The sequence below is a fragment of the Corynebacterium sp. S7 genome (genome assembly GCF_054401105.1).
Map to the genome: position 1 here is coordinate 1,599,284 of NZ_CM136760.1, position 230,686 is coordinate 1,829,969.

At 56.9% G+C, this 230,686-nt stretch carries 211 protein-coding genes and 7 tRNA genes (2 of these 218 cut by a window edge); 77 read left to right on the forward strand and 141 right to left on the reverse strand.

Translation table 11 applies throughout. From position 1 onward, the window contains the following. On the reverse strand, positions 1–345 hold the 5' portion of the coding sequence (locus tag ACXZ66_RS07695) for a YczE/YyaS/YitT family protein (protein WP_458747883.1). 327 nt of this gene lie to the left of the window's left edge; the window shows 345 of its 672 coding nt (coding positions 1–345); it begins with the start codon at positions 343–345; its stop codon lies beyond the left edge, outside the window. Between the two features lie 25 nt (positions 346–370). Next, entirely contained in the window at positions 371–1,999 is a 1,629-nt protein-coding gene (locus tag ACXZ66_RS07700) for an ABC-F family ATP-binding cassette domain-containing protein (RefSeq protein ID WP_458747884.1), read from the reverse strand. Between the two features lie 101 nt (positions 2,000–2,100). Here ACXZ66_RS07700 and ACXZ66_RS07705 point away from each other — a divergent pair, with 101 nt between their 5' ends. After that, positions 2,101–2,562, forward strand: a complete 462-nt coding sequence (locus tag ACXZ66_RS07705; RefSeq protein ID WP_458747885.1) for a hypothetical protein — start codon at positions 2,101–2,103, stop codon at positions 2,560–2,562. 55 nt (positions 2,563–2,617) lie between these two features. On the opposite strand, the gene ACXZ66_RS07710 is transcribed toward ACXZ66_RS07705, so the two are convergent. From ACXZ66_RS07710 to ACXZ66_RS07740, 7 genes are read right to left on the reverse strand one after another with little or no spacing between them, the layout of a single operon-like run. Continuing rightward, entirely contained in the window at positions 2,618–3,064 is a 447-nt protein-coding gene (locus ACXZ66_RS07710; protein WP_458747887.1) for a metal-sulfur cluster assembly factor, read from the reverse strand. Continuing rightward, positions 3,061–3,516, reverse strand: a complete 456-nt coding sequence (gene sufU / locus ACXZ66_RS07715) for a Fe-S cluster assembly sulfur transfer protein SufU (RefSeq protein WP_458747889.1) — start codon at positions 3,514–3,516, stop codon at positions 3,061–3,063. The genes ACXZ66_RS07710 and sufU overlap by 4 nt, the downstream gene beginning before the upstream one ends. Beyond that, positions 3,516–4,778: a cysteine desulfurase gene (locus ACXZ66_RS07720; protein WP_458747891.1), complete on the reverse strand. Its 1,263-nt coding sequence runs from the start codon at positions 4,776–4,778 to the stop codon at positions 3,516–3,518. Before ACXZ66_RS07720 ends, sufU begins: the two co-directional genes overlap by 1 nt. A gap of 21 nt (positions 4,779–4,799) precedes the next feature. Then, entirely contained in the window at positions 4,800–5,567 is a 768-nt protein-coding gene (sufC, locus tag ACXZ66_RS07725; protein ID WP_458747893.1) for a Fe-S cluster assembly ATPase SufC, read from the reverse strand. A 45-nt stretch (positions 5,568–5,612) separates the two neighbouring features. Further along, a complete protein-coding gene (sufD, locus tag ACXZ66_RS07730; protein WP_458747894.1) occupies positions 5,613–6,779 on the reverse strand; it encodes a Fe-S cluster assembly protein SufD in 1,167 nt (388 codons plus the stop codon). A 5-nt stretch (positions 6,780–6,784) separates the two neighbouring features. Next, positions 6,785–8,230, reverse strand: coding sequence for a Fe-S cluster assembly protein SufB (gene sufB, locus ACXZ66_RS07735; protein WP_458747896.1), 1,446 nt, complete (start codon positions 8,228–8,230; stop codon positions 6,785–6,787). Then, positions 8,227–8,934, reverse strand: coding sequence for a helix-turn-helix transcriptional regulator (locus ACXZ66_RS07740; RefSeq protein WP_458747897.1), 708 nt, complete (start codon positions 8,932–8,934; stop codon positions 8,227–8,229). Before ACXZ66_RS07740 ends, sufB begins: the two co-directional genes overlap by 4 nt. A 176-nt stretch (positions 8,935–9,110) precedes the next feature. Between ACXZ66_RS07740 and mptB the strand changes: the two genes are divergently transcribed. The 5 genes from mptB to ACXZ66_RS07765 all read left to right on the forward strand — a co-directional run bounded on the left by mptB (position 9,111) and on the right by ACXZ66_RS07765 (position 14,559). After that, a complete protein-coding gene (gene mptB / locus ACXZ66_RS07745; protein WP_458747898.1) occupies positions 9,111–10,742 on the forward strand; it encodes a polyprenol phosphomannose-dependent alpha 1,6 mannosyltransferase MptB in 1,632 nt (543 codons plus the stop codon). Positions 10,743–10,757: 15 nt separating this feature from the next. Further along, a complete protein-coding gene (locus tag ACXZ66_RS07750; RefSeq protein WP_458747900.1) occupies positions 10,758–11,681 on the forward strand; it encodes an ABC transporter ATP-binding protein in 924 nt (307 codons plus the stop codon). 4 nt (positions 11,682–11,685) lie between these two features. Then, positions 11,686–12,471 carry an ABC transporter permease gene (locus tag ACXZ66_RS07755; RefSeq protein ID WP_458747902.1) on the forward strand — a complete coding sequence of 262 codons (786 nt, stop codon included), beginning with the start codon at positions 11,686–11,688 and terminating at the stop codon, positions 12,469–12,471. 93 nt (positions 12,472–12,564) lie between these two features. Further along, positions 12,565–13,563 (forward strand): COX15/CtaA family protein, encoded by a 999-nt coding sequence (locus ACXZ66_RS07760; RefSeq protein WP_458747903.1) that lies wholly within the window; start codon positions 12,565–12,567, stop codon positions 13,561–13,563. Positions 13,564–13,593: 30 nt separating this feature from the next. Continuing rightward, positions 13,594–14,559, forward strand: coding sequence for a quinone oxidoreductase family protein (locus tag ACXZ66_RS07765; protein WP_458747905.1), 966 nt, complete (start codon positions 13,594–13,596; stop codon positions 14,557–14,559). Between the two features lie 73 nt (positions 14,560–14,632). Here ACXZ66_RS07765 and ACXZ66_RS07770 read toward each other — a convergent pair whose 3' ends face one another. Further along, a complete protein-coding gene (locus ACXZ66_RS07770; protein ID WP_458747906.1) occupies positions 14,633–15,574 on the reverse strand; it encodes a heme o synthase in 942 nt (313 codons plus the stop codon). Between the two features lie 455 nt (positions 15,575–16,029). Here ACXZ66_RS07770 and tkt point away from each other — a divergent pair, with 455 nt between their 5' ends. The 5 genes from tkt (at position 16,030) to pgl (ending at position 22,603) form a co-directional block, all read left to right on the forward strand. After that, a complete protein-coding gene (tkt, locus tag ACXZ66_RS07775) occupies positions 16,030–18,120 on the forward strand; it encodes a transketolase (protein WP_458751326.1) in 2,091 nt (696 codons plus the stop codon). Between the two features lie 33 nt (positions 18,121–18,153). Continuing rightward, positions 18,154–19,233, forward strand: a complete 1,080-nt coding sequence (gene tal / locus ACXZ66_RS07780) for a transaldolase (RefSeq protein ID WP_458747907.1) — start codon at positions 18,154–18,156, stop codon at positions 19,231–19,233. Positions 19,234–19,359: 126 nt separating this feature from the next. Continuing rightward, positions 19,360–20,898, forward strand: a complete 1,539-nt coding sequence (gene zwf / locus ACXZ66_RS07785) for a glucose-6-phosphate dehydrogenase (RefSeq protein ID WP_458747908.1) — start codon at positions 19,360–19,362, stop codon at positions 20,896–20,898. Between the two features lie 30 nt (positions 20,899–20,928). After that, positions 20,929–21,858, forward strand: coding sequence for a glucose-6-phosphate dehydrogenase assembly protein OpcA (locus ACXZ66_RS07790; protein ID WP_458747909.1), 930 nt, complete (start codon positions 20,929–20,931; stop codon positions 21,856–21,858). Positions 21,859–21,877: 19 nt separating this feature from the next. Beyond that, complete coding sequence (gene pgl / locus ACXZ66_RS07795; protein ID WP_458747911.1) at positions 21,878–22,603, forward strand: 6-phosphogluconolactonase; 726 nt, start codon at positions 21,878–21,880, stop codon at positions 22,601–22,603. On the opposite strand, the gene solA is transcribed toward pgl, so the two are convergent. The 33 genes from solA to pyrR form a co-directional block, all read right to left on the reverse strand. After that, positions 22,600–23,754, reverse strand: a complete 1,155-nt coding sequence (gene solA, locus ACXZ66_RS07800) for an N-methyl-L-tryptophan oxidase (protein WP_458747912.1) — start codon at positions 23,752–23,754, stop codon at positions 22,600–22,602. The two genes, pgl and solA, sit on opposite strands and share 4 nt — an antisense overlap. A 32-nt stretch (positions 23,755–23,786) precedes the next feature. After that, positions 23,787–24,935 carry a tyramine oxidase subunit B gene (locus ACXZ66_RS07805; protein ID WP_458747913.1) on the reverse strand — a complete coding sequence of 383 codons (1,149 nt, stop codon included), beginning with the start codon at positions 24,933–24,935 and terminating at the stop codon, positions 23,787–23,789. Beyond that, on the reverse strand, positions 24,932–26,236 hold the full coding sequence (locus ACXZ66_RS07810) for an ammonium transporter (protein WP_458747915.1): 1,305 nt from the start codon (positions 26,234–26,236) through the stop codon (positions 24,932–24,934). Before ACXZ66_RS07810 ends, ACXZ66_RS07805 begins: the two co-directional genes overlap by 4 nt. Before the next feature lie 223 nt (positions 26,237–26,459). After that, a complete protein-coding gene (gene secG, locus ACXZ66_RS07815; protein WP_458747917.1) occupies positions 26,460–26,693 on the reverse strand; it encodes a preprotein translocase subunit SecG in 234 nt (77 codons plus the stop codon). Between the two features lie 96 nt (positions 26,694–26,789). After that, positions 26,790–29,564, reverse strand: a complete 2,775-nt coding sequence (ppc, locus tag ACXZ66_RS07820; protein WP_458747919.1) for a phosphoenolpyruvate carboxylase — start codon at positions 29,562–29,564, stop codon at positions 26,790–26,792. 126 nt (positions 29,565–29,690) lie between these two features. Continuing rightward, positions 29,691–30,473: a triose-phosphate isomerase gene (gene tpiA, locus ACXZ66_RS07825; protein WP_458747921.1), complete on the reverse strand. Its 783-nt coding sequence runs from the start codon at positions 30,471–30,473 to the stop codon at positions 29,691–29,693. A gap of 56 nt (positions 30,474–30,529) precedes the next feature. Then, positions 30,530–31,747, reverse strand: coding sequence for a phosphoglycerate kinase (locus ACXZ66_RS07830; protein ID WP_458747923.1), 1,218 nt, complete (start codon positions 31,745–31,747; stop codon positions 30,530–30,532). A 154-nt stretch (positions 31,748–31,901) separates the two neighbouring features. After that, on the reverse strand, positions 31,902–32,912 hold the full coding sequence (gene gap, locus ACXZ66_RS07835; RefSeq protein ID WP_458747925.1) for a type I glyceraldehyde-3-phosphate dehydrogenase: 1,011 nt from the start codon (positions 32,910–32,912) through the stop codon (positions 31,902–31,904). A 331-nt stretch (positions 32,913–33,243) separates the two neighbouring features. After that, positions 33,244–34,227: a DNA-binding protein WhiA gene (gene whiA, locus ACXZ66_RS07840; protein WP_458747926.1), complete on the reverse strand. Its 984-nt coding sequence runs from the start codon at positions 34,225–34,227 to the stop codon at positions 33,244–33,246. 17 nt (positions 34,228–34,244) lie between these two features. Then, a complete protein-coding gene (locus ACXZ66_RS07845; protein ID WP_458747928.1) occupies positions 34,245–35,216 on the reverse strand; it encodes a gluconeogenesis factor YvcK family protein in 972 nt (323 codons plus the stop codon). Positions 35,217–35,256: 40 nt separating this feature from the next. Beyond that, entirely contained in the window at positions 35,257–36,159 is a 903-nt protein-coding gene (rapZ, locus tag ACXZ66_RS07850; protein WP_458747930.1) for an RNase adapter RapZ, read from the reverse strand. A 35-nt stretch (positions 36,160–36,194) separates the two neighbouring features. Beyond that, positions 36,195–38,267 (reverse strand): excinuclease ABC subunit UvrC, encoded by a 2,073-nt coding sequence (gene uvrC, locus ACXZ66_RS07855; RefSeq protein WP_458747931.1) that lies wholly within the window; start codon positions 38,265–38,267, stop codon positions 36,195–36,197. Positions 38,268–38,269: 2 nt separating this feature from the next. Further along, positions 38,270–38,833: a PH domain-containing protein gene (locus tag ACXZ66_RS07860; RefSeq protein WP_458747933.1), complete on the reverse strand. Its 564-nt coding sequence runs from the start codon at positions 38,831–38,833 to the stop codon at positions 38,270–38,272. 79 nt (positions 38,834–38,912) lie between these two features. After that, entirely contained in the window at positions 38,913–39,398 is a 486-nt protein-coding gene (ribH, locus tag ACXZ66_RS07865) for a 6,7-dimethyl-8-ribityllumazine synthase (RefSeq protein WP_458747935.1), read from the reverse strand. A 3-nt stretch (positions 39,399–39,401) separates the two neighbouring features. Further along, on the reverse strand, positions 39,402–40,667 hold the full coding sequence (locus ACXZ66_RS07870) for a bifunctional 3,4-dihydroxy-2-butanone-4-phosphate synthase/GTP cyclohydrolase II (RefSeq protein ID WP_458747936.1): 1,266 nt from the start codon (positions 40,665–40,667) through the stop codon (positions 39,402–39,404). An 11-nt stretch (positions 40,668–40,678) separates the two neighbouring features. Continuing rightward, the gene (locus ACXZ66_RS07875; protein WP_458747937.1) at positions 40,679–41,266 is read right to left on the reverse strand and encodes a riboflavin synthase; all 588 of its coding nucleotides are present in this window, start codon (positions 41,264–41,266) and stop codon (positions 40,679–40,681) included. Beyond that, on the reverse strand, positions 41,267–42,244 hold the full coding sequence (gene ribD / locus ACXZ66_RS07880; protein WP_458747938.1) for a bifunctional diaminohydroxyphosphoribosylaminopyrimidine deaminase/5-amino-6-(5-phosphoribosylamino)uracil reductase RibD: 978 nt from the start codon (positions 42,242–42,244) through the stop codon (positions 41,267–41,269). After that, positions 42,231–42,887, reverse strand: coding sequence for a ribulose-phosphate 3-epimerase (rpe, locus tag ACXZ66_RS07885; RefSeq protein ID WP_458747939.1), 657 nt, complete (start codon positions 42,885–42,887; stop codon positions 42,231–42,233). Before rpe ends, ribD begins: the two co-directional genes overlap by 14 nt. Positions 42,888–42,892: 5 nt before the next feature. After that, complete coding sequence (locus tag ACXZ66_RS07890) at positions 42,893–44,341, reverse strand: RsmB/NOP family class I SAM-dependent RNA methyltransferase (protein ID WP_458747940.1); 1,449 nt, start codon at positions 44,339–44,341, stop codon at positions 42,893–42,895. Continuing rightward, entirely contained in the window at positions 44,338–45,297 is a 960-nt protein-coding gene (gene fmt, locus ACXZ66_RS07895) for a methionyl-tRNA formyltransferase (RefSeq protein ID WP_458747941.1), read from the reverse strand. The genes ACXZ66_RS07890 and fmt overlap by 4 nt, the downstream gene beginning before the upstream one ends. Beyond that, positions 45,297–45,809 (reverse strand): peptide deformylase, encoded by a 513-nt coding sequence (gene def, locus ACXZ66_RS07900; RefSeq protein WP_458747943.1) that lies wholly within the window; start codon positions 45,807–45,809, stop codon positions 45,297–45,299. The genes fmt and def overlap by 1 nt, the downstream gene beginning before the upstream one ends. A gap of 69 nt (positions 45,810–45,878) precedes the next feature. After that, positions 45,879–47,909: a primosomal protein N' gene (locus ACXZ66_RS07905; RefSeq protein WP_458747945.1), complete on the reverse strand. Its 2,031-nt coding sequence runs from the start codon at positions 47,907–47,909 to the stop codon at positions 45,879–45,881. Positions 47,910–47,920: 11 nt separating this feature from the next. Next, a complete protein-coding gene (gene metK, locus ACXZ66_RS07910; protein WP_458747946.1) occupies positions 47,921–49,141 on the reverse strand; it encodes a methionine adenosyltransferase in 1,221 nt (406 codons plus the stop codon). Between the two features lie 102 nt (positions 49,142–49,243). Further along, positions 49,244–50,482, reverse strand: a complete 1,239-nt coding sequence (gene coaBC, locus ACXZ66_RS07915; RefSeq protein WP_458747947.1) for a bifunctional phosphopantothenoylcysteine decarboxylase/phosphopantothenate--cysteine ligase CoaBC — start codon at positions 50,480–50,482, stop codon at positions 49,244–49,246. A gap of 1,396 nt (positions 50,483–51,878) precedes the next feature. Next, a complete protein-coding gene (gene rpoZ, locus ACXZ66_RS07920; protein WP_018295588.1) occupies positions 51,879–52,172 on the reverse strand; it encodes a DNA-directed RNA polymerase subunit omega in 294 nt (97 codons plus the stop codon). A gap of 6 nt (positions 52,173–52,178) precedes the next feature. Next, positions 52,179–52,769, reverse strand: a complete 591-nt coding sequence (gmk, locus tag ACXZ66_RS07925; RefSeq protein WP_458747948.1) for a guanylate kinase — start codon at positions 52,767–52,769, stop codon at positions 52,179–52,181. 3 nt (positions 52,770–52,772) lie between these two features. After that, entirely contained in the window at positions 52,773–53,096 is a 324-nt protein-coding gene (gene mihF, locus ACXZ66_RS07930) for an integration host factor, actinobacterial type (protein WP_018295590.1), read from the reverse strand. A 218-nt stretch (positions 53,097–53,314) separates the two neighbouring features. Beyond that, on the reverse strand, positions 53,315–54,112 hold the full coding sequence (gene pyrF, locus ACXZ66_RS07935; protein ID WP_458747949.1) for an orotidine-5'-phosphate decarboxylase: 798 nt from the start codon (positions 54,110–54,112) through the stop codon (positions 53,315–53,317). After that, entirely contained in the window at positions 54,113–57,478 is a 3,366-nt protein-coding gene (gene carB, locus ACXZ66_RS07940; protein WP_458747950.1) for a carbamoyl-phosphate synthase large subunit, read from the reverse strand. A gap of 17 nt (positions 57,479–57,495) precedes the next feature. Continuing rightward, entirely contained in the window at positions 57,496–58,671 is a 1,176-nt protein-coding gene (carA, locus tag ACXZ66_RS07945) for a glutamine-hydrolyzing carbamoyl-phosphate synthase small subunit (protein ID WP_458747951.1), read from the reverse strand. A gap of 11 nt (positions 58,672–58,682) precedes the next feature. Next, complete coding sequence (locus tag ACXZ66_RS07950; RefSeq protein ID WP_458747952.1) at positions 58,683–60,074, reverse strand: dihydroorotase; 1,392 nt, start codon at positions 60,072–60,074, stop codon at positions 58,683–58,685. Between the two features lie 8 nt (positions 60,075–60,082). Next, positions 60,083–61,012: an aspartate carbamoyltransferase catalytic subunit gene (locus ACXZ66_RS07955; protein WP_458747953.1), complete on the reverse strand. Its 930-nt coding sequence runs from the start codon at positions 61,010–61,012 to the stop codon at positions 60,083–60,085. Next, complete coding sequence (gene pyrR, locus ACXZ66_RS07960) at positions 61,013–61,579, reverse strand: bifunctional pyr operon transcriptional regulator/uracil phosphoribosyltransferase PyrR (protein ID WP_458747954.1); 567 nt, start codon at positions 61,577–61,579, stop codon at positions 61,013–61,015. A gap of 165 nt (positions 61,580–61,744) precedes the next feature. Here pyrR and ACXZ66_RS07965 point away from each other — a divergent pair, with 165 nt between their 5' ends. Genes ACXZ66_RS07965 through ACXZ66_RS07975 form a run of 3 tightly spaced genes read left to right on the forward strand, consistent with a single transcriptional unit; the run spans position 61,745 to position 64,071 of the window. Then, on the forward strand, positions 61,745–63,103 hold the full coding sequence (locus tag ACXZ66_RS07965) for a TIGR01777 family oxidoreductase (protein WP_458747956.1): 1,359 nt from the start codon (positions 61,745–61,747) through the stop codon (positions 63,101–63,103). A 46-nt stretch (positions 63,104–63,149) separates the two neighbouring features. Beyond that, on the forward strand, positions 63,150–63,620 hold the full coding sequence (locus ACXZ66_RS07970; RefSeq protein ID WP_458747957.1) for a type III secretion system chaperone family protein: 471 nt from the start codon (positions 63,150–63,152) through the stop codon (positions 63,618–63,620). Continuing rightward, the gene (locus ACXZ66_RS07975; RefSeq protein ID WP_458747958.1) at positions 63,610–64,071 is read left to right on the forward strand and encodes a YbjN domain-containing protein; all 462 of its coding nucleotides are present in this window, start codon (positions 63,610–63,612) and stop codon (positions 64,069–64,071) included. Before ACXZ66_RS07970 ends, ACXZ66_RS07975 begins: the two co-directional genes overlap by 11 nt. Here ACXZ66_RS07975 and ACXZ66_RS07980 read toward each other — a convergent pair. From ACXZ66_RS07980 to aspS, 16 genes are all read right to left on the reverse strand, one after another. Continuing rightward, complete coding sequence (locus ACXZ66_RS07980; RefSeq protein WP_458747960.1) at positions 64,068–64,919, reverse strand: PPK2 family polyphosphate kinase; 852 nt, start codon at positions 64,917–64,919, stop codon at positions 64,068–64,070. The two genes, ACXZ66_RS07975 and ACXZ66_RS07980, sit on opposite strands and share 4 nt — an antisense overlap. A gap of 14 nt (positions 64,920–64,933) precedes the next feature. Further along, positions 64,934–65,548 (reverse strand): transcription antitermination factor NusB, encoded by a 615-nt coding sequence (gene nusB / locus ACXZ66_RS07985; protein WP_458747961.1) that lies wholly within the window; start codon positions 65,546–65,548, stop codon positions 64,934–64,936. After that, the gene (gene efp / locus ACXZ66_RS07990) at positions 65,548–66,111 is read right to left on the reverse strand and encodes an elongation factor P (protein ID WP_458747962.1); all 564 of its coding nucleotides are present in this window, start codon (positions 66,109–66,111) and stop codon (positions 65,548–65,550) included. The genes nusB and efp overlap by 1 nt, the downstream gene beginning before the upstream one ends. A gap of 44 nt (positions 66,112–66,155) precedes the next feature. Continuing rightward, positions 66,156–67,247, reverse strand: coding sequence for an aminopeptidase P family protein (locus ACXZ66_RS07995; protein WP_458747963.1), 1,092 nt, complete (start codon positions 67,245–67,247; stop codon positions 66,156–66,158). A 5-nt stretch (positions 67,248–67,252) separates the two neighbouring features. Beyond that, complete coding sequence (aroQ, locus tag ACXZ66_RS08000) at positions 67,253–67,687, reverse strand: type II 3-dehydroquinate dehydratase (RefSeq protein ID WP_458747964.1); 435 nt, start codon at positions 67,685–67,687, stop codon at positions 67,253–67,255. A gap of 12 nt (positions 67,688–67,699) precedes the next feature. Continuing rightward, complete coding sequence (gene aroB, locus ACXZ66_RS08005; RefSeq protein WP_458747965.1) at positions 67,700–68,773, reverse strand: 3-dehydroquinate synthase; 1,074 nt, start codon at positions 68,771–68,773, stop codon at positions 67,700–67,702. A 15-nt stretch (positions 68,774–68,788) separates the two neighbouring features. Then, on the reverse strand, positions 68,789–69,337 hold the full coding sequence (locus ACXZ66_RS08010; RefSeq protein ID WP_458751328.1) for a shikimate kinase: 549 nt from the start codon (positions 69,335–69,337) through the stop codon (positions 68,789–68,791). 51 nt (positions 69,338–69,388) lie between these two features. Then, a complete protein-coding gene (gene aroC, locus ACXZ66_RS08015) occupies positions 69,389–70,600 on the reverse strand; it encodes a chorismate synthase (RefSeq protein WP_458747966.1) in 1,212 nt (403 codons plus the stop codon). Between the two features lie 39 nt (positions 70,601–70,639). Beyond that, entirely contained in the window at positions 70,640–71,083 is a 444-nt protein-coding gene (locus ACXZ66_RS08020) for a prepilin peptidase (protein ID WP_458747967.1), read from the reverse strand. Between the two features lie 10 nt (positions 71,084–71,093). After that, on the reverse strand, positions 71,094–71,909 hold the full coding sequence (locus ACXZ66_RS08025; RefSeq protein WP_458747968.1) for a shikimate dehydrogenase: 816 nt from the start codon (positions 71,907–71,909) through the stop codon (positions 71,094–71,096). An 11-nt stretch (positions 71,910–71,920) separates the two neighbouring features. After that, positions 71,921–73,087, reverse strand: a complete 1,167-nt coding sequence (mltG, locus tag ACXZ66_RS08030; RefSeq protein WP_458747969.1) for an endolytic transglycosylase MltG — start codon at positions 73,085–73,087, stop codon at positions 71,921–71,923. Further along, positions 73,087–73,638 carry a Holliday junction resolvase RuvX gene (ruvX, locus tag ACXZ66_RS08035; protein WP_458747970.1) on the reverse strand — a complete coding sequence of 184 codons (552 nt, stop codon included), beginning with the start codon at positions 73,636–73,638 and terminating at the stop codon, positions 73,087–73,089. The genes mltG and ruvX overlap by 1 nt, the downstream gene beginning before the upstream one ends. A 148-nt stretch (positions 73,639–73,786) precedes the next feature. Next, positions 73,787–76,456: an alanine--tRNA ligase gene (gene alaS / locus ACXZ66_RS08040; RefSeq protein ID WP_458747971.1), complete on the reverse strand. Its 2,670-nt coding sequence runs from the start codon at positions 76,454–76,456 to the stop codon at positions 73,787–73,789. A gap of 66 nt (positions 76,457–76,522) precedes the next feature. After that, on the reverse strand, positions 76,523–77,914 hold the full coding sequence (locus tag ACXZ66_RS08045) for a replication-associated recombination protein A (protein ID WP_458747973.1): 1,392 nt from the start codon (positions 77,912–77,914) through the stop codon (positions 76,523–76,525). Positions 77,915–77,972: 58 nt separating this feature from the next. After that, positions 77,973–79,238 (reverse strand): phosphotransferase family protein, encoded by a 1,266-nt coding sequence (locus ACXZ66_RS08050; protein WP_458747974.1) that lies wholly within the window; start codon positions 79,236–79,238, stop codon positions 77,973–77,975. A gap of 148 nt (positions 79,239–79,386) precedes the next feature. Continuing rightward, the gene (aspS, locus tag ACXZ66_RS08055) at positions 79,387–81,201 is read right to left on the reverse strand and encodes an aspartate--tRNA ligase (protein WP_458751330.1); all 1,815 of its coding nucleotides are present in this window, start codon (positions 81,199–81,201) and stop codon (positions 79,387–79,389) included. Positions 81,202–81,340: 139 nt separating this feature from the next. On the opposite strand from aspS, the gene ypfJ reads away from it, so the two are divergent. Continuing rightward, positions 81,341–82,246 (forward strand): KPN_02809 family neutral zinc metallopeptidase, encoded by a 906-nt coding sequence (ypfJ, locus tag ACXZ66_RS08060; RefSeq protein WP_458747975.1) that lies wholly within the window; start codon positions 81,341–81,343, stop codon positions 82,244–82,246. Here ypfJ and ACXZ66_RS08065 read toward each other — a convergent pair. After that, a complete protein-coding gene (locus ACXZ66_RS08065; protein ID WP_458747976.1) occupies positions 82,243–84,918 on the reverse strand; it encodes a DEAD/DEAH box helicase in 2,676 nt (891 codons plus the stop codon). The genes ypfJ and ACXZ66_RS08065 overlap by 4 nt on opposite strands. A gap of 25 nt (positions 84,919–84,943) precedes the next feature. Between ACXZ66_RS08065 and ACXZ66_RS08070 the strand changes: the two genes are divergently transcribed. From ACXZ66_RS08070 to ACXZ66_RS08090, 5 genes are all read left to right on the forward strand, one after another. Then, positions 84,944–85,672, forward strand: coding sequence for a CBS domain-containing protein (locus ACXZ66_RS08070; protein WP_458747977.1), 729 nt, complete (start codon positions 84,944–84,946; stop codon positions 85,670–85,672). Positions 85,673–85,815: 143 nt separating this feature from the next. Next, a complete protein-coding gene (locus tag ACXZ66_RS08075) occupies positions 85,816–86,934 on the forward strand; it encodes an LLM class flavin-dependent oxidoreductase (RefSeq protein ID WP_458747978.1) in 1,119 nt (372 codons plus the stop codon). Continuing rightward, positions 86,934–87,608: an FMN reductase gene (locus ACXZ66_RS08080; protein WP_458747979.1), complete on the forward strand. Its 675-nt coding sequence runs from the start codon at positions 86,934–86,936 to the stop codon at positions 87,606–87,608. The genes ACXZ66_RS08075 and ACXZ66_RS08080 overlap by 1 nt, the downstream gene beginning before the upstream one ends. A 175-nt stretch (positions 87,609–87,783) precedes the next feature. Next, entirely contained in the window at positions 87,784–89,145 is a 1,362-nt protein-coding gene (locus ACXZ66_RS08085) for an FAD-dependent oxidoreductase (RefSeq protein ID WP_458747980.1), read from the forward strand. Positions 89,146–89,163: 18 nt separating this feature from the next. Beyond that, entirely contained in the window at positions 89,164–90,579 is a 1,416-nt protein-coding gene (locus ACXZ66_RS08090; protein ID WP_458747982.1) for an L-serine ammonia-lyase, read from the forward strand. Here the strand turns inward: ACXZ66_RS08090 and ACXZ66_RS08095 are convergent. The 4 genes from ACXZ66_RS08095 to tpx all read right to left on the reverse strand — a co-directional run bounded on the left by ACXZ66_RS08095 (position 90,566) and on the right by tpx (position 94,858). Beyond that, complete coding sequence (locus tag ACXZ66_RS08095) at positions 90,566–92,254, reverse strand: glycerol-3-phosphate dehydrogenase/oxidase (protein WP_458747984.1); 1,689 nt, start codon at positions 92,252–92,254, stop codon at positions 90,566–90,568. The two genes, ACXZ66_RS08090 and ACXZ66_RS08095, sit on opposite strands and share 14 nt — an antisense overlap. Before the next feature lie 61 nt (positions 92,255–92,315). Then, positions 92,316–93,605 carry a histidine--tRNA ligase gene (hisS, locus tag ACXZ66_RS08100; protein WP_458747986.1) on the reverse strand — a complete coding sequence of 430 codons (1,290 nt, stop codon included), beginning with the start codon at positions 93,603–93,605 and terminating at the stop codon, positions 92,316–92,318. An 11-nt stretch (positions 93,606–93,616) separates the two neighbouring features. Further along, positions 93,617–94,264, reverse strand: a complete 648-nt coding sequence (locus ACXZ66_RS08105) for an MBL fold metallo-hydrolase (protein WP_458747988.1) — start codon at positions 94,262–94,264, stop codon at positions 93,617–93,619. Positions 94,265–94,357: 93 nt separating this feature from the next. Then, positions 94,358–94,858, reverse strand: coding sequence for a thiol peroxidase (gene tpx / locus ACXZ66_RS08110; protein WP_458747990.1), 501 nt, complete (start codon positions 94,856–94,858; stop codon positions 94,358–94,360). A gap of 119 nt (positions 94,859–94,977) precedes the next feature. On the opposite strand from tpx, the gene ACXZ66_RS08115 reads away from it, so the two are divergent. Then, positions 94,978–95,859 carry a peptidylprolyl isomerase gene (locus tag ACXZ66_RS08115; protein ID WP_458747992.1) on the forward strand — a complete coding sequence of 294 codons (882 nt, stop codon included), beginning with the start codon at positions 94,978–94,980 and terminating at the stop codon, positions 95,857–95,859. A gap of 169 nt (positions 95,860–96,028) precedes the next feature. Beyond that, a complete protein-coding gene (locus ACXZ66_RS08120) occupies positions 96,029–96,376 on the forward strand; it encodes a hypothetical protein (protein ID WP_458747994.1) in 348 nt (115 codons plus the stop codon). Positions 96,377–96,514: 138 nt separating this feature from the next. On the opposite strand, the gene ACXZ66_RS08125 is transcribed toward ACXZ66_RS08120, so the two are convergent. The 12 genes from ACXZ66_RS08125 to ACXZ66_RS08180 all read right to left on the reverse strand — a co-directional run bounded on the left by ACXZ66_RS08125 (position 96,515) and on the right by ACXZ66_RS08180 (position 111,130). Further along, entirely contained in the window at positions 96,515–98,470 is a 1,956-nt protein-coding gene (locus ACXZ66_RS08125) for a bifunctional metallophosphatase/5'-nucleotidase (protein WP_458747995.1), read from the reverse strand. Positions 98,471–98,653: 183 nt separating this feature from the next. Then, on the reverse strand, positions 98,654–100,927 hold the full coding sequence (locus ACXZ66_RS08130; protein WP_458747996.1) for a RelA/SpoT family protein: 2,274 nt from the start codon (positions 100,925–100,927) through the stop codon (positions 98,654–98,656). A gap of 47 nt (positions 100,928–100,974) precedes the next feature. Further along, complete coding sequence (locus ACXZ66_RS08135; RefSeq protein WP_458747997.1) at positions 100,975–101,535, reverse strand: adenine phosphoribosyltransferase; 561 nt, start codon at positions 101,533–101,535, stop codon at positions 100,975–100,977. A gap of 10 nt (positions 101,536–101,545) precedes the next feature. Then, the gene (locus ACXZ66_RS08140) at positions 101,546–103,120 is read right to left on the reverse strand and encodes an ABC transporter substrate-binding protein (protein ID WP_458747999.1); all 1,575 of its coding nucleotides are present in this window, start codon (positions 103,118–103,120) and stop codon (positions 101,546–101,548) included. A 35-nt stretch (positions 103,121–103,155) separates the two neighbouring features. Then, a complete protein-coding gene (secF, locus tag ACXZ66_RS08145) occupies positions 103,156–104,307 on the reverse strand; it encodes a protein translocase subunit SecF (protein ID WP_458751332.1) in 1,152 nt (383 codons plus the stop codon). Positions 104,308–104,372: 65 nt separating this feature from the next. Next, entirely contained in the window at positions 104,373–106,238 is a 1,866-nt protein-coding gene (gene secD, locus ACXZ66_RS08150; protein ID WP_458748001.1) for a protein translocase subunit SecD, read from the reverse strand. A gap of 210 nt (positions 106,239–106,448) precedes the next feature. After that, positions 106,449–106,901 (reverse strand): preprotein translocase subunit YajC, encoded by a 453-nt coding sequence (gene yajC, locus ACXZ66_RS08155; RefSeq protein ID WP_458748002.1) that lies wholly within the window; start codon positions 106,899–106,901, stop codon positions 106,449–106,451. 77 nt (positions 106,902–106,978) lie between these two features. Beyond that, positions 106,979–108,067, reverse strand: a complete 1,089-nt coding sequence (ruvB, locus tag ACXZ66_RS08160) for a Holliday junction branch migration DNA helicase RuvB (RefSeq protein ID WP_458748004.1) — start codon at positions 108,065–108,067, stop codon at positions 106,979–106,981. A gap of 22 nt (positions 108,068–108,089) precedes the next feature. Continuing rightward, positions 108,090–108,698, reverse strand: coding sequence for a Holliday junction branch migration protein RuvA (ruvA, locus tag ACXZ66_RS08165; RefSeq protein WP_458748005.1), 609 nt, complete (start codon positions 108,696–108,698; stop codon positions 108,090–108,092). Further along, the gene (ruvC, locus tag ACXZ66_RS08170; RefSeq protein ID WP_458748006.1) at positions 108,695–109,234 is read right to left on the reverse strand and encodes a crossover junction endodeoxyribonuclease RuvC; all 540 of its coding nucleotides are present in this window, start codon (positions 109,232–109,234) and stop codon (positions 108,695–108,697) included. Before ruvC ends, ruvA begins: the two co-directional genes overlap by 4 nt. A 118-nt stretch (positions 109,235–109,352) precedes the next feature. Continuing rightward, positions 109,353–110,105 (reverse strand): YebC/PmpR family DNA-binding transcriptional regulator, encoded by a 753-nt coding sequence (locus ACXZ66_RS08175; RefSeq protein WP_458748007.1) that lies wholly within the window; start codon positions 110,103–110,105, stop codon positions 109,353–109,355. A gap of 146 nt (positions 110,106–110,251) precedes the next feature. Continuing rightward, positions 110,252–111,130 carry an acyl-CoA thioesterase gene (locus tag ACXZ66_RS08180; RefSeq protein ID WP_458748008.1) on the reverse strand — a complete coding sequence of 293 codons (879 nt, stop codon included), beginning with the start codon at positions 111,128–111,130 and terminating at the stop codon, positions 110,252–110,254. 51 nt (positions 111,131–111,181) lie between these two features. On the opposite strand from ACXZ66_RS08180, the gene ACXZ66_RS08185 reads away from it, so the two are divergent. Then, on the forward strand, positions 111,182–111,667 hold the full coding sequence (locus ACXZ66_RS08185; protein ID WP_458748009.1) for a DUF3817 domain-containing protein: 486 nt from the start codon (positions 111,182–111,184) through the stop codon (positions 111,665–111,667). 6 nt (positions 111,668–111,673) lie between these two features. Here ACXZ66_RS08185 and ACXZ66_RS08190 read toward each other — a convergent pair whose 3' ends face one another. The 11 genes from ACXZ66_RS08190 to ACXZ66_RS08240 form a co-directional block, all read right to left on the reverse strand. Continuing rightward, a complete protein-coding gene (locus ACXZ66_RS08190) occupies positions 111,674–112,129 on the reverse strand; it encodes a LemA family protein (protein WP_458748010.1) in 456 nt (151 codons plus the stop codon). After that, complete coding sequence (locus tag ACXZ66_RS08195) at positions 112,129–113,229, reverse strand: glycosyltransferase family 4 protein (protein WP_458748011.1); 1,101 nt, start codon at positions 113,227–113,229, stop codon at positions 112,129–112,131. Before ACXZ66_RS08195 ends, ACXZ66_RS08190 begins: the two co-directional genes overlap by 1 nt. A gap of 38 nt (positions 113,230–113,267) precedes the next feature. Next, entirely contained in the window at positions 113,268–114,164 is an 897-nt protein-coding gene (locus ACXZ66_RS08200) for a phosphatidylinositol mannoside acyltransferase (RefSeq protein ID WP_458751334.1), read from the reverse strand. A 57-nt stretch (positions 114,165–114,221) separates the two neighbouring features. Further along, positions 114,222–114,944, reverse strand: coding sequence for a phosphatidylinositol phosphate synthase (gene pgsA, locus ACXZ66_RS08205; protein WP_458748012.1), 723 nt, complete (start codon positions 114,942–114,944; stop codon positions 114,222–114,224). Then, positions 114,937–115,542: an HIT family protein gene (locus tag ACXZ66_RS08210; protein ID WP_458748014.1), complete on the reverse strand. Its 606-nt coding sequence runs from the start codon at positions 115,540–115,542 to the stop codon at positions 114,937–114,939. The genes pgsA (ACXZ66_RS08205) and ACXZ66_RS08210 overlap by 8 nt, the downstream gene beginning before the upstream one ends. After that, a complete protein-coding gene (thrS, locus tag ACXZ66_RS08215; RefSeq protein ID WP_458748015.1) occupies positions 115,523–117,589 on the reverse strand; it encodes a threonine--tRNA ligase in 2,067 nt (688 codons plus the stop codon). The genes ACXZ66_RS08210 and thrS overlap by 20 nt, the downstream gene beginning before the upstream one ends. A 174-nt stretch (positions 117,590–117,763) precedes the next feature. Next, on the reverse strand, positions 117,764–119,020 hold the full coding sequence (locus ACXZ66_RS08220; protein WP_458748016.1) for a Dyp-type peroxidase: 1,257 nt from the start codon (positions 119,018–119,020) through the stop codon (positions 117,764–117,766). Positions 119,021–119,062: 42 nt separating this feature from the next. Continuing rightward, entirely contained in the window at positions 119,063–119,719 is a 657-nt protein-coding gene (locus ACXZ66_RS08225; RefSeq protein WP_458748018.1) for a copper chaperone PCu(A)C, read from the reverse strand. A 24-nt stretch (positions 119,720–119,743) separates the two neighbouring features. Next, positions 119,744–120,322, reverse strand: a complete 579-nt coding sequence (locus ACXZ66_RS08230) for a copper resistance CopC family protein (RefSeq protein ID WP_458748019.1) — start codon at positions 120,320–120,322, stop codon at positions 119,744–119,746. A gap of 216 nt (positions 120,323–120,538) precedes the next feature. Next, the gene (locus ACXZ66_RS08235) at positions 120,539–120,739 is read right to left on the reverse strand and encodes a hypothetical protein (RefSeq protein ID WP_458748020.1); all 201 of its coding nucleotides are present in this window, start codon (positions 120,737–120,739) and stop codon (positions 120,539–120,541) included. Positions 120,740–120,809: 70 nt separating this feature from the next. Continuing rightward, a tRNA-Val gene (locus tag ACXZ66_RS08240) sits at positions 120,810–120,881 on the reverse strand. Positions 120,882–121,106: 225 nt separating this feature from the next. Between ACXZ66_RS08240 and ACXZ66_RS08245 the strand changes: the two genes are divergently transcribed. The 9 genes from ACXZ66_RS08245 to msrB all read left to right on the forward strand — a co-directional run bounded on the left by ACXZ66_RS08245 (position 121,107) and on the right by msrB (position 124,014). Continuing rightward, positions 121,107–121,179, forward strand: a tRNA-Gly gene (locus ACXZ66_RS08245). A gap of 30 nt (positions 121,180–121,209) precedes the next feature. Further along, positions 121,210–121,284, forward strand: a tRNA-Val gene (locus tag ACXZ66_RS08250). Positions 121,285–121,304: 20 nt separating this feature from the next. Beyond that, positions 121,305–121,380 (forward strand) — tRNA-Gly (locus ACXZ66_RS08255). A 33-nt stretch (positions 121,381–121,413) separates the two neighbouring features. Continuing rightward, a tRNA-Cys gene (locus ACXZ66_RS08260) sits at positions 121,414–121,487 on the forward strand. A gap of 12 nt (positions 121,488–121,499) precedes the next feature. After that, positions 121,500–121,574: transfer RNA gene (locus ACXZ66_RS08265), tRNA-Val, on the forward strand. A gap of 21 nt (positions 121,575–121,595) precedes the next feature. Beyond that, positions 121,596–121,668, forward strand: a tRNA-Gly gene (locus ACXZ66_RS08270). A 46-nt stretch (positions 121,669–121,714) separates the two neighbouring features. Continuing rightward, positions 121,715–122,395 carry a dihydrofolate reductase family protein gene (locus ACXZ66_RS08275; RefSeq protein WP_458748021.1) on the forward strand — a complete coding sequence of 227 codons (681 nt, stop codon included), beginning with the start codon at positions 121,715–121,717 and terminating at the stop codon, positions 122,393–122,395. A 4-nt stretch (positions 122,396–122,399) separates the two neighbouring features. After that, positions 122,400–123,662 (forward strand): glycosyltransferase family 87 protein, encoded by a 1,263-nt coding sequence (locus tag ACXZ66_RS08280; protein ID WP_458748022.1) that lies wholly within the window; start codon positions 122,400–122,402, stop codon positions 123,660–123,662. Next, positions 123,613–124,014, forward strand: coding sequence for a peptide-methionine (R)-S-oxide reductase MsrB (gene msrB / locus ACXZ66_RS08285; RefSeq protein WP_458748023.1), 402 nt, complete (start codon positions 123,613–123,615; stop codon positions 124,012–124,014). The genes ACXZ66_RS08280 and msrB overlap by 50 nt, the downstream gene beginning before the upstream one ends. A gap of 109 nt (positions 124,015–124,123) precedes the next feature. Here the strand turns inward: msrB and hemQ are convergent, their stop codons facing one another. Then, on the reverse strand, positions 124,124–124,792 hold the full coding sequence (gene hemQ / locus ACXZ66_RS08290; protein ID WP_458751336.1) for a hydrogen peroxide-dependent heme synthase: 669 nt from the start codon (positions 124,790–124,792) through the stop codon (positions 124,124–124,126). A gap of 200 nt (positions 124,793–124,992) precedes the next feature. On the opposite strand from hemQ, the gene ACXZ66_RS08295 reads away from it, so the two are divergent. Together ACXZ66_RS08295 and ACXZ66_RS08300 are read left to right on the forward strand one after the other, a co-directional pair. Beyond that, positions 124,993–125,661 (forward strand): DUF3000 domain-containing protein, encoded by a 669-nt coding sequence (locus ACXZ66_RS08295; protein WP_458748025.1) that lies wholly within the window; start codon positions 124,993–124,995, stop codon positions 125,659–125,661. A gap of 1 nt (position 125,662) precedes the next feature. Next, complete coding sequence (locus ACXZ66_RS08300) at positions 125,663–126,856, forward strand: HRDC domain-containing protein (protein WP_458748026.1); 1,194 nt, start codon at positions 125,663–125,665, stop codon at positions 126,854–126,856. Positions 126,857–126,866: 10 nt separating this feature from the next. On the opposite strand, the gene dxs is transcribed toward ACXZ66_RS08300, so the two are convergent. From dxs to dut, 4 genes are all read right to left on the reverse strand, one after another. Next, positions 126,867–128,783 (reverse strand): 1-deoxy-D-xylulose-5-phosphate synthase, encoded by a 1,917-nt coding sequence (gene dxs / locus ACXZ66_RS08305; protein ID WP_458748027.1) that lies wholly within the window; start codon positions 128,781–128,783, stop codon positions 126,867–126,869. 67 nt (positions 128,784–128,850) lie between these two features. Next, positions 128,851–130,059, reverse strand: coding sequence for a class I SAM-dependent RNA methyltransferase (locus tag ACXZ66_RS08310; protein WP_458748028.1), 1,209 nt, complete (start codon positions 130,057–130,059; stop codon positions 128,851–128,853). A gap of 26 nt (positions 130,060–130,085) precedes the next feature. After that, complete coding sequence (locus ACXZ66_RS08315; RefSeq protein WP_458748029.1) at positions 130,086–130,919, reverse strand: DUF3710 domain-containing protein; 834 nt, start codon at positions 130,917–130,919, stop codon at positions 130,086–130,088. 60 nt (positions 130,920–130,979) lie between these two features. Further along, positions 130,980–131,459, reverse strand: a complete 480-nt coding sequence (dut, locus tag ACXZ66_RS08320; RefSeq protein WP_458748030.1) for a dUTP diphosphatase — start codon at positions 131,457–131,459, stop codon at positions 130,980–130,982. Between the two features lie 77 nt (positions 131,460–131,536). On the opposite strand from dut, the gene ACXZ66_RS08325 reads away from it, so the two are divergent. After that, positions 131,537–132,058: a DUF3093 domain-containing protein gene (locus ACXZ66_RS08325; RefSeq protein ID WP_458748031.1), complete on the forward strand. Its 522-nt coding sequence runs from the start codon at positions 131,537–131,539 to the stop codon at positions 132,056–132,058. Positions 132,059–132,166: 108 nt separating this feature from the next. Here the strand turns inward: ACXZ66_RS08325 and ACXZ66_RS08330 are convergent, their stop codons facing one another. Both ACXZ66_RS08330 and ACXZ66_RS08335 read right to left on the reverse strand, forming a co-directional pair. Next, positions 132,167–132,457 carry a DUF4193 domain-containing protein gene (locus ACXZ66_RS08330; RefSeq protein WP_458748033.1) on the reverse strand — a complete coding sequence of 97 codons (291 nt, stop codon included), beginning with the start codon at positions 132,455–132,457 and terminating at the stop codon, positions 132,167–132,169. 158 nt (positions 132,458–132,615) lie between these two features. Continuing rightward, complete coding sequence (locus ACXZ66_RS08335) at positions 132,616–133,497, reverse strand: inositol monophosphatase family protein (protein WP_458748035.1); 882 nt, start codon at positions 133,495–133,497, stop codon at positions 132,616–132,618. 89 nt (positions 133,498–133,586) lie between these two features. On the opposite strand from ACXZ66_RS08335, the gene ppgK reads away from it, so the two are divergent. Continuing rightward, positions 133,587–134,345 (forward strand): polyphosphate--glucose phosphotransferase, encoded by a 759-nt coding sequence (ppgK, locus tag ACXZ66_RS08340; protein WP_458748036.1) that lies wholly within the window; start codon positions 133,587–133,589, stop codon positions 134,343–134,345. 196 nt (positions 134,346–134,541) lie between these two features. After that, complete coding sequence (locus ACXZ66_RS08345; protein ID WP_458748038.1) at positions 134,542–135,984, forward strand: RNA polymerase sigma factor; 1,443 nt, start codon at positions 134,542–134,544, stop codon at positions 135,982–135,984. A 212-nt stretch (positions 135,985–136,196) separates the two neighbouring features. Here the strand turns inward: ACXZ66_RS08345 and ACXZ66_RS08350 are convergent, their stop codons facing one another. The 4 genes from ACXZ66_RS08350 to ACXZ66_RS08365 all read right to left on the reverse strand — a co-directional run bounded on the left by ACXZ66_RS08350 (position 136,197) and on the right by ACXZ66_RS08365 (position 140,264). Then, a complete protein-coding gene (locus tag ACXZ66_RS08350) occupies positions 136,197–137,483 on the reverse strand; it encodes a DUF418 domain-containing protein (RefSeq protein ID WP_458748040.1) in 1,287 nt (428 codons plus the stop codon). Positions 137,484–137,507: 24 nt separating this feature from the next. Continuing rightward, positions 137,508–138,155 carry a DUF4190 domain-containing protein gene (locus ACXZ66_RS08355; RefSeq protein WP_458748042.1) on the reverse strand — a complete coding sequence of 216 codons (648 nt, stop codon included), beginning with the start codon at positions 138,153–138,155 and terminating at the stop codon, positions 137,508–137,510. 106 nt (positions 138,156–138,261) lie between these two features. Continuing rightward, the gene (locus ACXZ66_RS08360; RefSeq protein WP_458748043.1) at positions 138,262–140,016 is read right to left on the reverse strand and encodes a DEAD/DEAH box helicase; all 1,755 of its coding nucleotides are present in this window, start codon (positions 140,014–140,016) and stop codon (positions 138,262–138,264) included. Next, positions 140,013–140,264, reverse strand: coding sequence for a DUF3039 domain-containing protein (locus tag ACXZ66_RS08365; protein ID WP_458748045.1), 252 nt, complete (start codon positions 140,262–140,264; stop codon positions 140,013–140,015). The genes ACXZ66_RS08360 and ACXZ66_RS08365 overlap by 4 nt, the downstream gene beginning before the upstream one ends. 48 nt (positions 140,265–140,312) lie before the next feature. Here ACXZ66_RS08365 and ACXZ66_RS08370 point away from each other — a divergent pair, with 48 nt between their 5' ends. The 6 genes from ACXZ66_RS08370 (at position 140,313) to galE (ending at position 145,724) form a co-directional block, all read left to right on the forward strand. After that, positions 140,313–140,792 carry a DUF3099 domain-containing protein gene (locus ACXZ66_RS08370; protein WP_458748046.1) on the forward strand — a complete coding sequence of 160 codons (480 nt, stop codon included), beginning with the start codon at positions 140,313–140,315 and terminating at the stop codon, positions 140,790–140,792. Positions 140,793–140,850: 58 nt separating this feature from the next. Then, positions 140,851–142,377, forward strand: a complete 1,527-nt coding sequence (locus tag ACXZ66_RS08375; protein WP_458748048.1) for a DUF7782 domain-containing protein — start codon at positions 140,851–140,853, stop codon at positions 142,375–142,377. Between the two features lie 9 nt (positions 142,378–142,386). Further along, positions 142,387–142,821, forward strand: a complete 435-nt coding sequence (gene dtd / locus ACXZ66_RS08380; protein ID WP_458748049.1) for a D-aminoacyl-tRNA deacylase — start codon at positions 142,387–142,389, stop codon at positions 142,819–142,821. A gap of 91 nt (positions 142,822–142,912) precedes the next feature. Beyond that, the gene (locus ACXZ66_RS08385) at positions 142,913–143,902 is read left to right on the forward strand and encodes a sigma-70 family RNA polymerase sigma factor (RefSeq protein ID WP_458748051.1); all 990 of its coding nucleotides are present in this window, start codon (positions 142,913–142,915) and stop codon (positions 143,900–143,902) included. Positions 143,903–144,035: 133 nt separating this feature from the next. Further along, entirely contained in the window at positions 144,036–144,722 is a 687-nt protein-coding gene (locus ACXZ66_RS08390) for a metal-dependent transcriptional regulator (protein WP_458748053.1), read from the forward strand. A gap of 9 nt (positions 144,723–144,731) precedes the next feature. Next, on the forward strand, positions 144,732–145,724 hold the full coding sequence (gene galE, locus ACXZ66_RS08395; RefSeq protein ID WP_458748054.1) for a UDP-glucose 4-epimerase GalE: 993 nt from the start codon (positions 144,732–144,734) through the stop codon (positions 145,722–145,724). Between the two features lie 14 nt (positions 145,725–145,738). Here the strand turns inward: galE and ACXZ66_RS08400 are convergent, their stop codons facing one another. Next, entirely contained in the window at positions 145,739–146,923 is a 1,185-nt protein-coding gene (locus ACXZ66_RS08400) for a DUF4192 domain-containing protein (RefSeq protein WP_458748056.1), read from the reverse strand. Positions 146,924–147,155: 232 nt separating this feature from the next. Here ACXZ66_RS08400 and ACXZ66_RS08405 point away from each other — a divergent pair, with 232 nt between their 5' ends. The 3 genes from ACXZ66_RS08405 (at position 147,156) to ACXZ66_RS08415 (ending at position 154,389) form a co-directional block, all read left to right on the forward strand. Continuing rightward, positions 147,156–148,247 (forward strand): PAC2 family protein, encoded by a 1,092-nt coding sequence (locus ACXZ66_RS08405; protein WP_458748058.1) that lies wholly within the window; start codon positions 147,156–147,158, stop codon positions 148,245–148,247. Positions 148,248–148,322: 75 nt separating this feature from the next. Continuing rightward, positions 148,323–150,851 (forward strand): DEAD/DEAH box helicase, encoded by a 2,529-nt coding sequence (locus ACXZ66_RS08410; protein ID WP_458751337.1) that lies wholly within the window; start codon positions 148,323–148,325, stop codon positions 150,849–150,851. A gap of 91 nt (positions 150,852–150,942) precedes the next feature. After that, complete coding sequence (locus tag ACXZ66_RS08415) at positions 150,943–154,389, forward strand: proline dehydrogenase family protein (RefSeq protein WP_458748060.1); 3,447 nt, start codon at positions 150,943–150,945, stop codon at positions 154,387–154,389. Here ACXZ66_RS08415 and ACXZ66_RS08420 read toward each other — a convergent pair. Then, entirely contained in the window at positions 154,386–154,826 is a 441-nt protein-coding gene (locus tag ACXZ66_RS08420; RefSeq protein WP_458748062.1) for an Lrp/AsnC family transcriptional regulator, read from the reverse strand. The genes ACXZ66_RS08415 and ACXZ66_RS08420 overlap by 4 nt on opposite strands. Before the next feature lie 142 nt (positions 154,827–154,968). On the opposite strand from ACXZ66_RS08420, the gene ACXZ66_RS08425 reads away from it, so the two are divergent. Beyond that, a complete protein-coding gene (locus ACXZ66_RS08425; RefSeq protein ID WP_458748064.1) occupies positions 154,969–156,204 on the forward strand; it encodes an NAD(P)/FAD-dependent oxidoreductase in 1,236 nt (411 codons plus the stop codon). A 120-nt stretch (positions 156,205–156,324) separates the two neighbouring features. Continuing rightward, a complete protein-coding gene (locus tag ACXZ66_RS08430; RefSeq protein WP_458748066.1) occupies positions 156,325–157,281 on the forward strand; it encodes a hydrogen peroxide-inducible genes activator in 957 nt (318 codons plus the stop codon). Between the two features lie 12 nt (positions 157,282–157,293). On the opposite strand, the gene ACXZ66_RS08435 is transcribed toward ACXZ66_RS08430, so the two are convergent. Further along, positions 157,294–158,259, reverse strand: coding sequence for a hypothetical protein (locus ACXZ66_RS08435; RefSeq protein ID WP_458748068.1), 966 nt, complete (start codon positions 158,257–158,259; stop codon positions 157,294–157,296). A 97-nt stretch (positions 158,260–158,356) separates the two neighbouring features. Between ACXZ66_RS08435 and hrpA the strand changes: the two genes are divergently transcribed. Next, positions 158,357–162,247 carry an ATP-dependent RNA helicase HrpA gene (gene hrpA / locus ACXZ66_RS08440; RefSeq protein WP_458748070.1) on the forward strand — a complete coding sequence of 1,297 codons (3,891 nt, stop codon included), beginning with the start codon at positions 158,357–158,359 and terminating at the stop codon, positions 162,245–162,247. Between the two features lie 26 nt (positions 162,248–162,273). Here the strand turns inward: hrpA and nrdR are convergent, their stop codons facing one another. Together nrdR and ACXZ66_RS08450 are read right to left on the reverse strand one after the other, a co-directional pair. Then, on the reverse strand, positions 162,274–162,732 hold the full coding sequence (gene nrdR, locus ACXZ66_RS08445) for a transcriptional regulator NrdR (RefSeq protein ID WP_458751339.1): 459 nt from the start codon (positions 162,730–162,732) through the stop codon (positions 162,274–162,276). A gap of 92 nt (positions 162,733–162,824) precedes the next feature. Beyond that, entirely contained in the window at positions 162,825–163,205 is a 381-nt protein-coding gene (locus ACXZ66_RS08450; RefSeq protein WP_458748072.1) for a hypothetical protein, read from the reverse strand. 252 nt (positions 163,206–163,457) lie between these two features. Here ACXZ66_RS08450 and lexA point away from each other — a divergent pair, with 252 nt between their 5' ends. From lexA to ACXZ66_RS08475, 5 genes are all read left to right on the forward strand, one after another. Next, the gene (lexA, locus tag ACXZ66_RS08455) at positions 163,458–164,141 is read left to right on the forward strand and encodes a transcriptional repressor LexA (protein ID WP_458748073.1); all 684 of its coding nucleotides are present in this window, start codon (positions 163,458–163,460) and stop codon (positions 164,139–164,141) included. Positions 164,142–164,315: 174 nt separating this feature from the next. Further along, positions 164,316–165,095, forward strand: a complete 780-nt coding sequence (locus ACXZ66_RS08460; protein ID WP_458748075.1) for a DeoR/GlpR family DNA-binding transcription regulator — start codon at positions 164,316–164,318, stop codon at positions 165,093–165,095. A 177-nt stretch (positions 165,096–165,272) separates the two neighbouring features. Then, the gene (locus ACXZ66_RS08465) at positions 165,273–166,247 is read left to right on the forward strand and encodes a 1-phosphofructokinase family hexose kinase (protein ID WP_458748076.1); all 975 of its coding nucleotides are present in this window, start codon (positions 165,273–165,275) and stop codon (positions 166,245–166,247) included. A 36-nt stretch (positions 166,248–166,283) separates the two neighbouring features. After that, entirely contained in the window at positions 166,284–168,359 is a 2,076-nt protein-coding gene (locus ACXZ66_RS08470) for a PTS fructose transporter subunit IIABC (protein WP_458748077.1), read from the forward strand. Between the two features lie 97 nt (positions 168,360–168,456). Next, complete coding sequence (locus tag ACXZ66_RS08475; protein ID WP_458748079.1) at positions 168,457–168,723, forward strand: HPr family phosphocarrier protein; 267 nt, start codon at positions 168,457–168,459, stop codon at positions 168,721–168,723. Positions 168,724–168,809: 86 nt separating this feature from the next. On the opposite strand, the gene ACXZ66_RS08480 is transcribed toward ACXZ66_RS08475, so the two are convergent. Next, positions 168,810–170,114 carry a uracil-xanthine permease family protein gene (locus tag ACXZ66_RS08480; protein WP_458748081.1) on the reverse strand — a complete coding sequence of 435 codons (1,305 nt, stop codon included), beginning with the start codon at positions 170,112–170,114 and terminating at the stop codon, positions 168,810–168,812. Further along, positions 170,111–171,667 (reverse strand): GTPase HflX, encoded by a 1,557-nt coding sequence (hflX, locus tag ACXZ66_RS08485; protein ID WP_458748083.1) that lies wholly within the window; start codon positions 171,665–171,667, stop codon positions 170,111–170,113. The genes ACXZ66_RS08480 and hflX overlap by 4 nt, the downstream gene beginning before the upstream one ends. A gap of 118 nt (positions 171,668–171,785) precedes the next feature. Here hflX and ACXZ66_RS08490 point away from each other — a divergent pair, with 118 nt between their 5' ends. Together ACXZ66_RS08490 and ACXZ66_RS08495 are read left to right on the forward strand one after the other, a co-directional pair. Continuing rightward, positions 171,786–172,526 carry a hypothetical protein gene (locus tag ACXZ66_RS08490; protein WP_458748085.1) on the forward strand — a complete coding sequence of 247 codons (741 nt, stop codon included), beginning with the start codon at positions 171,786–171,788 and terminating at the stop codon, positions 172,524–172,526. Positions 172,527–172,571: 45 nt separating this feature from the next. After that, positions 172,572–173,093, forward strand: a complete 522-nt coding sequence (locus ACXZ66_RS08495; protein WP_458748087.1) for a hypothetical protein — start codon at positions 172,572–172,574, stop codon at positions 173,091–173,093. Between the two features lie 13 nt (positions 173,094–173,106). On the opposite strand, the gene dapF is transcribed toward ACXZ66_RS08495, so the two are convergent. From dapF to ACXZ66_RS08510, 3 genes are read right to left on the reverse strand one after another with little or no spacing between them, the layout of a single operon-like run. Beyond that, positions 173,107–173,907 carry a diaminopimelate epimerase gene (gene dapF, locus ACXZ66_RS08500; RefSeq protein WP_458748089.1) on the reverse strand — a complete coding sequence of 267 codons (801 nt, stop codon included), beginning with the start codon at positions 173,905–173,907 and terminating at the stop codon, positions 173,107–173,109. Beyond that, complete coding sequence (gene miaA, locus ACXZ66_RS08505) at positions 173,904–174,806, reverse strand: tRNA (adenosine(37)-N6)-dimethylallyltransferase MiaA (RefSeq protein WP_458748090.1); 903 nt, start codon at positions 174,804–174,806, stop codon at positions 173,904–173,906. Before miaA ends, dapF begins: the two co-directional genes overlap by 4 nt. 2 nt (positions 174,807–174,808) lie before the next feature. Further along, positions 174,809–175,423: a hypothetical protein gene (locus ACXZ66_RS08510; RefSeq protein WP_458748091.1), complete on the reverse strand. Its 615-nt coding sequence runs from the start codon at positions 175,421–175,423 to the stop codon at positions 174,809–174,811. 188 nt (positions 175,424–175,611) lie between these two features. On the opposite strand from ACXZ66_RS08510, the gene ACXZ66_RS08515 reads away from it, so the two are divergent. Both ACXZ66_RS08515 and ACXZ66_RS08520 read left to right on the forward strand, forming a co-directional pair. Beyond that, the gene (locus tag ACXZ66_RS08515; RefSeq protein ID WP_458748093.1) at positions 175,612–176,991 is read left to right on the forward strand and encodes a DUF349 domain-containing protein; all 1,380 of its coding nucleotides are present in this window, start codon (positions 175,612–175,614) and stop codon (positions 176,989–176,991) included. Positions 176,992–176,993: 2 nt separating this feature from the next. Next, positions 176,994–178,070, forward strand: coding sequence for a GNAT family N-acetyltransferase (locus ACXZ66_RS08520; RefSeq protein ID WP_458748095.1), 1,077 nt, complete (start codon positions 176,994–176,996; stop codon positions 178,068–178,070). A gap of 14 nt (positions 178,071–178,084) precedes the next feature. Here ACXZ66_RS08520 and ACXZ66_RS08525 read toward each other — a convergent pair whose 3' ends face one another. The 3 genes from ACXZ66_RS08525 to miaB all read right to left on the reverse strand — a co-directional run bounded on the left by ACXZ66_RS08525 (position 178,085) and on the right by miaB (position 180,713). After that, positions 178,085–178,318: a hypothetical protein gene (locus ACXZ66_RS08525; RefSeq protein ID WP_458748097.1), complete on the reverse strand. Its 234-nt coding sequence runs from the start codon at positions 178,316–178,318 to the stop codon at positions 178,085–178,087. A 104-nt stretch (positions 178,319–178,422) separates the two neighbouring features. Further along, on the reverse strand, positions 178,423–179,091 hold the full coding sequence (locus tag ACXZ66_RS08530) for an Rv2732c family membrane protein (protein ID WP_458748098.1): 669 nt from the start codon (positions 179,089–179,091) through the stop codon (positions 178,423–178,425). Positions 179,092–179,189: 98 nt separating this feature from the next. After that, positions 179,190–180,713 (reverse strand): tRNA (N6-isopentenyl adenosine(37)-C2)-methylthiotransferase MiaB, encoded by a 1,524-nt coding sequence (gene miaB, locus ACXZ66_RS08535; protein ID WP_458748100.1) that lies wholly within the window; start codon positions 180,711–180,713, stop codon positions 179,190–179,192. A 188-nt stretch (positions 180,714–180,901) separates the two neighbouring features. Here miaB and gluA point away from each other — a divergent pair, with 188 nt between their 5' ends. From gluA to ACXZ66_RS08555, 4 genes are read left to right on the forward strand one after another with little or no spacing between them, the layout of a single operon-like run. Beyond that, positions 180,902–181,630, forward strand: a complete 729-nt coding sequence (gene gluA, locus ACXZ66_RS08540) for a glutamate ABC transporter ATP-binding protein GluA (RefSeq protein WP_458751341.1) — start codon at positions 180,902–180,904, stop codon at positions 181,628–181,630. A 51-nt stretch (positions 181,631–181,681) separates the two neighbouring features. Then, positions 181,682–182,560: a glutamate ABC transporter substrate-binding protein gene (locus ACXZ66_RS08545; protein WP_458748101.1), complete on the forward strand. Its 879-nt coding sequence runs from the start codon at positions 181,682–181,684 to the stop codon at positions 182,558–182,560. A 30-nt stretch (positions 182,561–182,590) separates the two neighbouring features. Continuing rightward, on the forward strand, positions 182,591–183,277 hold the full coding sequence (gene gluC / locus ACXZ66_RS08550; RefSeq protein WP_458748103.1) for a glutamate ABC transporter permease GluC: 687 nt from the start codon (positions 182,591–182,593) through the stop codon (positions 183,275–183,277). Next, complete coding sequence (locus ACXZ66_RS08555) at positions 183,277–184,215, forward strand: amino acid ABC transporter permease (protein ID WP_458748105.1); 939 nt, start codon at positions 183,277–183,279, stop codon at positions 184,213–184,215. The genes gluC and ACXZ66_RS08555 overlap by 1 nt, the downstream gene beginning before the upstream one ends. A 3-nt stretch (positions 184,216–184,218) precedes the next feature. Here the strand turns inward: ACXZ66_RS08555 and recX are convergent, their stop codons facing one another. From recX to ACXZ66_RS08570, 3 genes are all read right to left on the reverse strand, one after another. Further along, entirely contained in the window at positions 184,219–184,812 is a 594-nt protein-coding gene (recX, locus tag ACXZ66_RS08560; RefSeq protein ID WP_458748106.1) for a recombination regulator RecX, read from the reverse strand. Further along, positions 184,812–185,960, reverse strand: coding sequence for a recombinase RecA (recA, locus tag ACXZ66_RS08565; protein ID WP_458748107.1), 1,149 nt, complete (start codon positions 185,958–185,960; stop codon positions 184,812–184,814). Before recA ends, recX begins: the two co-directional genes overlap by 1 nt. Before the next feature lie 195 nt (positions 185,961–186,155). Beyond that, entirely contained in the window at positions 186,156–186,371 is a 216-nt protein-coding gene (locus ACXZ66_RS08570; protein WP_458748109.1) for a DUF3046 domain-containing protein, read from the reverse strand. A gap of 88 nt (positions 186,372–186,459) precedes the next feature. Here ACXZ66_RS08570 and ACXZ66_RS08575 point away from each other — a divergent pair, with 88 nt between their 5' ends. Genes ACXZ66_RS08575 through ACXZ66_RS08585 form a run of 3 tightly spaced genes read left to right on the forward strand, consistent with a single transcriptional unit; the run spans position 186,460 to position 188,347 of the window. After that, entirely contained in the window at positions 186,460–187,035 is a 576-nt protein-coding gene (locus tag ACXZ66_RS08575) for a biotin transporter BioY (protein ID WP_458748111.1), read from the forward strand. 11 nt (positions 187,036–187,046) lie between these two features. Next, the gene (locus ACXZ66_RS08580; protein ID WP_458748113.1) at positions 187,047–187,736 is read left to right on the forward strand and encodes an energy-coupling factor ABC transporter ATP-binding protein; all 690 of its coding nucleotides are present in this window, start codon (positions 187,047–187,049) and stop codon (positions 187,734–187,736) included. After that, positions 187,733–188,347 (forward strand): energy-coupling factor transporter transmembrane component T family protein, encoded by a 615-nt coding sequence (locus tag ACXZ66_RS08585; RefSeq protein ID WP_458748114.1) that lies wholly within the window; start codon positions 187,733–187,735, stop codon positions 188,345–188,347. Before ACXZ66_RS08580 ends, ACXZ66_RS08585 begins: the two co-directional genes overlap by 4 nt. Positions 188,348–188,404: 57 nt before the next feature. On the opposite strand, the gene ACXZ66_RS08590 is transcribed toward ACXZ66_RS08585, so the two are convergent. The 4 genes from ACXZ66_RS08590 to pgsA (ACXZ66_RS08605) form a co-directional block, all read right to left on the reverse strand. Further along, the gene (locus tag ACXZ66_RS08590; RefSeq protein ID WP_458748116.1) at positions 188,405–189,235 is read right to left on the reverse strand and encodes a PspA/IM30 family protein; all 831 of its coding nucleotides are present in this window, start codon (positions 189,233–189,235) and stop codon (positions 188,405–188,407) included. 87 nt (positions 189,236–189,322) lie between these two features. Further along, positions 189,323–189,685 carry a helix-turn-helix domain-containing protein gene (locus ACXZ66_RS08595; RefSeq protein WP_458751342.1) on the reverse strand — a complete coding sequence of 121 codons (363 nt, stop codon included), beginning with the start codon at positions 189,683–189,685 and terminating at the stop codon, positions 189,323–189,325. A 23-nt stretch (positions 189,686–189,708) separates the two neighbouring features. Further along, a complete protein-coding gene (locus ACXZ66_RS08600; protein WP_458748118.1) occupies positions 189,709–190,248 on the reverse strand; it encodes a CinA family protein in 540 nt (179 codons plus the stop codon). Next, positions 190,241–190,804, reverse strand: coding sequence for a CDP-diacylglycerol--glycerol-3-phosphate 3-phosphatidyltransferase (gene pgsA, locus ACXZ66_RS08605; protein WP_458748119.1), 564 nt, complete (start codon positions 190,802–190,804; stop codon positions 190,241–190,243). Before pgsA (ACXZ66_RS08605) ends, ACXZ66_RS08600 begins: the two co-directional genes overlap by 8 nt. Positions 190,805–190,894: 90 nt before the next feature. Here pgsA (ACXZ66_RS08605) and ACXZ66_RS08610 point away from each other — a divergent pair, with 90 nt between their 5' ends. Further along, entirely contained in the window at positions 190,895–191,191 is a 297-nt protein-coding gene (locus ACXZ66_RS08610) for a YciI family protein (protein WP_458748120.1), read from the forward strand. 69 nt (positions 191,192–191,260) lie between these two features. On the opposite strand, the gene ACXZ66_RS08615 is transcribed toward ACXZ66_RS08610, so the two are convergent. Next, on the reverse strand, positions 191,261–192,442 hold the full coding sequence (locus ACXZ66_RS08615; protein WP_458748122.1) for a TerC family protein: 1,182 nt from the start codon (positions 192,440–192,442) through the stop codon (positions 191,261–191,263). A gap of 316 nt (positions 192,443–192,758) precedes the next feature. Here ACXZ66_RS08615 and ACXZ66_RS08620 point away from each other — a divergent pair, with 316 nt between their 5' ends. Next, positions 192,759–194,507 (forward strand): SulP family inorganic anion transporter, encoded by a 1,749-nt coding sequence (locus ACXZ66_RS08620; RefSeq protein ID WP_458748124.1) that lies wholly within the window; start codon positions 192,759–192,761, stop codon positions 194,505–194,507. Between the two features lie 9 nt (positions 194,508–194,516). Here the strand turns inward: ACXZ66_RS08620 and ACXZ66_RS08625 are convergent, their stop codons facing one another. The 6 genes from ACXZ66_RS08625 to dapB all read right to left on the reverse strand — a co-directional run bounded on the left by ACXZ66_RS08625 (position 194,517) and on the right by dapB (position 203,092). After that, complete coding sequence (locus tag ACXZ66_RS08625; RefSeq protein ID WP_458748125.1) at positions 194,517–197,630, reverse strand: FtsK/SpoIIIE family DNA translocase; 3,114 nt, start codon at positions 197,628–197,630, stop codon at positions 194,517–194,519. Between the two features lie 76 nt (positions 197,631–197,706). Beyond that, the gene (locus tag ACXZ66_RS08630; RefSeq protein ID WP_458748127.1) at positions 197,707–198,312 is read right to left on the reverse strand and encodes a TIGR03085 family metal-binding protein; all 606 of its coding nucleotides are present in this window, start codon (positions 198,310–198,312) and stop codon (positions 197,707–197,709) included. A 61-nt stretch (positions 198,313–198,373) separates the two neighbouring features. Beyond that, positions 198,374–200,407 (reverse strand): ribonuclease J, encoded by a 2,034-nt coding sequence (locus tag ACXZ66_RS08635; RefSeq protein ID WP_458748129.1) that lies wholly within the window; start codon positions 200,405–200,407, stop codon positions 198,374–198,376. 2 nt (positions 200,408–200,409) lie between these two features. Beyond that, positions 200,410–201,318, reverse strand: a complete 909-nt coding sequence (dapA, locus tag ACXZ66_RS08640) for a 4-hydroxy-tetrahydrodipicolinate synthase (RefSeq protein ID WP_458748131.1) — start codon at positions 201,316–201,318, stop codon at positions 200,410–200,412. 214 nt (positions 201,319–201,532) lie between these two features. Next, on the reverse strand, positions 201,533–202,291 hold the full coding sequence (thyX, locus tag ACXZ66_RS08645; RefSeq protein ID WP_458748132.1) for an FAD-dependent thymidylate synthase: 759 nt from the start codon (positions 202,289–202,291) through the stop codon (positions 201,533–201,535). Positions 202,292–202,345: 54 nt separating this feature from the next. Further along, a complete protein-coding gene (gene dapB / locus ACXZ66_RS08650; protein ID WP_458748133.1) occupies positions 202,346–203,092 on the reverse strand; it encodes a 4-hydroxy-tetrahydrodipicolinate reductase in 747 nt (248 codons plus the stop codon). Positions 203,093–203,247: 155 nt separating this feature from the next. Between dapB and ACXZ66_RS08655 the strand changes: the two genes are divergently transcribed. Then, entirely contained in the window at positions 203,248–203,643 is a 396-nt protein-coding gene (locus ACXZ66_RS08655) for a VOC family protein (RefSeq protein WP_458748135.1), read from the forward strand. Here the strand turns inward: ACXZ66_RS08655 and ACXZ66_RS08660 are convergent. Then, positions 203,640–204,788 (reverse strand): D-serine ammonia-lyase, encoded by a 1,149-nt coding sequence (locus ACXZ66_RS08660; protein ID WP_458748136.1) that lies wholly within the window; start codon positions 204,786–204,788, stop codon positions 203,640–203,642. The two genes, ACXZ66_RS08655 and ACXZ66_RS08660, sit on opposite strands and share 4 nt — an antisense overlap. A gap of 93 nt (positions 204,789–204,881) precedes the next feature. On the opposite strand from ACXZ66_RS08660, the gene ACXZ66_RS08665 reads away from it, so the two are divergent. Next, the gene (locus tag ACXZ66_RS08665) at positions 204,882–205,535 is read left to right on the forward strand and encodes an AMIN-like domain-containing (lipo)protein (RefSeq protein ID WP_458748138.1); all 654 of its coding nucleotides are present in this window, start codon (positions 204,882–204,884) and stop codon (positions 205,533–205,535) included. Positions 205,536–205,597: 62 nt separating this feature from the next. Here ACXZ66_RS08665 and ACXZ66_RS08670 read toward each other — a convergent pair whose 3' ends face one another. The 5 genes from ACXZ66_RS08670 to ACXZ66_RS08690 all read right to left on the reverse strand — a co-directional run bounded on the left by ACXZ66_RS08670 (position 205,598) and on the right by ACXZ66_RS08690 (position 211,642). Next, positions 205,598–207,865 carry a polyribonucleotide nucleotidyltransferase gene (locus tag ACXZ66_RS08670; RefSeq protein ID WP_458748140.1) on the reverse strand — a complete coding sequence of 756 codons (2,268 nt, stop codon included), beginning with the start codon at positions 207,863–207,865 and terminating at the stop codon, positions 205,598–205,600. A gap of 154 nt (positions 207,866–208,019) precedes the next feature. Further along, positions 208,020–209,105: a baeRF3 domain-containing protein gene (locus tag ACXZ66_RS08675; protein ID WP_458748141.1), complete on the reverse strand. Its 1,086-nt coding sequence runs from the start codon at positions 209,103–209,105 to the stop codon at positions 208,020–208,022. Between the two features lie 119 nt (positions 209,106–209,224). Further along, positions 209,225–209,494 carry a 30S ribosomal protein S15 gene (rpsO, locus tag ACXZ66_RS08680; RefSeq protein WP_458748142.1) on the reverse strand — a complete coding sequence of 90 codons (270 nt, stop codon included), beginning with the start codon at positions 209,492–209,494 and terminating at the stop codon, positions 209,225–209,227. 145 nt (positions 209,495–209,639) lie between these two features. Continuing rightward, complete coding sequence (locus ACXZ66_RS08685; protein ID WP_458748144.1) at positions 209,640–210,587, reverse strand: nucleoside hydrolase; 948 nt, start codon at positions 210,585–210,587, stop codon at positions 209,640–209,642. A 77-nt stretch (positions 210,588–210,664) separates the two neighbouring features. After that, the gene (locus tag ACXZ66_RS08690) at positions 210,665–211,642 is read right to left on the reverse strand and encodes a bifunctional riboflavin kinase/FAD synthetase (RefSeq protein ID WP_458748145.1); all 978 of its coding nucleotides are present in this window, start codon (positions 211,640–211,642) and stop codon (positions 210,665–210,667) included. 30 nt (positions 211,643–211,672) lie between these two features. On the opposite strand from ACXZ66_RS08690, the gene truB reads away from it, so the two are divergent. Then, positions 211,673–212,566: a tRNA pseudouridine(55) synthase TruB gene (gene truB, locus ACXZ66_RS08695; protein ID WP_458748147.1), complete on the forward strand. Its 894-nt coding sequence runs from the start codon at positions 211,673–211,675 to the stop codon at positions 212,564–212,566. 5 nt (positions 212,567–212,571) lie between these two features. Here truB and ACXZ66_RS08700 read toward each other — a convergent pair whose 3' ends face one another. The 9 genes from ACXZ66_RS08700 to rimP form a co-directional block, all read right to left on the reverse strand. Beyond that, positions 212,572–213,228, reverse strand: a complete 657-nt coding sequence (locus tag ACXZ66_RS08700; protein ID WP_458748149.1) for a 4'-phosphopantetheinyl transferase family protein — start codon at positions 213,226–213,228, stop codon at positions 212,572–212,574. Further along, complete coding sequence (locus tag ACXZ66_RS08705; protein WP_458748150.1) at positions 213,228–214,025, reverse strand: metallophosphoesterase family protein; 798 nt, start codon at positions 214,023–214,025, stop codon at positions 213,228–213,230. The genes ACXZ66_RS08700 and ACXZ66_RS08705 overlap by 1 nt, the downstream gene beginning before the upstream one ends. A gap of 3 nt (positions 214,026–214,028) precedes the next feature. Then, positions 214,029–215,330 carry an MATE family efflux transporter gene (locus ACXZ66_RS08710; RefSeq protein ID WP_458748151.1) on the reverse strand — a complete coding sequence of 434 codons (1,302 nt, stop codon included), beginning with the start codon at positions 215,328–215,330 and terminating at the stop codon, positions 214,029–214,031. Continuing rightward, entirely contained in the window at positions 215,327–216,292 is a 966-nt protein-coding gene (locus ACXZ66_RS08715; RefSeq protein WP_458748153.1) for a DHH family phosphoesterase, read from the reverse strand. The genes ACXZ66_RS08710 and ACXZ66_RS08715 overlap by 4 nt, the downstream gene beginning before the upstream one ends. After that, on the reverse strand, positions 216,293–216,733 hold the full coding sequence (rbfA, locus tag ACXZ66_RS08720; protein ID WP_458748155.1) for a 30S ribosome-binding factor RbfA: 441 nt from the start codon (positions 216,731–216,733) through the stop codon (positions 216,293–216,295). It lies immediately after the preceding gene. Positions 216,734–216,888: 155 nt separating this feature from the next. Further along, positions 216,889–219,822 carry a translation initiation factor IF-2 gene (gene infB / locus ACXZ66_RS08725; protein ID WP_458748156.1) on the reverse strand — a complete coding sequence of 978 codons (2,934 nt, stop codon included), beginning with the start codon at positions 219,820–219,822 and terminating at the stop codon, positions 216,889–216,891. A gap of 122 nt (positions 219,823–219,944) precedes the next feature. Then, entirely contained in the window at positions 219,945–220,253 is a 309-nt protein-coding gene (locus tag ACXZ66_RS08730; protein WP_458748158.1) for a YlxR family protein, read from the reverse strand. A 103-nt stretch (positions 220,254–220,356) separates the two neighbouring features. Then, a complete protein-coding gene (gene nusA, locus ACXZ66_RS08735) occupies positions 220,357–221,364 on the reverse strand; it encodes a transcription termination factor NusA (protein WP_458748160.1) in 1,008 nt (335 codons plus the stop codon). A gap of 12 nt (positions 221,365–221,376) precedes the next feature. Next, a complete protein-coding gene (gene rimP, locus ACXZ66_RS08740) occupies positions 221,377–221,937 on the reverse strand; it encodes a ribosome maturation factor RimP (RefSeq protein WP_458748161.1) in 561 nt (186 codons plus the stop codon). Positions 221,938–221,967: 30 nt separating this feature from the next. Here rimP and ACXZ66_RS08745 point away from each other — a divergent pair, with 30 nt between their 5' ends. The 4 genes from ACXZ66_RS08745 to ACXZ66_RS08760 all read left to right on the forward strand — a co-directional run bounded on the left by ACXZ66_RS08745 (position 221,968) and on the right by ACXZ66_RS08760 (position 226,787). Next, on the forward strand, positions 221,968–222,795 hold the full coding sequence (locus tag ACXZ66_RS08745; RefSeq protein WP_458748162.1) for a hypothetical protein: 828 nt from the start codon (positions 221,968–221,970) through the stop codon (positions 222,793–222,795). Positions 222,796–223,000: 205 nt separating this feature from the next. Further along, positions 223,001–224,152 (forward strand): tyramine oxidase subunit B, encoded by a 1,152-nt coding sequence (locus tag ACXZ66_RS08750; protein ID WP_458748164.1) that lies wholly within the window; start codon positions 223,001–223,003, stop codon positions 224,150–224,152. 46 nt (positions 224,153–224,198) lie between these two features. Then, positions 224,199–225,635, forward strand: coding sequence for a type I glutamate--ammonia ligase (gene glnA / locus ACXZ66_RS08755; protein ID WP_458748165.1), 1,437 nt, complete (start codon positions 224,199–224,201; stop codon positions 225,633–225,635). Positions 225,636–225,725: 90 nt separating this feature from the next. Then, positions 225,726–226,787 carry an HNH endonuclease signature motif containing protein gene (locus tag ACXZ66_RS08760; RefSeq protein WP_458748166.1) on the forward strand — a complete coding sequence of 354 codons (1,062 nt, stop codon included), beginning with the start codon at positions 225,726–225,728 and terminating at the stop codon, positions 226,785–226,787. Between the two features lie 39 nt (positions 226,788–226,826). Here the strand turns inward: ACXZ66_RS08760 and ACXZ66_RS08765 are convergent, their stop codons facing one another. Further along, positions 226,827–228,584 carry a proline--tRNA ligase gene (locus ACXZ66_RS08765; protein WP_458748168.1) on the reverse strand — a complete coding sequence of 586 codons (1,758 nt, stop codon included), beginning with the start codon at positions 228,582–228,584 and terminating at the stop codon, positions 226,827–226,829. 31 nt (positions 228,585–228,615) lie between these two features. On the opposite strand from ACXZ66_RS08765, the gene yaaA reads away from it, so the two are divergent. The 3 genes in view from yaaA to ACXZ66_RS08780 are tightly spaced (at most 12 nt apart) and all read left to right on the forward strand, a layout consistent with a single transcriptional unit that may run on beyond the window. Then, positions 228,616–229,335 carry a peroxide stress protein YaaA gene (gene yaaA / locus ACXZ66_RS08770; protein ID WP_458748169.1) on the forward strand — a complete coding sequence of 240 codons (720 nt, stop codon included), beginning with the start codon at positions 228,616–228,618 and terminating at the stop codon, positions 229,333–229,335. 12 nt (positions 229,336–229,347) lie between these two features. Beyond that, the gene (locus ACXZ66_RS08775; protein WP_458748171.1) at positions 229,348–229,905 is read left to right on the forward strand and encodes an ABC transporter ATP-binding protein; all 558 of its coding nucleotides are present in this window, start codon (positions 229,348–229,350) and stop codon (positions 229,903–229,905) included. Next, positions 229,902–230,686, forward strand: the 5' portion of a protein-coding gene (locus tag ACXZ66_RS08780; RefSeq protein WP_458748173.1) for a hypothetical protein. Its footprint extends 145 nt past the window's final position; 785 of the gene's 930 nt are visible here — the first part of the coding sequence; the start codon lies at positions 229,902–229,904; its stop codon lies off the right edge, out of view. Before ACXZ66_RS08775 ends, ACXZ66_RS08780 begins: the two co-directional genes overlap by 4 nt.

Sequence of the window (230,686 nt, forward strand, 5' to 3'; positions counted from 1 at the left end):
GTAGTTGTCAGTTTCAACCCAAGAAAATAGGTTCATCCATGTATCGAGAGTGCCCGAGGACACGGCCAAGGCGGCAAGCTGCCACCAACCGGACTTCGGGAACCGGCCACGCAGGATGAGCAGCTGGATGAGAATCAACAACACGTTCCACACAGCGGTCCAACCGCCGAAGCTAAGGCCTCCGTTGAGTGTAAGAACCCAGATCACCGCAGAAATTGGCGAAGTACCCAACCCAGCAAGAGTGACTAGGGCAACCCCGCCCATCATGATGGTCACGCCGATGACCGAGATGATCAGCCGAACGATCACGTTCGCACCACGTTTTTTGTTTTTAGATTGATCCATATCCCCTCATTCTCACGTGGTCCGGTTAGGCCAGTTCGACGATCTCCATATATTCGTCATTCCACATGTCTTCGTCGCCTTCCGGCATGATGATGACCCGCTCTGGCTTCAAAGCTCGCACAGCGCCTGGGTCGTGGGTGACAAGCACAACAGCTCCAGTGTAAGTGCCTAGGGCATCGAGCACCTGCTCACGGGACTGCGGATCAAGGTTGTTGGTGGGCTCGTCGAGAAGCAACACATTCGCGCGCGAGGAAACCAGGGTCGCTAGAGCCAAACGGGTCTTCTCACCGCCCGAGAGCGTTCCCGCAGGTTGCTGGAGTTTATCGCCGGAGAACATGAACGCGCCGAGTAGGCCACGCAGGTCCTGCTGATCGGCATCGGCGCAGGCCTCGATGGTGTTTTCCCACACGGTCTTATCGGGGTCGATGGTGTCGTGCTCCTGGGCGAAGTAGCCGATTTTCAAGCCGTGGCCAGAGACGATGCCGCCCTCGCCATCGGTGCGTTCGACGCCCGCCAAAAGCTTCAGCAAGGTCGTCTTACCGGCACCATTGGTACCCAGCACAACCACTCGCGAGCCCTTGTCAATAGCGAGATCGACTCCGGCAAACACCTCTAAGGAGCCATACATCTTCGTCAGCCCTTTGGCATTAAGAGGGGTCTTGCCACATGGTGCTGGTTCCGGGAAGGAAATGTGCGCGACACGGTCGTTGACGCGAACGTCGTCGAGTTCGTTCATCATGCGATCCGCACGAGCAAGCATCTGCTTGGCGGCCGCAGCCTTCGTCGCCTTTGCACCAAGCTTTGCGGCCTGCTGCTTGAGAGTCGAAGCCTTCTTCTCCGCGTTCGCGCGCTCGCGACGACGACGAGCCTCGTCTTGAGCACGGGCTTCCTTGTAGCGAGAAAAGCCCATGTTGTAGACATCGGCCTCGCTGCGAACGGCATCGAGATACCAGATCTTATTGCACACATCATCGAGGAGATCGACATCGTGGGAGATCATGATCAGCCCGCCCTCGTGCTTGGACAAGAATCCACGCAACCACGAGATCGAATCGGCGTCCAAGTGGTTCGTTGGCTCGTCGAGAAGCAATGTCGTCTCTGACTTGCCTGCGCCATCATTGGCGGCGAACAGGATCTGTGCGAGCTCCACGCGGCGACGCTGACCACCGGACAAAGTCTTTAGTGGTTGGTCGAGAATGCGCTCCTCGAGGCCCAAGTTGTCGCAGATTTGCGCGGCCTCGGCATCGGCTTCATAACCGCCCAGTGAGTGGTATCGCTCCTCGAGGCGGGAATATTTGCTAATCGCTGCATCGCGCTTAGAGCCGTCAGCGACCTCCATGATTTCCTGCTGCTTCTCCATGGAAGCACGGATTTGGTCCAAGCCTCGCGCGGAGAGAACGCGGTCGCGGGCAGACTGATCGATCAGGCCCTCACGGGAATCCTGCGGCAGGTAGCCGATCGGACCACTGCGGGTCACGGAACCACCATAGGGCTCAGTCTCGCCCGACAAGATACGCATGGTGGTCGTTTTTCCTGCACCATTTCGTCCCACAAGGCCAATTCGGTCGCCTGGTTGGACACGAAGCTGCTGGCCCGGGGCCTCCAGCAAGGTGCGGGCGCCAACACGGACTTCAAGATCATTGGTGACAATCACAACAGGTCAGTGTACACTTTCCAGCCCCTATACCCACTATCGTGAATGTTTGTAGGCCATACTAGTTGACGAGCGGGTCGAAGTGACCTAAACAAGAGGGTATGAACAGCCAAAACGAGCCATTCGGACGCGAATACGTCATCTCGTACATGTTGAATGACTACCAAAAAGGTTCGCTCGTCGCTCGTTTCGACGGACAGCCCTCCACCGCACAGATGAAAAACTTTCTGGCCGGCTATAGTCTTGCGCCTTCCGAAATTAAGGAAGTCACCGCTCGGCCCGCGGCCACGGTAACTATTCAAAGCCCGCGTTCCTCCAACCCGGCGATCCATCACAATCGCTCCCAGACGGGTTCGGGCGCGGGCTCGGGTATCCAGCGAAAAGACCAGTCTTCTCATGGGACATCGATGGCGGAGTTTCGTGATCAGCTCAACCGGCTGAACAAACAAGAAGGTAAGAAGCCTCAGCGCCAGAGAGTATCCAAGTCTGGAAATTCCGCTTTTGGGATCTTTTTCACTGTGATCGTGGCACTGATCATTTTGCTCCTGACGTTAATTGGCTAACGCAAAACGCGCCTCCCCGAATGCATCGGAAAGGCGCGTTTATCTGTGTTGATTACTAGACAGCGAAGCCCAGAGCACGCAACTGCTCGCGGCCCTCTTCAGTAATCATCTGAGGTCCCCATGGTGGCATCCAGACCCAATTCAGGGTCAGCTTATCGACGAGGCCATTACCCACGAGAGCCTGTTCCGCTTGGTCCTCGATGACGTCGGTGAGTGGACACGCAGGTGAGGTCAGCGTCATGTTGATGACGCACTCGGTCTCCCCCTCGTTGCCTTCAATCCACATGTCGTAGACCAGACCGAGGTCAACAACATTGATGCCCAGCTCTGGGTCAATCACGTCGCGCATGTATTCTTCAGCGTCAGCTATCAGAGCAATCTGCTCTTCGGTCTGCTCTGGGCGCTCTGCTGCCCCATCGAAACGAGAAGTAGAGGTTTCAGTGGTTTCAGGGGCTTCAGTGGCCTCTGCTTCTACCTGTGGTTCAGTATTTGGTTCGGTCACTTGCTTTCCCTTTCATTGAGTGCATCTGATGTGGCCGCTTGAAAAGCTTTCCAACCCAGCAATGCGCACTTCACACGCGCTGGGAACTTCGCGACGCCAGCGAATGCGACACCATCGCCAATCAGTTCCGGGTCGCCTTCCTTTTGTCCACGTGAGGTGATCATTTCCTCGAAAGCGGCGAGTTTTTCCATGGCCTCGTCGACGGGCAGGCCGATGACCTCGTCGGTAAGCACCGACGTGGATGCCTGCGAGATCGAGCATCCCTGGGCGTCATAGGAAACATCTACGACTGTCTTGCCGTCTTCGGAGAGCTGCACACGAAGAGTCTGTTCATCCCCACACGAAGGATTCACATGGTGAACCTCTGCATCATAAGGCTCGCGCAGGCCCGCGTGCTTTGGATTCTTGTAGTGGTCAAGGATGACCTCTTGATACATCGATTCTAAGCTCATCACTTCACCCCAAAGAAAACTTGCGCCTTCTTGATGCCCTCAACGAGCGCATCAATTTCAGACTTTGTGTTGTACAGATAAAAGCTCGCCCTTGCAGTGGATTGTGCATTGAGTGCACGGTGCACAGGCCACGCGCAGTGGTGGCCAACACGGATGCACACTCCTTCAGAATCCAGAACCTGACCGAGATCGTGCGGGTGAACTCCTTCAACATTGAAGGAGACAGCACCACCACGGTTGACTGCTTCGAGCGGCCCCGCGACAGTTACCCCGTCAATGGCATGGATCTGCTCGAGTGCATATTCGGTAAGTTCGTGCTCATGTGCTTGGATGGCTTCCATGCCCACTTCTTCCAAGAACTCAACAGCAGCGCCGAGGCCAACAACCTGGCTTGTCATCTGAGTACCGGCTTCAAAACGCTGCGGAGCAGCGGCGAAGGTGGTCTTTTCCATGGTGACTACTTCAATCATGGAACCACCGGTAAGAAACGGTGGCAGCTTATCCAAGTGGTCGCCCTTGCCGTACACAACACCCACACCCGATGGGCCGAGCATCTTGTGGCCCGAGAAAGCCGCGAAATCCACATCCAAAGCGTGGAAATCTACTGGCATGTGAGGAACAGACTGACATGCGTCCAACACCGTGAGAGCACCCACTGCCTGAGCGCGGCGCACGATCTCGGCCACATCGGCTACCGCACCGGTCACGTTGGACTGGTGAGTGAAGGCAACTACCTTGACTGTTTCATCGAGCTCGAGCGAATCAAGATCGATGCGGCCATCTGGGGTTGTCTTGTACCACTTCAAGGTGGCACCCGTGCGACGAGCCAGTTCCTGCCATGGGACAAGATTGGCGTGGTGCTCCAACTCGGTGATCACGATCGTGTCGTTCTCAGTGACCTGGAGGTCGCCCGCCCGATCGTCGCCAAGCGTATAGGCAACCAGGTTCAAGCTCTCAGTCGCATTCTTAGTGAATGCGATTTCATGGCCCTCGGCCCCGACGAAACGCGCAATGTTTTCGCGTGCGGTTTCGTAGGCGTCGGTTGCTTCCTCCGCGAGCTCGTAGGCTCCACGGTGGACTGGCGCGAAAGATTCAAGTACGAACTTTTCTTCTGCGCGCCAGACCCGCTCCGGACGCTGAGAGGTTGCCCCTGAATCCAAATAAACTAGGGGCTTGCCATCGCGTACCGTGCGTCCGAGGATGGGAAATTCGGCGCGGATAGCGTCGACGTTCAGCGTTCCGTCAGCGTGTGTAAATGTCATGTCCTAAATTCTTTTAGCTACTTATGCGTTCTGGGTGGTGAACTGTTCGTAACCCTCGGCCTCGAGTGCGTCTGCAAGCTCTGCGCCGCCGGTCTTGATGATGTGTCCGTCGGCGAAGACGTGCACGAAATCTGGCTTGACGTAGTTGAGGATGCGCTTGTAGTGCGTGATCATCAAAATGCCGCCATTGGTTTCTTCCTGGTAGCGGTTGATGCCATCGGAGACAATGCGCAGAGCGTCAACGTCCAGGCCGGAGTCGGTCTCGTCGAGGACAGCAAACTTCGGCTTCAGCAGGCCAAGCTGTAGAACCTCGTGGCGCTTCTTCTCGCCGCCGGAGAAACCCTCGTTGATGGAGCGATCGCCAAACGACTTATCAATGCTCAAAGCATCGCGCTGGCTGCCGAGTTCCTGAACCCACTCGCGCAGCTTTGGAGCTTCGCCGCGAACAGCAGTTACTGCGGAACGCAGGAAGTTGGAGGAGGAAACGCCTGGGACCTCGGTTGGGTACTGCATGGCCAGGAAAAGGCCGGCGCGTGCACGCTCATCAACGGCCATCTCGAGGATGTTTTCACCGTCGAGCAGGACTTCACCGTCGGTGACCTCGTAGCGCGGGTGGCCGGACAGGGTGTATGCCAAGGTGGACTTGCCAGAGCCGTTCGGGCCCATGATGGCGTGTGTTTCACCGGAGTTGATGGTGAGGTTGACACCTTTAAGGATCGGGGTAGGCTCCTGGCCTTCCTCGCTCGGAAGCACCTGAGCGTGAAGGTTCTTGATTTCAAGCGTAGACATTTATGCTCGTTTCTTTCTTGTCGTAATTAGTTCTCAGGTGCAGGGTTAGAGGTTGACTCGAGCCAGCTCTTCTTCAACGCGAGCTTCGAGTGCGTCCCGGATAGATTCAACAGGAATCTGGCGGATGACTTCACTAAAGAAGCCACGGATGATCAGGCGACGAGCCTCATCCTCCGGGATGCCACGGCTCATCAGGTAGTAAACCTGCTCGTCGTCGAAGCGACCGACAGTGGCAGCGTGTCCCGCGCCGACGATCTCGCCGGTTTCAATCTCCAGGTTCGGGATCGAGTCCGCGCGTGCGCCCTCAGTCAGAACCAGGTTGCGGTTGACCTCGTAGGTGTCGGTGCCCTGTGCATTCGCACGAATCAGCACATCGCCAACCCAGCAGGTACGAGCCTCAGGCAGCTTCGAGGTCTTATCAGCCTGCAGAGCACCCTTGTACATAACGTTGGAGCGGCAGTTCGGGTATGCGTGGTCAATGAGCAGACGGTTCTCAATGTACTGACCATCATCAGCGAAGTACACGCCGAGCATTTCTGCGTCTCCGCCAGGAGCCGTGAAGGTGACGCGAGGAACGATACGAACGATCTCACCACCGAAGGTGGATACGGTGTGGCGCAGGGTGGCGTCACGGCCCATTACTGCATTCTGCTGGCCAAGGTGGACTGCATCCTTATCCCAGTCCGCGTCAACGATGACGGTGAGCTTGGAATTGTCACCGAGTGCCCAGTTGACGTTGTCGGCGTGGGTACCCGAGCCCTTGTACTGCAGCACGACGGTTGCCTCAGAGCTAGTTTCGGCCTGCACAACAATGCCGCCGAAGGAAGTGACATCGGCGCCAGCGCCAGTCACGGTGATGTAGATCGGTTCCTCGAGCGCCTGGTTCGCCGGGATGGTTACCAGCGTGGCGTTTTCCATGGAAGACCATGCCTGAGCAGCAACACGGTCCACGGGAGCACCAGCGACGTGCAGGCGCTCGTCGTCACGCGAAAGCTTTTCGACCTTAACGGACTCGTCCGCCTTGACCTCGATGTTCGCCTCGGTGGCGGGATCGAAGGAGCCATTGTGCAGGCCGCGGATGCGACGCAGAGAAATGAAGCGCCATTCCTCGGCCCGACTTGCCGGTACCTCGAAGTCATTGACATCGTAGGACGAGAACAGGTCGCCCTTGGTCTGGTACGGGGAGCCGGTCTTTACAGCAGTGTCTGTCATTGTTCTTAGCCCACCGAGCCTTCCATTTGCAGTTCAATCAGTCGGTTGAGCTCAAGTGCGTACTCCATTGGGAGCTCCTTCGCAATCGGCTCGACGAAGCCACGGACGATCATTGCCATCGCTTCTTCTTCCGCGATGCCGCGGCTCATGAGGTAGAACAGCTGCTCCTCAGAAACCTTCGACACGGTTGCCTCGTGGCCCAGGGTCACATGGTCATTGCGGATGTCGTTGTACGGGTAGGTGTCAGAGCGAGAAATATTATCGACGAGCAGCGCATCGCATTCCACGTTCGACGTGGAGTGGTGCGCGTTCGCGTTGATCTGCACCAGACCGCGGTACGCAGCACGACCGCCACCACGGGCGACCGACTTCGACACAATGTTGGAAGAGGTGTACGGCGCCATGTGGGTCATCTTTGCACCGGTGTCCTGCAGCTGACCTTCGCCAGCGAAAGCAACGGAGAGAACCTCACCCTTAGCGTGTGGGCCAGTCATCCAGACTGCTGGGTACTTCATGGTGACCTTGGAGCCGATGTTGCCATCGACCCATTCCATGGTCGCGCCCTCTTCAGCCTTAGCGCGCTTGGTCACCAGGTTGTAGACGTTGTTCGACCAGTTCTGAATGGTGGTGTAGCGACAGCGACCACCCTTCTTCACAATGATCTCGACCACTGCGGAGTGCAGCGAGTCGGTCTTGTAAATAGGAGCAGTACAACCCTCGACGTAGTGAACGTATGCATCCTCGTCCACGATGATCAGGGTGCGCTCGAACTGACCCATATTCTCGGTGTTAATGCGGAAGTAAGCCTGCAGCGGAATATCTACGTGCACCCCAGGTGGGACGTAGATGAAGGAGCCACCAGACCACACAGCGGTGTTCAGCGCGGAGAACTTATTGTCGCCGGCAGGAATAACCGAGCCGAAGTACTCCTCGAACATTTCTGGATATTCCTTGAGCGCGGTATCGGTGTCCAGGAAGATGACGCCCTTTTCCTCCAGGTCCTCGCGGATCTGGTGGTAAACAACCTCAGACTCGTACTGAGCCGCAACACCTGCGACGAGGCGCTGCTTCTCAGCCTCAGGGATACCGAGACGGTCGTAGGTGTTCTTGATGTCGTCTGGGAGGTCTTCCCAAGACTGAGCCTGGCCCTCGGTGGAGGACACGTAGTACTTAATATTGTCGAAATCAATGCCCGACAGGTCCGCGCCCCACTTAGGCATTGGCTTCTTGTCGAAGATACTCAGCGCCTTCAAACGCTGGTTGAGCATCCACTCGGACTCACCCTTCTTGGCGGAGATGTCTCGTACAACATCTTCGTTGATTCCGCGACGAGCAGATGCTCCCGCAACGTCTGGGTCGTGCCATCCGTAGTTATATGCGCCGATGGAATCGATGATCTGATCATCGCTCATCGGGGTCTCAAGACCTGGTGCTGCCTTAGCTTCGGTCATGATTCGCTCCTTTCCGTCTGAGTCCTCGCTTTGACTGCGAGAGGGATGTTGGTGGTACACACGCCGTTTCCACCTGTAATGGATGCAAGCGGCTGAACATGAAGACCAACCACCTGAGAGATTGCTTCATGCTCTGCTTCACATAACTCTGGGTGCTCGGCCGCTGCTGAAGCAACCGGGCAATGATGCTGACAAATCTGCACACCAGCCCCTGCTCGGGTAACTGTTGCTGCATATCCGTTCTGGTCGAACGCCGCCGCTACTTCTCTGGCAGCTTGCTCGACTGTGCTCTCATCGTGGTCCGATATTTCATCGATGCCTTCGAGAATCTTAGCTATGCGCGTGCGTGCAAGCGTGCGCACCGCCTCGTCTCCCCCAGCCTCACGCAATTGCGCAAGCGCTAGTTGGGCGAGGTCGTCGTAACTGTGGCCGAACTTTTCTCGCCCGAGTTCTGTGAGGCGGTACTGCTTTGCAGGCCGCCCGCGGGATTGTGTTTGCCCACTGATTGCTAACGCATCACAGTTCTCGGCGAGCTGCTCGTCCACCAAATTGTCTAGGTGCCTGCGGACACCCGCGGCTGAAAGGCCGAGATGCTCTCCTAACTCACCAGCGGTTGATGGGCCGTGCTTCAGCAGTAGCAACATGACCTCGCGCCGCGTATCTCCGTCGACTGAGCGCGCAGCTGAACCATTATGTCCGGTCATGTATTCACCTCTTCTCACTTATTGGCTATCTAACTTTTGCATGATTTCGGTAGCTATCTTTAGACAACACTAGTGTGCCGTAATTAATTCCCTGTGTCCACCCGCCCTAACATTCACAGGCTGATTTCCGCCGGGGATTCATCGGCTAAGAAAATACCTGCGTAGAATGTGCCGTTGTGACTGATCATCCGCGCCATGAATCCCCTTCACGAGGTGGCATCTTCGATGCACTGCCCCGTTTGGGATCGGCCGGTTCTCGGTCGGCGGAATTGCATCACGACGAGGCCCCAGTCGATTCATTGGCCCAGCCCTCGTTCCGGGAGGCGAATCGCTTCAGCCTTTTACGGATCTTGGGCACCGTCGGTGCCCTACTGATTGGGCTCGGAGGCCTCGGTGGCGGTGCGCTACCCGTGGTGGAAAACCCGTTCGGCGCTCTCCCCCTTGGCGACATTATGGCGCGGATGCTGCAGACATCCTCGGCACTTGTGCTCATCGGTGTTGCGATGATGGTTACTGCCTGGGTAATGATGATGCCCTTCATCACCGGCAACAAAACTAACTTCACCGTGTCCTCAGGGGTGGTCATGCGCACTTTCGTCGCATGGACCCTTCCGTTGATCTTTACCGCGCCGCTATTTACCCAAGACATCTATTCTTATCTGGCGCAAGGCTCCATTGTTGCTCAAGGAATGGACCCGTATGAGGCGGGGCCAGTGCAGCTGCTGGGAACGGAGAATCACCTCGCGCGCAGCGTGCCATTTATTTGGGCTGACTCCCCAAGCCCCTACGGCCCCGTTGCCTTGGGGATTGCCGCCATCATTTCGATTATTACCCGGGATTCGATCCTTCTTGGGGTTCTTTCGCACCGTATAGTTTCGATCGCCTTCCTCTTGGGCGCCTCGTGGGCCATCAGCGCGCTTGCCAAGCGTTGTTCAGTCAACCCTGCCACCGCTTTGTGGCTTGGCATTCTCAACCCGCTAACGATCCTGCATCTCGTCGGAGGAATCCATAACGAATCTGTGATGCTGGGGTTGGTACTTATTGGCATGGAGGTTGGTCTCCGCGGCATCGATCGGATTTCAGAGACGGGACACAATACCACAGGTTGGGCTCTTGTCATTCTGTCCGGCATCTTGATCAGTTGTGCGGGCATGGTCAAAGTCACAGGCTTCGTCGCCCTCGGATTCACCGGCATGGCGCTGGCGCGGAAGTGCGGCGGTTGGACGGGCCTTATTCGCGCCATCGTCGTGCAAGTCTTAGTGCTTGTTGGCACCATCGGTGCAGTCTCGTGGGTCACCGGCATCGGTCTGGGCTGGATTTCTGGCCAAGGCGGAGCGGCCACGATCCGAAGCTGGCTCTCCATCAGCACTGACATCGGGGTGATATTCGGATTCATCGGCATGTTACTTGGTTTGGGCGATCACACCGATGCCGTCCTTGTATTCACCCGAGGAGTCTGCGCGCTTATTGCGGCAACCTTTGTGGTGCGCATGCTCTGGGCGACTTTCCGTGGCTCTATTCACCCCGTCGGAGGCCTCGGCGTTTCCATGTTTGTCATGGTGATCTTGTTCCCAGTCGTACACCCGTGGTACATGCTATGGGCTATCCTCCCACTGGCGGCCTGGGCAAACCGAAACTTCTTCCGCTACGCCGTGGTGGTCTATTCCGCCCTGTTTAGCTTTATCGTCCTACCTCGCGGTTTGTCCCTCCCACCGAGCACCGTAGCTGGGATTTATGCCGCCGCGATCATAGGTTATGCAGTCTTAATGCTTTTGGCGTGGCTATGGGTTAGAAAGAAATCGGTGTGAGCTACCCTATTGGTCGTGAGTAATACTTTCGATGGACCAGTACTTCAGGTCCAAAACGTAACAAAGCGTTTTGGCACCAAAGATGCGGTCAGAGGAATATCCTTTTCAGCTCAACCAGGACAAGTTTTAGCCTTGCTAGGCCCCAACGGCGCAGGCAAAACCACCATCATCGAAATGTGCGAGGGCTTTCAAAGCCCCACCAGCGGAAAAATTTCCGTTCTCGGGATGAATCCCGCCACACACGGCGAGAAGGTACGCGAGAAAATTGGCATCATGTTGCAAGGTGGCGGTTCCTATTCCGGAATTACCGTCCGTGAGATGCTGCGACTGACCGCAAGCTACAACGCTCATCCTCATGATCCGGAATGGCTGATCAGCCTCCTTGGACTCGAGGGCGTGGCGACAACTACTTATCGACGACTCTCCGGCGGACAGCAACAACGACTCTCCCTGGCACTAGCCATCATCGGCCGCCCACAATTAGTCTTTCTTGACGAGCCCACCGCAGGCATGGATGCCCAGTCCAGGCTGATGGTCTGGGACCTGATTAACCACATGCGCGCCGACGGCATGGCCATCATTTTGACCACGCACCTAATGGACGAGGCAGAATCTCTCGCCGATCACATCGTCATCATTGACCACGGTCTCGTCGTCGCCGAGGGCAGCCCCGCAGAGCTGACCAGCAACAGTTCGGAAACGATTAGTTTCCAAACGAGTTCGCCTTTTGATATTGAGGCGGCCAGGGAGTCGTCGTTAAGCGTGCTCTCGACTCGGCCGTTGCACTATGTGCTTAACGACGAGCCCACGCCCGACCTCATCGCACGTGTGGCCACGGAGGCGGCCAGACAGGATGTGTACATCACGCAACTGGGCGTAAGCCACCGCAATTTGGAGGAAGTTTTCCTCGACATTACCGGCCGGGAACTAAGGAGCTAGCCATATGAGCACAAGCGATGCTGTATCCATTAAAGAACTTGCTCCGGGCACGTTTACGCCGAACCCTCAGCGGGCCCCAGCGTGGAAGATGGCTCTGTCTCAGGGCAGGATTGAGTCCAAGTTAATGCTGCGCCACGGCGAGCAGATCCTGCTGAACATCATCATCCCGGTGGCCGTGCTGTTGGCCGCGGCTTTGTTGCCAGTACTTGGCGAAGTTCACCTAAACAATGTCGTTCCCATGGTCTTTGCCATCGCCGCGACGAGTGCGGGATTTACAGGTCAGGCGATTTCGCTGGCATTTGATCGTCGTTACGGCGCGCTCAAGCGAACTGGCGCCTCAGGTGTGCCGGCGTGGACCATCATTGTGGGCAAGATCATCGGGGTGCTCACAATGACGCTGGTCCAATTAGTGATCATCGGCGCAGTGGCGCTTGCGCTGGGGTGGCGTGTGAGCATCGGCGGAGCGATTCTGGGCATCATTGCGCTGGTCGTGGGCACGATTGTTTTTACCTCGCTGGGCCTATTTATGGGCGGGGCATTTCGCTCGGAGATCGTGCTGGGCGTTGCAAACCTAATTTGGTTGGTGTTGGTGGGCATTGTTGGCTACGTCGCATATTCAGGAGACATAGCCAACCCAGGCGCATGGTTGCTCGTGCCTTCGGTTGCTCTGACCTCTGCGTTAATCGCTGCCTTCTCTGGAACCGTGAATTTCCTCGCCTGGGTATTTTTGCTGGGTTGGGCCGCTGTAGGCACGCTCGCAGCGGTCAAGTGGTTCCGCTTCGATGGTTAAAACGTTGGTTGTTTCGCCAGCGAGTTACTGCTTTCGGGCAGGGCATACGATAAGCTTCCCTCATACCAAAGTTTGATCGGAAAAGGATCTACATTGTCTGTCAGTACCCAATCAGCACCCGGATCTTCATCCGGCGCCAAGGACACCCACCCCGCATATAACGGCGTAGGCCCCACAGTTCGCGTCCAACGGATCCTCGCTCTGCTTCTGCTCATTGCACAAGGTGGCATCACCGTCACCGGCTCGATTGTCCGTGTGACCGGTTCTGGTCTGGGCTGTAACACATGGCCGAACTGTCATGAGGGCTCGCTCATCCCCGTCGAAGGAGCAGCTCCGCTGGTCCAACAGCTCATTGAGTTCGGCAACCGTCTGCTCACGTTCGTGGTCATTGCGTTTGCTCTCGCGGTCTATATCGCGGTTATCCGCGCTAAGCGTCGCCAGGAGATCAAGCTCTATGCATTGGCTTCCGGGCTTGGCATTATCGTCCAGGCTGTCATCGGTGGCATCTCCGTTCTGGTAGACCTGCACTGGTGGGCAGTGGCAGTCCACTTCCTTCCTTCCATGATTCTGGTCTGGATCGCAGCCATGTTGTACATGCGCATCGAAGAACCGGACAATGCTCCTCGTGTTCGCCGATTCTCCCCCAGCATCCGGAGGTGGACCGTCGTCGCCGCAGTTGCGCTTTCTTTCGTTTTGATGACTGGCACGATGGTCACAGGCTCCGGCCCCCACTCGGGTGATGCTGGCGTGGGTATGGAAGGTCGCCTCAACTTGGATACCGAGATGCTCGCCTACGTCCACGCCGCGTGTATGTACGTCTACCTCTTCGCAACCTTGGTTGTAGTGGTGATGTTGTGGCGCCAACACGCACCAAAGGACGCTAAGCGCACCGCTATTGTCCTCGTTGTGCTGATCTTGATCCAGTGGGCCGTGGGAGTCACCCAGTTCTACTTGGGTGTTCCGCGTTGGACCGTTCCAATTCACATTGCAATGTCTTCGTTCGTGGTCGCGTTCTCCGCAATGTTGTACGCCCACGGTCTTCGCCGCACATTTGATTCAAACGATAGGGTCGCTGCGCCAGTTTCTACATAACAACCGGTGGAATTCGGTAGCCTGGAATACATGAAAGCTATCCAGATTGCCGAATACGGTGGCCCCGAGGTACTTAACTACACTGACGTCCCCGAGCCACTACCTAATGCCGACCAGGTCCTCGTTGAGGTGACCGTGGCCGGCATTAACTACATTGACACCTATTACCGCGAAGGCATCTATCACTCTGCACTGCCATTTATTGCAGGTGAAGAAGGGTGCGGGCGCGTGATCAATGACCCCAAGGGGGAAATCGCTGAAGGAACAGTTGTGGCGTGGATGTCTGCACCCGGTTCCTACGCGGAGCAGGTCGCTGTACCACGCAATCGTCTCGTATCAGTGCCGGAAGGCATCGACCATGAAGTAGCGGCCTCGATGCTTCTACAAGGCATGACGGCCCACTACCTCGTGCACGGCGTGCATGAGACAAAAGAGGGCGACTCTATCTTGCTCACCGCCGGTGCTGGCGGTGTGGGCCTATTGGTTACTCAGATGGCGCGTGAAGCGGGCGCAGCGGTCTACTCCGTTGTCTCTACCGACGAGAAGGAGCAGCTGGCCTACGACGCAGGTGCCACTGAAGTGTTCCGTTACGGGGAGAACTTGGCTGAGGTTGTTCGTCGTCGCAACGGCGGCCACGGAGTAGATGTGGTCCTCGACGGCGTGGGCAAGGATACCTTCCACGAGTCCCTCGAGGCGGTGCGCCCGCGTGGCCTCGTCGTGCTCTTCGGCGCCGCATCCGGCCCGGTTGATCCCATTGACCCCCAGCTTCTGAACAAGCACGGATCGATCTACCTCACCCGCCCATCGCTGGGTGCTTACACCGCTACTGACGACGAGTTCAGGCTGCGCGCCCAAGCCGTGGTACGTGGCGTAGAGGAAGGCAAGCTGAAGTTCCGGGTAGGCAATTCTTATCCGTTGTCCGAGGCCCGTCAAGCGCACCAGGATCTGCACGACCGAAAGACCACCGGCTCTATCGTTCTTCGCGTCAAGGACTAGCCAGTAGATTAGCTTTGGCAAAGACAAAAGCGCGCCCGCAGCATGTGCGGGCGCGCTTTCCTGGTTAGAGGTTCTAAAACAGAGTCAGATTCCATCCGAGCATCTCAGAAAGGGTGGTCCACCCGAGAACCGCGTCGATGGACAAACCAATAAACAGCACCGCGAGGTAGTTGTTCGAGAGGATGAACAGCTTCAGCGGCTTGACGTTTTCGCCGGCCTTCACGCCATTGTGCAGACGCGTTGCCATCACCAGGAATACAGCGCCGGAAACAACTGCAACAACCATGTAAATCCAGGAAGTTGCCGGAACGAGCAGCAACGAAGTGATAACGGTCAGCCAGGAGTAGATGAGAATCTGCTTCGTCGTCTCCACCGGAGTTGCAATCACAGGCAGCATTGGAACTTCTGCCTTCGCGTAATCGTCGCGGTACTTCATGGCCAACGCCCAGGTGTGTGGCGGGGTCCAGAAGAAGATGATCATGAACATGACAATTGCTTGCCACCACTGATCGGGAGAGCCGTCATGGACGTTGTCGCGAATGGCTGCCCAGCCCACCAAAACAGGCATACAGCCCGCGGCTCCGCCCCAGATGACGTTTTGCCAGGTACGACGCTTCAACCACTTCGTGTACACAAAAATATAGAAGACATTGGTGAGAATGATAAAGAACGCAGCCAGCCACGAGTTGCACACGAGACCGAGCCACAACACGCTGGCAATCAGTAACACCCATGCAAAGATGGAGGCACTCTTCTTTGTGATTTTATTTCGGACCAGCGGCCGAGCGCGAGTCCTGCCCATCTTCTGGTCAATGTCGTAGTCAGCGACCATGTTGAATGTGTTGGCAGCGCCAGCACCCATCCAACCGCCGATGAGAACGGCTAAGATAAGCCACACCTCGGACCAATCCAGCCCGCCACGATTTGCTTGCAGCATCGCAGGAATGGCTGCCACCAGGAGGAGTTCGATGACCCTAGGCTTTGTCAGCGCAAAATAGGCCTTGATCGTCTCCAAGAATTACTCCTCATACACTCGTACACGCCAACTTTGTAAGGCGTTCACACCGCTTTGAGCGGATTCGTCTAGGTAACTAGTCGGATTTGGTACGCCCAAAGTTCCCAAGAGATCCCGGACCTTATTTATCCAACGGCCTATGCTACCCGCAAACAGGACGTGCAGCCCAATCACCCGCATGTAAAGCGTTCGCGTGACGACGACACCCTCGCGTCAACCCTGCCTGGTATTTTGGAGGGCGTAAGCGTAGTTATATTCCCCGCCCAGATACTACCAATTCTGGGTAGGAAAGCATTACGATTGAGCTGTAGGCGTGATTTACCACTTCTTCTTTTCACCGTTGTCGTGTGCAGAATCACCCTTTGCGGCTTTTTCTTTGCGATAATGGCGCTTTGGATACTCGAATAAACAGACTAAGTGAGGCTTTTGTGACTCTGTCCCCTGAACTTCAGGCCATGACCGTTCGTCGTTACCCTGATGATTGGTCCGAGAACGATACCCGTGCCATTGACACCGCTCGCGTGTTAGCTGCGGATGCTGTTCAAAACTGTGGCTCTGGCCACCCGGGTACTGCAATGTCCCTGGCTCCGCTGGCCTACACTCTGTACCAGCGTGTCATGAATGTTGACCCTAACGATAAGAACTGGGTCGGCCGTGACCGCTTTGTTCTTTCCAATGGTCACGCATCGCTGACCCAATATGTTCAGCTTTACCTGGGTGGCTTTGGTCTTGAAATCGAAGACCTCAAGGCGCTGCGCACCTGGGGCGCGAAGACTCCTGGCCACCCTGAGTACAACCACACCGACCACGTGGAAATCACCACTGGCCCACTAGGCCAGGGCCTAGCCTCTGCAGTGGGTATGGCTATGGCCTCTCGTCGTGAACGTGGCCTGTTTGACCCAGAAGCTCCTGCTGGCGAGTCCCCATTTGATCACCACATTTACGTCATCGCTGGTGATGGCTGCCTCCAGGAGGGCGTAACCTCCGAGGCTTCCTCCCTTGCTGGCACTCAGCAGCTGGGTAACCTGATCCTGTTCTGGGACGACAACCGCATCTCCATCGAAGATGACACCCAGATTGCCTTCACCGAAGACGTCATGAAGCGCTACGAGGCATACGGCTGGCAGACCCTTGAGGTTGATTCTGGCGAAGACGTTGTGGCTATTCTCAACGCAGTGGAGGAAGCAAAGGCTGACACCGCTCGCCCATCCATCATCCGTGTGAAGACCGTCATCGGTTACCCAGCACCAACCATGATGAACACTGGCGCAGCCCACGGTGCGGCACTTGGCGTTGACGAGGTCGCAGCGACCAAGAAGGAGCTCGGCTTCGACCCAGAGATCAACTTCCCAGTCGAGGACGAAGTTATCTCTCACTCTCGTGCACTGCGCGACCGCGGCGCTGCGAAGCACGCCGAGTGGCAGAAGAAGTTTGACGCATGGGCAGAGAACAACCCAGAGAACAAGGCTCTGTTCGATCGTCTGTCGGCACGTGAGCTTCCAGAAAACTGGGACGCTGAGCTGCCAACCTGGGAGCCAGACGCTAAGGGCGTTGCAACACGAAAGGCCTCCGAAGGCGTCCTGCAGGAACTGGGCAAGACCCTTCCAGAGCTGTGGGGTGGCTCCGCTGACCTTGCTGGTTCGAACAACACCATCATCAAGGGTGAGGCATCCTTCGGTCCCGAGTCCATCTCCACCGATATGTTCAAGGCCGAACCATACGGCCGCAACCTGCACTTCGGTATCCGCGAGCATGCCATGGGTGCGATCATGAACGGCATCGCGCTGCATGGCCCAACCCGTATTTACGGTGGTACCTTCCTGATCTTCTCGGAGTACCTCTACCCTGCTATCCGCGTCGGTGCTCTCTCCGGCGTAGACATCTACTACGTCTTCACGCACGACTCCATCGGTCTCGGTGAAGATGGCCCAACGCACCAGCCAGTGGAAACCCTCGCTGCACTGCGTGCAATCCCTGATCTTGCTGTGATCCGCCCAGCCGATGCGAACGAAACCACCGCCGCATGGGCTGCTGCACTTGAAGGCAAGGCTCAGCCAAAGGCACTGGCTTTGACCCGCCAGAACGTTCCAGTTCTGGAAGGCACCAAGGAAAAGGCTCGTGAGGGCCTCAAGCGCGGCGCATACGTACTGGTTGAGTCCTCCAAGGAAACCCCCGAGGTCATCCTGCTGGGTTCCGGCTCCGAGGTTCAGTACGCCGTAGAGGCAGCAAAGAAGCTCGAGTCTGAGGGCGTCGCAACGCGCGTCGTCTCGGTGCCTTCTATGGATTGGTTCCTCGAGCAGGATCAGTCCTACATCGACGAGGTGCTTCCTCCTGCAGTCGGTGCCCGCGTTTCCGTCGAAGCCGGTGTTTCCATGCCATGGCACCGCTTCACTGGCTCCTTCGGCGAGAACGTGTCCTTGGAGCACTTCGGTGCTTCGGCACCTGGCGCTGAGCTCTTCGAGCGCTTCGGTTTCACCGCCGATGCAGTCTACGAGGCAGCACGGAAGTCTCTGAACAAAGTCGCCGCACACACCACAAACAACTAAAATATTCGCACATCCTTTGAAAGGAAGCTTTACATGACTCACATTGATGATCTAGCAAGCTTGGGCACTTCTACCTGGTTGGATGATCTCTCTCGCGACCGCATCACCTCCGGCAACTTGGAAGAACTCAAGTCCACCAAGTCCATCGTTGGCGTGACCACCAACCCAGCCATCTTTGCCTCGGCAATGACCAAGGGCGATTCTTACGACGCTCAGATCGCCGAGCTGAAGGAACAAGGCGTTTCCGTCGACGATGCTGTTTACGCAATGTCCATCCAGGATGTCCAGAACGCCTGCGACATTCTCGCCGACGTGTACAAGGCCACCGATGGCCAGGACGGTCGCGTGTCCATCGAGGTTGATCCTCGTATCTCTGATGATCACGCAGCTACCATCGAGCAGGCTCGCAAGCTGTGGAACAAGGTCGATCGCGAGAACGTGATGATCAAGATCCCAGCAACCGACAAGTCCATTCCTGCAATCTCGGATGCACTGGCCGAGGGCATTTCGGTCAACGTCACCTTGATCTTCTCTGTCGATCGCTACAAGCAGGTCATTGCCGCTTACAAGGAAGGCATCAACCGCGCTTACGAGGCCGGCGTTGATGTATCCAAGATCCGTTCCGTGGCTTCGTTCTTCGTCTCCCGCATGGACACCGAAGTAGACAAGCGCCTCGACGTCATCGGCAGCGACGATGCGAAGGCACTTAAGGGCAAGGCAGGCATTGCAAACGCACGCCTCGCTTACCAGGTCTTCCTCACCGAGTTCGCAGGTGAGCTTCCTACCGGTGCTCATAAGCAGCGCCCACTGTGGGCTTCTACTGGTGTGAAGAACCCTGAGTACCCAGCAGACATGTACGTCGTTGAGCTGGCTGGCCCAGACACCGTGAACACCATGCCAGAAAAGACCATCGACGCTGCAATTGCGGGCGAAGGTCTGCGCGGTGACACCCTCACCGGCACCGCTGACGAAGCTCAGCAGGTCTTCGACCAGCTCGAAGCAGTGGGCATTGATCTCGACGATGTCGTGGTCGTCCTCGAGCGCGAAGGCGTGGACAAGTTCGTTGACGCTTGGCAGGAATTGCTTAACTCCATGGCAACCCGCCTGAAGTAAGCGAAGGCTACACTTAAGTTTTACCCCCTAGACAACAGTAGAAGCCCGGGAACCAGCACCAGTCCTCTGTTCCCGGGCCTTCTTCCTTATTAATACTTTTAGAGTTATTCATCCGAAAGGTTTTTAATGACCGAAGATAACAACACGTGGGTCAACCCTTTACGCGACCCGCTAGATAAACGTTTACCTCGCATCGCAGGTCCGTCCGGCATGGTTATTTTCGGTGTTACCGGCGATTTGGCGAAGAAGAAGCTGCTGCCGGCAGTTTACGATCTTGCGAACCGTGGCCTCCTGCCTGCTGGTTTTACGCTGGTGGGATTTGGCCGTCGTGAGTGGTCCAAGCAAGACTTTGAAAATTACGTACTCGAAGCTGTCAAGGCGGGTGCGCGTACTCGCTTCCAAGAGCACGTCTGGCGTCGCCTTTCGGAAGGTATGCAGTTCGTTACCGGAGCATTTAACGACGATGAGTCGTTCAACAAGCTGGCTGAAACGTTGGCGGACGCCGATGAAAACCGTGGTACCGGCGGTAACTGGGCCTATTACTTGTCCGTTCCACCGGCAAACTTTGCGGACGTTATCAACCAGCTTGATCGCACTGGTCTTGCTGAAGCACCAGAACACTCCTGGCGTCGCGTCATCATCGAGAAGCCTTTCGGAGACAATCTTGAATCGGCCCGAGAGCTTAATGCGACCGTCAACCGCGTGTTCCCGGAGTCCTCGGTCTATCGCATCGACCACTACCTAGGCAAAGAGACGGTGCAGAACATTCTCGCTCTGCGCTTTGCTAACCAGCTGTTTGAGCCATTGTGGAACGCCAACAATATTGACCATGTCCAGATCACCATGGCCGAAGACATCGGTCTTGGCGGTCGCGCCGGATACTACGACGGTATTGGTGCTGCTCGTGACGTCATCCAAAACCACTTGATTCAGTTGCTGGCCCTCGTTGCAATGGAAGAGCCACTGAACTTCTCCCCTCGCTCACTGCGTGCAGAAAAGCTCAAGGTGCTTCGCGCAACCACACCCGTCGAGCCATTCGGTGAAACTACGGCACGTGGCCAATACACCGCAGGGTGGCAGGGTTCACAGAAGGTCGTCGGCTTGCGTGAGGAGGAGGGATTCGACCACAATTCCACGACTGAAACCTTCGCTGCTTGTACCCTTGAGATCAATTCTCGCCGGTGGGCCGGGGTGCCGTTCTACCTGCGTACCGGTAAGCGCCTTGGTCGTCGCGTCACCGAGATCGCTCTTGTGTTCAAGAAGGCGCCTTATCAGCCTTTCGACGAAGGCCAGACTGGTTCGCTGGGCAACAACGCGGTAGTCATCCGCGTCCAGCCTGACGAAGGCGTGCTGATGCGCTTCGGTTCGAAGGTTCCTGGTTCTACCATGGAAGTCCGCGACGTCAACATGGACTTCTCCTACTCTGAGGCCTTCACCGAGGAGTCCCCTGAGGCCTACGAACGTCTGATCCTCGACGCATTGCTCGAAGACACCAGCCTCTTCCCAACAAATGCTGAGGTAGAGCGAAGCTGGGAAATCCTGGACCCGATTATCGAATACTGGCACAGCCATGGTCGCCCTGACGAGTACGAAGCAGGCACGTGGGGTCCACAATCCGCTGAAGACATGCTCGCAAAAGATGGAAGGGTCTGGCGTCGCCCTTAGGGTGGCGTGAGGTTGAAAGGACACAACTTTATGATTATTTCTTTACCTAATACCAGCACCTCGCAGATCTCGAAGACGCTGCTTCAGGCTCAGGAAAACTACTCTCTGGCAACGGGCCGCGTGCTCACGCTGATCGTGGTGGCCCGCGAGGAAGATGACGTAGACACACTCCTCGATGTCGTGCGCGATGCTTCCCACGAGCATCCTTCCCGCGTGCTGTTCCTGGTTTCCGGATCTAATAAGCGCGAGACGTCGATGGATGCCGAGACATTCCTTGCCGCCGACGCAGGCGCATCTGAAATCGTCGTGATGCGTCTTTACGGCGAACTCACCGACCAGTTAGCTTCAGTCGTGACTCCCCTGTTGCTGCCTGACACTCCGATTGTGGCGTGGTGGCCGACGAAGGCTCCTTCGAATCCAAAGGAGCACCCGATCGGCCAGATCGCACAGCGTCGTATCACGAACGCCCGCTACAGCGTCTCTGGCAACGCGCTCTTGCGCCTGTCCAACGGCTATACACCAGGTGACTCTGACATGATTTGGTCGCGGATCACCCCGTGGCGTGGCATCGTTGCTTCGGCGATTGATCGTCACCCACACGAAGAGATCGAGGCAGCCGAGATTCTCGGCCCCGCTGATAACCCGAGCGTGGACATCGCCGCAGGTTGGTTGGCCGATCGGCTGAACATCAACGTACAGCGTAAGGCCTTTGACCCGGGCGAGGAGGACAAGAAGACTTTGTTCTCCATCCGTTCAGTTACTTTGCATCGCGCATCGGGCCCTGTGGTCATTCGTGTCAAGGACGAGCAAACCATGTGCCTCGAGCTGCCCGACCAGCCTGATTCTTTGGTGGCCACGAATATCCGCACGGACGCGGAGTGCCTCGCCGAGGAGCTGCGCCACCTCGATCCCGATGTCGCCTACGAGAACGCCCTGCGCGGTCTCGCGAACGTTCATTAATCCAGTACAGGAGCATATTATGGTTACGGTTTCCAAAGTCCCCGACCTTGTTTCACTTATCGACGAGGCCGCCACGCGGTTCGTCGATACCGTGCAAGCCATCCAGGCTGACTCTGCAGGAGGAGTAAGCCGGGATGGGATTGCACGCGTGGTAGTTACCGGCGGCACCGCGGGTATTGGCCTGCTGGAAAAGCTGGCTACCCTCGACGGTGTGAACTGGTCGCAGGTGTACATCTTCTTCGGTGACGAGCGCAACGTGGACGTTTCTCACCCAGATTCCAATGAGGGCCAGGCGCGTGCCGCTTTGTTCGACCATGTAGAGATCCCCGAAGAGCACATCTTCGGCTATGGTCTAGGTTCGGTCGATCTGGATCAGGCGGCGGCGAACTACGAGCAGGTGCTCGTCGAAAAGGCCCCGCAGGGCTTCGATCTGCACCTGTTGGGTATGGGCTACGAAGGCCACATCAACTCGTTGTTCCCTCACAGCCCTGCTGTTGCTGAAACTGAGCGCCTTGTTGTCTCGGTGAAGGATTCTCCAAAGCCTCCGCCTGAGCGCGCAACGTTGACTCTGCCTGCTGTTGCTCGGGCACAGCGTGTGTGGTTCTTGGTCAACGGTGAGGACAAGGCGGAGGCCGCGGGCCACGTTGCCCGCGGGTCCGACCCTGCCGAGTGGCCAGCAGCTGGGGCGCATGGTGTTCAGGAGACGATTATGTTCCTGTCTGAAAGTGCTGCGTCACAGATCTAGCCAGCTAGCGACACCTGGATGGGCTGGTGTCTGGAGATGGAGAACTCTTCGCTATAGAGCGGGCTGGCGGATTCGGTGGCAAGCCTGACTGCCAGCTCAGCATAGGCGGGAGCGAGTTTGAAACCATGGCCAGAGCCGCCCGTGAGAACAACGATGTTGTCCACCGCATCGATAATCGGTGCTTTGTTCGCGGTGTAAGTGTCGTAGTGGACGCTGTAGCGGTTTGGTTCGGGTCGCACGCTTGGAAATAGTTTGTGGACCTTGTGCCCGAACTCGGAAACCGCGGCGCGGTCAACCCGAGGGTCCTCGTCCTCGATGTGAGGATCGGTGGGAGTTCCCCAGAGATCGAGGCCCGCGATTTTCACGCTATACCCGTCGACGCATGGGGCGCCGAAGACGTGGAAATCGTCTCGGTCACGGATAAAACAAGGCATCCGTTGAGGTTGGAAGTGCGCGAGGTTCTCCGGCTGAAACCAGGTCAGGAGCAGGCGCCGGACCTCAATTAACTGCGCAATTTCGGGGACGAGTTCCTTGCTCCAGGCTCCCGAGGTAACAATGACTCGATCTGCCTGAATGTCGCCTTGCTCAGAGTGAATCACAACCCCATCATTAGTACGCGTGATCGCTTTGATCCTACGGTGCTCGTAGACTTCGGCCCCATTGCGGGTGGCTAGCTCAATGGCGCTGAGCACCGAACTCTCGGGCCGTAAGGCTCCGCCTTGGAGATCGAGCACACCGGCTTCGTCGTCCTGGAAGTCCATCGCAGGATACCGCTCGCGCAGCTGCTTAGCGTTCATTCTCTCATGCGGGAGACTGTATTCTTCGACTGACTCGATCAGTCGCTGGAAGGCCGGTTCCTGCTCCCGACCGGTAGAAAGTACCCCGAAGTTATGCAAGAGAGTGCGACCGGAAAGTGCTCCGAGCTCCGCCCAGAGTTCCTTGGCTCGCTGCAGGAGTGGTACATAGGTCGTCCCCTCGTGATAGGCCGTGCGAAAGAGCCGAGATTCTCCTGTGTAGGCACCGTATCCGTGGCCGATGCCGAATTGCTCGATCCCGATCGCATCCACACCCGGTATCCGACTGAGCTGCCATAATGCCATCGAACCTGTCGATCCCAGTCCGATCACGGCAATCTTTTTCCTTGTTCCCATGATATTCACGCTCTCCTATTTCCTGTGTTTGCTTAAGCCAAACGTGGCGATTCCCAGAAGTTGAGTGAGGTGCCGATGCCTCTGTCTCGGGCGTTCTCGAAGATCTGTGTTGCCCAAGCCACGTCTTCTACCGGCATGCCTCCAACTGAGTACAAGATGATTTCCTCGTCGTTAAGCCGTCCTTCTGCTGTACCACTGCAGATATCACCGATCTGCTGAATCTTGTGTCGCTCGAGTGCGCCTTCTCGCACGAGATCGTGCCAGTGGGTTCCTGGGATCCCGAGGAGTTGGTACGCGCTCGTGCCGTACTCTTCTGCCCAGGCGTCGTAGAGTCCCATGTAGTCAACGACGAGGCGGGCGTCGCTGCGGAGGAAATCGTCATCGAAACGCGCCGCCGCCGGGAGTAGTAGCGTTGCGCCTGGTTTGAGCCACGATTTCTTGAAGTACGGGAAAGCTTCCGAACCGGCAGCATCGGTAGTCGTTGCGGCAACGATGATGTCTGCGTCTTTCGCCACCTCTTCGATCGTGTCGGTAGCAATGATTTCTACGTCGGGATACTTTTCCAGTGCCCAGGCGGCGAATTCGTTGACTCCCCGCTTGCTGCGTCCTTTAATCTTGATGGTGGTGATGGACGGCCGAAGTGCGAGGCAGGCTTCCGTCGTGGTCTTACCCATTACTCCTGGGCCAACAACGGCCAGCGTCGAGGCATTTTCTAGGGCGAATTGCTTCACGCCAACTCCTGGTACGGCACCCGTGCGGTAGGCGGAGAGCAGGTTTCCCGACATGATGGACATTGGAGCGCCGGTAACAGTGTCATTGAGCACGAACGTGTGAATCGAGCGCGGTAACCCAGCTTGGCGGTTTTCAGCATTGGAGCCGTACCACTTGACGCCGGTGTTGTTGAAGCGTCCACCCAGGTATGCAGGCATAGCCATAAAGCGACGGTCCGGACCATCCTTCGGCATGCCAGGAAATTGCGGGTCTTCCGGGAAGGTAATCATGGCACCATGGGAATTGGAGTCTAGTCCTGCCATCTTGTAATCGCCTTGCGCTAGGAGGATCAATGTTTCTTCCATGACGTCAACGCATTGGGCGATATCGGTGACTCCGGCATCGAACATGTCTTGCTCATTGAGGAAAAGAAAGTCTACGGATGTTGAACCAATTTCAGCGGTAGTCATGGCTTAGGCCTTTCGGTTTTAGGTTGAGGCTTTTCGGGATTTGATTGGCTTGCACTGTCTGGCCCAATCGGGCTGAAAGAATAGGCAGATTCTGCGTGCTCGGAACGGTCTATTCCATCAGCTTCTGCTTGAGCATCGATGCGGATCCCCATCGCTTTGTCCAACAGAGTCGCGATAAGCCATGTCATGGCGAAGGCGTACACAATGGTGACGATTATTGCGAGAGGTTCCCGCCACAGCAGCGAGAGATCGCCTCCGCGCAGGACTCCGGCTATGCCAGCTGGGGCCGCTGCGTCGCCCAGGAGCATCACATAAAAGACTCCGGCGATTCCTGCCATACCGTGCACTGCGAAAACATCAACGGTGTCGTCGATGCGATGCTTGCGCTTCCACGTGATTGCCCAGGCAGCTACGGCCGACCCGAGGAATCCGGTGAACAGCGCCCCGATGGGGCTCACCGCGTCTGCTGCTGGGGTGATGGCAACCAGTCCTGCAATGATGCCCGTGGCTAGGCCGAGCAAAGTGGGATACCCGTAGCGAATCTTTTCCACCACGATGAAGCCCAGCATGCCGCCCCCGGCAGCAAGCAACGACGTCACCACCACGTAGCTGGCAAGGAAGTTCGCACCCCCAGCGGTGCCGCCGTTAAATCCGAACCAACCGACCATAATTAATCCTGCGCCAAGAAGTGTCAGAGGCAAATTGTGCGGTCGAACCGAGGTGACTTTCCTGGGGCCAAGCACCATAGCCAGCGCAAGACCGGTCGCACCTGCGTTCATGTGAATTGCGGTTCCGCCGGCGAAATCATGGAAACCAAGGGTGTTGGCCATCCACCCACCGACGAAGCCTGTCTCTTCGTCGTCAAAGGCGAAAACCCAGTGCGCGAGTGGCGAATACACGAGGGTGAGCCACAAGACGCCGAATATCAGCCAAGCACTGAATTTCATTCGGCCAATTGCGCCCGATGCCGCTAGCGCGAGGGAGATCGCTGCAAAGAGGATGTAAAACCCTCCCCACATCATGCCGCCGACTCCATCGTCCGACATAAGCGAGCGGAATCCCGCGTACTCCACGGGATTCCCAATGATTCCAAGCCCGCCGAGGGAATTTCCCATGACTAAGCCATGGCCATAGAGCACGTAGACAACGGCGGTGATAGCCAGTGAACCCATCACCATCATGAAGGTGTTGAGGACCTGTTGACCACCAATCATTCCGCCATAAAGAAGAGAAAGGCCCGGAAACATAAGACTGACCAGCGCAAATGCTGCCAGAATCCAGGCTAGATCTGAGGGGTCCATAAGCGTCCCTTTCAGCTGAGTAGGTTACTGTGAGCATTTCTAACTATTGCTCGATAGGAACTCTACAAGCACGTAAACTATCGCTCAATAGAATCCTTCTATTTGAGGCCTAGGTCACTAAATCAAGGCTGCTTCACGCAAAAAACGCATGACCCCTTCCCGAAGGAAGGGGTCATGCGTCTGCATTTGCGGTGTTTATCTCACCGCCAGTGCTACTGAAAAATTACGCGTACTTTTGGATCAAGTTCAGCCCAACGATGCACGCGATCCAGAGAATCGCCAGAATGACGGTGACTCGGTCCAGGTTCTTTTCCACCACCGTGGAGCCCGAGAGGTTCGACTGCATACCGCCACCGAAGAGGCTGGACAGACCACCGCCCTTGCCTTTGTGCAGGAGCACAAAGACAGTCATCAAAATAGAGACGACTACCAAGACAATTTGAAGCGCCAATGTCATGAAGGATCGGTCCTCTTTCCTATAAAACGTTAACTCTCACAATCTTACACCACGTGCCCGAGCACGTAGTTATTGACTCTGGCCAGATAACCCACTCTAGCCCGAGTTGCGCAGAGCCGTAGCCAACCCGTTCATGGTCAGCTGAATCCCATGGGAGACGCTAGTGCGCTGGTCCCCTGCACGGTGGCGGCGCAGCAGCTCCAACTGAATTACGTTCAGTGGCAGCAAGTATGGGAAACGGGAACGCACCGAACGAGCAAGATCTGGGTTATCGGCCAGCAAGTCGTCGCTCTGGGTGATCTCAGCGAGCATCTTCCGAGTCAATGTGAACTCATCAGATATTGTCGTGTAGATCCGGTTTGCCACCTCTTTGTCGTCGACAAGCATGCTATAACGTTGCGCCAAGCGCATCTCTACCTTGGCCATCACCTGAGCCATGTTGGACAGTACGGAATTGAACCAAGGCCAGTCGCGGTAGAGCATCCGAAGTTCCTCGGTGCGAGCGGACTTCTCGGCCTCGTCCTTGCCGGCGTCGATCCACCAGGAAAGTGCCGAGCCGACGCCGAACCAACCCGGGATCGCCGCGCGGGATTGAGACCATGACAGGACCCATGGGATTGCGCGAAGATCCGAGACGTCCTTGGTTTGTTTCCGGCTCGATGGCCTGGAGCCGATGTTGAGATCACTGATTTCGTCGACCGGTGTGGATTGCGTGAAATATTGGATGAATCCGGGATCGTCGTGGACAAGTGCCGAGTACTTCTTCTGGCTGAGCTCCGAGATCTCGCGCATTGCTTGGCAGGCGCGGTCGTGATCTTCGAGGTGATCGGCTGGCAGAAGGCTCGCTTCGATCGTTGCGGAGACCAGAGCTTCTAGATTGCGCCGGGCAGTCTGCGGACTGCCATACTTCGCCGAGATAATCTCACCCTGTTCGGTGATGCGCACCGAACCGCGCACCGCTCCCTCCGGCTGTGCGAGGATCGCCTCGTAGGAAGGGCCACCTCCACGACCGACAGTGCCACCGCGGCCGTGGAACAAACGGATGCGCACGCCTTCCTTAGCGCCGAGCTCGACTAGCCTGGTTTCTGCGTCATAGAGCGCCCAGTTGGCGGCGAAATATCCGCCGTCCTTATTGGAATCGGAATAACCCAACATGACTTCCTGCAGGTCACCGCGTTGGCGCAGATAATCGCGGTACAGCAGAATCTCCCACAGCTCCCCTAAGATCTTGGCCCCGGATTCCAGGTCCTCGATCGTCTCGAACAGCGGGATGATGTCGACGTGGCCTTCCAGACGATCATTGTGCGCAGTGAGCAACCCGACTTCTTTGAGCAACACCATCGGCTCGAGAATGTCCGAGACCGACTGGGCCATGGAAATGATCTGGCGTGGCACCATCTCTGTGCCAAATGCTTGCACTGCCTCGGCGGCTTGCTTGAGCAGGTTCATTTCGCGCTCAGTGGCCTCACTCAAGGTGACATCCGCATTCGGCATCAGAGGCCGCGGATTTTGCAGCTCGTGCAGCAAGATCTCCAGTTTCGCCTCCTCGCTGAGGCTTTGGTAATCCTCGTGGACCCTGGCCAGGGCGAAAAGCTCGTTGACAATGGCCTCGAAGCTCTCCGAATTCTGGCGCAAATCAATCGAGTACAAATGAAACCCAAAGGTGTCCACCGCTGAGCGCAGCCGGGCCAACCTGTCGTCGGCGATAATCTCGTCGTGCGATTGACGCAAGGACGTATCGACGACATCCAGTTCGGCCTTGAACTCGTCAACATCTACGTAAGGATCGAATTCTTCATGCCACGTTCCGTCCAAGGCATCCGTGCCCAACACCGCGACAGTCGTGGCGCGAATCCGGCCGCGAATCCCGTGCACCGCTCGTCGATAAGGCTCATCGATCCTGCTCGGGACATTGTTGTGCCCCGCCGAGGCCAGAGTGACCAGCTCCACTGTCACATCCGTCATGCGATCGGAAAGGCTCAGCTCATGCTCTAGGTAATTGAGCTCGTTTTCGTAGTGCTTGAACACAACTTCGGCTGCGCGACGAGTAGCGTAATCCAGCGTCTCTGCGGTGACATAAGGATTACCGTCGTGATCGCCACCAATCCAGCTTCCAGGCCTGACCAGCGCGTTCGTAGTCGTCCCCTCGCCGTATTTTTCGGACAGCACAGTATACACATCGGAGTTGATCTGCGGAATTTGCTCAAGCAGCGAGAGCTTATAATACCGCAGCCCCACCTCCACTTCGTCTTCGATCCGGGGACGAGTCACCCGAATCAGCGCGGTTTGCCACAAAATGGTCATGCGACGGCGAATGTTGTGGTCGACCTCGTCAAGCAGTGCTTGGGTTCGGGCCGTTTCGGGCTTTTCGACGATTCGGTGGCGCTCCACCATCAGGTTTGTGATGTGCTTTTGCGCATCAAAAACCGTGCGCCGGCGCGTTTCCGTGGGGTGCGCGGTGAGCACTGGGGAGACCAATCCGTCATGGAACATATCGTGGATCTCTTGCGAGGTCGCTGTCGACTGCTCCAGCTTTGTCCATGTCGCAGCCAAGGTGGAGTTCGGTGCGGGAACCCCTGCGTCAAGGTCTCTTTCGCGCTTCCATTCGTCGTGAAGATCTTCGGCGAGGTTGGCCATGAGAGCAAAGTGGCTAAACGCCCGAATGATCGGGGTTGCCTCCTCTGGTGAGACGTTGGCGAACATGTCGGTCAGCACCGAGAGTTCTTCGTTGCCCTTGGCAATCTCAAACGCTGCTTGCCGCGCACCTTCGACGCGATTGAATACTTCTTCGCCTTCTTGCTCGGCAATGATCTCGCCGAGGATCCGGCCAAGGTGGCGGATGTCTTCTTGCAGGTGATCGTGATTTTCCATCGTATTCGTCATCCTTTCGCATGCTGCCGTGAAGGCCTTAAAGCAGGTGGTGCTAGTAGAAGAAACACGTAAGCCCCGAGCGAGGTCGACAGTACCTCAAACTCGGGGCCCTCATGCCGTGCCTTGCTAGTTCACTGCGTTCGCAGCTGCAGCGCAAAGCTTTGCAAAATCTTGGCCGTCAAGCGACGCGCCACCAACCAGGCCGCCATCGACGTCTGGCTGGGAAATGATCTCGCCAATGGTGTCGGTCTTAACCGAGCCACCATAAAGAATCCGGATGCCCTCTGCGATCTCATCGGATGCGATCTCACGGATCAGGTTCCGGATTGCTGCGTTGACTTCCTGCGCATCGGCTGCGGAAGCAACCTTGCCAGTGCCAATAGCCCAGACGGGCTCGTAGGCAATGACGGTCTTCGCGAGGTCCTCGGCGGACAAACCAGCAAGCGAGTTGCGGGTCTGCTCGACGACGTAGTCCACGTGGGTACCGGCCTCGCGGATCTCAAGTGGCTCGCCGACACACACAATTGGGCTGATGCCGTTCTTCAGCGCTGCAGCAGCCTTAGCTGCAACTGTGGCGTCCGACTCATTGTGGTATTGACGGCGCTCGGAGTGACCGACGACAGCCCAGGTGCAGCCCAACTTTGCCAGCATCGCGCCGGAAACTTCACCGGTGTAGGCACCAGAATCGTGCTCGGAAATATCCTGCGCACCATAGGTGATCTTCAGGTCGTCGCCCTCGACGAGGGTCTGAACTGAACGAATGTTGGTAAATGAAACGGTCAAAGCAACATCGACCTTCTCATAAGCTTCCTTCGGCAAAGCGAAGGCAAGCTTCTGAACAGATCCAATTGCCTGCATATGGTCGTGGTTCATCTTCCAGTTGCCAGCAATGAGAGGCTTACGTGCCATGTAGCGGGTCCTTTCTAAAATGTGCGCTTTACGACGATTGTCTCGGGTTGGACGACTTATGCGTCCAGAACAGCTACGCCTGGAAGTTCCTTGCCCTCAAGGAACTCCAGCGAAGCGCCACCACCGGTGGAGATGTGGGAGAAGCCAGCCTCGTCCAAGCCAAGGGTACGCACAGATGCCGCGGAGTCGCCGCCACCGACAACGGTGAAGGAACCATTGTTCGCGGTGGCATCGATCATTGCCTGAGCAACGGCCTTGGTGCCCTGGGAGAAGTTAGGGAACTCGAATACGCCCATTGGGCCGTTCCAGAACACGGTCTTCGAGTCAGCGATGACCTCGGCATACTTCTCAGCGGTCTTTGGTCCGATATCCAGCGACATCCAGCCTTCAGGAATAGCGTCAAGTGCAACCTCTTGACGCTCTGCATCGGCTGCGAACTCCGAAGCAGCCACCAGGTCAACTGGGAGAACGATCTTGTCGCCGAAACGCTCAAGCAGATCCTTGCAGGTATCTACCATTTCCTCCTGCAGCAGAGACTTCTGAGTGTTGTAGCCCTGTGCGGTAAGGAAGGTGTAGCACATGCCACCACCAATGACGATCTTGTCAGCCTTGGTTGCCAGTGCTTCAATCACACCGAGCTTGTCCGAGACCTTCGAGCCACCGAGGACAACCACATATGGAGACTCAGGTGCATCCTTGACCTGTGCCAAGGTGTTTACCTCGTTCTCGACGAGCTTGCCAGCGTAGGAAGGCAGACGCTTTGCCACATCGTAAACCGAGGTCTGCGCGCGGTGAACAACGCCGAAGCCATCGGAGACAAATGCGCCGTTATCTGCAGCGAGTGCGACGAGCTCATCTGCGAATTCGCCGCGTTCTGCCTCGTCCTTCGAGGTCTCGCGAGGATCGAAGCGAACATTCTCGAGCAGCAGAATCTCACCCTCAGTGAGCCCGTTGGCGCGCTCGTGTGCATCTTCGCCGGTGACGTCAGCAGCGAGGGCAACATACTGGCCAAGACGCTCGGACAGCGCCTCAGCAACTGGGCTGAGCGAGTACTTTGGGTTTGGCTCGCCCTTCGGGCGGCCGAGGTGAGCCATAACGATGACCTTAGCGCCGCCCTCGAGCAGTGCCTTCAAGGTTGGCAGGGATGCATCAATACGGCCAGCGTCGGTGATTTCACCTTCGTCGTTGAGTGGAACGTTGAAGTCTGAACGAACAAGAATGTGGCGTCCGTCCACGCCCTCGTCGAGAAGCGCCTGAAGGTTCTTGACAGTCATGAAAACTCCTTATGAATATTTGGACTTAATTTTGTGTAATAGACAAACAAATAGCGGCCCGCGATGTGCTTGGAACACACCCCGGGCCGCCGGATGTCAAGCTGCATTACTCAGAATTTATCGTAGCGAGTATTCAGCAGCTCGGGGCGCGGAATTACAGACGCTCTGCAACGTACTCGGTCAGACGAAGCATCTGGCAGGTGAAGCCCCACTCGTTGTCGTACCAAGAAACAACCTTTGCCTGGTTGCCGTTGATGACCTTGGTCAGGCCAGAGTCGAAGATGGAGCCGTGGGAATCGGTCACGATATCGGTGGACACCAGTGGATCCTCGGAGTAAGCGAAAGCCTTGCCGAACTCAGGATCGGAAGCGGCTTCCTTCATCGCAGCGTTGATTTCCTCGACGGTGGTGTCCTTCTTCAAGGTCACGGTCAGGTCGGTTGCGGAACCGGTGATCACAGGTACGCGCATAGCGAAGCCGTCCAGCTTGCCCTTCAGGTCTGGGAGAACCAAAGCGACTGCCTTAGCAGCACCGGTGGAGGTAGGAACGATGTTCTGTGCAGCTGCACGTGCGCGGCGCATGTCGCGGTGAGGAGCATCGTGGAGACGCTGGTCGCCGGTGTATGCGTGGATGGTGGTCATCAGGCCGGCTTCGATGCCGAACTTGTCGTTGAGGACCTTTGCCATTGGAGCCAGGCAGTTGGTGGTACAGGATGCGGAAGAGATGATCGTGTGGTTCTCAGGATCGTAATCGGTGTGGTTAACGCCCCACACGAAGGTTGCGTCTTCGTTCTTCGCAGGAGCGGAAACGATAACCTTCTTTGCGCCAGCCTCGATGTGAGCCTTAGCAGCGTTGGCATCGGTGAAGAAGCCGGTGGATTCGATGACGATGTCTACGTCGTAGTCGCTCCACTTGAGATCCTTAGGATCGCGCTCTGCGGAGACTGCGATCTTCTTGCCATCGACGGTGATGGAGTTCTCGTCGAACTCAACTTCCTTGCCCAGACGGCCAAGGATGGTGTCAAACTTGAGCAAGTTAGCCAGGGTCTTGGTATCAGTCAGGTCATTGACTGCGACAATCTCAAGGTCGGTGTCGTACTGGTCAATTGCGCGGAAAAGGTTACGTCCGATACGGCCAAATCCGTTGATGCCAATGCGGGTAGTCACTGAAATTACTCCTCTAGTTTCGGGTGAGATCCGGACAAAGCACCGTCAAAATGTGTTCCTAGCTGCGATGTTTGCCCAACGGTTTTCAGTTTAGCGATGAAACTACCTTCATGCAGAACAGTTGAAGATGAATTTCAGGTTGATGTCCGATCGTTTCCACATTCGAGCAAAACAGTCACATTCCCACACTGCAAAATGTCGGTTTTTAGAGAAATCCCCAGCACAGATAATGGTAATACCTAGAATTTATTACCCCCGAACACTCATTTGAGTTCAGTGTCACGTCATCGAAAAATAGTATGATTTACGTCACATGTTCAGGGCTAAAGTGCTACAGGTCTTTCTCGTCGTCAAGCGCGACCGCAGAATGCGTATCGGGAATGCCGAGCTCGCTGGCGCGCCGATCCGCCATAGACAACAACCGACGGATCCGACCTGCCACTGCATCTTTAGTCATCTGCGGGTCCGCCAGACGTCCAAGCTCCTCCAATGAAGCGTGGCGATGCTCAACGCGCAGGTGACCAGCTTCGGCCAAGTGCTCTGGGACATCGTCTCCCAGGATCTCAATGGCCCGCTCTACCCGGGCAGCCGCAGCTGCCGCTGCCTGAGCGGATCGACGCAAGTTCGCGTCGTCGAAATTAGCCAAGCGATTCGCATTGGTTTTCACGATCCGCTTGCGTCGCTTGTCATCCCACTCCACTCGGGTTCGCTGCGCGCCCATGCGTGTGAGCAAGACTCCGATGGCGTCACCATCGCGGATCACTACGCGCTCAATCCCCCGCGACTCCTTGGTTTTCGCGGCCACGCCCATGCGACGCGCCAGACCGACCAGCGCTAGCGCCGCTTCCTGACGAGGGCACACGACCTCCAACGTTGCGGTTCGCCCCGGTTCTGAAAGTGACCCGCGAGCAAGAAAAGCACCCCGCCATGCAGCTTCGACATCACTCATCGATCCAGAAATCACCTGGCGCGGTAAACCAACGACGGGATGGCCTGAGGGAGTGACCAGTTTGAGCCGACGAACAACTTCCTCGACGCCTTGGGTCACCTTAACTTCGTGGCGCGTCTCGCGGTGGGAAGCACCGGGGCCGATCGTGGTGACTTCGACTGTGCAGTCACACACTTCGCGAAGGAGCGTTGCGCAGTGCTCTGCTATCGCCCGATCATCGAAATCTGCGCTGATGAGTAGGCCATGTACGCCAGCTTCGACGCCACCCGCATAACGAATCATTGCAGTAGCTTCAGCTTGGCGAGTATCTTTATTACCTGCACCAACCTGCAACAATTCGTTTTTGACTTTCGCGGTTAACGCCACGATGACCAAGCCTTTCTTTAGCGTTTCGTGTACAAATCCTCCAGAGCTGCAGCAAGTTTATCTGGATCGTGCTTGTTCACACTCACACCAGCTGCGTCCGCCACGTGGACATCATAGTACGCAATTATGGCACCCAGCCCATCGGCTGCTCTGCTCAAATGTTTGCGCTCTCCTTCGGACGTGCTGATGTAGTTGTCCGCTAGGAACGCATCAACTTTGAGATCGGGCGCATGCTGAGAAAGCACATGGATATGGCGTTCAGTTGTAAAACCGTGGGTTTCTCCTGCTTCAGGAGACAAATTGAGGATAACAACAACCATTGCATTACTTGCATTGATTGCGCTGACAATCTCGGGGACGAGCACATGCGGGATCACCGAGGAGAACCAGGACCCCGGGCCAAGCGTAATCAGGTCCGCTTGCGCGATGGCATCAAGCACATCGGGATTGACGGTCGGATGACTCGGAATCAATCGGACTCGCCGCACAACACCTGTGGTCGATGCCACTGCCACCTGACCGTGCACGGAGCGCATGACACGAGGATCGTCATCAAGGCCTCCCACGTCAGCCTGCAAATCCAGCGGCTCTAGGCAGACAGGCATGACACGGCCCTTCGCACGCAGCCAGTTACCTAAGATATCGAGCGCTTCACGCATATCGTTGTTCCGCTCAGTCAAAGCAGCCAAAACGAGATTTCCGAGTGCATGGCCTGCCAGCGCACCGTGTCCTCCGAAGCGGTGTTGAATGACTTCTCGGTTAAAATTTCCTTCCTCGTCATCGGGGGTTAACGCAGCTAGCGCCATTCTCAGGTCACCGGGGGGAATAATATCTAGCTCCTTGCGGATTCGACCCGAGGAACCACCATCATCGGCAACGGTAACTACGGCGTTGATCTGATTATCTGTGAACTTTTGCATTGCCAGCAGCGTTTGGTACAGGCCATGCCCGCCACCCAAGCTAACAACAGATTTCTCAGCTTCCGACATGACTTTAATACTCCCTCTTCCCTACTAATTTTCCGGAGGGCTAGCTCCTCGAAATATCGCGATGCAGCACGCTGGCATTTACATCATTGCGCTGCCCAAGCCTGCGACCCAATTCCTCGCTAATTGCTACCGACCGGTGATGCCCGCCGGTACAACCAATGGCTATTGTGATGAAATTCTTTCCTTGAAAACGATAGCCAGGCAGCAGCGAAACAATTAATTCATAGACCTTATCGACGAAAGAGATCGCGTCCTCCTGCCCCAAGACGTAATCGGAGACTTGCGGATCCGTTCCACGGTAGTCGCGCAACTCCGGAATCCAATAAGGGTTCGGAAGAAAACGTACGTCAAACATGAAATCGGCATCTGGTGGCGAGCCGTGCTTGAAGCCGAAGGACTCGATGGTGAGCTGCTGTTTATTTTGGGCAAGATCCTGAAAAGAGGCCTCAATCGCACGGCGGAGATCATGCACCGACAAGTTCGTTGTGTCTATTACTACGTCCGCTTGGTCACGCACTGGCGCAAGTGATTCCCTCTCACGCTGGATACCCATGCTCAGGGGATCATCGCCCTGAAGGGGGTGCGTACGGCGCACACCATCGAAGCGACGAATGAGAACTTCGTCCCGCGCCTCCAAAAACAACGTGATTGGCTCGTAGCCGCTATCTTGCAGGTCAGTGATCGTGCCAAGTAATGATCCGCGGAACATACGCGCACGCACATCGGTAACAATGGCAACCTTTTCTACCGGAGAATCGGAGGCGGTGGCTAATTGCACCATGTCCAGAATCAACTGAGGTGGGAGATTCTGGGGTACGAAAAATCCCATGTCCTCAAAAACCTTTGCAGCGGTAGATAAACCACTACCGGACATACCCGTGATGATGATCGGGGGATGGACATTATGTTCCATTGAACCGTCTTTCGAGCCGTCTTTCTCCATGCCCCTATGCTAATCAAAATGGCTCAGACATGGAGCTATGTAGCTGGGTTTTTGTGCAGGTGCTCATATACAACTGTCGCAAGCTTCGGCCCAATCCCCTTGACCTCAGAAATTTCTTCCAGCGAGGCTTCCTTGATCTTTTTTACGCTGCCGAAATGCTTCACCAAATCGCTGCGCCGAGTTGGCCCCAACCCCGGGATTCCGTCCAATGCGGACGAGCGCATCCGTTTCGAGCGCTTTTGCCGGTGATAAGTAATGGCGAAGCGGTGCGCCTCGTCGCGAATCTGCTGCAGCAAGTACATGCCCTGCGAGTTGCGTGGCATAATCACGGGCTCATCGTCGTCAGGCACCCAGACTTCTTCGAGGCGCTTGGCTAAACCGATGAGAGTGACGTCGACGATTCCGAGCTCGTCGAAAACTTCCTGTGCAGCGTTGACCTGTGGCTTGCCACCGTCGACGATAAATAGGTTCGGAGGGTACGCGAATCGACGATTATTCGTGGACTCGACGCCTTCTGCCTCTTCGTCGAACATCGTATCGTCTTCGTCAGGGTTGGCCAGTTTATCGCTGTTGTAGCGCTTGAAGCGTCGCCTCGTGATCTCGGCGATCGATCCAACGTCGTCACTGTGACCGTCGCCGGCTGCTTCTTTGACACGGTATCGTCGATAATCGTTCTTCTTCGGCAGACCGTCTTCGAAAACGACCAAGGAAGCCACGACATCCGTGCCCTGGATGTGTGAGATGTCGGTGCACTCGATGCGCAGCGGGGCTTCCTCGAGCCCGAGCGCATCTTGGATATCCTGCAGCGCTTGGGAACGCGCCGTGAGATCGCCAACGCGCTTGAGCTTGTGCTGATGCAAGGCCTCGGTAGCATTGCGGTGCACCGTGGACATCAGCGCGACTTTGTCGCCGCGTTGCGGGACGCGAATGGAAACCTGCGAACCGCGAAGCCGCGACAGCAACTCTTCCACTTCGGATTCCTCCTCGGGCATAACCTGCACCAAAATTTCCCGAGGGACGGGATTGTGGGTGCGCTTCGGCACGTGGGATTCCTGGTCGACTCCCCTGCGGCGAATCTTTTGTTTCGCAAGCTTCTTATCTTCGGCGGCCTCGGCCTCCGCGCGCTCGACGGCATCGGAGTAGTACTGCACGAGGAAATTCTGCATCAATTGCGGAATCGCTGGGTCGATTTCCCCGTCTTCGCGGCGTTCCATGCTGCCGGGTTCATCCCCGGTCTTTTCCACGACCCATCCTCGTTGGGCACGAATACGGCCATCGCGAACATTGAAAACTTGGACGGCCGCTTCTAATTCATCGGTGGCAAAGGCAATAACGTCCGCGTCAGTATCGGCAGACAGCACAACGGTCTGACGTTCCATGACCTTTTTCACGGCTTCGAGGTCGTCGCGGATCTTGGCGGCTTTCTCGAACTCGAGTTTCTCGCTCGCCTCCTGCATCTGCCGGTTGAGTTCCTTGGTCACAGGCTCGGTGTTACCAGCCAAAAAGCCCATAAACCCTTTGACAATCTCGTCGTGCTCGGCCTCGTCGACACGCCCGACGCAGGGAGCTGCGCACTTGTCGATATAGCCCAACAGGCAGGGCCGCCCCAGCGCCTCGTGGCGGTTGAACACGCCCTTCGAACAGGTCCGCATCGGGAAGACGCGGGTGAGCAGATCGAGGGTTTCTCGCACCGCCCACGCATGGGAATACGGGCCGAAGTAACGCACGCCTTTGCGACGAGGGCCGCGGTAGAAGAAGGCGCGCGGGAAACGCTCGCCGACACTAACAGCCAGCATCGGATACGTTTTATCGTCCCGGTACATGACGTTGAACCACGGATCGAATTTCTTGATCCAGGTGTATTCCAGCTGCAGCGCTTCAACTTCGCTGCCGACTACGGTCCACTCCACCTTGGATGCCGTAAACACCATCTGCCGGGTGCGTGGGTGTAATTGCTCGGGATCCTGGAAGTAGTTCGACAGGCGCGAACGTAGGTTTTTCGCCTTACCGACGTAGACAACCCGGCCGGAATCGTCGAGGAATTTATAAACACCCGGTTCCGTAGGAATAGTTCCTGCGGCCGGGCGGTAGGTACTCGGGTCAGCCATACTTAATCTTCTGGCATGTACTTGGCTTCCAGTTCGCGGAAGTCACGCACAGCCTTCAATGCTCTCTCTCCATCAGCGGACTGGATTGCCCACAGTGGAACGTATTCAAATTCCGGCAGCTCAAGACGTGCCATGCGAGCCCCTTGTGGGAAGCTCAAACCGTAAATAACGATCCACGAATAGAACCGGGTGCCAATGATATTGCGCACCTCAACTCCATCAGAGTTCGCACGCACGCGAGGTCGGGTCAACGCAATCCACGAGATGATCGAAATGATCACTCCCACGCCAGGGTAGGCAAACTTGTCAATCGTGGTCACAGCAGCGCCGGTGAACTCGACATCGACAACTGCACCCATAAACAGGTGCACCGCCATCACGATAATGACCCACACAATGGCCACATTGCGCAAGAAGCGGGAAGTCACTTCGAACTCCCACGGCTTGTTGGTCGTTGCGGCGAACGGATCCGCGGCATTCATAATGGCGATTTCTCGCTCAGAAGCCTTCTTGCCAGGCTGCGCCGGTTCGGCGGAAGGGTTTGGATTGTATGTCTGCTCGTCCACGATTAAAAGGTCACCATTTCCACTTGTGGTTGCTGGCTTCTGATCCTAGTCGCCAGCGGTTAAAACTAAAACCTACGTGCTAGTTCTTCACTGGCCGGGTTCGTACTTTGGCTAGTTCGAGGCAAGCTCCGATGGCCGCCTGCATCGCTTCGGCGCCCTTATCCTCGATCGCACCTTCGCCACCAGCACGTTCGATCGCCTGCTGTTCGTTTTCAACGGTGAGAACGCCGTTGCCCACGGGGGTCTCCTCATCGAGGGCGATACGGGTCAGGCCCTCGGTCACGGAATCGCACACGTAATCAAAGTGCGCGGTCGACCCACGGATCACGCAGCCAAGCGCAACCACCGCGTCGTAGCGCTTCGCTGCCGCCTGCACAACAACAGGTAGCTCAAGCGCGCCGGCAACCTGGTACTCGTCAACTTGTACACCGGCCTCTTTCCCTATTTCTCGCGCACGATTCACAAGCTTATCGACGATTGACGCGTTCCATTCCGTAGAAACGACAGCCACAGTCAGGCCTTCAGCCTTGATATCTGCAAGTTCGGGACGTCCTGTAGTAGCCATGGTTTAAGCTCCTGATTCTTCATCTTGGTGTGATTTATCCCATTCTTCCACGGAAGGAAGGTCATGGCCCATCCGGTCGCGCTTGGTGCGCAGGTAATGAATGTTGTCATGTGTAGGGATGATGTCAATCTTGACCCGTCCGGAAACCTTCGGGCCGAAGCCCGCAAGCGCCGTAGTCTTGAGCGGATTATTAGTCATCAGTTGGAATGAGCCCAGGCCCAAGTCAGCCAAGATCTGCCCCGCAACAGAGTATTCACGGGCATCGGCGGGCAGGCCTTGCTCGAGATTCGCGTCTACGGTATCCATGCCCTGGTCCTGCAGGTTGTACGCCCTTAATTTGTTCAGCAGGCCGATTCCGCGTCCTTCTTGTCCGCGGAGGTACACGATTACGCCAGTGCCAGCTTCATGCACTCGGCGCATGGACTCGTGCAACTGTTGGCCGCAATCACAGCGCGTCGAGGTGAACACGTCTCCGGTCAGGCACTCGGAATGCACGCGCACCAAGACATCGTCGGCATTTTCTACATCGCCGACCACAAGCACGATGTGCTCGTTGCCATCAATGAGGTGGCGGTAGCCGTACGCCGTGAACTCGCCAAACTCCGTAGGAAGCTTCGCAGTGGTGACTCGCTCGACCTGCTTTTCTGCGTGGCGACGATAATCAATCAGCTGCTCGATCGAGATCATCTTCAAGCCGTGCTTGTCAGAGAAGGAACGCAACTCGTCGGCACGCGCCATGTCCGTCGGGTTCTTCTCGGACACGATCTCGCAGAGTGCACCGACCGGCGACAACCCAGCCATGCGGGCCAGGTCGACGGTGGCTTCCGTGTGACCGTCACGCTCGAGCACGCCACCTGGGCGGGCGCGCAATGGGACGATGTGGCCCGGGCGGGTAAAGTCGCCGATCTGCGCCGACTGATCGCCGAGGCGATGAATCGTCTCGGCACGCGAAGTGGCAGAGATACCGGTCGAACCGGTATTGGCATCCACGGTTACCGTGTATGCGGTTGCGCGGGCATCCTGATTACGCGCCACCATCGGTGGCAGGTTAAGTGCATCGGCGCGCTCGTCGTTCATAGCAACGCAGATGTATCCAGAGGTATAACGCACCATAAAGGCCACTAGTTCAGGGGTGGCTTTATCTGCTGCAAAAATTAGGTCGCCTTCGTTCTCGCGACCTTCGTCGTCGACCACGACCACGGCCTCGCCGCGTGCAATGGCAGCGACCGCGTCCTCAACAGAATCTAGACGAATTGTGCTCTCGCTCATGCCGGTCAACTCTACTCTGTGACCATTTTCTCGACGTACTTGGCTACAACGTCGACCTCTAAATTCACGGTGTCTCCCACACGAAGATCTCCAGCAGTCGTATCAGCCAAGGTGGTCGGAATAAGCGAAACTTCAAAGTAATCTGCGCCCAGCGAAGAGACCGTCAGAGAGGTCCCGTTAACCGTAATCGAGCCCTTTTCCACCACGTACTTGTTCAACTGCTCGGGCAGGCTAAAGCGGAACACCTCCCAGTGCTCGGAGGCTTCTCTGCTAATCAGCTCCGCCACGGCATCGACGTGACCTTGGACAATGTGTCCGCCAAACCGATCGCCCACTTGCATGGCACGCTCGAGGTTAACCCGTGAGCCTTCCGTGTATGTGCCCAGGCGGGAACGGTTGAGGGTTTCTTGCATAACGTCGGCGCTAAAGGTGCCATCCTCATTCGACACCACAGTCAGACAAACGCCGTCGACCGAAATGGAATCGCCGAGCCCCGCATCCGAAGTCACCTTCGGAGCATGAATAGAAATCCGCACGGAATCACCCAATTGTTCAGTGGAGCCCACGGTGCCGATTTCTTCTACTAACCCTGTAAACATTTATTTCCTTTTTAAGTTCACCACTAGGTCGTCGCCTAATTGTTCAAAGCTCTCCATCGCATACCGCGGCATGTCTGCCAAGGTATCGGCGAGCGGGCGAGCCACCACACCATTGCCACCGCCCATCAACATGGGTGCAAGATATGCCTGAATCCGATCAGCCAGACTTGCCTGGATCACGCTAGTAAGCAGCCCTGCCCCACCCTCGACAAGAACATCGCGCGCGCCGGTGTCATATAGCGCCCGCAACGCCTCGTCGAAAGTGGTGTACTGTTCATAACCCAATTTGGTGAGATTTCCTTCCGGCACCACACGCGTGCCGACGACTACACGTCGCGGCTGGTTCTTGTACAAGGTCCCATCGGGCTTGCGTGCAGTTAGTGAAGGGTTGTCGGCAAGCGCCGTACCAGTACCAACGATGATTGCATCGCGCTTGGTTCGGTCACGGTGCACTGCCTCGCGGGCAAGCGGGCCTGTGATCCACTGGCTAGTCCCATCCGGGGCTGACGTGAATCCATCTAGGCTCGCTGCATACTTCACCGTGACATGTGGGCGGTTCATGTCAAGCGTGGCCAACCACGGCTGCAGGTCCGCGACCACGGTTGGCCGAAATTCCACCTCCACGCCGTGTTCCCGGAGATACTGGGCACCACCAACAGCAAGCGGGTTGGGGTCAGCCGTCAGATACACCACCCGCGCCACTCCAGCCTCGGCCAGTGCGTGACTACAGGGGCCGGTGCGACCAGTGTGATTGCAGGGTTCAAGGGTGACTACGGCGGTTGCGCCGCGCGCCCTCTCCCCTGCAACACGCAAAGCGACGATCTCGGCGTGGGCCCCGCCAGCCGGTTCGGTGCCACCGGTGACAATCAGGCGACCTTCATCGTCGTAAAGCGCGCACCCCACGGGAGGATTCGGGCTGGTGGTGCCGCGAACCTTGTGTCCCGCGGCGATGGCATCTTTCAGGTTAACGCCGTGCAAGTTCGCGGAGCTTTTCTACTGCTGCCGCAGGATCATCCTTGCCGAAGACGGCGGAGCCTGCGACGAAGGCATCTACGCCAGCTTCTGCGGCCTCGGCGATGGTGGATTCGTTGATGCCGCCGTCGATCTCGATGGTGACGTCTAGGCCGCGCTCGTCGATAGTCTTGCGCAGCGTGCGAACCTTGTCCAACATCTCAGGCATAAACTTCTGACCGCCGAAGCCAGGCTCGACGCTCATGACAATGACCTCATCGAAGTGCTCAAGGTCATCGAGGTAAGGCTCAATCGCAGTACCAGGCTTGATGGCGAAACCGGCGCGTACACCCTTGGAGCGGATGTCCTTGGCTAGGGCGACATGGTCATCGGTGGCCTCGACGTGGAAGATGATCGTGTCGGCGCCGGCCTTGATGTAGGTGTCAATCCACTTCTCTGGCTCCTCGATCATGATGTGAACATCGAGGTGCTTGTCGGTGATGCCATCAACAGCAGCCATCACGTCTGGGCCAAAAGAGAGGTTGGGAACGAAGTGGCCATCCATGATGTCCACGTGGATCCAGTCAGCGTTTTCGATCTTCTTAACGTCTTCGCCGAGAGCGGTGTAGTCAGCGGCCAAGATGGACGGTGCAATATATGGTGCGGGCATGAAATCTATCCTACCTGTTCGGTTTTCCTTAAAACAGCAAAAAACATAGCGTCTGTGCCATGGCGATGAGGCCACATCTGCACGCTCAAATTGTCGCCGACGTTGTCCATTCCCTCGACATAATCGTGGGCATTCAGCTCCTCGACTTGGCCCTCTTTGAGCACCTTATCGACGATTCCCCGTGTCTCCCGCAGGTCCGGCGAACATGTGGAGTAAACCACGACTCCGCCGGGCTTGACCAGATTCACGGCGCTTTCGAGAAGCTCCTGCTGCAACACATTGAGCTCAGCAATGTCTGCTTCGGTCTTCTTCCAGCGCGCTTCGGGGCGACGGCGCAGGGCACCTAGGCCAGAACACGGCGCATCGACAAGGACGCGGTCAAAGCCTGGCTCAAGGCCTGGGTTGCGCCCATCCGCGAGGTGCACGTTGACCGGCAGGCCGTCAACAGTTTTGCGAATCAATTCTGCGCGGTGCTCGCTGACTTCGATAGCATCGACGGTCGCGCCGTCAATGCGAGCGAGCGCACCCATCAATGCGGCCTTGCCACCGGGACCTGCACACAAATCAAGCCAACGGCCTTGATCATCGTCGACTTCCACCTCGGTGACGGCGCGGGCGATGAGCTGAGAGCCCTCGTCCTGCACGGCTGCCAAGCCTTCGCGAACCGGCTCGAGCTGGCCAGGGTCTCCCTCTGGGAGGTACACGGCATATGGGGAATACTTGCCTTCCTCGCCGCCGGTGATCAACGCAAGTTCCTCAGCCGACATCTCGCCGGGTCGTGCAACGAGGTGCACCACTGGGCGCTCCGAGTCAGCTTGCAGTGCTTCCTCGAGCTCGCCGAGGCCAACAGCTCGGGAGAAGGAGCGCGCGATCCACTCGGGGTGCGCGGTGCGGAATGCTACGGCCGCCAGCTCTCCTTGCGGGGTGAGCTCCTCGATCCACTGCTCTGCTGGCTTGCGGGTAATCGTGCGCAGGATGCCGTTGGCGAAGCCCTTTGCTTGCTCATTGCCGGATTCCTCGACTAGGCGCACCGAAGTATCCACAGCAGCGTGCGGCTCGACGCGGGTGTACAGCAGCTGGTAAACACCGAGGCGCAGCGCGTCGAGCACCTCGGGGGCGATCTGGTCCAGCGGGCGGGATGAAGCTTTGGCAATCACCGCGTCCAGGACACCCAGGTTGCGCAGGGTGCCGTAGGTGATCTCGGTAGCAAATGCTGCGTCGCGGTCCTTGATTTTGCGGTCGCGCAGCATCTTCGGCAAGGTCAGGTTGGCATAGGCACCATCGTCCGCTACGCGACGAAGCACGTCGAAGGCTGCCAGGCGTGGAGCATCGACGCCGGTACTGCCGCGTTTTGGCTTATTTTGCTTAGGCGCGGCCCTCTTAGCCTGCGCTGGCTTTGACTGCTCCGGCTTGTCACGGCGACCTGCCGAACGGGAACGGAATCCACCACTCATTCGAAGACCACCTTACTAGATTCCTTACCCTGTTCAGGGTTCTGAGAATTCATGCCGCGCGCCCAGGCAGCAGCATCCATGGATTTCTTTCCGGGAGGCTGAACATTGCCCAGCTTGGCATCCACGGTGCCGGTGCCAACGTAGACGGCGTTTTTCTCTATGCGCAGCTCTCCGGGTTCCAGGGTGGATTCGTCGAGAAGCGAAATCGGTCCAACCTTGAACCTTTCGCCCTCGAGCGTGGTCCATGCCCCAGGAGCTGGGGTGTGGGCGCGGATCTGCCTGTCGATGGCGAATCCTGGTTGAGACCAGGAGATGCGGGCATCTTCGGTAGTGATTTTGGCTGCGTGGGAGGGCTCTCCGACCTGTGGCTGCGGATCGGCCTGGCCGGACTCGAGAAGATCCATGGTGGCCACGAGGAGATCGCCGCCCGAGTAGGCCAGCCGGGTAAGTAGGTCGTCGGCGGTGTCGGTCGGGCGAATGACCTCGGTGACGGTGCCGAGGATGTCGCCGGTATCGAGGCCCTCGTCGATGCGGAAGGTCGTTGCGCCGGTGATTTCATCGCCCGCGCGGATCGCGGCCTGAACGGGTGCCGCCCCGCGCCAGGCTGGCAGCAGCGAAAAGTGCAGGTTGATCCAGCCGTGCTCGGCGACATCGAGGAGATCGGCCGGGATGAGATTGCCGTAGGCAACAACCGGGATCGCATCGGGGGCGAGCTCGGTGAGGCGAGCGCGCACGGCATCACCGTCTTCGGTGCCTGCCTTCAAGGTCGCAGGTGTAAGCACCTCGATGCCGTGCTGGGAGGCCAAGGCCTTCACAGGCGACGGGTGCAGGGTGCGACCACGACCACGGCGGGCATCGGGCTGTGTAAGCACTGCGACGATTTCATGGTTGCTGTTTAACAGCTTTTCTAGGGCAACAACTGCGGGTTCCGGCGTGCCGGCAAAAATCAGACGCATTATTTCTCCATAAACCAGTCGGAAGCGCGGATGATGCCCATGGCCTCTTTGCGCGATTGCGGATCAAGGCGCTTGAGGAACAGCACCCCGTCGAGGTGGTCGGTTTCATGCTGGATACAACGCGCAAGCAGGCCGCTGGCCTGAATGGAGATGTTCCTGCCCCGGGTGTCCTGGCCACGAACAACGACATTGTCATAGCGCTCAGTGTCCATGGAAATATCCGGAATAGACAGGCACCCTTCCGAACCGATCTGCACGACATCGTCCAATGGCTCCCACACCGGGTTGATGATGTGGCCGCGCAGCCCGGACTCGATTCCTGTGCAGTCAAAAACGAAGATGCGCTTGGTCAAACCGATTTGGTTCGCGGCCAGACCAACACCACCTGCGGCATCCATGGTTTCCAGCATGTCTTCCACCAACCGGTCAAGGGAGGAGTCAAAGGTAGTGATCTCGGAAGACCGCGTGGTTAGCACCGGGTCACCAAAGAGGCGGATTTCGCGGATTGCCATAGCGTGCAGGGCATCCTTTCTGTACACAACTGATTGAACGTTTACTAGTGTACTTGTGCGCGCAATGGCCTAACCGATGTGGATCGGATCAACCTGGATTCGCAAAGGGGCACCATCATTGCGGTCTTTGCGAGTTGCTCGATTAATTGAGGCGGCCCGCAAGGCAGTCCCCAGGGAGTTGCGACTGTGCAAGGGAGTGCGAATTAGAATCCGCTGCGCAGGCCCCAACTTCTCCAAGTCCCAGGTGCCCGGGAGATCATTGCCCGGCGGCAGGTCCACTGGTCCCAGGATTTCCGCGTGCTCTGGAAGTTCGAGCAGTTCCTGAAAATGCTCCAGCGTCACCGAGGGCGCATCGACGGCAGCCATGTGCACCGCCGGCGGAAACCCGACTTCTCTGCGCTGGCTCAATTCGAGGGCTGCATGGCCTGGCATATCCCAGCGGATCAGATGCTGCACCACAGGCAGAGCCGGATCAGCGACCACAACAACTTCGCCCTGTTGCATCTGCGGGGAGACCAATGTTGCCGTTGCCGCCCACTTTTCTAGGGTGTCCTCCACCGCGCGGAGGTCCGGTCTGCCCAGCAACGCCCAGGTGTCCAGCAACACTGCCGCCCCGTAGGTGGGGTCGTCGCTAAGCACTCGTGGCTCTGCCCCGGGCGTGGCCACCACGATCATCGGCTCGTCCTCGACCGAGTCTTGGATGCGGTCGCCCCAGGAAGCCACGACGCGCGTCGACGGGAAGGCGCGACCAAGTTCCTCCGCAGTGCGCGCCGTACCGATGACTACCGCGCGGATCTTGCGAGAGCCACAATTTCCGCAGGTGTGCGCGGCGTCCATGCGTCCGCACCAGCGACACGTGGGTGCCGCGGCATCTCCGCCCGAGGGCAGCCCGAGCGGACCGTTGCACCAGCGACACCGCGAGGGCGCGCGGCAATTCCCGCAAGCCAGCGACTGCACGTAACCGGTGCGAGGAACCTGGAAAAGCACCGGTTTGCCGCGCGCAAGCGAGCGACGCGCCGCCTCGAAGGCTACTGAGGGAAGGCGCGCGGCACCGGCGCGGGGATCGCGGGCCAGCTCGAAATCGCTGTCGCCAGCAGCATGGATATATGGCGCCTTCGAGCGCAAGGTGTGCCGCTGTGCCACCAGATCGTGGGCCCACCCAGACTCCACGAGGAGTTGCGTCTCAGCCGTGCGCGAATGCCCGCCAATAATCAACGAGGCCTTCTCAATCGCCGAACGCGTAGTCAGCACCTCACGGGCGTGCGTGTACGGTGCGCGCGGGTCGACGAGGTTATCGTCGCCATCATGCATGATCACCAAGAGTTTCAGGTTCTGCACGGGAGCAAAAGCAGCAGATCGCGTGCCGACGACCACGCGGCCCTGACCATGGAGAATCGACAAGAAGCGCGAGTAGCGTGCCTGGGGGCCCTGCGCGGCGGTCAGTACCGTGATCTGTCGCGCGCCGATGATTTCCTTCAGCGCTGCTTCGCAGGCATCAACATCGCGCTGATCGGGCACGACGATGAGTACTCCCCCGCCTTCGATGGCCACCTTCGCGCCCAATGTTGCAATGATCTCGGGCCAACGATCGCCCGGGGAGACCTGCCACGCTGCGCGCGCGAGTTTCCCACCAAGGACGGCATCGACGAATGAGGTTCCATTTTCGTACCTGGCCCAAGCAGAAAGGTCAGGTTCGGTGACCGTGCCGAGCTTTTCCCAGGGGGTGTCCGAGTCGGTTTTCTCCGCTCCCGCGTGCCGAGCTGGAATTGCGGCTCTAAGGATGTCGGAACGTACCCCGGCGTAGCGCTCCGCGAGCGAATCGACGAGTTTTTGGATCCGCTTCGGATACACCACATCCGGAGAGATCACCCGCTCGATATAGCGGAGCGTGCCTTCGTATTCAGAGGTCGCTGCACGCTCGATGACAAAGGCATCTACCAGGTGCCCGCCGAACCGGACCCTGACGCGCACGCCAGGCTGTGCGGTTTCCAAATCATCGTCTTGCACGAGGTAGTCAAAGGTTCTGTCCAGCTGTGGCAGACCCAACAACGGCAACACCCGCGCCACGGAATTCAGCGAAGTGGCGCGGGTGGTAGTCATGCAAGCAGATTCTAGCCGTTCAGTGCTGCCTTCAGGTCGTCGACCTTGTTCAGCTCTTCCCAAGGCAGGTCAATGTCGGTACGACCGAAGTGACCGTAGGCTGCAGTCTGCGCGTAAATTGGGCGCAATAGGTCCAGCTCGCGAATGATCGCGGTTGGGCGCAGATCGAAAACCTTCTCCACTGCCTGCTGGATGTCGGAGTCCGTAAGGCCTTCCTTCGCGGTGCCGAAGGTTTCCACGTAGAGGCCAACAGGTGCCGCGCGACCGATGGCGTAAGCAACCTGCACCTCTGCGCGGTCAGCGAGGCCGGCCGCGACAATGTTCTTAGCTACCCAACGCATGGCATAAGCCGCGGAGCGATCCACCTTTGATGGGTCCTTGCCAGAGAAGGCGCCGCCGCCGTGGCGAGCCATGCCGCCGTAGGTATCAACGATAATCTTGCGACCGGTCAGACCAGCGTCACCCATCGGGCCACCGAGCACGAAGGAGCCCGATGGGTTGACCAGCAGCTTCAAATCATCGGTGACGTACTTCTCTAAGCCAGCATCCTTGATAACCCAGTCGAGGACCTCTTCGCGCATTGCCTTTTCCAGGTCAGCGCGCTCAAATTCGCGGTCGTGCTGCGTGGAGATAACCACCGTATCCAGGTAGACAGGCTCATCTCCGTCATATGCAAAAGTAACCTGAGTCTTGCCATCAGGGCGCAGGCCCTTGACAATACCCTGCTTACGCACATCAGTCAGGCGACGTGCCAGGCGGTGAGCCGTAGAGATCGGCAGCGGCATGTACTCGGCGGTCTCGTTGGTGGCGTAGCCAAACATCAAGCCCTGATCGCCCGCGCCGGTCTGATCATCGGCCGTGGTGAACTGATTCTCGCGCATTTCCTGAGAATTGGTCACGCCATCCGAAATCTCTGGCGACTGATCACCAATGGAGATGGAAACGCCACAGCTATGTCCGTCAAAGCCAACGTCCGAAGAAGTAAATCCGATTTCAACAAGCTTCTCGCGAACGAGCTTTGCAATGTTCGAGTACGCGGTGGTGGTAACTTCGCCGACCACGTGGACCTGACCCGTCGTTACCAACGTTTCCACGGCAACGCGGGAATTCGGGTCTTTGCTCAGTAGATCATCCAGGACGGTATCTGAAATTGCGTCACAGATCTTGTCTGGGTGACCTTCAGTGACTGACTCACTGGTAAAAAGCCGGTAGTGCTTCTCAGGGGCTGACACGGTAGATGGATTTCCTTACTTGAATCAAAACAATATTCGGTAGTACAAAATTGTAGCGAGGTACCTCAACCAATATAGACCAAGCGGTCTAAGGCAGCAATATTACACGCGAAATTCTTCGATTGCATCCACAATTTGGGCAGCAACCAAATGCTTCGAGCCATCCTCGACCACAGTCTCTGAGCCATCGGAGCCCAGCAACCACCCACGATTAGTGGATTCACCGAACACTCGACCGCCTGCCACCTCATTGACCATCAGCAGATCGCAGCCCTTCTTCTGCAGTTTCTTTCGGCCGTACTCCAGAGGCGTCGTGGAGTCATCACCGGTTTCGGCCGCGAAGCCGACCAGCGTCGTTGTCTCCGGGAGCTCCCCAGAGCGTCGCTTTTCGACGAGGCCCGCCAGGATGTCCGGGTTTTCCACCAAGTGAATGGTGGACAGGGAATCGTCGTTAGTTCCCTTCTTTAGCTTCGACTGCGCCTCCGAATCCGGCCGGAAATCAGCTACCGCCGCAGCCATGATCACGACATCGGCACCCTTCGCCGCTTCATAGACAGCTTGTTCCATCTCCCGCGTGGACTGAACTTTAACGATGCTGGCGCCAGGTGGCGTTTCAAGGTCCTCGGTCGCACCAGCGACGATAGTTACCTCTGCCCCGCGGTGAGCCGCAATATCTGCCAGCGCAAACCCCTGCTTTCCCGAGGAGCGATTGCCAATGTAACGCACCGGGTCAATGTTTTCTTGTGTGCCCCCAGCACTGACCACGACCTTCAGGCCTTTCAACGAGAACGGATACCTCACCCCCTCTAGGGCCGTGCGCGCGAGATCGGCGATTTGATCCGGCTCCAACATTCGACCAGGCCCCGAGTCCTTGCCCGTCAAACGACCGTGAGCCGGCTCCAGAACGATAAACCCGCGCTGGCGCAGTGTTTCCACGTTTGCCACGGTGGCAGGGTTGTTCCACATTTCCGTGTGCATTGCGGGTGCAATGACAACAGGGCACGTTGCGACGAGAATCGTTGCGGTCAGCAGGTCATCCGCACGACCTGCAGCGATGCGCGCCATAAGGTCTGCCGTTGCTGGCGCGATGACGATTAGGTCTGCTTCCTGCCCCACCCGAACATGTTGCACCTCATCGACGGCGTCGAATACCTCAGTAGACACAGGGTGCCCGGACAGCGCTTCGAATGTTGCGGCACCTACGAATTTTAAGGCGTTGGGAGTAGGCACGACACGCACGTCGTCGCCGCCTTCCTTGAAATTGCGCACGAGCATCGCCGCTTTGTAAGCCGCGATTCCGCCGGCGACACCGACAACGATGTTACGAGGTGAATTCAACATGACTCCTTGTGGGATGAATGTAATTGTCCTCAACGACTTTACTGAACATTGCGGTCTAGGTGTCTCTGGCGAGTCTTTGGCGAGGATCTGCCGAAGGTTGTTCAGCCAAAGTTGGATAGCCGTCATGCGAGAGTCCGCCGTGCGGACTTTTTGTCGGTCCGCGGTGATTTCATGGCTGGAAGGTGGCCAACGTGCCCCGATTGGCGCACTCTCCGCCGAAATGGCTAATTGTGTATAGCTAATTAACGGGCAAATGGCCCGATTTTCGAACTAATTAGTCGAACACAATTAGCCAAATCGAGCGATCGAGGCCCGAAGACCCGCCCCAGCACGGCAATACCTGTCACCCTATAGTCCGCACGGCGGACTTTTTGTCGAGGCTGGAGTCCGCACCTCGGCAATACCTGTCACCTTATTGTCCGCACGGCGGACTTTTTGCCCCGTGCACATTTCATGGCTGGAAGGTGGCCAACGTGCCCCGCTTGGCCACGCTCTCAGCCGAAATAGCTAATTGTGGATAGCTAATTAACGGGCAAATGGCCCGATTTTCGAACTAATTAGCCGAACACAATTAGCCAATTCGAGGAGTCGAGGCCCGAAGACCCACCCCAACACGGCAATACCTGTCACCCTATAGTCCGCACGGCGGACTTTTTCCGGCGCAGGAGTCCGCACCTCAGCAATACCGGTCGCTTCATTGTCCGCACGGCGGACTTTTTAGCCCCATGCACATGACCACAACCTGGAGACCAAGCGGTCGTCACAAAGCTCGCCGCCCCAGCACGGCAATACCTGTCACCCTATAGTCCGCACGGCGGACTTTTTGTCGAGGCTGGAGTCCGCACCTCAGCAATACCTGTCGCTTCATTGTCCGCACGGCGGACTTTTTAGCCCCATGCACATGACCACAACCTGGAGACCAAGCGGTCGTCACAAAGCTCGCCGCCCCAACACGGCAATACCTGTCACCCTATAGTCCGCACGGCGGACTTTTTGTCGAGGCTGGAGTCCGCACCTCAGCAATACCTGTCGACTTATTGTCCGCACGGCGGACCTTTTGCCCCGTGCACATTTCATGGCTGGAAGCTGGCCAAAGTGCCCCAAGTAGCCACTCTCAGCCGAAATGGCTAATTGTGAATAGCTAATAAACGGGCAAATGGCCCGATTTTCGAACTAATTAGCCGAACACAATTAGCCAATTCGAGCAATCGAGGCCCGAAGACCCGCCCCAACACGACAATACCTGTCACCCTATAGTCCGCACGGCGGACTTTTTAACCGTCACAGGAGTCCGCACGGCGGACTTTATGCCTACCGCACTGGGCAAAACCCGAAGGCAAAACAAAACCCGCCGTCCGCAATGGGAACGACGGGTAGTTGCTAGTGGAGCTGAAGTTTACTGGCCTTCTTCATGCTCAAGTAGCCCAGCCTGGATCTCGCGCAATGCGATAGACAGTGGCTTTTCGCCTGGCTCAGGAGTGACGAGAGGTCCGATGAACTCGAACACACCCTCATCATGCTGCTGGTAGTAGCTGTTGATCTGGCGTGCTCGCTTTGCAGCGAAGATCACCAGAGCATACTTCGACGACACCTTGGTCAAAAGCTCGTCGATAGGCGGGGCGGTAATGCCCTCTGGCGTGTCATACACCAAGTTTTCGGACGTACCCATTTCGTTGGTCACGTTACTCACTTACACCTACTCATTATTGTTATTATTCTCGCCCAATAGGATAGCACTAATCGCAGATACAGCGGTATCCACATCATCGTTGATAACAACGACATCGAACTCATCTTGGGCTGCCAACTCCGCTCGCGCTGTTTCCAGGCGACGGTCAATGACGTCTTGCGGCTCCGTCCCGCGCGAAGTTAGGCGTTCCACCAAAACTTCCCACGAAGGAGGTGCAAGGAAAACCGTGATCGCCTCAGGCATTAAAGCCTTGACGTTGCGGGCACCAATCAGGTCGACCTCGACCAATACTGGCCGGCCTTCCTCCAGGGCATCCCGAACGGGCTCCGCTGGAGTTCCAGAACGCTGGAGGCCACCATGAATGTCGGCCCACTCCAGCATCTCGCCGGCATCAATCCGGCTTTGGAACTCTTTGCAGGAAACGAAGAAGTAATCGCGTCCATTTCGCTCGCCCTCACGCGGTGCGCGAGTAGTCATTGACACCGAGAAGTAGAGATCTGGGACCTCGTCTCGGAGCTTGTTGACTACCGTGGATTTACCTACGGCAGAAGGGCCAGCCAATACGACGAGCCGTCCCTTAGGGGTGACTCCGGGCACGAATTAGTCCTCGGAGAAGCCGAAGCGCTCGAGCAGCGCACGGCGCTGACGCTCGCCTAGACCGCGCAGACGGCGGGTCTGAGCAATTTCGAGCTCTTCCATGATCTCACGGGCCTTGACCTTGCCAACCTTTGGCAGTGCCTCGAGGAGTGCGGAGACCTTGGTCTTACCAATGATCTCATCGGTCTGTGCCTTATCCAGAACCTCTTTGAGGTTCGTCTCGCCACGCTTCAGAGATGCCTTAAGCTCAGCACGCTTCTTGCGAGCTTCGGCAGCCTTTGCGAGTGCTTCCTTGCGCTGCTCATCAGTCAACTTGGGAAGGGCCACTGGGTTCCTCCATGTTCGTAGTAGTTATTTGTGTACCAGCACACCACTTTGCGCTGGTGACAGGGAAATCAAACCCGAATCTCAATGGTGTGAGTTCCTGACATCGGCCAAGTCTAACACCGGTCGGCATCAATCACGACACCCGCGCCGGTATTTCAGCACGTCATCGGGTTGCTGGTAATAAACTACCAGGCTTTTTAGGTTTTAGACGAAACACCCTAACTTTTATACTGTTTAGCCTGGTCAATTACCTGTTTTCGCAGGTCGTGCACATCTGGTCCAGCGCCCAGAACCGACCGCGAAACACTGGGAAAAACTAAGTGAGAATTCTTGCCTGCAATTCGTGTCACATCGTCGGAAGTGCCGCCTTGGGCGCCAACTCCCGGCATCAACACCGGCCCGTTGAGATCGTCTAACTGGGGTGGATTAGCAAGCGTCGCGCCAACCACAACACCTACTGAGCCCACCGTGGAACCCCTGTTGAGTTCCGCGCACTGATCCACCATGTATTGAGCCACGGTGCGATCGTCGTCAAGCATGCGTGATTGGAACTCCACGGCCTCAGGATTCGATGTCGCAGCGAGCACGAACACGCCCCCGCGGCGAATCGCCGGAGCCAACGCGCCGACGCCGAGGTACGGCGAGACGGTGACTGCGTCCGACCGTAATGGGGAGGACTCCCCTAGCCATGCGTCGGCGTAGCCATCCATGGTTGAGCCGATGTCGCCGCGCTTGGCATCGGCGACCACGAGCGTGCCCGACGATCGAAGATCACGGATTGTGTCTTCCAACACTGCGTAACCCTGCGAGCCGAAGCGCTCGAAGAAAGCCACCTGAGGCTTCACCAAGGCCACGTTGCCTGCGAAGGCCTCGACGCAGCGCTGGGAAAACTCCCGCAGGCCCTCAACGGAGTCGCTCAGACCCCATGCCTGCAGAAGAGATGCGTGCGGATCGATGCCGACGCAGAGCCTGCCAAAGTCATCGCCAGCTGCGGCGAGACGCTCACCGAACTGCATTTACTCTCCGCTCGTAGAGTTCACAGAATCTGCCGGAACGTGCTCTAGCTCCTGCAAAGCCATGACGGTGATCTCGTTCGCGCGCAGCGCCTCGATGCCCTGAACTGCAGCAGTGACACCCTGGACCGTGGTCATGATCGGAACATTGTTCGTCACAGCGGCTGCGCGGATTTCGTAGCCGTCGTGGCGAGCTCCGGAAGAACCTGCCGGCGTATTCAGGATCATGTCAATCTCGCCGTTCTTGATTCGATCTACGATGGACTCGCCCTCGGCGCCTTCGCGGACCTCGGAGGCCTTCAGCACGACCTCGCAGTCAATGCCGTTGCGACGAAGCATCTGCGCGGTACCGGCGGTGGACAAAATCTTGAAGCCCATGGTGGCCAGGCGCTGGATCGGGAAGATCAGCGTGCGCTTATCGCGGTTAGCCACCGACACGAAGACGGTGCCCTCGGTCGGGAGCTCCCCGAAAGCGGCGGTCTCTGCCTTGGCGTATGCCACACCGAAGTTGTCGGCCAAGCCCATAACTTCGCCGGTGGACTTCATCTCAGGGCCGAGGATGGTGTCCAGAATGCTGCCATCCGGGCGACGGAAGCGAGCAAATGGCAGTACTGCTTCCTTGACTGCAATGGGGTGCTCGAGTGGCAAGGTGCCACCGTCGTAGTTAGTTGGCAGCATGCCCTCTTCCTGAAGCTCAGGAATGGTGGCGCCCATCATTACACGCGAAGCAGCCTTGGCCATGTGCACGCCCGTTGCCTTGGACACGAACGGCACGGTACGCGATGCACGTGGGTTCGCCTCGATGACGTACAAGATGTCATCCTTCAGCGCGAACTGGACGTTCATCAGGCCCTTCACACCGATGCCGTGAGCCAGAGCCTCAGTGGAGCGGCGGACCTGCTCGATGTCCTCAGGGCCAAGCGTCATTGGAGGCAGCGCACACGCCGAGTCGCCGGAGTGAATACCGGCTTCCTCGATGTGCTCCATCACGCCACCAAGGTAGACGTTCTCGCCGTCGCAGAGCGCGTCGACGTCGATCTCGATTGCAGAGTCCAAGAACCTATCGACGAGCACCGGGTGATCTGGGGAGAGCTCGGTAGCGCGCTCGATGTAGTCCTGCAGGCTGGCTTCGTCGTAAACAATCTCCATACCGCGACCGCCCAGCACGTAGGACGGGCGAACGAGCACTGGGTAGCCGATGCCGTTGGCAACAGCCTTAGCTTCTTCGAAAGAGGTTGCGGTGCCGAAGGCTGGAGCAGGCAATTCTGCAGCTGCCAAGACCTTGCCGAATTCGCCGCGGTCCTCGGCCAAGTCGATGGCCTCTGGAGTGGTACCAACGATGGGGACACCGGCATCGCGCAGGCGCTGTGCCAAGCCGAGTGGGGTCTGGCCGCCAAGCTGGACAATGACGCCAGCAACGGTGCCGGACTCGGACTCCGCGTGGTAGACCTCCATGACATCTTCGAAGGTCAGAGGTTCGAAGTAGAGGCGATCTGCGGTGTCGTAGTCGGTGGAGACGGTCTCAGGGTTGCAGTTGACCATGACTGTCTCGTAGCCATTGCGAGAAAGCTCAAGTGCTGCGTGGACACAAGAGTAGTCAAACTCGATGCCCTGGCCGATGCGGTTCGGGCCGGAGCCCAAGATGATGACCTTTTCCTTCTCGGTTTGCGGTGCGATCTCGGATTCAGCGTTCGGGTCGTACTCGTAGGCCGAGTAGTGGTACGGGGTCTTTGCCTCGAACTCACCGGCACAGGTATCTACCGTCTTGAACACTGGGCGAATGCCCAAGGACCAGCGCAGGGAGCGCACGCCGTCTTCGCCTGCCAGCTCGGGGCGAAGGGCTGCAATCTGAGCGTCGGACAGGCCGTAGACCTTAGCCTCGCGGAGCAGCACCTCGTCGAGAACCGGCGCGTTCTCCAAGACGTCGCGGAACTCAACTAGGTCTTTGAGCTCTGCCAGGAACCATGGGTCAATGCTGGAGGCTTCATAGACCTGCTCGATGCTAGCGCCGAGGCGCAGTGCCAGCTCGACGTCGTACATGCGGCCCTCGGTTGGGCGCTTGAGGTCTTCGAGCACAGCATCGACATCGGTTGCGCGCTCGCCGGCGAAGTACTCGTCGGGCTTGGTCCAGAAACCATTTGGCTTGGACTCGAGCGAACGCATGACCTTGTTTAGGCCCTGGATGTAGTTGCGGCCAATGCCCATGGCCTCGCCCACTGACTTCATGGTGGTGGTCAGGGTGTCATCAGCGCCGACGAACTTCTCGAAAGCAAAGCGTGGAGCCTTGACAATCACGTAGTCCAGCGTTGGCTCGAAGGCCGCTGGGGTCTCACCGGTGATGTCGTTGGTGATCTCATCGAGCGAGTAACCAATAGCCAACTTGGAGGCAATCTTCGCAATTGGGAAGCCGGTTGCCTTCGACGCAAGTGCCGACGAGCGCGAGACACGTGGGTTCATCTCAATGGTGATGATGCGGCCGTCGTCTGGGTTGACTGCGAACTGGATGTTACAGCCACCGGTGTCCACGCCAACCTCGCGGATAATCGCGATACCTTGATCACGCATTTTCTGGTATTCGCGGTCGGTCAGGGTCAGCGCCGGTGCCACGGTGACCGAGTCGCCGGTGTGCACGCCGAGTGCGTCAACGTTTTCGATCGACGCGATGACAACCACGTTGTCGTCGCCGTCGCGCATGAGCTCGAGCTCGAATTCCTTCCAACCGAGGATTGATTCCTCGATCAGCACGTTTGCCTCAGGCGAGGCTGCGAGGCCGCCACCAGCGATTCGCTCGAGGTCCTCGGTGTCGTATGCCAGGCCGGAGCCTAGGCCACCCATGGTAAATGATGGGCGGACAACCACAGGCAGACCGAGTTCGGCAACTGCCTCGTGGACCTCGTCCATGTTGTGGCAGACAGCAGAGCGAGCGGATTCTCCGCCGATCTTAGCCACGATATCCTTGAACTTCTGGCGGTCCTCGCCGCGTTCGATGGCGTCGATGTCAGCGCCGATAAGTTCGACGTTGTACTTTTCCAGGATGCCCAAACGGTCAAGCTGGATGGCAGCGTTGAGGGCAGTCTGGCCACCAAGCGTTGCCAGAATCGCGTCGACCTTGTGGCCCTGCTCTTCCTCGCGGATCAGGATCTTTTCAATGTAATCCGGTTCGATGGGCTCGACGTAGGTGTGATCGGCGAACTCCGGGTCGGTCATGATCGTTGCCGGGTTGGAGTTAATCAGGGTGACGCGGAGGCCTTCCTCACGCAGGACGCGGCAGGCTTGGGTACCCGAGTAGTCGAATTCACAAGCCTGACCGATGACGATCGGGCCGGAACCGATAACCAGGACGTGGTTAATATCTGAGCGCTTTGGCATGGTGTTTCCTTTCCTGGTTACTTCTTGTTTGGCGAGAACTTGTCCATCAGTTCAATGAACTGATCGAACAGCGGGTTCGCATCGTGTGGGCCGGCGGCCGATTCTGGGTGGTACTGCACGGAGTAAGCCATGCCACTTTCGAGTGCCACGCCTTCCACGACGTCGTCGTTAAGGCAAGTGTGCGTGATCACTGCCGGGCCGAAGTCGGTGTCGAACTTCTGCCCTGCTTCGCCCTCGAGCGCGAAGCCGTGGTTCTGGGAGGTGATGTCGATCTTGCCGGTGAGGTGGTTCTTCACGGGCACGTTGATGCCACGGTGTCCGAACTTCATCTTGTAGGTATTCAGACCGAGTGCGCGGCCAAGGATCTGGTTGCCGAAGCAGATTCCGAACAGTGGAATTTCCTTGCCGATGATCTCGCGGGTGATCCCAACCATGGTGTCGGCGGTGGCTGGGTCGCCTGGGCCGTTGGAAATGAATACGCCGTCTGGCTTGTACTGCTCCAGCTCCGCAACAGGGGTATTGGCAGGTACGACGATAGTTTCAATCCCGCGGCTGGCAAATTGCTGCGGCGTAGCCGACTTGATGCCCATGTCGTAAGCAACCACGGTGTAGCGCTTCTCGGAAGTAGCCTCGATGGTGTAAGGCTCCTTGGTGGTCACCTCTACCGCGAGGTCAGCGCCCTGCATTGATGGCTGCGCATTGACCTTATCGACGAGCTCCTGCACGTTCTTCTTTGCGTCCTCGCCGGAGAAAATACCCGCTGGCACGGATCCAAAGTTGCGGATATGGCGCACGATGGTGCGGGTATCCACGCCACTAATTCCGATGATGCCCTGCTTCTTCATCTCGTCTTCCAACGAGCGCTCGGCGCGCCAGTTGGATACTCGCTTGGACAGGTCGCGGATGACTAGGCCGGCAACCCAGATCTGGCCGTCGCGGGACTCATTGTCCTCGTCATTCCAGCCGGTATTACCAATCTGCGGTGCGGTGGTTACCAGGATCTGGCGGTGGAAGGAGGGGTCTGTCATGGACTCCTGGTAGCCAGTCATTGCCGTGGTGAAAACGGCTTCGCCCAATGTGGTGCCTTCGGCGCCGAAACCAAAACCGGGAAATGTTGTGCCATCGCCCAACACGAGGATGGCAGGAGTGCGGGATGCAGTCACGGTAACCCTTTCTGACTGTAATTTATTCATTGGTGTGTATTCTATGCGTTTTGTGGTGCGGACGCACTCTCGCCCCGGGCGGGCGGTTGAATGTTGCCATCTGCCAAGGTCACGTGACCACGCAAAAGGGTATGCGTTACCTGTGCGTTGAAAACCATGTCCTCGAAAGGCGTGTTCTCAGACTTCGACTCGAGTTCTTCGCCATGCACAGTCCACGGCGTATCCGGGTCAACGATGGTGAGGTTTGCTGGCTCACCCACGGCAATCGGACGACCATGTCCAGGCAGGCGCACAATCTCGGCAGGCCTTTCACTCATGACCTTTGCTACAAAGCGCCAGTCAGCCAGGCCAGATTCAACAAACACCTTTGCGACGATTGCCAGCGAGGTCTCTAGCCCCAACATGCCAGGACGGGCGTGCTCGAATTCCACGCACTTTTCTTCCGAGCCGTGCGGAGCGTGGTCAGTGGCCACACAGTCAATAACACCTTCGAGCAGGGCGTTCTTCAATGCCTCCGCGTCGCGGCGCTCACGCAGCGGTGGGTTCACTCGGTAGACGCCGTCGTAGGTGGACAGGACTTCGTCGGTAAGCAACAGGTGGTGCGGAGTGACCTCGGCGGTAACTGCCGCCCCACGGGACTTCGCCAATCGGATCTGATCCACAGTTCCTTCGGTGGAAGCGTGGCAAACGTGGAGGCGGCCGCCGTAGTCACGGTTCATGATCGCGTCGCGGGCAACAATGGCCTCCTCGGCAACGCGTGGCCAGCCACGCAACCCGAGCTTTGCGGCCTCTGCGCCCTCATGGGCGACGGAACCATCGGTCAGGCGGACATCTTCGGCGTGCTGAGCAAGCAGCACATCCATACCCTGGGAGTACTCGATGGCCCGGCGCATCAATTGTGGGTCGCCCACACATTTACCGTCGTCGGAGAACATGCGAACTTTGGCCTGGGAATTTGCCATCATGCCGAACTCGGTGAGCTGCTTTCCCTCGAGCCCCTGGGTAATCGAGCCGATTGGGTGAACATCGCACACACCATAGTTTTGACCTTTGAGCCAAACAGATTCCGCAATAATCGGCTGATCCATCACAGGCATGGTGTTCGCCATGGTGAATACGGCGGTAAATCCGCCCTTCGCTGCGGCGTTGGAACCGGTTTCAATGGTTTCGGTGTCCTCGCGACCAGGTTCGCGCAGGTGCACGTGGATATCAATGAGGCCCGGCAACAAGACATTGCCCTTGCCGTCAATGACTTGCACATCTTCTTTATCCCCAGTCGACTGGTCGACTTCGCCGATCTCAGCGATCTTGCCATCTCGAACCAGTACGCTGACCGGCTCGCCTTCACCGTAGGGGCGCACGTTGGTCAGCAATACTGCCTGCGTAGCAGCTGGGCTAGTGACCCCCGTGGCTGGGTAATTAGTCTCAGTCATCTTCTCTCCTAGCTTTCCGCAGCCAACAGGGTAAATAGCACTGCCATACGCACGTGCACACCGTTGGATACCTGCTGCAGCACCGCTGCATTGTCATAGTCGGCGACTGCGTGGTTAATTTCCATACCGCGCAGCATGGGACCTGGGTGCATGATGATCGCACCATCCTTCATTTTCGCGGCGCGCGCTTTGGACAAGCCGTAAAGCGTGGCGTATTCGCGATGCGATGGGAAGAAGCCACCGTTCATGCGCTCCTGCTGAACGCGCAGCATCATCACGACATCCGCGTCGGCGATTTCCGCGTCGAAATCGTAGGAGGTGCGCACCGGCCAGGTCTCTACACCTTGAGGTAGCAGTGTCGGAGGTGCAACAAGGACGACCTCGGCACCGAGTGTGGATAACAGGTCCACGTTCGAGCGCACCACACGCGAGTGCAAACAATCACCGACAATGATCGCCTTCTTGCCTGCAATTTCACCGATGCGTTGGCGCATGGTTACTGCGTCTAGCAGCGCCTGGGTAGGGTGCTGGTGCGAGCCGTCTCCGGCATTGATCACAGAGGGGCCGTTGCCATTGGGTGCTACCCAATCAGCCAAAAGCTTGGCTGCGCCCGAGGAACTATGGCGCATGACTATGGCATCGGCGCCAATGGAAGCAAGTGTCAGGCCCGTGTCTTTGAGGGACTCGCCCTTCTTAACACTCGAGCCGGACGCGGAGACGTTAATCACGTCCGCGCTCATCCACTTACCTGCAGTCTCAAACGAGGCTCGCGTACGGGTGGAGTTCTCGTAGAAGAGAGTGAAAATTGTGCGCCCGCGCAAGGTAGGCAGCTTCTTAATCTCGCGGCCTTCAAGCGCTTCGCGGAAGCGATCGGCTTCATCCATCAGCCCGATGATCTCGTCGCGCGACAAAGATTGAATGTCTAGTAAATGCTTCATCTATGCTCCCTCCTGCTCTTTGAGCAACACAACGCTGTCTTCGCCATCGAGCGCGGCAAACTTCACCTCAACATCTTCGCTACTGGAGGTTGGGATGTTCTTACCCACATAGTCTGCGCGAATAGGCAGTTTGCGGTGGCCACGATCGACCAAGACGGCAAGCTGCACTGCTTCGGGGCGGCCAAGGTCCCGCAAAGCATCTAGTGCTGCGCGGATGGTTCGCCCGGAGTACAGGACATCGTCGACAAGCACAACAATGGCTCCGTCAAGCGAGACGGGAATCTTCGTGGGTTGTAGCGCGCGGTGTGGTTTATCGCGAAGATCGTCGCGGTACAGGGTGATATCTAGGCTGCCAACGGGAACGTCAACGCCTGAAAATTCTTTGATGGCGTCCGCCAACAAGTGGGCCAAGGGCACTCCCCCGCTGGGGATACCAAGCAACACGATCGGTGTGTCCTGGTCTAGTGCCGTCTTTTCAATAATCTGATGCGCGATGCGTGCAACAGTGCGCGCGACATCGTCTGCTGAGAGCAGCTCTAGCGTCACGCGGTTGTCGTTTCCACTCATCGAACCTCCTTCTCCGCCTCTCTGTGCGGCCTTTAAAGGATGTCAATGTTTCTTGCTTAGACATTGTAGTCTGGGTCTATGCTGGAGTGCCTAGAACGATTGCTACTTTAGCACTTCAACCCGACATCCTGGGAACCAGTATCCACGAAAATTGAGAGGATCACGATGGGCATCACCGCCGACCATGTCGTTCCTGCAGACAGGGACACAGTATGGGACTGGCACACCCGTCCTGGCGCGGTTGCCCGTCTATCCCCGACGTTCCTGCCGATGAAGCCCGTCCAACAAGCAGAACGGTTATCAGACGGAACGACCATCTTCTCTCTGCCCGCCGGATTGAAGTGGGTGGCAAAACACGATCTCTCGGGATACCACAATCGTCATCAATTTACCGATGTGTGTATTAATGCGCCGATGAAGGCTGTGGCGAATTGGAAGCATGTGCACATTTTCACTGACGACGAAGATGGCACCCGCATCACCGACGAAATCACCACGCGCCTGCCAGCAAAAACTCTCGAGCCAATGCTCGCTTACCGGCAGCACCAGCTCATCGAGGACATTTCCTTCCTCAACCGCATGCAGGAGCGCAGCGGGCAGTTTGAGCCCATGCAACCACTAACAATTGCCATGACCGGTTCGCGCGGTCACGTCGGGCGCGCGCTCATGGCACAGCTGACCACGGCGGGTCACACCGTGATTCAGCTGGTTCGCAATGAGCCGAAGAAAGGTCAGCGCCAGTGGCACCCCCGCCACCCCGGCCATGACCTTCTTGAAGGCGTGGATGCAGTGGTCCACCTCGCCGGCGAGCCCTTATTTGGACGTTTCAACGATGCCCACAAGCGTGAGATCTATGATTCGCGCGTCAAACCTACCCGGGAGTTAGCCACCATCGCGGCCCAGACTCCGGGTGTGAAGACTTTTGTTTCTTCATCCGCTGTGGGTTACTACGGTACCGGCGGCAGCGACAAGGACATTGATGAATCAAGCGAGCGCGGCGAAGGCCACCTCGCCGACACCGTCGTGGACTGGGAGGAAGCTACCCAACCCGCAATAGATGCCGGGCTTCGCGTGGTGAATGTGCGCTCAGGCATCGCGCTCGGTAGCACTGCAGGTGTTTTGCCCATCTTCCGAACCGTCTCCGCCACAGGTTTGGCCACACGCTTTGGCGATGGCGAGTTTTGGATGTCCTGGATCGCCATCGACGACCTCACCGATATTTATTTTCGTTCGCTTATCGACGACGCCCTTGCCGGCCCCATCAACGCCACGGCTCCAAATCCCGTGCTCAACAGTGAGTTTTCCAACGCGTTGGCGAAGGAACTGAAGAAGCCCCAGCTCATGCCGGTGCCAGCCTTCGGACCGCGCATGCTCCTTGGCAAAGAGGGTGCCGAAGAACTGGTCATGGCTGATCAAAACGTGCACCCGACCAGGCTGCTCGAGGCCGGGCATGTCTTCCGCTACCCCACACTGAAAGCTGCGCTAGCTCACGAGCTTGGTACCGAGCACCTCTTCGGCACTTAACCTGACTTAGCCTTACAGTGTCGCGGCTGATTGATACTGTTATGGAATGGATGAAAAGAACCTTCCACAACCTTTTTCAATAGAACAGGTAACCACAATTCTCCACGACGAGAATCTTGATTACCGGATAGAAACCGCCCCCACCGAAACCGGTGAAACCACTGTCGTGCGTACTGGTTTTGCCAACGCAGCCATCGCCTTCGTGCAGGAAGATAACACGCTCGTCTGTGAGGCCCTGTGGCGTGGTGAGTTCCCACGCGCGCTAGCCACCAACCTGCTCGCTGCATGCAATGAGTACAACCAGATGCAGTTCGCGCCAACTCTCCGGTTTTACGAAAATGGAGAGCATCATCTCTCCGCCAATGCCTACCGCATCTTGGACATCTCGCACGGCGCGTCCTTCAACCAGGTTGGCGCCTTCGTCATGTCCACCATGGATGCCATTGTGGGAGCCTTCGACTTCCTTGGCAAGCAGTTCCCTGATCTAGTTACCTGGGAGGAAACCCATGAGCAATAATTCTCAACCGTCCTCAGTAGCAACGACTGTCACTCTCGATCGCATCGACCAGACAATGCGAGGCCACGGCATCGAATTAGCTCGCGACGATGCCCGCAACATCGGCCAAGCAAACATCAATGGTTTTACTGTCACCTTCGCGCTGCTCAGCTCGGTTGTAATTGTCCGCGCCGACGCTCTCACAGAGGTCCCCAGCGAAAACGCCGATGCAACGTTTTACCTGGCTGCCAACCAGGTCAATTCCACGTCTTTCGGTGCCCGCGCGGTGATCGTCGATAAGCTAGACAACCTGATTGTGCGCACCGAGAGGGAGCTTCCGCTCGCCGCGGGGCTTAACGACGATCAGCTTTCCGCCGGTTTGAAATCAGCAGTGGATGGGCTCATTGCCACCCAGGACGCGATGGCAGCGGTCACCGAAAACATCAACGAAGCTTTCCGCGAAGACAGCTAGGAGTTAGCCAGCCGCTGCTTTTCTACCTCTTGGTCGAAATCGGCGGCCGGCCACGAGTTGTCCAACTGCTTCAGCGCTCGCACAAGCAATGCTTTAACAACCATGCGGGCGTATTGCTTGTTGTTGCCCGGAATGCAGTACCAAGGTGCGTGCTCTGCAGACGTGCGCTCTAAGGCAATCTGATACGCGGCCATGTAGAGCTCCCATTTGGAGCGCACGTCGATATCTCCTGGATCGTACTTCCAATGCTTATCGGCGCGCTCAATGCGCTCCTCAAGGTTTTTGCGTTGGAACTCGCGGGAAATATTGAGCATCACTTTGATGACAGTTGTGCCCTTTTGTGCCAGCTCTTTTTCAAAGTCCACGATGGCACCGTAGCGGCGCTCGATCTCTTCTGGTTCAGCAAGTCGCTCGACTCGCTGGACAAGAACATCTTCATAGTGAGAACGGTCAAACACTGAGATGAAGCCGGGCGCTGGTAGGTGGGGTTCGATGCGCCACAGGAAATCGTGCGCCGCCTCTTCCGCCGTGGGTTTGCCAAAGCCGACGGTGTGCACGCCTTGGGGATCCAACTGGCGAGCCACGTGCTTGACTACTCCGCCTTTGCCGGAGGTGTCCATGCCTTGCACCACCAAAAGAATCGAGCCTGCGTTCTCTGGGTCTTTGCGACCGTTGGCGAAGAGCTTCTCTTGGTGCTCTGCAAGTTCATTGTCGAAAGACGTAAAAGCGTCAGCAAGGTCATCATCCTTGCCGTCAAAGCCCGGAGTGGAATCTGGGTTAATGTCGGCGAGGTGAAAACCTTCGCTGACGCGCAACTCAGGGGCATTGTCTAGATCAAAATCAGACATGCCCGTAAGCTTAGTTAACTCTGGCCGTCCTCTGCAGCAACATCTGCAACAGGGCTCTCATCAGCCTCAGCCTCTAGCTCTTCGGTCTCAGGCTCTTCGGTCTGTGCTGCAGCGACCTCAGGTGCATTGGCTGCATGCAACTGCACAATGTCATCGAGCACGGCATGGATATACGGAGATGCCTGACTGCCGGAGTACTCGGATGCCATTTCGACACCCTCAACAACCGAGATCGGACCATCTACGTCATCGTTGAACATGATCTCCCACGCCGCGACGCGTAAAATTGCGCGGTCGACGGCAGGAAGACGACGAAGCTCCCAGTCCTGCGACAAGAAACGCTCGATCGTGTCATCGAGATCATCGAGCTTCTCAGCAGTACCCGCCACCAAAGTGCGGGTGTACTCGTTCACCGGAGCAACCTGGTTATCCGGGTTTTTCGCCAGTTGAACGCGATCCTCGACGATAGCAACGGGATCCAGATCTCGCGCCTCAGCTTCAAACAAAATATCTACCGCGCGACGCCGTGCACGGTAACGAGTGCCGCGGCGTTTGTGGTTCCGCTGGCCCTTTGGGTCCTCAGGGTTCTTAGGCTCCTCAGGAACATGGCCTGTGGTGGTTTCGCTCATTAGTTGTTAACGCGAGAGAGGTACTCACCGGTACGGGTGTCAACCTTGACCACGTTTCCGGTCTCCAGGAACAAAGGAACCTGAATCTCGGCGCCGGTTTCCAGGGTTGCTGGCTTGGTGCCACCGGTGGAACGGTCGCCCTGCAGGCCTGGATCGGTGTGGGTGATCTCAAGGTCCACAGAGATTGGCAGCTCACCGAACAACGCGCTGCCTTCGTGGAAGGACACCTGGACGCGCATGTTTTCCTTCAGGAAAGCGCCTGCATCACCGAAAGCGGTCTGTGGAAGCTCGAACTGCTCGTAGGTCTTATCGTCCATGACAACGTAGGAGGAGCCATCGTTGTACAGGTAGGTCATGTCACGGCGGTCAACCGTAGCGGTTTCAACCTTGACGCCTGCGTTCCAGGTCTTATCCACAGTCTTGCCAGAGACGATGTCCTTGAGCTTGCTGCGCACGAAAGCAGGGCCCTTGCCCGGCTTGACGTGCTGGAACTCAACGATCTGCTGCAACTTGCCATCGACAACGAGGACAAGCCCATTCTTAAAATCGGCGGTTGATGCCACGAAACACTTCCAATCGAATCTCTTAGAGTCTTAGCGTCACCATATTACACCACGGTGAGCTGCTTATTAACACCAGTAATAATCTTCGGCGCACCCGAGGTGATCACCAGTGTGTCTTCAATACGCACACCGCCTTTACCTGGGACGTAGATCCCCGGTTCAATGGTGAGCGTCATATTCTCGGCAAGCACGCCCTCGCCTGTTGCCGATGCGCTCGGGGCCTCGTGGACATCCAAGCCGATACCGTGCCCAGTGGAGTGCACGAAGTACTCCCCGTAGCCGGCGTCAGTAATGACATCGCGGCAGACCCGATCCACATCGACGAGGGGTGTCCCAGGCGTAGCTGCGTTACAGCCGGCCAGCTGTGCCTCAAGAACTACCGCGTAGATCTCCTTGGCGAATTCGCTTGGCTCACCCACCATAAAAGTGCGAGTCATATCGGAGTTGAAGCCACGTCGGTGTGCACCAAAATCGATGGTGACGATATCGCCGTTAGCAATGACGCGGTCGGATGCACCATGATGCGGTTTTGCTGAGTTTGGACCAGAGGCCACGATCGTGTCGAAGCTAGGACGTTCCGCGCCAAGCTTGCGCATCCGGTACTCCAGATCGGCCGCAACTTCGATCTCGGTCCTACCTGCCCGCAGTTCACCGGCAGCAAGAAGATCTTCCATTGCCTGGGTAGAAAGCTGAGCAATTTCGGTCAAGAATTGAATCTCAATCGGATCCTTCGTCAACCGCAACTCTTCGATCACTCCAGTAACCGGAACCAAGGTAACGTCATCCGGAAGGGCTTTCTGCCAGCTTTCAAGCTCTGCGATAGTTACGTGGGCTGCCTCATAGCCCACGCGGCGACCCTCAGGAACTTTCTCCAGCAAAGCAGGAGCAGTAATGCGCTGAATAATCGCGGGGATATCTGGGACTTCCTCAGCAATTTGAGTGGTATATCGCCCATCCGTCGCAATCGCTGCGGAAAGATCCTTCGAGAGGATAAGTGCACCATTCGAACCGGAAAATCCGGAAAGGTACCGTACATGGGTCAGGTGGGTGACCAACATATCGTCGATACGCTGCCCTGCAAGCTGAGCTGACAGGCGACGGCGACGAGTAGCGAAACGTGTATCTGCTAAAGCCATGCGCTTCAGCTTAGTCTGGCGAAATACTCCAGTGCAGCCAAATAGCCGTATGTTCCGAGTCCGGCGATAGTGCCGATCGCGATAGACGATAGATAGGAGTGGTGACGGAACTCCTCGCGGGCATGCACGTTGGAGATGTGCACCTCGATGAAGCCGTGCCCGTCGGTGAGTTCAACTAGCGCGTCGCGAAGCGCAACAGAGGTATGGGTAAAGCCTCCAGGGTTGATAATCACGGCCCACTTATTATCCGCGGCCTCATGAGCCCACTCAATGAGCTGACCTTCATAGTTAGACTGGCGACTTTCCACCTCAAGGTCGAGCTCGGCAGCCCGATCAGCAATCAGCTGCTCGATGTCGCTCAAGGTAGTGGAGCCGTAGATTTCAGGTTGGCGCTTGCCCAGGCGGTTCAAGTTCGGGCCGTTTAAAACGAGTACCTTCATGCGATCTGCCCCTTAAGCTTCAGAGATTGCAGCGTAGGCGGCCTGAAGCTCCTCAACGGAAGGACCTTCGATGCGAGTTACCTGGCCGACTCCCTCAAGAGCCACGAATCGGATGTTGCCGTCACGGTTCTTCTTATCGTGGAGCATACCTTCGTACAATTCGTCGAAGGCACCGGCTTCATAGGTAGTTGGAAGGCCGACAGATTCTAGAATCTCGCGGTGGCGCTGAACCAACGCATGGTCAATGAGACCACGGTTTTTGGCCAGGTTGGCCACGAACATCATGCCGACAGCCACTGCGTCTCCGTGACGCCACTTGTAGTTCTCACGCTTTTCAATTGCGTGGCCGAAGGTGTGGCCGTAATTCAGCATTTCGCGCAGGCCGGATTCCTTCAAGTCTTGACCAACTACAGAAGCCTTCACCGCGATGGATCGCTCAATCAATTCTGGCAAGTTCTCATCCACGTCGAGGGCGCGCTCCGGGTTGTCTTCGATAATTTCCAGAATGCGCTCGTCGGCAATAAAGCCCGTCTTGATGATCTCGGCGGAACCAGCGGTGACTTCCTCTGGTGCCAAAGTGTAGAGCCGCTCTAGGTCAACGAACACGGCATCAGGCTCGTGGAAAGATCCAACTAGGTTCTTGCCTGCTTTGGTATTGATACCCGTCTTGCCGCCCACCGCGGCATCGACCATGGCAAGCAGCGTTGTTGGGGCCTGAATGACCTTGATTCCGCGCATCCACGTGGCGGCGACGAAGCCTGCCAGGTCAGTTGCAGCGCCGCCACCCAAGCCGATGATCACGTCTTGCCTGGAGAAGTTCTCTTCTCCGAGCACGTCCCAGATACCCGATGCAACCTCAATGGTTTTCCCTGCTTCTGCATCTGGCGTAGCAGCCAGGGTCACCGAAAGGTTTGCTGCCCCAAGTTCCTCGGCGATCACTCGCGCGGGTGCCGCCAGGGTAGGTTGGTGGACAATTGCGACATTAGCCGCCCCAGTTTCCTTGACGTGAGCTGCGAGATTGTTTGTTAGGTTCCGCGCGATGTGCACGTTGTAGGGAGTGGGACCATTAACTTTAATAGTTGCCATGGCGAGCGGGTGCTCCTAATCAATGTCGAAGTCAGCGTCAATAATGGAAAGAATTTCAGCGACTACTCGCTGAGGAGGGCGTGAGTCCGTGCGGACGCGATAGTCAGCGACCTCACGATAGTAGGGTTCACGGGATTCTAGAAGTGAACGATAATGCGCTTCGGGATCTTTCGCAGCGAGAATCGGGCGCGTATTCTCCCGAGCGGTTCGGCGCACGCCTTCCTCAGCAGTGACATCAATCCACACCACCATGTGGCTCTGGAGCAGCTTACGAGTCGATTCTGTCAACACCGCCCCACCTCCGAGGGAGACAATTCCCCCTGTTGTGAGCGCCTTTTCCACATATTCTGCCTCGGCTTCGCGGAATGCTTCCTCACCGACCTGCGCGAAGTAATCTCCGCAGGCAATGCCCTTGTCCTCCTCGAGCATTTGATCAGTATCAACCAAAGGCAAATTAAGTGCGCGGGCAATGCGACGGCCAATAGTGGACTTGCCAGCACCCGGAGGACCCACCAAAACTACGCGGGGGCTTGTGTGGCAAACGCTATCCATTCCCGAATTCATTCCCGACTTCACTGTCGAACCTAGTGCCGAAACTGCAGGCTGTTGGTCCATCTATTCAACTCCAAAAGCTAGACGAGTATTTACGTACTCCTGATACGCAGCGATATTACGCTTAGTTTCTTCCACGTTGTCTCCCCCGAATTTCTCCAGCACAGCGCGCGCCAGAACGAGGGCCACCATCGCCTCTGCAACGACACCGGCAGCAGGCACGGCGCACACGTCGGAGCGCTGGTGAATACCGGAGGCAGCTTCACCTGTCGACATATCGACAGTGCGCAGAGCGCGCGGCACTGTAGAAATTGGTTTCATCGCGGCACGTACACGCAGCTGCTCGCCGTTGGTCATGCCACCTTCGATGCCACCGGCACGGTTGGTAACGCGATGCACACCGGCTTCATCTCGCACCATTTCGTCATGAGCTTCGGAGCCGCGACGCCGCGCCTCTTCGAAGCCATCGCCAATCTCAACACCTTTGATTGCTTGGATACCCATCAGCGCCGAGGCCAGCTGAGCATCAAGGCGATCATCGCCAGAAACGTGCGAACCCAAACCAATTGGCAGACCATCAACGATGACCTCAACGATTCCGCCGAGAGTATCGCCCGCCTTCTTTGCAGATTCGATACAAGCGATCATGTCCTCTTCAGACTCTTTCGCGTAGGCGCGCACCGGTGAATCGTCGATAGCTTTGATATCAGCAAACGATGGTGCCTCACCCTTGTACGGTGCGCTTTCGCCAATGGAAATAACGTGGGAGAAGACTTCGACGCCGAGCGTTTCGCGCAGGAAGCTTCGAGCGACGGTTGCAGCGGCAACGCGGGCCGCAGTTTCGCGTGCCGACGATCGCTCCAGCACCGGGCGGGCGTCGTCGAAACCGTATTTCACCATTCCGGAGAAATCTGCGTGACCTGGGCGTGGCCGTGTTAGTTTCGCGCCGCGGCCCGAGCTCATTGCCTTGTTGATTTCTGGGTCTTCCATGTCAACTGGTTCCGCAGACATGATGGTGGTCCACTTTGGCCATTCGGTGTTGCCAATTTGAATGGCGATTGGGCTGCCAAGGCTCTTGCCGTGGCGGACGCCTGTAAGCAGTGTCAACTCATCCTGTTCGAACTTCATGCGGGCGCCGCGACCATATCCCAGCCGACGACGGCCGAGTTGAAGGGCTATTTCATCTTTTTCAACAGGAACCCCAGCCGGCATGTGCTCAATCAAAGCGATGAGAGCTTGGCCGTGGGATTCCCCCGCAGTAGTCCAACGAAGCATGTCGAACATTATCGCACACTCCAGTGGGCAAGTGGTGAATTAGGATGTGTAGTGCATAAAAGCCAATCCAGCCACCACTACTACCCAGGTGCCCAATAGCATCCCAGGGCCATTGGGAACGCTGGGCTTTCCGGTGGCTTTTGCTGCAATCACAGTTGTTGCGCTGGCAAGCACAATGGCGGCACATACTCCGACAACCCCGGATGCGGCAGCGACAATAATCCCTAAAGGCAGTGCTAACTTGATGTCTCCCCCGCCAACTCCACCTTGGAGAAGTGCGACGATGAGGTAGAGCAAAGGCCACACCAGCCCAGCCAATGCAGCCGGGGAGACTGCCACAGCCCAAACAATGGCCACGATCCCCGCCGGGAGGGTCAGCCAATTAGGGAGTCTGCGTTCGCGCAGATCGTAAATAACAAGCGCGACTGACCACAGTAGTGCTCCCCCGAGCCCCAACAGTGGCCCCAACAAAGGTCCCCCCATAGGGGGAAGACTAGCCTAAGTGATCAATGAGCGCTTGGCGCATCTGGTCCCTAGGAGCTGGAACACCGGTAATTTGCTCGAACTGGCTAAAGGATTGCGCCGCTAACAAGACGTGGCCGCCAACGGAGCGATGACCATTGGAAGCCGCTCGGATCACCAGCGGAGTTGGCCACGGATTGTAGATGACGTCGAAGGTAGGTGCGTGGCCAAGCACGGACACGTGCTCTTCGATTCCTGCGGAAGGAACAGTGGAAATGATTACGTCGGTATTCAGCGTAATTTTCTCCAGATCAGCCTCATAGTTGACGAATTCGTACTCAATGTTGAAGTGATTCAACAAGCCAGCCAGCTCGTCGGAGCGATCGGAGCGGTTGATGATCACTAGGTGGCGAACACCCAACTGTGCAAGAGCCCAGATCGCTGGGCGTGCGGTACCTCCCGCTCCGATGACAACGGCACTGTTGAGCGTCGCGGAATCGTCGAGAAGTTCTCCTAGCGCAAACAGAATTCCCTCGCAATCGGTGTTATCAGCGCGCCAACCTGACTCCGTTCGGACCAGGGTGTTTGCCGCACCGATCAGCTCTGCGCGCTCGGTGACTTCATCAGCGAACTTGAGGGCTGCGAATTTTCCGGGCATGGTCACGGCGAACCCGCGATAGGACTCGTCCGACTCCCCCACGATGCGTGGCAGGTCTTCGGCGGTGCACTCGATGCGCTCGAAGGACCAATCGTCGAGGTGCGCAGCAGCGTAGCCGGAGTTGTGAAGAACTGGTGACAGGGAGTGCTCCACCGGAGAACCCAGAACTGCGGCCTTGAATTTTGACATGCTCATTTGTCCTATCGCTGCGAGTCGAGGATGCCGGAATTCTGAGCGGACTCGACGTCGCTGAGATGTTCCTCGAAGGTGTCATTGAAAACTGTGGTGCCTTGGTCATCGATGGTGACGAAATAGAGCCAATTGCCCTCGGCTGGATTCTCCATCGCGGTAATAGCTTCCTCGGAAGGCGATGCAATTGGGGTCGCAGGCAGGCCTTCCATGGCGTAGGTATTCCATGGAGTCACGCGAGCTCGGTCCTCGTCGGTGGTTGCAAGCTCAACGTCGTCGAGAGCGTAATTCACCGTGGAGTCAAACTGCAGTGGCATCGGTACAGCCAAGCGATTGAGGATGACACGCGCAACCTTGTCGAATTCGCCCGCTGGGGCTTCTCGCTCGACGAGGGAGGCTGCTGTGAGCAATTCGTAAGGGCTCAAATTGATGGCACCTGCGCGCTCAACAATGCCGGTTCGGTTGTATGCGGTAGTTGAACGGGACACGAGGTCGGTCAGGATCGCCTCCGCGCTCGAATTCGGGTCCACAACATAGCGACCAGGAGCAATCAGACCTTCCAAACGCTTGGGATCACCTTGGTGCTGGGCGACCTGGGCAAGAGCCCACTCAGGTACGCCGAGCGCACCCGGGTCTCCGTTTGCGCCAACATTTTTCAACTCGTCGACCGAGATGCACTGCTGTGGAGATCCGTTGTCACAGGTGACTGCCGAAATCATCGAGTAAATGCCACTTCGAGTGGCTCCACCAACGACGACTACGTCGTTTAAGGTGGCACCACCAGGGATATCAAGCAAATCAATCTGATTGTCAGGATTGAGCAGAGCCTCTACAGCGGACTTCGCGCTCATCTCCTGCTGCAGGCGATAGAATCCCGGTTGAATGGTGTTGGAGTTGGGGTTATTCAGTGCCGCGGTTTGGAACGCAGGATCTGAGCGGACCACGTTCAACTCAACTAGTTCGGTCCCGAGCTCAGACATGGAACTGCCTTCCGGCACTTCGACGATTTGTTCCACACCGTTGCCGGTGCCTTCATAATCGGCTATGAGAGATGCATTCCCGTTTGACGAGGTCAACGAATAACCGATGTACGCAATGGCGCCAACAATCAGGAGAAGAGAAGTTACAAGGACTGCGACCGCACTAGTGCGGCCTCTGGAAGTACGCCTGGATGCCATCAATTCATCTCCTCAAAGGTGTCTGTTTCGGGTGGGTTAGTTGAATCGGACTGTGCTTGCAGAAAGTTCTGTCGACCATCAAGCCAGGATTGTAAAATCTCGACAGCTGCCGCTTGATCGATAACTTTCCGGCCAGCCTTTTCTGACACGCCCGAGGCCCGCAATGCGGTTGTCGCTGCCACGGTGGACAGCCTCTCGTCGGCAAGCCGAACAGGTATTGTGCCCTTTAACCTGCGATTAATACGAAACGCAATCTCTTTGGCGTGCTTCACGCTGGAGGATCCATGGCCTTTAAGATCGCGGGGCAAACCGACCACCACTTCGACGGCATCGTATTCGTCGATGATTTCTAAGAGGCGATCAATGTCGCCTTTATCGCGATCTTTGAAGCCGGTTTCTCGGGGCACAGTCTCCACCGGAGTGGCTAAGGTAGCCTCTCGGTTCGAGGAAGCCACCCCAATGCGCACGGTTCCCACATCAATTCCGATGCGACGACCCGGTCCAGGGTCCTGCGCACCAGGAGTATCTGGTGTGACGTGATGTGCAGCCATGAAATCGTTGCCTTGAAACCTTTTCATTCAGAGTTCATTCAGAGTATTAACCAAGAGTTGCGTCTCCCACGCTATAGGTGGAAACGAGATTACCTCGTTTCCCCTCCGGCGTGTTTCGTAACCGTTTCGTAATAATACTCCGTGGCAACTACTTCTCTGCGATCTGGTCCTTCACAGCTTGGAAACCAGCTTGCAGACCTTCGGCGTTAGCACCCGAGCCCTGAGCCAAATCTGGCTTTCCGCCACCGCGGCCATCAATGTAGCCACCCAGTGTCTTTACCAAGTCGCCGGACTTGATGCCCTTGTCCACTGCAGCCTGGTTGGCAGCAACTGCGAATGGAACCTTGCCGTCGACTTGGCTAGCAACCACAATCACACCTGGCCCGTCTTGAATGCGCCCGCGGAGGTCCTGGGCGATGGTGCGCAGATCAGCCGCCGAGGTGCCCTCGGGAAGTTCGACGGTAAGAACCTTGAAGCCATTGATGTCTTCCGCCTGCTTCAACAAATCGCCTGCATTGGCAAGCAACTGAGCCTGATGCAGTGAAGCGATCTCCTTCTCCGCAGCCTTCAGCTTCTCAGTCAGCGCCGCAATGCGCTCTGGGAGTTGCTCCGTCGGGGTCTTCAGCTCTGAAGCCAGGCCCGAGGCGAGCGCCGCTTCCTTGGAGTAGTAACGGAACGAATCCATCCCCGAGTAGGCCTCAATGCGGCGCGCGCCGGAGCCCACGGAAGATTCGCCGAGGACGGCGATAGGGCCAATTTGCGACGAGTGCGTGACGTGAGTACCACCGCAAAGTTCAATAGAGAACGGTCCACCGATCTCAACGACTCGGACATCGTTGGCGTAGTTCTCACCGAACAATGCCATCGCGCCCATCTCTTTTGCCTTATCAAGCGTGGTTTCGATGGTGTTCACGTCAAAGTCAGCGTCGACGGCTTGGTTGGCGATGGTGGTGATTTCCTTCAGCTGTGCATCCGAAAGCTGTTCGGTGTAGTTGAAGTCAAAGCGCAGGTAGCCTGGCCTGTTCAAGGAACCAGCCTGGACAGCTGTGGGGCCAAGTACCTCGCGAAGGGCAGCGTGGATCAAGTGAGTTGCAGTGTGTGCCTGGCGTGCACCATGGCGCCAATCCTTGTCAACCTCTGCAAGGACCGTGGAACCCAGATCTAGGCCACCGGTTTGCACGGTTGCCTTGTGCACGTAGAGCTTCTTGCCAATCTTTTGCACGTCGTTGACATCAAGAATCGTGTCACCGAGCACAATTCGACCACGGTCACCCGTCTGTCCACCGGACTCTGCATACATCGGAGTGACATCAAGAATGACCTCGACCTCATCTCCGGCGACAACTTCATTGACCTTCTCGCCGTCACGAACAAGGCCAATCACGTTGGACTCGTGCTCAAGCTCGGAGTAGCCGACGAAATGCGTTGGGTTGTTGTCTACCCATTCACGGTAGAGGGTTTCGTCGGCGGCGCCGTGCTTCTTTGCCTTGTTGTCAGCCTTGGCACGGTTGCGCTGTTCGTCCATTTCACGGTTAAACGCATCCATATCCACGTCCAGACCAGCTTCGCGGGCCATTTCCAGCGTCAGGTCGATCGGGAAACCGTAAGTATCGTGCAGCTCGAATGCCTCCTCACCGGAGAGAACAGTCTGGCCCTCAGCCTTGACTGCGGATGCTGCGACATCGAAGCGCTGCGTGCCGGACTCCAAAGTCTTCAAGAAGGCGCGTTCCTCGTTGATTGCCACGCGCAGGATGCGCTCGCGGTTATCGGCGATCTCTGGGTAGGAAGGAGTCATTGTATCCATGATGGTGTTCATGAAGGTTTCCAGAACGCCACCTGTAGCGCCAAGCAGGCGAGCGGAACGAACGATACGACGAAGCAAGCGGCGCAAAATGTAGCCACGGCCTTCGTTGGACGGGGTGACACCGTCCAAGATGATCATCATTCCGGTTCGGGAGTGATCGGCGATGACGCGGAAACGAACTGCATCCTCATGGTTGTGATCGTCGTAGGTGGAGCCGGTCAGCTTCTCAGCTGCGTCGATGACTGGGCGCAGGAGGTCAGTCTCGTAGACATTTTCTACGCCCTGGAGGATACAAGCGACGCGCTCGACACCCATGCCGGTATCGATGTTCTTCTTTGGCAGCTCACCGACAATTTCAAAGCCGCCCTTTTTGTCGCCCTCACCACGGATGGACTCCATGAAGACCAGGTTCCAGATCTCCATGTAGCGGTTATCGTCGGCCGCTGGGCCACCCTCGTTGCCGTACTCAGGGCCTCGGTCGTAATAAATTTCGGAACAAGGTCCGCACGGTCCCGGGATGCCCATGGACCAGAAGTTGTCTTCCATGCCTAGGCGCTGGATGCGTTCCTTTGGAACGCCAATGTTCTTCTCCCAGATTTCGGCTGCCTCATCATCATCCAAATAGACAGTGACCCATAGACGCTCTGGATCCATGCCGTAGCCGCCATCTTCTAAAGAGCCGGTCAGCAGTTCCCATGCGTACTTAATTGCACCTTCCTTGAAGTACTGACCGAAGGAGAAGTTGCCGGCCATCTGGAAGAAGGTGTTGTGGCGGGTAGTAATACCGACTTCCTCGATGTCGAGGGTACGCACACACTTTTGAATCGAGGTTGCGGTGCCATTCTTAAACGGAGGATTCTGCTGCCCCAAGAAGTAAGGCTTGAAGGGCACCATGCCCGCGTTGACGAACAGCAGCGTGGGGTCATCGAGGATGAGAGACGCACTCGGCACAGCCTCATGGCCTGCATCGACGAAGTGTTGAGTAAAGCGGTCCCGAATCTCATGAGTCTGCACGAGCGGTGTCCTCCGAATTGTGGTCGAAATAGGTTTGGAAAAAATTAAAACTACTGCCGTTACACTCTACCCCCGCGGTTTACCGCGGACGATTCTGCGTAGCTTTCCGACGAATTCACGTATCCGGTTCTCCGCACCGTGGTCGGTCGGCTCATAGTACACCGCATCGTCAAGCCCTTCGGGGATGTAGCGTTGCGGGACCACGCCCATTGGGGCGTCGTGGGGATAAACATACCCCACGGCGTTTCCCAGCCGTGATGAGCCTTCATAGTGTCCATCACGCAAATGCGCTGGAACGGGGCCAGCTTTTCCAGCCCGCACATCCGCGATCGCACGGTCGATTCCGAGGATCGTGGCATTGGATTTCGGTGCTGTGGCAAGGTGAATGGTGGCCTGCGCCAAGGGGATCCGGCCCTCTGGCATACCGATAAACGAAACTGCTTCATAGGCGGCAACGGCTACTTGCAACGCTGTCGGATCAGCCATCCCGATATCCTCTGATGCATGGACGACAAGCCTGCGCGCGATAAAACGCGGGTCCTCGCCGGCCTCCACCATTCGGGCAAGGTAGTGCAAGGCGGCATCGACATCAGATCCGCGGATGGACTTAATGAACGCGCTGACCACGTCATAATGCTGATCGCCGTCGCGGTCATAGCGCACAATTGCCTTATTAACGTTGTTGCGCACGGTTTCAACAGTGAGTACTTCCCCATCATCAACCGCTTCTGCCGCGGCCTCCAGGTACGTCAGTGCACGCCTCGCATCACCGCCTGCGAGCAGCACCAGTTGCTCGAGGGCCTCGTCGTCAATTGTGATGCGTGAATCCAGTCCCCGGGAATCGGTCATCGCACGGGTAAGAACTTCACGCAGATCATTTTCGTCAAGGGGCTCCAGTTGCAAAAGCAACGAGCGAGACAAAAGTGGCCCCACTACTGAAAAGGAAGGGTTTTCGGTAGTGGCGGCAACCAGCAGCACTGTGCGGTTTTCTACGGCGCCCAGCAATGCATCTTGCTGGGTCTTGGAAAAGCGGTGGACCTCGTCGATAAATAGGACGGTGCGCTGGCCGTCAATCAGATCGCGGCGAGCTTTTTCAATCACCGCGCGAACCTGCTTAACGCCCGAGGACAGTGCCGAAAGCCCAACGAAGTTTTGCCCCATCTGCTTCGCAATCAACGAAGCAATGGTGGTCTTTCCCGTTCCTGGAGGCCCATACAAAATAACGGACGCGTCACCGGATCCCTCGATTAACCTCCGCAGGGGTTTGCCTTCCCCAAGCAGGTGCTTCTGCCCGACCATTTCATCCAGCGACTGCGGTCGCATGCGGGCAGCGAGTGGTGCGCCCGCCCCAGCATCGAAAAAGGAAGTCCCCCGTTGAGCGGTGTCCGCCTCATCATGTTCCTTGCCGTCACGGCCGCGGGAACCACGTTGAGGCTCGCCGAACAATCCATCTTGCATGAAGCCGAGTCTACCTACCGACTATCGGCCGTCTAATTGCAGTCAAATTACTAGCAGGTCACTGGTTGTTGGACGACGAATCGTCGAGACGCTTCGCCACCGACTGAGCGAACTCCGAGACAACTGTGTATTTCGTGGCGCGTCCGCCTGCGGCAAAGCGCGAGAGTGCCTCGAAGGTTTCGTAGAGGTCGCGGCGGATCATTAGTTCTTCTGCGGAGAACCCGCCGGACTCAGCGGGTCGCAGCAGCTCTCCGGTTTGCTCCATTTCGAGTACTGGTTCGAGTGAGGTACCCAGCGATTCAACGTCGGACTCGGTCAGTTCCAGGCTCTCCTGCGTTTTGGTGCTTAGGGCAAGGACGCGGGTGAGTGAGCCGTAGTACATTAACGTGACACTAGACAGGGCCCAGCCGATCAGTGCCGATGTGATGTTCTCGTGCAGTACGTCCTCATTGAGAATGCTTGGCCACTCGATCGCGATTTCTCGGCTCCACGCCTCGACGAATGCTTCAGCTTCATCGTCCGAAATCGGCCGGTTCGACAGGTACTGCGGGAACCCGCCCACGACGCATGCTAGGTCGAAGGAAACGTCGCGGAACCCTGCCCATTCGTAGTCCAAGAAGTCTGTGCGATCAGAGACAATGATGTTGTCTGGGGAGAGATCGAACGGGGTAAACGCGCGGAATTTCCCATGCAAGATGCGGTCTTGGATCTTCGGAACTTCCTGCGCCACGGCTGCCGGAACTTCGATGCCAGAGTTCTCCAGGACCTCAAGGCCTGTGGGAATACCAAAATCCAATAGCCTTTCGCGCAGATCCTGAATGCCCTTGGCATCCCCGCGATTGCGGAGCATGCGGGTCAGCAAGATGTTAAATGCGTCTTCTTTTCCCGCAGTACCGGAGTGCATTTTGCCGAGTGAGGTTCCCAGATTCCGCAGGATCTGAATCCGCTTGTCTGGATCTGCTTCATCCAGCAGTTCGGCAAAGGTATCTCCCTCACCACTGTCTGAGATGACAAGGAGGCGTTGATCGAAGTCGTAGGCCAGAAGGACGGGACCTGGGCGAACCTCTTCGGCGAGAGACGTGGTGAATTGATACGACACCACCTCGCGGGTAAAGGCTGCATCTTCAATCTTGTCGCCGGAGACAGGAGAATGCTTCAGAACCACTGTGCGGTGCGGAAGGAAAGGGTTGTTAGCAACACGGGCACGAAATACGTGTGCGCTCCCCGATCCGCTGAGCAGGGTTACATCGTGAAGTTTCTGACCGCCGCCATAACGACGAGTCAAAAGATCCTCAGCGATACTAACGATTTCTTCTTGGTCCAAAGCTTTTCTCCTTATCTCTCCCCCAATTGTGCCCTACTAGTAGAAAGCATGTTTGTAGAACACAGAAAAACCTCCCAGGTGTACTCGAACCTTCAAGTGTCTGGGAGGTCAGCGTGGTGGGGCCACGCTCAGAGTGCTTAGAATTTATCTATTTAGCTGGTGCTTCTGCTTTGCCTGCTTCTTCTGCGCCCTTGGATGGCTTGAAGTCCACTCCAGTCTCCTTGCGCTGCTCTGGGGAGATTGGGCCTGGAGCATCCGTCAGAGGATCGACGCCGCCGCCGGACTTCGGGAAGGCGATAACGTCGCGGATGGAGTCAAAACCGCCGAGCAGGGAGACAATGCGGTCCCAACCGAACGCGATGCCGCCGTGCGGTGGAGCGCCGTAAGCGAAGGCGTCGAGGAGGAAGCCGAACTTCTCGCGTGCTTCTTCTTCACCGATTCCCATCACGTCGAAAACGCGTTCTTGAATGTCGCGGTTGTGGATACGGATGGAGCCGCCACCGATCTCATTGCCGTTGCAGACAATGTCGTAGGCGTAAGCAAGTGCCTCGCCTGGTTCCTTATCGAAGGAATCCATGAACTCTGGCTTCGGCGAAGTAAACGCGTGGTGCACAGCGGTCCACTTCGAGTGGCCCAGTGCCACGTCGCCAGAGGCGGTAGCATCTGCTGCAGGTTCGAACATCGGTGCGTCAACGACCCAGGTAAATGCCCAGTCGCCTTCGTTGATCAGGCCGAGCTTCTCGGCGATGGCGCCGCGGGCTGCACCCAACAGAGCACGAGAGCTCTTAGTTTCACCGGCTGCGAAGAAGATACAGTCGCCTGGCTTTGCGCCGACGTGATCGGCGATGCCAGCGCGCTCAGCTTCGGTGATGTTCTTTGCCACAGGTCCGGTCAGCTCGCCGTCTTCGCCGACCAGGATGTAAGCGAGGCCCTTAGCGCCACGCTGCTTTGCCCATTCCTGCCATGCATCGAGCTGACGACGAGGCTGGCTTGCGCCGCCTTCCATGACAACGGCGCCAACGTACTCGTTCTGGAACACACGGAAAGTGGTGTCCTTGAAGTACTCGGTGCACTCGACGAGCTCGATGTCGAAGCGTAGATCCGGCTTGTCGGAGCCGTACTTTTCCATCGCTTCCTTGTAGGTGATGCGAGGGATCGGGGTCTGAATCTCGTAGCCGATCAGCTTCCACACTTCGGTCAAGATTTCCTCGGCAACCTGGATAACGTCATCCTGGTCAACGAAGCTCATTTCCACGTCCAGCTGGGTGAATTCTGGCTGGCGGTCGGCGCGGAAATCCTCGTCGCGGTAGCAACGAGCGATCTGGTAATAACGCTCCATACCAGCAACCATGAGCAGCTGCTTGAACAGCTGTGGCGACTGTGGCAGAGCGTACCAAGAGCCTGGGCGCAGACGAGCTGGGACCAGGAAGTCACGTGCGCCCTCAGGGGTGGAACGCGTCAGGGTTGGAGTCTCGATCTCGGTGAAATCATGCCGATCCAACACGTTGCGAGCTGCCCGGTTCGCCGCAGAGCGCAGGCGCAGAGCCTCCGCCTGGCGGTCGCGGCGCAGGTCAAGGTAGCGGTACTTCAGTCGGGTCTCTTCACCGACTTCGTTGTTGGAGGCATCCTCGATCTGGAATGGAAGCGCTGCCGACTTGTTCAGAACGGTCAACTCAGTAACGTTGACTTCGATTTCACCAGATGCCAGGTTCGGGTTCTCTGAGCCTTCTGGGCGTGGTTCTACAATGCCGGTGACCTGGACACAGTATTCGCTGCGCAGATCGTGGGCCGCTTCGGCAACGTCAGATTCACGGAAAACTACCTGCGCGAGACCGGTCCGGTCACGCAGATCGATGAAGATCACTCCGCCGTGATCACGGCGACGAGCTACCCAACCAGTCAAGGTGACAGACTGGCCGGCGATATCTTTGCGGAGATCTCCCGCGAGGTGAGTGCGCAGCACGGTTTCTTGCACGTCCTTCCACGTGTGATGATGTTGAACTTCGAAAAGTCTACCCCCTTAGGTAACAAGTTTGCGTCTCCACCCCTATTTCTCTCGCGCACACCGGCATATAACCTAAAAGGCATGGCATGATATGCGCATGACTTTCAAAGGCGGTATTCAAAAGCCGGGCAATCGTGCCCGGACAGGTGGCGGCGGTCGCACCGGAACCGTTGCCGTAGGCGGTGGTATTGGCGGTCTGCTCATTATTGGTCTTTTCCTCCTGCTTGGTGGAAATCCAAGTGACCTTGGCCAAATCACCGGCGGTGGCCAAACCACCGATGGTGGCCAGCAACAACCAGCGCAAACTTTCCAAGACCCAGGATTGGCCCATTGCCAGACCACGGATGACGCGAACGTTTATGCGGACTGCCGCGTTGAATTCACTGCATACTCCCTCGACCAGATGTGGACTGAGATCCTCCCGCAACAAGCCGGCATCGAGTACCAGGAACCAGGCTTGGTGGTTTTCGAGGGCTCCACTCAATCTGGTTGTGGTTATGCCTCAGCAAACACCGGTCCGTTCTACTGCGGCGCCGATCAAAGCGCCTATTTCGACGTCAGCTTCTTCGACCAGCTAGATCAGCTCGGTGGAGACAACGCTCCACTGGCACAGATGTATATTGTCGCCCACGAGTTCGGCCACCACATCCAGTCTCTTGAGGGCACCTTGGGTCTGATCGATTACAACAACCCGGGTGAGGATTCCACCGCTGTGCTCCTCGAGCTCCAGGCTGACTGCTACGCAGGTATTTGGGTTAATCGTGCTGACGAAGGCCAAGACGCGCTGTTGGAAACTGTGACGCCGCAGCAGGTCGAATCCGCGATCAACACCGCCCGCGCAGTCGGCGACGACAATATCCAACGTCGCTCCACCGGTGAGGTCCAGCCGGATCTGTGGACCCATGGTTCCTCCAAGCAACGCCAGGACGCTTTCCTGCGGGGTTACAACAACGGCACCATGTCGGCATGCGACTACCTCAACACCGGTAACTACAAGGCCTAAACACTAAATCCGAGGCGCTGGCGTTCCGCTTTCATAATTTCGGCGGCGAGGTGCGCCTCGGAAATATCAACAGCATCATGCGTTGCGGCGCTTTCTGAAGGCCGGGCGTAGACATCGAAGATCTGCTGCTTGTCCGCCAAAATTTCGATCAGTCGCTCGTCAACTGTGTCCTCCCCGATCAACCGGTGCACAAGCACCGAGGACGTTTGCCCCATTCGGTGCACTCGGGCGATTGCTTGGGCTTCGATGGATGGCTTCAGCTGCGGCTCGACCAGGATCACCATCGAGGCCGATTGGATATTTAGGCCCGTGCCACCTGCCGTAATCTGGGCAACTAACACACAGCCGGGTTCAGCATTACCTAGATCGTCGATCATTTCTTGGCGCCTGGCCACAGGCACCGAACCATTAATTTCGCCGACTACGCGCTGCCCAAGCGCTGTAGAAATTGTGGCTAAGACCTCGCGGAAGTAGGAAAAAATCAACACGTTGCGACCTGCGGCGTGGGCGTCGTCGATAAGTTCTTTAATGCGTTCTAGCTTCGCGGGAACGCTGCCCGGCGTTGTCATGGCGGCGCGGCGCATGCCCATGAAGTTGGATTCTTCCACGGCGCGTTCGTAGTGCGCGCGGTCCTGGTCGCTGAGTTCGATCCAGTCGATTTGCTCGAGTTTTTCGGGCAACTCGTCGAGCACGTCGGATTGGTTGCGGCGCAGATATGCTGGGGCAACGCGGACGCGGAAATGGGCAGCGTCCATCGATTCCATCCCGCGGGTGATCAGCTCGGGCGCCACATAATCGATCAGCTGAGCGAATTCATCAACGCGATTTTCTAAAGGCGTGCCGGTCATTAATAAGGCGTTAGGCGCTTCATCAATGAGGGTGCACACCGCTTTCGAACGCGCCGCGGCCGGATTTTTAATCATGTGTGCCTCGTCGACCACGACAAGATCTGGTCTGCGCACCTCCGTGATATTCATCGTGCGCGCTCCATCGTAGGTGACCACGCAGATTCCCCCGGTCCCGGCCCACGCGCGAAGCTGATCCATTTTGTCCGCGCCGTGTGCGCTATACACCGGCAAATCAGTAAACAATTTCGACTCACGCACCCAGTTGGGAAGCACCGACGCGGGAGCGATCACCAGTGTATGGTTCTTGCCGTTGGCCGCATGATGGGCCGCCACGGCCAGAGCTTGGACCGTTTTGCCCAACCCCATCTCGTCGCCAAGCACTACTTTTTCTTGGACGAGGGCAAAGCGCGCACCGAAGGACTGATAGCCGCGCAGGTGCAGATCCGTCAGGTGCGTTTGATTAAGACGCAGTGCACGGATCCGCTCGAGGACATCACCTGCAAGATCCTCGCCTCCCTCAATCTCTAAGCCGAGCAGCGTTGCCAAAAGTCCCTGGTAGTGAGCGGGGCGCGCGAGGTAATCCTCCCAAGTGTTATCTCCCAGAGTGACGGGGCGCGCAGGTTCAAGCAACCTCGAGTGAGCGCTGCCCCAGGCGATATCATCGGTGAAATTACGCCACGCCAGTGGCTCGTTCGAGGTCAGCGCGACGGTCCACTCCTCGCCCGCACTATAGAAAGGTATCTGCTCGGCATAAGAGATCAGCCGCCTCCTGCGCTCCAAGTCGTGTGCCCCGAGCTTTTCAATTTGATCGAAGGTGGCCAGCACGCGCACAAGACGCGTCGCCGCCGCAGTCGCTGTATCGCCAATGCGTGTCGACGATGGGTCCTCCGCCTCATTCTTCAGCGTCTGCGCCGCCGCCTTCATCCGCCGGGCGGTCTGCTCGCCGATGCCGTTGATACGCGTTAAGTCGCTTATCGACGATTCGTGGACCTGCCTAACCGTGCTAATCCCAGAAGCTTCCAACCCTTGGAATCTAAGCCTCTCGTTGGTCACACTGCGCAATGCATCGACGGGCAGCTGGGCTAGGAGGATTTCTGCTCGGTCTCGCGCAAGTTCAGCAAGGGCACTTTCTGCTGACCGGCGCAGGTCTGGCTCGGAGCCCGGCGCGTTGTTGAGTTCCCAGGCTTTCTGCAGTACTGAGCGAATAGTTGTCGGGTCGACTGGCTGGAAATGCAGGTCGCCTTCCGTACCGATGGTTTTTTGTAGGGCGCGCCTAGCTCCGCTGAGATAGCGATCAGGCGTGCCATGGCTGCCGGGCACAAGATGTACACCGACCGATTGTTGCAAGTGCGTGGCGGTGTCCAGCCTGTCCAAGATAGTATCTACGTCTCGGGCGTGTGCTTGGAGGTTGCTGTCTGATAGGCGCAGCGACAAAGTCTGTGCCGCCTCTTGTGCTTCGTGGAGTTTCCGGCCACCAAAGAGCCTGCCGAAGAATCCGGGTGCTGCGTCCCTGGCCTGGTGCGCTAGCTCTTGAATCCCGTCGAGTCGGCCTGGGTAAGCCACAAGCTTGTCGATGGCCCCTGGCAATGATTCGAGTTCCGCAAATGCGTAGAGCCCAGGTGGCCAGGTCATCTCGCTAGGAATGAGGAGGTAGGCCGTTTCCCCATCTTCTTCCTCAGTGAGGAAGGTTATCTTTGAGGTTGGAACATCGGACGCGGTTGATTGTTGGATGAGCGTCAGGAGCTTCCTCAGTGCACCGATCCGCGAAAGGTGCGCGTCCGTTGCACTGAGGAGCTGATCTAGTTCTTCCCGGGACACCGACATGGAAAATCAGCCTACACTTGGGGCGATGAACAGTTCAGATAATCGCGCGACGGCCTTCCTCGCCGCATTCAACGACATTGAAGACCATCTCCGGGCTGCGCTTGGGGCGAAGAAATCTGACAGCTTCCGGTGGATGGTGGACCAAGCAAAAAGGCGCCACCTTTTATCGGAATCCCACGCCGAAGATCTCAAGGAATTTGCTGAACTACGCAATGCGATCTCCCACGGGCGCTATACCAAGGATCTGCGCCCCATTGCGGAGCCCCTTCCTGAGACAGTGGCAGAAATCGAGCGGATCCGCGATCTGTTGGAGCATCCTCCCCTAGCTCTTGAGGTGCTGGGCGCGCATCAGAAAATCTACACCTTCTCCCCTGATGACGATATCCGCGATGTCCTGCGCATTATTAAGGACACGGAGATTAGCCAGTTCCCTGTGTACAAGCAGGGTCGCGCCGTTGATCTGCTGACCACCAACACTATTGCTAGGTGGGTCGCGGCTGATTTGGATGACAACGATCATCTAGATGCGCGCTCGGTAGCCGAAGTCTTGGATTATGCCGAGAGAAACGACCGGGCGGTTTTTCTTCCCAAAGATGTCACTGCCCAGGAAGCACTTGATGCCATGTTGACACCTAACGGCAATTTGGGGTTGCCTCATGCTGGGCTGATTACTGAGCACGGGTTGGACACCCAAATGCCTATTCGGGTGGTGGGCGGATCGGATGTTGTCGCACTTCGCAACGCTTTACGCTAAACACGACTTACGATTGGAATAGATAAACTTTAAAGTTGTTGACATGTCATATAGGCTAGTTTCAAAGGTTCCAGTTTTTAGGCACGCAGGTGCTAGGAGCCATTAAAGCGGCTACAAATCACACAACGAAAGGGATCGAGAAAATGCAGTTTGGCATCTTTACCATCGGCGACGTCACCACTGACCCAACCACAGGAAAAACACCCACAGAACACGAGCGCATTAACGCAATGACGGCAATCGCGCTCAAGGCCGAGGAAGTAGGCCTTGACGTATTTGCAACAGGTGAGCACCACAACCCACCTTTCGTTCCTTCCGCACCTACCACTCACCTGGCTTATATCGCGGCCAAGACTGAGAAGATCCAGCTCTCCACAGCTACGACGCTGATTACCACCACTGACCCCGTGCGCATTGCAGAGGACTACGCCTTCCTGCAGCACCTCTCCGAGGGCCGAATGGACCTGATGATGGGCCGCGGCAACACCGGGCCGGTGTACCCATGGTTCGGCAAGGACATCCGCGAAGGTATCCCACTAGCCGTAGAGAACTACCACCTGCTGCGCCGCCTCTGGCGCGAGGAAGTTGTTAACTGGGAAGGTAAGTACCGCACCCCGTTGAACGGCTTTACTTCTACCCCAGCTCCTCTCGACGGTGTCCCACCGTTCGTATGGCACGGCTCGATCCGTTCCCCTCAGATTGCTGAACAGGCCGCTTATTACGGCGACGGCTTCTTCCACAACAACATTTTCTGGAATAAGGAGCACACCGCGCAGATGGTGAAGATCTACCGCGAGCGCTATGAGGCCTATGGCCACGGCCAAGCTGACCAGGCTATCGTCGGCCTCGGCGGCCAGGTCTACATGGCAGACTCCGAAGAGCAGGCAAAGAAGGAGTTCCGCCCCTACTTCGACAATGCTCCTGTCTACGGCCACGGCCCAAGCATGGAAGAGTTCACCGAACTAACCCCTCTGACTGTGGGTACCGTCGAGCAGGTCATCGACCGCACGATGCAGTTCGCGGACTGGGTCGGTGACTACCAGCGCCAGCTCTTCCTCATGGATCACGCCGGCCTTCCACTCGAGGTTGTGCTCAACCAGATCGAGATTCTGGGCACCCAGGTTGTTCCTGAGCTGCGCAAGCGCATGGAAGCCCGCCGTCCAGACCACGTCCCATCGGATCCTCCAACCTTCGCAACCCTGCGCGAGCACCGCGACTCCCCACACTTCAAGGTCAATCCAGGTCAGGAAGAAAGCAAGTAATGAACACCGTCACTGTTATCTCCGCGGGACTTTCCATCCCGTCTACGACCCGTCAGATTGCCGATGCCATCTCGCAGCGTGTCGAGGCGGCTGTCACCGCCCGTGGCGAGTCAGTCAAGATCCAAAATATCGAGCTCCGCGACTACGTCAACGACATCGCTCAGGTATTCACCACGGGCTTTTCATCGGAGCGTCTCGACGAGATCAAAACCCAGGTTTCCGATTCGGACGCACTCATCGCCGTTACACCTGTGTTTAAGGCCAGCTACTCCGGGCTTTTCAAGATGTTCTTTGACACCTTGGATACCGATGCTCTCAACGGCATGCCCACCATCATTGCGGCTACCGCAGGTACCGCACGCCACTCGCTGGTCACCGAGTACGCAATGCGCCCACTGTTTACCTATATGCGCGCAGTGGTCGTACCAACCTCGCTCTTCGCCGCCACTGAGGATTTCGGCGGCGAGGAAGGCAAGGCCTTCGAAGTACGCGCCACCCGCGCGGCCGGTGAGTTGGCAGACCTGATCGTCTCGCAAAATAGCTCTGTTGGTGGTCTCGGCGGGGCAACTGCAGAGGGACAGGGAACACAGCGTCGTCGTAAAGCGGGTGTGGACCTGGAAGAAGACATGGTGCCCTTTGCTGAACTGCTCAAAGACCACGACGGCAACGGCTAGGGTGGCGGTAGTCGCATACGCAGGGCTCGTGCATCATTGTCGTTGATGATGCCGAAGGGGCTGCGTGTGACGTTTTCGGTGTAGCGTTTCCTCCTCTGCACGACGGGCTTATCTAGGAGTACCGTCGTGTTTAGGTCATACCAGGGCTTGCAAAAGGATCTAGAGGAGGAACAAGATGAACACGTTTGATGTCGCCGTAATTGGTTGGGGCAAGGGCGGAAAGACCCTCGCTGGAACGCTGGCGCGCGCCGGGAAGAAAGTCGCGATGATTGAACAATCGTCCGACATGTACGGCGGCGCGTGCATTAACGTTGCGTGTATCCCAACGAAGGCGCTGATCCATAACGCCGAGACGCGCAAAGAGCACGACTACGATCCTTCCTACTTTGCTACGTCCGTGGAACGCCGCGATAACCTCACAGCGGCCATGCGCAAAAAGAACTATTCCATGCTGGCGGATTTGGACACCGTGGTGGTCTTCGACGGCAAGGCCCGCTTTAGCGGCCCGAAGACGATTACCGTGACCGCAGGCAGCGACGAGCTTGAGATCACCGCCGAGACGGTCATTATCAACACGGGCTCCCTGCCTAACATCCCTTCCATACCGGGTGCCGAAGTAGGCGGGGTCGTGCACACCTCAATCACTTTGCAACATGCTCCCCTGCCCAAGAAACTCATCGTGGTCGGCGGTGGCTACATCGGCATCGAATTCGCTTCCATGTTTGCCCAATATGGCTCGCAGGTGACAGTGCTTGATCGTAACGCTCGACCTCTTTCGCGTGACGACGAAGACGTGGCCACAGAAGTTGCCAATGCCGTCCGCGATACCGGTGCGACTTTTATCAACAACGCCCAGGTCACGCGCATCGATAGCGACGCAACCAGCTCCACCGTCACCTACGCCTCTGGTGGCGCAGAGCATGAAATCCGCGGCGATGCCGTCCTATTGGCCCTCGGGCGCCATCCCAACACAGCCGAGCTGAATCTGGAAGCAACCGGAGTCACCACCAACGACAAGGGTGCCATCGAGGTCGACGAACACCTTGAGACTTCCGTGCCGGGCATCTTCGCGCTGGGCGATGTCAATGGTGGTCCGCAGTTTACGTACGTCTCCCTCGACGACAACCGCATCGTTCAAGACCAGCTCCTTGGCACCGGCAAACGCTCGACGAAAGACCGCGTCGCCGTGGCCTCAACCACGTTTACCACGCCTCCGTTTTCTCGGGTGGGTTTAAGTGAAACTGAGGCCCGCGAACAGGGCTTCGAGATCAAGGTGGCAAAGAAGAAAATTGCCGATATCGCTGCGATGCCAAGACCCAAGATTGTCGAGGATGCTCGCGGTATTATCAAGATCATCGTGGATGCACACACCGATTTGATCCTCGGCGCAGCTCTTTTCCACGTCGACTCGCAGGAAGTTATCAACCTGGTGTCGCTGGCAATGCGTCAAGGGGTCACCGCCACAGTGCTGCGCGACTCGATCTACACCCACCCGTCCTCGTCCGAAGCATTAAACGAGGTGCTCGCAACGATCTAGGCCAGGAAGGACCCTCCAATGTCTGCCACCAGCATCAGCGTTTCCGACCTATTTACTATCGGCATTGGCCCCTCTTCCTCGCACACAGTGGGTCCGATGCGAGCTGCCCAGGCGTTCGTCGATACGCTTTCGGAAGCTCCAGCTCATGTCACCGTGACTTTTCGGGGCTCCTTGGCCGCGACCGGGGTGGGTCATGGGACCGACCGCGCCACGCTTCTAGGGCTGGTGGGCTACACGCCGACAACGGTCAGCCCCGATATCGCACCGGTTTTGGGCACGCCGATCCCCGCGAGTGGCACGATTTCGGGTCCTGCCCGCACCGTCGCGTATTCGTTAAAGTTTGATCCGCAACCTGTGGCGGAGCACCCCAACTGCCTGTATTTCGACGCTCGGGCTGCGGACGGGCGCGTGCTCGCAGAACGGGTGGAATATTTCTCTGTCGGCGGTGGCTTCATTCAGGATCGCGCCGAGATCGACGCTCAGCGTTTGCAGGGTCCGCTGCCCGCAGGTGCCGCGACGGTGGCGCGTGAGGTGAAGGTTCCGCATCCCTTCGAGTGCTCCGATGATCTACTTTTGCGTTGCGACGAGGCGCAGTCCTCGATAGCTGATGTCCAGGCCGAAAATGAGCGCTTCCTCCATCACGCCGACGGCTGGGATACAGTGGTGGCCCACCTCGATCGGGTCTGGGAGACAATGCAAGAATGCGTCTCGGCGGGGATCGACAAGAAAGGCACATTGCCCGGAGGCTTAGGTGTCAAGCGCCGCGCGCCGCGCCTACACCAGCAGCTACTGGACAAAGATGCCGACGAACGCCCCGGCGGGCTGGATGCGATGGAATGGGTGAACTTGTACGCGCTGTCAGTCAACGAGGAAAACGCTGCCGGTGGTCGCGTGGTTACCGCGCCAACAAACGGTGCAGCCGGAATTATTCCGGCTGTGATGCATTACTGCCGAGACTTCACCGACGGTTTTAGTGCTGAGCGCGCTCGCGAGTTCCTGCTAACTGCCGGAGCAGTCGGTGCGATTATTAAGACTAATGCCTCGATCTCTGGCGCCGAAGTAGGCTGCCAGGGCGAGGTTGGATCCGCTTCGGCGATGGCGGCGGCAGGTTTGTGTGCCTACCTCGGGGGCAGCCCAGCGCAAGTGGAAAACGCCGCAGAAATCGCACTCGAGCACAACTTGGGCTTGACCTGCGATCCCGTCGGTGGCCTCGTTCAGATTCCGTGCATCGAACGCAATGCAATTGGCGCCATTAAATCCATTAACGCTGCTCGCTTGGCTCGTCTCGGCGATGGCAACAACCGGGTGAGCCTGGACAATGCCATTGAAACGATGGCTGCAACCGGCCGTGACATGCTGACAAAGTATAAGGAAACCTCTACCGGCGGTTTGGCCACTCAGCTCGGGTTCCCCGTCAACATTACGGAGTGTTAAAGGCTTGATCTATCACGTCGCGGCGTGAGGCAGTCTTACCGTTGTAGGCCGCTGCCACACCGCGGGTTTCTTCTGCATCCCACCCCAAAAGGGGCGCGATGATTGCGGCCACTTTCTCGACTACTTCGTCCGGCACGGCACCGAGGGTGCCTATAGTCAACCTGCGATCGATGACATCCTCGAGCGTAAGTGCATGTTCGTGGGTCACTGCGTACACCGCTTGGGCTGCAATATCGTTGCTGGTACCAGGCCAGAGTAGCTCGTCGAGGCCCTCGCCTTCCGCCACGGTGCGCAGGACCTCAGTGTGCTCAGTGCCGTAGAGGCGCGCAAGGTGCTCGCGAACTTCCGCAGACAGCGGAAGTTCGCTGTGCTCCTTCACTGCCACAGTGAATGCGTCGGCCACAGTTTCGTAGTCGCCAAATGAGCTTGAGAGTGGGCGCTTTGTGTCGCCGAAACGCTTTGTAGGAGGAAGCTCCGCTGACATGTGCTTGACCACGGTGTCGATGACCTTCTCGCCCATCGCGCGACCTGTGGTCCACTTGCCACCGGTGACTGTGAACAGGCCAGAGAGGCCTTGCTCGGAGTGGTCCCGGACCTCGAAGCGGCGAGACGAGGTGTAGGTGTCGTTGCCGTCGTCGATAAGCGGGCGAACGCCCACGATGGTGTCTTCGATCTGCTCGCGGTGCAGCGGGCGCGAGGAAACGGAATCGAGCGTCTCACGCAGGAGGTTGATGTCCGAGACGTCAGTTTCGGCCGAGTCCGGATCGCCGGAGGTCGGGGTATCAGTCGGGCCGATCAGCGTGCGTCCCTCCCAGGGGTTGACCATCATATGGTGCCCATTTTTGCCTCGGACGTAAATGGCTTCTTTCATACCCAAGCCAGTGGTAATCAGGTGAACTCCCTTAGACTGTTTCACTTTTATCCCGGCCTGCTCGGCGCGATTTCCCAAAACTAGCTCCGCCCATGGACCGCCAGCGTTGACCACAGCATGGGCCGATACTGAAAATTCGGCTCCGGAGAGCAGGTCTTTGAGACGAACACCGCGCACAACTCCCCGATCCACCTCGATGTCTTCGGCAGATGTGTGGTTGATTGCAGTACCGCCAAGTGAAACAAAGTCTTTGACTAAGGAGAGCAAGAGGCGCTCAGGATGCAGGTTCAAGGTATCGTCATGACGCCATGCGCCCAGCAGCCCCGTTGGATTCAGCCAAGGAGCCTGGTGCAAAAGCGTCTTTTTCGAAATCCATTTGAAGCGGGAGGAGCGCACATCGCGCGGCACACCGACATTGCGGTTAAAGGCCATAGCCTCGTAGAGTCCGACGCCTGCGCCCATAATCGGCGCCGACGGCTTCGACCACTCATAGGCCGTGAGCAGAAAGCTACGGGGCTGAACCAAATGCGGGGCCGCCAACGTAAGGAAGCGACGCTCACGCACTGATTCAGCAACCACGGCGAAGTCATATTGTTCCAGGTAGCGCAGCCCGCCGTGAATCATTTTGGTGGTTGCAGCGGAAGTGCCGTGGCCGTAATCGGTTTTCTCTACGAGCAACGTTTTCAGGCCCCGGCCGGCGGCATGCCTGGCCACTTGCACGCCGGAAATTCCACCACCTACAACCACCAGATCATAGCGATCGTGCAATGGGCCACCGAATGCCCGTGGGGATAAGCTGCTCATCTCGTCCACTTCCTTGCTTCAGGATCAATCGCCGGCGGTACCGCCAGCTATCCTTCGCAGTTTAGTTGGAAAGAGCCGACCTCAGAGCCGTAACAACTTGATCAAGTGAAACGGGTTGCTGAGTCTGATCAGCGAGATTCTTCACTGAGACCTCGCCAGCCTCTAGTTCCTGATCACCGAGCACAAGCGCGTATGCGGCTCCTGCGCGGTCGGCGCCCTTCATAGCACCCTTGAGGCCTCGTTCGCCGTAGACCATGTCAGAAGAAATTCCGGCGGCGCGGAGCTCGTCGATAAGCAATGCCATGCGACGCTTCGCCTCGCCGCCAAGTGCAACCCCGTAAACGTCGACGCGGCGATCAACGCCGTCGAGGACAACGCCTTCTGCCTCGAGGGCGAGCACGGTGCGGTCGACTCCAAGCCCGTAGCCAATGCCCGAAAGGTCCTGGCCACCGATCTGTGCCATGAGGCCGTCGTAGCGGCCACCGCCACCGATGCCGGACTGGGCGCCGAGGCCGTCGTGGACGAACTCGAAGGTAGTCTTGGTGTAGTAATCAAGGCCACGCACCATGCGCGGGTTGATCACGTACGGCACACCCATGTCGTCGAGGGTGCCCGTGACGGTTTCGAAGTGCGCGCGGGTGTGATCGTCGAGGTGATCGAGCATGAGTGGCGCATCCGCTGTCATCTCCTGGACCTCGGGGCGCTTGTCATCGAGGACACGCAGCGGGTTGATCTCGGCACGCTTGCGAGTCTCTTCATCCAAAGGCAGCTTGAACAAGTACTCCTGGAGCTTCTCGCGGTAGGCCGGGCGACAGTTATTATCGCCCAGGCTGGTCAACTCAAGGCGGAAATCCTTCAGGCCCACTGCGCGGTAACTGCGATCGGCCAGCGCGATGACCTCTGCGTCCAGCAGCGGATCATCGACACCGATAGCCTCAATACCCACCTGCTGCAGCTGGCGGTAACGACCTGCCTGCGGGCGCTCATAGCGGAAAAACGGACCATAATAGTTCAGCTTCACCGGCAAGTGACCGCGATCGAGATTGTGCTGAATCACCGCACGCATCACGCCAGCGGTACCTTCTGGGCGCAGGGTGACGGAACGCTCGCCGCGATCAGCAAAGGTGTACATTTCCTTGCTGACCACGTCGGTGGACTCACCGACGCCACGGGCAAACAAGGTGGTGTCCTCGAAAATGGGAAGCTCAATATGCTGGTAGCCGGCCAGATGGGCCTGCCTAACAAACTCGTCGCGGACCCGAATGAAGGTCGCGGACTGCGGTGGCACGTAATCGGGAACGCCCTTCGGCGCCGCCAGTGCCTTGAATTTCTCAGTCTTGTTAGTACTCACAGCCAGAAAGTTTAGCCGTTCTGCTTTGCTTGAATGAGATATGGGTTGGTAGTGCGCTCGCCACGCACAGATGTTGTGGGACCGTGCCCGGGCAACACGGCCAACTTATCGTCCAGCTCCCACACCGGACCTGCAAGTGAACGCACCATATCCTCATGATTTGAATCCGGAAAATCCGTCCGGCCAATGGTGCCTCGAAAGAGTACGTCACCAGTGAAAACAACCTCATCGTGTATGAGCAGCACACTGCCCCGCGTATGGCCGGGAGCATGGGCAACACGCAATTGGACTCCCGCGATGTCCAATTCCTGCCCGTCTTCCAAATGGCGCAGGTCGCGCACCGGAATCATGTGCTCTACATCGAAAAGCATCAGCGTTTCCGCGCGCACTCCCTCCGCACCCTTGAGGTAAGTTTCATCGCCCTCATGGATGTAAACAGGAATGTCGTACTTCGCGGCCAATGACCCCGCATCGCGGCTGTGGTCAATATGTCCATGAGTCAGCAACACCGCCTTCAGTGATGCCCCGCTTGCGTCCAGCAAAGAAACGACCTTGTCGTGGGCATGCATGCCGGGATCCACCACGATGGCTTCATTGCCCTCAGTGATCACATACGTATTGGTTTTGTACGGCCCTGCCGCAAAACCCGAAATATCCATGGGCACAGCATAGTAGATGCCGGAGACAAGCCCGCTTTACGACGAAAACCCGGCCCACACCTTGTGTGAACCGGGCAGGTAGCAGCAGTTGTTTTAGTTCAGCGCTGCAAGTGCGGAATCGTAGTCTGGCTCCTCAGAAATTTCGCCAACGAGCTGGGTGTAAATAACCTTGTGGTTCTCATCGGTGACAATCACCGAACGAGACAGCAGGCCCTGCAGTGGAGAATCCAGCAAGGTCACGCCGTAATCCTCGCCGAAGGAAGAACGGAACGCAGATGCGTTAACAACATTTTCGATGCCGTTCGATGTGCAGAAACGCTCATGGGCGAATGGCAGATCCTTGGAGATGCACAGCACGGTAGTGTCCTCGTCCAAGTCAGTTGCGCGCTTGTTGAACTCGCGCACCGAAGCTGCACACGTGCCGGTGTCCAAGGATGGGAAGATGTTGAGGATGAGGCGCTTGCCGTCAAATGCACTATCGGTCACTGAAGCGAGATCGGTGCCCACAAGATCGAATGCTGGAAGCTGATCGCCTACTGCAGGAAGTTCACCGATGGTGGTTGCTGGTTCATTCTTAAAAGTTACGTTTGCCATGCGCCCCACTGTAGCGAGATCACACCTAACCCGCCACGCTCACTGCGGCAGTGTGAACCAGTAGAGTGTTAACGTATATCTTCCGTAGGTCCCACATAAGGCAGCGAGGTTTCAACCCGGTGAGTAATAACGAACAGCGTGGAAAAGACGCCCTCAAGAAACTTGAGGGTGAACTAAACGCCCGCGACCGCAAGGAAAAGCGTCAGCCCATTACCGTTGCGGCGCTTGCGGCAGTGGTCATCGCGGCTATCGGCGGTGGCATTTATTGGGCAACAACGTACAGCGGAGACAAGAACGTTGTAGCTGAAGAATCCACCACTCAGGAAACCACCACGCAGCAAAGCGATCCGCTTGCTGGCTACCAAGCATTGGCTACCGAGCGCGCCACTGCCCTGCCTGCCACCGTGACGTGTCAGTACAACGATGCCGGCGAGGCAGCACGCGACGTGGGCCGACCACCCACCGAAAACATCTCTACCGAGGGCACCATCACCGTGAATCTAGACACCACGGCAGGTCCGATTGGTATGGAACTTGACCGCGCTGTCGCGCCTTGTACCGTCAACGCAATTGAGTACCTCGCCGATCACGAGTACTTCAACGACACCGTCTGCCACCGCCTAACCACCACAGAGGGCCTGAAGGTCTTGCAGTGTGGCGATCCTTCCGGCACCGGATCCGGCGGTCCTGGCTTCGAATTCGCCAACGAGTACCCAACCGATGAAGCCCAGGATACGAATACGCCCGTCATCTACGAACGTGGCACGATTGCCATGGCTAATGCGGGCCCGGATACCAACGGTTCCCAGTTCTTCCTCAACTACGGCGACGGCGGCCTCCCACCGCAGTACACCTACTTTGGGCAAATTAACGACGAAGGCCTAGCCACACTCGACGCCGTTGCAGCAGAGGGTGTCGATGCCGCAAATTCCCAGCAGGGTGCACAGGATGGACCTCCAGCAAAGGAAGTCCGAATCACTTCGGCAACGGTGGCGAGCTAATAATAAACCTGTGAGAAATTTTGTTTATGCAGGTAAGACCATTGTGTAACTGGGAACTTTCTGTGCGATTCATGTTGCAACCCTCGATGGCCCCGGCTATAGTTACCAAACGGTAATCGTAGCGCCTTTGATTTTTGTTAGTATTCAAGGCTTGATAGATGGGAAACACATGAAGCTTCGTAAGTCTCTCGTTGCAGTTGCAACCGCTCTCACCGTTGCAACCGCAGGCACCGTCGTTGCAAATGCAGAAACGGGCTCTTCTGAATTGACTTCTTCGTCCTTTACGCCTTATGCCGCTGATGGCGAGAATCCTGGCGGTGAGCAGGATCCTGCTGGTGAAACTGATGGCGAGAATCCTGCTGATGATAATGGTTCCTCGACTGACTCCGAGAACGATACGGGCAGCAGCATCAATTGGGGCGATCCAGTCGAGCTCAAGAGCTGGATCGGTGTCTTCACCGCTGTTATCACTGCTCTCGGTGCTGCATTCTCCTTCATCACCAAGTACTTCCTCTAATTTGCTGACGTAGTACGAAAATAATCCGCGCCCTTTCACGAAGGGCGCGGATTTTTTCTGCCCCACTCTCAAAAGTAGAGGGCACAGGAAAGGCGAGGCCCACAGATACCGCGGACCTCGCCCCTACATGTGTCTTGCTTAGCGGCTGCTCATGCTGCTCAGAGCGCCCAAGCTGCTCAGGGAAGATCCGGAGGGTGCTGGATTTTCCTTGGCACCAAAGGAAACGGGCATAGAGATCTGCGTGCCAGTATCGGTGGAAATGATCAACTGCTGCTCACCTGTCAGGCCAGCAGGCAGATCGATTTCTACGGTGGCACGGCCAAATTCGCCCATCCCATTGTCTGCATCAGTGGTCGAGTTATCAATCGGTGCAGATACTTCCGTATCACCAATGCGCACCGTCACGGTCTTAGCCATTGGCTCACCCGCGGTGGAGTAGTTCAGGGAAGAAAGCGCGATTGTGTTCTTGGCACCTGCAACGAGGCCACCTTCAGGAAGCACAACGCCAACTTCACCCTGGCCCTGGCGCACTGCCGCATCACCAGTGCTCAGGTAATCCTGGAACGCCTGGTAATCGATGTAGCCTACGTTAACCTGATCACGAACGTCTGCAGGGTTGATAAATCCGTCACCACCTTCAAACATGAAGGTCGAGGTTGCCACCTTGTAGTCACGGTTGAGATCAAGAGCCTCACCGTTAATGGTCACGTGGGTCATGCGAGATCCCTTTGGAGCAGAAGGATCGTAGACATAGTTGACGTTGTCAGAAACACCCATGGACAAACGTGGGCGCTCATTGCCGTCCTGCCACTGATTCTCAAGCGCGTTCAGGATTGCTTGGCCAGACAGGGTTGCGTAGGAAAGCTCGTTGCCGAAAGGCTGCATGGTCACAGCCTGCTCTACGGTGACATTGCCTGCTGGAAGGTCAGCACGAACGCCACCCGCATTCATCAAGCCCAGATCAATCTGGCCACCACCGAGGAAGGTATCCATTGCCTGGCGGTTGGATTCAGCCAGCATGTTATTTGCGGTCGACTCAACTCCACGGTTCGAGCCTGCTGTATTACCCGGGTTGGAACCACGGTAGAAGGATTCGGTAGTGGTTGCAATTACCTCAGAACCCAGTTCCTTCGACTGTGCCACGGCATTATCGACGATGGCCTGAACCTCAGCGTTCGGGGTCAGATTGAGAGTTGCGAAATTCTCTGCGTTGTATTGCTTCGCACCAAGCTCAACGATTTCCTTGGTGTCCTTGTTGTAGGTGATATCCAGGTCGGTCACCATCTTGCCGTACTCCCAGGACTGCGCGTAAGGAACGGCCGCCGTGTTGTCCAGCTGCTGCAGGTGAGTGTCACCACCGAAGAGGAAGTCAACATAGGCTGGGTCCATATTCAGGTTGTCAATCTCGGCAGGATCATGCTGCAAAACAACAACGATGTCAGCTTCGCCAGAATCTTTCAGGCGCTTAGCTTCTTTGTTTGCCTCGTCAGATGCATTACGGATTTCCAGGCCAGCAGTTGCACTTGGGGAAACCTTCTGCGGGGTCAGGTTCGAGGTGGTGCCGACGATGCCGACCTTCACACCCTGAATATCTTTGACCATGGATGGCTCGAGAGCTCGGGTGCCATCCTCGTAGTAGACGTTGGCGCCCAGGATTGGCGAATTGAAACGAGGGATGAGGCGACCAGTCAAGTCGTCGAATCCCTTGTCAAACTCGTGGTTACCTGCGGCGTTGACTTCAATGCCCATTGCGTTGAGCGCGTCGATGGTTGGCTCGTCGTTAGCAATTGCGGAGACGAACGCGGAACCACCGACATTGTCACCGGTGGTAGTAGCGATCGAACCATCGGCGTCGCTGTTTACGTACTCAACCAGCGCGGCAATGTTGGCAGCACCCAGGGTCTGACCAGACTTCGGTGCAGCCGCGTTATAGTCGCCCTGCAGGTAGCCGTGGAAATCGGTGAAGTTGGAAATCGAGATTTTTACCAGATTTGCAGAGCCGTCCTGGGCATCAGCAATGGCAACACCCTGGAAAACAAGTGCGGTAGTGGTGGTAGCAGCCAGCAGGTGGCCGATACGACGGAATTTGGACACGGGAATGTCTCCTCTAAAAATGTACGGGTTTATCAGAACCTTTACATTCTTTATGAAGCCCAGACATTGTGCAGAGGAGGATTTTCTATTTGCGCAGGTTGTCACCTACTGTGCTTTAAGAGTTCATCTTGGAGCAACCTGAGAGTAGCCTGATCGGCTTAACTCTCAAGTATAGCTTTAGACTTACCCTGACACGCGATAGATATCGAAGACACCCTCGATATTGCGCAGCTGATTCATCAAAGCACCCAACTGTTTCGTGTCTGACACCGACACGGTAAGTCGAATGGTGGCGATGTGATCGTCGCCAAGCTGCGAGCTCAACGCACTGATGGACAACTTCTGATCCGTGAGCACACGCGTGAGCTCCGCCAGCAGACCGTGACGATCCAACGCCTCGATTTGAACTGTGGCCACGAAGGCACCGCCCTGCGAACCGCTCCCGGCCCATGACACCTCGATCAGACGCTCTGGTTCTTCCTGGAGCTTCGGCACATTCGTGCAATCGCTGCGATGGACCGAAACCCCACCGCCACGGGTGACGAATCCAATGATGTCATCGCCTGGAACCGGCTGACAGCACTTAGCCAGCTTCGCCATCACATCCGGACTGCCCTGGACTAGGACCCCAGCTTCACCAGTAGTCTTCGGCTCCTGGGAAACAAGCTTGGACAACGGGGTGCGCGCAGTCAACGCATCAACGGCGTCGTCTTCATCGCCGAAGCGAGCCATGAGCTGATGGCTGACGTGCTGCGCCGATACGGTTCCGGCGCCGATGGCGGTGTACAGCGCGTCCACGTCTGGATAGTGCAGCTGCTTGGCTACCGACTTCATCGACTCCGCAGTAAAGAGACGGTGCATCGGAAGACCACCGCGCTGTACTTCGGCGGCGAGGGCATCGCGGCCAGCTTCCAGGTGCTCTTCACGACGCTCCTTGGCGAACCACTGGCGAATCTTCGCCTTCGCACGCGGCGAGACCACGAAGTCCTGCCAATCGCGTGACGGGCCAGCATTTTGATCCTTCGAGGTAAACACCTCGACACGGTCGCCTGACTGTAACGTCGATTCAAGTGCAACGAGCTTTCCGTTGACCTTGGCACCAATACAGCGATGCCCGACCTCGGTATGTACTGCATAGGCAAAGTCCACCGGGGTTGAACCCGCCGGCAGGTTGACCACATCGCCCTTCGGCGTAAATACGAAAATCTGCTGGGAGGTCAGATCGTAGCGCAACGAGTCCAAGAACTCGTTGGGATCCGCAGCTTCCTTCTGCCAGTCCAGCAGCTGCCGCATCCACGACATCTGGTCGACCTCAGCCTGGTCACCCTTGTGCGAACCCTTAGTTTCCTTGTACCGCCAGTGTGCAGCAACGCCGAACTCGGCATTGTAGTGCATCTCATGCGTACGAACCTGGATCTCCAAAGGCCGACCACTGTCGGCCATCACTGTGGTGTGCAGCGACTGATACACCCCGAAACGAGGATTCGAAATATAATCTTTGAATCGCCCGGGCATTGCCGAATAGATGGAATGCACTACGCCAATAGCCGCGTAACAATCATTGACAGTATCGACGAGCACTCGAATTCCGACCAGATCAAAAATCTCGTCGAACTCTCGTCCCCGGACAATCATCTTTTGGTAGATCGACCAATAGTGCTTCGGGCGCCCCTTCACCTCGGCCTTGATGTTATTGGCCTTGAGCTCTGCAGAAACTTTCTCCGAAATCTCTTTCAAGGCGCGATCACGAGAGGGAGCACGATCGGCGACGAGGCGAACAATCTCTTCATACTTCTTCGGGTACAAAATAGCGAAGGAGAGATCTTCGAGCTCCCACTTCACGCTCGCCATACCCAAGCGGTGTGCCAGCGGCGCAATCACCTCGAGGGTTTGGCGTGCCTTCTTCGCCTGCTTTTCCGGTGGCAAGAAGCGCATGGTGCGCATGTTGTGCAGCCGGTCAGCGACCTTGATGACCAGCACGCGCGGATCCTGGGCCATGGCGACGATCATTTTCCTGATCGTCTCGGCCTCGGCGGCAGCGCCTAAGGCAACCTTGTCCAGCTTTGTCACACCGTCAACTAGACGAGCAACCTCGGGACCAAAATCAGCCGTGAGATCATCAAGGGAATAGTCTGTATCTTCCACCGTGTCATGGAGCAGGGCTGCAACCAAGGTTGTGGTGTCCATGCCAATTTCGGCACAGATGGTAGCCACCGCAAGAGGGTGAGTAATGTAGGGATCCCCCGATTTGCGGTAGACCCCTTCATGCAAACGCTCAGCAGTGTCATACGCGCGCGACAGAAGTTCCGCATCCGCTTTGGGATGGAACTGCCGGTGAATAGACAACAACGGGTCTAACACAGGGTTGACTCGGGTGCGCCCCCCGGTCAAAGAACGCGCCAATCGCGCAGAGACGCTTCTCATACCGGGGAGCCGTTGAGATCTTTCCTGTGTCATCGTCGCCCCCTGAAGGTTTGTGAAAAATAGCTAGTCTATAAAGCCTACTACCCTTCATTGTTAGCTGCGTCATTCAACACAACCAAAGGTCTACCATCCAACCGCTCGCGGCCCCCAAGATCCTCAACTTCCAAAACTACGACATAGCCGGTGACAGTGCCACCAGCTTTCTCGATAAGTTTTGTCGCGGCAATCAAGGTTCCACCGGTAGCCAGGACATCGTCGACAAGCACAACATTCTTTCCGTGGATATCCGCACCGTCTGCAGGAATCTCCAAGGCGGCCTTGCTGTACTCCGTCTCGTATGACTGGGACAGGACGGGAGGCGGAAGCTTGCCCTTCTTGCGAATCGCAAGAATGCCCTTCTTCAAGTTATAGGCAACGGCCGAGCCGAGCAGGAAGCCTCGGGCGTCAAGTCCGCCGATGACGTCTGCGCCAAACTCCTCGCATGCTTCAGAGAGCTCGTCGACAACAACTTGCAATGCGTCAGCGTCCGCGAGCACTGGAGTCAGGTCCTCGAACAGAACGCCCTTTTCTGGGAAGTCCTGAACGTAGCGCATCTTGTCAGTGAGCGCTTCACGGGCGGTTGCATACTTATTTTGGGGCACTTGTCGATTCCTAATCTCTCGATTGCCAACGGTCCATGTTCCACCCGATACCGGTGGTACCTGTGTACGCCACAACGTTATCCACGTTCTGGTCCACTATGAATGTACGGGGTTGTGCAGACAATGGCAGGGTGGGAAGCTCTTTCCAGAAATATGCCTCGTGTCCGCGCAGCGCCTGCACATTAGACAAGTTTACGGCTGCCGAATTGAATTCCGACATTGGGTCGATAGCGCCAAGGTACGCGTCGATGGAATTACTGCCAGGCTCGAGGTCCTGCAGCGTCTTTCCCCCCTCAGTGGCATCGATGACGGTGATACCCGCTGGCTCACATGATTTCTTAATCTCGTCGACCATGGCAGCCTTGCGCTCATCGGGTACCGAGTAGCCGATGCGCAGTTCCGTGCCACCCGCTGCACGTGCAGCTTCGATGTCGACTGCTAAACGTTCCTCTGCGTTGTCTTCGAGCTGACGCGCAACCGGATCAGAATGCCTCGCGACCTGGACTGTCACAGGTGGCACCTCCACCCCAGAGACATTGCTTGAGGCCTGCGCTACTGCCCTTTGATCCACGCATTTTGACAGGGCCTGGCGGTTTTCAGGGACGGCCCAGGTACCGGTATCCGCAAAACTCAGGGATTCCGTCAGCTCGCCAACCATCGATTCCACGGTATAAGGGTTTCCCTCGGCATTGAGATCCAACCACTCCGGCGAGCTGGTAGGGACATCCGCGACACGCAGGGCACCAGCCTGGACGAGCTCGGCAGAGTTCGCGCTTGCAGGCCACACAACCAGCTTTTCTTCTGCCGCAGGATCGCCCTTGAAGTGTTCATTTCTAGCTAGGGTGACTTCCCCGCTCTCGCCGACAGAGTCAATCTTGAACGGACCGAACGAGACCTGTAATTCGGGATCAAAATTAGCCAGATTGAAGCCGTCCCTCCAGATCTCCGCAATCGGTGCCAGTTGAGCGGGTTCTTCTGATTCCAGCGCCTGAGCGAAAGTGTTGGCGTCCATTCCAAGCCGCTTAGCAATGGCATGGGCAGGCAGTACGGTGCCTGGGCCAAACAACTCGCGCCACCGGTCACCCTGGCCTTCCTTGAACACCACGGTAAATTCTTTGGCGCCGGGGAGACAATCAACATGGTCGATCTGATCCATCAGAGGTAAGTGAGCACCAAAGATGTCCGGATGAGTTCCGGCCGTATATGCCAAGAGAAAGTCCGAACAGGTCAGATGTTGACCATCGGAGAACGTGGCGTCCGATTCGATTGTGTAGACAACCTGCCTGTTGCGGCCGGGCAGGACCTGTGCCCGTGCCACATCGGTGTTCGGGATCATTTGTCCGCTCGGACCAGCAACAAAAACGGCCGGGTAAAGACGTCCCGAAAGTAGCTGTGCGTTGGTGGAAACGCCAACGTTGGATCCAGCGTTCGAGGTGATGAGCTCCTGAGAAATCTGGTACCCAAACATGTCTTTGGAGCCTGGCTCCGAAAACACGCTCGTTGGTCCAGAGAGCGAGCAGCCAGCCAGAATCGAGGCTGCAGTAACCATTCCGGCTAGGGCCGTCATCGTCTTAAAGCGCTTCACTTTTTATACTTCCTGGTCTCGTTGCCCGGCTTTCCCTAATTCTTGCCAGGGCGCCACGAGGCTTGGTGGTTGCCTGCCCCGCCTATCCCATCGCCTCGGCCGTAACCCTGCGAGCGCGAACCTGGTGTTTCCACGGTGCGCTTCGCCTTTGAATCGTTATTCTCCACCTGCGCGTCAGCATCTGCTGAAGAAATATCTTTGCCTGAGGCACGGAATTCCGCAACTGCCTTGTTGTGCTCCTTGTACTTCTTCTGGCTGTTAATCAGCGACACCAGAATTGGCGTAGCTAAGAATAGAGAGGAGAAAACACCTTCGACGACACCGATCAGCTGGATTATCGCCAAATCTTGCAGTGTACCTACGCCGAGCATCCACACTGCGACGACGAGCAACGCAATAATTGGCAACGCCGAGATCACCGATGTCGAAATCGAACGCATCACAGTTTGGTTGACGGCGAGATTGGCTTCCTCCGCGTACGTCGAACGTCTTGAATCAAGCACCCCGGAGGTATTTTCCTTCACCTTGTCAAAGACAATCACGGTGTCGTAAATAGAGAAGGTCAGCACGGTCAACAAACCAATAATCGTCGCTGGCGAGACCTGAAGGCCAAACAGAGAATAAATTCCCATGATGACAACGCCGTCGACGACCAAGGCGGCCATTGCTGCTACTGCCATCTCACGTTCGAGACGAATCGCAACATAGACTGCAGCGACGATCAGGAAGACCACGAGTGCCAAGATCATGCGCTCGGTAATGGTAGAGCCCCATGATTCCGACACAGTGGAATCGCCGATCGCATCGGGTGTGGCTACGCCAGCCGCATCGACTGGATGGTACTGCTCATAGATAGCAAGACGTGCGTTATCAATCTGCTCTTGGCTGAGGTGCTCAGAAGTGATTTCCAAGGTCCGGGCATCGCCCGCACCGACAATCTGGGTCAGCTCTGGGGTCACACCCGTAGCCTCGACGAACGTGTCTTGAACTTGCTCGGCGACCAGATCACCGGCTTGCATGGACAGCTTCGTGCCGCCCTGGAAATCGATGGAGAGGTCAAAGCCGCGGAACAACATCGATCCGATACTGACCACCAGAAGGACGATGGTGATGGTGTACCAAAGCTTTGAGCGTCCGATGAAGTCGATGGAACCCTCGCCTGTGTACAACTTGTCAAAGTAGGACATCTTCTTAGGCGAATTCTTCGAAGAATCCTGAGACGGAGTGGGTTGTGCAACTGATGCAGTCATAACTACTTCTCCTCGCTTTCAGCAGAGGTTGTTGTTGACAAAGACGCTTGTGCTTTGTGCGCCTCTGCCTCAGGATCTCGACCGGCATCACGGTCTGCTTGTGCAAGTGCGAACATCTTACCCATGCCGTTGACCTTCGGGTTCGCCCAGAATGACTTCCGCGAAGCCAGGATCATCAATGGTGCTGTGACCAGGAAGGTCACCAGCAGGTCGAATACAGTTGTCAGGCCCATAGTAAAGGCGAAACCCTTGACCTCGCCGACAGCAAGGAAGTAGATCACCACGGCACCGATCAGGGTCACCATGTTACCGGTAACAATCGTGTGCTTAGCCCGATCCCAACCTCTTTGGGTGGCCGAGCGGAATGTCTTGCCTGCTCTGACCTCATCCTTGATGCGCTCATACAAAACAACGAAGGAGTCCGCGGTTGTGCCGATACCGATGATCAGACCAGCAACACCCGAGAGATCAAGGGAGTAACCAATCCACCGGCCCAGCAGAACAAGCGAGCCGTAGACCAGCAAGCCGGAAGCGAACAAAGTGAAAATCGAGACAAAGCCAAACATCCGGTAGTACCAGAACACGAAGATTGCCACGAGAAGGAGACCGACTGCACCAGCAATCAGGCCAGCCTGCAATGAAGCCGCACCCATGGACGCCGGAACTGTCATTGCTGTGCCACCCGGTTCGCCATTTTGGCCGGCGAAGGACAGTGGAAGTGCACCATAGCGCAGGTTATTTGCCAGCGCAGTTGCCTCTTCCTGGGTGAAATCACCCGTAATCGAGGTGGCCTGCCCCACAGGGGTTGCCCCCTGGATCTGAGGTGCGGAGATGATTTCAGAGTCAAGGGTAATTGCGATCTGCTGGCCCAGGTATGCGCTGGTCAGCTCCGCCCACGTCTGCGAACCATTGAATTCGCCGTCTTGCTTGAAGGAGAAGCTAATCTCCATCTGGCCGGTCTGCTGGTTAAAACCACCGGTAATTGGCTGGTTGGTATCAATCTGTTCACCAGTCAAACGCGGACCATTCGGATCCGTTACACCCGAGAGCAGTGGCACTGGATCCAACACCATTGGCTGTCCAGAATTAGGGTCACAGCTAACCAGCGGACGCTCGGGCACATCGGTACCAGCGAGAGGATCCGTGCCAGAAGCAGTCTGCGAACCGGATGCGTCGCAGCGCATCAACTGCAGTGCTGCAAGCTGTTGGGTCGGGTCTTCGGATTGGCGATCGTCGCGAAGCATGTCTGTGACCTGCTGACGGAACTCACCCGCCGCGATCGAATTCGCAGGTTCCGGCAAAGGCTCTGCGTCAATTACCGGTGTCGGTAGCGGTTCCGCCTCACCGAGCGACGAGTTGATGACCTGCATCGCCTCGTCGATGGAAGCCTGGGCATCTTCCTTTGACAACACGCCGTAGCGCACCCAGTCATTGGCAGTTTGGCCCAGTACTTCGGGATACGCGGTGGTATCTGGCATTCCGAGCTGTGCGACAGGCCTAAACATCAACTGAGAAGTCTGGCCTAAACTGCGGACCTCTGCAGTGTCCTCCCCTGGCACTGTGATGACCAAAGTGTTGCCGTCGACGACAACCTGCGCGCCGGAAACGCCCATGCCATTAACACGATTTTCCAAAATAATGCGCGCTTGGTCCAGCTGATCTTGGGTAGGTTGCTCTCCCTGAGGGACCAACGTCACTCGGGTACCGCCCTGCAAATCAATGCCGAGCTTGGGGGTTGCCGAGCGATCACCGGTGAAAAACACCAATGCATACACAACCGCGACGATGAGCACGAAAAGAGCTAGAGCCCGTTTGGGCCACGCTCTTTTCGAGTTACTCTCGCCGTTGCGCCGGGTAGTAACGGACACGGAGGTATCTCCTCAACTATTAATCGTTCACGTGATGATCATGCTTGCCGCGCTCCGAATCGAACTACGAATCAAGCATCATATTGCTGTGCGCGGGAGGCGTGCACTGGTAAACACACAAATCCCGATGGTACGTCAAATGTAACAAAACAGTTAAGCCCGACCCGCTTGAGTGCTTAAGTAAGGGTCGGACTTTCAGTACTGCATGAGTTAGCGGTTCTCTCGTGGTCCCTCGTCAGGGGTGCCCTCTTGATTATTCTCGGAATTGTTCTCAGGGTGCTCTTCCTGAGCAGGCTCTGCTGGCAGGTTTTCAGGGTGAGAGTTAAGCCCAGGCTCTTGCACCGGCTGCTCATTCCACACAGCACCTGCAGAACCAGGAACCTCGTTATAAGGTGCCGTAGCTGGGGTTTCTTCCACCTTGCGCATGATGCCCTGACGTTCCATGGTCACAATCGTGCCCGGGGCAAGTTCAAGGTCGACTTCGGTGTCACGCGTTGCGACGACAGTTGCGTGGAAACCAGCGACGGTGACAATCCGGTCGCCCGGGTTCACCGCGTACTGCATCTCAGTGACCTGTTGCTGGCGCTTGCGCTGCGAACGCATCATAAAAATAGAAGGAAGAAGGAATATTGCAAGGACAAGAAGTAATAGTAAGAGATCCATAGGCCTTTATTGTGGCATGGAAATCTCCGGTTCTCCTACTCAACCCCCATAAAAGCGCCTGCCAAACTCCTGGATTCTTACACGTTTAGCTGGCCTGGTGCCTCTGGTGGCGGAGTTAGCCCGAGATGATGCCACGCTGCTGCAGTGGCCACGCGCCCGCGACCGGTCCTAGCCATCAGACCTGCTCGCACAAGATAGGGCTCACACACCGCTTCAACCGTTGCTGGTTCTTCGCCCACCGCAATAGCCAGTGTGTTTACGCCCACAGGCCCACCACCATGGCCTTTGATTAACGAGCCGAGAACTGCTCGGTCAAGCCGGTCAAGGCCGAGTTCATCAACATCGAACACCTCCAATGCAGCTTGTGCTGCTGCAACATCAACGTGTCCGTCACCGTTGACTTCGGCCCAGTCCCTCACGCGGCGCAATAAGCGGTTAGCAATACGAGGAGTACCTCGCGAACGCGAACCGATTTCCACTGCGGCATCATGGTCGATGCTTACGCCCAGAATGTTCGAGGCGCGCGTGATCACCTTGGTTAAGTCTTCGACCTCATAAAATTCCATTTGCGCCGTAAAACCGAAACGGTCACGCAACGGGCCTGTCAGCATACCTGCGCGCGTGGTGGCCCCCACCAATGTAAACGGTGGAATGTCTAGTGGAATCGAGGTCGCACCAGGGCCTTTGCCGACGATGACATCGATCCGAAAGTCTTCCATTGCCATGTAGAGCATTTCCTCGGCGGGCCGGGCGATGCGGTGAATCTCGTCGATAAAAAGCACGTCGCCTTCAACGATGTTCGACAACATTGCCGCTAGATCGCCTGCGCGCTCCAAGGCTGGGCCCGACGTCATCCGCAAGGAGGTGCCTAATTCTTGGGCAATGATCATGGCCAGGGTGGTTTTGCCTAGGCCGGGAGGACCCGACAGGAGAATGTGATCGGGCGTGACGCCACGGTTTTTCGCACCAGTAAGAACGAGGTCCAGCTGCTGACGCACCTTAGGCTGCCCAATGAACTCATCTAAGCCCTTTGGCCGCAGTGTCTTTTCAACATCGCGTTCCTGGATTTGCTCCCGCGGATCAATCGGGGCATCTTCACTACGAGATGACGCCTTCCGCTGCATATCAGGCGGCAATTGAAATTCCGTCTTTTCTACGTCAGACACAAACTACGACCTATCTGTTTCTTTATTTCCGACCGAGTTGAGCAAGCGCAGTACGCAGCACAAGGGCAGTATCTGCTTCTTCGTTTTCTGCAACAACTGACTCTACGACAGGACGAGCTGATTTCTCTGTAAACCCGAGGCCAATGAGAGCTTCAATGACTTGCTCTACCATCGCGTTCGAGGAGACGTGCCCCAGCGACTCTGAACCTGTTGCAGGTACTTCCATAGCTACTGCCTTGAGCTTGTCCTTCAGCTCCAGTGCCATGCGCTCGGCCATGCGTTTACCCACACCTGGGATGGCTTGCAGCGCCTTCACATCACCTGAGGTGACTAATTGTGCCACCTCGGAGGCGTTATATAACGACAAAGTCGCAAGCGCGAGTTTTGGCCCCAGCCCGCTCACGCTTTGCAAGGTATGGAATAACTCACGATCGTCGACATTGGTAAAGCCATACAGTGTCATGGAGTCTTCCTTGACAACCATTGCGGTGAGCACGCGTGTGGACTCGCCTCTAGTGAGCCTGCCCAGCGTTGGAGGGGCAGCTAGGAACCGGTATCCCACTCCCCCACACTCAATCACTGCATGGTCGAGGCCGATGGAGAGTATTTCACCATTAAGAGAATCAATCATGAGCGTTTCACCCCTGCGGCGTCTAGCGCCTGTTGAGTACGAGCAAGTAGTGGGGCCCTCCAGCAATGGCACACGGCAACTGCGAGGGCATCGGCGGCATCCGCGGGCTTTGGAGGTTCACTTAGACCAAGAATGCGGGTGATCATAGTAGTCATTTGCTTTTTATCAGCGCGTCCATTGCCCGACACAGCCTTTTTCACTTCAGAGGGCGTATACATGTGCACTGGGATATCGCGCTCCGCAGCGGCGAGGACCATCACTCCTACGGCGTGGGCAGTGTGCATGACGGTGGACACATTTCCGCGCTCGAAAATACGCTCCATAGCCACGACGTCGGGCTTGTAATCATCCATCCACTCCCCAACTGCCCGAGAAATGCGCAAGAGCCGCTCGGCCAGCTCAGCCTCCGAAGGGGTGCGCACGACCCCGACGGCAACAGGAATGACCTGTCTGCCACTGCCCGTTTGCACAACGGAGAGACCGCACCGAGTCAAGCCCGGGTCGATGCCCATCACACGAAGACCTGCGGTGTTCACACCCACCTCACAAAATTAATCACACATTTGTTCTACCACACTTGGTAGACAGACAGTGACGCCCCGCAGCAGCGTGGAAAGATTACACAGCGTACGGGGCGAAACACGAGGAACAAGGCTATGCGTCAAGCGCCTCAATTACCTCGTCGGACAGATCCATGTTCGTGTACACGTTCTGTACATCGTCCGAATCTTCCAGTGCGTCAATCAGCTTGAGTACCTTCTGTGCGTCCTCCACGCCGAGTTCAGCGTGCACTGATGCGCGGAATTCCTGGTCAGCCTGCTCAACTTCAATGCCCTCGGCTTCGAGAGCACTCTTGACAGCCTGGATGTCGGTTGGTGCGCACACGATCTCATACTCATCGCCGAGATCAACAACTTCTTCGGCACCTGCATCAAGAACTGCCATCAACACATCGTCTTCGCTGAGCTCGCCCTTCTTGATGTGAATCACACCAGTGCGGGTAAACATGTAAGCAACCGAACCGGATTCACCAAGGTTGCCACCGTTCTTTGTCATTGCGGTGCGAACTTCGGTAGCTGCGCGGTTGCGATTGTCAGTCAGACATTCAATGAGGATAGCTGTGCCTGCTGGGCCGTAGCCTTCGTAGGTGATGTTCTCGTAGTTGGCGCCACCGGCTTCTTCGCCTGAACCGCGCTTACGAGCACGCTCAATGTTATCGCCTGGAACAGAGGCCTTCTTGGCCTTCTTGATCATGTCGTCCAGCGTTGGGTTACCTGCAGGATCTCCGCCACCGGTACGCGCTGCAACTTCGATGTCCTTGATCAACTTCGCCCACAGCTTTGAACGCTTGGCGTCGTTGGCGGCCTTCTTATGCTTCGTTGTTGCCCATTTTGAGTGGCCTGACATAACCGTTGCCTTTCTTTCGGTGGTTGCGAAGGCAAAATCCGCGCACAACGCGTTTTCTACGTGTGCCGCGGGCCTACCGCGTGTCGGCCTTCAAGTATACGCACATCTCGACCTAGCACGGGAACCCACCCACCACGGGACAAATTTTATTGCGAATCGTGATTTTCGGTCGTGCGCAGTGGGATTGACTTCGTCCCCTTGCGCAACGTCCGCGTGAGCCCTTCTTGGGTCACCATCGCCACTAGATTGCCCGCACTGTCAAAAATCCGACCGTGGGTCAGGGCGCGCCCAGCGTGGGCCGACGGAGACACTTGGTCGTAGAGCAACCAGTCGTCGGCACGGAATGGGCGCAAGAACCACATTGCGTGATCCAAAGAGGCCATCTGCACCTTGTGACCTGGATGAGGGACCATGGAAGATTGCAAGAGCGTCATATCCGACATATATGCCAGGGTGCAGACGTGGAATGTATCGTCGTCAGGCAATTCTTGCTTGGAGCGGAACCACACTACCTGCTGGCTAGGCGTGTATTTGTTGTGCTCGTAGCGATCCGGAGGCACCATGCGGAAATCCCAGTCGGACCACTCATTAAGAAGTGCTCGGGAGCTTGGGGGCAAGGTGCTGCGCGCGTCATCGAGTTCTTCGGGCCGAGGGACTTCGCGCATATGGTCGGAGTGCTCAATGCCTTCGTCGCCATGGCGATGAAAGCTAGCCTGCATGGAGAAGATTGTCTCGCCGTTTTGGATGGCCTCAACATGGCGAGTGGCAAAGGACTTTCCGTCGCGCATGCGATTGACCAAGAACACGGTCTCTTCGTTAGATTTTCCGGGGCGGATGAAATAGCCGTGCAGCGAGTGGACGAACTTGCCCTCATTAATAGTGCGGGTAGCAGCAACGAGCGCCTGGGCGGCAACCTGGCCACCGAAGGTGCGCTCAAGTTGAGATTCGATCACAGGGGAACGATAAATGTCGGAATCAATCCGTTCGAGGTTCAAAATATCGTTAATCGAGTGCTTCGCAGTCATAAACGGAAACGGTACACGGTTTTAGGCGAAGTACAGGTAGCGTGGTGGTTCATGAGCTCTCTCACCCCCAAAAAGCTGCACCTTTCCGTCGCAATCCTCGAATTTTTCACTTGGACCTTCCTGATTATCGGAATGGTGTTGAAGTACTCGGGGGTCACTGACGCTGTCACCCCTATTGCCGGTGGAATCCACGGCTTCGGCTTCCTGTGTTTCGTTGTCCTGACGGTGCTCGTGTGGGTGAACAATCGTTGGTCCGTGGGTGTTGGAATCGTGGGCCTTGCCATGTCGTTGATCCCTTGGGCTGCCCTGCCATTTTCAATCTGGGCAGATCGCAGTGGCCGACTCGAGGGCGGCTGGCGTTTCTCTGACCCGGCTGAGACACCCGAATCGCTCCCGGACAAAGCACTTGCGCAGGTGGTTCGCCACCCGATCCGCAGCTTGATCATCATCGTCGTGCTGGTCGCGATCGTGTTCGCTATCCTGCTTGCAATTGGTCAACCCTACAACCCCGACGAGATCGCCAATCAGATCAAATAACTCCGCTTAGAACTCGCCGAACTCAAAAAATTCCGGCAACCGCGCTGTGCCCCCAAGACGAAGAACTCGAACGAGAGGGCGCAGCCTTAATGCTCGCGTATCTGCGACGGCATCATTATAAAAACGCAGCGCCAACATCACACGAGCGTTTGCATCCGCAAGTTCGGTGCTCTCGCTGACACCACTGGCAGCGACTTTCTTATTCAGTACTCGCTCGCGCTGAATCCGGGTATCAAAATCGCCCGGAACAAGTCCCGCTTCCTCCGCGTTGCGGGCATCGTGGGCGGCGGACGGGTCCAATGCAGCAATAACCGCTGCCCGACGATCAAGCGCTGCCTCCAAGGCCGCACGGCTTCGGTCAACTCGCACGTGCAAGGCATCGAGCCGCTGGGCTGTGTGATATGCCCACGCCAATGCAAGCGTGACAAGAACGGCAAGGATTACCCATAGTGTTGTAGTCACTAGCCCACCGTGACAATCTGATGGTTGGCACCGTCGGTGACAGTTTCATAGACCTGCATCACTTTCGCGGCAACCGTGGACCAGTCGTATTGTTTGGCGCGGGCAATCCCCGCCTCGATCAGCCGAGTGCGGGCGTCGGAGTCGTCGATAAGCGAGCGCAATGCGTCAGCCAACGCTGCGTCATCGCCGACAGGAAAGAGTACACCCGCGGGCGTCTCGGACTGGGCATCGCAGACCGCGGCGAAAGCTTCAAGATCACTAGCGACGACTGCGCATCCGGCTGCCATCGCCTCAACCAAAACGATGCCAAAAGATTCGCCTCCGGTGTTCGGGGCGACGTAGAGATCGGCACGACCGAGGATTTCTACCTTTTCCTCGTCGCTGACACGGCCAACGAAGTCGACCCCAGGAACGTTTCGGGGCCGACCTCCACCCATAACTGTTACGCGAACATCGCGATCAAGTTGGGTCAATGCGCGAAGAAGAATATCTAATCCCTTGCGGGACTCATCGAGTCTGCCGAGGAAGACGATTTCGATGGGGGCACCTTCGATATGTGGCTTTCGCGCCTCCGAGAAACTGGTGGTGTCTACGCCGTTCGGAATGAGAACTGGGTCCCCGCCGAGCTGCTCAACCTGCCACCTGCGCGCCATCTCCGAGACGGCAATACCCCCGTCAATCTTCTCCAACGCGGGTTGGAGGAGCGGGCGGGCGAACTTGAGCAGGCGCGACGAAGCCGCAGAGGCATGGTACGTAGCGACGATCGGCCCTTCAGCAAGTCGCAGCGCCACCATGGAATAGCTCGGGGAATTTGGCTCGTGAATGTGCAGGACATCGAACTCACCCTCGCGGATGAATTCCTTCGTGATCCTGCGAACTTGTGGGCCGATGGCTAGGCGAGCAACAGAACCGTTGTAATGAATCGGAATTGATCCCCCACCACGGGTGACGTAATCAGGCAGCTCAGTGTCGGCTGAGGCCGGGCCGAGCACGCCGACGTAATGGTCTTGGGAAATCAAGATATCGGCAAGATCAAGGATATGGGCTTGAACTCCACCGGGTTCATCAAAGGAATAGGGACATACAATTCCAATTCGCACGTCGAACGGCTCCCTTTCAGTCGTAGGTACGCGGCTAGCTAATTTTTTGGCTTCTTCTTGCGTTTATCTACCGGCCATTGCGGCTGCAGCATGTGCCAATCCACCGGGTGTGCCGCAATATTTGCAGCGAACAGGTCGGAAATGCGTTGGACTGTCTCCTCTAACGTAGTTACTTTTACCGGTGCAGAGACCGAAATTCCCCAACCTGGATCATTATCGGTACCGGTGAACCAGCAGTGCACCGCGTGCAATGGCGCCCCGGTTTCTATTGCCAGCTGGGCCGGACCCGCTGGCATCGTGGTCTCCTCGCCGAAGAACTTCGCAGGAACTCCTCGATCAGACAGGTCACGCTCGCCCAGCAGGCAGACGATTCCGCCCCGTTCCAGGACCTCTTTGAGCTGCTGAAACGGCGGGACCTTTTCGCCTGTCAGCGCAATGACTTCGAAGCCCAAGGATTCGCGGAACTCCACGAAAGCCTCAAAGAGGACTTCAGGTTTCACCCGCTCGGCCACCGTAGTGAATTGGCCATATTCGGTGTACAACCACATCCCGGCCATGTCCCAGTTGCCGCTGTGAGGCAAGGTCAAAATCACGCCCTTGCCTTCGTTAATAGATTTGTCCAGCAGATCGCGGCCAACCATTTCCTCGGAAATCCGCTCCACCAACGATGGGTCTCCAGCAAGTTGTGGCAGGCGGAACGCTTCGCGCCAATACCTGGCATAGGAGCGCACCGAGGCCTTCACCAAGTCCGCGGTGACGTTTTCTGCTCCCACGACGCGTGTGAGATTCCGGCGCAGCATCTCCATGCCCTTACCGTTTTTCGAGGCCCTGTCCGCACCCCAATTGAACAGGCCATTTACGAGCCTGCTTGGAAGTTTGCCAATGAGTTTCCACCCTGCCAGGTAGCCCAGGGCACTCAGATTTTCCGCGGACAGCTTCGATGGTGCCTTCGACTGTGCCTTCGACTGTGACTCTGACTCACGTGCCACGCGTTAATCCCTCTCTGCTTCCCGCTCAACAGACTCCTCGGCCAAATCCGCAGGCGATTCCTCAGCCGCTCGAGCCTCTTCCTCGGCTTCTTTTGAGCCCGCAGGCGCTCCCACAGGCACCTGCGCCTGTGGATCACGCGAAGCCATCAGCAATCGCTGGATGACAGTAAACACCGAGCCGATTGCCAAAAGCCACAGCGCAACCTCGATCGCATATGGCACGCCGAAACCTTCCAAGGCGAGACCGCCAAGGCCCAGAATCAGGCGCTCAGGGCGCTCAATCAGCCCGCCCACCATTTTCAGGCCACCGGCTTCGCCACGGGCCTTCACATAAGAAATGATCTGGGAGGTCACAACCACAACCAGCGAAACTGCAACCGTCAACGGATGCGCATCATCAACGTAGACCAGCCAGAAGGTAATCGCCGCAAATAGTGCGCCGTCGGTGATGCGATCACAGGTTGCGTCAAGCGTGGCACCAAAAGCAGTACCGCCCCCGCGCATTCTGGCCATCGTGCCATCGACCATGTCCAGGGCAGCGAATACCGCAGACAACGCCGCGGCCCACACCAGGTAATCCATCGGGATCAAAATAACGGCAATGAGCACCGTCACCGCAGCACCAATAACAGTGACAGCATTTGGCGTGATCCCCGTTTTCAGCAGGGCCTTCGCCACTGGTTCAACCACTACGGCTGCCGGTTTTCTGCCATGGACACTAAGCACGACTGTTCTCCTCCGCGATAACGGCGTTCCACCCCTGCGCCATCAGCGTCCGGGTGTCACGCAACAACTGGGGAAGCACCTTGGTTCCGTCGAGCACCGTCAAAAAATTGGCGTCTCCCGTCCACCGTGGCACCACATGCATATGTAGGTGATCACCCACGGAGCCACCGGAGGCGCGTCCCAGGTTCAGCCCTACATTAATTGATTCCGGCGCTGAAACCTTTTTCAGCACGCGGATTGAGCGTTTAAGAAAAACCATGAGTTCCGACGTTTCCGCATCGTTGAGGTTTTCCAGCTCTGCTACCTTGCGATACGGCACCACCATCATATGCCCAGAGTTATACGGATAAAGATTCAAAATCAGATACACGTACGTACCCCGGGCCACAATCAGCGCGTCCTCGTCGGACTTCGTCGGCGCGATCGTGAACGGATCATCAGAGCTTTCGCTTGACGACGAGGCGTCATCCTCCGGCACCTGCGCAATATAATTTGCCCGGTACGGAGCCCACAGACGCTGGAGTGCATCGGGTTCGCCCACCCCAGTATCTGTGTACGAAGGAAGCTCAGGATTTCCGCTAGCCCCGTCGTGCGGCAATGGTTTCCTCGCTCGGCTGGTCATTGATACGTTCACGCACCCAAGAATCAATCAGATCGACTGCTTCTGCAACCGGAACGCCGTTGACCTGCGATCCATCGAGGAAGCGGAAGCTGACGGCATCTGCTTCTACATCGCGTGCTCCAGCAAGCAGCATGAACGGAACCTTGCCGGTGGTGTGCGTGCGGATCTTCTTCTGCATGCGATCGTCAGAGGTATCCACGTCGGCGCGAATACCACGCTTACGAAGCTCCGCAGCGACCTTCTCCAGGTGCGGCGAGAAGTCATCGGCAACAGGAATACCCATGACCTGGTGCGGAGCCAACCACGCTGGGAATGCACCAGCGTAGTGCTCAAGCAACACACCAAAGAAGCGCTCGATGGAACCAAACAGCGCACGGTGAATCATGATCGGCTGCTTCTTCGTGCCGTCGGAAGCGGTGTATTCAAGGTTGAAGCGATCCGGCATGTTGAAGTCCAGCTGCACGGTGGACATCTGCCAGGTACGGCCGATGGCGTCGCGTGCCTGCACCGAGATCTTCGGGCCGTAGAACGCAGCACCTTCTGGGTCAGGAACCAGCTCGAGGCCAGAATTGGTGGCCACGCGACGGAGGATCTCAGTGGAGCGTTCCCAAATCTCGTCGGAGCCGACGGACTTCTTCGGGTCACGAGTGGACAACTCGAGGTAGAAATCATCAAGGCCGTAGTCACGCAGCAAGGACAAGATGAAGTCCAGCACGGTGGTCAGCTCTTCCTCAAGCTGATCCTCGGTGCAGTAGATGTGCGCATCATCTTGGGTAAATCCGCGTGCACGGGTCAGGCCATGGATCACGCCGGACTTTTCGTAGCGGTACACGGTGCCGAATTCGAACAGGCGCAGTGGCAACTCGCGGTAGGAGCGACCACGCGAGTCGAAGATGAGGTTGTGCATCGGGCAGTTCATTGGCTTGAGGTAGTACTCTTGGCCAGGTTTGGTCTCGTGGCCGTGCTCGTCGTACTCCGCGTCAACCGTCATTGGCGGGAACATGCCGTCCTTGTAGAAGCCCAGGTGGCCTGAGCGCTCGTAAAGGTCTGCCTTGGTGATGTGAGGCGTGTTCACAAAGGAGTAGCCAGCCTCAATGTGGCGGCGACGGGAATGCTCTTCCATCTCGGTGCGCACGATGCCACCGTTCGGGTGGAAGACTGGCAAGCCGGAGCCAAGATCGTCTGGGAAAGAAAAGAGATCCAGCTCGGAGCCCAGGCGGCGGTGGTCACGCTTTTCCGCCTCAGCCATCATGGTCTGGTACTCGTCGAGCTTTTCCTTCGATTCCCACGCGGTGCCGTACACGCGCTGCAAATCAGCATTTGCCTGGTCGCCGCGCCAGTACGCTGCCGAGGAGCGGGTAATGGCAAAAGCAGGGATGTACTTGGTAGTTGGGACGTGAGGGCCGCGGCACAAATCGTGCCACTCGACCTCGTCGGTACGCGGATTTACGTTCGCGTAATAGGTCAGTTCACCAGCGCCGACTTCGGTTGCCTCATCAGAATTCGGGTCAACGTTGCCCTTATCCTGAACGAGTTCTAGCTTGTATGGCTCGTCCTTGAGGTCTTCTGCGGCTTCCTCCTGGGAAGTGTAGACACCGCGAACAAATTTCTGCCCCGACTTGATGATCTTCTTCATCCGCTTTTCCAGAGTCTTCAAATCCTCTGGAGTAAACGGCTCGGCTACGTCGAAGTCGTAGTAAAAACCATTTTCGATGGCCGGGCCGATGCCCAGCTTAGTTCCAGGAAACTCCGCCTGGACTGCTTGTGCCAAAACATGCGCACACGAGTGACGGATGACGCCACGGCCTTCCTCACTCGAGGCAGGAACCGGGGTGAACTCTGCGTCGTGGTCCGGGACGTGGGAAAGATCCTTGAGGTTGCCTTCTGCGTCCTTGACGCAGACGATTGCGTTCTCTCCCTTGTTGGGAAGGTCACGATCGCGCATGACAGCGCCAACGGCAGTGCCCGCAGGAACCATGAAAGATGAAAGATCAACGGGCGACGAAGCCAGATCGTTAGCCATAGATTGTGCGCTCCTTTTGCGCTCACGCGTTCGCGGCATACCTGGCCGCGAACACTTAACTAGCAAATAGACCCCTGATGGGTACTCGCACAGTCTACTCGTTAGCTGACAATCATTAGCGTTTGGCACCTTACGGTTTTCAGATCCGGTGAAGGTGCCAGTTGAGGCATTGTTTTAGCCCTTATCGACGAGCAAAGATTCCGCCCAGAACTTGTCCCGCTCACCATCAGCTGAGACCCCTGGAGGCACCCAGTACACCGCAGAACCGATGTGGGTGATCCACGTGTTCAGTCGGTCAGATTCGTCTAGACGCTGTTGGATCGGAACGAACTGGACTTCCGGATCCTTTTGGAACGAGATAAACACAAGACCGGCATTGGACAGTTGGCCTAGCGCTGGATCCGGTTGCAGGTCGTAGTTATAAGGTCGCCGCTTAATTTTTTGTTCCGGGTGGTCATCCGGCGCTTTAGCTCGCGCCATATGACTGTTCTTATCAATTACCGGCAGACCATATTTATCAACAGCGTTATAGTCCGGATCATCGAATTCATTCTCGCCGGTCAACGGTGCACCATTGTGAAGATTTCGCCCCATAGAGTTTTCTCGTGAGACGCGATCAAGCATCTCCCAAGTGTCAAGGTTCATGCTGATCCGTCGCACAACCATCGAAGTTCCGCCTTGGGTGAATGCCTCACCTTCGTCGATCCACACTTGCTCGGCGAATTCCTCGTCGTCACGCGGATTGACTGTGCCATCGACCTGGCCGAACAAATTGCGCGGGGTTGATTCCTTCGGCATGGATCCATCGGCGGACAGGAAGCCTTGCTGCAACCAGCCCGTATTCACGTAATCAGTGCCTGAACGAACCATATGGCGCATGGCAAACGACGCGGTAGTGGGGTCATCAGAGCAGATCTGTAGCACTAGATCTGATTGTCCCCACTTATCGTCTAATTGGTCCAAGGAAAATTCAGGTAGGTCCTTCAGCCATCCCGGCTTCACGTCGCCAAGATTCGCTGCCTCGAAAGCACCCTGGCCAAAACCCACCGTGATGGTGAGATTTGCCGGAGTTTGCGCCATCTCTGGCTCGAGCGAGCCGAGGGGTGCTTGGCCGGAGGTCAGCGTTCTGGCATCTTCCGTCCACAGCCGCATCAGGCGCCTGAGACCTGCGCGGTCAACGCCCTCCTTCAGGTTAAATGCCAAAAGGTTGAGATGCGCTTGATGCGGAGTGGCAATGCCTGCTTGGTGAGGACCATCAAAAGCGACGGTGGACTGACTCAAGCGGTTTTCGACATCCGCCAAATTGATTGTGTCTTGCTCCACTGGGGGCATCTTCGCACTGGCATGGGCCTTGCTCATACCACTGGCTAGTGCTGCCGACGAAGCTGCAACAGTCACACCGGATATGAACCCGCGACGTGACACTGACATGACTATTCCTACCTTTAAATGATTACGTGGTGCCGAGTGAGATTAGTGCTGCATGCCTTCCATGTTGTCCATGCCCTCCATGTTGCCGCTGCCATCCATCGGGGCGTCGGGGTTGTGGCCCTGAAGTTCGCCATCGCTGCCGTAATTTTCATCACCCGGCAGAAGGGTGCGAACAGGGACATCCTTGACCTCGTAGGTGTTTCCTTCGGAGTCCTCGATGGTCACGTCAATAGAATCGCCCGCTTCGATTGCCTCGTCGTAGCCCATGATCATCATGTGGTCAGCACCTGGTGCAAGTGTGTAAGTACCGTTCGCCGGCACGACGAAACCGCCGTCCTTTTCTTGCATGACGCCGTCAACGACTTCGTGCATCTCGTTGCGAGGCTCATTCAGGCTGGTACTGAAGTCAACAAGGTTGATGTCCTTGTCAGTCGAGTTGACCAGGGTGCCAAACACACCGGTCATGCCCTTGCCAGCTTCCATGGCACGAACATAAGGATCTTCAAGAACGATTGCCTGCGCGTTGGCATCGGCGGTTGCTGACGAGGACGCGGCAGTAGACGATTCAGAGGTTGCAGCAGTGGTCGATGCTGCAGTGTCGGTGGCCGAACCTGAAGTGGCATCGGTGGAGTTTCCACAAGCTACCAAGGTGGCGGCAGCAGCGAGCACAGCAATTCCGGTGGTCAGACGACGGGACATTATTTTCTCCTTGTTGGAATGAAGTTACTTGCGATTCTTCGAAGCGGCCAAGATGCCGCCTACAGCGATAACCACAAGCACGATGCCACCAATTGCCCACACCCAAGGTGAAATTCCAGATTGTTCAGACTGCGAATCAGAAGCAGCTTCCGTGCCAGCCTCAGTTCCTGCGTCAGATGCAGTTGAACCATTTGAAGCTGGAGCGATTTGCGCTCCCTCAACGCTAAAGTTGGTCATGCCTCGGGTGGCGTGACCGTCAGAGGAAGTAATCTGAAATCCAATTCGGTAGTTACCCGGACCCGGGTCGATGCCTTCAGGCACCTGCAGGGTCACCCACCGCTCATTTACTGTCGGCTCACCAGAGAAAAGGACCTCGTTGGTGTCCGCGTTCGAAATAGCGAAAGTATTAAAGCCTTCGTTGACGTAGCCAGAAAACTCCAGCGCAATCTCCGACGGAAATTCAGCAACTTGCTGCCCGTCCGCTGGGACTCCGCCGACGACCGTGTCGTGGGCGAGGACCTGCGGGGCGGAAAAACCAGCAAGCAGCGCGACGGCAGCGCCTACAGTCAAACGACGAAGACCTTGAACACGCAGAATACGCACTGGCTGAAACTCCTAGAACTATTGGGGCAACCACATGTATGGGACTACATTGACCTACACATGGTGTGGACGAACTATTGGTAAACATCGTAGTTCTTTTGGACGATAAACCCTAAGCAAGGTCCATCACACAACTAGTCGAAAGTTGTAGATCAAAAGTTCCCCATAGTTGAAAATAATTATCTTTAACACGGTTTATGCCGGTGGTATTACTTTCTAGGACTCCCCAGAACCTTTCCCGCGCTTGGAGAAACCTGTAGCCATACAGACAATAGAAAGGATGAGAAACGTCATGCCTGCCGCCCAGCTACCCGTAGATACGAGCAGCGCGATGCCGATTGGAAAAAACGCGATACCAAGGGTGAAATAGTCGCTTCCGCCGGACCTTTTAGCTTTGCCACCCTCTTTGTTATCCATAACACAAAAGTACCGGAAAACCAGATAAAAAGAAGCCCCGCAAAACTAATGCGAGGCTTCAAGAAAATTGTGGTCCTAGCTGGGATCGAACCAGCGACCTTTCCGGTGTGAACGGAACGCTCTTCCACTGAGCCATAGGACCTAACTAACAGATTAAAACCATACTCTGCGCCTCGTAAGAGAACCTAATCGGCAGGTCAAGGCACATAACGGGCGAAAATAACCAATCTGGACTACATCAATGTAATTTACAGCCGCCCAAGAACCGCAGAACCACCCCGTGACCTGTCGATTTGTATTCTGGAACATACCCAGGCTAAAGTTTTGAATCGCACCAAGCCGGGCAGAAACGCCAAGCGAAGTGCATGCGGATGTAGCGCAGTTGGTAGCGCATCACCTTGCCAAGGTGAGGGTCGCGAGTTCGAGTCTCGTCATCCGCTCTCATTTCACCGGGCCTGGTTGAAATGTTCGCGCGATTAGCTCAGCGGTAGAGCACTACCTCGACACGGTAGGGGTCACTGGTTCGATCCCAGTATCGCGCACCAAGGGTAAAACCTTGAAAAATGCGGATGTAGCGCAGTTGGTAGCGCATCACCTTGCCAAGGTGAGGGTCGCGAGTTCGAGTCTCGTCATCCGCTCCAAGTACATATAGCGTACTTTGGAGGTAACTCCACGGTGGATTGGTCGAGTGGTTAGGCAACGGTCTGCAAAACCGTGTACACGGGTTCGATTCCCGTATCCACCTCCAGCTTTAAATTTTGCGCGATTAGCTCAGCGGTAGAGCACTACCTCGACACGGTAGGGGTCACTGGTTCGATCCCAGTATCGCGCACCAAGAACTTGTACAAGTTCTGTTGCGGATGTAGCGCAGTTGGTAGCGCATCACCTTGCCAAGGTGAGGGTCGCGAGTTCGAGTCTCGTCATCCGCTCAACTAAAAGGCCACCCTTCGGGGTGGCCTTTACTAATGTATGGGTATGGAAACTCGCGCATACTACTCGCCTGCCGAACTCATCGGCTCCTCCGAACCCACCGAGGTCCGCGCCGTAGCAATTGCGACCCTCGCCGGCGCCATCGCCACAGACGGAACCACTCAGTCTCTCGGCAACCAAACCGACACCGACCTACTCTTAGGCCTGCGCTCGTGGTCCGACTGCATCTTGGTCGGCGCAAACACGGTGCGCGCCGAGGGCTACGGTCCGTCGGATACCCCATTTGCCATCCCGTCGAAGTCACTTCGCTTCGATCTCGGTTCTTCGTTTTTCACCGAAGCACGCCACTCACCGTTGATACTTGTGCCAAGAACATCGCTTGACGACGAGGCGCTGGCCCCTCGTCGCGAAGCACTCCGCGAAGCGGGCGCCACCCTTGCCGATGCGGGCGACGGAACCGCCCAGGAGTGGCTAGAGATACTGCGTGCCCGTGGCTTCGGACGGATCACTTGCGAGGGTGGCCCGGGAATCTTTTCCATGCTCTTCGATGCCGACCTCGTGGATCTTTTCCACTTCACCCTTGAACCACTGCTGCACAGCGATTCCGCCTCTCGCCTTATCGCGCCACGACCCGATGGTAGGGCCTACGCGCGTCGGATGCACCTAGAAGATGCCCGCGCCACCGACGATTCGTTGCTGTTCCTGCGCTATCGCCGGGTACGGTAAACACGTGTCTTTGCGAACTCTGGATTCAACGTGGACCTCGCCCCTGCCGCTAAACGCCCCACAGCAGGTGCCGTGGACCCGGCTGGGCAACGCTATCGGGTGGCCTGTGGCCATCTTCTTGGTGATCCACCGCCTTGTCGTCTTAGCGTGGACGGGCTCGCCCACCGACGACTTCACCACTGTGCAAGCAGCGGCGCGACGCTTCGTTGAACGAGTTCCGGTCTACGACGAGATCTATCACCACGTCGACCCGCATTACCTTTATAACCCTGGCGCGACCTTGCTGCTTTCGCCATTAGGAATTGTTGCCGACCCCGATGTGATTCGGCCGTGGTTCATTCTGGCCAATGCAATCGCGATTATTGTGGCTTTGGCGATCCTGACCCGCATGGTGGGCTACCGGTTGAGTTCGCCACTCTTTCCTATCTCAATCGCGCTGGCATTTCTCACTGAATCAGTGACCAGCACCTTGGTCTTCTCAAATATCAACGGGATTCTGCTGCTCGCGCTGGTGGGTTTCTTATGGCTGTTTCTCAATCGTCGGTCCTGGCTGGCGGGCATAGTGCTGGGGCTGGCGATCGTCGTCAAGCCAATGTTCTTGCCCCTGTTGTTCCTTCCTTTGGTGAAATTGGATTGGAAGGCGCTCATCGGAGGCATCGCAGTGCCGGTGTTGCTAAATGTGATTGCGTGGCCACTGACTCCGGGTGCCAGTGCGTACCGGACTGAGCTGGTGCCTTACCTCGGCGAGACTCGTGACTACGCAAACTCCTCGCTTGCCGGATTTGCTGTGTACTTCGGCATGCCGGGCTGGCTCGAGTGGGCACTGTGGATCTTCCTTGCTGCATGTGTTGCGGTGGCCGTGCTCGGGCTTGCGCGCTTTAGGCATACCGACGAGCTGCTGTGGGCTACGACCTCGGCGGCCGTCTTGTTGACGGGCGTGTTCTTGCTCAGCTCGCTGGGGCAGGCCTATTACTCAATGATGCTGTTCCCAGCCATGTTTACTGCCGTGTCGCGGGTGAGCCTGTTCCACAACCCGATGGCTTGGGTGGGTGCTGTGCTTTGTCTGGCACCTGCGACCTGGTATTCGCCGCACTTTCCAACGACGGGCACGTGGCTGACCACGTTCTTGCCCATGGTCGGCTGGGCGACCCTTCTCATAGCGGCGGCGACGTGGGTAGTATTGGTATCACGTCAACAAAAAATGCAAGGAGCTAATCATGGTGAATTACCGCGAATGGACCGAGGAACAGTGGCGCGAGAAGCTTAACGAAAAAGAGTTTTACGTTCTCCGCCAAGCCGGTACCGAACCTCCAGGAGTCGGCGAGTACACCGACAATGTCGCCGAAGGCGTCTACAGCTGCCGCGCATGTGGGGCCGAGCTGTTCCGCTCGACGGAGAAGTTTGAATCGCACTGTGGCTGGCCGTCTTTCTTCTCCCCTCTCGCAGGCGACAAGATTATCGAGCGCGTGGACAACTCACTGGGAATGCAGCGCACCGAGGTACTGTGTGCAAACTGCGGGTCGCACTTGGGCCACGTCTTCGCGGGAGAAGGCTACGACACCCCAACTGACCTGCGTTATTGCATCAACTCGATCTCGATGAACTTCGCAGCCAGCTAACCTTTAAACTAATCTGCAATTTAGAATCGACCAATCGCGTCTTTTGGGCCCAAAATGAGCCTCTGAGACACGATTGGTCGATTTTGATTTGCGGAAAACTGCAGCAAATTTAAGGCAGAACGTTCACAATCTCGCCGATATCCGAAACACGGCGACCGGAGAAGAACGGAATCTCTTCGCGCACGTAGAGGCGAGCCTCCGTGTAGCGCATCTTGTACATCAGGTCAACGATGCGGTCCAAGGATGGAGCCTCGAAAGCCAGCATCCACTCGTAGTCGCCGAGTGCAAAGGCAGGGACCGTGTTGGCGCGCACATCCGGGTAATCGCGGGCAGCCTGGCCGTGCTCGGCAAGAATCTTGCGGCGCTTCTGCTCGTCCATGATGTACCAGTCATAGGAGCGAACAAATGGGTACAGTGTGATCCAGTCGCCTGGCTCCTCGTCCATGATGAAGCTTGGCAGGTGGGACTTATTAAACTCAGCTGGGCGGTGCAGCGCGTTGCCAATCCAGTGCAGTTCGAGGGACTGACCCAGCACCGTGTCGCGACGGAAGCGACCCAATGCGTCCTGCAAGGTGGAGAACTCCTCGGCGTGCCACCAAATCATCAGGTCAGCGTCTGCGCGAATGCCCGAAATGTCGTAGATGCCGCGGATGATCAGGTCACCCTCGTTCTCCAGCTCGTCGAGAAGCTCCTTTGCCTCGTCGATGATGTCTGCGCGGTCCTGTGGGAGCGCCCCGGGAATCGCCCGGAAGATTGCCCACTGGGTGTAGCGCTGCATGCTGTTGAGCTTTTCAAAATCGAGTTTTGCCACGTCCTGGTGTTCCTTTCAAAAAATCCGATTCTTCGTTGGGTGCGCCATCGGGCATCAAACGAAAGTACGACCCATCTTAGCGCCTGCGCGGCAAAGTAAAAGGGACAACTCCCCCAATTCCCCTCCGGCCTGAACCAAGGTGACACACTCGGCGCGCCTCCCCAATAATGGGTGGCGCTCTAGATAGTTTGGAGGGCGTGACGAATACCGACTCCAACTCCCAATCCCCTGCAACTAAGTCGCACGCTGAAGGCGATTCGAACGCGTTGCCAGAGGAGTTTAGTGCTGCGGTGGAATCAATGCATGCAGCTCAGCTGCGGAAAGAAATCACTCTTGGCACGATTCGCCCACCTCAGCGCCCTGCGCCATTTAGCCATGCGATTGGGCTCGAGGTCTCTCACGGTGACGTCGATCTAGAAAATGCGGTGCCACAGGATTCGTCCGGCGACGCCTTCGGCCGTCTCATCTTGCTCCACTCCCCCGATGCCGAGGAGGCGTGGGAGGGCACCATGCGCCTCGTCGCCTATATCCAGGCCGACATGGACGATGCCGTGGCCTCCGACCCCCTATTGCCGGACGTTGCGTGGCAATGGCTCAACGAATCGCTGGCCGAAACCGGCGCAGGATTTACCAACCTTGGCGGCACTGTCACCTCGACGGCATCAGTGCGTTTCGGTGAAATCGGTGGGCCGCCTCGCGCTCATCAGCTGGAGATGCGCGCTTCCTGGACCGCCGACGGGATCGACTTGTCCACACACGTTGAGGCCTTCTCTAAGGTGCTCGCCTTGGTGGCAGGGCTGCCTCCCGAGGGTGTCACTCGCCTAGGCAACAGTTAGCATGGGTGACGTGAGATACGTCGACCATGTAGATTTTGAACTTGTTGATTCGCTCGATGGGTTCAAACGGGCCGCCTCCGCGCTTTCCCGCGGCAGCGGCCGTTTTGCTTTGGACACCGAGCGCGCGTCCACGTTTCGCTACGATGACCGCGCCTTTTTAGTCCAAGTTACGCGCCCAGGTGCCCCGACCTTCTTGATCGCGCCTGAAGGGTTGCGCGAAGAGTTCACCGATGTTTTCGCACCAGTGCTTAACGACGAGGCGTGGATCCTGCATGCTGCGGGAGAAGATCTTCCTAGCCTTTCGTGGTTGGGGCTACACCCAGGCGAGCTCTTCGACACTGAGTTAGCCGGGCGCCTTGGTGGCTTTCGGCGCCCAAACTTAGCAGCCATGGTTGAGGAATTCGTCGGCGTGCACCTCGAAAAAAGCCATGGGCGCGAGGACTGGTCCCTTTCTCCACTTCCGTTTGAATGGGCAGAATACGCTGCCCTAGATGTGGAGTATCTCGACGAGCTGGCCACGGCGGAGGCTGAGTTTTTGGCCAACGAAAAGAAGCTCGCTATCGCCGAGCAGGAGTTTGCCTATTTGGTCTCCACTGGTACCTCGCTGAGCCAACCGCGACAGCGTTCTTGGCGCGAGACCAAGGGAATTAAAAGTATTCGCTCCAGGGCGTCGCTGAACGTGGCTAGGCATCTATGGGAGGACCGCGAGTATATTGCGCGCGCCACCGATACTTCGCCGGGTGCGTTGTTGTCGAACCGGGCGTTGATTGATATTGCGAAGGAAATGCCCTCGTCGAGACGCGAACTGTACAGGATTCGGGGGGTGTCGAGAAAGTTTGACCCCTGGGATTCTCTGGTGCAAGCGCGGGAGGATTCACCTGCGGTGTATCCCGAAATCGAGCGCGAGCATCCGTATCCTCCGGGGAAGTCCTATTGGGAGCGTGAGCACCCTGACTCGTGGCGGGTACTGCAGCAGGTGCGCGCCGATATGCTGGATTTGTCCGCGGACATTGATATTCCGACGGAGAATATTTTGGCACCGAAGCTGCTCAGCGAAACTATCTGGGAAACCACCGCCGGGTCCGCACAGAATTCGTCCTGGACGACTCACTCCATGGCGCGTTTGCTCGATGAAAAAGGGGCGCGTGAGTGGCAAATCCAACTCACGGCCCCCATTATTGTTGACCAGCTCTAGGCTCTAAGCACTAGCGGGCAAGGAAGTTAGCCCACTCGCGAACCTGTTCCGTCACCGAGGCTTGGTCTAGGCCGACTTCCTCAAGGATCTGTGGCCGGGTTGCTGGGCGCGGATAGATGCTGGGGAAGCCGAGCTGACGCACAGGCGTATCCACCTGTGCAGACGAGAGAGCCTCGGCGAACGCGGAGCCAACTCCGCCGCGCAGCAGCCCGTCTTCCATGGTGACTACCATATCCACGCCGGCGGCTAGCTCCACGAGCTCAGGGGCAATGGGATACACCCAGCGCGGATCGACGACGGTGATCAAAATTCCTTCGTCGTGAAGCGTGCGTGCTGTCTCGATGGCTACCTCTGCAAACGTGCCCACCGCGACGAAGAGGACCTCGAGGGTGTCCTCTCTGGCCGGGGTCTCAGGGCGGTAGAGCACATCGGTGCCCGAAGCGAGCCTTTCAATGGCCTCGATATCAGCTGTGACATCGCCCTTCGGGAAACGCACAACAGTTGGACCAGTTGTGACCTCGATGGCCTCGTTGAACTCCTCGGCCAGACGAGTAGCATCACGCGGAGCCGCAATGCGCACGCCCGGAACAATGGAAACGAGCGTGAGATCCCACACTCCGTTGTGGCTGGCACCATCCGGGCCCGTCACACCGGAGCGGTCAAGGACAAAGGTGACGGGCAGTTTCAACAGGCCGACATCCATGAGCAGCTGGTCAAACGCGCGGTTCAAGAACGTGGAGTACAGCGCCACAACTGGGTGCATTCCCCCCAGCGCAAGGCCAGCGGCAGATGTGACGGCATGCTGCTCCGCGATGCCCACGTCGTAGAAACGAGAAGGGAACTTCTCGGCGAAGGGCTGTAGGCCAACCGGGCCTGACATTGCGGCCGTAATGGCCACAATATCGTCGCGTTTTTCGCCCGCCGCCACGACTTCCTGGGAGAACACCGAGGTCCAATCGGGCTTGTTCGACTTCTTTTGTACGCCAGTTTCTGGATCCATCACACCAATGGTGTGCATCTGATCCTTCTCGTCGTTGAAAGCCGGGGCGTACCCGTGGCCCTTCTCAGTAACCACGTGCACGATCAGCGGGCCGTCATACTTCTTGGCGTACTCAAAGGCCTGGTTCAGCGCCGTGAGGTCATGGCCCTCGATGGGGCCGATATACTTCATGCCCAGCTCAGGGAACATTGAGGTAGGCAGGACCTGGTACTTCACGCCTTCTTTTATGGCGTGCAGCGCATCAAAAGTGCGCTCGCCTACCCAACCCATCGACTTCAGGGTTTTCTTGCCGTGCTCCATGACCTCGTCATAGGCCGGCTGGTAGCGCAAATTGGCCAGCTGCGCGCGCAAGCCTTCAAGGTTGTTGGAAAAACCGCCAATAGTTGGCGAATAGGAACGCCCATTGTCGTTGACCACGATGACAACATTGCGCTCACCTGCAGCGATGTTGTTCAGTGCCTCCCAGCACATGCCACCAGTCAACGCACCATCGCCGACAACGGCAACCACGTTTTGATCGCCCTTGCCTTGGAGCTGGAAGGCCTTTGCTAAGCCATCGGCATACGAAAGAGCTGCAGAAGCATGAGAAGACTCCGTCCAGTCATGCTCGGACTCCGCCCGGTCTGTGTAGCCAGACAGACCGTCTTTTTGGCGCAAGGTATCGAACTGATCTGCCCGCCCAGTGAGAATCTTGTGCACATATGCTTGGTGCGAGGTATCCCAAATGATGGGTTCATCGGGCGAGTCGAACTGCTGATGCAGCGCAATTGTCATCTCGACGACACCCAGATTCGGCCCTAGGTGGCCGCCCGTGGCAGAAACCTTTTCAACAAGGAATTGGCGAATTTCATCAGCCAACAATTCCACGTCTGCTTTCGGTAGCGCCTTAAGGTCCGCAGGAGAATTGATCTTGCTCAGGACACTCATTGGACCTCCGTTGCTCTGTTTCACCAGTGCATAGCCTCCCTTTATGTTAATCCGACATCTTACACTCCTAACGCGACAGTTCAGCCATCACCTCAAAGTGGTGCGTATTCGGAAAGGCGTCGATCAGAGCCATGCGATTGACGCGGTATCCCGCCGCGCCCCAATCCGCAAGGTCTCGCGCAAAAGTTGATGGATCACAGCCCACATGGATGATTTGCTCCGGCGCCTTGGCCGCAGTTGCCTCAATTACCTCTTTGCCCGCACCGGCACGCGGCGGGTCGAGCACGACAAGACCAGGACGTTCTAGCTTATCGACGACAGCCTCTACCCGACCATTGACCAATTCCAAGTTGTAGCCGTCAAGCTCTGGTTGCATGGTATCCACCGAGGAAGAGTAGTCAACTGAGATGACTTTCCCGTCGCTTCCGAGCGCATCAGCAATTGCCGGAACGAAAACACCGACGCCGCCGTAAAGGTCCCACCCCACCTTGGATTCGTAGGAATCCTTCGTCCACAAGCGAATCAGCTGCGTATAGGCATCGGGCGCGTTCGTGTGCGCCTGCCAAAAAGCCGTGGCTGGGAACGTGAACTGATGCCCGTCGGCGCGCTCGATAACTTCACCCGTGCCTTCGATGACCTGGGTGATCTTTTCTACGCGACGACCACGTGGCACCTTGGAAGACTCAACGATGTGCCGGTGGCCGTTGGAATCCATCACGGCAACAACCTCAGCGCCCGGGGTGAACTCAAACTGAGACAAATCGTGAATCAAACCAGGTACGACCTGGCTACACGTCTCCGTGACAACTTCGGTGGACTTGCGTTTGCGCATGCCAGCTCGTCCTTGCTCGTCGACGCCCAACCGAACCCTGGTCCGCCATCCCAGCGTCGGGTTCAGCTGCACTGGTTCGATCTCGGCTAGATCGAAACGCTCCAGTACGCCAGAGCGTTGTGCCAACGAGTTGAGCTGGCCTACGAGTACCTCTTGTTTGAACCCCAATTGAGCTTCCGGCGCTATCACTGCATAGTCACAGCAACCCGCACCGTGTGCTGCGGCTTCACACGTGGGCGCAATTCGGTGCTCAGAAGGCGTTAGCACCTCAACGGTTTCCGCCCGAGCCCAGCGCTTCTTCGTCTTCGTGACTGCAGCGAGGACCGTATCACCTGGCACAGCGCCCAGGACGAACACCACGCGACCGTCCGCGGCATGTGCGATGGCTTCGCCACCGTGCGCCATCGACGTTGCTTTAAGTTCGAGGATATCGCCTGTTTTCATGTCGATCGATTCTAGCGGAGCATCGGTCACGAACGTGTATCTTCTTCGCCCGCACCCGGCTGGCCTGCCTGCTGGTTTTGCTGGGCGCGCTGCTGCATCGCCTGCTGGACCTGCTCGGCTAGCTGCTGTGGCAAAAGAACCGGCAGAGAGTTGCCCGCCAAAATCGGGTCATTGCCGCGGTAGACAAAGGTGCGCGCCGCAAGTTCACGGCCCAAGGTGGCCAGCTCGGCATCCTTGCCTTCAGGAGCAGCCAGAGTCAAGCGCAGCATCCAACGCGGTCCATCAACGCCGAGGATGCGGATCGAACCATTCACACCGGTGCCGAGTACCTCGCGACCCCATGGCCCCATCTCCATCCGCGTCGGCATCCCCTGTTCGCGCATACCGTCGGCGATCTCATCTACCGAGCGCTCCCACTGACCTCCCGAGCCCGGAGCAGCAAAAGCCACCGGCGTAATCCGACCGTGCCGCGTCACGATGTGCAACATCTTCGGACCCTGATCGCCCATTTCTACCTGGACTTGAGTGTCCTTTGGCAATGGGATGCGCATCGAGCCAAGGTTAAGCACCGAGGTGCCAAAATCGGAGAAATCAAAGTCATCGAATTCCACCGAATCGCCGTCGAATGGTCCGACGCTGCCGTTAACAGGGTCGTGTTCGAAATCTGCGGAGACTCCCTGCGCGAGAGGAGCCTCGGCTTCGGCTTCGGTTGGGGCCTCGGTTTCGGTCTCGCTCAAGGCGGCAGGCTCGGGCGGTGCGGCAGGCGCATCGTCGCTAAGCGACGACTCCTTGACCCCTGCTTCCTCTACGGGCGCATCATCTTGCTCTGAATTCTTATTGCCAAATGGCCACAACGCCATAATTGCTACCTTCCTAACTAATACGTTTGTTAATTTCGACTCTAGTGGGGCGAGCGGGAATTAGTTGACGCCTGTGGAACCGTGGCCACCGGCGCCACGCTCAGTACTGTCGAGCTCATCGACCTCGACGAAGTCACACAATTCGACTCGCTGGATAACCAACTGAGCGATGCGCATGCCGCGGGTAATCTCGATGGGCTCTTTCGGATCGAGATTAATCAAACTGACCTTGATCTCGCCTCTGTACCCCGCGTCGATCGTGCCGGGGCTATTGACAATAGACAAGCCCTGCTTTGCGGCCAATCCCGAACGCGGGTGAACCAAGCCGACCGTTCCCACAGGAAGAGCCAGCGCGATCCCCGTTCCCACAAGTGCGCGTTGGAAGGGCTCGAGCGTGACATCTTCTGCGGCGTACAGGTCAACGCCGGCATCGCCTGGATGTGCGCGCTTCGGCACGGGGAGCTCCGCGTCGAGGCGCTGAATGGGAATCGGAGGCAGGCTGTGTAGCTCGGGGTGTAGATCGTGTTGGTTCTCAGTCACGATTTCCACCCTACGGCATTTCTGCCTAACGGCAGCTGAATAGAACTTTCGCTTCCGACTAGCCTAAAGTTGTAGGTGTGACTGACTCGATTGCTTCCAAGAATTCTGCCCAGCCCACAATTTTATATCGGGAACGCCAGTGGGTGCCATGGTATTGGTGGGTACTGCTCGTCGCTTTCGCACTGCTCGTAGGGTTTCAATTCAGCCTCAACCGTGACTTTTGGTGGTTCTTGATCTGGCTCGTCGGCACTCTCGTGGTGGGCGCGTGGGTCCTGGTGTGGTTATCAAAAACCACGTTGACAGTCGAACAGGACGCTGACGGCACTCGGTGGTTGCTCGCCGACAAAGCGAATTTGCCCGACAGCGTCGTCGCCCGCTCCATGGTGGTGCCTGAATCTGCCAAGCGCAACGCACTGGGTCGCCAGCTTGACCCGGCGGCATTTGTCATCTCGCACGGGTGGGTAAAAGAATTGGCGTTGATTGTTCTTGATGATCCGGAAGATCCAACCCCTTATTGGTTGCTTTCCAGCAAGAATCCGCAGAAGCTCTTGGAAGCATTCGTTCCGAACAAGATAAGTAATCCAGACACCAGTTCTTAAGATCTGCGCATCAAGCGCATCAGATCGGTCAGCAAAAACAGCCACATCCTTACAACAAGGGGGTGGCTGTTTTCATGTTCTCCTAATTTGCGCTGCTCGCCCTATTGCTTATTCGCAGTCGAGGCAAACTGGATTGCCATTTTCGACGTATGCCAATCGGCTCTTCTTCTGAACGAGGAAGCATACCGAGCAGGTAAATTCATCGTCGCGCCGAGGAATAACGGTGACATTGAGTTCCTCCCCTGCCAGGTCTGACTGAGGAATTTCAAAGGAGTCGACGATCTCCCCCTCGTCGTCCATCGAACTACCTGCAACCTCAGTGGTTTTCAAGCCTTCAAGCTCTTCGGTCTCAAGTTCGTCGTCAAGGCGGCGGCGCGGTGCGTCGTAATCCGTAGCCATGGTGTAGCCTTCCTGAATTTTCTAGCGGGTCAACTTTGATTCTTAACAAGTTGTCTCAGAGCTGCCCATTCAATTCATGTTCAATTCCTGGGCATTGACAAATTGATAACTTTCGACGCGATACTAAAGCATAGATATCCGTATGTCATCTCCGCAGGTCATTGGGGTAGTTGCTGATCTCCCCCGCTGGCGGCAAGCAGTGCCCTAAACGAGGTTGAAATTCCCGGAGCCGTAGCTACCACCGGGAATCCTTTTGTTCCCGAAACTTGCAGGCCAGGGTGACTGAACACTACCCCCGATTCGGTAGCAATCACAGCACCCGCGGCGTAATCCCAGGGATGGATGCCGTGTTCGTAGTACGCATCAACTACCCCCTCGGCCACTCTGCATATTTCAAGCGCTGCCGCACCCATCCGGCGGATGTCGCGGACGCGCGGCAGGAGGTGCGTGAGCACGTTCGCTTGAGCTTCACGACGATTTGCCGTGTACCCAAAGCCCGTGGACACCAGCGCGCGGGCGGTGTCTTCGGCCTTGGAGGCCTGAAGCTTCGAAGTCTGCCCATTTCGAGTTACTGTCGCCCCAGCTCCCTTGGCAGCCTGGAACACTTCTCCTGTAGCCACATTCACCACGGCTCCTGCAACAGGTTCGCCGCGCAGCGCCACACCAATCGAGACAGCGTATTCCGGGATGTTGTACAAGAAGTTCACCGTTCCATCGATCGGGTCGACGATCCACTGGTATCCCGAGTGAGAGGGTTTGTCGGCCCCCTCTTCGCCGAGGATCCCGTCGTCGGGACGCTTCTGTCCAATGCTGTCCACGATGAACTTTTCGCTGGCCCTGTCAACAATTGTGACTGGGTCGACCGCAGAAGACTTAGAAAGAGTATCTGCGTACAAACTGCCATCAGCGCTCAATTGAGCTCGTTGAGTGCGCACCAAATCTGCGGCTCCGACGGCAATGTCTACTGCGAGATCTCGCAGGTGTACGAAGTCAGCGATCTCTTCTGGAGCGAATTCTGTTGGGCTGTGGATGTCAGACATGATCTTGATTGTGCCCTCTTTTAGCCGAACTAGCAGCGCGCTCGTTTCACGTCCAAGTTTTCTACGCAAGTTTTTGTAGGATTGTGCCCATGAGCAACGAGCACATCGGGTTTGGCGCAGACATTGGTGGTTCTGGCATTAAAGGTGCACTGGTCAACCTTGATACCGGAGAGTTTATTGGCGACCGAATCAAGATTAAAACCCCTTCTCCCTCCACACCAGAAGCTGTCGCGGCTGTTGTCTCCGACATTGTTTCTCAGAAAGAGTGGGAGGGACCAGTTGGCATTTGTATGCCCTCGGTGATCAAGGACCAGATTGCGCTTAGTGCCGCGAACATCGATAAGTCGTGGATTGGCACCAATGCCCATGATGTCTTCGCAGCTGCGTTGGGCAAGCGCGAGATCTCTGTTCTCAACGATGCCGATGCAGCCGGAATCGCCGAGGTGGAACATGGAATTAGTGAAGCAAGTGAAGGCCCAGTGATCTTCCTGACCATCGGCACAGGAATTGGCTCAGCGTTTTTCATCGACGGCAAGCTGTTCCCCAATACCGAACTTGGCCACATGATTGTGGGAAAGAAGGAGGCAGAGCACCAGGCCTCCTCTGCCGTCAAAGACCGTGAGGAACTGAGCTTTAAGGCGTGGTCCAAGCGAATCGACACCGTGTTGTTGGAGTATGAAAAGCTGTTCAATCCAAAACTTTTCATCGTCGGCGGAGGAATTTCTCGCAGTTACGAAAAGTGGATTCCCCGACTAACGGTGGAAACTCCGGTAAAATCGGCCGAACTACGCAACACTGCAGGTATTGTGGGCGCAGCGATGGCTGTAGCAGGCCATCTCACTCCATAACCGGATTAGGCTATATTGGAGGGAAAATCATTAGCCCCAATGCGAGGAAAGACTGACAAATACTGTACAGTTGACCAAGTTCCTCGCGCAAGAGGTAGGGAATAATTGCGTTCCCGTTTTGGTTCCTACTTACAAACAGGTGCCTACCCGACACAGTAAGTTGGATCAGCACGATAATTATGGCGAAAGGGCGTACGTGGCAGCCAGCGATACTTCAGGCAAGGCAACCGCAGCGGACGTAGAAGCGACCGCCGACGGTCTGGTTCAGGACGGCGGAAACCAGCAAGCAGCGTCTAGCACGGCAAAGAAAACGACCAAGAAGGTCGCTAAAAAGGCCGTTAAGAAAGCCACCAAAAAGACGGTGAAAAAGACCGCCAAGAAGACTGCGAAAAAGACAACTCGCAAGACTGCAGCACAACAGTCCTCCACGCCAGAATCCGAGGACGAGCTAGCACCAGAGGACATTGATTCCGAAATCCCATCGGATCTTGACGCAGAAGATCCACTGGAAGACCAGGACTACGATCCTAATCTCGCCGACGAGGATGACTTCGACGACGAGATCGACGGTGAAGACGAACTCGCTACTGCTGAGCTCGGCGAAGATGATGACGAGGACGAGGAGGACGAGGGCTCGTCTGTCTGGGATGTCGAAGAATCTGCCGCATTGCGTCAGGCTCGCAAGGATGCCCAGCTCACTGCATCGGCTGACTCTGTCCGCGCTTACTTGAAGCAAATCGGCAAGGTTGCTCTGCTCGATGCTGAGCAAGAGGTGTCTCTGGCAAAGCGCATCGAGGCCGGTCTCTATGCTCAGCACCGCCTCGACGAAATGCAGCGCGCAGCGGATGAGGGTGACAAGGAAGCTAAACTCACCCCTGCTGTGAAGCGTGACCTGCGTGCTGTTGCACGTGACGGGCGCAAGGCCAAGAATCACCTCCTTGAGGCGAACTTGCGTCTGGTTGTCTCGCTTGCAAAGCGCTACACCGGTCGCGGTATGGCCTTCTTGGATCTGATTCAGGAAGGTAACCTCGGTCTGATCCGTGCGGTGGAGAAGTTTGACTACTCCAAGGGCTACAAGTTCTCCACGTATGCAACGTGGTGGATCCGTCAGGCAATTACCCGCGCTATGGCAGATCAGGCCCGTACCATTCGTATTCCGGTTCACATGGTCGAGGTCATCAACAAGCTTGGCCGCATCCAGCGTGAACTTCTGCAGGACTTGGGCCGCGAGCCAACCCCGCAGGAATTGGCAAAGGAAATGGATATCACCGAGGAGAAGGTTCTCGAGATCCAGCAGTATGCTCGTGAACCAATTTCCTTGGACCAGACCATCGGCGACGAGGGCGACTCGCAGCTCGGCGACTTCATCGAGGATTCCGAAGCTGTTGTCGCAGTCGATGCAGTGTCCTTCACTTTGCTGCAGGATCAATTGCAGGACGTCTTGCACACCCTATCCGAGCGCGAAGCAGGTGTTGTTCGACTCCGCTTCGGTCTCACCGACGGTATGCCACGCACTCTCGACGAGATCGGCCAAGTCTACGGCGTGACCCGTGAGCGTATTCGTCAGATCGAGTCTAAGACGATGTCGAAGCTGCGCCACCCATCGCGTTCTCAGGTATTGCGCGACTACCTGGATTAGAACTTGGGCTACCCAAAACACCCGCTAGATGTTCTTCTGCACGAAGAATTTCTAGCGGGTGTTTTGTTATTTTGCTCAATGCATTAGCCGTCAAGCCAATATCGAACACTAGAAATTATGTCTGATATTTCATGCTTAAATGGGCCTTTTTAGGCGGATTTTTCCTAGTCTTCGATTTCGTAAGCGCTCGTGAAAGGCCCAACTACTCGGAATTACTCAGCTCGCTCGAGAGAACTACGGTGCTCCGGTGCCACATAATATGCCGGCAGTCCGTCTTTGCCGTATGAGAGTCGGCGGTGTACCCATTCAAAGGGGCCAGGTTTGTCTAGTTTTTCGAGGGCGTACGCGAGTGTGAGCAGCACGATCCAGACCACAAGAGCCACTATTTGTAGGACGAATGCTCCGGCATCGACGAAGAGATCCAACGTAAACGGGAGCATAAGGGTGAAGAAGATGACTGACTGCATCAAGTAGCCAGACATCGAGCGCCTTCCGAGCGCCACGGGAGCGACCAACCACCAAGGCACCTTTTGTGTCAGTTCAAACTTTTCCTGTGCCGGAATTAATAGCACCGAGGCCAAGGCTAGGATTGCCGGGCCCGTAAAGTATCCGAGAAAACTGTTTAAGCTATTGAAAATTGGTGACCACTCGGGGTTGATCACGCCTGCGGATGAAAGACCCCAGGGCAATCCGACAAACAAGATAATGACAGCCCCAACCGCAATCCAGATACTCAGGGTTCTCAGGTGTTTCTTCGGTTCGTGCAATACGCGTGAGCGAGCGAAGATGAATCCAACCAGCATCACGGGCAACAGGTTAAATGAGGCGTAGAGCACCGAGACAACATAACCGGCGGCATATAGTGCGCCCATACCCATGTAATCCACGTACGTATCGGGGTTGACGATCACCTGTGATGACACGGTATCTTCAGGAAAATACACAGTGTAAACGGATGTCATTAATCCGATGATGACGCCGATGACAAACAAAACCGCTGTGATCCACTTCAGTGTTCGGTTGGACAGTCCCATCATGGCGATGATGATCATCGCAAGTAGCCCATAGAGCAGCAAGATGTCACCGTAGAAGATGAATACACAGTGGACGAGGCCAAATAGCGCCAGTATTCCATAACGGCGGAGCAAGATTTTCCTAGCCTCTCGACGCGGAAAATTCCTCCGTTGCAAACTCATGGAAATTAAGCCGATACCAAAGCCCAGCAATGTTGAGAACATCGGTAGTCCACGCACGTGCACAAACATTGCGGAGAACACCATAGCCACCTGATCGAGGAAGTGTTGAACTTCAGTTGCTGCTGGCCGAAAGCCACCGAGCGAAAGGTCACCGGTGGCGTTGTCATAACTAGCCCAGGCCGTAGTAATATTTGCGGCGGCGATGCCGAGTAGCGCCAAGCCACGGGCAACATCTGGTGCCAGAATCCGGGGCGACGTGGTCCCCCTTCTGACTGGATTTACAGTACTTACAGTGGAAGACAATTCCGGCTCCTCGACGAATTGAGTCTAATTGTTCGGATTTGTCATGGAGTCCCTGATGCACTGTTCGTATGCAACCTCATCGGGGTTATCGCCCTCCAAATGCACGACGCAATCAAGTGCTCCGGAGCCCTCGAGCATAGAAAATCCGGCCACAGCCATCAGCACAATCGCAATTGATGCGAGGACGGCCAAAATGCCAGTGACCAAACCGGTGATTGCCATTCCCCTGCGTTTCTCCGGGCCAATAATGGAGTTGGCCTTACGAATGCCCAGGATACCGAGAACAATGGCAACGATTCCCAAAATAGCGCCCAATGGGAATAGCGCGATGGTGACAACCAGTAGTAGCGAAATGATGCCGAGGATCATCGCCCATAATGCAATGTTGTTCTTCTCGGCAACACCGGCTTGGTATCCGGCCTCGAACCCACCTGGGTAGCCGCCGGGGTATCCGGACTGATTTCCCCCTGGGTAGCCAGCACCGTAGGTGTTGTCGCCGTAGCTATTCGACGAGCCCTGCGCGCCACCGGAACCGTACGGCGAGGAGCCATAACCTTCGGAGCCCTGGGAACCCTGGGAGCCCTGCGCGGAGGACCCTGAATCTCCGGAATCGGGGAAGTTCTCTGGGTGATCGCCCCTGTATGGGTCGTTCGGGTTCGACTTATCAGTCATGGTACGCGAATCCTAACTTGGTTCAGGCTGTATTAATTGCTCTTCTCCAGAGTACCTATCACGGCCTGTCCTCGCCCTTCAATGAGCGCCCCGCCCTCGATCCCGGCTACCAATCACGAAGGTAAGCGATCCGGTCTCGGAGTTGTTCCGCAGTACACAATGCTGTAGGCGGTCCCCCACAAGCCTTCCTCACTTCAGTGTGAATCGACCCATGCGGGCGGCCTGTCTTGCCCGCTCGAATCGACACCAACGTGTTCAGCTCTTTACGCAACGCGGGGATCTCGTCGGATGCCACACCCGAACCTGTGTCCTTCTTGGTGGATTCCGCAGATGAGACGCCGAGAATTTCCTCTTTTTCCCGCCTTGCGCGCTCTTCGGCTTTTCGTGCCTTCTCTTCTGCTTCGTGAGCATCCAGTTGGTCACTTTGACGCTTACGCAGCAATGTCTTGACTTGTTCAGCATCGAGCAAACCAGGCAGCCCGAGGTACTCGCGTTCTTCATCAGAACCAGCCACGGTAGGTGTGCCGTACGTCGAACCATCGAAGATCAAAGAATCCAGCTCTGCCGAAGCACCAATAGACTCATACGATCCAGGCTCATCGGGTTCGTCTTGTGTCCGATTCGCTTCCGCGACGAGATCATCGTCCCAGCCGTCTTTTTCACGGTGTGGCTTGCCTAAAATGTGGTCTCTGGAAACTTCCATCTCCTCGGCAAGTTTCAACAGCACCGGTACCGAAGGCAAAAAGACAGACGCGGACTCGCCGGGCATGCGCGAACGCACGAAACGACCAATCGCCTGGGCAAAGAACAGCGGCGTTGAGGCCGAAGTGGCATACACACCCACGGCAAGGCGAGGGACGTCCACACCTTCGGACACCATGCGAACCGCTACCATCCATTCATCACGCGAGGCCGAGAACTCGTCGATACGCTCCGAAGAGCCCGGCTCATCCGACAGGATCACTGACACCGGTGTGGAACTAAGTTCGGACAGAATCTTTGCGTAGGCGCGTGCGGTCGTCGTATCGGTGGCGATGACTAGGCCGCCGGCGTCGGGCATGTTTGTCCGGATTTTCAACAAGCGCGTATGCGCAGCCTTGAGCACTGAGGCGATCCAATCCCCCTTTGGGTCCAGTGCAGTTTTCCATGCCCGTGCAGTTTGTTCGGGGCTTAAGATCTCACCGAGGCGTGCGGAGTATTCTTCGCCTGCCGAGTCTCGCCACTGGGCCTCGCCCGAATATGCAAGGAATACCACGGGGCGGACGACGCCGTCGCGCAGAGCTTCTGCGTAGCCATAGGTGTAATCGGCACGCGAAATCTGGTGGCCTTCGCCGTCTTCTTCGTAGCGGACGAAGGGAATCATCGAATCGTCGGAACGAAAGGGCGTACCGGTCAGCGCCAGCCGGTGCTCAACGTCGTTGTACGCTTCGCGCACACCATCGCCCCAGCTCTTCGCGTCGCCGGCATGGTGAATCTCGTCCATAATCACCAAAGTGCGCCGCGCAGACGCAACGGCATGGTGCTTGAACGGGTGCATGCCAACTTGCGCGTAGGTGACCACGATGCCGTCATAGGCTGGGTTCACCGCCGACGAGTTGGTGAAATTCGGATCCAACGAAATCCGGAACCGCTTCGCGGCGTCACTCCACTGGTGCTTCAGGTGCTCCGTCGGTACAACAACAATGACGCGATTGACCGTTTTGTCCCCGAGCAAGGTCGAAGCCAGAGTCAACGCGAAGGTCGTCTTACCGGCACCTGGCGTAGCTACCGCGAGATAGTCCTTCGGTTTCGTTCTTAGAAATTGGTCAAGAGCCTCTCTCTGCCAAATACGCAGAGAAGGCCCTGGAGCAGCCTGTGTCACTTCTTGCGAAGCCCCTTATAAATCCGTTCACAGTCAGGGCAGACCGGTGAGCCCGGCTTGGCCTGCTTGGTTACAGGGAAGGTCTCTCCACATAGTGCGACAACCATTTTCCCGTCGATCGCCGAATTGATGATCTGGTCCTTCTTCACATAGTGGAAGAACTTCGGGGTGTCGTTGCCAGTCGAGGTATCTTCTCGAATTTCAGGGCGCTGAATAGTTTTCGTCGTTGTTTCCACAACTCCCATCATGCCCCAAGTATCGCTATTTATTAAGCCGGAAGGCTACCCTTGGACTTTATGCACGAAGGTATGGATCACGAATGGGTGGACGCGGAAGAACCCGCCTCCTCCCGCTCTAAATATTTCCGATTCAAAACTTCCCCAGCACAGCTTATTACCGATGCGATCCGCACACCCGAGCAGAATCGGCATTCCCGCGAAGTGCGCTACCTCATTCTTCAACTGTCGCGTATCCCGTTCATTCTGATTGCAATGGTGCTGGCCTTCACCAGCAATTGGGGACTTGCCGCAATATTTTTCCTGATTTCCATCCCCCTGCCCTGGATCTCAGTGGTCATCGCAAATGGCAAGGGCGAGGTCCGCGACAAACGCACCCGCAACGTCTATAAACCAGCTGCTGCCCGCTATGCGGAAATGGAGTCACAGCGCCGCGCCGCATTGGAATCAGGCTCTGCCGATCCGTCGTCAGACCCACCCAACGAAGAACCCATTACTATCGATCACGAGGATCCCGAGGATCCGCACCCCCAAAAGTGATCAATATTGGTTCAGTATTAGTTAAGACCGGTTAGTCCAATTAGCAAGGAGCCCGCGAGTGCCTCTCAACCCCGACCTCGTCCGCGAATTAGTGGAATCGCTCAATCAGCACGGTTACACCGCGGACGGCATCGCCGCACGCCTCGGCCCACAAGTCACCGAGGCCCTCTACCGCGGCGAGCCCGGGGTAGTCTCATTCGCCACCCGCGACGGTTCCGCGCTCTCACAATTGATCAGGTTCTTTCTTCTGCGCGAACCATGTAGCGGCGAAGCGCTCGCGGACGTCTTAGGGGCACGCTTAACAGAATCGCTTTACGACGAAGGCGTGGTCTCCAGAACGCCTGCAGGGGAATTACAGGTCGCTCTTGATGTTCGTCCCCATGTGATCGCCGGCAAGAACCAGATCATCTTCTCTGACCACGACGCCTCGATGACTGATCACGTCCCCGACAGCGACCATGTCCTCGGCGTTGGTTCTGCCAGCGTATCTCTGCTGTCTGCTACCCCACTCACCCCGGTGGAATCCGTCCTAGACCTAGGCACGGGCTCGGGCGTGCAAGCAGTTGCACAGGCAGGATCAGCAATGCACGTCGTGGCCACCGACGTTCACAAGCGTGCCCTTGATCTGGCCCAAGCCACTTTGAGCGGCGCCCAGATTCACAATGTGGAACTGCGCCACGGTGCCTGGTTTGCCCCCGTCGCTGGTGAGCGGTTTGATCGCATCGTAGCTAATCCCCCGTTTGTCGTTGGGCCGCCAGAAATCGGCCATATCTACCGCGATTCTGGCCTCGATCTCGATGGGGCCACCGAACTCGTCGTCAGTCAAGCTCCCAACCACCTGCAAAACAGCGGTACCGCCTACATGCTCGGATCGTGGGTGCTCACTCACGATCAGTCGTGGGCAAGCCGAGTTGCCTCGTGGCTGCCAAAGCGTGGCATTTCAGCGTGGGTTATCCAGCGCGATCTCGCCGATCCCGGCAAGTACGTGAGTACGTGGCTGCAGGATGAATCTGTCGATCTGCGCTCTCGGAACGGAATTGCTCGTACAGAGCAGTGGCTCGAACATTTCCAGCGCAACGACGTGGTCGGGATAGGTTTCGGCTGGATTTTCCTGCGTTCCATCGGAGATCAGCCGACGGAGGTAACGGCCGAAGAGATTCTCCAACCGTTCACCGATCCCCTTGGGCCAGAAGTTGATGAGTACTTCCAACGCATGGAGTGGCTGCGTGACAAGACCAGCGACGATGTTTTGGCATCGCGTTACACCGTACGACCGGGACTTGCCCGTGAAGAAGTCCAAGTCGCCGATTCTGAAGTTGGTATGGGTTTTAATTCCAAGGTCATTCGTCTGACTCGTACAGATGGACCACGTTTTTCCCACGAGGTGGATTCCGCTCTGGCTTCCATCATTGCCGGGCTGCACCCAAATGGATTGAGTCTCGGTGAAACCGTCGGGCTGTGGGCTGCGTCTCAGGGTATCGTGGATGATTCTGAACTACGAAGCTCTGCTGCCGGCGCAGTGGTAGATCTGGTTCGGCACGGCCTGGTCTTGCCGGCCGAGATCGCTAAAATCAGCGGTATTTAGGAGCAATTGTTGATTAGTGTTTTGACCCGTGTGACCGAAGCAAGTGTCACCGTTGAGGGAGAAGTCGTCGGTGCAATTGATTGCCCAGACACCGGTGGAATCCTCGCCCTCGTTGGCGTGGGTCGCGAAGACGCAGAGGATGCCTGGGAAACGACCGCGCGGAAAATCGCCGAACTTCGAATTCTTGCCGATGAAAAATCAGTGATAGAGGTCGGGGCTCCCGTGCTTTTGGTGAGCCAGTTCACCTTGATGGGGCGCACGAAAAAGGGGCGCCGCCCGTCCTGGAGTGACGCTGCCCCCGGTGAAATCGCGGAACCTGTCATAGAGAAAATTGCCACATATCTCCGCGACCGTGGGATCACAGTCGAGCAGGGATCCTTTGGAGCGATGATGAAAGTACATAGCGTCAACGATGGCCCCTTCACTGTTCTTGTGGAGTCCTGACCATGAAAAAGTCTCTTTTCTAGCTCCGGGAACAATTTGCAGACATTGACCGTTGTGTTACTAGACTGCAAATTCTTCAAGGAGGCTTTGAATGACTCAACCGTCGCTCAACGAGGAAAACAACGAAAAGGTTGACCGCGGTAGCCGCCGGAATCAAACCAATGACAATCCCTCGGCAGACCTCGTTCGTGTATACCTCAACGGCATTGGCCGAACTGCACTTCTCAATGCAGAAGAAGAGGTTGAATTAGCTCAAGACATCGAAGTTGGCCTATACGCACAACATCTTCTTGATGATCCGGATAAAGAACTTACTCGCGCAATGAAGCGCGATCTCAAGATCCTCGCCAAGCAAGGTCGTAAGGCACGCTCTCACCTGCTGGAAGCAAACCTTCGTCTCGTCGTTTCCTTAGCTAAGCGCTACACCGGCCGCGGAATGCCACTGCTTGATCTCATTCAAGAAGGCAATCTCGGCTTGATTCGCGCCATGGAAAAGTTTGACTACTCCAAGGGCTTCAAATTCTCCACCTACGCAACGTGGTGGATTCGCCAAGCAATTACCCGTGGCATGGCAGATCAATCTCGCACAATTCGCCTCCCAGTACACTTGGTGGAGCAGGTAAATAAGCTTTCTCGGATTAAGCGAGAAATGTACCAATCCCTCGGTCGTGAACCTACGAATGAGGAACTCGCTGACGAATCCGGGATTGAAGAGTCAAAGATTGAAATGTTGCTCCGACAGTCCCGCGACCCAGTCAGCTTGGATATGCCAGTCGGCGCCGATGAGGAAGCTCCTTTAGGTGACTTCATCGAAGACTCTGAAGCGACCGACGCAGAGTCATCCGTAGTTGCTACCCTGCGCCACGATGACATTCAGAAGGTAATTGGCTCCCTGGAGCAGCGCGAGCAAGATGTGATCCGCCTGCGTTATGGTCTCGACGATGGAGTTCCACGTACTTTGGACCAAATTGGCCGTAAATTTGGGTTGTCACGCGAACGTGTGCGCCAGATTGAGCGGGAAGTTATGGCAAAGCTGCGCGTAGGTGATCGCGCGGATAAACTGAGGGAATACGCCAAATAAGGTAAACCCTATAATTCGGGTCTGAATTATTGCCTGAGTGACCACATGGTGCCCCGGTGGGGTACCATGTGGTCATGTTCGTTTCGGCTAACTTTCGCCGAAGCTGAGAATGAATGTGAAAAGGGGTCTGTACATGCGTGATTTGGTTGATACCACGGAGATGTATTTGCGCACTGTGTACGAGCTTGAAGAAGAAGGAATTGTTCCCCTCAGAGCTCGCATTGCCGAGCGCCTTGATCAGTCCGGCCCAACAGTATCCCAAACAGTAGCTCGCATGGAACGTGACGGGCTGCTTGTCGTGGAAAAGGACCGCAGTCTGAGTCTGACGCAGGAAGGCCGCGAGCACGCTACCCGGGTAATGCGCAAGCACCGTCTAGCGGAGCGTCTCCTTGTTGATGTCCTTGGCATGGATATCAGCCAAGTACACGACGAAGCTTGCCGCTGGGAGCATGTGATGAGCGATGCCGTGGAACAACATGTAGTCGGTGTGTTGGATAATCCGAAGCGCTCGCCGTTCGGTAACCCAATTCCTGCGTTGGATGAACTCGGCGCCGAGTCCGCCAATGACCTCGAAATTGGACAGCGCGCGATCGATCTTGATCTGTCCTCCCCAGTTAAGGCCGAGATCGTTCAAATTCATGAAATTCTCCAGCTTGATCCTGTGGAGTTCTCTGAGCTCGTCGCAGCAGACGCGAAGGTTGGATCGATCGTTGAACTAACACACTCCGACGAGGGGCTAGAGGTCACTGGTCCAAATGGCCGGACGATTGTGGTCGACGACGCACTCGCCCACGCGTTTCGTGTCCGCCCAATTGATTAAGGTAGGGGCATGACGAAACTCCTAGTAATTGGTGGCGCTGGCTACGTAGGCAGCGTGTGCGCTGCAGTCTTGATTGAAGCAGGCTACGACGTCACCATCATCGACAACCTTTCAACGGGCAATGCCGAGGCGTTGCCCGCTGGCGCTCGCTTTATCCAAGGCGACGTGCGCGACCTTGTTGATTCTGTATTGAGCGAGGGTGGGTTCGATGGTGTCCTGCACTTCGCGGCCCGTTCCCTAGTCGGTGAATCCATGGAAGTTCCGGAAGAGTATTGGAACGACAACCTCATTACCTCTCTCGCACTGCTTGAAGCAATGCGAACTCACAATGTTGGTTCACTCGTCTTTTCTTCCACTGCGGCAACCTATGGTGAGCCCGAACAGGTTCCAATCACCGAAGACATGCCCACCAAGCCGACCAACCCCTACGGCGCAACCAAACTTTCCATTGATTATGCGATTACTTCCTATTGCCAAGCACATGGCCTCGCGGCAACGAGTTTGCGCTACTTCAACGTTGCTGGCGCATACGGCAATATTGGAGAAAACCGCGAGGTAGAAACTCACCTGATTCCGCTCGTGTTGCAGGTAGCTCTCGGCCACCGGGACAAGATTTTCATGTTCGGCGATGATTGGCCAACCAAGGACGGAACCGCAGTCCGCGACTACATTCACATCCGAGACTTAGCCGATGCCCACTTACTGGCATTGGAGAATAACCGTCCTGGCGAGCACCGCATTTTCAACTTGGGTAGTGGCGATGGGTACTCGGTACGAGAAGTCATCGAAATGTGCCGCGAAGTCACAGGCCATGAGATTCCAGCGGAGGTCGCTCCCCGACGAGCAGGAGACCCTGCAACGCTCATTGCCTCAAGCGACAAGATTCGTGCTGAACTCGGATGGAATCCCACCCGCACTGATCTCAAGCAGATCGTCACCGATGCGTGGGCCTTCACGTCTCAGCTCGGCGACAAAGCACACTCAGCGAAGCGACGCGCTTAGCCCTAGGAACAGGACTAGCTTGCTTGTGGCTCGACCTCCATTAATTCTCGCTGCAAGAGGCTGCCGTCTCGCACGGCCTGAAGTAAACCTTCATGGTCACCCATGCTCAGGCCTTGAAGCAGCACTTCCGAAAGTGAGTGGCCACCCAGTTCCTCTTGCACGACAAGAAGTGCGGCAGTGGCCATCGAACTTACGCCCAGCTTGGTGGCAATGATCGCCCACAAGCTGAGTGCATTGGCCCGAATCACCCCAGAGAATCGAGCTGCGATCGCTAGAAAAACAGTGGCAAAGTGCCCTGGGTGTTCAAGCGCTGGAACAACTAGACAGTCCCGCAGTTTCGAACGGGCCAGCACGGTTGCCACCAACACCAATTGATCGAGATTTTTGATTGTCTCTTCGAGCAGGGGTGGATCGTCTAAAGAGATCAAGGCTTTGACTGGCGCCGAAGTGATCACTGCACATGCAGCGGTGATCTCATTGGCGGCTCTACGTGTATCAGCTCCCAGGGAGCGCAGAAGCTCGTCGGCACGCGAATATGCTCTTTTCGCTACGGCATCGATGCTTCCAAACTTGCACTGCTGGTGCTGTGAACTGGCAAAATACCCCAATGCCTCTTCCCGTGTTAGTGCGGGAAGCCCGCCGTTATCAAGCAGCGGACGCATCGACGGTGAGAGTGCGACGTTGGAAATCACGCCGGCTTCCCACCCGGCTGGGGCCGCGAATCCTGCACTGCGCCACTGTGCGGAATCTGCACCAAACTCCATGCGATAAGGACTGCCCGTGGCTATTTCTGAGACAGACCAACACATGTTGATCAGTGAGCTGTCACGGTCGTCGTTGAGGTCATAGAGGACATCAACGGCTTCCCTGGCGAGGCTAGACTGCAGCGCGCGAGACACAATGACTGCTACATAGAACTCTCGATCCTGCAGAAACGGTGACTTTAGGCCCTGTGCGAGTTTGGCAATATGTGACAGGTCTGCTCGCATCACCGGTCCGATTGCGAACTTGTGTGAATGCGCAAGATTTCGGTCTTGCGTGTTGTGGTCGAGTGTGCAAGGCTCATCGTCGTCCACATGAAATCCAATGACGATGACGGATTCTTGAGGGAAGAAACCAAGAATTCCGGGCAGCGAAGCGATCAGTTCTCCCGGGCCAGAGAGCGTGTTATCGGTGTATTTGTGAGTGCTATTGTCCATGCACCTATGGTGTGGGAGAAGACACGAAAACGCGGTGCTCGTCGCTAAGCTTTCTGTATTCTGTGGAAAACAACATTTTCGTGGTCCAATTAGGGTTTCGGAAACGAAAAACTTCCTCGTGGGCGAAGAGTTATCCACAGGAAACCCACGGGAATCATTTCGAGCGCTACACCGTTGTAACTATTAACAAACAAATGTAGTTAGAATGAATTTTTAGTTTAGGGAGGATTCCATGGGCGAGGACAATCGTCAGATGTATGAAATGGAGTACCCGGCTCCAGCAGTAGAAACTAGTGAGTCTTCGGGGCCAACCCTAGTTATTTCGATGCAGGGCTATGCTGATGCCGGCCATGCCGTCGAAGGAGTTGCCAATCATTTGAAGGCAGCGCTGGACAACAAGCAGGTTGCCACGTTTAACACCGACGAATTGATCGATTACAGGTCGCGTCGTCCTTCGGTCCAGATGTCTGGTGGCGAGATTACCAATTTAGAAAAACTCGAGCTGGACATGCGCGTCGTTCGTGACAGCGCGGGTAAGTCTTTCCTGCTGCTTTCTGGTCCAGAACCTGACCTACGCTGGGAAGCATTTAGCCGAGCTGTTGCCGATCTGGCCGATAAGTACAACGTCAGCGAGACCATTTGCCTCTATGGGGCACCGATGGCTGTGCCACACACCCGCCCGGTAGTCGTGTCTGGTCACTCCAATGATCGCGAGCTGTTGGGCAAGCTGTTTACCATTGACACGAAGTGGACAGTCCCTGGCTCTGCCCAGATGATGATCGAGCGTGAACTGCACAAGCGCGGCCGCAAGGTTGCGGGGCTGACTGCGCATGTTCCTCATTACCTTGCTCAGTCTCCATACCCACCAGCAACCTATCAGCTGCTGCAATCTATCTCTGATGTGGTGCAGCTGGAGTTCCCACTCAAGTCCATTGAGCACGACATCCAGCGGGTGAACCAGCAGCTTGCGGAGCAGACCATGGGCTCTGAGGAGATTACGCACGTAGTCACTCAGCTCGAAGAATACTATGACGCCGAGTTGGGCAAGTACCGTCAGGCACACCCCAATGCGATGATGCCGGGTGAGTCCCACATGCCATCTGGCGATGAAATCGGGGAGGCATTTGAGAACTACCTTGCCGCCCTCGATGACCGTGATGCGGCACGGCCTGAGCTACCGCAGTCTGACCAGCTCTTCGATTTGGGCAATTTCACCCCGAGCGATGCTTCCCAGAATGAAGGGGCCGAAGAGGCCGGGGAACCACAAGCCCCAGAAGGCAAGAACGACAAGCACTCGGACGATCTGACCGACGACGACGAGTAGGCAACCGCGCTAAACGCCTATTGAAAATATTCAGGGAGCATCTCGGCTACGGTAGAAACCGTGAATCTTGCCGACATGCTCCCTGACCTATCCGAGGTCCCAGACGCGCTTTACGACGAGGCCATCTGGGATTCCTTCACTGCCTGGACGAAGGAACGCGGAATTTCCCTTTATCCTGCGCAGGAAGAGGCGTCCCTTGCAGTCCTGACGGGAGATAACGTCATTCTGGCAACGCCTACGGGGTCGGGAAAGTCGATGGTGGCCAATGCTGCGCACTTCATTGCCATGGCGCGCGGCCAACGCACTTTTTATACCGCCCCGATTAAGGCTTTGGTCAGCGAGAAGTTCTTTGCGCTGTGTGAAATTTTCGGTGCGGAAAACGTGGGCATGATGACTGGTGATGCCACAGTCAACGGCAATGCCCCGATCATCGCAGCAACGGCAGAAATCGTTGCCAACATTGCACTGCGTGATGGCAGACACGCCAATATTGATCAAGTTGTGATGGATGAGTTTCATTACTACTCGGATCCCGAGCGCGGTTGGGCCTGGCAGGTACCTCTGTTGGAATTGCCTAAGGCGCAGTTCCTGCTTATGTCGGCCACGCTCGGCGATACGCAGTGGCTCCAGGACGACCTGACCGAGCGCACGGGGCGAACCACCACGCTCGTCTCAGGTACCGAGCGGCCAGTCCCCTTGGATTTCCACTACGTGTTTACTCCGATCCACGAAACAATCGAGGAGCTTTTAAACACAGGGAAAGCGCCAATTTATGTGGTGCATTTCTCTCAACGCGAAGCCACTGAGCGGGCACAGGCGCTGACCAGTATGACCATCGTGAATGATGAAGAAAAGAAGCTCATCGCCGAGGAGATTGGTGATTTCCGTTTCACCACTACGTTCGGAAAAACCTTGTCCAAGCTGGTTCGGCGCGGCATCGGGATCCATCATGCGGGCATGTTGCCGAAGTATCGTCGTCTAGTGGAAAAGCTCTCCCAAACGGGTCTGCTGAAGGTGATCTGTGGCACCGATACACTGGGCGTGGGCATTAACGTGCCGATTCGCACGGTGCTCATGACTGGGTTAGCCAAGTATGACGGCACCAAGCAGCGCATTGTGAAGTCCCGCGAATTCCACCAGATCGCAGGACGTGCGGGCCGTGCCGGGTACGACACCGAAGGTACCGTCGTGGTCGAGGCCCCAGAGCACGAGATTGAGAATGTGAAGCTGCGCCGAAAAGCTGGCGACGACCCTGCGAAACTGAAGAAGATCCGCAAGAAGGCACCCCGCGATGGGCAGATTTCGTGGTCGGAGAATACCTTCGAAAGGCTCACTACTGCTGAGCCGGAGGAACTGACCAGCCAGTTCAAAGTGTCCAACTCGATGCTGCTCAACGTGGTCGCCCGCCCTGGCGATGGCTACGAGCACATGAAGCACCTGCTGCGCACAAACCATGACACTCGCGCGAAGCAAAACCGGGACATCCTGACCTCGGTGGAGCTCTTCCGTGGTCTGATCAATGCCGGCATTGTGGAGCGCACACCCGATTCCCCTGCGTCACGGCCGTATACCCTCACCGAGGAACTTGATCGTGATTTCGCGCTGAATCAACCCCTGTCCCCTTTCGCACTGGCGTTTTTGTCTTTGTTGGATCCGGAATCTGATTCCTACACCTTGGATGTCATTTCTACCTTTGAGGCGATCTTGGACGATCCTCGCCAATTGCTCCAAGCACAGCAATCCGCTGAGCGGGGCGAAGAAATTGCGGCGCTGAAGGCCGATGGTGTCGATTACACCGAACGTATGGCGTTGATCGAGGATGTCACCTACCCCATGCCGCTGAAAGACGAGCTCGAGGAGGCCTTCGAGACCTTCCGCGAGGGCAACCCCTGGGCTAAGGAATTTGAGCTTTCCCCGAAGTCTGTGGTGCGCGACATGATCGAGCATGCGATGACATTCTCCGATCTCATCGCGACCTATGGGTTGGCGCGTTCTGAAGGTGTGGTGTTGCGCTATCTCACCGATGCCTGGCGCACGCTGTCGAAGTCGATTCCGGCGCAATACATGACGGAGCAGTTAGACGATGTCGTCGAATGGCTCGGAGAGCTGATCCGCCAGGTCGATTCTTCGCTTATCGACGAATGGGCCCATATGGCCGACGAGGACACTCCAATCAGCCAGGAAGCCCTCGATCGCGAGCTGGCCTTTGGTGTTGAGGATCCTTCCGCTTTGACGGCGAACCGCCGTGCATTCAAGATCATGGTGCGCAACTACTTCTTCCGGTTGGTCGAGCTCTTCGCCTTCGAAAAGGAAGATCAACTCGGCGCCATGCTGGATTACCTGGATACAGAAGATAAGCCCGATTGGGGAGAGGCCCTCGATGCCTACTTCGACGAATATTCAGACATCGGCACCGGCCAGGAAGCCCGAGGAACAGCCTTCTTCACCATTTCCGGTGAGGAGACGCGCTCGTGGCAGTTCCGCCAGATCATCCAGGACCCTGAAGGCGATAACGCATTCCAGCTTCATGGCGTCGTGGATTTGAATGCCTCGGATGAGGCCGGCGAGGTGCGCTTGAGCCACTTGGAGATGAAACAGGTCTAAGTCGGTCCTTTCCCGGCGCGCTAATATAGGCCACATCACATTGCGCCACCCTTGTGATGTGAAGCGCACCTAACAGGAAAGGACCCTTCTGATGGCTCTCACCCCTGATGCCACGAACGACGTTGATGCCGTAATCAGCTCTGCCGTCACTCGGGCCTACGGCTGGCTCGCCGCCACAGAAAAAGCCGATACGAACGACAGTGCTACCCAACAACTTGCGGCATTGTTGCGTGACCCGCAGGGCGTGAAATTCGCCATGGAGTTCGTTGACCGGGTAATGCGTCCTGAGGATGACGCGGTTTCAGCACAGGCTCTGCGCAAGACGGCCGCAGGAGTGGACACATCGTTTCTTGGAAAGGTCGATGGGCTTCTAGTCGGGGCTGGCGCATTTTTCGGCCCGATCCTGCCCAAGGTTGTCATGCCCCTTGCACGGGCGCGGATGCGCCAGCTGGTCGGCCACTTGGTGCTCGATGCTGACTCCGATGCCTTAAACACTGTGCTTGATCAGGCTGCAGCATCGGGAGAACAGCTCAACCTCAATTTATTGGGCGAGGCGGTGTTAGGTGAAACTGAAGCCCAGGACAGGGCCGCACGTACCCTCAAGCTGATTGAGAATCCCAGGGTTACCTATGTGTCGGTGAAGGCATCGTCGATGGTGGCTCAGCTTAATCCGTGGGATATGGCGGGGTCGGTTCAACGGCTCCTGGAGCGACTCCGCCCGCTCTACCGCGCAGCCGCGAAGCAAGACCCGCAGGTGTTTATCAACCTGGACATGGAAGAATACCACGACCTCCACCTGACCATTGAGCTATTTACGCAGCTGCTCAGCGAACCGGAGTTTCATAATTTGGAGGCGGGCATAGTCTTGCAGGCCTACCTGCCGGACACCTTCGGAGCTTTGAGGCGCCTCGCGGACTTTGCTGTGCGCCGTGTCGCAGAGGGAGGCGCGAAGATCAAGGTCCGGCTGGTCAAGGGTGCCAACCTGTCCATGGAGCGGACGCAAGCGGAGCTCCACGGTTGGGAGCTTGCACCTTATCGCACGAAGGAAGAGGTAGATGCCAACTACTACCGCCTGCTCGATTTCGTCCTCAGCCCCAAGTACGCAGATGCGTTAACCATCGGGGTGGCCACCCACAACCTCTTCACGGCGGCGTTGGCCCTTGAATTGGCGAAGCGTCGCGGGGTACAACACATGGTTGATTCGGAGATGCTGCAGGGCATGTCGCCTGCGCAGCAAGAAGCCGTGCGCAGCGATTTCGGGAAGCAGATCCTCTACACTCCAGTAGTGCATCGCGACGACTTCGACGTGGCCGTCTCCTATCTTGTTCGCCGGTTGGAGGAAAACGCTGCACCGCAGAATTTCCTCCATGCACTCTTTGCCCCGGGCGGTACTGGCCGGCTTGCCGAACAAGAACAGGTGTTCCGGGCTGCCGTAGCTCGGAGGAGGGAGATCTTTTCCGGTGCCCAGCGCACTCAGAATCGTTTGGAAGAATCGCAGCGCCACGCCAAAGCCCTCGAAAGCGAAACCGGCCGGTTCACCAATGAGCCCGATACCGACCCAGCCTTGGCACCTAACCGACAGTGGGCACGCGAGCAGCTAAGCACCATCCCTGATATGAAGGCTGATGAGCTGGTGCGGGAGCCGGCAATCGTCGATAAGCATGTCGCTGAAGCGAGGCTGCGCGGCGCCGACTGGGCCGCGACCCCTGTAAACGTGCGTGCGCAGGTGCTTGAGGCCATTGCCGACGAGTTGGCTGCCGCGCGTGGCCAGTTAGTTGCGGTCATGGCGCATGAGGCGAATAAGACGATCGCGCAATCGGACCCGGAGGTCTCGGAGGCGATCGATTTCGCGGCGTATTACGCCACGACGACCCGCGCGTTGGATTCCTATCAGGCCGAGTTTGTGCCGAATCGGGTCACGGTGGTGGCTCCTCCGTGGAATTTCCCCGTGGCGATCCCGACTGGTGGGATCCTTGCGGCTCTTGGTGCAGGCTCGGCCGTGATTGTGAAGCCTGCCCCGCAGGTAGTGGCATGTGCCGCGATGATTGTTCGCGCCATTCACAAGGCCCTCGATGGCCAGGGGCTGCCACGGGAGTTGGTGCAGCTTGTCCCCACCGATGAAGCGGAGGCGGGCAAGCGGTTGATCTCACACGAAGATGTCGATGCCGTCATCCTCACCGGCGCCTCCGAGACGGGCGCGCTGTTTCGTTCGTGGAATCCGCGTATGAACCTCATGGCGGAGACGTCGGGCAAGAACGCGATTATTATTACGCCTTCGGCGGATCCTGATCTTGCGGTGGCCGATCTCTATCAATCCGCGTTCGGTCACTCGGGCCAGAAGTGTTCGGCGGCCTCCCTAGTCATTTTCGTCGGTGCAGCCGGATCGTCGCAGCGCATCCGCTCACAACTTGTCGATGCCGTATCCACACTGGTCCCCGGCGCGGGAACCGATATCCGCACCACCATGAACGGCCTAATCGAACCCCCGAGCGAGAAACTTCTGCACGGGCTGACTAGGCTCTCCCCCGGAGAAAGCTGGCTGCTTCAGCCACAGGCACTTAACGACGAAAGAACGCTCTGGTCCCCCGGCATCCGCGATGGGGTCAAGCCCGAGAGTTGGTTTCATCTCCACGAATGCTTCGGACCTGTGCTGGGCATCATGCACGCCACCACCCTGGAGGAGGCCGTGCAATGGCAGAACTCGACGGAATTCGGGCTGACCGGGGGGATACATTCGCTTGACGACGACGAGATCCGCTATTGGTTGGAGCATGTGGACGTGGGCAATGCTTACGTCAACCGGGGGATCACTGGGGCGATTGTGCAGCGCCAACCTTTTGGCGGGTGGAAGAAGTCGGTGATTGGCCCCGGCGCGAAGGCAGGCGGACCCAATTATGTTGCGCAGATGGGTCGGTGGACAGACTCCACCGCGAAGAAAATGGATGATCCTGGCTCAAGCGTTACCCCACGTGTGACCCAGCTACTACGGAAACTCACCGGGAGCCTTGATGCGGAGTCGTCGGCGTGGCTGTGGCGCGCAGCCGCACTTGATCAAGCAGCGTGGGATACCGAGTTTGGTCGCAGCCATGACCGCACCGGTTTGGAGACCGAGGCCAACATTTTCCGCTACCGCCCCATGCTTGTGCCACTGAAAATCCACGTAGGCAAGCACTACTTAGCCAGAGAGGTTCTGCGCCAGGTGATCGCCACCGAGGTGACTGGCGCCCCTGTGGAGTTCAGCGCGGAACCAGAAGTGCTAGACAAGGTGCGAGTGTTAGTTGCGCCTGCAGACATCGAGGTTTCTGCTCGGTGCACGATCAGAGAATCCGACAGGGTCCGTGCGATAGGCCTTATGCCTGACTCCTTGTATCAGGCCGTAGCGGATGTCAATGGCGTGGTGTTGGACCAACCCGTTGTTGCAGAGGGGCGCCGCGAGCTCCTGCCCTATCTATTGGAGCAATCGGTCAGCGTGACCATGCACCGCTTCGGAATCGTGCGCGACGTGGCTGGACTAAGAAGCGCGAAACAGGATACTTAGAGTCGCTCGAAGATCAGCGAGGTATTGGTGGAGGCCACCTCGGTGCGCGTACTGATCACATCGGAGACGAAATCACGCAAAGCGGCCGAGTTACTTACAGCCACGTGGGCAACAAAGTCACTGCCACCCGAGACGAAATACACCTGTTGGATCTCTGGCAAAGCCCGCAAGAATACGGCGAACTCGCGTAGTGCGCTGCGAGCGCCTTGGTGCAGGCGGATCTGCACCAGGGCTTCGGTGTTCAAACCGAGGGCGGCAGCATCGATCTCGGCGCTAAACGAGGTGATCACGCGGTCGTCGATAAGCGAGCGAAGCCTGCGGTGCGCTGTTGATTCGCTGACATTGACCCGGGTGGCGATCTCTGCGATCGGTATCCTGGCGTTGTCGCGCACGGCTTGGAGAATGCCACGGTCAACCTGATCCAATGGGCGATTCATGCACCCTCCTTCTCCCCTGTGGTGGATTATTGCATCTCATCCTATTCGGTGGGAGATTCAGCCAATCCTCTGGTCTAGGTCTTAACAAATGTCTGGCCAAAGGTACATAGTAGTAGGAACATATCTTTGTGAGGAGGAACACATGTCGAAGGCAATTGTGGTGGGTGCGGGCATGACGGGGCTTGCAACGGCCTGGTACTTGCAGGAATACGGCTACGAAGTCGAGGTGCTCGATCGTGTTGGTGTTGCAGGTGGAGCCTCGTGGGGCAATGCGGGCTGGCTCGCGCCGGGCAAGACTATCCCCCTTTCGAACGCGGGACTGTGGCGCTACGGCCCGACCGCACTTTTCGATAAGAACGCAGCCCTGAGCGTGCCTGCGCGCATTGACCCGAAGTTGTGGGCTTTCGTGGCGCAATTTATGGCGCGCGCTAACAATCGGTCATGGAATAAGACGATGGCGGCGCTTACTCCCGCTGACAAGGCGTCGCTGGCTGCTTTCGACGAGTTGATCGACGGTGGCGTGGATGCAATTACCCACGAAGGCCCGTTTATCGTGGGCTTTGAGAAGGAATCGGAAACGCAGGGTTTTCTCGACGAGGTCGCCGGCGCGCAACGCCACGGCCAAGACATTCCTTTCGAGGAAATCACCAATGAGCAGGCCCTCGAGTACGCCCCGATGCTCTCCGACAAGGTCCAAGCCTTGTTCAAGATGGGAGGCCAGCGCTATATCGAACCCATGGTGTTCTGCAAAGCACTCGCGGAGTCGGTTCAGGCACGTGGCGGCACAATCACCGGAGGCGTCGAAGTCACCGAGGTCCATTCCACACATACCCCAGCCGTCAAGCTTTCCACGGGTGAATGGCAGCAAGCCGATGCGGTGGTTTTAGCAACTGGTGCGTGGCTGCCATCGCTTGCGCGAGAGCTCGGGGTGCGCACGCTGGTGCAAGCCGGTCGTGGCTACTCATTTACTGTGGCAACCGAACAGGAAGCCAAGCACGCTGTGTACCTGCCTGCGACGCGGGTGGCATGTTCCCCGGCCCCTTCGCGCAGCAGGTTCCAGATCGCTGGCACGATGGAGTTCCGGGGGCCTGACGAAGCCTTCCAGCCGGCGCGCATCGATTCGATTATCGCGGCGACGAAGCCAATGTTCCAAGGCATCGATTGGTCCGACACCGAGGACGAATGGGTAGGTTCACGGCCAGTTACTCCTGACGGCCTGCCACTTGTTGGCCACACCCAAGTCCCGAATGTCTACACCTGTGGTGGGCACGGAATGTGGGGCATTATCCTCGGTCCGATCTCGGGAAAGATGTTGGCAAAAGAGATCGCCACCGGCGAAATCGATCCCATCATCCAGCCTTTTGACCCGCTGCGGTGACGCTCTCAACATAACCATAGGTAGAGGCCGACACGCACAAAATCTTCATTTAGGTGAGAAGTCAACAATTACGTGACTCTCGATAGCACAACCTAAGTCTTGTGAGTTAAAGTCATAAGTATGAACAATAAAGAGTATCGGCCGACACTTGCGCAATTGCGTACTTTCGTCACCATCGCTGAGAACAAGCACTTCGGAACAGCGGCAAATAAGCTGTCCATTTCCCAGCCGTCTCTTTCGCAGGCCCTCGTCGCATTGGAAACCGGGCTCGACGTCCAACTTATTGAGCGTTCGACCCGCAAGGTGATCGTCACACCGATCGGCGAGGAACTACTCCCTTACGCGAAGGCTACCCTCGAGGCTGCGGATGCATTCCTCGCGCGCTCTCGGGGGGCACACGGTCTGCTGACCGGCCCGCTGACTCTTGGCATCATTCCGACTTTGGCACCGTATATTTTGCCTCAGCTATTGCAAAAGCTGCAGGACGGCTACCCAGATTTAGAGCCGAAGATCGTCGAAGAGCAGACCCGGCACCTGCTCAACCAACTCCGCGACGGGCAAATCGATGTAGCTATTATGGCCTTGCCTTCCGAGACCGCTGGCATGATCGAGCAGCCACTTTTCGATGAGCCGTTTACATTGGTCGTGCCCGAGAACCACCCACGGGCAGGCCAACAAGATCTCAAGCTTGATGTGCTCGAAGAGCTCGACTTACTGCTTCTCGACGATGGCCATTGCCTCCGCGACCAGGTCATCGATTTATGCCGGTCTGCCAGCATTAACCCCTCAGAGGTAGGCGACTCTGTAACCCGCGCCTCTTCGCTGACTACGATTCTGCAGTTGGTCGTGGCAGGGCTCGGCAGCACGCTGGTCCCTCAGTCCGCGCTTGCTACAGAATGCCGTCGCCCAGGCCTTGCTCTGGCTAACTTCGATGAATCAGTTACTGCGCAGCGCACGATTGGCCTGGTGTACCGCTCCTCGTCGTCACGCGCTGAAGAGTACAAAGCCCTAGGCGAGCTGATCGTCCAAGCCTATGAAGAAGCTGTCGAAGCCAGCCACGAATTGATCAACGCCTAAGTATTGGCAGGCCTACAGGAACCCGTTGTAATTCGGATTCTGCGGGCCCTGGTTGGGATTGCCATCACGCTCAGAGTCCCACGGGATCGGGCCGCCGGCTGCCTGACGATACATGTGCGCGTCAATCAAGATCAGCGCAGGCAAAACGATGATCGCACCCACACCGAAGGTGAGCACAATGACCGTCATCGCGAGCACACCGGCAACGATGTTGAATCCCAAAAGCCGCAAATAATTACGTCGACCAGCTTCATAAGCAAACACAAAGGTTTGGCCGATGGAAGTTGCACGTCGCTCGACGATGAAATGCACTGCGTACGCCAACAGCGGGCGAACGAGTACGCCCGCCACACCAGCAATAAATACGCCCAGAATTGCACGCCCGGTGATATCGGCCGGATTCGCAATAGGCGTGTTGCTAAAGCCCATCAGTGCAAGCGCTTGGTCCCCGCCGATCAACAGCGCGAGACCTCCTGTGATCACCAGCAACAGAAGCGATGACAGCACCGAAGTAGCCAGAGCCGGCCACACATTGACGTCAGTAATCAGATCCCGGTAGGAAATTTTGCGCTTATCAACTTGCCAGATGGCACCGCGCAGCAGGAAGATCGACAGCGCCACACCCAGCAAGCCGATGACAATATCAAAAATCACCGGGGTCTGAGCGGTCCCATTACCGGTGAGCGCCATTCCCAGTGGCATGACTACGAGGAGGATCACCCCCGTGATCACCGTCCCGAGAATCCACACCACCGCATTTGAGAATAACGTTGGGAAAGCCCAGGCAACAGCACGGAACACGTCGATCATACCGTTGGTATTCACCATTGCTTGCTGGTCTTGCGGGTTGTGCTGGCCTCCCGGCCCCGTGCCGTAACTGTAATAATCCGACTGACCGTAACGCTCCCACTGGTACTGGTTCGCCTCCGCATCATCGTCGGGGTTGTACGGGTACCCGTTGTTCGGCGGGTTAGTCATAATACTGGCCTTTCAAAAGATTCCTTGTCACCTAACCAGTCTACGTGCTGCAGGACTACACCTAGAGCCTTACTGCGACTAGACTTCACTACCAGCCATGACTACTATTTCTCCCTCCCGCGAGGAACTTTACTCGCGCCTTAATACGCTCTCGCTTGTCGACGAACGCAGGTTTGCCCGCAGGCTTCGCAAAGCTCGCACGCCCGAGGCCTTAAGCGCGATCTCCCGAGATATGGACAAGGCGGCCGCCTCCGTCGAAGCGATCAATGCCGCAGTCCCGGTAATCACTTACCCGGAACAGCTACCTGTCTCAGCGCGCCGCGACGACATCATGTCGGTGATCCGCGACAACCAGGTTGTGATTATTGCTGGCGAAACCGGCTCCGGTAAGACCACCCAGATCCCCAAGATGCTGCTGGATCTCGGGCGGGGCAGGCGCGGGCTGATTGGGCACACGCAGCCTCGTCGATTAGCGGCGCGTACAGTTGCCGAACGCATCGCTGACGAGCTCGGACAGGACATCGGTGAAACCGTCGGTTATGCCATCCGCTTCGATGATCGTGTCTCACCAACCACCGCTGTGAAATTGATGACTGACGGTATCTTGCTCGCAGAAATGCAGCGCGACCGATTCCTCAATGCCTACGACACAATCATTATCGACGAGGCCCACGAGCGCTCCCTCAACATCGATTTCATTTTGGGGTATCTGAAGCAACTCTTGCCCAAGCGCAAAGACCTAAAGGTGATCATCACCTCAGCGACGATTGATCCGGAGAGTTTCGCGCAACACTTTGCTGATGAAACTGGCAAGCCTGCCCCCATCATTGAGGTGTCGGGGCGTACTTACCCTGTGGAAATTCGCTACCGTCCGCTGGAACAGGTTGTCGGCGACCGTGTCGTTGATATTGATATGCACGAAGGCCTCATCGCCGCGATCGAAGAGCTCATGGGCGAAGGACCCGGGGATATTCTCTGCTTCTTCCCAGGTGAGCGCGATATCCGTGACGCAATGGAAGCCATCGATGCCAAGCATTGGCGAGGCGTGGAAGTAACCCCACTGTTTGGTCGTCTTTCCAACCAGGAACAGCACCGCGTGTTTTCGCCTCACTCTGGTCGCAGGATCGTCTTATCGACGAATATTGCCGAAACCTCGTTGACTGTGCCTGGGATTCATTATGTGATTGATACTGGTACCGCTCGTATTTCGCGCTACTCTACACGAACAAAAGTGCAGCGCCTGCCCATTGAAGAGATCTCTCAGGCTTCCGCAAATCAGCGCTCGGGTCGCTGTGGCCGCGTTACCGACGGTATTGCGATCCGCTTGTACTCAGAGGACAATTTTAATTCGCGGCCGGGCTTCACCGACCCGGAAATCCTGCGCACGAACCTGGCCAGCGTCATCTTGCAGATGATCTCCCTTCGCCTGGGTGCCATCGAGGATTTCCCCTTTATCCAGCCACCCGAGCACAAAGCCATCCGCGATGGCTTGGTACTGCTCAATGAGCTTGGCGCATTGCAAGAAACCGACGAGCCACAGCTGACACCCATCGGCCGCGACTTAGCCCGCATCCCGGTAGATCCACGCATGGCCCGCATGCTTGTCGAGGCTGATAAGCTCGGCGTGCTCGATGATGTCACCGTCATTGTGTCTGCGATGACCATCCAAGATGTGCGGGAACGACCACTGGAGTTTCAAGCCCAGGCGGATCAGGCCCATGCGCGCTTTAAAGACTCGACCTCCGATTTCCTTTCCAGCTTGAAACTCTGGAATTACATTAACGAATCCCGCGACGAACTCACCGGAAATGCTTTCCGGAAGCGAATGAAGAAGGAATATCTGCATTACATGCGGATTCGCGAGTGGTATGACCTGGTCCGCCAACTTCGCGATGTTGAGAAGCAACTCGGCTGGTCGCGCGCCGAAAACGTGGTGAGCAAACGCGATGACGACGCGATCCATCAGTCGCTGCTGTCTGGCCTGCTATCTAATATCGGTGCGCGCGATGGTAACTCTAAGGAGTTCCACGGTGCCCGTGGTACAAAGTTCATGATCTTCCCGGGTTCTGCGCTAGCCAAGAAACCACCAGAGTTCATCATGGCTGGCGAACTTGTTGAGACCTCACGGCTATGGGCACGCGACGTTGCCAAGATTCAACCAGCATGGGTGGAAACACTCGCAGCGAAGCTGCTGAAGCATTCCTACTCGGAGCCACTGTGGTCCAGGAAGCGCGCTTCGGCGATGGTCCATGAAAAGTCGATGCTCTACGGCGTCACAATCGTGGCCGATCGACTCGTCCCCTACCACCGCGTAGACAAGGCCGCTGCCCGCGAAATGTTTATTCGGCACGCGCTCATTGGCGGAGAATGGGACACCCATCATAAGTTCTTGCGGCATAACCAGGAGCTTCTTCGCGAGGCCGCCGCGGTAGAGGACAAAGTACGCCGTCGCGGGCTCGTCGTCGACGAGGAAACGCTCTTTGAGTTCTACGATGCGAAACTTCCTGAGTCTGCCACCACTGGACGTCATTTTGATTCTTGGTGGAAGAAGAAGCGCCAAGAAGATCCCACTTTTCTGGACTTCAATCCAGAGGCACTTATCGATAATGCACACAGCGCCGACGCAGTCACAGACTTTCCCGATAAGTGGCACCAAGGCTCGGTCACCTACGACTTGCAGTACAAATTTGAGCCCGGTGATCCTTTCGATGGTGTGACCGTTCTTGTCCCAATTCCCCTGCTGGAAAATGTCGACGAAGAAGAATTCCACTGGCTGGTACCGGGCCTGCGCCTTGAACTTGTCACCGAGCTCATTCGCACGCTGCCGAAGGCTCTGCGCAAAACTGTCGTACCCGCCCCAGATTTCGCCGAACGTGCCACACCGAAGTTAATCCCTTACGAAGGCCGGATTACTGATCAGCTGGCGGAGGTGTTGCGCTCTATGGGTGGATCCGGAATTAATGGTTCGGACTTCCGCATTGATGCGCTACCTCCTCACCTGAAGGTGACCTACGCTGCAATCGACCGACGCGGAAACATCGTCGACCACGATAAAAACCTCACAGAGCTGAAACGACGCCGCTCCGGTCAGATTAAGTCATCCATGTCCAAGGCTGGACGCAAGGCTGAAACCAAAGCCGTCGAGGAATGGACCTCCGATACTCTCGGCACCGTTCCTGAAATCGTCTCCACCAAGGTTGACGGGAATACAGTCGATGCATACCCCGCGCTTGAGGCGACCCCAGACGGCGTAAAAATTACGGTACACCCGACCAAGGCTGCCGCAGATGCGTCGATGATGACCGCGACACTGACTCTCCTTCTGAGGAATATTCAGGTCCCGACTGCCCCCATGACCAAGGGTCTTCCTTTGCGCCAACGCGTCGCAGTAGATAACTACCCGCATGGTGGCGCTGATGGGTTAGTTGAGGATGCCCGTGTTGCTTCGATCCGCGATCTCATGCTGGAACACGGTGGGCCGGTCCGAGAACCGGAAGAATTCGACGCATTGCTGAACAAGGTTAAGCCAGAGGTTGCGGGAAGGGTTCGTCGCGCTGTCGTATCTATCGCTCCTGGCTTAGTGGAATACGCACAGGTGGCAGACGAACTAGCCAAGTGGGAAGGTCCCGCCATTGACGATATGCGCGCTCAGCTGGAGTTCTTGTTGCCCAAAAATGCCATCACCGTGCACGGTATACAGCATCTCCAGCACTTACCGCGCTATTGTGCTGCAATGAAGATCCGCCTTGATGAAATGACAATTGACCCCGACAAGGATGCCGACCGCCAAGAAGTAGTGACGAATACGAAAAACTACCTAAAAGCAAAGCTCAACCGACTTCCTGCTGGCAGGGAAAAATCACGCGAAGTCAAAGAAATCATGTGGCAAATCGAAGAACTTCGAGTCAGCCTTTTCGCACAGCGGCTAGGAACTCCGAAGCCAGTATCGGAGCGCCGGATTCAAAAGATGGTGGACAAGCTCACATAAGTGGTGCCCGGCCGCTAGTCTGAGCCCTAATTCAAGTCACGATCACGGCGACGCATCAGCCGGATCTCTGACTCAAAGTCGTCGGCGCTCTCGAAGGATTTGTAAACAGAGGCAAAACGAAGGTAGGCAACCTCGTCCAGTGCACGAAGTGGCTCGAGAATGGCAAGGCCAATTTCATTGGCATGGATTTGGGAGCTGCCCTGGCTACGCACGGTTTCTTCGACTTCTTGTGCGAGGCGTTTGAGTGCGTCATCGGATACATCACGGCCCTGGCAAGCTCGGCGTACACCGGTAATAAGCTTGTCCCGATCAAATGGCTCGGATAAACCATTGCGTTTCACGACAGTCAGCACGGCTTTTTCTACAGTAGTAAAACGACCGTGACACGAGGCGCACTCCCGCCGACGGCGAATCGCTGTACCTGAATCAATGATGCGGGAATCAATCACTCGGGAAGAGTCATTGTGGCAGAAAGGGCAATGCACGTAGGAAGCCATCCAGTTCTATCAGCGAGCGAAACTTTCAAGACAAGATGGTATTCTACTCGCCTGTCAACTCTGGCCTAAGGGCGAAGTAGTTAGCGGGCAGTAGAGGAAATCTCAGCAACATAATCTACGGGAGTTGCTGGTTGTGGAGTTGCTGGCTCGAACGCTCCACCGATGGCAGCGCTGACAATAAAGCTCATGCCCATCAACGTTCCTGCCAATAGGATTCCGCCCCGCTCGCGTCGACTTTCGATACGTTGAGCACGCCCCGCCACAGGCGATACAGCGGTGCCAAAATTCCGCCTAGGTGTTCGACGCTTTGCCGAAAGAGTTCGAACAGTTGATGAATTCCGAGCAGCTTCATTCAGCTCTCCCGGCAAGCCAAGATCCCACGTAGAAGCAGAAGGAACAACTTGAGCATAGGAACGGTTTGCTGGATTACGGGGTGCTACCTTGCCATTTAGTACAGTCATCGTCTCTCCTCCATTGAATTAACTTGATAATAAACACCATGATCGACGCATTCGAACACCAAACTCGATTACTTGTTCGATAGTTCGTATGTTCGATTTATATCATGGTGGGAAAATTTTGTCCACGCTTCAGAAGAATGTGTCGAACAAACTTGCAGTTTCGTGATAGACATAGAGGGGAGAAGTTTAATTTTGAGGATTCGAGACGAGGTTCGCCACACACGCGGACAGCTTTAGTTACTAGGAGTAGACATGCCCGCAAAAAAGTCCGACGACAAGAAGCCAAACCAGGCCACTCTTTCCGCCCGCCAAAAGCGAATCCTTGAGGTGATCCAAGACGCCGTTGTACTTCGCGGCTATGCGCCCAGCATCCGAGAGATCGGTGACGCAGCTGGCCTTCAGTCCACTTCCTCTGTGGCCTACCAGCTCAAAGAGCTGGAGAAGAAGGGCTTCCTCAGGCGTGACCCGAATAAGCCCCGTGCCGTTGATTTACGCCACCTGCCTTCAACACCGCTGAAGAAGCGGGAAAAGCCTGCACAAGAAGCACCCCCAGAGTCAGTGCAAACCAATTACATTCCGGTCGTGGGCCAGATTGCGGCAGGCAACCCAATCTTGGCGGAACAACATGTCGAGGAGTACTACCCCATGCCCGCCGACGTAGTCGGCGATGGCGAGCTCTACATGCTGCAAGTCGTCGGCGAATCCATGCGCGAAGCCGGCATCCTCGACGGTGATTGGGTGGTTGTCCGCGCGCAGCCTGTTGCCGAAGAAGGCGAATTTGTTGCCGCATTGCTCGACGGTGAAGCTACCGTAAAGGAATTCCACAAGGATTCCACGGGGGTGTGGCTCCTTCCTCATAACCCCGCATTTGCGCCAATTCCGGGCGATGAAGCAGAAATCATGGGCAAGGTTGTCTCCGTCATGCGCAGTCTCTAGCCCCGCCCTCCCCAGCATCCCAGCTACTTTGCCCCGCCAGACTTTCCGTCTTCGGTGGGGCTTTCAACATTTTTCACACCCTCGCGGGGGGATTCGGACAGATTCCCAAACACTCGGAAATGAATCTTTGGAAGAATAGAGGTTTAACGGTTCCCTAGAGCGAGAAGGCCAACCATGTATGCAGAGGAACGTCGTCGTCAAATTGCTTCGTTGACCGCAGTCGAAGGTCGCGTCAACGTCACCGAACTCTCTCAGAAGTTTGACGTCACAGCAGAGACCATTCGACGAGATCTTGCGGTACTCGACCGAGAGGGCGTCGTTCATCGTGTCCATGGTGGCGCAGTGGCGAGCCAATCGTTTCTGACCACTGAATTCCCACTGGACACCCGTTTCAGAACTTCCCCATCAGCAAAATCAGCAATTGCCCGGGCCGCGCTGGATTACTTGCCGCCTTCAGGTGGCAGCATCTTCCTCGATGCGGGAACAACCATCAACGGCCTTGCTGATCTTCTCGCCGAAAATCCCCAATCACATGAATGGTCCATCGTGACCAATTCGCTACCGATCGCTCTCGAGCTTTCCGGTGCAGGTTTAAACAACGTCCAACTTCTTGGAGGTAGTGTGCGCGCCATTACTCAGGCAGTTGTTGGCGATACTGCGCTTCGTAGCTTGGCGCTGATGCGGGCCGACGTGGCCTTCATCGGCACAAACGCACTGACCATCGACCATGGCCTGTCTACGGCTGATGCCCAAGAAGCCGCAGTGAAATCCTCCATGGTCACTAACGCACGAAACGTCGTAGTACTGTGTGACTCCACGAAACTCGGAAATGACTATCTAGTCAGCTTCGCTTCCCTTGACCAGATTGACGTTGTCATCACGGACACCGACGCGCCTGAAACTTTTGCTTCCGAACTTCGCGAGCGTGGGATCGAAGTAGTCCTCGCCTCCTAGAGGAAAATCCCGCCGATTTCTATTGGTTCCTGAGTGTCCGGGAAAGATTTTGGACACAATTCCCACAAACCCTTGGCAAAGCGGACACAATCGGGCATACTTAGTGTGTCCACATTGTGGCGCAAACCACTTGTCCCATCAATATCTCCGGATATCACTCCGCTAATGAGGTGCACCGTGATTCTTACATTCACTCCCAACCCGAGCATCGATGCCACCCTGGGTCTTGACGAACAATTGACGCGCGGTGCTGTCTTGCGGCCGACAAAAACCCAGCGTAGCGCAGGCGGAAAAGGCATCAACGTTGCTCACGCGCTCTACCTCTCTGACACGGAAACACTGGCATTTTTCCCGGCGGCAAAGAACGATCCCTTCATTGCACTAGTCACATCAATTGGAATGCACTTCGAAGCTTTACCGATAGATGGCAATGTCCGAACAAACACAGCCATCACTGAACCGGACGGAACCACAACTAAACTCAACGAACCCGGCGCCACACTCTCCAGTGAAAATATCCTGGCGATTGAGAAGCGTCTTGCAAGTCTGAGCCACGATGCCGACATTGTCGTCCTAGCAGGTTCATTGCCACCAGGGGCTCCTAAAGACTGGTACGCCACTCTCGTTGAACTTATCCATCGTGAATCCCCAGGTACTCAGATTGCAGTAGATACTTCGGATCAACCACTTCAAGAACTCGGGAGTAGATTCCCCGGCTCGGCCCCCACGATAATCAAGCCGAATGGCCTTGAACTCGGTCAGCTCACCGGTCACGATGGCTTGGGTATAGAAAAGTCCGCAAAAGAAGGCGACTTCGCCCCAGCACTCAGCGCCGCAGAACCTCTCTTAGACCAAGGCGTCCAAGAAATTGTGCTCACCCTCGGCGGGGCCGGCGCTCTCCTAATTACTGCTGAAGGAGCCTGGGCCGCAACTCCTCCACCGACCAAAGTAGTCTCCACTGTCGGTGCCGGGGATTGTTCTTTGGCTGGCTACCTCATTGCTCGCCAACAAGGGCTTTCCTCTGCTGAATGCCTGCGCAGCGCGGTTGCCTATGGTTCCGCTGCAACGTCTTTGCCCGGCACACAGATTCCCACTCCAGATCTAGTTAATTTCTCTGAAACCACCGTTTCACCAGTTTCTTATACAAACTAACCCCCACTATTTCGAGTCAAATAAGGAGTGATGGCTATGAATGCACCATTAATTACCCCAGACTTGGTGAGCTTGGACGTGGATCTTGGCTCAACCTCAGAGGGCGTCATTAACTTGCTCGCCCAGACAGTCGCCGAAGCAGGCCGCGCGAGAGATGCTGGGATGCTGGCCGCCGATGCGCTCGCGCGTGAATCCCAGGCCCCCACAGGGGTCAATGGTCGCGTGGCCATTCCCCACTGCCGTTCCGAGGCTGTAAGTGTTCCAACTCTGGCATTTGCCAGGTTAAGCCGAGCTGTGGACTTTGGTGGTCCCGACGGCGATGCCGAGTTGGTGTTTCTCATTGCAGCGCCTGCCGGTGGCGGCAAGGAACATATGAAGATTCTTTCCAAACTAGCCAGGGCACTTGTGCGCGGGACATTTTTGGAGAAGCTACGTAATGCCACTACAGAGCAAGAAATCGTTGACGCTGTACTTGAAGTGACCTCGGCTGAGAAGAAACCAAAGGAAACCGTAGCTGACACAACCAATGCGGTGGCCGGGGACTCGTCGAAAAGCGAAAAACCTAAAACGACCATCGTCGCTGTGACTGCCTGCCCGACCGGCATCGCGCATACGTATATGGCCGCTGATTCGCTGAAGCAGGCTGCGGATGCGCGCGACGACGTGGAACTCTATGTGGAAACGCAGGGGTCCTCGGGCGGTGAACAGCTCGATCCAGCCCTGATTAAGCGCGCCGATGCCGTGATTTTTGCTGTCGACGTGGCCGTGCGCGATAAGGCGCGGTTTGCTGGCAAACCTGTCGTGCAAACTCCGGTAAAACGCGGCATTAACGAGCCCAACCAAATGCTCGACGAAGCAATTGCTGCCGCAAGCAACCCAGGCGCACCGCGGGTTGCCGCGAGTGCATCCGAGGGCAGTGCGACTGCAACGCAAGGCGAAAGTTGGCCGAAGCGGATTCAGCAAGCGGTGATGACTGGTGTGTCCTACATGGTGCCGTTTGTGGCCGCGGGTGGTTTGCTTTTGGCGCTGGGCTTCCTCGTCGGTGGCTACGACGTGGCCAACGGTTGGCAGGCGATTACCACCGGTTACTCGATTGGAAATCTTCCAGGCCACGATGTGATGGTCGACGGCGTGCTGACTACTTTTGATCGCTCTGGTCTCGCTCTTTACCTCGGTGCGGTGCTCTTCGCCATTGGCCAGGCCGCCATGAGCTTCGTGGTTGCCGCCCTATCGGGATACACGGCATACTCGCTTGCGGGCAGGCCTGGTATTGCACCTGGTTTCGTCGGCGGTGCTATCTCGGTCGCACTTGGCGCGGGCTTCATCGGTGGTCTGATTACCGGTATCCTCGCAGGTCTTGTGGCGTATTGGATTGGTAGCTGGAAGGTTCCGTCCTGGCTGCGCTCGCTGATGCCGGTGGTGATTATTCCGCTGCTGACTTCGCTAATCGTCGGCCTGGTCATGTACCTATTCCTTGGTCGCCCCCTGGAAGCGCTGATGACAGGTCTGACCGATTGGCTCAGCTCTATGTCCGGTTCGTCTGCCGTGCTGTTGGGCATAATCATCGGCCTGATGATGTGTTTCGATCTGGGTGGTCCGGTGAACAAGGCGGCCTACCTCTTCGGTACCGCGGGCCTGTCCGCGGGCACCGAGGCGAGCTTCCAGATCATGGCTGCGGTCATGCTCAGTGGCATGGTTCCACCAATAGCACTGTCGGTGGCCACGTGGTTGCGCAAGAATCTGTTTACACCAGCTGAGCAGGAAAACGGCAAGTCCGCATGGCTGCTGGGTCTCTCCTTCGTCTCCGAGGGCGCTATCCCGTTCGCCGCGGCAGATCCGTTCCGCGTGATTCCTTCAATGATGCTCGGCGGTGCAGTCACAGGTGCTGTGTCGATGGCGCTGGGCGTCGGATCGCGAGCTCCCCACGGCGGCATCTTCGTGCTCTTCGCTATTAGCCCTTGGTGGGGTGCGATCATCGCCTTGCTCGCCGGCATTGTGGTGTCCGCGGCGGCTGTGATTGTGCTCAAACAAGTCTGGCCGAATAAGGCCGTCGAGCACGCTGCCGAGGAAGCAGCACAGCTGGAACAAGAAGCGGTAACAGCAACTGCTTAGGTGCCCCCGAGCTCGCCTTAAATCACCTAGAATCGACCTAGAATCTAATCTGGATCTAATCTGGAACGAGAATAGAACCCTACGAAAGGAACTCACTATGGCCTCCAAGACTGTGAAGGTTGGCTCCTCTGTTGGATTGCACGCCCGTCCTGCTACCGTCATCGCCGAGGAAGCAGCCAAGTACGACGACGAAATCCTGATCACCCTCGCTTCCGACGAGGACGAAGAGGCCGATGCTGCTTCCTCCCTGATGATCATGGCTCTCGGCGCCGAGCAAGGCGACGAAGTGATCGTTTCTTCCGATGACCCAGAGGCAGTAAACAAGATTGCCGCGCTGATCGAGTCTGACCTCGACGCGGAGTAAGATTTCGCTTCACGACGAATCCCCCGCCGAACGCCCAAAGATAGGGCAGCCGGTCGGGGGATTTTTGCGTGATGCTTAAGAAAAGGCTAGTTGTAGAACTTTGCGCCCTGCTGGCCTTCACCAATATGGGTATAAGCCCATTTCATTAGCGGGTAGAGCACAATGATGCCCACGGAACCCAAAGCAATGCCTTCGAGTGGAACGCCACCAATATTGATGGAGAGGTTGCCAATGCCCACAACCATGGCCACCGCGGCCGCGGTGAGGTTAACCGGGTTATTGAAGTTAACGTTATTGTCCTGCCAGATGCGCACGCCCAGCATGCCGATCAGTCCGTAGAGCACCAGACACGCCCCACCGAGGACACCCGAGGGGATGGTGAAAATCAAAGCGCCGAACTTCGGGATGAATGCAAGCGCGATCGCAAAGATCGCCGCAACCCAATATGCTGCGGTGGAATAGACGCGGGTTGCGGCCATCACGCCAATATTTTCGGCGTAAGTCGTGGTACCGGAGCCACCGAAGCTACCTGCCAAAGTGGTTGCAATTCCGTCGCCGATCAAGGCGTTGCCAGCTAGGTCATCGAGATCTGTCTTGGTCATCTCCGATACGGCCTTGACGTGGCCAACGTTCTCAGCAATCAGCACGACAACAACTGGGATCGTGACCAAGATTGCCGGAATCGCCTTATCGGGGCTGAAGTCTGGGGTATGGAATGTTGGCAATCCAATCCAGGCCGCATCCGCGATATTTTGCGCAGCATCCTCGGAAATATTGCCGGTCAGCGCGGCGAAAACCCAACCGACCACAACGCCGATGAGGATAGCCAGGCGGGTCGCCATGCCCCGGGTGGCAACAGTAAAGAAAATGATCGTGGCCAGGGTAACTACCGCCACTAATGGCTGAGTTTCTACATTCGCCACTGCCGTCGGGGCCAAGTTGAAGCCGATCAGTGCCACGATTGCACCCGTCACAGCTGGTGGCATCACCGCGTCTATGACCTTCTTACCAGCAGCTTTGACTATAAAGCCGACAATGATGAGCAGAACACCCGTTGCGAAGACACCAGCAATCTGGGCACCCACGCCATATTGCGCCGAGGCCGTCAGCGGAGCAATAAAGGCGAACGACGAGCCCAAATAGGAAGGCAGGCGGTTTTGGGTCAGCAGAAGGAAGATGATCGTGCCGACACCAGAGAACAACAGCGTCGTGTTGACAGGAAAACCGGTCAGCGTTGGCACCAAAAGTGTGGCACCGAACATAGCAACTACGTGTTGCATGCCGATGCCAATGGTACGGGGCCAACTCAACCGTTCGTTGGGAGCGACTACGGCTCCCGGAAGAATTTTTTTGCCGTCGCCGTGCAGGTCCCAGCCAAATTTATTAGTCACGAATTGTCATTATCATCCAGATCCGGCTCGACAACAAACTCTGCGAACTGCTCTGCCAGCACCTGCGGGAGCCGAACGTCGATAAGCGTGCCCTCTGCTTGATGCTCTTCGCTGCGAACCGTGCCTTCCTCGTGCACCCGCGAGACAATATCTCCTCTGGTGTAGGGCACCATGAGGCTCACATGGCGATCCAGCGTGTTCAGGAATTGCTCAATGCGCGCTTCCAACTCGTCGATGCCCTCACCTGTGAGCGCAGAGACGTACACAACGTTGTGTGTGTCGGCGAGAGCGTGGCGCACCTCGGCCAATGTCAATGGGTCGGCGGCATCGATCTTGTTCACCACGATGATCTCGGGAGGTGCCTCTTCGCCGGTGTCACGGACGATATCGGAAATCACCTTGTTCACCGCCTCAAGCTGCTTCAGCGGGAACGGGTCGGATCCGTCGACGACGTGCAACATCAAATCCGCACCAAGGACTTCTTCCAGCGTCGACTTGAAGGCTTCGATCAGCTGGGTCGGCAGGTGACGAACGAAACCGACGGTATCGGTGATCACGATCGAGCGCCCATCAGCGAGCTGCGCCTTACGAGTCGCCGGGTCCAGGGTGGCGAAGAGTGCGTCCTCGACGAGGACACCAGCGTCAGTCATCGCATTAACTAACGACGATTTACCCGCGTTGGTATAACCGGCGATAGCAATCTTCGGCAACGTAGATTGCTGGCGCTTTGCACGCTTGATGTCACGGGATGTCTTCATCGAGGCGAGTTCCTTGCGGATCTTTGCCATCTCGGTGCGCAGGCGGCGACGATCCGACTCAATGCGCGTTTCACCAGGACCACGCAGACCCACACCGCCGTTGGAACCAGCGCGACCACCGGCCTGACGCGACAGGTTGCCACCCCAACCACGAGTTCGGGTGTAAAGGTACTGCATCTGGGCCAGAGAAACCTGCGCCTTGCCCTCTTTGGACTTTGCGTGCTGGGCGAAAATATCCAAAATTAGCATCGTGCGGTCGATGACCTTGGACTTAAGCGCTTCCTCGAGCGCGACCAGCTGGCCTGGCGAAAGTTCACCATCGACCACGACCGTATCGGCGCCCGTGGCCTCAACGATGGCGCGGAGATCTTTGACCTTGCCGGAGCCAATATAGGTACCCGGATCAGGTTTGTCGCGCTTTTGGTAGAGAAGTTCCACTACCTCGGCTCCGGCAGTCTCTGCCAGAGCGGCGAGCTCATCCATGTTGGCTTCTACTTCGGCGGTCGTGCCTTCTGTCCACACACCGACCAAAATGACCTGCTCGAGGCGCAGCTTACGATACTCAACTTCATAAATATCCTGCGCGTCTTGGGAGCGCACGGACTCCGAGCGCTCGACACGGCGAAAGGCGTTACGAGCTTCCAGGTCAAGCTCACCGACAGTCGGGCTCACTAGCCCGCTCAAATCAGAGCCGGGGCTTTCAGCCTTATCTGGTTGTGGTGCATTGTGACGAAACGCATGCTCCAAAAGTTCATCATGAGTGGAGCGTTCACGATTGGTAGACGATTGAGTCATTCAGTCCTTTGTGTATTTCTTATAGATTCTATCCATTTTAACCGACTCCATCGTGATTCTGTTCCCCGATACCGTTTCGATATTTTTACTTTCACCACCGCCGGGTATGATGCAAAACATGAGTAGCGACTTGTTAAGCATCGGCCTGAAGTATGACAAGTGGCAGGACGCGGTCGAGGCCGCAATTGCCACCAATAATCTCGCTGTGACCGGCGAGGTTCGAGGCGGACAACTAGTTCAGTTCACCGATGGCTCCGGCGCCCAAATTAACATCCTTGCCGTTGAGCCTTTTGCCACCTACGCAGGCTTTGAGTCCAGCACTCGCACCAATGCCCACGTCACTATGCTCAACGATGTCGTTGCTTACTGCGACATCCTCGACCCATTCGGCAACGTGATCACCAACGTGACGGTGAACCTTGCCCAGGGTCCACTTATCGCTGACGAAGACACCCAGCAGTGGCAGGAGCTCGGCGTTACGGCTCTGGCTATCGAGCCAAAATACTACGCAAACGCAGAAGCTTACTTAGAAGAAACCGGCGAAGTGCTTGGCATGATCATCTCTGAGGGTGCTCAGGCAGTCGCTGCAGGTAATGGCAGCATTGTCCCCGACGCATCGGCGGAATTCTCGGCACGCGTGCTCGAGGCTGAATACCGCAATAATCAGCTCACCGGCCAGCGCTTCATTCACGCTTCCGTTGACGGCGCTTTCCCCTTCGATGTTTGCCTGCCAGACGGGGAGCTCCCCCAGCGTGATTCTGTGATTGCTGGCACTGCACTACTTACTGGTTCACTCGTTCAAGCTGCTGGTGGTGGCTGCGGTGGTTGTGGCGACAGCTGTGGCTGCGGCGGCCACTAGGCCCGATCACTAAAGTGGACCTTTAAACGGACTAGAATCCAGAATATGGCATTTCGCGGCGACCTATGGAAAGTGCTGGCGTTCACGCTAGCCATCATGGTCGCCGTGCTTTTTATTGCCAGGTTCGGAGCTCCAGGAATCGCGGTCTCCGTAATCATCGGCATTGTGACCTTGTATTTTGCTCGCCGCAGTGCCGTCACCTCCGATCCAGAACTCAACAGCTTGCGTGCCTCGCTGGCCATTACTCGCGACGATCTCAACGATGTCATCGGCGAGTATGACAACTTGCTTCACGGCACCTCTACTGAGGCAATCGCCGATCGCACGCTGTATTACCCAGCACTTGCCGCGGATTATTCGAACGACCCGACCATCGAGGATTTCAAACTTCGCGTTAAATCAGCACGCCGGTTCAGCTCTCGTCTTGATACGCATCTCTCCGATCCCATGTTGAACAGGGAGACCCTGGAGCGCCTGCTCACAATAAGCGACGAACGCGTGGCTGAACTCACCGCTTCCTGGGATGATGCCCGCCGAGTTGCCAAGCGCCTCGGCCCGTCACAGTAGCTGAGAAAAGTAGTTAGAGTGTGGCGCGGCCGCGCGCGACGATGCGAGAAGGCCCAGTCATGATCGCGTTGTCGTCGTGAAGCGAAACTTGTACTGCACCACCTGGAACATTGACGGTGACCTCCCCATTTTCAATGCCGGCATCGGCGAGTGCTGCGCGTGCCGACGCAACCGTGCCGGTACCGCATGAGCGGGTCTCGCCGACGCCACGCTCCCAAACACGCATGTGAACTTCGCCGTCGGTCAGCTCGGTGAGGATTTCCACATTGACACCCTCTGGGAAGAACTCGGTGTCGAAGGTGGGCTGCTCGAAGTGCATTTCTGCCAGCGCCTGCTCGGTCAAACCTGGGATGACAGCTGCGAGGTGCGGGTTGCCCACATCCACGCCGATGCCAGCGAAGTCACGGCCCGCCATCTGCGCGGTGGACACGCCGGTGACCTCGACGTGGCCCATATCCACCTGAACCTCGGCGCGCTCCGCGTCTGCCGAAAGGACCTTGATGTGCTTGAGTCCCGCTCGGGTCAGCACATCAAACTCAGTTGCTTCCTCGAGGCCTTCCGCCACAAGGACGTGGGAAAAGACGCGGATGCCGTTGCCACACATCTCCGCGATCGACCCGTCCGCGTTGCGGTAATCCATGAACCAGTGACCATCCTGGGTGGTCACGCGCAGCAGGCCGTCGCCGCCGATTCCAGCGCGACGGTCGCACAGCTGCGCCACCTGCTCCAGGGTGAGATCCAGCGCGTTTTCGGTATCGATGAGCACCACAAAGTCGTTCTCGGTGCCATGGCCTTTAAGGAAGTCGATATTCACTTCACTGAGTTTAGCGCTAACTCGTTCAAGTTCGATTCATCTGCTGGTAGCCACGTGATTCTGTGGTCACGGTTGAACCACGAGCGCTGCCTACGCACATATCTTCGCGTGCCGACGATGGTCGCCTCCACGGCCTCTGCCTCGGTGATTTCGCCTGCCAAATAGTCCAGGACCTGTGAGTATCCGATTGCCCGGCCCGCCGTGGAGTCTTTCACCAGGCCGATGTTGATGAGTCCGCGGACCTCGTCGATGAAGCCCTGCTCAAACATCAGATTGGTACGCAATTCAATCCGGGGATTGAGCCACTCGGGAATGGTCTTGAGCCCGAGGATCTTCGTTCCCCATCGCGGAGGTGCATCCTTGGGTGGCTGCGAGGCCTGGAATGGTTTGCCGGTGAGTTGGATAACTTCGAGTGCGCGCACCGTGCGGCGTGGATCTTTGTCCTCGATCACTGCTGCGGCAGCGGGATCGATGGCTGCCAGCTCGGCATGTAAATTGTCAATCCCGATGGCTTCTAGCCTGGCTTCGTAGGTTGCCCGGACTCTTTTGTCGGTGGGCGGAAATTCCCAGGCGTCGATGAGCGATTGAACGTAGAGCATCGAGCCGCCGACCAAAATGGGTGTCTTGCCCCTTGCCTGGATTTCTTCGACGGTTGCTACCGCGCGCTGCTGATACTCGGCAACTGACGCCGTCTGCGTCACTGGCCAGATGTCGAGCAGGTGGTGCGGGATGCCTTCACGCTCTTCCAGGCTGAGTTTGGCCGTTCCGATATCCATGCCTTTATACAGCTGCATGGAATCAACGTTTACTACTTCCCCATCTAGTGCTTGGGCAAGGGCGATGCCTAGCGCGGATTTTCCCGAGGCTGTGGGGCCAACAACAGCGATTGGTGTGTTCACGTTTAGGCCTCCTGAATTTCTTGCTCGATGCCCTGCTCGATGTCCCATGCAGCAACGTAGCGGCCGACACCGAGGGAATCGTCGGCCAACAGAAGTTCCGCACGGGCGGGTTTAAGCTGGGCAAGCTCGAGCCACAGCCGTGGTTCCACAACACCTGCCTGGCTCAGCTCCTCCGAGTTAGGGGCGACTCTGCTGCCAGCAAGAAGTTGCTGCAGCTTCTCATGCACGCCAGGGGCTGCATCAATAAATGAGAGAGGTGCGCGCGGAGTCAGCCCAGCCGGGCCATCCAAAACCACCACAGTCAAGGCATTTGGGTTGACTTGACCGATCGAATCACGGAATGAGGCAATTTCTCCGACAAGATAACGAGCCACCAGCTCCGCCAAATCTGTGCCGTGGCCTACCGAGACATCGGCGCCCCACGCATGAAAAGACCCTTCCAAGGAGGTCTTCCACTTCGAATCGGAACTGCCAATGACTTCGCGCGGGCGATCGTCGAGAAGCGATGAAACATGCTCTCGCACCTGCGCCGCAACCTGGTCGGCGGGCGCGAGTTCGGTGACCACCGCCGGGCTGCCGGGGATCACAATCAAAGAAGGACGAAATCCAATACTCACGCCCCCAGCCTAACCAGCTGGCGCCCGTGTCGAGGAATCATCCGTGGCCGTCTCATTCCGGTTTCTCTTTTGAGCCGGGATAGGGCCGGTATATGGAGACAGGGAATGTGCCGTCGCTGTATATTTGTGGGACACACTCATTGGCAGCCGTGTCGCGCGGCAAAGAATTGCAGAATAGGACGATCACTATGACTACCCCTTCGACCCCTTCCCCGAAGCCTGGAGCAACACCTGCACCAACTCCAGGAGCAACACCTGGGGCAATGCCGAGTCGCGCACCGAAGCCAGGTCCTCGTCCGGGTGCAGCCACCACTTCTCGCCCGACTCCCACGCCTGTCCCCGCCCCCGCGAAGAACGACCCAACGAAGTTCGGCCGCATCGCCGAGGACGGCACCGTCTTCGTCACCCAAGGTGGCACCGAGCGCGAGATCGGCTCGTGGCAAGCGGGCACGCCCGAGGAGGGGCTTGCGCACTTCGGGCAGCGTTACGACGATTTGGCAACCGAGGTTGAGCTGCTGGAAACACGCCTTCTTGCGCACCCTGAGGATGCCGCAACGATCCGCGAAACAGCCGAGCAGCTGCGCGCAACCCTTCCAACTGCAGCTGTGATTGGTGATCTCGACCTGCTGGATCGACGCCTGACTGAGATTGCCACCCAGTCCGATGCTGCCGGTGAGAAGGCCAAGGAGCAAAAGGCTGAGCGTCGTGCCGCGGCCATCGCGCAGAAGGAAAAGCTTGCCGCCGAGGCCGAGGATCTCGCCGAGAACTCCACCGATTGGAAGGGTACGGGCGACCGGATTCGCGCGATCCTGGAAGAGTGGAAGTCCATCCGTGGCATCGACCGCAAGACCGACGATGCTCTGTGGAAGCGCTACTCACGTGCACGTGATGCCTTTAACCGTCGTCGCGGTTCCCACTTCGCTGAGCTTGATCGCACCCGCGCGACCGCAAAGAAGAAGAAGGAAGAGTTGGTCGAGCGTGCCGTAGCACTGCAGAACTCCACCGATTGGAATGAAACTGCGCGCGCTTACCGCGACCTGATGACGGAGTGGAAGGCTGCCGGCCGCGCCCCTCGCGGCGACGATGACAAGCTCTGGGCACAGTTCCGCGCCGCCCAGGACCACTTCTTCGACTCGCGTACCGCAGTCAACGATGAGCGCGACCGCGAATTCGAAGAGAACGCCCAGGCCAAGGACGCGCTGCTGGAGCAATACGACGCACAGATCGATCCTGCAAATGGCCTCGATCAGGCGAAGAACAAGCTGCGCGAGCTCCAGGAAAAGTGGGAAGAGATCGGCTTCGTTCCTCGCAACAAGGTCCGCGAGTACGAAGACAAGATCAGTGCCGTAGAAAAGCGTGTTTCGGATGCCGAGGATTCTCGCTGGCGTCGCACCTCTCCTGAGGCCCAGGCCCGCGTCGATCAGTTCCAGTCGCGTGCCGACGACCTCGCCGCCCAGGCAGATAAGGCCGAGCAGTCGGGCAAGTCCGCCGAGGCTGCCAACCTGCGCGAGCAGGCTGCACAGTGGCAGGAATTCGCCGATGTCGCAGCCAAGGCCATCAACGAGTAATAATGCTTCACACTGTTGTGTTTGCCCGCCCCGACTCTGGGGCGGGCGCCGCTGTTTCTGAGGAATTAGGCCAGTACGCATTTTCTTCGACCCTGGCCATCCAAGACATCACCGGCGATGTCACCTCGGGGACTTCCGCATCCCGCCTTGCCGTGCGACTAGCCGGTTCCGCCGAATCCGACGCCTACCTCTTCGCCCTGTGCACCTCCCCGCCCGGGCCGCGCGACATCGGCGCCTTCGGCTACCCTGCTGTTGCCTCAACCGGTAGTTCCGGCGACCCCCTCGAGGTGGCCGCTTGGGTCATGATTTCACTTCCGCTCCTCGAGGATGTGCGCGTCATCGAGGCACACGTCACCATCGACGCATCCATCGCCCCGCTTCCCGGCGCACCCTTGGACGACGAGGTACAGCAAGCATGGGAGGGAGCACTTTCGCTTATCGACGAGCTGTCCTCCCGCCTCGCTCGCCCCATCCGCCAACTCTGGATCACCCACGGCTATGCGGACTCCCGCGGCCCCGCGGCTTTGACCTCGGCGGGTTATTCTCCTGCGATCACCGAGATCCAATCGAAGCTACAATTGTCACCTGCCACCCTTTCTTCTGCTGTACTTTTGGCCAATGACATGCAGTTTCCTACTGAGCACGCGGCATCGATGGCTACCATCTACACCGACTCGTCCGCCACCCTTCCCCGCGGCGAACTAATCCTAGACACAATCAATTGGACCGAGGCCCGCATCCGTGATGCTTCGGGCCGACTCCTGGCTAAGGGCGGGGAGCAGATCACAGCTTATGTTGTCCGCGACGGTGCCGTTGTGGCATTTAGCGAGGTCATGCGCTTCGCTGGTGCCGAAGAATCAGTGATCGAATTGGGCGCCACCTTCGTCTCTGCCCCGCACCGCGGCCAAGGGCTGGGTCGGGCCGTCATGTTTTCGGTGCTCTCCGCAGCTCAGTTACGCTGGCCGGAGGCCCAGGTTGGGTACACCTCTTACCCATCCTCAGTGGAATCAATTGCGCACCTCAACCGGGAACTCGGAGAGGAAATCATCTCAGCTACTACTGCGTGGCAGCGGGTGTGATTTAAGGCTGCGATTTATCTCGGTGGGAGTACCTGTGGCACCGGATATCGATCCAGTGCCTGCCGGAGTTTTTCCACGAAGAGGCAGCTATGTGGATTTTCGGGATCCAGCTCATTCCAATGCCCACGCATAATGGGAAACCCAGCAGTAAGCAACATGTGTTCTCGCATTCTTTCTTTGGCCAGCACTTCTTGAACTGACTCGCCAAACTTTTCTTGGTACTTCACCCGCCCGTCAACTTCGAGCATACGAGAATCTGATTCTATTTCCCCAGGTCACGTGCTCGAAAATGGGTCGAAAAAGCCGGATGCTCGAAAACCAATTTCGAGCATCCGGCGCATCAACGGCCAGCCTACTTGTCGGAGTTCTTTTCCGCCTGCTTCCGGTGACGCTCAGAGGCGCGGGCGCGGCGATCGTCGATAAGCAACGGGTTGTCGTCGCCGAAGCGCTCCGCCGCATTTGTGGACGCGTGCAACTGGACGTGCCCGACCTCATCAGTATCATCGATCTGGGTTCGCGCCAGCGCAACCTGCTCCTGTTCCGGATTTCGCTTGGTCACAAGGGTGATGAACGCAATCTCAGCCACGATCACGGCCAGAATAGCCAGGTAGATGCCGATACCCGATCCGGCGCCCGAACTTGTCTGGCGCAACCAGAGTGCAAGCAGCGCCATGATCAGCGCAACTGTGGTCACACTCCATGCCAGAATATACGGCGTGGAGCGCTTTGTAATGACCAACAACGTTGTGAAAACAGCGATGCCAAGGAAGGACAACCAGACGAAAGCCGACTCGGTGATCTTAATTCCGGCATCCTGGGCGCCCTGGGAATGGATCAGGATTTCTAGACCACTGATGCCACCCATGTAGGGAAGGAAGAGCGATAAAACGTAGACTACGATCACGCCGACGAGGACCCACCGAGTATTTCCCATGGAAACGGTCGTTGCAATCTTACGTTCCTGGGCAGCTAGGCGTTCGGCCTCTGCCGCGCCATTGGAAACTGGTTGGTGTGAACTCACGGGTTTTCAGCCTCAATCTACTTCATGCTACTAAATGTGGTTCGAAAGTTTGATTCTTGGATAGTCTAGTCCACTCGCACGACTAAGCCCATAGGGACCTAGGCGTGGCAGCTTGGAGCTGCAGGCAAATCCGCAGGCTTGCCTAGAGTTGGCAATCCAAGTCCCACACCCACCGGTGCGGTGGTGGGTACCTTGCCTGCTTCGGTCATGTCGCCGGCTTTGGTGCGGCGATGCGAGTGGATTCCGGAATCAGCAAACAGGAAGTAGGACTTAGCATCGGTGATGGTGACGTTGACAATGTCACCGGCGCGAACGTTGCCGTCAACATTTCCTTCAACCGCGAAGTGCACCAAACGGCCATCGCGGGCGCGACCGGACATGCGGTGCGTCGCATCGTTCTTGCGACCGTCTTCCTGAACGAGCAGTTCCACCTCTTGGCCAATAAGCTTCTGATTATCCTCAAGCGAGATGGCATCCTGCAGTTCCACAAGGCGCTCGAAGCGGTCTTGGACGACCTCCTTCGGGATTTGATCTTCCATCTCCGCGGCAGGGGTTCCCGGACGCGGTGAATACTGGAAGGTATAAGCACTGGTAAACCGAGCACGGCGAACAACGTCCATGGTCGCTTGGAAGTCTTCTTCAGTCTCACCAGGGAAACCAACAATGATGTCGGTAGTAATGGAGGCATGTGGAAGTTTTTCACGTACTTCGTCGAGAATTGCGAGGAACTTCTTCGACCGGTACGAGCGGCGCATGTCTTTGAGCACCTTGTCAGAGCCCGACTGCAATGGCATGTGCAGCTGAGGGCACACATTTGGGGTCTCCGCCATCGCGTCGATGACATCGGAGGTGAATTCTGCAGGGTGTGGCGAGGTGAATCGCACACGCTCGAGTCCCTCGATGTTTCCGCAGGCACGCAGCAGCTTCGAGAAGGCAGAACGGTCGCGGTCCATGTCCTCGTCGACGAAGTTCACGCCGTAAGCGTTGACGTTCTGGCCCAGCAGGGTCACTTCCGAAACGCCCTGATCGACGAGCGCTTGGACCTCGGCAAGGATATCGCCTGGACGACGATCAACTTCCTTACCGCGCAGGCTTGGCACGATGCAGAAAGTGCAGGTGTTGTTGCAGCCCACGGAAATGGACACCCAGCCTGCGTAGGCGGATTCGCGCTTGGCGGGCAGTACAGATGGGAATGCCTCGAGGGATTCGACAATTTCCACCTGGGCTTCGTCGTTATGGCGAGCGCGCTCCAAAAGAGTCGGAAGCGCGGACATGTTGTGGGTGCCGAAAACCGCATCCACCCACGGTGCCTTCTTGATCACGGTATCGCGATCTTTTTGGGCCAAACAGCCACCAACAGCGATTTGCATCCCTGGGTGGTTCTCTTTCGTTTCCCGCAAGTGGCCGAGAGCGCCGTAGAGGCGCTTGTCGGCGTTTTCGCGCACTGCGCACGTATTGAATACGACGAGGTCGGGTTCGCTACCTTCGCGAACGGCTTCATATCCTGCGTCTTCGAGCATTCCCGAAAGGCGTTCGGAATCGTGCACGTTCATCTGACACCCGAAGGTGCGAACTTCGTATGTACGGGGGGATTCTACTGTTTGGCTTGCCACGATTCGCATTCTATCGCTGGTTGCGGTGGTGTCATAACCGCCACATTCACTGTGTCCCACCTGCGAAATTAGCCGAACATTACAACTTTGTTAAAACAACTTTGCCAATTTCCTAGTAATTATGGCACAGACCAACTAAAACTATGTCTATGACTCAGGACACTTTTCCATCTCGCGGAGATTCGCCGAACAACCCGATGATCCGGATGACCGACGTGCAAAAGTACTTCGACGATTTTCAAGCCCTCAAAGACATCAATCTTGAAGTCCCCAAAGGCCAGGTCGTCGTTGTGCTTGGCCCGTCTGGTTCGGGAAAGTCAACCCTGTGTCGCACCATCAATCGCCTCGAAACCATCGAGGAAGGCACCATCGAAATTGATGGAACGCCCCTGCCCGAAGAAGGCAAGCAATTAGCCACACTGCGCGCCGACGTGGGCATGGTGTTCCAGCAGTTCAATCTTTTTCCTCACTTAACCATCAAAGACAACGTCACGCTCGGCCCGAGGCGCGTACGCAAAATGTCCAAGGCCGATGCCAACAAGCGCGCAATGGACTTATTGGAGCGCGTCGGCATTGCCAATCAGGCCGAGAAGTACCCAGCACAGCTTTCGGGTGGTCAGCAACAGCGCGTCGCTATTGCGCGCGCGTTGGCAATGAACCCCAAGCTGATGCTTTTCGACGAGCCTACGTCCGCCCTTGACCCTGAAATGGTCGGAGAAGTTCTGGATGTTATGGGTGGTCTTGCCCGTGAGGGAATGACGATGGTGGTGGTGACCCATGAGATGGGCTTCGCACGTAAAGCCGCGGACCGCATCTTGTTTATGGCCGACGGTGAAATCGTCGAGGACACAGACCCAGAGTCATTCTTTACCAACCCAACTTCGAGTCGTGCCCGCGACTTCCTTGGCAAGATCTTGCCGCACTAAGTTGCTCAACCCGTTACATACCTCTAGTTCCATACTTCTAGGAGAATTGTCATGAAACGTTTTACCCGTACTCTTGCAATCTTGGCCTCGATCGGTATTGCCTCGACCGGGTTAGTTGCTTGTGGCAGCAACTCCGGCGGCTCGAGCGCCGGTGGCCTGCTCGGCGAGATTGAATCCGGCAATGTCACTGTTGGTACTAAGTTTGACCAGCCAGGCCTCGGCCTGCGTGAGCCAGACGGCTCGATGACCGGTTTCGACGTGGATGTGGCGACCTATGTGGTCAATAGCATCGCGAAGGAGAAGGGCTGGGCCGAACCAAAGATCACCTGGCGTGAGACTCCATCTGCGCAGCGTGAGACCATGATTCAAAACGGCGAAGTCGGTATGATCGCTGCAACATACACCATCAATGCGTCCCGCGCGGAGTCCGTTTCCTTCGGTGGACCATACACGCTGACCCACCAAGCATTGCTTGTGAAGTCAGACAACACCGACATTACTGGCCTCGAAAGTCTCGACGGAAAGATCCTCTGCTCGGTGACTGGCTCCACCCCAGCACAAAAGGTGAAAGACGAGCTTCCTACCGTTCAGCTCCAGGAGTACGACACCTATTCGTCCTGTGTCGAGGCACTGCGCCAAGGCAACGTCGAAGCAATGACCACTGACGCGACAATCTTGGGTGGTTACGCTGCCCAGTCGCCAGGCGATTTCAAGGTCGTTGAATTGTTGCGCGACGGCAAGCAGTTCACCGACGAGCCTTACGGCATCGGCGTGACAAAGGATGATGAGGAAGCTGTCTCTGCCATCAACACTGCGCTACAAGCAATGTACGACGATGGCAGCTTCCAAACCTTCCTGGATAAGAACTTGGACGGCGGCGATGGCGTGGAGAAGGCCACACCAGGCGACCTTTCCTTCCTGAACAAGTAATTTCCCGCCAATCCCTTAGGAGGAACGCGCATGGATTCCATGTGGGCTGACCTTTTGCCCAACCTTTGGCCCGCCTTTTGGACCACGATCAAGTTGACCTTTTACTCGGCTATCGGCTCGATGATCCTTGGTATCATCTTGACGGCCATGCGTGTTTCTCCGTTGGGCATACTCCGAAATATTGCAGGCTTTTATATCAACACGGTGCGCAACACTCCGCTGACTCTGGTGGTGTTGTTCTGCTCCTTTGGCCTGTATCAAAATCTCGGCCTTACTTTGGCAAGCCGAGATTCCTCTACTTTCTTGGCTGATCAAAACTTCAGGCTTGCGGTCTTGGGCTTCATTCTCTACACCTCGTGTTTCGTCGCGGAATCCTTGCGAAGTGGCATCAATACAGTTGACTTCGGCCAAGCCGAAGCAGCTCGCTCCATCGGACTTGGCTTCAGCGACACATTCCGTCTGATAGTCTTCCCGCAGGCCCTAAGAGCAGCCATTGTGCCGTTGGGTAACACACTGATCGCTTTGACGAAGAACACCACGATCGCATCGGTGATTGGTGTTGCCGAAGCATCGCTGCTGATGAAATCCACGATCGAGTTCCATGCGAACCAGCTCTTCGTAATCTTCGGTGTCTTCGCGCTTGGATTTATCATCCTTACTCTTCCAATGGGCCTGTACCTGGGCCGACTTTCCGAACGCTTGGCGGTGAAGAAATAATGGCTGTTCGCGCAACTGTTCTTTACGATGCTCCCGGCCCCGTCGGGCGCCGAAATAACCGCATCTACACAATTCTCACTCTGATTGTTGCGGCATTGGTGCTGTGGTGGGTCATCGATACGCTTGCTTCAAACGGACAGCTGACCGCCGCAAAGTGGACCCCATTTCTGCAGTCCAACACCTGGACAACCTATCTCCTGCCCGGTCTGTGGGGAACGATCAAGGCTGCAGTATTTAGTATTATCTTGGCTCTGGTTTTCGGTGTCATCTTTGGTCTTGGTCGACTTTCAGAGGTGAAACTCGTCCGCTGGTTCTGCGCTGTCATAGTCGAGTTCTTCCGCGCTATTCCCGTGCTTTTGCTGATGATCTTTGCCTACCAACTCTTCGCGGTGTACCACGTTGTGCCACCTCGGCAACTCGCATTCTCTGCTGTTGTGTTTGCATTGACGTTGTACAACGGCTCGGTTATTGCAGAGATCTTGCGTGCTGGCATTCGCTCTCTCCCCAAGGGCCAAACTGAAGCTGCCAAGGCACTTGGATTGTCGCATCGCCAAACGATGTGGAGAATCCTGCTGCCCCAGTCCATCGCTGCCATGCTTCCTGCGCTGATTGCACAGATGGTGATCGCTCTGAAGGACTCCGCACTCGGATATCAGATTGGCTACATTGAGGTGGTCCGCTCCGGCATTCAGTCTGCCTCCGCAAACCAGAACTTCCTTGCATCTCTGGTTGTTGTCGCCATTATCATGATCGTGATCAACTGGTCGCTCTCCGAACTCGCAGTGCGCGTAGAAAAGCAGCTCCGTGCAGGGCGTGCGCGCAAGAACGTGTTCGCCAATGTTCCGCAAGAGAAGACCCAAGGCATCGATACGAAGGACAATGTCAACGCCGACTGGCATGCTCCTGGTTACCAAAAGATAGATAACCCCGACGAGTAAGCACTAGTCCAGCTCGTCGATTCGTTTATCCAGTTCGCCCTTAGCAATAGAGAAGCTCAGCCCAGAAGAAAAGCCTCGGCGTGCAAGCGCTCCGACGATCCGACGCAGAAATTTGTCGTATTCAGCACGATCTACCGGGGGCGATTTGATGCTGCGAGCTTTCTTCTCGGCAACTCCCCTGGCGATACCTTCTTCGGTTTCTTCAGAAATCTGTTCAAGGGCGGACACACGGATATCTGAGGCCACCCCTTTGTCACGGAGCTCAAGATCTAATGCGCGAGCCGACTTCCCCCTATGTGCTGAACGCTGGCGCACCCACTCCGCTGCAAAAGCACGGTCATTGATCAACCCTGCCTGCTCAAGACTGTCCAACACCTCATCGACGAGGCCAGCTTCAAACTCCGCATCCACCAGCCTGGCACGCAGTTCTGAACGAGAACGCGCACGCTGGTCTAATAACCCCAGAGCACGCTTGCGGATGGGAGCGCGAGTTTCCTCCGCGGCGCGGTCGAATAAGGCTGGGGATTGGCCTTCCTCATAGGCCTTGAGCGCTGCCTGAAGCTTGGCCAGTTTATCTGGATCAGGTTGTGGTGCCACTAGTTGTCTGCAGCTTCCTTGCCTTCCGCATCCACCTCGAGGGAGCCTTCTTCATCCTCATCATCGAAATCAATGTTTGGCACCATGTCCACTGGGTCATCGGTGAGTTCATCATTAACGCCGGCATACTTGCCTACGCCCAGCTTTTTGAAAATCTTCTCCTCGATCTCATCTGCAAGATCTGGATTTTCCTTGAGGTTGATGCGTGACTTTTCCTTGCCCTGGCCCAGTTGGTCGCCCTCGTAGGTGAACCAAGAACCGGACTTCTTTACAATGCCCTGTTCAACGCCCATATCAATGATGGACGATTCACGCGAAATGCCCTCGCCGTACATAATGTCAAACTCGGCGATCTTAAACGGTGGCGAGACCTTGTTCTTCACAATCTTCATGCGCGTGCGGTTACCAATTGCATCCTGACCCTCCTTGAGGGTCTGGATACGGCGTACATCTGCACGTACTGAGGCATAGAACTTCAGCGCTTTACCGCCGGTGGTGGTCTCTGGAGAACCGAACATCACGCCGATTTTCTCACGCAGCTGATTAATGAAGATAGCGGTTGTACCAGTGTTGTGGATTGCGCCGGTCATTTTACGAAGTGCCTGGGACATCAAACGCGCCTGCAGGCCAACGTGAGAGTCACCCATTTCGCCTTCAATTTCCGCCTTTGGGGTCAGTGCTGCAACAGAGTCAATGACCACCATGTCAATGGCGCCCGAGCGAACCAGCATGTCCGCGATTTCTAGGGCTTGCTCACCAGTGTCTGGTTGAGAAACCAACAGGTTATCAGTGTCTACGCCGAGCTTCTTCGCGTAATCAGGATCGAGGGCGTGCTCTGCGTCAATAAATGCGGCGATGCCACCTTCCGCTTGCGTTTGCGCAATGGCATGCAACGCAACGGTGGTCTTACCGGAGGACTCTGGGCCATAAATTTCGACGATGCGACCGCGAGGCCATCCGCCGATACCTAAAGCGACATCAATAGCGGTGTTGCCCGAAGAAATGGCCTGAATAGGTGGACGGTTTTCGTCGCCGAGACGCATAATGGCACCCTTGCCAAAATCCTTCTCGATCATTGCCATTGCTGCATCGAGTGCCTTCTGGCGATCACCTGATGCTGGCGCTGCAGTCTTCTTCTTTGCTGCCATGAGTTAAAACTTCCTTCTTCAGATACGTTGAGCCTAGCCAACCTGTCGTTGTATTAGACCCCGCCTAGGCCCTCGAGGTTCCCTCGGGTTTTATCTATTTGCAGCCCCACAATAAAGTTGCTGCCTGACACACCCATAAACATACACGCACATCTGTTCGATTGCTAGCTCGAATACGGCGTGTCGTCCAGGAGACTATTTCCCAGGTCGATCTACCCCGAATCGACGGCTTTCCGGGATTTCGAAATCGTCGCAAAGCTTTTCCCAAATCACTTTGGGATCGACTCCACTTTCGATGAGTGCTTCGGGTGTGTCCCCCAACTCGGCGATCACGTGCGAGTGGACGATCCACTCGCCATGTGCATCGCCAAACTCGTCTTCAATGAGTTGGTGGAATTCAGTCAAGCGCATGGGCCCCAATATACAAGAACGGGCATCTCGAACAGGAAAAGCCACCGCAATTACACTTCTTGAACACCGTTCAAGTAAGGTCTTTCGCATGACAAACACAACACGTTCGACTACTGCTGATATCGCATACGTTGCGGTATTTGCAGCACTGCTCATTGTGCTCGCTTTCGTCTCGATCCCAGTCGGTACCGCAGGCATCCCGATCGTTTTACAAAACGCCGCGTGCATCCTCGCCGGCCTGGTTCTAGGCGCCCGTCGCGGATTCCTCTCTGTGCTCCTCTTCCTCGCCCTCGGCCTAATCGGCATTCCTGTCCTTGCAGGCGGTCGAACCACTCTCGCAGCACTTGCTGGCCCCTCCGTAGGCTACTTGGTTGGCTATTTGCTCTCCGCCCTCGTTGCCGGTTGGATTGCTTACGCTTCCCTGTCCAAGTCCAAATCAGCAGTAGCGCGCACCGCCGGTTTCATTCTTGCAGGTGTCGTAGCCCTCTTGGTCCAGTACATCTGCGGTGCCATCGGTTTGGTCTTCCGTGCAGATCTGACAGTCGGCGCAGCCGCAGCCGCACAGCTTGCCTTCGTCGTACCCGATGCCGTTAAGGTCGCCGTCATGATCGTCATCGCACTGGCCGTACACCAGGCCTTCCCTAACCTGCGTCGCGGAAAGTAGACTACAGCCCCGTGCCTACCATTAGTTTTCACCACGCTGCCGTTGAATACGACGGCACAACCATCCTCGAGCCGGTCGATCTGACCATCGAGGAGCGCAGGGTCGGAATCATCGGCTCAAACGGATCCGGAAAATCAACGCTGGCACGGTTGATTAACGGACTGATTATGCCCACCAACGGCAGCGTCACCTACAACGATTACCGCACGGACAAAGACGGCAAGCACATTCGCAAGCAAGTCGGATTCGTATTCTCGGACGCTGAATCGCAGATCATCATGCCACGCGTGGCCGACGATGTCGCTTTCTCTCTGCGGGGACGCAAGCTCTCCAAGGAAGAAAAGAACTCCATGGTCCAAGAGATGCTCACGCGTTTCCACTTAGAAGAACATAGCGACGATTCACCGCACACCCTGTCCGGTGGCGAAAAACAATTGCTGGCGCTCGCATCCGTGCTTATCTTGGAGCCACAGACGATCATTGCCGACGAGCCGACCACCCTGTTGGATCTGCGCAACCGACGACGCATCGCGAAGGAATTTGCTGCCCTGAAACAACAGCTGATCGTCGTCACGCATGACCTTGACCTGATCGCCGACTTTGAGCGCGTCCTTGTGCTCAACGACGGAAGGGTGAGCTTCGACGGACAAGCCAAAGAGGCCATCGAATTTTATACCGCTCAGATGGATGCGCAGCCATGATCCGAACTTTGCCTTTAGGTGCTTATGTCCCGGGAAACTCTGTTTTGCACCGCCTCCCGGCCTGGCTGAAGTTGGTCGCGCTGATTGTGTTTGTCCTGGTCGTAGCCGTACTAGGGACAACGCCGCTGCGAAGTGGGATCGCGCTTGCGGGTGTTGCCCTGGGCTACTTAATCGCGCGGATCCCGTGGCGTACTGCCGCCGAGCAGACGCTGCCAGTGATCCCCCTATTGCTCATCCTGGGTGCCTTCCAGGTGTGGAATAACTCGTGGCCTGCGGCGATCGCGCTCGTTATAGGATTGTTTGCTTCCGTGGCGGCTGCTGCGTTGCTGACTCTGACCACCACCATTGCTGACTTGATGGAATCCCTGGAGCGCGCCCTTGCCCCTTTTGCGCGGTTTGGGCTACCGGTGGAAACGATTAGTCTGGCTATCTCGCTGACTATCCGGCTGATCCCTCTGATGCTAGCCACAGTCAACGAAGTGCTTGAGGCTCGTAAAGCTCGCGGAGCGGGTATGAGCTTGCAAGCGTTTGGAACGCCGGTGGTAATCCGCAGTATTCGACGCGCGATGCAACTCTCCGAAGCATTGCAAGCCCGGGGCATCGGGGATTAAACAAGCCACGCAAAGGCCCGCCACTATTCACAGTGGCGGGCTTTTTTAAGATTCTAATTACTCACCGCGGAGTTCGCGCATACGCTGCTGTACTGCATCGTTGGAGACATTTGAAGAACCGGTATCAGTGGAGCCCTCAATTGACTGCTTCTGACCGGATTCGATCGAGCCACCATGCATTTCGGCGCGGATCTGCTCAAGGCGGGAGTGACCAGCAAGCTGCACACCAGCCTCCTCCACCTCGGCCATACGGCCCTCGACGGAATTCTGTGCGAGCTCAGCCTGGCCGAGCGCGTTAGCGTAACGACGCTCGATCTTGTCTCGAACCTGATCCAGGTTCGGGCTGCCATTGGCGGTAATGGAGTTCATCGACTGCAGGGACTCAGAGACCTTCTCCTGCATCTTGGCCTGCTCAAGCTGGCTAAGAAGCTTGGAACGCTCAGCAACCTTCTGCTGCAGAGCCGCGGAGTTGCGCTCCACGGCCTTCTTCGCCTGGTCTGCCTGCTGCAGAGCCTGGTCGTGGAGCTGCTTGGTATCTTCTACCGATTGCTCTGCGGTAACAAGTTGTGCCGCGAATGATTCTGCAGCGTTGTCGTACTCAGTGGCCTTCTTCTCGTCGCCCTCAGCACGAGCCTTATCTGCCAACTGGATTGCCTGGCGGGTGTTTGCTTGAAGCTTTTCAATATCGCCCAGACGACGGTTCAGCTGCATCTCCAGCTGGCGCTGGTTACCAATGACGGCTGCTGCCTGCTGGGAGAGCTCTTGGTGCTGACGCTGTGCGTCACCGATCGCCTGTTCGATCTGGACCTTAGGGTCGGCGTTTTCCTCGATCTTGCTGTCGAACAGCGCCATGAGGTAGTTCCAAAATTTCTTGAATGGGTTAGCCATTTGGAGTTAACCGACCTTTCGCGAAGGGAGAGCTTTTGCGTGAACTTTACCGTACGCGTCGGTTACATAGTACCGGAGCGAGCCATTCTATGCTTCCGCAGCGGCGGGCGTGGTGGAGGCGAGTTCATCAGCCATAGTTTGAAGAGTCATGTTCTGGGCTGCTTCCACCAAAACTTCAGCCACTGTTGTGTCAAGTGCGTGGCAGATAGAAGCAAGAAGCTCAGAAGAAACTTCCTTGCGCCCGCGTTCTAGCTCGGACAAGTATCCAGGAGATACGCAGGCGTGCTCCGCGAGTTCACGCAAAGTCATGCCCTTGTCTGCGCGGAATGCGCGCAGAGATAAACCAAGTGCCTCCCGAAGGAGTGGTTCTGGTCGAGATGCAGCAGCCACGGGACGATCTGCGACCTGCGTGGCCGGCCGATTTTCTAAGAGTGCTGTTGTAGTTGCCATCATTGATACCAACGAACGGGGGACTATTTTTGTTCCCGCACGACTCTTAGCATGCCTTCCAATGTGGCATCGACTGCGAGAGTGCGGATTTCCTCCCGCGAGCCAGCCAGCACGTGCAGTGGTGTGTCTTGGCCATCAACCACGGTGAAGCGTGCGCGCTCCGGTGCAACCAATTCCGCTGCTGGCCACGCTGCCGTCCAATTCGGCCCGGAGATCCCGATATAAACCTCGCCGACGGGGTGGCCGTCTTGCAAGTCTGGGCCTGCCACACCTGTGAGCGAGACTCCCCAGGTGGATCCGCATACTCGTCGCACCCCGCGCGCCATTTCTCTAGCCGTCTCAGGCGAGACAGGGCCATAGGCTTCGAGTACTGCCGAAGACACACCAGCAAGAGATTCTTTCAAATCCGTTGCGTAGGTGACCAACCCGCCACGCAATACCCGCGAGGCACCGGGCACGTCGGCAACAGTGGCGCATGCCCGACCCGCCGTCAGCGACTCGCAGAATGAAATGGTGAAGTTTCGGGCTACGAGCTCGTCGAAAAGCAATTGTGCCTTAAGCATTTGCGCGCCTCCCGTCAACAAGATACTGAATGCCGGTGACTACCGTGACCACCACAGCTACCAGCATGACAAGGTAGGTCGGGATATCCATCCACTCCGGCAACGGGCAGAGATACAGGGCGACGCCGAGGGTTTGCAAAACGGTCTTGATCTTTCCGCCCTTCGACGCCGGCACGACCTTGCCCTGGCGCAGCAGCACCATGCGCCACACGGTAATGCCCAGCTCGCGCAACACAATCAGAACCGTCATCCAGATCGGCAGGGTCGAGGCAATATTCAAGGTCACCAGCGCGGTAATCATCAACGCCTTGTCGGCGATGGGATCTGCGATCTTGCCAAAATCGGTGACCAGGTTGTGTGCACGCGCAATATCGCCGTCAAGTTTGTCGGTGAGCATCAATGCGGCAAACACGCCAAAGGCCCACCACCATTGCTGGGTCAGAACCAACCAAGCAAAAACTGGAACAAAAATGATCCTTAACGAGGTCAGCACATTCGGCAGATTAAAATTGGACGGTTTCGTCCCTGCCTGCTGATCATGTGTCTGGTCATTCACGTTTACCAGCCTACCCTGCTGAATAATTCACACGCGTGTACGGGCCATCAATGCACCGATAGCCACACCTATTAAAGCTATTATTGTCCCATGAAATATTTTGCAGTCCACTACACCTATGCCAATGAGGCTCCCGATGTTGTTGCCTTGCGTCCGGTTCACCGTGAGTTCCTTGGCACGTTGATGGACCAGGGCAAGCTCGTTGGCTCCGGACCATACACGGACGGTCTCGGCTCCGCGCTGATCATCATCCGCCTTGAGGCCCCCGCATCCATCGACGATGCCATCCAGCTGATGAACGACGACCCATTCCACAAGGAAAAGGTGCTAGCCGGTCGTTCCATTCGCGAGTGGAATCCTGTGATGAATGTGTTCAAGGAGAAGTAATTTCTCGCTTCTCGACGAAAAAACGGCTCCCGCCTGAACTTCAGACGGAAGCCGTTTTTGTTTGGCTATTTACTTGTCGTCATCTTTGTAGTCTGGATGAATCTCCGGGTCTAGGTGAGCGGTTTCGCGAGAACCTGTCGCGGTGTGATCACCCTTACCTGAAGTGGCAGGATCATCGATCCACTCTAGGTGGCGGCCGGCGTGGTCAACGCGACGACGGTTGCCGTGATCGTCATAGTCAATGCGCGTTGCAGGACCGCGGTGACCACCTTGCGCCTCGTCTCGTTTGTCCTTGATCAGCGAGGCTATGACCGTGACCACCAATATTCCGACAATGACAAGCAGCGAGGTCGCTGTGCCGATCTCAGGAACCGCGACGTTCTCACCGCCGTTGATGAATGGCAGGTTGTTTTCGTGCAGAGCGTGGAGCAGCAGCTTCACACCAATGAAGCCCAAGATGGCTGCCAGGCCGTATGCGAGGTAGACCAATCGATCCAGCAAGCCGTCGAGCAGGAAGTACATCTGACGCAGACCCATCAGGGAGAACGCATTGGTGGTGAACACCAGGTAGGACTCGGAGGTGATGCCGTAAATTGCTGGGATCGAGTCAAAGGCGAACATCACGTCGACCAGTCCGATGGCCAGAAGTGCGATGAACAAGGGTGTCAGGGCGAACTTGCCCGATTCGGTCTTCGTGGTCAACTTGTCACCGTGGTACGACTTGGTAACAGGAACAACCTTGCGCAGCCACTTGATGATAGTCATGTCATTAGGGTCAGTCTCGGGCTGATCGGTTGCCTCGTCGTAGAACAGCTTAATTGCCGTGTACAGCAGGAAGATCGCGAACAGGTAGAAAACATCGGACCATGCTTCGATGATGGCCGCGCCGAGCAAAATGAAGAGCAGACGGAAGATCAACGCGATGGCAATACCCAACAGCAATACCTTTTGTTGGTACTTGCGCGGGATCTTGAAGGCACCCATGATCAGGGCGAACACGAAGAGGTTATCTACCGACAGCGCTTTTTCTGTGACGTAGCCGGTGAAATATTGCATGCCGTGCTCGCCGTCCCAAACGATCCAGACAATCACGCCGAAAAGTAACGCGATACAAACATAGACGATGGTCCAGAACCCAGATTCTTTCAAAGTGGGTTCATGCGGGGTGCGCACGTGCGAATAAAAGTCGAAGATGAAGAATCCTGCAATCACAATGAGCGTGATTGCCCAGACCCAAAAAGGCACAGACATATTAAGGTGTCCTCCGGTCGTAGATACGTTGAATTGGTATGACCGGAGGTCTCCCCCGCCCAAGAGCTCTCTCAGGATCTCTCCTAGGCCCTCTTAGGCCGATGTGGCCGGGTCCGGACTGCCTCTTTTTGTGATGCCGTTCGGATCCGTGTTGACGACCAACACCGATTGTGGGGTACTCCCCTCCACGATACGGGCCGATTCTACCTTAGCTAAGTAATACTTGCACGTCCGGGTTACACAATTGACCAGGAAACCCACATGGAACTTGCCCATTTTCCCTGGGTATTACCCATTTATCTGTAAACTTTTACACATGCCTTCTGAAAAGTCACTCTGGGAACGAATCTTTCCGGGGATTAGAACAATCCGCACCTATAAGAAGGAATGGTTGCGGGGAGATCTCGTTGCCGGAGTGACAGTAGCTGCGTACCTTGTGCCCCAAGTGATGGCCTATGCCGTGATTGCAGGATTGCCTGCAGTGGTAGGTTTGTGGGCCTCTCTTGCTCCTCTGATTATCTACTTCATGCTGGGTACCTCGAAGAAGTTATCGCTGGGCCCAGAGTCCACAACCGCTTTGATGACAGCCGCCGGCGTCGGCGCTTTAGTCAACGCAGCCGGTGGCCCCGAACGCTACGCCGAGGTAGCAGCACTGCTGGCCATCGCCGTGGGCATTGTTTGCGTCATCGGCTTTATTGCGCGTTTAGGCTTTCTGACTCGGCTACTTTCTCGCCCTGTGTTGGTGGGCTATTTGATTGGCATCGCGTTGTTGATGATTGTCAGCCAATTGGGCAAAATCTCCAAGATTGACGTGCAAGGAGAGAATGTTTGGCAAGAAATCACCTCGTTCGTTTCCCAAATCAGTACCGCGCACGTACCTACGGTCATCCTCGCGCTGGTGGTCTTGGTCTTGCTCTACATAGGAAATTGGCTCGCACCGAAAGCCCCGACTGCGTTGGGTATCTTGTTGGTGGCAGCTGCAGCAGTTGCCATTTTCAATCTCGATCGATTTGGGATCGAGGTCATCGGTGAGGTGCCCCGCGGCCTTCCCGCCCCACGCGTGCCGGAACTGGGCGATCTGGAATTCTGGTCGCTGCTGCCTTATGCCGTGGGCATCGCCATTGTGGGATTCTCCGACAATATTTTGACGGCACGGGCCTTCGCGTCAAAGACCGACGACGACATCGATGCCAATCGAGAGCTACTCACACTTGGGGTGGCCAACTTTTCCAACGGTTTCTTTCAGGGATTCCCCATCTCGTCGAGCGGTTCGCGCACGGTGCTGGGTGACGCTGCAGGAGCGAAAACTCAAGTATATTCTCTTGTCGTCGCGGCATTGGTTGTCATGGTGTTGATGTTTGCCGGGCCAATTTTGGGTTCCTTCCCGCAAGCAGCGCTCGGCGCCCTCGTCATTTACGCAGCTACCCGGCTCATCGATATTGCAGAAATACGTAGGATTGGCCGCTTCCGCGGCAGTGAATTGCTCATCACAGCGATAACAGCCCTCGCAGTTGTATTTTTCGGCGTGCTGGTCGGAATTGGTGTAGCGGTCACGCTATCCATCCTTGACCTGATCCGCAGGATTACGGCGCCGAACTCCGACGTGTTGGGTTATGCTCCCGGCGTTCCAGGAATGCACAGCTTGGATGATTACCACGACGCCAAGCCCATCCAAGGCCTCGTCGTTTTCCGCTACGACTCGCCTCTCTTTTTCGCCAACGCCGACCATTTCGTCGAGCGTGCACTCGAAGCAGTGGATAAATCGCAACAACCGGTGGAGTGCTTCTTGCTGAACGCGGAGGCCAACACCGAGATTGATCTAACCGCCGTGGACGCCTTAGAAAAACTCCGCTCGCATTTGGAGGCAGAAGGTATCCAATTCGCAATGGCGCGCGTAAAGCAGGACTTGTACAGGCAGCTTGAACCGACAGGATTCATTGAAAAGGTAGGCAAGGAAAATATCTTCGAGACCTTGCCCACGGCAGTGCGTGCCTATGCTCGTCGCTATAAAGACAAGCACGGCAAGCTGCCAGACGGGGCCCCGAAGGAGATTATTTCTCCTTAAAAGGCCGGCTTAAAAGGCCCCTCCCGAGGGGTTGTACGTTGCTTGCACAACGTGTGTGTCGTCCTCGGAATCAGAATCACTTTCATTGTCTGAGGCGGGAGCGTCGTCGTAAAGCGATTGCTCCTGGGTGACCTCCTTGGGTGCCTCGGCCGGATCGGCGCCCTTGATCATCCAGATGATGGTATCTAGCTCTTCGGGCTTGACCAGCACTTCGCGGGCCTTGGAGCCCTCGGAAGGGCCGACGACGCCACGGGATTCCATGAGATCCATGAGGCGGCCGGCCTTGGCAAAGCCGATGCGCAGCTTGCGCTGCAGCATCGACGTTGAGCCGAGCTGCGCAGTCACAACCAGCTCGACGGCCTCGAGGAGGTCGTCCATGTCCTTGCCGATGTCGTCGTCGACGACCTTCTTTTCGGTGGCCTTTTCCTCGGTCACGCCCTCGGCGTACTCGGGCTCTGCCTGGGACTTAGCTGCCTCGACGACAGCCTGGATTTCCTCATCGGTGACGAAGGCACCCTGCATACGCTGTGGTCTGCCCGCGCCCTGTGGGATGAAAAGCGCATCGCCCATACCGATCAGCTTCTCGGCACCGGCCTGGTCCAAGATGACGCGGGAGTCGGTCAGCGAAGAGGTGGCAAACGCCAGACGTGACGGCACGTTGGTCTTGATCAGACCGGTGACCACGTCCACGGATGGACGCTGCGTAGCCAGAACCAAGTGGATGCCAGCGGCACGCGCCTTCTGGGTGATGCGCACGATGGAATCTTCGATTTCCTTCGGGGCGGTCATCATCAGGTCGGCGAGCTCGTCGACCACACAGATGATCATTGGGTAGGGCTTCATTTCGCGCTCGGATCCAGCAGGAGCCTGCAGCTCTCCGGAGCGAACCTTCGCGTTGAAGTCCTTGATATGGCGCACGCGCGCGGACTTCATGTCCATGTAGCGCTGCTCCATCTCCTCGACCAGCCATTGCAAGGCGGCAGCGGCCTTTTTCGGCTGCGTAATGATCGGGGTGATCAGGTGCGGGATGCCCTCGTAGGGGGTCAGCTCCACCATCTTCGGGTCAACCAAAATCAGGCGCACTTCATCGGGGGTCGCACGCGTCAGTAGGGAAACCAGCATCGAGTTCACAAATGCCGATTTACCGGAACCCGTCGAACCCGCCACCAACAGGTGCGGCATCTTCTGCACGCTCGCGGCGACGAATTCGCCTTCGATGTCCTTGCCCATGCCAATCAGGGTGGGGTCCGGATCGTTGCGGATCTTCGGCGCATCAAGTACATCGCGCAGACGCACCATCTCGCGGTCACTGTTCGGCACCTCGATGCCCACAGCCGACTTACCTGGGATCGGAGCCAGCAGGCGCACATTGTCGGTGGCCACGGCATACGCCAAGTTGGATTGCAGGTTCGTAATCTTGGAAACCTTCACGCCCGGGCCGAGTTCCACCTCGTACCGAGTCACAGTCGGCCCACGTGAGAAGCCCGTCACCTGGGCGTCCACCTTGAACTCATGGAAAACTTCCGTGATCGCCTCGATCATTCGGTCGTTTGTTTCGGTGCGCGTCTTCGGCGCTTGGCCCGGGGTGAGCAGGCTCGTTGACGGCAAGGTGTAATCCGACGATCCCTTGCGCGCTGGGCTGGCCACATCGGCTTCGCTGTTCGCTGCCTTCTCCACCTCCGACTTCGGAGTCGTTGCCGGTACCGATCCGGCGTCGATGCCGGAACGTGCGATGATCGCCTGGCGCATTGCCTCCCGCGAGGAGGCGACGGCGTCGGCAGGGTCGTGGTCGACCACTGGGATGGTGTCGGTTTCCTCCGCGTCTTGTACGGCAGGCGCCGGAGCAGATTTCGCTTGACGACGACGCGTGCTCGACCTTTGCGAAGCGCTCTGAGAAGCAGCTGGTGTCGCCTCTTCTTCGAGCTCTGGTTCTGCATCGGGGTTGAACTCGTCGCTAGGCGCATGACTGCGACCGAACAGGGTTGGCTGCTCCGATTCGTCGGCTGGGTAGTTCTCCATCGGGCTTGGCCGGCGACGAGTTACCCGTGGCGTAGGGGTGCGTGGCCTGCTCCGCCGCGAGGAACCCTCGGCGATATCGCTGAGCTCATCGTTGACGTGGCCATACATATCATCGCGATCGTCCGGATCCTCTGGGTCCTCTGGGTCCGGGGTGTAATTGTGAGACCCCAGCTGGGAGACAAGCTCACCGATCTCGGAAAACAGCTGACGAACAGTAATCCCGGTGACCTTCAGCGCACCATAAATGATCAGCAAGATCAGCAGCGGAACAGCGACGTAGCTGGAGAATCCCGCCGCCAAACTTCCACCCAGCCACGCGCCAATCGCGCCACCAGCTGACTTTCTCGCCTCCCACGTATCTGGATTTCCCGCGAAGATGTGGATGAGTCCAAGCATGGCCACGACGATCAAGGTAACGCCGATCCCGACACGTACTTTGGTTGAGGAATCGGCCTGGAAATCCATCATCAAGACAATGGCAATGATTACCAAGACCACCGGCAAAATAAGAGCGCCAGCACCGATAACAAGGTGCACTGCCGAGGCGATAGCCGCGCCGACTGGACCTGCGATATCAAGCCAGACGGAAGCACCAAGAATTGCTGCGAGACCGAGAAGAATCAGTCCGGCAGTGTCTCCACTTTGCGAGCCCTGACCTCTCGTCCCTATCTCAGCGTCTGTCTCTACAGCCTCTACTTCGTGTTCTTGTTCGACGGGTTCTTTGTCTTTCTTCCTGCGGGCGATGGGCGTCTCCTTAGCAGATTTTTGTTTCGAACCTTGTTCGTCTTCGTACAGGTTGTCGCTTTTATCTTCACTCCGGCGGCCACGGTTTGCTCCTAAGGAAGCGATGCCACGCGTGACTGAACCTAAACCTCGTGCCGTACCCCGGGCAATGGAACTAATCGTGTCGCCGACGACCTTCGTCGCCGAGCCTACTCGCTCATCAGAAGTTGCTGCGGCGAGCTGCGTCGTCGCACCCGTGCGTGGATGGGTCACCGCAGCCGAAGCGGCAGGCTTGCGCGTTTGGCGCGCCTGGCCTGATCGGGCCTTTGGCCCAGTGCTCGGGCGCGGTTTTTTGCGCGAGGAAGAACTTTTGACAGACATGGTTCTAAGAATAGTACCAGTTTTCACATTCTTCACATCTGCCACTCCGAAAACAGTGGTATTATCTCAAGCCCAGTCAGGCCTTGCTTCTTGACAGCGCAATGTTCTCAGGAGTACCTTGCACCTCCACGTCTGCAACATCTCGCCCATACACCCACAGCAGCAATTCCCCAGGCTCCCCGATAACACGAACAATATCGTCGCCCTTTACCGTCACACCGCGCCGATCCGCCAGCGTGATCGGCGGGAGCGACGTCGGCGATAAAATCACCGGAACCGGGGACTTGCGTAGCATCATCTTGCCTAATTGCGCCGCTGAATTCGCCAACTGTTTATCTACGACCTTGCTAAATTCACGCACCCGGACCACCCCGTCGCCGCGACGCACATCTTCATGGTGCACAAAATTCTCGGCGGTGTTCATCAGCGAATCAAACGGACGCAATAACTTTGGCGGACCGGCAGCCCAAGCACGCACGAGATCTTCATAAGCCAGCGACTTCGTGTGGCGCCGTGCCCGCTCCCCCACCTTCTCCACATTGGTGATGGGCCGATTTTCACGATTATAGAGGTGCTCGGCTAAATCGCGCGAGGTCCACCCCTCGCACAGAGTCGGTGCATCAGGTCCAACTTCAATAAGTGTATCGGCAAGGCGAGCGCGTTCTGCTTGAGCAAAAGACATGCACCCCAGCATAGCTGAGGTGCATGAAAACTAACGGGCACTTACGGTACCCATGATGCGGTTAGAGCGACTCGCGCTCTGCTGCCACATCATCGTCGTCAACCGGCGCGTGATCGTCGTCGGACATCGGGACAACGGTCGGCAGGATGACAGGCTCGCGCTTGTACTTCTGCTCAATGGAGCGAGACACTTTACGACGAAGCGCCTGCACCATACGGTAAGGATCGTTCTCACCCTCGGCTGCCAGGTCGTTCATCAGGTTCTCTACCCATTCCGTCACCTCAGGAACGAGGCTACGATCGTCTTCGGAGAAACCGGTCGTGGATACGGTCGGGCGCTCCAGAAGGCGGCCGGTGCGCGAATCAATCACACAGGTCACGGAAATGACGCCACCAGCTGCGAGGTTGGTACGATCCGCCAAGACATCGGCTTCGACCTCGCCCATGGTTTCACCATCGACGTAGAGGTTGCCTACCTGGTATTGGCCAGCGACCTGCACACGACCATTGACCAGGTCAACGACAACGCCGTTTTGAGCCAAGACGGTGTTCTCGCGCTTCACGCCAGTAGAAACTGCGAGCTCATTATTGGCTCGCATGTGACGCCACTCGCCGTGGACTGGCATCGCATTCTTCGGACGAGCCGCGTTGTATAGGAAGAGCAGCTCACCGGAGTAACCGTGACCAGTTGCGTGAATGTGCGCATCCTTGTTGGTCACAACCGTGGCACCGATCTGCGCCAGGTTATTGATCACGGCGTAGATCGCCTCTTCGTTACCCGGAATCATCGACGAAGACAAAATGATCAAGTCGCCGTCGCGCACCGTAATCTGGCGGTGCTCACGACGAGACATCCGAGACAGCGCTGCCATTGGCTCACCTTGGGTGCCCGTGGTGATCAAAAGGACCTTGTGCGGAGCCATCTTCGAGGCCTCATCGATAGAGATGATCGTGCCGCGAGGTGCCTTGAGCAGGCCCATCTTCTCGGCGATCTCCATGTTGCGGATCATCGAGCGACCGTTGAACGCAACCTTGCGGCCGTTTGCAACTGCGGCGTTCACTGCCATCTGCACACGCGACACGTTGGACGCGAAGGAGGACAAGATCACGCGCTGCTTTGCATCACCGATAAGACGAATGAAGTTCTCCTCGATGCCCTTCTCCGACTCAGAAAAGCCCGGAGTCGTTGCATTGGTGGAGTCACACATCAAAAGGTCCACGCCCTCGTCGCCGAAGCGAGACAGCGCAGGCAGATCGGTTGGCTTGCCATCGTATGGAGTCTGGTCCAGCTTGATATCGCCGGTCATGATGACCTGGCCCGCACCAGTGCGGATAGACAGTCCAAGCGCATCCGGGATGGAGTGGCCCACCGTCCAGAAACGAATATTGAATGGGCCCACGGTGATCTCGGACTTGTTGTTCACCTCATGCAGCTTCGGACGCTGGCGGTGTTCCTTCGTCTTCGCAGCAATCAGCGCATTGGTGAACTTCGCCGAGTAAATCGGAATGTCCGGGCGCAGCTTCAGCAGCCACGGGATCGCACCGATGTGGTCCTCGTGGCCGTGCGTGACGACGAGGGCCTCAATCTTATCCAGCTTCTTTTCGATCGGACCGAAGTCAGGCAAAATCAGGTCAACGCCTGGCTCACCCGACGAAGGGAAGAGCACGCCACAGTCAACTACGAGCAGACGGCCGTTGTACTCGAAAACAGTCATGTTGCGGCCGATTTCCGAAATACCGCCGAGAGCGTAAATACGCAGACCGTTCGCAGGTGCCTTTCCAGGGGCTGGCAGACGCTTGGTCATATCCGCACCCTGCATGGACTTCATTGGGTTGCGGCGATTGTTGTTGTTGCTGCCACGACCACGTCCACCGCGACGACGGTTTCCGCCACCCCGGTTGCCACTGCCACCGCGATTGCCGTTGTTGCCGGATCCTTCGTTGGATTCGGAGGTAGCCTGGCCAGCGTTGTCTGGCTTGGTATTTTGGCTCTCAGGATTTGAATCTGGAGCCTGGAACACAGGCGCCTGGTCACCGGCCTCCGGAGGGCCAGCCTTACGGGTGACCTTACGTGGCCGATTACGTGGTTCGTTCATATTTATAGGACTCCAGCCTTTTTCATATCACGGCGGAGAACCTCCATCTGCGCGTCATCCGCGGGGACGACAGGTAGACGAGGGTCCCCCACCTCAATGCCCTGCAAACGCAGAGCTGCTTTAGCAAAAGTGGCACCACCGAGTAACGCTTGCTGTGCAGCAAGTACTTGCATGGTGTTGGCGTTGATTTCCCGGGTTCGGGCGAGGTCGCCTTCCTCGAAGCTTGTACGTAGTTCACGCAATAATGCGGGCGCAGCATGCCCAACTACTGAAATGAAGCCAGTAGCGCCGAGTGCGAGCCACGGCACATTGAGCGGATCGTCGCCAGAATACCAGGCAAGGCCTGTCTCCTGAATCAGAGGGGCAGCTTCAAACATGTTGCCCTTAGCGTCCTTCATTGCCTTTACTGTGGGCAATGCCGCAATGCGGCGGATCGTATCTGCCTCAACTGGGACTCCTGAGCGACCGGGGATGTCATACAGACAGATAGGCAGGTCGGTTGCAGCCGCGACTGCTTCATAGTGGCGGAACAAACCCTCTTGCGTGGGCTTGGAGTAGTACGGAGTAACCACGAGGAGCGAATCTGCTCCAGCCTCAGCAGATGCTTGCGCTGCTGCGATAGAGGTTGCGGTGTTGTTCGTACCCGCACCAGCGATGATCTTGGCGCTATCGCCGATCTCTTCGCGAACGGCCTTGATGAGTGCGACTTTTTCGTCCAACGTCGTCGTTGGAGATTCGCCGGTGGTGCCGGCCAGCACAAGTGCATCGATGCCGTTGCTAACCAGGTGAGCTGCAAGCTTTCGACCAGCGACAACGTCCAAGGCACCGTCACGGTCAAAAGGAGTGACCATGGCGACGCCGACGGTTCCGAAGTATTCAGCTCCGGTATTTGCTGTCAATGAAATGCCCATGACGCTTTAGGTTACCTTCTTGATAGTAGTGTCGTGCAATTACTGTGAACTACCGGTGTGTCTACAACTTTCGAAAGAACCCGGAAGAGCCGATTGCATATGTATGGAGTTGTATTCATTTCAGCTACTTGCCTGAAACATACCCTGTCTCTGCCTGCGATTTTAATGCTCGCGTCAGGATTCTGAAAGTAGCAATCCCGAAAGCAGGGGCTGCTTAGAGCGCCGTCTCGTAAGGACTAGCGGCCATTTCGGAGCCATCGCTGAGCCCGGTGACCTGGAAATCGTCGAAAAGCGTCGGTGCCTGCTCTTGGAGAATACGCAAACAGGCAATTGCAAGGGTGCGGATCTCAACGTCTGCGTGCTCGGCCGCGCGCGCACCGATGAAGTGGCGCCATGTGCGGTAATTTCCGCTGACCACGATGCGTGATTCCGTGGCGTTCGGAAGGATCGCACGGGCGGCCTGGCGGGCCTGCTTCTTACGCAACAGGGCGTTTGGCTCCTCCTCGAGGCGTTCTTCCAGGGCGTGTAGCAGCTCCTCATAGACAAACCGAGATTCGTCGGCAGCGCGGAGAAAGAGCCGATTGAGCTCCTCATCTTGGGCGACAAGTGGTGGCACGATGACCTCGTTGGTCTCAGTTGGCACAAAGCGCTGCGACAACTGGGAAAACGAGAAGTGGCGATGCCGAATCAGTTCATGCGTTGCTGCCCGCGAGATGCCCCGAATGTACATCGTCGCGCTGGCGTGTTCGAGCAAAGCAGTGTGCCCGACCTCCATGATGTGCCTAAGGTAGGACTCATTGGAATTGGTATGGGGGTTTGGCTTGTCAAAGGTTTCATAACAGGCCCGCCCGGCGAATTCGACGAGCGCCTCAGAATCGGTAGCGCTATCGTCGGCACTCCATTCAATGTCATCGGGAGCATTGAATTGGGTAGCGGCGATGAGCTTGACATCGAGGTGTTTGACCTCTGCCATGGAAAACCCTTTCTTTCAGATGGAGCTGCTTTAAAGGCCCTCTTATAGGCCCGCTTATAGACCCAAGTAGGAATCTAGTCCCACGGTCAAGCCTGGGTGCTGCTCTACTTGACGAACCCCGGTGAGAACTCCTGGGACGAAGGAATCGCGACCGTAGGAATCCTGCTTAATGGTCAGGGACTGATCCTTGGTGCCGAAGATGATGTCCTCGTGAGCGACCATACCGGTCATGCGCACTGCATGGACGCTGACACCGTCAACGTTAGCGCCGCGCGAGCCTTCCAATGCCTGCTCGGTTGCATCGGGCATCGGGCCCATGCCTGCGTCCTTGCGTGCCTGGGCAATGCCCTGGGCGGTCTTGACTGCAGTGCCCGACGGTGCGTCAAGCTTGTTGGGGTGGTGGTATTCCACGACCTCAGCAGATTCGAAAAATGGTGCGGCCTGCTTCGCAAAAGCCATGGCTAGGACTGCGGAAATGGCAAAGTTCGGGGCGATAAGCACGCCAACCGAAGGGTTCGCTTCACACCAGGAACGTACCTGGTTGTAGCGCTCCTCGTCGAAACCTGTGGTGCCCACAACGGCGTGGATGCCGTTGGCAATGCAAAACTCAAGGTTTCCCATCACTGCAGCCGGAGTGGTGAAATCCACGATAACCTCAGCGCCAGCATCGAGCAGCTTGTCCAGAGAGTCACCCGCATCGATTTCAGCCACGAGTTCCAAATCGTCGGCTTCGTTCACACCGTTGACTACAGCCGATCCAACGCGGCCCTTCGCGCCCAGTACGCCAACCTTTGTTGCCATGCGTGTCACTCCTAATCTTTTCAGAATCATTTCAGAGAAATTGGTAATAGCCAGTGTATTAGTTTCGGGTGGACAATCCTCAATGCGGCGCCTGATGTCCGTGGAATTCTTTCCGCCAGGAGCGCGAACGGCCCGAATTCGGCACAATAGTACCCATGCGAATAAACATCACATCAATCTACGTCGACGATCAAGAAAAAGCACTTGACTTTTATACCAACATCCTTGGTTTTAAGGTCAAGCACGATGTCCCGGCGGGTGGTGCGCGCTGGCTCACCCTCGTCTCCCCTGAGGATCCTGACGGCGTTGAGCTCCTGCTCGAGCCCACGGGTCACCCTGCTTCCAAGGCTTTCAATCAGGCGCTTTACAACGACCAAATGCCCTTCACCCAGTTTTCCGTCGACGATGTTGATGCGACCTTCGCCGAGCTCACCGCCAAAGGCGTGAAGTTCCAGATGGAACCCACCACCATGGGGACAGTCAAGATTGCGGTTTTCGACGACACCTGCGGGCACTACATCCAGATCGTCGAAATGGTCGCGGACTACTAATCACCCATTTGAAGCAAGGCCTCGCGCTCTGCTTCGGGTACCATCGCTCCCCCAGTTGCCCACACCAAATGCGTGCCCGGCAGATGGGCAAAGGCCCGGTGACCAGCGAATCCCGCGGCTGCGGACGGTTCGATAAATATCCCGTGAGCTGCATGGAAGCGGCGCATGTCTTGTAAGAAGGTCGCATCGTCGGCCGTCACGCAGGCAGTGATCAAGCGTCGCATTCGCTTGCCGACGAAGGCGCTCGTCCGACCCACCGCCAAACCGTCTGCGATTGTCATCCCATCAAGCCCGATGTCGGCTACAGAAATCTCGTTAAACATCTGCGTTGCCAGCCCCAACATCATCGACGGGGCGTGCGTGGGTTCCACAAAGTAGCCGTGGACGTTGTCCCCGAATTCAGTCTTGAGCCCAAAGAGCACCCCTCCAGGTCCACCACCGACTCCGCACGGCAAATACACATGCAAAGGGTTGTCGGCGTTGATCTCCACACCACTGCGACTGAGCTGAACTTTCAAGCGACGGGCCGCAACCGCATATCCAAGGAATAGGTCGCGGGAGTTCTCGTCGTCAATAAAATACGTATCAGGTTGTTGGGAGGCCTCTCTTGCAAACTCCACTGCAGCGGAAAAGTCCCCATCGTGTTCAATGACCTCACAGCCTTTGTCGCGCAGCAGTTGTTTCTTCCACTCACGCGCGTCTCGGCTCATGTGGACCTGGACCTTGAACCCAATCGCAGCCGACATGATCCCGATAGACAAGCCCAGGTTTCCTGTGGAGGCAACGGTGATCGTGTATTTCGAAAACCACTCCGTATCTCCGAGAGTTCCGCCGAGGTCCTCGGCAAGTTTGAGCACGGCGTAGATTCCCCCGCGGGCCTTGATGGATCCGCTAATGGGCAGGTGTGAGTCAAGCTTGACCCAGACGTTGCCATACAAAGTCAGTGGCGATTCGATGATCCCCTTGTCCGTGTCCGGGAAGTTCTCCTCCAACCACGGGGCTGCGCGCAGTAGCAGCGCCTCGGCAGCGTCAATGTCCTCTATGGTGAGGTCGTTGTCAGCTTGTGCGATCTGGACGGAAGAGAGATCGGGGTTGATCCACACCGTGGGTTTAGCGGCACGAAGGTCGCTGAGAGTTGATGACATAGTCTCCAGAGTACTTGAGACTACTTGCAACAATTCTCTTACGATTTACGTACTAAGTCTGTGGGATCGGACCATAAAAGTTAGAATTGCACCATGAAACAGAAGTCACTTGCGTTAATCGCTCTCCCACTGGTTACGGGTTTGGTACTGGCAGGTTGCTCCGCATACGGAAATGGGCAAGATTCGGGCACGACAATCCAGACTCAGACCCAGACCCAAGAACAATCTGCAGCAGCACCGTCAGCCACTGGTACCAGTACAGCTGCACCTGAGTCTTCAACGACTACCGACACGGGCACTAGGATGCTAGGCACCGCCGCAACTGGCTCGACTTCTTTCACAGAGCCCGCCCCAGCCGAGCTGGTCATCAAAGATGTCCGCGTGGACAGCCACGATGGATTTGATCGGGTTGTCTTCGAATACGAAGGAACTGGTACACCTGGCTTCCATGCGGGATACACTGAGGAGCCTCGTCAGCAAGCCTCTGGTAACCCAGTTGAAGTTGCCGGCCAGGCCTACATCGAGCTAATCATCCACGGCACACCGATGGGGATGGGCGACCCCAACAGCCCGTGGGTCCAACCGGGGCCTTGGGCCCTGAAAACAGGCAACATCGAGGGTGTTTCCCACGGTGCCGTCTTCGAAGGTGATACCCAAGTGTTTATCGGACTGGACAAACAACGCCCCTACTCGGTGACTGTTTTGGAGAATCCGACGCGCGTCGTTGTCGACATCGAGAACTCCTAGAACCCAAAAAGCTGGCTCGGAAACGTTTCCGGGCCAGCTTTTCGTCGTCAAGCGAAATGCTCTTAATCGTCCTTGACGGGGACCAGCGAAATCTTGCCGCGGTTGTCCACGTCTGCGATCTCGACCTGGATCTTGTCGCCGACGTTGACTACGTCCTCGACCTTCTCGATGCGCTTGCCATCGCCGAGCTTGGAGATGTGGATCAGGCCATCGCGACCAGGGGTCAGGGAAACGAAGGCGCCGAAAGCAACCGTCTTCACAACGGTGCCCAGGAAGCGCTCGCCGACCTTAGGCAACTGCGGGTTGGCGATAGCGTTGATCTTTGAGATCGCGGCATCGGCTTCCTCGCCGGTTGCAGCAGAGACGAACACGGTGCCGTCGTCCTCGATGGAGACATCCGCGCCGGTGTCTTCGGTGATCTGGTTGATGGTCTTGCCCTTCGGGCCGATAACCTCGCCGATCTTGGACACAGGAACCTTCACCGTGGTGATCTTTGGAGCAAGCGGGCTCATCTCGTCTGGACCGTCGATGACCTCAGCCATGGTCTCAAGGATTGCCTCGCGGGCATCCTTGGCCTGGTTCAGAGCATCGGAGAGAACCTGGGATGGGATGCCGTCGAGCTTGGTATCCAGCTGCAGGGCGGTGATGAACTCAGAGGTACCTGCGACCTTGAAGTCCATGTCGCCGAATGCGTCCTCGGCGCCGAGGATGTCGGTGAGAGCAACGTACTCGGTCTCGCCGTTGACCTCGCCGGAGACAAGGCCCATTGCAATACCAGCAACGGGAGCCTTCAGTGGAACACCCGCGTTGTACAGCGACAAGGTCGATGCACACACGGAGCCCATGGAGGTAGAACCGTTGGAACCCAGCGCCTCAGAGACCTGACGGATGGTGTACGGGAACTCCTCGCGCGAAGGAATCACCGGGGTCAGGGCGCGCTCTGCGAGAGCACCATGGCCGATTTCGCGGCGCTTCGGGGAACCCACACGACCGGTCTCGCCGGTGGAGTATGGCGGGAAGTTGTAGTGGTGGATGTAGCGCTTGGACTTCTGCGGGTGCAAGGAATCCAGCTGCTGCTCCATCTTCAGCATGTCCAGGGTGGTCACGCCGAGGATCTGAGTTTCGCCGCGCTCGAAGAGAGCGGAACCGTGTGCGCGAGGAACGAGATCCACCTCAACGCCGAGGTCACGGATATCGGTGGTGCCACGGCCGTCGATGCGGTACTCCTCGGTGAGGATCTTGTTGCGCACAACATCCTTCATCACAGCGTTGTATGCTGCGCGGATCTGCTTGGAGGCATCCTCGTACTCGTCCTCGAACTGGCCGATAAGCTGTGCTTCGACCTGCTCCATGTGCGCGTTCGTCGCATCCTCGCGGTCAGCCTTGCCCGGGATGGTCATCAAAGAGCCGAGCTTCTTGCGGGAGGCCTTCTCCACTGCCTTGTACACCTCATCGGTGTAGGCAGGAAACAGTGGGAATTCCTGCGGTTCGCGAGCCGCGCGCTCTGCTAGACCAGCCTGTGCCTCACACAGAGTCTTGATGAAAGGCTTCGCAGCCTCAAGGCCCTCGGACACTACAGATTCGGTTGGGGCTGGAGCACCTGCTGCGACCTGCTCAACAACGTTGGAGCCGGCACCAGCCTCGACCATCATGATGGCAACGTCTTCGACAGACTTGTTACCGCGCTTGCGGGTGACCATGCGGCCAGCGACAACCATTTCGAAAACAGCGCGCTCGTGCTGAGTGTGGTTCGGGAATGCGACCCACTCACCTTCTGGGTGCTTATCGTCGGCGATCAAGGCCATACGCACGCCACCAACAGGGCCCGAGACTGGCAGGCCGGAGAGCTGAGTTGCAGCAGATGCGCCGTTGATAGCTACAACGTCGTAGTAATCTTCTGGGTTCTGCGACATCACAGTGATAACAACTTGTACCTCGTTGCGCAGACCCTTGACAAAGGTTGGGCGCAGCGGGCGGTCAATCAGACGGCAAGCGAGGATAGCTTCGGTGGAAGGGCGACCTTCACGACGAAAGAACCCACCTGGAATCTGGCCCGCCGCGTACATCCGCTCTTCTACATCGACGGTGAGCGGGAAGAAATCAAAACCCTCGCGTGGGTTATTGGATGCAGTTGTGGTGGCCAACAACATGTTGTCGTCGTCCAAGTACGTGGTCACGGAGCCGCCTGCTTGGCGTGCCAGCTGACCGGTTTCAAAACGAATAGTGCGTGTACCGAAATCACCGTTATCAATGGTGGCGGTGGCTTCGGTGATTCCGTATTCCTCGTCTACATGGAAATCGACGGAGTTTTTCGGAGTGTGGTTGCTCAAATGGATCCCTTTCCTTGGGGTTAATCCCGGCGATCATCGGTGTCGCCGAATAGTGAACTTTTGCAACTCGCGTCATATTAGCAGGCAGAGCCCCTTTTGACTAGTTTTGAAACTGTCACAGGGCTATGCCGTTGCCCACACTCCCAGCACAGGATTAGTAACGGAAGACCGCTCCTACCGCATATCCCCCAGGCAGCTCCGAGACCACGTCAATCGTTCCGCGATTGATCAAGGTGTTCGCGATAGCCGCATCCAGGTCTTCCGCACGCGCAACCTCACCGAGGGCTCGCTCCGCAAGGACGAGTGTTGCTACCCGGCCTGCGACAGACTCTTGGCTGATCAGTGCTGGGTCATGTGTGGCGAGCCCGGTGCCCAACGCTTGTTCTACCTGGTCCACGAGGTCGTCGTGACGCTTTTTATTTTCTTTCTCCACGATCGGCCAGGCCGCAGCATGGAGCTGGACATCGCTGAGGCGATCGGGATTGCCCGAAACCACGTCGTCGAGCAGGGCCACGTTGTGAAGGTACCCGCCGATGGCGCCACGGTATTCATCGACGGTGGCCAGGACCAGAGGGCGACCATCGCCAGTGAAGCGTTTTTCTATTGCTTTGCCCACCGCTTGAATGAAACCGTTGAGCACGTTGTAATCGCGTGGGCCCTGTCCGTGGACACCCGAGATCTCGCTACCGTGATGTTGTATTTGGGGCTCGCGAGTAGAAACGCCCTCGACGTCATCGGCGGAAGCGGGGATCTCGCCAAGCGGTAGTTCGGTGATCGTTGCCCGGTCAGCGGCAAACAAACGCACCTTATTGCGGCTCATGGCCAATAACAGGAACTCCAGGTCATTGGTGAAAAGCGGGAGCAAAGGGCGCAAGTTCGGGTGATCGCCCACGCTTACCTTCGGTAGGTACTCTCGGTCAACACGGAAGTAGCGGGCGTAACCGGGTTGAACATAGATTGCTAATCCGTCGCACTGGGACTGCCAGAAGCGATCGGAATTTACCAGCGTCTCCACTGGTGCCAGTAGAGCATCGGAGTCGGTCTGGGGGTAGCGCTCAGCGAGCTGTTCGCGGGCCGTACCCAGAAGTGGGCGGAGGCGATGGGCATCCGTGAGGGTTTCCGGCCCACCGCGGTGGGTGGGAATCACGAAAGAAACTGCAGGGCCGGGCTGCCGTGCCAGGCCACGCAGATCATCCTGCCGAATGGGGTCGGAATTATTGATGATGTTTTTGGTGTCCATAGCTCAACACTACTGAAAATTTTCGGGGCCCTAACAAAATCGGCAGATAATAAAGAAACCGCCCTCCCTTTTCAAGGGAAGGCGGCAGCTTATACGCAGGGTTTCACTGATTGACGTGCTTATCGACGAAGGCCCAGGCGGGAGATCAGATCACGGTAACGCTCAACGTTGTTCTCTGCGAGGTACTTCAGCATGGAACGACGACGACCAACCAGAAGCAGCAGACCACGACGGGAGTGGTGATCGTGCTTATGGAACTTCAGGTGCTCGGTCAGGGTGTTGATGCGCGAGGTCAGCAGGGCAACCTGTGCCTCTGGGGAACCGGTGTCAGTCTCGTGGAGGCCGTACTCCTTGAGGATTTCAGCCTTCTTCTCAGTGGACAATGCCATGAGGGTACTCCTTGTTTATTTCAGTCCACATTCTTCGGAAAAGTCTTAATGTTGCGTTTACTGCTGTGGACCACAGTAAAAATGCAACAGACCTAGAAAGACTTTACGCGATTGGAGCCGGTTCACCAAAAAGCTATTGTGCTGGCTACTTAGCCAGGGCGGTCAAACGATCCATGAATTCGTTTACGAAGCGCTCAGCGTCAACGGCTACAGCTACCTTCGCGGTCTTGACTGGATCGTTGAGGCGCTCTTCATCGGCAATCGTACGTCCACGGGTGCAGCCTTCCACGTCCGTCTTCATGTTGACGTCGATGGTGGTCACAAGCGTTGGATCTACGGCAACGGCTACTGCCAATGGATCGTGGAGGCCGCAACCGCCAAGGTGAGGAGAGGTGGTCTCGTATGCCTTGATGTAGTAGTCGGTGGCGGTAGCCAGGAAGTCGCCGCCTGGGGTGCCCAGTGCATGCCACTTCGCGGTGTGCTCAGAGGTCAGCAGGGTCTGCAGAGTGACATCCAGACCAACCATGGTGACATCCTTGGCCCGCTGGAACACCAAGTTGGTGGCCTCTGGGTCCTGGTTGACGTTTGCTTCCGCCCAACCGGAAACGTTGCCTGGCACGGTCAGTGCGCCGCCCATCATGACAATGTGAGCGTTCTCCGCGAAGGAGTCGTCGGCCTCAATAGCGGCCGCAATGGTGGTGGATGGGCCGGTTGGCACGATCACCAGGTCGTCGCCGTACTTGCGAACAGATTCCACCAGGAAGTCAATGGCGGACTTGCGCTCAACGTGGCGCTTTGGCTCTGGCAGCTTTGCCTCGCCGATGCCATTGCGTCCGTGGATGAACTCGGAGATTTCTAGGACCTCAAACTCATCGCGCTTGCGTGCGTGCTTCGGGCCGGCGAAGACTGGGATGTCGTCGCGACCGAACAGCTCCAGAATTGCCAGGCTGTTGCGAACACCCGTCTCGACAAGGACGTTTCCGTAGGTGCCGGTGACACCAATTAGCTCAAGCTCCTCGGAACCCAAGGCGTATGCCAGAGCCAGTGCGTCATCGATACCAGTGTCGAGATCCAGAATGATCTTTCGTGCCATAAGGCAGGTTTCTCCTTCAAGAAATATGCAAATTAATCAAGCTGCTTTTTAAACCAAGACGTAACTGTAGACCTATTCTAGGAATTTCGTCCAAGTACGGTACGAGTTTTCTTCACATCGTTGGCCATATTCTCAAGCAGTTCGTCCACGGAATGGAATTTCACCATGTCACGGACCTTGGCAACGAATTCCACCTTCGCCGTGCGCCCGTATAAATCGGCGGAGCGATCTAAAATAAACGATTCCACCGAGCGCTCGTTATCCCCAAAAGTGGGGTTCGTTCCAATTGAGATCGCCGCTGGGTATTTCACCCCAGGGATCATATCTCCATCGATCGCGCCTTCCGTGTCACCGTCGACGATGCTAAACCACCCTGCGTAGACACCATCGGCCGGCAGTGCCTCAGACTCAGAAAAGTACTGGTTCGCCGTAGGGTAGCCAAGCTCTGCCCCACCCCGGCCGGCACCATGTTCCACCACACCTGTCACCGAATAATTGCGACCCAGCGCGTGAGCTGCGACATCAGGATTGCCCTCGCTGAGCTGCTTACGAATATAGGTCGAGCACACGCGCTGACCATCTTCGACCAACAGGTCCACCACGGTGACATCAACGCCGTATTTCTCGCCCAGTGCCCGCATGGTTTCGGAGGTACCAGCGCCTTCTGCACCGAAGGTGAAGTTCTCCCCCACCACCACATGGGTTGCATGCAGCGTGTCCACGAGGACGTTTCGGAAGTAATCTTCTGGCAGCTCGCCAGCGAGTTCCTTGGTGAAATCAATAATGAGCATGTGATCCACACCGAAGGACTCGAGGATCGCCGCACGGTCGGACAAAGACGTCAGCGTCGTGGGAGTGCGCTCTGGGGCAAAGACCTCAACGGGATGCGGATCAAAGGTCATCACCACGCTTTCGTGCCCCCCTTGCTGTGCCGATTCCACTGCTTGCCGAATCAGACGTTGGTGGCCCCTGTGCACACCATCGAAAACTCCGATAGTGATCACGGTGCGCCCCGACAGCTCGGGAACTGAATCTAGTCCGTACCAAATATCCACGCTCTAAAGATTACGGCATAGTCTGGAAATATGACCGATCCCCTAATTGATTCCGGCATTGTCGTGGTAGACAAGCCTGGTGGCATGACAAGTCACGATGTTGTCGCCCGCCTGCGCCGCTTCTTCAAAACGAAGAAAGTCGGCCACGCCGGCACCCTCGATCCGATGGCTACCGGCGTGCTCGTGCTCGGTATCGGGCGTGGCACCAAGTTGCTGGCCCATTTCGTGGCCCACGACAAGACCTATGCGGCGACCATTCGCTTAGGCCAGGCCACTTCCACCGAGGATGCTGAAGGAGAGTTGGTCAGTGAGGCAGATGCGTCGTCGATAAGCGACGATGCGATCCGCACCGCCGTGGCCGAACTGACGGGAACGATCATGCAGGTTCCCTCGAAGGTCTCCGCGATCAAGGTCAATGGGCGTCGCGCGCACGAGCTCGTGCGCGAGGGCATCGAGTTTGAGCTTGAGCCGCGCGAGATTACGGTGTTTAGCTTCGATGTGTTGGAGATTCGTCGCCACGGTCAGCTAGTGGATGTGGACGTGCGCGTGCACTGTTCCTCGGGTACTTATATCCGCGCGATCGCCCGCGACCTCGGCGCGCGCCTCGGCGTGGGAGGGCATTTGATCGCTTTACGACGAGAAACTGTCGGCTCCTTCACCCTTGATTCCGCCCGCACGCTCGACGAGTTGGAGGAGGCGCCGGAGTTTTCCATGGGTCTGGATGAGGCGATGAAGCGCGCCTGGCCGACCCTGGACGTCACCGCTGACGAGTACGAGGCACTGGCCATGGGCAAATGGCTCGAGCCCCGTGGACTTGAGGGTGTGCACGCTGCTGTCGGACCCGATGGGCGCGTTGTTGCCCTGGTGGCGGAAAAGGGCAAGCGCCTGTCCACCGTGTTCGTGGCCAGGCCTTCTACGCTATAAAACAGCTATAGAACAAAAGTCGAGGCGATCACGTACTTATTGCGCTTGACCCAGCGGCCCTCAATGAAGGGCACCGGGGTGGGGCGCACCAGCAGGTAGGCGATGAAGGTACCGTCGGCGCGCAGATCAATCTCGGCGTCGTCGAAGCCCAGCCAGCGGTGCGTCATAGGAAACCACGCTTTATACACGGCTTCTTTGGCGCAAAAAAGCAAGCGGTCGCCGAAGCTTACTCCTTGGGCCTCCAACTCCTTGAGCTGCGGGAGTTCCCCAGGCCGAGCAATCTGGTCAAGCACTCCGGGGGGCAGTTCTAATGCGGGTTCGGCGTCGATGCCCAACGATCTGACTTTGGAAATCGGGGCGACCACGGCGGCTCGGAACCCATCGGTGTGTGTCATCGAGCCGGTGTAGCCTTTGGGCCACAGTGGCATGCCACGCTCACCTTTCAAAATTGGCCCGGGGTTATCTACGCCCAGCTCTTGCAAGGCGCGGTGTGCGCACCATCTCGCGTCGCCGAATTCCGCGCGCCGCCTGCCCACCGAGTGAGCAACAACGTACTGCTCCAAGGGGTCAAGCTCGGAGAAGTTCGTCAGATCCGACTCTTCTTCATCGGTGAGAATGTAGACATAGCGGGCACTGGGGGGAAACAATTCGAGGTCTTGCATTAGTTCACCTCCAGTACCGGGTATGGCCAAGGCAGGCCGTGCTCATGCCTAGTCCACTCCTTGGGGTAGCCCAGCGAAACTTCCACGTGCTTGACATCGTCGACAAGCATCTCTGTCGGCATGTGCAAGTGACCGTAAATGACGGCCTCGGCGTTGTAGCGCTTCGCCCATCCGCGCGTGTGCCGCGTGCCACACCACAGTGCAATCTCTGGCCAGCGCAGCATCAATGTGGGTTCTTGGACGAGTGGCCAGTGATTGACCAGTACCGTCGGGCCTTTAATCTTTGAAAGGCGCTTTACGGAATACGCCAACCGATCCCAGCACCAGGCACGGATATCGACGAAGGGTGCGATGGCCACCTCGTCGGTCATCATGATTTGCTTGTCTTGCGCCGCCTCGATGGCCTCTTCCACGCTCATGCCGGGGCCGCGGAAAGAGTAATCGTAGAGGGTAAACAGCGGCACGATGGTGATATCCCCGAACTTGGGATAGTCATCTTCTGGAGTCACAACCCCAATCTGGCGAAGCTCGCGCACCAGCTCATCATATTTTGCGCGCCCCCGAAAACGATCGGCGCTGCGCGAAAACAGCTCGTGATTCCCCGGCACCCAAATGACTTTCGCGTACCTGCGCGAGAGTTCCCACAGCACCCTGACAACCATCTCGGAGCGCTCGGCGACGTCTCCCGCGACGATTAGCCAATCCTCGGGGTTCGGTGGCACGAGTGCGTCAATTCGCTCGTGGTTGGATTTGACCGCGGCGTGAAGATCCGACACGGCCCACAAAGTGGTGGTCATATCCTACTTGTCTACCACGGCCCAGGCCATCGAACGGAACCGAACCACCACGCCGACCATCCGGATCAGAATAAAGACCAGCAGCCCGACCCAAATTCCGGTGAGACCGCCATCGACGAGATAGCTGATCCAGACTCCGGGCAGGAATCCGAGCAACACCGAGACAATAGTCAGATTGCGCAGGAACACCGCGTCGCTGGCACCGAGCAACACACCATCGAGGGCAAAGACAACGCCACCGGCCACGATCATCGCAAGCAGGATCCACCAGGGGGTGGCCATCTGGTCGAGCACGGCCTGATCGGTAGTAAAGATGCGCTGGATCCACGGGGCGCCGACACCAAAGATAACCGCAAGACCTGCCGCGAAAACCGTGGAGTAGAGAGTCACCTTCGTGCCCACTTCGCGGGCATTGTTCACATTGCCGCTACCGAGGGCCGCACCGGTAAGGGTTTGAGCGGCAATCGCCAGCGAATCAAGCACGAGCGTGATGAAGTTCCACAGCTGCAACATGATCTGGTGCGCCGCCAGTGCCGCTACCCCGACGCGCGCGGCCACGGCAGCCGCCGAGATGAATGCAATTTGGAAGGACAGTGAGCGCAAGATAAGGTCGCGCCCCAGCACCAGCTGGCGTTTCATGATTGACCAGCGTGGCCGCCAATCGCCGCGGTGTTGCCTGATCAAGGCGATCAGGAAACAGCTCGCGGTGATCGAAACACCCAAAACGTTAGCCGCAGCGGAGCCAACCAGGCCCCACCACTGAACGAAGATTGGGATGGCAATCGCCCCGGGGATTACGCCTGCGAGCGTGAAATAGAGTGGCCATCGCACGTTTTGGATACCGCGCAGCCAGCCGTTTCCTGCCATGACAATCAACGTCAGCGGGATGGCGAAGGCCGACACATGCAGCCACGATGCCGTCCGTTCAGCCGTTGCGGGGTCGCCTGTGAGTGCGAGCGCGATGGGGTACGCAAAGATCCACACGATCGTAGCCAACAATAACCCGACGGTGATACCCACCCAGGTGGCCTGGACTCCCTCGGCGATCGCCTCGTCTTTTTTACCCTGCCCGTACAACCGTGAGGCGCGTGCCGTGGTGCCATAGGACAGGAAGGTCAGCTGGGTTGTTACCGTGGATTGCACGGTGGTTCCCGCAGCTAGGGCCGCGAGTTCCGCGGCTCCTAGCCTGCCGATGATCGCAGTATCTAAAAGTAGGTAGAGCGGACTTGCCGCAAGCACACCCAACGCGGGAAACGCAAGCGAAAATATTGTGCGTGCTGAGATTTCGCTCGCGCTGGTACTCACTCCTCTACGAGGGCGTCGAGCAGCTTTTCGACGACCTCTTGTGGACTGCCACTCGACGAGTATCCGGCAGCAGGGGCATGGCCGCCACCACCGAGCCGGCCTGCAATCTTCGACACGTCTACCGTTGCCGAGCGCAGCGACACCGACCACCAACCGCATGCGACTTCCTTGAATACGACACCGATATCGGTTCCGCGTAGCACGCGCACATAATCAATCAGCATCTCTACAGCCGACTGAGTCATTTTGCTGAAGTGGGCGTGGCCCGCAGTCAGGACAGCAACTCTAATTCCATGGCGTTCAACGATTTGAATTCCCGCCATGACCTCACCAATCAAGCGGATATCATCGGAGGTCAGCTCATCCATGAGATCCATGGCAATCTGGCGGGAATCAAGACCATAAGACATCAATTCGGCTGCCAGAGTATGCATCCGTTCGGTTCCCCAGCGGAAGCTACCAGTATCTGTAACCAAGCCCGAGTACAGGGCGAAGGCGAGGTTGTAATCCATCTCGATATCGAGATATTCAAAAATGGAACGCAGCACCGTCGTGGTGGACTCGGCGGTCTGGATAATGTTGTAGGCACCATAGGCCGGGTTGGACTTGTGATGGTCGATAACCAGTACCTTCTCAGCCACCAAGCTGATTGCCGGTTCGAGAGTTCCGGTGCGGTCGCGCGATGCGCAATCCACGGTGACGACGAGATCTGTCGCCGGAAGCTGATCCGTCAAGACAACATCCTCGGAACCAGGAATACAATTCAGATTCTCCGGGTAATCAAAAGGCTGCCCGATGAGCGTATGGACAGTCTTGCCCATCTGCTTCAATGCCTGCGAGAGAGCGCTCGCCGACCCGATCGCGTCGGCGTCCGGTTGCACGTGGGTGACCACAGCTACCGATTCAGCGTTGGTGAGCAGGGCTGCCGCTCCGGCGGCGTCCACCATTTCGGAACGTGCCATCTATACTCCATCGCTTTCGGTTTTATACGGGTTTGCGTCGCCGGCGGGGCGAGCGTTTTCCTTCAACTTGGCCAGCTCTTCATCCCGAGCCTTGGCCTTGGCCAGAAGTTCTTCCATGCGGGCCGAAGCCTCCGGAACGGTATCAAGCTCGAATGCCAAGGTTGGAGTAAAGCGCACCGAAAGATCATCACCGACGATTTTCCGCAGCTGACCGCGGGCACGGTTGAGTGCTTCCGCAGCTTGGTCGTAGTCCGGGTCTTCGTCAATAGTTTTCCCGCGGACGGTGTAGTACACAGTGGCATCATGCAAGTCACCGGTGACACGAGTGTCTGTGATTGTCACGAGTTCAAGCCTGCGGTCTTTGATCTGACGCTCAATTGCACTTGCGACGATCGTCTGAATCCTTTTCGCCAACCTATTTGCGCGTGGATTGTCAGCCATCTCAGACCACTTCCTTATCTCAAGATTTTCACAATTCTTGCCAAATCGTACCCCGTGCACGCAGCAATGTGTAACTTAACCAATCTAGCAACATGAAACCCCACCGCCGCGGTAAGCAACCGTGGCGGTGGGGTAATCGTCGTCAAGCAAATGCTTTAGCCCTCGCGTGGGACCTCAACCATTTCGTAGACCTGAATCTGGTCATCGACCTGGATGTCTGGGTAGGACAAAACCATACCGCATTCGTAGCCCTTGAGGACTTCGTTGACATCGTCCTTCTCGCGACGCAGGGACTCGATGGTGACGTTGTCGTTGATGACATTGCCATCGCGGACAAGGCGAGCCTTGCCATTGCGGATGACCTTGCCCTCGGTGACCATACAACCTGCGATGAGGCCAACGGCAGAAGCCTTGAAGATCTGACGGATCTCCGCGACACCAACTTCGCGCTCCTCGTAGATTGGCTTGAGCATGCCCTTAAGAGCAGCCTCAACATCGTCGATTGCCTGGTAGATAACGGAGTAGTAGCGAATATCTACGCCCTCTTCGTTAGCTTCCTCGGTGGCCTTACCCTCAGCGCGAACGTTGAAGGCAATGATCACTGCGTCGGAAGCCGCTGCCAGGGTGACGTTGGTCTGGGTCACAGCACCGACGCCACGGTCGATGATGTTGACCTCGACCTCATCGTCGACATCGATCTTGAGCAACGCATCCTCGAGCGCTTCGACAGAACCTGCGTTGTCGCCCTTGAGAATGAGGTTGAGCGTGGAGGTTTCCTTGAGCACCTGATCCAGGTTCTCCAGGGAGACACGCTTCTTGCGACGAGCCTGCATTGCGGAGCGCTGACGAGCATCACGCTGAGCAGCGATCTGGCGAGCCACACGGTCATCCTCAACAACCAGGAGGTTATCGCCAGGACCAGGAACGCCATTGAGGCCCTGGACCTGAACTGGACGAGATGGTCCAGCCTCTTCGACGTCATTGCCCCACTCATCCACCATGCGGCGGACGCGACCGAAGTTGGAACCAACGACGATCGACTCACCAACATGCAAGGTACCGCGCTGAACGATCACGGTAGCAACAGGGCCACGGCCACGGTCGAGGTGTGCCTCGATCGAGATGCCCTGCGCGTCCATGTTTGGGTTCGCGGTGAGATCGAGCTCTGCATCGGCGGTCAGGGTGATAGCTTCCAGGAGCTCGTCGATACCCGTGCCCTCCTTTGCGGAGATGTTGATGAACATGGTGTCGCCGCCGTACTCTTCCGGCACCAGACCGTACTCGGTCAGCTGACCGCGGATCTTGTCCGGCTGAGCCTCAGGCTTATCCACCTTGTTGACTGCAACGACGATTGGCAGGTCTGCTGCCTTCGCGTGGTTGATCGCCTCAACGGTCTGTGGCATGACGCCGTCATCTGCTGCGACGACGAGCACAGCCAAGTCCGTGGACTGGGCACCGCGGGCACGCATGGCCGTGAAGGCCTCGTGACCTGGGGTATCCAGGAAGGTGATCTTGCGCTCTTCGCCATCGACATCAACCGTGACCTGGTATGCACCAATGCCCTGGGTAATGCCACCGGCCTCGCCGGAACCCACGTTGGTCTTACGGATGGTATCCAAAAGGCGGGTCTTACCGTGGTCAACGTGACCCATGACGGATACGACTGGAGGACGCTTCTCAAGCTCCTCTTCGCCGCCCTCGTCCTCGCCATACTGCAAGTCGAAGGATTCGAGCAGCTCACGGTCTTCGTCCTCAGGGGAGACAAGCTGAACGTCGTAGTTCATCTCGGCACCGAGCAGCTGCAGAGTTTCCTCTGGAACCGACTGGGTAGCCGTGACCATCTCGCCCATGTTGAACAGAGCCTGCACCAGGTTCGAAGCCTCGGTACCGATCTTCTCAGCGAAGTCCGACAGGGTAGCGCCGTGACGCAAACGGACGGTCTGACCGTTACCGTCTGGCAAACGCACGCCACCGATTAGGTTTGGTGCCCTCTGCTCTTCATACTCGACGCGCTTCTGGCGCTTCGACTTACGACCGCGTCCCGGTGCGCCACCTGGACGACCGAAAGCACCCGCGGTGCCACCACGACGACCACCACGACCGCGGAAGCCACCGCCGCCTGGTCCGCCCTGGCTCTGGCCCTGACCGCCTTGGCCCTGACCCTGGCCTTGACCACGTCCGCGGCCACCGCCACGTCCGCCACGGCTGCTTGCCTTTGCAGGCATTTGACCTGGGCTTGGATGTGCCGGCATCTCAGCTGGAGATGGACCTGGACGACCGCCGCCACTGCCACCACTGCCACCGCGACTTGCGCTTGGGCGTGGAGCTGGACGATCTCCGGTGCGCTGCTGACCGCCACCGCGGTTCGCGCCCGACTTCTGTCCGCCTTGACCGCGGCCCTGGCCACCCTGACCACCTTGGCCACCCTGGCCCTGTCCTTCACCGCGACGACCTTGCTGGCCGCCGCCACGGGTGCCACCTGGACGTGGAGCAGGACGACCCGATCCACCACCGGTGGAGAACGGGTTGTTTGCTACGCGTGGTGCCCCGCCTGGCTTTGGACGTGGACGAGGCATACCACCTGGCTTCGGTGCAGAGCTACCTGCAGCTGGTGCCGGCGTAGCCTTATCTGCTTGCTTGTCCGCTGCTGGCTTTGCGCCCTGAGCAGGTGCTGCTGGTTTTTGGGCAGCAGGCTTTGGCGAAGCTGGCTTCGGTGCTGCAGGCTTAGGAGCCGGAGCAGCTGGCTTCTGGGCAGCTGGCTTCGGCGTCTGAGCAGGCGCTGCTGGCTTCTGCGCAGCAGGCTTTGGTACCTGAGCAGGTGCGCCTGGCTTTGGTGCAGGCTTGGAAGCTGCAGGCTTAGGTGCACCAGGCTTTGGAGCACCTGGTTTTGGTGCTGCAGGCTTGTCCGACTTGGACTCGCCTGAATTGCCTTCATCGTAGAAGGCGCGCATCTTCTTCACTACCGGGGGTTCGATAGTACTGGATGCCGTTTTAACGAACTCGCCTTGATCTTTTAAGGTGGCGAGCAATTCCTTACTTGTTACGCCGAGCTGTTTTGCCAGTTCGTGTACGCGTAGCTTTCCGGGCACGTGTCTCCTCTTGGTTGGGCTAGAGGTACTCGGCCACGGAAAGCGGCCGGCCCCTAGACGTGATTAGTGACTTTCATCGCTGATGCTTCATCGTTGATCGCTCATCAGTGTTCGGTCTTCCTTCATTTCTCGGGTCCATCTGCATGTTCTGCAAGGTACGTGCGTACATGACCTAAGTCCATTGGTATGGACGTGCGGAAGGCTCGCCCGAAGGCACGCCTTTTCTCCGCAAGCTCAAATGCGTCCAAATTAGGACTGATCCACGCTCCCCTGCCCGGAAGGCTCCGGGAGGGATCAGCAATCACACGAGTCGCATCCGCTGGATCTACCACGCAGCGAAGAAGCTGTGTATCCGGCAGAGCCTGACGAGTTGCGATACATGTACGGATTCGAATGGGACGACGACGGTTCATGTCCGACGCTGTACTCATTCAACTCCTTAATGTTGATTCCTATTCCAGGGAAGTATAGAAAATGGGCCGTTGACAAGTTTACGCTAAAGTCACCTAAATTAGAACTTGCCTTCGCTTGGGCCTAAGCCTCAGTGTCCGCATCCGAGTGGATGTCGATCTTCCAGCCGGTCAGACGAGCGGCAAGGCGAGCGTTCTGGCCTTCCTTACCAATAGCCAGCGACAGTTGGTAATCCGGCACCGATACCTTAGCAACCTGGCCTTCGCGGTCCACGATTTCCACGCGAACAACCTTCGATGGTGCCAGCGCATTTCCCACATAGACTGCTGGGTCATCGGAGTAATCGATGATATCGATCTTCTCTCCGCCAAGCGCCTGCATAATGTTGGTCACGCGCGAACCACGTGGACCGATGCATGCACCCTTGGCATTAATACCCTTGGCAATGCCACGAACAGATACCTTCGAACGGTGACCAGCCTCACGCGCAATGGAGACGATCTCCACCGACCCGTCGGCGACCTCAGGTACCTCAAGCGCAAACAGACCACGCACGAGTTCAGGGTGGGTGCGCGACAGGTTGATCTGGATGGAGTGCTCACCTGGGTTCACGCCGACAACATAGGCCTTGATGCGATCGCCGTGCTTGAGCTTCTCACCTGGGATCTGCTCAGCGGGCAGCAAGATGCCATCTTGAGGTTCCTGCTCTGTACCCACTTCAACCACGACCATGCCGCGGGCGTTTGCTGCCACATCTCGCTGGACCACCCCGGAGACAACATGGCCTTCCGTGGTGGAATATTCCTGGTATGCGCGATCCGCTTCCTTCGAGCGCAGGCGCTTAAGAATCGCGTCGCGAACAGCAGAGGCACCAATTCGGGAGAAGTTGACTGGAGTGTCGTCGTACTCCGAAATGGTCTCGCCCTCGTCGTCAAGTTCACTGACGATCACCGCAACGTCGCCGGTCTCCGTGTCGATGTCCACACGTGCTTTGGTGTTTGCTGCAGCGGGTGCTTCCTTGTGCTCGCGATAGGCGAACAGGAGGGCCTGAGCGATGGTTTGCAGCAGGTCGTCGACGCTGATGCCTTCTTGTTTCTCAATTGCAGACAGCGCCGCGATATCGATATTCACTTGTGTTTCCTCTCACCGGTTTAGGGCTTCATCAAAATCTTTCTCCGCCACCGCAATTTCTGTGGCTGGCGGATTGCTAAATTCAATTTCTACCACTGCACGCGGAGAATCGGAAACCACCAGGGACTTCACCTCGGGCTGCTTCTGCGACTTATTTGCCTTCGGGTCGTGCGAAATCAGCACAACTTCGGTCTCATCGGAGTTGAGCGCACCGATGCGCCAGAGGGTTTTCTGCCCGTTCTCGTCGAAAAGCCCCACAACGCGCCCGCGATTGCGACGCCAATGACGTGGCAAGGTCAACGGATGATCAACACCCGGCGTTGTGACCTCAAGGCTATAACCTGCACCAAAGTTGGCTTCGCCACGCTCTTCTGCTGCGTCGAATTCCTCACCGATTTCGTTGGAGACGATCTCGAGCTCATCGAGGGTCGGGCGCGTCTCAGAGTCCAAGGCAATCGACACCACAGACTTCTTTCCCGCGCGCGTCGCCCCTACTCGCTCGATGTCCATGGAATGACGCTCGGCGACAGGAGCAATCAGAGTTGTCAGTTCTTCGACTGTGGGAAATGCCATGGCGCCATCATAGCGACTAGACTCCCTGGGGTGATAAGACCCAAGCTTGCTATCGTCGCCACCGCTTTCATGCTCACAGGTTCGCTTGCCGGGTGCTCGAGCGTGATGGATGTTTTCGGTCCGAAAGCGAATCGGCAGTTGGTCACCCTCGCACATCAAGCGGAGGCAGACGCAGCATCGCTTCACGACGATTCCAGCGCCCAGGAATTGCGCACCGTTCAAGCCTCGCAGCTTTTCGACGAGATCACGCGCCTCTGCGGAGTCGATGAAAACGGTCACCCACCTGCCTCGTGTGAGGTAAGTACCGAAAATGATCGGGCGGGAGCCTCGTCGATAAGCGATGCCGCACGGCAGTCGGTGACCTATTTAATAGACAACCGCAAGGCGTTGCCGGAGGATTCTGTGGATTTAGTGGTCGCGCAGAGCATTGATCTTGTTGCCGCTGCCGGATTGCCGCTGCCGGAGGGTGGCGCAGCGGAGCCGGATACTGCTGATCATGCGGCGGCGAAAGACATGCTTTCTCGCGAGTACGCCATGCAATATGGCCTTGGACTGGCCAGTGCGTTTGCCGATGAGGGGTTACAGGCGCGCATCGATACCTTGGCCGAGGCCAGCATGCAACGTTCGACCTCACTGGAGGAGTTCGTGGGCGCGGATGCTGCTAGCGCTTCTGCAATGGGATATGAGTTCCAGTCCGGTCAGTCGCCGCAGACTACCGAGGAGGCGGGAGCGCTCGTCGATACGCTTTCTTCCGACATGACCACCGCCTGGCGGGCTGCTGCGGGCCATGCAGAATCGGATGAATGGTTGGAAAAAGCAATATATTTGGCAGCGAATTCTCAATCAGTTGGCGGTTAGTCCCCCAGATTAGGGCAACTCGGGTAAGGCGATCATCGCGGCGATTTCACCCCCACGACTTCCCCCTTCAACCTGCCAAGACAACATAATCCCACATTGGGAAGTGGGCTCGACCTTGCAGTTTATAGCCACGCCGACCAGCAAATTAAGTACGTTGGATAGAGCAACTAGCTCCGAGGCAATTGAAAGGTAGGGTCGTCCAAACGTGACGAATCCACAGAACGACACACGCATTGATTTCATTTACCTATCCGAACCCGAGATGATCGAAGCGGGTGTCGGCGATCTTGCCAAATGTGTCGAGACCATGGAAGAGACCCTCATTCTGCTCGCTCGCGGTGACTATCGCATGGCCGGTGCCTCAGGCAACTCCCACGGTGCACAGATCAACTTCCCTGACAATCCGGAACATGAGGGCATGCCTGCCAACGGCCCCGACCGTCGCTTCATGGCAATGCCCGCTTATGTGGGTGGGCGCTTCGGTACTTCCGGAGTCAAGTGGTACGGCTCCAACGTGGAAAACCGCAAACGTGATCTGCCGCGCTCCATTCACTCGTTCATCCTCAACGACACCGATACCGGTGCCCCGCTTGCTGTGATGTCCGCTAATACCTTGTCGGCTTACCGCACCGGTGCCGTACCAGGTGTGGGCGTGAAGCACCTAGCGGTTCAAAATGCCGAGACCGTGGGCATCATCGGCCCAGGCGTGATGAGCCGGACCATTTTCTCCGCCTCCGTGACGCAGCGGCCGACGATTAAGAATCTGAAGATCAAGGGCCGTTCCGCAGGCTCCACCGAGCGCGCCGCGCAGTGGTTCCGCGAGAAGTTCCCGGAGGTCAACGTGCAGATCGTCGCAAGCGAGCAGGAGGCGATCGAGGGCTCCGACATCATCATCGGTGGCACCTCCACCTCCCAAGATGGCCCGTCTGGCTTCCCATATTTCAAGACCGAATGGCTCAAGCCAGGCGCGCTTGTTCTCGCTCCGGCAGCGGCGCGTTTCGACGATGACTTCGTCACCAGCGAGGCCCGCCTCGTAGTCGACTTCAAGGGCCTCTACGCCGAATGGTTCAACGAGAACGGCCCCGATGTGACCTACGAGCAGCTCCTGGGTATCCCAGGAAACCGCTGGTGGGACATGGTCCAGGAGGGCACGCTCGAGGAATCAGACCTCTCCAACATCGGCGACATCGCCGACGACAAGCTTCCAGGACGCACCAACGACGAGGAGATCTTCTTCTACTCCATTGGTGGCATGCCCGTCGAGGACGTTGCCTGGGCAACCGATATCTATAACAACGCTGTTAAGAAGGGTATCGGCACCAAGTTGAACCTCTGGGACACCCCAGTTTTGTCCTAAATTTTCTCAGTACACCCACAACCTACACGGATAGAGTTTAAAAGCCATGGCCTTCGACAATGCCGAGCAACTACGCAAATTTATGAAGGATGAGGAGGTGGAATACCTCGATATCCGGTTCACTAACTTGGTAGGCGTAGAGCACGCGTTGACGGTGCCAATCGACGAGTTCGATGATGATGCCGTAGAAAATGGCTTTGCCTTCGATGGCTCGTCGGTGGCTGGGTTTACATCCGTAGAGGCGTCCGACATGACGCTGCTTCCAGACATTGGCACGGCCCATGTTGATCCCTTCCGTGATCACAAGACGGTGAACATGAAGTTCTTCGTCCACGATCCGTTTACCAAAGAGCCCTTCTCCCGCGACCCGCGCAACGTTGCCCGGAAAGCGGAGGAGTATCTGGTGGACACCGGCATCGCCGATTCTTGCTCCATCGGTGCTGAGGCCGAATTTTATGTCTTCGACCAGGTGCAGTACTCCACCTCCTTGAACGCGTCCTTCCATAAGGTAGATTCCGACGAGGGCTGGTGGAACTCCGGCTCCGACACCATGATCGACGGCAGCCCGAACCGCGGCAACCAAATCCGCGTCAATGACGGCTACTTCCCTACTGCCCCCTATGACAAGACCATCCCGGTGCGTGACGAGATTGCCGCGAATCTGACGAAGGTTGGTTTCAAGATCGAGCGCTTCCACCACGAGGTGGCCACCGGCGGTATCCAGGAGGTCAACTATCGCTTCAACACGCTGCTGCGCGCCGGCGATGACCTGCAGACCTTCAAGTACATCGTGAAGGGTACCGCCGAGAAGATGGGACAGACCGCCACCTTCATGCCCAAGCCCCTCGATGGTGACGGCGGCTGCGGTATGCATGCCCACCAGTCGCTTTGGAAGAACGGCGAGCCACTTTTCTACGATGAGAACGGCTACGCTGGGCTCTCCGATCTCGCCCGCTGGTACATCGGCGGCCTGCTCAAGCACGCCCCGGCCGTGATGGCGCTGACCAACCCCACCACCAACTCCTACCGACGCCTCTACTCCGGCTTCGAGGCCCCGGTCAACCTGGCATACTCCCAGCGCAATCGTTCCGCAGCGATCCGCATCCCGGTGACCGGAAATTCCCCGAAGGCTAAGCGCCTCGAGTTCCGCGCCCCAGACCCATCGGGTAACCCATACCTTGGTTTCACCGCCCAGATGATGGCTGGCCTCGACGGCATTAAGCACCGCATCGATCCCGGAGAGGCCGTGGACAAGGACCTCTACGAGCTCGAGGTCCAAGAGGAATACGACGTACCGAAGGTGCCGCATTCCCTCGAGGAGTCCCTCAAAGCCCTCGAGGAGGACAACGACTTCCTCACCGAAGGCAACGTGTTCACCAAGGATCTCATCGAGACCTATATCAAGTACAAGTTCGACAACGAGATCATGCCATTACGACAGGGTCCCACACCGAAAGAGTTTGAGCTGTACTACAACGTCTAGTTGTCCGAAATCTGTGGATAAAAAGACGTTATCCACAGGCGCTTTACGACGATCGCCTGCCCGATCCCCGCATGCTCTACACTCCGGGACATGAACCTTTTGGAGACGCAGGCCGCACTCGCCGCCCGAGCAATGGAGTTGCTCGAGGCGGCCAGTGGCCTGTCCGTTTCCGAATTGTGCCAGCTTGGATTCGATCACCCCGCAGCCAAGCGGTACGTGGAATTGGCCGACACCTATTTCGGGCCCACCAAGTCGACGCGGAAGCAGTCCGATGCTAGGGCTGCCGCGATAAAAAACAAGCACACCTTCAATACTCTTGAGCTAATTGAGAAACACGTCCGACGCCTCGACGATGCCACGAAGGCTTGGGCTCTGCGTCGGACTCTTTGTCGTCGTGAAGCGGACTACCATGCGTTGAACCGCTTCGCGCGCGAGGAGGTCGAACGCCTCAACGGGCCGGGCGAAACGGCGCCCGCGCGCACGGCGGTGTCCTACTCGAACCCCGCCGGAACGCTTGACCGGACGATGCACCTGACGGGGCCGGAGGCACGCGTGGCCAACCTTTTTGACCGTGCGCGAGCGCTTGCCGAAGAGCTAGACATCGACCTGGCCGAGGCCATGTTCACCCTATTCGAAGAGGGTACGGGCGGGGCGGCCACTTACACGCCAAAGGTGATTGTGCGGCTGGAGGACTATGTCGCGATCCTGAATGGGGATGGCGACGATGTCGAGCTTGCCGTGACCAATGGTGCACGGATGACTGGTGCAGAATATATGCAGTCGCGGTTCACGGACTATTTTGAATGCGTGTTAATTGATCCGGTCCGCGGGCCGATCAGTATGGGCACCGGGGTGAGGTTCGCTACCCCGAAGCAGCGTGGCATGATCGAGCCGATCCATCCGGTATGCGCCGAGCCGGGGTGCTGCCAGCCGGCTGATCTGAGTCAGATCAACCACAACATCCCACATAGCCGGGACGGGCCGACGGATTTGTCGAACTTGACCTTATTGTGCAGGTATCACAATGGTGTTGCTGGCGATAAGGTGCGCTATCAAAATGTCAACGGCGAAGGCCATCGCATTCGCCCAGACGGAACCCTCGAACGCAACGAACATCCCACCGCCAAGCTCGGAGCCATGCGGATTATCTAACTTGCAGCCGGAACTTATGTTCCGGCTACAAGTGCGTGCCTAGCCCTGAACAAGCTCCAGGACCTTAGCTGCTGCCTCGTTGGCAGGCACCTCGAGGGTTTCGCCGCCACGGATGCGAACCTCAACGATTCCATCCTTGAAAGAGCGACCCAGGATGACCGCGAAAGGCATACCCAGAAGCTCGGCGTCCTTGAACTTTACGCCTGGGGAGACTTTCGGGCGATCGTCGAAAAGCACTTCAATGCCGGCCGCATCGAGCTCGGCGACGAGCTTGTCGCCTGCCTCGATCGCTGCCGCATCCTTGTTCGCCACAGCCACGTGGACCTGGTACGGGGCGACCTCGACGGGCCAGACAAGGCCCTTGTCGTCGTGGCGCTGCTCCGCGATGACCGCCATCATGCGGGAGACACCGATGCCGTAGGAGCCCATGGTAGGCACTGCGCGCTTACCGTTCTCGTCGAGGATTTGCACATCCATCGCCTCGGTGTACTTGCGGCCGAGCTGGAAGATGTGGCCGAGCTCGATGCCGCGGGCCAGCTCCAAGGTGCCATTGCCGGATGGCGAAGGATCACCAGGGTGGATCTCGGCGGCCTCGATGGTCTCGTCGACGGTGAAATCACGGCCCGCAACAAGGCCAACAACGTGGCGATTCTTCTCGTCTGAGCCCGTGATCCAGGACGAACCTTCCACGACGCGCGGATCCGCGTAGAGCTTCACACCATTGGCGGCCAGGCCACGTGGACCAACATAGCCCTTGACCAGGAAGTCCGAATTGGCGAAATCCTCATCGGAAGCGAACTCGAAAGTCGCAGGCGACAGGGAGGCCTCAAGGCGGTCTTCGTCAAGCTCGCGATCGCCTGGAATCAGCACACCGGCGAATTGCGGGCCCTCCTCGTCGCCATTGTCGATCTTGATCACCATGCACTTGAGCGTGTCGGAGGCAACCACATCGCGACCCTCAACCTTCACACCAGCCGCATTGGCCCACGCCACCAAAGTCTCGATGGTCTCGGAGTCAGGGGTCTCATGGTCCACGGCCGCAGGCTGGCCCTCGATCGGGCGAGCAGGCGGCGCCACGGTCACCACAGCCTCGACGTTGGCTGCATAATCACCGGCAGTGGAAACCACGAAGGTATCTTCGCCAGACTCGGAGTAGGCGAGGAACTCCTCGGAAGCCGATCCGCCCATGGCACCGGAGGTAGCCTTACAAATCTCGTAGCGCACACCGAAACGGTCAAAGATGCGCTGGTAGGCGCCGCGGTGTTTCGCATACGACTCGTCGAGACCCGCATCGGACATGTCGAAGGAATACGAATCCTTCATTACAAACTCGCGGCCGCGCAGGATTCCGGCGCGTGGTCGTGCTTCATCGCGGTACTTCGTCTGTATTTGGTACAGGGTGACCGGGAAATCCTTGTACGAGGTGTACATATCCTTCACCGTTGACGCGAACATCTCCTCGTGCGTTGGGCCGAGCAGCATGTCGGAGCCCTTACGGTCCTTGAGACGGAAAAGCTCGTCGCCGTATTCATTCCAGCGGTTGGTTTCCTCATAAGGCTCGCGAGGAAGCAACGCCGGGAAGAGCATCTCCTGGGCACCAATAGCATCCATCTCATTGCGAACGACCGTTTCAATCTTCCGCAGGGTACGTAGGCCCAGTGGCAGCCAGGTGTAGATACCAGGTGCGGCGCGGCGGATATAGCCAGCGCGAACGAGCAGCTTATGGCTCGGAACTTCAGCGTCGGCGGGGTCTTCGCGCAGGGTGCGCAAGAAAAGCTCTGACAGGCGTGTGATCATGCGACATATCGTACCCGGTACCCTTATGTGCATGCTTATAGTGTTGCCTCCTTCTGAATCTAAGGCCTCAGGTGGCGAAAACGACCCCGTCGATGTCTCTTTTCCCGCGCTCAACCCCGTCCGGGAGGAGATCGCCGACGATCTCGCAGCACTCAGCGTCGACGAGCAACTTCCACTTCTTAAAATCTCCGAAAACCTCCGCGGTGAGGCCGAAGCCAATCTCGCGCTGCGCACCGCACCCGTCATGCCCGCAATTTATCGGTATACGGGTGTCCTCTACGATGCGCTTGATCCAGCATCGCTTCACGACGATCACCTCTCGCGTCTGGCCATCGGCTCCGCATTGTTTGGTGTTGTCCGCGCTTCTGACATGATCCCGAAGTACCGCCTCTCGGGTGGGACCAAGTTGCCGCGTCGCGACGGTACGGTACCCACCTTGAAGGCCAGGTGGGGTTCTTCTATTACTGAGGCGCTCGAGGGCACCGGCGAGTTCCTCGTGGATATGCGCTCTGGTACCTACCAGCAGCTTGGTCGCGTCAAGTCTGCCATGACGGTACGCGTGGAGTCGGTGCAGCCGGATGGTTCGCGCAAGGTGGTCAGCCACTTCAATAAGCATTACAAGGGTGAGCTGGCGAGGGTGCTGGCGTCGTCGTCACGCGATGCAACCGGTATCGAAGGGGTCGCCGATATTGCAGCGACGGCTGGGATGAATGTTGAGGTAACAGCCAACCAGCTGACTCTCGTTGTCTAAGGAAGTAGAAATATGATTAGAGTTGATTGTGCTTTTGGATACGAACTGCCGATAGGGAAACTGACCACGGATTTTCGTGACTCTTCGTTCACCGCGGTCACAGGGCCCAATGGCAGTGGAAAATCAACTCTGCTTTCAACAATCGCTGGCGAACTCTCCCCCGTGTCGGGATCAGTCACTATCAATGGTGTTCCGACTCTGCAACTTGCTGGTGCGCGCCAGATACTGAAACTCTCGGCGCCGGAATTTTACCCTGATTTATCTGTTGGTGAGCATCTCCAACTCCTTCGAACGCCACAGGCCACGATTGACCAGTGGGCCCTCGCTGATTTGCTCACCTTTCCACCGCAATGGCTGTCCAGCGGACAGCAACAGAGGGTTTTTCTAGCTTCGCAATTGGCTACTAGGGCGGAAGCAATCCTTCTCGATGAGCCGGAACGCCATCTCGATGACGAGTGGACTCCCTTTCTCGTGGAGAAGCTGAGGGAGATATCTTCGGATTCGATAGTCATCGTGGCAACCCACTCGCCTACTCTCATTAACGCAGCCGACGAGAACATTTCATTATGAGCACGATCCCGTACGTCGACCAGCTCGGCTACGACTTGCACCCCCTGGCAGCCTTTATTCTTTCGCTCGTAGGGCTAACGCTCGTTGGCGCTGTGGCAGAAGTTTTCTTTCCGTTGAAGTCTTATTCCAGCACTGACTGGTTGTACAAGTACCGGCCGCGCGGAAAAGGTTCCAGTTTCTCCGCTTTTTCACTATTCCAATTATTAGCATTCGCCAGCGCCGGGGCATTTCTTGGTGCTGCAACGGGCTACCCGATCGCAGGTGCTGCCACCGGACTTACGATTCGGTCAATTGGGCTTCTGCGGCGCAACAATCTTCCCAGCTTGCTCAAGGCAGGGCGTCTCACTGCCATCAATTCGAGCCTTTGGGCCATCCCCGACTCGGAGCTGATCGCCAATGCTCTCGCTTCAACTTGGCCTACGTGGAAGCACTGGGCTCCCTCCTCAAATGTGTACGTGTTGGTGCTTCGCAGGCTTTATCGGCGTTCGTACATAGTTTTGCTGATGGTCTCAACAACGCTGATCGGCATCGGTCTTGTGGGTGCGCTGGGATGGATCGCGCAATTAGGGTACATCATTACGTGGTCATTCCTGAGCTCATCTATCGTCCGGCTGTCGAGTTTTGCAGAGTTCCAAGTCTGCGATGCCCCTCGATACTATGCATTGGCCATTCATTCTATTATTGGCTTCGTTGCGCTTTGGATAATGGGAGCAACCAGCTCTTGGGTAGGACTATGTGCCATCATTTCAATTGTTTGCACAGGATTGAGCCGGTCTCAACC

Coding starts and splice junctions, on each gene's coding strand:
- ACXZ66_RS07950 (WP_458747952.1), bottom strand. CDS start 60,074: ATGACTGAGACTAATTACCCAGCCACGGGGGTCACTAGCCCAGCTGCT.
- ACXZ66_RS08315 (WP_458748029.1), bottom strand. CDS start 130,919: ATGGCGTTGTGGCCATTTGGCAATAAGAATTCAGAGCAAGATGATGCG.
- tpiA (WP_458747921.1), bottom strand. CDS start 30,473: ATGGCACGTAAGCCTCTCATTGCTGGCAACTGGAAGATGAACCACGAC.
- ruvX (WP_458747970.1), bottom strand. CDS start 73,638: ATGGCTGCACATCACGTCACACCAGATACTCCTGGTGCGCAGGACCCT.
- ACXZ66_RS08520 (WP_458748095.1), top strand. CDS start 176,994: ATGCTTCACACTGTTGTGTTTGCCCGCCCCGACTCTGGGGCGGGCGCC.
- lexA (WP_458748073.1), top strand. CDS start 163,458: ATGCCCGCAAAAAAGTCCGACGACAAGAAGCCAAACCAGGCCACTCTT.
- ACXZ66_RS08450 (WP_458748072.1), bottom strand. CDS start 163,205: ATGACTGTACTAAATGGCAAGGTAGCACCCCGTAATCCAGCAAACCGT.
- ACXZ66_RS08365 (WP_458748045.1), bottom strand. CDS start 140,264: ATGATGGGAGTTGTGGAAACAACGACGAAAACTATTCAGCGCCCTGAA.
- sufC (WP_458747893.1), bottom strand. CDS start 5,567: ATGTCTACGCTTGAAATCAAGAACCTTCACGCTCAGGTGCTTCCGAGC.
- sufB (WP_458747896.1), bottom strand. CDS start 8,230: ATGACCGAAGCTAAGGCAGCACCAGGTCTTGAGACCCCGATGAGCGAT.
- coaBC (WP_458747947.1), bottom strand. CDS start 50,482: ATGTTGAATTCACCTCGTAACATCGTTGTCGGTGTCGCCGGCGGAATC.
- ACXZ66_RS08185 (WP_458748009.1), top strand. CDS start 111,182: ATGAGCTCTCTCACCCCCAAAAAGCTGCACCTTTCCGTCGCAATCCTC.
- solA (WP_458747912.1), bottom strand. CDS start 23,754: ATGGGAACAAGGAAAAAGATTGCCGTGATCGGACTGGGATCGACAGGT.
- ACXZ66_RS08105 (WP_458747988.1), bottom strand. CDS start 94,264: ATGGATATTTCGGGTTTTGCGGCAGGGCCGTACAAAACCAATACGTAT.
- ACXZ66_RS07890 (WP_458747940.1), bottom strand. CDS start 44,341: ATGAGTGGTGGATTCCGTTCCCGTTCGGCAGGTCGCCGTGACAAGCCG.
- ACXZ66_RS07875 (WP_458747937.1), bottom strand. CDS start 41,266: ATGTTTACAGGGTTAGTAGAAGAAATCGGCACCGTGGGCTCCACTGAA.
- ruvA (WP_458748005.1), bottom strand. CDS start 108,698: ATGATTGATTCTCTTAATGGTGAAATACTCTCCATCGGCCTCGACCAT.
- aroB (WP_458747965.1), bottom strand. CDS start 68,773: ATGGCAACTATTAAAGTTAATGGTCCCACTCCCTACAACGTGCACATC.
- ACXZ66_RS07975 (WP_458747958.1), top strand. CDS start 63,610: ATGAGCAATAATTCTCAACCGTCCTCAGTAGCAACGACTGTCACTCTC.
- ACXZ66_RS08430 (WP_458748066.1), top strand. CDS start 156,325: ATGAACAATAAAGAGTATCGGCCGACACTTGCGCAATTGCGTACTTTC.
- nusB (WP_458747961.1), bottom strand. CDS start 65,548: ATGAGCGAAACCACCACAGGCCATGTTCCTGAGGAGCCTAAGAACCCT.
- recA (WP_458748107.1), bottom strand. CDS start 185,960: ATGGCAGCAAAGAAGAAGACTGCAGCGCCAGCATCAGGTGATCGCCAG.
- ACXZ66_RS08355 (WP_458748042.1), bottom strand. CDS start 138,155: ATGACTGATAAGTCGAACCCGAACGACCCATACAGGGGCGATCACCCA.
- uvrC (WP_458747931.1), bottom strand. CDS start 38,267: ATGGCTGACCCGAGTACCTACCGCCCGGCCGCAGGAACTATTCCTACG.
- ACXZ66_RS08435 (WP_458748068.1), bottom strand. CDS start 158,259: ATGACTAACCCGCCGAACAACGGGTACCCGTACAACCCCGACGATGAT.
- thyX (WP_458748132.1), bottom strand. CDS start 202,291: ATGGCAGAGGTCAAACACCTCGATGTCAAGCTCATCGCCGCTACCCAA.
- tal (WP_458747907.1), top strand. CDS start 18,154: ATGACTCACATTGATGATCTAGCAAGCTTGGGCACTTCTACCTGGTTG.
- ACXZ66_RS07705 (WP_458747885.1), top strand. CDS start 2,101: ATGAACAGCCAAAACGAGCCATTCGGACGCGAATACGTCATCTCGTAC.
- ACXZ66_RS08085 (WP_458747980.1), top strand. CDS start 87,784: ATGAACACGTTTGATGTCGCCGTAATTGGTTGGGGCAAGGGCGGAAAG.
- ACXZ66_RS08095 (WP_458747984.1), bottom strand. CDS start 92,254: ATGAGCAGCTTATCCCCACGGGCATTCGGTGGCCCATTGCACGATCGC.
- ACXZ66_RS08730 (WP_458748158.1), bottom strand. CDS start 220,253: ATGAGTACAGCGTCGGACATGAACCGTCGTCGTCCCATTCGAATCCGT.
- ACXZ66_RS08175 (WP_458748007.1), bottom strand. CDS start 110,105: ATGTCAGGCCACTCAAAATGGGCAACAACGAAGCATAAGAAGGCCGCC.
- ACXZ66_RS08585 (WP_458748114.1), top strand. CDS start 187,733: ATGATCCGAACTTTGCCTTTAGGTGCTTATGTCCCGGGAAACTCTGTT.
- ypfJ (WP_458747975.1), top strand. CDS start 81,341: ATGACTTTCAAAGGCGGTATTCAAAAGCCGGGCAATCGTGCCCGGACA.
- ribH (WP_458747935.1), bottom strand. CDS start 39,398: ATGGCTACTACAGGACGTCCCGAACTTGCAGATATCAAGGCTGAAGGC.
- gluA (WP_458751341.1), top strand. CDS start 180,902: ATGATCCGGATGACCGACGTGCAAAAGTACTTCGACGATTTTCAAGCC.
- ACXZ66_RS07965 (WP_458747956.1), top strand. CDS start 61,745: ATGGGCATCACCGCCGACCATGTCGTTCCTGCAGACAGGGACACAGTA.
- ACXZ66_RS08330 (WP_458748033.1), bottom strand. CDS start 132,457: ATGGCTACGGATTACGACGCACCGCGCCGCCGCCTTGACGACGAACTT.
- ACXZ66_RS07805 (WP_458747913.1), bottom strand. CDS start 24,935: ATGACTACCGCTGAAATTGGTTCAACATCCGTAGACTTTCTTTTCCTC.
- ACXZ66_RS08020 (WP_458747967.1), bottom strand. CDS start 71,083: ATGGGGGGACCTTTGTTGGGGCCACTGTTGGGGCTCGGGGGAGCACTA.
- ACXZ66_RS08075 (WP_458747978.1), top strand. CDS start 85,816: ATGCAGTTTGGCATCTTTACCATCGGCGACGTCACCACTGACCCAACC.
- ACXZ66_RS08620 (WP_458748124.1), top strand. CDS start 192,759: ATGCCTTCTGAAAAGTCACTCTGGGAACGAATCTTTCCGGGGATTAGA.
- ACXZ66_RS08660 (WP_458748136.1), bottom strand. CDS start 204,788: ATGTCATCAACTCTCAGCGACCTTCGTGCCGCTAAACCCACGGTGTGG.
- ACXZ66_RS07845 (WP_458747928.1), bottom strand. CDS start 35,216: ATGTCGGAAGCTGAGAAATCTGTTGTTAGCTTGGGTGGCGGGCATGGC.
- ACXZ66_RS07955 (WP_458747953.1), bottom strand. CDS start 61,012: ATGAAGCATTTACTAGACATTCAATCTTTGTCGCGCGACGAGATCATC.
- ACXZ66_RS07980 (WP_458747960.1), bottom strand. CDS start 64,919: ATGTCTGATTTTGATCTAGACAATGCCCCTGAGTTGCGCGTCAGCGAA.
- ACXZ66_RS08760 (WP_458748166.1), top strand. CDS start 225,726: ATGAACCTTTTGGAGACGCAGGCCGCACTCGCCGCCCGAGCAATGGAG.
- ACXZ66_RS08335 (WP_458748035.1), bottom strand. CDS start 133,497: ATGTCTGACATCCACAGCCCAACAGAATTCGCTCCAGAAGAGATCGCT.
- pyrF (WP_458747949.1), bottom strand. CDS start 54,112: ATGCAGTTCGGTGAGCGTCTCGCCGCAGCTGGCGATGACTTTGGCAGG.
- ACXZ66_RS08400 (WP_458748056.1), bottom strand. CDS start 146,923: ATGGACAATAGCACTCACAAATACACCGATAACACGCTCTCTGGCCCG.
- truB (WP_458748147.1), top strand. CDS start 211,673: ATGACCGATCCCCTAATTGATTCCGGCATTGTCGTGGTAGACAAGCCT.
- ACXZ66_RS08625 (WP_458748125.1), bottom strand. CDS start 197,630: ATGTCTGTCAAAAGTTCTTCCTCGCGCAAAAAACCGCGCCCGAGCACT.
- zwf (WP_458747908.1), top strand. CDS start 19,360: ATGACCGAAGATAACAACACGTGGGTCAACCCTTTACGCGACCCGCTA.
- ACXZ66_RS08705 (WP_458748150.1), bottom strand. CDS start 214,025: ATGACCACCACTTTGTGGGCCGTGTCGGATCTTCACGCCGCGGTCAAA.
- ACXZ66_RS08590 (WP_458748116.1), bottom strand. CDS start 189,235: ATGGCTAACCCATTCAAGAAATTTTGGAACTACCTCATGGCGCTGTTC.
- secG (WP_458747917.1), bottom strand. CDS start 26,693: ATGACATTGGCGCTTCAAATTGTCTTGGTAGTCGTCTCTATTTTGATG.
- ACXZ66_RS08675 (WP_458748141.1), bottom strand. CDS start 209,105: ATGGACACCAAAAACATCATCAATAATTCCGACCCCATTCGGCAGGAT.
- secF (WP_458751332.1), bottom strand. CDS start 104,307: ATGTCCTACTTTGACAAGTTGTACACAGGCGAGGGTTCCATCGACTTC.
- ACXZ66_RS08065 (WP_458747976.1), bottom strand. CDS start 84,918: ATGTCGGTGTCCCGGGAAGAACTAGATCAGCTCCTCAGTGCAACGGAC.
- miaB (WP_458748100.1), bottom strand. CDS start 180,713: ATGCGAATCGTGGCAAGCCAAACAGTAGAATCCCCCCGTACATACGAA.
- ACXZ66_RS08390 (WP_458748053.1), top strand. CDS start 144,036: ATGCGTGATTTGGTTGATACCACGGAGATGTATTTGCGCACTGTGTAC.
- glnA (WP_458748165.1), top strand. CDS start 224,199: ATGGCCTTCGACAATGCCGAGCAACTACGCAAATTTATGAAGGATGAG.
- ACXZ66_RS07755 (WP_458747902.1), top strand. CDS start 11,686: ATGAGCACAAGCGATGCTGTATCCATTAAAGAACTTGCTCCGGGCACG.
- dapA (WP_458748131.1), bottom strand. CDS start 201,318: ATGGGCATTTCATTGACAGCAAATACCGGAGCTGAATACTTCGGAACC.
- ACXZ66_RS08235 (WP_458748020.1), bottom strand. CDS start 120,739: ATGGATAACAAAGAGGGTGGCAAAGCTAAAAGGTCCGGCGGAAGCGAC.
- ACXZ66_RS07905 (WP_458747945.1), bottom strand. CDS start 47,909: ATGACTACCACCCGCGCCACTTCGCTGAATTCCGTGGCGCGGGTGTTG.
- ACXZ66_RS08665 (WP_458748138.1), top strand. CDS start 204,882: ATGAAACAGAAGTCACTTGCGTTAATCGCTCTCCCACTGGTTACGGGT.
- ACXZ66_RS07790 (WP_458747909.1), top strand. CDS start 20,929: ATGATTATTTCTTTACCTAATACCAGCACCTCGCAGATCTCGAAGACG.
- ACXZ66_RS08370 (WP_458748046.1), top strand. CDS start 140,313: ATGCACGAAGGTATGGATCACGAATGGGTGGACGCGGAAGAACCCGCC.
- ACXZ66_RS07720 (WP_458747891.1), bottom strand. CDS start 4,778: ATGACATTTACACACGCTGACGGAACGCTGAACGTCGACGCTATCCGC.
- hrpA (WP_458748070.1), top strand. CDS start 158,357: ATGACTACTATTTCTCCCTCCCGCGAGGAACTTTACTCGCGCCTTAAT.
- ACXZ66_RS08410 (WP_458751337.1), top strand. CDS start 148,323: ATGCTCCCTGACCTATCCGAGGTCCCAGACGCGCTTTACGACGAGGCC.
- ACXZ66_RS08275 (WP_458748021.1), top strand. CDS start 121,715: ATGGAAACTCGCGCATACTACTCGCCTGCCGAACTCATCGGCTCCTCC.
- ACXZ66_RS08655 (WP_458748135.1), top strand. CDS start 203,248: ATGCGAATAAACATCACATCAATCTACGTCGACGATCAAGAAAAAGCA.
- dapB (WP_458748133.1), bottom strand. CDS start 203,092: ATGGCAACAAAGGTTGGCGTACTGGGCGCGAAGGGCCGCGTTGGATCG.
- ACXZ66_RS08415 (WP_458748060.1), top strand. CDS start 150,943: ATGGCTCTCACCCCTGATGCCACGAACGACGTTGATGCCGTAATCAGC.
- ACXZ66_RS08515 (WP_458748093.1), top strand. CDS start 175,612: ATGACTACCCCTTCGACCCCTTCCCCGAAGCCTGGAGCAACACCTGCA.
- ACXZ66_RS08460 (WP_458748075.1), top strand. CDS start 164,316: ATGTATGCAGAGGAACGTCGTCGTCAAATTGCTTCGTTGACCGCAGTC.
- gluC (WP_458748103.1), top strand. CDS start 182,591: ATGGATTCCATGTGGGCTGACCTTTTGCCCAACCTTTGGCCCGCCTTT.
- rbfA (WP_458748155.1), bottom strand. CDS start 216,733: ATGGCTGACAATCCACGCGCAAATAGGTTGGCGAAAAGGATTCAGACG.
- ACXZ66_RS07995 (WP_458747963.1), bottom strand. CDS start 67,247: ATGGCTTTAGCAGATACACGTTTCGCTACTCGTCGCCGTCGCCTGTCA.
- ACXZ66_RS08570 (WP_458748109.1), bottom strand. CDS start 186,371: ATGCGCTTGACTGAATTCCACCAACTCATTGAAGACGAGTTTGGCGAT.
- ACXZ66_RS08470 (WP_458748077.1), top strand. CDS start 166,284: ATGAATGCACCATTAATTACCCCAGACTTGGTGAGCTTGGACGTGGAT.
- ACXZ66_RS08420 (WP_458748062.1), bottom strand. CDS start 154,826: ATGAATCGCCCATTGGATCAGGTTGACCGTGGCATTCTCCAAGCCGTG.
- pyrR (WP_458747954.1), bottom strand. CDS start 61,579: ATGAGTGGAAACGACAACCGCGTGACGCTAGAGCTGCTCTCAGCAGAC.
- fmt (WP_458747941.1), bottom strand. CDS start 45,297: ATGCGTCTGATTTTTGCCGGCACGCCGGAACCCGCAGTTGTTGCCCTA.
- mltG (WP_458747969.1), bottom strand. CDS start 73,087: ATGGCATCCAGGCGTACTTCCAGAGGCCGCACTAGTGCGGTCGCAGTC.
- ppgK (WP_458748036.1), top strand. CDS start 133,587: ATGAGCAACGAGCACATCGGGTTTGGCGCAGACATTGGTGGTTCTGGC.
- ACXZ66_RS08220 (WP_458748016.1), bottom strand. CDS start 119,020: ATGTCAGTGTCACGTCGCGGGTTCATATCCGGTGTGACTGTTGCAGCT.
- ACXZ66_RS08715 (WP_458748153.1), bottom strand. CDS start 216,292: ATGGCACGTTCCGAAATGGTGGACGCCGCCGGAGCGGCAGCCCTGCTC.
- ACXZ66_RS08700 (WP_458748149.1), bottom strand. CDS start 213,228: ATGCAAGACCTCGAATTGTTTCCCCCCAGTGCCCGCTATGTCTACATT.
- tpx (WP_458747990.1), bottom strand. CDS start 94,858: ATGGCAAACGTAACTTTTAAGAATGAACCAGCAACCACCATCGGTGAA.
- sufU (WP_458747889.1), bottom strand. CDS start 3,516: ATGAGCTTAGAATCGATGTATCAAGAGGTCATCCTTGACCACTACAAG.
- ACXZ66_RS08300 (WP_458748026.1), top strand. CDS start 125,663: ATGGGTGACGTGAGATACGTCGACCATGTAGATTTTGAACTTGTTGAT.
- ACXZ66_RS08405 (WP_458748058.1), top strand. CDS start 147,156: ATGGGCGAGGACAATCGTCAGATGTATGAAATGGAGTACCCGGCTCCA.
- msrB (WP_458748023.1), top strand. CDS start 123,613: ATGGTGAATTACCGCGAATGGACCGAGGAACAGTGGCGCGAGAAGCTT.
- ACXZ66_RS08025 (WP_458747968.1), bottom strand. CDS start 71,909: ATGTCAAAATTCAAGGCCGCAGTTCTGGGTTCTCCGGTGGAGCACTCC.
- ACXZ66_RS07970 (WP_458747957.1), top strand. CDS start 63,150: ATGGATGAAAAGAACCTTCCACAACCTTTTTCAATAGAACAGGTAACC.
- ACXZ66_RS08295 (WP_458748025.1), top strand. CDS start 124,993: ATGGGTGGCGCTCTAGATAGTTTGGAGGGCGTGACGAATACCGACTCC.
- galE (WP_458748054.1), top strand. CDS start 144,732: ATGACGAAACTCCTAGTAATTGGTGGCGCTGGCTACGTAGGCAGCGTG.
- ACXZ66_RS08525 (WP_458748097.1), bottom strand. CDS start 178,318: ATGCTCGAAGTTGACGGGCGGGTGAAGTACCAAGAAAAGTTTGGCGAG.
- ACXZ66_RS08775 (WP_458748171.1), top strand. CDS start 229,348: ATGATTAGAGTTGATTGTGCTTTTGGATACGAACTGCCGATAGGGAAA.
- ACXZ66_RS07830 (WP_458747923.1), bottom strand. CDS start 31,747: ATGACTGTCAAGAACCTTCAGGCGCTTCTCGACGAGGGCGTGGACGGA.
- ACXZ66_RS08010 (WP_458751328.1), bottom strand. CDS start 69,337: ATGAATTCGGGAATGGATAGCGTTTGCCACACAAGCCCCCGCGTAGTT.
- ACXZ66_RS08225 (WP_458748018.1), bottom strand. CDS start 119,719: ATGTCCCGTCGTCTGACCACCGGAATTGCTGTGCTCGCTGCTGCCGCC.
- tkt (WP_458751326.1), top strand. CDS start 16,030: ATGACCGTTCGTCGTTACCCTGATGATTGGTCCGAGAACGATACCCGT.
- rimP (WP_458748161.1), bottom strand. CDS start 221,937: ATGGCATTTCCCACAGTCGAAGAACTGACAACTCTGATTGCTCCTGTC.
- ACXZ66_RS08575 (WP_458748111.1), top strand. CDS start 186,460: ATGACAAACACAACACGTTCGACTACTGCTGATATCGCATACGTTGCG.
- ACXZ66_RS08630 (WP_458748127.1), bottom strand. CDS start 198,312: ATGTCTTTTGCTCAAGCAGAACGCGCTCGCCTTGCCGATACACTTATT.
- ACXZ66_RS08130 (WP_458747996.1), bottom strand. CDS start 100,927: ATGACACAGGAAAGATCTCAACGGCTCCCCGGTATGAGAAGCGTCTCT.
- hflX (WP_458748083.1), bottom strand. CDS start 171,667: ATGACTCAATCGTCTACCAATCGTGAACGCTCCACTCATGATGAACTT.
- ppc (WP_458747919.1), bottom strand. CDS start 29,564: ATGGAAAATCACGATCACCTGCAAGAAGACATCCGCCACCTTGGCCGG.
- ACXZ66_RS08090 (WP_458747982.1), top strand. CDS start 89,164: ATGTCTGCCACCAGCATCAGCGTTTCCGACCTATTTACTATCGGCATT.
- ACXZ66_RS07765 (WP_458747905.1), top strand. CDS start 13,594: ATGAAAGCTATCCAGATTGCCGAATACGGTGGCCCCGAGGTACTTAAC.
- ACXZ66_RS08615 (WP_458748122.1), bottom strand. CDS start 192,442: ATGTCTGTGCCTTTTTGGGTCTGGGCAATCACGCTCATTGTGATTGCA.
- ACXZ66_RS08385 (WP_458748051.1), top strand. CDS start 142,913: ATGACTCAACCGTCGCTCAACGAGGAAAACAACGAAAAGGTTGACCGC.
- ACXZ66_RS08765 (WP_458748168.1), bottom strand. CDS start 228,584: ATGATCACACGCCTGTCAGAGCTTTTCTTGCGCACCCTGCGCGAAGAC.
- ACXZ66_RS08180 (WP_458748008.1), bottom strand. CDS start 111,130: ATGACTGCGAAGCACTCGATTAACGATATTTTGAACCTCGAACGGATT.
- ACXZ66_RS08045 (WP_458747973.1), bottom strand. CDS start 77,914: ATGCAAGATGGATTGTTCGGCGAGCCTCAACGTGGTTCCCGCGGCCGT.
- ACXZ66_RS07740 (WP_458747897.1), bottom strand. CDS start 8,934: ATGACCGGACATAATGGTTCAGCTGCGCGCTCAGTCGACGGAGATACG.
- dxs (WP_458748027.1), bottom strand. CDS start 128,783: ATGAGTGTCCTGAGCAAGATCAATTCTCCTGCGGACCTTAAGGCGCTA.
- ACXZ66_RS08070 (WP_458747977.1), top strand. CDS start 84,944: ATGAACAGTTCAGATAATCGCGCGACGGCCTTCCTCGCCGCATTCAAC.
- aroC (WP_458747966.1), bottom strand. CDS start 70,600: ATGCTTCGTTGGACTACTGCGGGGGAATCCCACGGCCAAGCTCTCATC.
- ACXZ66_RS08490 (WP_458748085.1), top strand. CDS start 171,786: ATGAGTAGCGACTTGTTAAGCATCGGCCTGAAGTATGACAAGTGGCAG.
- rpe (WP_458747939.1), bottom strand. CDS start 42,887: ATGCCCGCACCATATATTGCACCGTCCATCTTGGCCGCTGACTACACC.
- sufD (WP_458747894.1), bottom strand. CDS start 6,779: ATGACAGACACTGCTGTAAAGACCGGCTCCCCGTACCAGACCAAGGGC.
- yajC (WP_458748002.1), bottom strand. CDS start 106,901: ATGGATCTCTTACTATTACTTCTTGTCCTTGCAATATTCCTTCTTCCT.
- ACXZ66_RS08310 (WP_458748028.1), bottom strand. CDS start 130,059: ATGAAAACAGGCGATATCCTCGAACTTAAAGCAACGTCGATGGCGCAC.
- ACXZ66_RS08600 (WP_458748118.1), bottom strand. CDS start 190,248: ATGCTTAAGGCACAATTGCTTTTCGACGAGCTCGTAGCCCGAAACTTC.
- ACXZ66_RS08555 (WP_458748105.1), top strand. CDS start 183,277: ATGGCTGTTCGCGCAACTGTTCTTTACGATGCTCCCGGCCCCGTCGGG.
- ACXZ66_RS08595 (WP_458751342.1), bottom strand. CDS start 189,685: ATGGCAACTACAACAGCACTCTTAGAAAATCGGCCGGCCACGCAGGTC.
- rpsO (WP_458748142.1), bottom strand. CDS start 209,494: ATGGCATTGTCCACTGAGAAGAAGGCTGAAATCCTCAAGGAGTACGGC.
- ACXZ66_RS08495 (WP_458748087.1), top strand. CDS start 172,572: ATGGCATTTCGCGGCGACCTATGGAAAGTGCTGGCGTTCACGCTAGCC.
- ACXZ66_RS07870 (WP_458747936.1), bottom strand. CDS start 40,667: ATGAGCGAGAGCACAATTCGTCTAGATTCTGTTGAGGACGCGGTCGCT.
- ACXZ66_RS08120 (WP_458747994.1), top strand. CDS start 96,029: ATGAAGCTTCGTAAGTCTCTCGTTGCAGTTGCAACCGCTCTCACCGTT.
- carA (WP_458747951.1), bottom strand. CDS start 58,671: ATGAATAAATTACAGTCAGAAAGGGTTACCGTGACTGCATCCCGCACT.
- ACXZ66_RS07810 (WP_458747915.1), bottom strand. CDS start 26,236: ATGGACCCCTCAGATCTAGCCTGGATTCTGGCAGCATTTGCGCTGGTC.
- ACXZ66_RS08080 (WP_458747979.1), top strand. CDS start 86,934: ATGAACACCGTCACTGTTATCTCCGCGGGACTTTCCATCCCGTCTACG.
- ACXZ66_RS08610 (WP_458748120.1), top strand. CDS start 190,895: ATGAAATATTTTGCAGTCCACTACACCTATGCCAATGAGGCTCCCGAT.
- pgl (WP_458747911.1), top strand. CDS start 21,878: ATGGTTACGGTTTCCAAAGTCCCCGACCTTGTTTCACTTATCGACGAG.
- hemQ (WP_458751336.1), bottom strand. CDS start 124,792: ATGCAGCGCTACACCCAGTGGGCAATCTTCCGGGCGATTCCCGGGGCG.
- ACXZ66_RS08425 (WP_458748064.1), top strand. CDS start 154,969: ATGTCGAAGGCAATTGTGGTGGGTGCGGGCATGACGGGGCTTGCAACG.
- thrS (WP_458748015.1), bottom strand. CDS start 117,589: ATGGCTAACGATCTGGCTTCGTCGCCCGTTGATCTTTCATCTTTCATG.
- rapZ (WP_458747930.1), bottom strand. CDS start 36,159: ATGGAGAAAGACGGCTCGAAAGACGGTTCAATGGAACATAATGTCCAT.
- ACXZ66_RS08475 (WP_458748079.1), top strand. CDS start 168,457: ATGGCCTCCAAGACTGTGAAGGTTGGCTCCTCTGTTGGATTGCACGCC.
- def (WP_458747943.1), bottom strand. CDS start 45,809: ATGGCAATCCGCGAAATCCGCCTCTTTGGTGACCCGGTGCTAACCACG.
- carB (WP_458747950.1), bottom strand. CDS start 57,478: ATGCCAAAGCGCTCAGATATTAACCACGTCCTGGTTATCGGTTCCGGC.
- ACXZ66_RS08635 (WP_458748129.1), bottom strand. CDS start 200,407: ATGAACGAACCACGTAATCGGCCACGTAAGGTCACCCGTAAGGCTGGC.
- ACXZ66_RS08685 (WP_458748144.1), bottom strand. CDS start 210,587: ATGGCACGAAAGATCATTCTGGATCTCGACACTGGTATCGATGACGCA.
- yaaA (WP_458748169.1), top strand. CDS start 228,616: ATGCTTATAGTGTTGCCTCCTTCTGAATCTAAGGCCTCAGGTGGCGAA.
- aroQ (WP_458747964.1), bottom strand. CDS start 67,687: ATGAAGGTACTCGTTTTAAACGGCCCGAACTTGAACCGCCTGGGCAAG.
- ACXZ66_RS08545 (WP_458748101.1), top strand. CDS start 181,682: ATGAAACGTTTTACCCGTACTCTTGCAATCTTGGCCTCGATCGGTATT.